The organism is Paraburkholderia sp. A1BS-2L (genome assembly GCF_051125205.1).
GTDB lineage: Bacteria > Pseudomonadota > Gammaproteobacteria > Burkholderiales > Burkholderiaceae > Paraburkholderia.
Genome location: NZ_CP120428.1, coordinates 2,624,898 through 2,855,583 on the forward strand (window position 1 = coordinate 2,624,898; position 230,686 = coordinate 2,855,583).

Genomic DNA, 230,686 nt, shown 5'->3' on the forward strand with positions numbered 1-230,686 from the left:
TGACGCTCGGCGCGCTCGATCACGATGCATACAAGGTCGTGAGCTTCGCCGTCTACGGCGCCATGCTGTGCGCGCTGTACACCGTCTCCACGCTGTATCACGGCGTGCGCGGGCCGCGCCTCAAGGCCGTGCTGCAAAAGTGCGATCATGCCGCAATCTATCTGCTGATCGCGGGCAGCTATACTCCGTTCTCGCTTGTCACGTTGCGCGGGCCGTGGGGCTGGTCGCTGTTCGGCGTAAGCTGGGGGCTTGCCGTGTTCGGCATCGTGCAGGAACTCACGATCGGGCGCCGCACGCGCAAGCTCTCGATGGTGCTGTACGTGATCATGGGCTGGCTCGCGCTGGTCGCCGCCGGGCCGCTCATCGGCGCGCTGCCGGCAGCCGGCACCGCGTGGTTGCTGGCAGGCGGCATCATCTATAGCGGCGGCATTTATTTTTTCGTCAACGACGAGCGCATCCGGCACGGACATGGTATCTGGCATCTGTTCGTGCTCGCCGGGAGCGTCTGTCAATTCGTGAGCGTCGCGGCCTACGTCGCATGATGCGCCGCCGGCGCATTCACCGGACGCACACAGGGCGCGCGTTGCCCATACGAAGACCATCGCGCGGCGGCCGCAGTGTCCGCGGCTGCGCGATGCAACTTTACGCCAGCCGGCGGGTCTGCATAGACCGCCGACACCCGGCGCGCGCACTGGCGCGCCGTCCGAATGAACGCGAGCGGGCGCAGCCGCATCTCGCGCGCCGCGCCGTGCTGTTGCCTCGGCCAGCAGCGCCTTGCCGCTCGCGCCACTGCAATACAACAGGTCTTTATGTCTTTTGATTCTCTCGGCTTGTCCGAACCGCTGGTCCGCGCCGTCAACGAACTGGGCTATACCACGCCCACGCCCATCCAGCTGCAAGCCATTCCCGCCGTGCTGAACGGCGGCGATCTGCTCGCCGGCGCCCAGACAGGCACCGGCAAGACCGCCGGCTTCACGCTGCCCATCCTGCAGCGCCTGTCCGAGATGCCGCCCGCCGCTTCAGGCAAGCGCGTCGTGCGTGCGCTCATCCTCACGCCCACGCGCGAGTTGGCCGCCCAAGTCGAGGAAAGCGTGCGCGCCTACGGCAAGTATCTGAAGCTCAAGTCGACGGTGATGTTCGGCGGCGTGGGCATCAATCCGCAGATCGACGCGCTCAAGCGCGGCGTGGACATCGTGGTCGCGACGCCGGGCCGCCTGCTCGATCACATGCAGCAGAAGACCATCGACCTCGCGCATCTCGAAATCCTCGTGCTCGACGAAGCCGACCGCATGCTCGACATGGGCTTCATCCACGACATCAAGCGCGTGCTCGCGAAGCTGCCCCCAAAGCGCCAGAATCTGCTCTTCTCGGCCACCTTCGCCGACGAGATCAAGGCGCTCGCCGACAGCCTGCTCGACTCGCCCGCGCTCATCGAAGTCGCACGCCGCAACACCACGGCGGAAACCGTCGCGCAGAAGATCTACCCCGTCGATCGCGACCGCAAGCGCGATCTGCTCACGCACCTGATCCGCCAGCACAACTGGTTCCAGGTGCTCGTGTTCACGCGCACCAAGCACGGCGCGAACCGCCTTGCCGAGCAACTCACGAAGGACGGCATCAGCGCGCTCGCGATCCACGGCAACAAGAGCCAGTCGGCCCGCACGCGCGCCTTGAGCGAGTTCAAGGACGGCACGCTGCAGGTGCTCGTGGCCACCGACATCGCCGCGCGCGGCATCGACATCGACCAGTTGCCGCACGTGGTCAACTTCGACCTGCCCAACGTGCCCGAGGACTACGTGCACCGCATCGGCCGCACCGGACGCGCGGGCGCGACGGGCGAAGCGGTTTCGCTCGTGTGCGTAGACGAGCACCAGCTTCTGAAGGACATCGAAAAGCTCATCAAGCGCGCGGTGCCGCAAGAGGTCATTGCGGGCTTCGAGCCGGATCCGAACGCCAAGCCTGAGCCGATCCTGCGCCGTGGCCAGCAGCAAGGCCGTGGGCAGCGTCAAGGGCAAGGCCAGGGGCGCGCCGCGACAGGCAATGCCGCGGCGGCCAAGCCCGCACAGGGACGTGACGGACGCGACACGCGTGGCGGCAACCGCGAGGGTAGCCGCGACGGGAACCGTGCTCAGGCGGCCAATGGCGGTGGCAATCGCGCCAACAGCGGTGGCAATCATGGCGGCAACGGCGGTGGTAACGGCGGCGGCCAGCGCCCGGCCAAGCCCGCCGCGCCGAATGGCGTGCGCACGGCCAAGCCGGTGAAGCAGCAAAGCGCGAATCATGGCGCGTCGGGCAGCCGCGGCGAGCACACGCGCCGTGAAAGCCAGCGCGGGGTGTCGCATGAAAGCGCGCTGGGACGCCCGCAACGCAAGCCGCAATCGAATCCGGGCGCCCTGCTTGGCGGCCGTCCGGGCGCCAGCTCGCGCCGCGACGGCAACGGCCAGCGCGACCGGTAATCGCCGTTAGTCGCCGGAGGTGCAAAGGCCCGCTGTTTAGCGGGCCTTTTTCTTTTCAGCCTGGCTTCATGCCAGACGAGCGGCGAGACGGGGCTTCAGCGGAAGAACACGTGCTGCGTGATCTTCGCCAGCGGATAGTGCACGCCAGGCTGAATTTTTGCGGGAATATCGAGCGGCTTGAGCAGCATTTTCACGCACATATCGGCGGAAAGATTGTGGCGCACGAGCTTGTTCACGCGCGCCGTCAGTTCGCGGTTGTAGGCGAGATCCTTCACACGGTCGGGATAGCGAACCGCGAACACGTGACGCAACGCAATCTCCGAGTCCTCGTTCTTGATCTCCATTACACGACGCATGAGCGCGCCGAGCACGGCGAGGCGCCCATGGCCTTCGACCTGGTTGTACTTCTTGAAGTAGCGGAAAAAGTGCTTGTAGTGGCGCACTTCGTCGCTGCGGATGTTGTCGGTGATCTCCTTGAGCACCGGCTCGTCCGAGCATTCGCCGATCGCTCGATAGAGCGTGGCCGTGCCCGTCTCCACCACGCAGCGCGCGACCATTTCCAGCGCGCGCGTACGCTCGAACTCCTCGAAAGAGCAGGTCTTCGAATACTCTTCGATGAAGTTTCGGAACGCCGTGTCCCAGTCGAATTCGGGCCAGACGTACTGGATGTAGGTCTTCAGTGCGCGGCCATGCTGAAGCTCCTCGTGCTCCCACTCGTTGTTGAGCCACTCGGAGACTTCCGGGTCGCCGTTGAAGAAGATGCTGAGGTTGCTCGTGTACAGGTCCGAACCGCTTTCAATGAACGACGACGCGCAGAGCAGCAACAGCAGGTCTTCGTTGGTACGGGCACGCTGACAGTCGATCCGCGTGAGGTCGATATCTTCGATACGCCAGGGCATCACGTGGCGAGGCTCGGTGTTGTTGCGCATTCTGTCTTGCTCCAAAGCGGCCCCTTTTCGCGCAGCACGCCACCGGAGTGGCAACCCGGTCTTTGCCGGTCCAGCATTTGCGCCGCGTGGTGAAAGGCACCAGCCGTCATTACTTCATCTTAGATCTTGTTTCGCGAAGCTGCAGTCTGAGAGCACAGACCAATCCCGCTTACCGCAGTTCCAGGAAGAGTCGACTTGTGAGGCGCTTGCGAGTGCATTTCATGCCCTGATCAGACGCCAAGGCGCGTGGCCACGGGCGCTCGGCGACCTTGCGCCGCGTGCTCAGGCCCCGTCCCGCACCCGCACATGCGCCGGGCGCCCATCGCCGCGCTCTCCCGCACTGCGGCAAGAACTTGAAGTGAAATCAAGGATCTGCGCGCACAGCTCGACCGCCGCAGCAGACGCGGAATGTCAAACAGAAAATTTTCGGAGAGTGATTTGTACAACGCAGGGCAGTTGACTACACTCCAGTTCCCCGGCGTCGATCCGGGCTGGATGCTGTTTGCGTTGTTTGTCGCTACTTTGCAGAATTCGTGGCGCACGACAGCAAACGGACCGCTCATCTGGCACCCAGGTCGCGCCGTTGCAGGCTTTCGCTCACGCCCACCGCATGATTGTCGTCACGCCGCCCAGCGGGCCGCGATTGATGACCTCTGATGCGGCAACATGGAGAGAACGATGCTGAGTCCGCATGAATTCGCCACCCTGCTGCTAGTGAAGGACGCCCCCAACCAGATCGACATGGAACGCGAAGAACTGGACGCCCTCCTCGAACGACAGCTCGTCCAGTTGGAGCGCCTCGCTTCCGGTCTCCAGCAGTGGCGACTGACAGAAATTGGCGACTCCGCGTTGCGCGCCATCAAGCGCTTTTCATAGCGGAACCGGCCTGTGGCGCTCGCGCGCAGGCCGGCCTCATCTCGCTGATGCCTCGCTAATCTTTCTCGACCTGCGCGGGCGCCGGAATCGTCCGCCAGCGAGATGAGTCGAGACCTTCCCCGATGCAGGCGCACGGCTGTAGACGTACGCCTGCAGTGCATGGTCACGCGGACCCGCGCGCTTCATGCCCGCGTGACCATTTTTTTCGCGCCTGCGCAGACGAAGGATGCGCCGCTACGCTGCGCTCAGCCCCCGCGCAGCGTAGGGTCCGCCGATGCGCGCCATGACAGCGCAAGGGCGCGCTGATCGTTCAGATACGTCACCCATTGGTCGCGCGCCTGCGCGTTCGCGCCCGCACCGTGCGCGGCGTACTGCTGGGCAAGACCGGTCTGGAAGCTGCAGAACTGCGCCTGCGGCAGCTTGCCGTGACGGTTCGCCACCCAGGCGTCGTAGACGGCCGAATAGACGGCCGGCGTATCGGCGCCAAAGTCGGCTTGCTGAGCGCCGCACATCTGCTGCAATTGGGCGAACGGCGGCGCGCTCCCGCCCAGTAGCCCAAGCGCGCCGGCGCATCCGGCACACCCGACGGCCAGCACCGCTGCACCGATCGTTGCAAGTCCACGCATAGCCTTCCCCTCGTCTTTATTCGCCTGGTGCTACTGATTTCCGTCGGCTTCGACGGCGTTCGGTCACGCTGGCTATTGTCGCATCGCGCAGCGCGCGCCACACTCTCGCCGCGCAGACCCGTACCTCTCCCCGGAAAGTCGGCAGGATGGTCGCCACGGCAGCAAAAGCACGTATCATGATGTTTTCAACCTTCCCGTCTTGCCCGGCCACCCGTGCTGCGTCTGGCCCGGCCACCCCGCTTTTCCGCCCTTTCGTCTTGCGCATGATCGACCATCTCATCTGCGACTGCGACGGCGTACTCGTCGACAGCGAAGTCATTGCCGACCACGTCCTCTTCGATACGCTCAGCCGCACGTTTCCCGGCATCGACTTCCGCGCCGCCGTGGCCACGGCGTTCGGCCAGCAGACCTCGCGCTTTCTCGCCGATGTCGCGGCGCGCTTCGATCTCACGCTGCCCGAGCATTTTCTCGAAACCATCGAACACAACTGCGAAATCGCCATTGCAGAATCGGTGAGCCCGATCAATGGCGTGCGCGACGCGCTGCGCCAGCTCGCGCTGCCTGCCGCCGTGGTGTCGAACAGCCGGCTCACGCGCGTGCGTGCCTCTGTGCGGCGCGCCGGGCTCGATGCGATCTTCGGCGAGCGCATCTTCAGCGCCGAGCAGGTCGAGCGTCCCAAGCCTTATCCGGACGTCTATCTGCACGCGGCGCTCGCGCTCGGCGTGGAACCGGAGCGCTGCCTCGTCGTTGAGGACAGCCTCTCGGGCCTGAACGCCGCGCGCGCGGCCGGCATGAAGACGATCGCGTTCGTCGGCGCGAGCCATATCCCGTCGGGCTATGCCGACGTGCTGCGCGAGATGGGCATCACGCGCATCATGAAGCACATGGACGAACTGCCCGCGCTCGTCGAGTCGGGCGTACGCGGGGAATTCGGCGATCAACAGTCCTAGCCGCTTGCCTGCGCGCGTGCCGTAACGCGGCGCGTGCGCAGAACGGCAAACGGCGCGTGAGCCATCTGGCCCACGCGCCGTTTTCACTACCAAGCCCGGATCAGCGATGAGCCAGGCGCCTTATGCAGGCTCGGCGCAGCGCTCGCGCGCCTGCGCGAGCGACTCACGGAACGCCACCAACTCGGCGATCGTCAGCATCGGCAGGTTGTGCAGCTTCGCGAAATCATCGACCTGCTGGCCGCGCGCCATGGTGCCGTCCGGGTTCATCAGCTCGCACAGCACGCCGGCGGGCGCGAGGCCCGCGAGCACGGCCAGATCGACGGTGCCTTCGGTGTGGCCGCGGCGCGCCAGCACGCCGCCCGGCTGCGCGCGCAGCGGAAACACGTGGCCCGGGCGCACGATGTCGGCGGGCTGCGCGTTCGGGGCGATGGCGGCGCGGATCGTCGTCACGCGGTCGGCTGCGGATACGCCCGTGCTCACGCCATCGCGCGCCTCGATCGACACCGTGAACGCGGTGCGATTGCGGCTCTCGTTGTGCGCGACCATGGGCGGCAGTTCGAGCGCGCGCACCTTCTCGTCGGACAGGCACAGGCACACGATGCCGCTGCATTCGCGGATGAACAGCGCCATCGTCTCCGGGGTAAGACATTCGGCAGCCAGCACCAGATCAGCTTCGTCTTCGCGGTCATGGTCGTCCTGGAGCACGACCGGACGGCCTTCGCGCATGGCTTGCAGCGCGGCGGCGATGCGCGGCGGCACCGGTTCGGTATCGAGCAGGGGAAGATCTTCGATGGCGTCGAGCGGCGACTCGACAAATACTGCGTTGCGGGTAAAGGACATGTGAAACGCTCCTCGCAAGAGTTGGGCGAAAAACGTTTCAGGGCATTGCAAACAGACAGGAATCCCCGGCGAACGGCGTAGGGCGCGCGTGCCGGAGCACGACGCCGGAACGTCGCGCGCGAGGCCCGCGCGGGCAGAGCAGCCGCGGCGGTTGGGCAAACATGACCATCTGCACATCTTCTTTCATCCGGACTATGACCGTCGGCCCTGGCATCGCACCAGATCTGCTGACCCCGCGCGAAAGGCTTCGCGCAGGCGCTCGCGGGCTCGTCGGCCTTGCCTTGCGGCGCGGCCGGCATACCGCCGGTGGGGAATTCCACCCCGCCCTGAAGACGCACTGATTGCCGGTTGAACCGGCTGGCAAAGGATACCGCAGAGTGCGCCGTTGTGCAGCGCAGTAAAAACCAGTAGACGTAGCGGCCGTGGGCGATCCGCACGGAAATCGGCGATGGGCTGATCAGCGCATGAGGCTATAATGGCAGATTGCGCTGAAAGCACCTGAAAGCCCGATTTGCACCGCGAACTGGCGGCAAAAATACGCAAAAGGATGTAAATCAGCACGTAAATCGGCACGCGAATCGCGCTTGCCGAGGTGCGCCATGGCCAGGTGGCCCGGCCACCTGTTTCAGCCCTCTTTTATCACCGTAGTCCCGAAGTGCACGAGTGCATCAACCGGACGACGCCCCCAGGTAAACCACTGCGAACGGCGACCCCGATGACCAAGAAAGTTTATGTAAAGACCTTTGGCTGCCAGATGAACGAGTACGACTCCGACAAAATGGTCGACGTGCTCGGCGCCGCTGAAGGCCTCGTCAAAACCGACACGCCCGAAGACGCGGACGTGATTCTCTTCAACACCTGCTCGGTGCGTGAGAAAGCCCAGGAGAAGGTGTTCTCCGACCTCGGCCGCGTGCGCGAGCTGAAGGAAGCGAACCCGAACCTGCTGATCGGCGTGGGCGGCTGCGTGGCGAGCCAGGAAGGCGCGGCCATCGTGCAGCGCGCGCCGTACGTGGACCTCGTGTTCGGCCCGCAAACCCTGCACCGCCTGCCGCAGATGATCGACGCGCGCCGCGCTTCGGGCCGCGCGCAGGTCGATATCACGTTCCCCGAAATCGAGAAGTTCGACCATCTGCCGCCCGCACGCGTGGAAGGCCCGAGCGCGTTCGTCTCGATCATGGAAGGCTGCTCGAAGTACTGCAGCTACTGCGTCGTGCCGTACACGCGCGGCGAGGAAGTCTCGCGCCCGCTCGACGACGTGCTCACCGAAATCGCCGGCCTCGCCGACCAGGGCGTGCGCGAAGTCACACTGCTTGGCCAGAACGTCAACGCTTACCGCGGTGCACTCACGCAAGGCGCGCACGACATCGCCGACTTCGCCACGCTGATCGAATATGTCGCCGACATTCCCGGCATCGAGCGCATCCGCTACACCACTTCGCACCCGAAGGAATTCACGCAGCGCCTGATCGACGCTTACGCGAAGGTGACCAAGCTCGTGAGCCATCTGCATCTGCCGGTGCAGCACGGCTCGGACCGCGTGCTCATGGCGATGAAGCGCGGCTACACCGTCCTCGAATACAAGTCGGTGATCCGCAAGCTGCGCGCGATTCGCCCCGATCTCTCGCTTTCCACGGACATCATCGTGGGCTTTCCCGGCGAGACTGAAGAGGACTTCGAGAAGACCATGGCGCTCGTCGACGAGATGAAGTACGACACGAGCTTCTCGTTCATCTACAGCCCGCGTCCGGGCACGCCCGCGGCGAACCTGCACGACGACACGCCGCGCGAAGTCAAGTTGAAGCGCCTCCAGCATCTGCAAGCCACGATCGAAGAGAACGTGCAGCGCATCAGCCAGTCGATGGTCGGCCGGGTCGAGCGCATTCTCGTGGAAGGCCCGTCGCGCAAGGACCCGAGCGAACTTTCGGGCCGCACCGAGAACAACCGCGTCGTCAACTTCCCGGCGCCGCTCGCTTCGCACGCGCGCCTGATCGGCCAGATGATCGACGTGAAGATCAACCACGCCTACCCGCACTCGCTGCGCGGCGAGCTCGTGCTCGCGCACGAAGACACTTCGGCACTCCCGCATTGAGCGGCGCCTGAACGGAGTTCACTGATACCTTGAAGCCCAATCAGCAGCATCTGGAATTCAACGCGCCGCGCGACGACAATGCGCGGCTCGCGAACCTCTGCGGCCCGCTCGACGAAAACTTGCGGCAGATCGAGCAGGCACTCGACGTAACCCTCGCGCGGCGCGGCCATCGCATCTCGATTCGCGGCCGCGGCGCGAAACTCGCGCTCGCCGCGCTCGAAAACTTCTACAACCAGGCGCGCGATCCGCTTTCGGTCGACGACATCCAGCTCGCGCTGGTCGAGGCGCGGCATCCGGGCAATCCCGCCAACGATCCGCGCGCGAGCGGCAACGGCGGCGTGCGTGGAAACAGCGGCGGCAACAATGGCGGCAACAACGGCGCCGATGCCGCCGAGATCGACCCGCGGGACGTACGATTTCGCGGCGACCCCGACCACCCGTTCGACGAGCCCGCGCGCGAAGGCGTCGACGTAGAGGAACTCGGCCCGAAGCTCTATACGCGCCGCGCCGACCTGCGCGGCCGCACGCCCGCGCAGCGCGAGTACCTCAAGCAGATCATCTCGCACGACGTGACCTTCGGCGTCGGGCCTGCGGGCACGGGCAAGACCTATCTCGCGGTGGCCTGCGCCGTGGACGCGCTCGAGCGCGACCAGGTCAAGCGCATCGTGCTCACGCGCCCCGCCGTGGAAGCGGGCGAGCGCCTCGGCTTCCTGCCCGGCGATCTCGCGCAGAAGGTGGACCCGTATCTGCGCCCGCTGTACGACGCGCTCTACGACCTGCTCGGCTTCGACAAGACCGCGAAAATGTTCGAGCGCCAGATGATCGAAATCGCGCCACTCGCGTACATGCGCGGACGCACGCTCAATCACGCGTTCATCATCCTCGACGAGGCGCAGAACACCACGCCCGAGCAGATGAAGATGTTCCTGACGCGTATCGGCTTCGGCTCGAAGGCCGTCGTGACCGGCGACACCACCCAGGTGGACCTGCCGCGCGGCCACAAGAGCGGGCTGATCGAAGCGCAGCAGGTGCTCGCCAACGTGCGCGGCATCGCGCTCACGCGCTTCACGAGCGCGGACGTCGTGCGCCATCCGCTCGTCGCGCGTATCGTCGAGGCCTACGACGCGCATTCGAAAAAGGATGAAAGCGGCGGCGACGCGCGCTAAGGCACGAGATCGAGCCCAGATTGGAGCCCGAATTTGAATCGCCACGAATCACGCACATGGCCCGCGCACCGAAACTCAAACTGAACGTGCAGTTCCCCGCCGCGAAGGCGTTTCCCGAGCACAAGGCCACGCTGCCACGGGCCACCGTGGCGGCGTGGATAAAGGCCGCGCTATTCGCCGATGCCGAACTGACCGTGCGCTTCGTCGACGCGGAAGAAGGCCGCACGCTCAACCGCACGTACCGCGGCAAGGACTACGCGACCAACGTCCTCACGTTCGCCTACGCCGAAAGCGAGAACGACCCGGTGACGGGCGACCTGATCCTCTGCTGCCCGGTAGTGGAGAAGGAAGCCGCCGAACAGGGCAAGCCGCTCTCGTCGCACTACGCGCACCTGCTCGTGCACGGCACGCTGCACGCGCAAGGCTACGATCACGAGGACGACGCCGAAGCCGAGGAGATGGAGGGCATCGAAACCGAGGTGCTCAACTCGCTCGGCTTTCCCGACCCGTACAAGTAAGGCCACACGCCCCCCTTCCGGCCCGAGCCCGTCAGACATGAACGACAAGCGCGCGAACGATTCCAGTGTTGTTGCCGAACCGCTGGTGAATGACGCGCCCGCCAGCGGCATGCCCAGGCCCTGTCCTGGCTATCCGCCGTCGCTCGGCGAGTCGCGCCTGCTCAGCGAAGACGAACTGCGCGCATCGCTCGACCACACACTTGAGCCATGGGACCGCACGAGCGACATCTGGCTGTTCGGCTATGGCTCGCTGATCTGGAACCCGGGCCTGCCGACCGTCGAGAACGTGCGCTCGCGCGTGCATGGCTACCATCGCGGCCTGTATCTTTGGTCGCGCGTGAATCGCGGCACGCCCGAGCAGCCGGGCCTCGTGCTCGCACTCGATCGTGGCGGCTCGTGCGCCGGCGTGGCGTTCCGCCTGGCCGCCGATGGCGTCATGCCGCATCTGGAAGCACTGTGGCGCCGCGAAATGCCGATGGGTTCGTACCGGCCCGCCTGGCTGCCCTGCTCGCTCGTCGATGGCCGGCGCGTCGCGGCGCTCGCTTTCGTGATGCGCCGCGACGTGCCCACCTACACGGGCAAGCTCGGTGAAGACACGGTGCGCCAGGTGTTCGGCTGCGCATCGGGCCGCTACGGCACGACGCTCGACTACGTGCGCCGCACCGTCGAGGCCCTGCGCGAGAGCGGCATGCCCGACCGGGCGCTGGAGCGGTTGCTCGCGCGCTGCGCGTGAGCACCAGGCCCGGTTCAGCGCAGCAAGCTCAATCGCTGCCGTACTTCGGCGAATGCGGGCCGTAGAGGATCCCGTTCGGCTGCCCCGCGGACAACAGCCTCTGGCTCGTCAAACCCGCCACCTCCTGGCTCTCGTCGGCGAGCGAATGCGCCACCTGCTTGACCGCCGCCTGCACCATCATGCCGATAATGCTGCCGCTACCGAAGTCCACGTTGCCGAGTTCCTTGCCGTTGGCCGTCGCGCTGCCCTGCCAGAGCACATCGCCCGTACCGAGGCTGACGAGCTTCGCGGTCGCCGAGACGGACGTATTGCTGTCAACCACCCGATAGACGGAGCCGTACTGCGTGACCTTCGTGTAGAGCACGGCATCGGCGCCGAAGATTTCATGCAGTTTCTTCGGCGACGTAGCCTGCATCTCCACGGGCAACGCAATGCCGTTCTGGCGGAAGGTCTCCGCCACTTCGGCCACGGGCAGAACGTAGTAGCCGGATTCCGCGAGCGGCATTGTCATCTGCGACAGCATGCCGTTGGTGGCATTCACATCGACGGTTTCGTTCAGCGGCGGCAGCACCAGAATCGAGCGCGGCTTTGCGCTCTTGAACGCGGTGTAGTCGTAGCCGGCGGTTTGCTTCTGCGGCCCCACGCACGCGGCGAGCAGCGCGGAAACCGCGAGCACCGGCAGGCATTTCAGTATCGAAAATTTGAGCATGATGGCGTGCCTACTTCGAGAGGTTCTTCAACAAAAAGTCCATGTATGCGGACGACTCAGGGAAGGCCTCCTTCTCGGCACGCAGTTCCTGCTGCGCCTGCTGGCCCTTGCCGACACTCGCGTAAAGCGAGCCGAGGTGGGCATGAAAACCGGGGGGCGGCCGGTTGCCCTTGGCGCGGATCTGTTGAAGCGCCTGTTCGAGCGCAGTGATCTGCTCTTCCGGGCTCGTCTGCCCTTTCAGGTACGCGTAGACCTGCGGCTGATAGGCGTCCCATTGATAGAGCGTGGGTTGCGTGCGCGTCGCACAGCCGGCGAGCAGCGCGCCGGCAACGGCCAAGGCAACGCCAAGCGGCGCAGCGGTGGACCGCCGTGTAGTGTGGGTTTGGGTCATAGGTCTGAGTCTTCTGTTCAAACAGGATGGATTCGCGCGGCCGTCACTTCACGGCGGGCAGCCCAGCGGTTGCGAGCGCGCCTGCATCGACGCGTTCCGCGAGGCGATTGACGGCCTCCTGAATCGCGAGGTCGAGCACCTTGCCATTGAGTGTCGAGTCATAGCCCGCCGTGCCGCCAAAGCCGATCACCTCGCGGTTCGACAGGCTGTATTCGCCCGCGCCCTGCGCCGATAGCACGACCTCCGACGTGACCGTATCGACCACATTGAGGCTCACCTTCGCGTAAGCCACCTGGCTCTTGCCGCGCCCTAGGATGCCAAATAGCTGCTGGTCGCCGACTTCCTTACGGCCAAACTCCGTCACGTCGCCGGTGAGGATGTAGCGCGCGCCCCTGAGCGCCTGTGCCTGCTTCGTGAAGCCGGCCTCCTGGCGAATCTCGTCGAGGTTGTCTCGGTCGAGCACATTGAAGCGCCCGCTCTGCTGGAGCGCCGTGATCAGAATGGTTTTGGCCTGACCGCCCAGACGGTCGATCCCGTCCGTGAAAATGCCGCGCATGTAGCTCGAGCGGTTGTCGAACTTGCCGACGGCGACCGCCACCGGCTTGCCGGCGTATGGCGTGCGCGCCACCGCCACTTCCGGGACCGGCAGCGTGCGCGACGCTTCAGTCGCGCAACCTGCCAGAACAATGAACAAAGACGGCACGAGCCATGCCGCACACCGCGTTGCGCACTGCTTCGATAGCACCTGCAAGATGGGTCTCCTTACGCACCTGGACCGGACCTCGTGCCCGGCCAACGACGCGCGGAACCATTGGGGGGTTCCGCGTGAAGGTCCGAATTAGAGCAAGGTCGCTGAAAGGAAAATGTCAAACAATCCAGCGCAGGTGACACCCATCAAACCCAGGACAAAAATCATCCAAATCTGAAACCCGAAAATTCGCGAGATATGGCCGGCGCATCGGGCAAGCTCATCGACGACCACTGCCGCATGCCGTGCGCCCCCCCGGGCACCTCGCATCTGCGTTAGGATGGATCACGGGCATGCCCTACACGGGCGCGCCACACGCATGCTGTATCCTTTCCTATCCGCAACAGCGCGCCCAGCCATCAAGAGGCCCAGGGCGCACCACCATGAACGACTCTTATCCCAGTCGACGACAAACCGGCAAACCCCAGGAAAAGCGCTCCCTGCTCGAGCGGCTGACCGACTTCATCTCGCCCGAGCCCGACTCGCGCAGCGAGCTTCTCGAAATCCTCCAGGACGCGCACGCGCGCAATCTGATAGACGCCGATTCGCTTTCGATGATCGAAGGCGTGTTCCAGGTGTCCGAGCTCTGCGCGCGCGACATCATGGTGCCGCGCGCCCAGATGGATGCGATCAACATCGCCGATAGTCCCGACGAATTCATCCCCTTCGTGCTGGACAAGGCGCATTCGCGCTATCCCGTCTACGAAGGCAACCGCGACAACGTGATCGGCGTGCTGCTCGCGAAAGACCTGCTGCGCTACTACGCCGAGGAAGAATTCGACGTGCGCGGCATGCTGCGCCCGGCCGTGTTCATCCCCGAGTCCAAACGCCTGAACGTGCTGCTGCACGACTTTCGCCAGAACCGCAATCACATCGCCATCGTCGTGGACGAATACGGCGGCGTGGCCGGCCTCATCACGATCGAGGACGTGCTTGAGCAGATCGTCGGCGACATCGAGGACGAATACGACTTCGACGAGGAAAGCGGCAACATCATCGCCTCGCCCGATGGGCGTTTCCGCGTGCGCGCGCTCACCGAGATCGAGCAGTTCAACGAAACGTTCGGCACCCATTTCTCGGACGACGAAGTCGACACCATCGGCGGATTCGTTACGAATCACTTCGGACACGTGCCGCATCGCGGCGAAAAGGTCCGCATCGACGACCTGATCTTCGAGGTGCTGCGCGCCGACGCGCGCCAGCTGCACATGCTGCTGGTGCGCCGCGATCCGCTCGCCGGCCAGCGTGAAGCCGCGTTGCAGCCGCAGGGCACCTGACGCCCTGCGCCCGCGCGCGCTTTGAACGACGCCGGCCTGCGGGCCGGCGTCGCGCTTTTCAAGCCGGCGGAGTGCGATCGCGCCCCCAAACGTCACCTCAAACTCGCCCCGGCGCCACACAATGCCGCTGCGTGAAAATGCTATCGTTGCGCTCGCTGCGCACACGGCGTGTGCAGCGAACGTTTTGCAACCCGCGCCTCGCGCGCCCCTGCAGTCGGACTGCAGCGCCCAAGCACACCCATGGCTGAACCGATCGATTCCCGCACGCGCGACGGCGCGCGCGCCGCAGACACACCTACCGCCGCGCGCCGCGCGCTGCCGGCCTGGTACTACGTGGCCGCTGCCGGGCTGGGCGCGCTCAACACGCTTTCGTTCGCGCCCACACCGCACGGCGGCTGGCTCGAAATCGCGATCTTCGCGGGCTTTTACTTCTGGCTCACGCGCACCACGGGCTGGAAAAGCGCGCTCTTCACCGGCTGGGCGTTCGGCTTCGGCAACTTCGTGACCGGCGTCTGGTGGCTGTATGTGAGCATGCACTTCTATGGCGGCATGCCCGCCGCGCTCGCCGGCGCGGCGCTTGTGCTGTTCTCGCTCTACCTCGGTCTCTATCCGGCGCTCGCCGCGCTGGTCTGGTCGTTTTGCGCGGGACACGCACGCAACGGGCGCACCCTGCCGTTTTCGCCGACATGGCATGGCGCCTTTGCCTTCGCGAGCGCGTGGGCGCTGGGCGAATGGGCCCGCGGCTACGTCTTCACCGGCTTTCCGTGGCTTTCGAGCGGCTACGCGCAGGTGGACGGGCCGCTGACCGGGTTCGCGCCGATCGTCGGCGTCTATGGCGTGGGCTGGGTGCTCGCGCTCGTCGCGGCGCTCCTCGTCCAGGCACTGGTGCACGTGCGCAAGGCGGGATCCGACGCGATTGGCGGGCCTGCGCGCGGCGGCACTACCGGCTCCATCGGCTTCTCCAGCTCCATCGGCGCGGCGGCCACGCCGGCCATGATGGCTGTAGCCGTGACCGGCGTTGGCCTGCTGCTCCCGCTCGTCAACTGGACGCACCCCGAAAACACCCCGCTGAACGTGCGCCTGCTGCAAGGCAATGTGAAGCAGGAGATGAAGTTTTCCGAATCCGGCCTCGAAGAATCGCTCGCCGAATTCCAGCGGCTCATCACCGAAAAGCCCGCCGATCTCGTCATCACGCCCGAGACCGCGATTCCGATACTGCTGCAGGAAATGCCCGAAAAATTCGGCCGCGATATCCGCGCGTTCGCCGACGGCACCCACACCGCCATCCTGTTCGGCGCCGTGGGCGGCACAATCACGCCGGACCGGCGCGTAGTCGACTACACCAACAGCCTGTTCGGCATCACGCCCGGCCAGAACGGCTTGTATCGCTACGACAAGCACCACCTCGTGCCCTTCGGCGAATTCGTGCCGTGGGGCTTCCGCTGGTTCGTGAACCTCATGAACATCCCGCTCGGCGACTTCGCGCGCGGCGCCCCCGTACAGCCGCCGTTCCTCGTGCACAACCAGCCCGTCGCCGTCGACATCTGCTACGAGGACATCTTCGGCGAGGAAATCGCGCGCACCGTGCGCGAGAATCCGACCTCGCCGGGCATCCTCATCAACTCGACGAACCTCGCGTGGTTCGGCGACACCATCGCGCTCGACCAGCATCTGCAAATCGCGCGCATGCGCTCGCTCGAAACCGGCCGGCCGATGCTGCGCGCGACCAATACGGGCGCCACTGCCGCCATCGACGCGCACGGCAACGTGATCGCCCGCCTGCCCGCCTTCACCGTGGGCTCTCTCGACTTGCGCGTGGAAGGCACCCAGGGCTTCACGCCCTACGTGAGGAGCGGCAACAACACGGTGATCGCCGTGTCTCTCGTGTTGCTGGCACTCGGCTTCGCATTCGGGCCCGCCCGCCCCGGTCGCAAGAAGGCTTGATGCGCCAAAATATATCCGGAATGTGCCTGGTCCCCGCGCGCCGGTCTCAACGCTGCGCCAATCCGGTAAAATTCAAGGTTTTAGCACCGGGCCGCCCCTCCTGACCGGGGGCCGGGACCGCAGCATGCAAGGAATCCCCGCCACGCGCGAAACACCCGGCCACACCCGGCCGCGCGTGGCGGACCTTGCCGCCGCAGCCCACGCCGTTCGCCCTAAAAGACACTGCAGGCACACATGCTCACGTTTCAGCAAATCATCCTGACGCTCCAGTCTTACTGGGACAAGCAGGGCTGCGCGCTGCTCCAGCCGATCGACATGGAAGTCGGCGCCGGCACCTCGCACGTCCACACCTTCCTGCGCGCAATCGGCCCCGAGCCGTGGCGCGCGGCCTACGTGCAGCCGTCGCGCCGCCCGAAGGACGGCCGCTACGGCGAGAACCCGAACCGCCTGCAGCACTACTACCAGTACCAGGTGGTGCTCAAGCCCGCGCCGGAAAACATCCTCGACCTGTACCTCGGCTCGCTCGAAGCACTCGGCTTCGACCTGAAGCAGAACGACGTGCGCTTTGTCGAGGACGACTGGGAGAACCCCACGCTCGGCGCATGGGGCCTCGGCTGGGAAGTCTGGCTCAACGGCATGGAAGTCACCCAGTTCACGTACTTCCAGCAAGTGGGCGGCATCGACTGCAAGCCGGTGCTCGGCGAAATCACCTACGGGCTCGAGCGTCTCGCGATGTACCTGCAAAAGGTCGAGAACGTCTACGACCTGATCTGGACCGAGTGGGAAGAAGAGGGCCCCAACGGCCCCGAGCTGCGCCGCCTCACTTACGGCGACGTCTACCACCAGAACGAAGTCGAGCAATCCACGTACAACTTCGAGCACGCGAACGTCGACCTGCTGTTCACGTTCTTCAACGCCTACGAAAGCGAAGCCAAGCGCATGATCGAGTTCCAGCTCGCGCTACCCGCCTACGAACTCGTGCTCAAGGCCGGCCACACGTTCAACCTGCTCGACGCGCGCGGCGCGATCTCCGTGACGGAGCGCGCAGCGTATATCGGCCGCATTCGCGCGCTCTCGCGCAGCGTCGCGCAGTCGTACTACGAATCGCGCGAGAAGCTCGGCTTCCCGATGCTCGGCAATCCGGTGCACGGCGTGCCGGGCCTGACCACCGACGAACAGGACGCCGCGATGCCCGCGTGGGCGCCGCCGCTGAAGGTCGAACGCAAGTTCGACGAGGCATGACCGGATCTCCAGAACAATGACGCAAGCTCATCACGCCACCCTCCTCGTCGAACTGCTGACCGAGGAACTGCCGCCGAAGGCCCTCGCGCGCCTGGGCGACGCATTCGCCGAAGGCATCGCACAGCGCCTCGCCGCACGCGACCTGATCGAAGGCGACCTCTCATTCGAGCGCTACGCCACGCCGCGCCGCCTCGCCGTGACGATCAGAAACGTGCGCAATGTCGCGCCCGAAAAACAGGTGCGCGAAAAAGTGCTGCCCGTTTCGGTCGCGCTCGACGCCAACGGCCAGCCCACCGCGCCACTCGCGAAGAAGCTCGCGGCGCTCGGCTTTGCCGACTTCCCGGTAAGCGACCTCGAACGCGCGAGCGACGGCAAGAACGAAGCGTTCTTCCTGCGCTACTCGGCGCCGGGCGCCACGCTCGCCGACGGCCTGCAGGCCGTGCTCGACGAAACGCTCGGCAAGCTGCCCATCCCGAAGGTCATGACGTACCAGCGCCCCGACGGCAGCAACGTGCAGTTCGTGCGTCCGGTGCACCGCCTCACAGTGCTGCACGGCGAGCAAATCGTGCCAGTCACCGCATTCGGCATCGACGCGGGCGACACCACGCGCGGCCACCGCTTCCTCTCGCACGGCAACGTCGCCATCACGCGCGCCGACGACTACGCACACACGCTGCAGCACAAAGGCCGCGTGATCGCGAGCTACGCCGACCGCCGCGAAGCCATCCGCGAACAACTCATCGAACAAGCCGGCGACGACAAGGTCGTCATGCCCGAAGCGCTGCTCGACGAAGTGAATTCGCTCGTCGAATGGCCCGTCGTGTACGCGTGCAAGTTCGAGGACGAATTCCTGCAAGTGCCGCAGGAATGCCTGATTCTCACGATGCAGACGAACCAGAAGTACTTCGCGCTCACCGATGCCGCAGGCCGCCTGCGCTCGCGCTTCCTGATCGTCTCGAACATCGAGACCGAAACGCCGGGCGAAATCGTCGAAGGCAACGAGCGCGTCGTGCGCCCGCGCCTCGCCGACGCCAAGTTCTTCTTCGAGCAGGACAAGAAGAAGCCGCTGGCCGAGCGCGTGCCGCTGCTTGCGAACGTGGTCTATCACAACAAGCTCGGCTCGCAGCTCAAGCGCGTGGAGCGCCTCGAAGCGCTCGCGGGCGCCATCGCCGACATGTGCGACGCCGATGTCGCGCTCGCCAAGCGCGGCGCGCGCCTCGCCAAGGCCGACCTGTTGACCGACATGGTGGGCGAGTTCCCCGAGCTGCAAGGCACGATGGGCACCTACTACGCGCGCCACGACGGTGAGCCCGAAGAAGTGGCGCTCGCGTGCTCCGAGCACTACCAGCCGCGCTTCTCCGGCGACGCATTGCCGGGCGCGGCCACGGGTACCTTCGTCGCGCTCGCGGACAAGCTCGAGACGCTCGTCGGCATCTGGGGCATCGGCCTTGCGCCGACCGGCGAAAAAGATCCGTTCGCGCTGCGCCGCCACGCGCTGGGCGTGCTGCGCATCCTCGTCGAGAAGCAACTGCCGTTGGATCTCGTCGAACTGCTGCGCACGACTTACGCGCAATTTGCGGGCATCGAAGCGGTAACGGAATCGACGCAAGCGATCTACGAATTCAGCATGGACCGCCTGCGCGGCATGCTGCGCGAACGCGGCTACGCGGCGCAGGAAATCGACGCGGTGCTCGCGATGGACCCCACGCGCCTCGACGACATCGTCGCGCGCCTCGACGCCGTGCGCGAATTCGCGGCGCTCGAGGAAGCCGCGTCGCTCGCGGCGGCCAACAAGCGCATCTCGAACATTCTCAAGAAGTCCGACGGTGTCGAGGACGCAGGCGTGCAGAGCGCGCTTTTCGTGGAAAGCGCGGAGAAGGCACTGTTCGCGCAGCTCGAACAGGTCGCGCCTCGCGTGCAGACGCAACTGGCCGCGCGCGAGTACACGGGCGCGCTCACGGCGCTTGCAGCACTGCGCGAAACCGTCGACACGTTCTTTAACGACGTGATGGTGAATGCCGAAGACCCCGCGCTGCGTGCGAACCGCCTCGCGCTGCTCAAGGCATTGCATCGCCAGATGAACAGCGTTGCCGACATCTCGCGCCTTGCGGCGTGATGGCGTCGTGACACTCTACTGAGCGACGCCATGCCGACCAGCACCAGCCGCAAACTCGTGATCCTCGACCGCGACGGCGTGATCAACGTCGACTCCGACGCGTTCATCAAGACCGTGGACGAATGGATCGCGCTGCCGGGCAGCCTCGAAGCGATCGCCCGCCTGAATCAGGCGGGCTACCGCGTCGCCGTCGCGACGAACCAGTCCGGCATCGGCCGGGGCCTGTTCGACACGACGGCGCTCAACGAGATGCACGCGAAAATGCAGCGCCAGGCCGCCGCGGTGGGCGGACGCATCGACGCCGTGTTCTTCTGCCCGCACACCGCGCAGGACCACTGCGACTGCCGCAAGCCCAAGCCCGGCATGCTCAAGATGATCGCCGAGCGCTTCGAGATCGATCCCGCGGATACGCCCGTGGTGGGCGATTCGCTGCGCGACCTCCAGGCTGGCGCGGTGCTCGGCTTTCCCACGCACCTCGTGCGCACGGGCAAAGGCGAGAAGACGCTCGCGGCGGGCGGCCTGCCCGAAGGCACGAAAGTGCACGCCGACCTGCGCGCGTTCGTGCTCGATTTCCTCGCGAACGAGCAGGCCTGACGCGCCCCCTGCCCCAACGAACGGTCCTATCGATGCGCTTCATCCGCTCCCTGCTGCTGTTCACCTACCTGATCGTCTACACGATCCCCTACGCGACGGCGTGCTTCATTGCGTTCCCGTTCCTGAACGCCGAGCGGCGCTACTGGATGGCCGTGGGCTGGTGCCGCTCGACGGTGTTCGTCGCGCGCTGGCTCAACGGCATCCGCTACCGCATCGAGGGCATGGAGAACCTGCCCAACGGGCCCGCCGTGCTGCTCTCGAAGCATCAGTCGGCATGGGAAACGGTGGCGCTTCCCGCACTGATGCCGCGTCCGCTGTGCTTCGTGTTCAAGCGCGAACTGCTCTACGTGCCGTTCTTCGGCTGGGCACTGGGCATGCTGAAGATGGTTCACATCGACCGCAAGGAAGGCAAGTACGCATTCGCCTCCGTGACGCGCCAGGGCAAAGCGCGCATGGCCGAAGGCGCCTGGGTCATCATGTTCCCGGAAGGCACGCGCACGCCGGTGGGCAAGCAAGGCAAGTACAAGACCGGCGGCGCGCGCTTTGCGATCTCTACAGGCGCGCCCGTCGTGCCGATCGCGCACAACGCGGGACATGTCTGGCCCCGCAACTCGTTCCTCAAATATGCGGGTATAGTCACGGTATCGATCGGCAAGCCGATCGATACAACCGGGCTCACGCCCGACCAGTTGAATACACGCGTGGAGCAATGGATCGAAACCGAAATGCGACGCATCGATCCTGACGCGTATCGCGAAACGGATGGCGCATCGGTGGACGCCGCGCGGATCTGACGCCTGAGCGGCAAGCTGGCCGCGCGCCACGCATGCAATCCCGCACCCAGCCCGACGATGCAGAAGTCCTCTACGCCGCGCCCCGTCGCGGCGCTCGACAATGGGCAACTCGATTTGCCGCTCTTTGCTGAGCCGGCTGTTCCGGTTGCTACGCCCTCGCCTTCATTGCCGTTTTCCGCTCCGCCTCCCGCACAATCACCTTTCACGGCGCCCAAGGCACCGCTTGCGCCCGATGGTACGCGGCTGCGTACGCTCGAACTGGGCGCGCGCATGCTGCACTATCGGCTCAAGCGGTCCTCGCGCAAGTCGATCGGGTTCGCCATCGACGGCACCGGACTCACGATCACCGCGCCCCGATGGGTGACGATCGCCGATATTGAAACGGCTATTGCCGAAAAACAGCGCTGGATCTTTGCGAAGCTGATCGAGTGGCAAACGCGCGTCGAGCAGCGCGCGCTGCCGCGCGTGGAATGGCGCGATGGCGCTGAACTGCCCTATTTTGGCAAGCCGATGCGCGTGAGGCTGGGGGCATCGGTGCTCGCGTTTGACGAGGCGACGCGGGTGCTCGCGTTGCCGCTGCCGCCGCACGCGGACGCGCAGCAGATCAAGGACCGCGTGACGGGCTGGCTTCAGGGGGAAGCGACGCGGATTTTTGGCGAGCGGCTTGCGGTTTATGCGGCGAGGCTTGGGGTTACGTTTCGGTCCTATGCGCTTTCTTCAGCGATGACGCGCTGGGGGAGTTGTTCTAGCGAAGGACGGATTCGCTTGAACTGGCGGTTGATTCATTTTCCGCTTTCGGTGGTCGACTATGTTGTGGCGCATGAACTCGCGCATTTGCGCGAGATGAATCACAGTCCGCGATTCTGGCAGACCGTGGAGTCGATTTTTCCCGAGTTTCGTGAGGCCAGGAAGCAGCTTAAGCAGCATCCGCCGGAGATGGTGCCGGGGATGTGAATGAGGAGCTCCGTTCAACGGAAAGCCCCTTCTCGACAGCATCTATGTGAACCTTTGCTCGAGGTTGCCGCGCATTTGTGCGTCCTACGACAAATGCGGGGGTGTCAGAATTTCCGTGTTCAAGGCGGGGTTGAGAATCACACGGATGGTCGAACGAATCGATCCGCGTAGAGGATAGCGAATTGGTTCATGGCTGTCTTCCAGTCGTGAGCCGCACGGCCCCAGTCAGCGGTGATGTTGCGCAGTGCCAGCCAGATCAGTTTTGTTGCCGCATCATCGCTCGGGAAGTGGCCTCGGGACTTGATGATCTTGCGTAACTGCGAATTGATATTCTCGATGGCGTTCGTCGTGTAGATCACCTTGCGCACGCCCGGCGGGAACGCAAAGAACGGAATCACGCGATCCCAGGCGCGGCGCCACGCAGCACTGACCGGCGGGAACTTCTGGCCCCAAGGACCTTCGGCAAACGCCTCCAGTTCGGCCTGTGCCGCTTCTGCGCTTGGCGCGGTGTAGATCGGGCGGATCGCGGCGGCCAGCGATCTGCGATCTTTCCAGCTCGCGTAATCAAGGCTGTTGCGGATCAGATGCACGATGCAGGTTTGCAGGGTGGTCGCCGGGAACACAGCCGCGAGCGCTTCGGGCATGCCCTTGAGGCCGTCGGTGACAGCAATCAGGATGTCGCCCACGCCACGCGTTTTCAGATCGTTGAACACCTTCATCCAGAACTTCGCGCCCTCGGTGTTCTCGATCCACAGGCCCAGGATGTCGCGTGTGCCGTCGGGCAGAATGCCCAGCGCCAGATAGACGGCCTTGTTGCGCACGACGGCATCCTCGCGGATCTTCACGCGCAGCGCGTCGAAGAACACGACCGGATACATCGGCTCAAGCGGTCGGGCCTGCCATGCGGTGACTTCGCTCATCACCTCGTCGGTGACCGAACTGATGAACTCGGGCGAGACCTCGGTAGCGTATTGCTCTTGCAGGAAACCCTGAATCTCGCGCACGGTCATGCCTCGGGCATACATGGCGACGATCTTGTCGTCGAAGCCCGTAAAGCGTCGCTCATGTTTGGGAATCAGCAGCGGCTCGAAGCTGCCGTCACGGTCGCGCGGCACCTCGATGCGGATCGGGCCGTCTTCGGTCAGAACCGTTTTGGCACCACGCCCGTTGCGCTGGTTCGTCACGCTCGCCGGTTTGGCAGCGCCTGGCGCGTAGCCGAGGTGGTGATTGAGCTCGCCGCCCAGCGCGCGCTCGATCAGCGCCTTCTTGAGGGCGAGCGTCGCGGCGTTGATGGCTTCGGCCGTCATCGGGCCGTTGCCGAATTGCTCCAGCAGTTCAGCGGGAATCGCCGGCAGCTCTACCGGCGGGGTTTTTGGTTTGCGAGGCATAGGTTCTCCAGGGGAGCATCATATGCCTTGAACACGAAATTAATGACAGGCCCCAAATGCGTCCCAATTTCAGAAGCCTCTGATTTCGCCACGTCAGGTCACGACATTACGCTAACCGCCGGATCTGCCCTGCGGAGGAAAGGTGTGCGCAATATGCGGCGCCCCCGCCCGGCATGCGTGTCCTCAGGCTAAATCAAGGCGTATGAATTCATGAAAGTCACAATCGTCGGTACCGGTTACGTTGGACTCGTCACCGGAGCATGTCTTGCTGAATTGGGAAATCACGTCCTTTGCCTCGATGTCGATAACAAAAAAATCGACCTGCTCAACAGCGGAGGCGTGCCGATTTACGAACCAGGGCTGGGCGACGTCATTGCCAGGAATCGCGAAGCAGGACGCCTCGAGTTCACCACCGATATCGCATACGGCGTCGAACACGGCGAAATACAGTTCATTGCAGTCGGTACGCCTCCCGACGAAGACGGTTCCGCAGATCTCCAATACGTGCTGGCCGCCGCGCGAAACATCGGCAAATATATGACCGAATTCAAGGTCATCGTCGACAAATCGACTGTGCCTGTCGGGACGGCCGACAGGGTACATGCGCAGATCCATAGTGAACTCGCCTCACGCAGCCTGGACTTGCAATTTGCCGTTATCTCGAATCCCGAATTCCTGAAAGAAGGTGCGGCGGTCGAAGACTTCATGCGGCCCGACCGGATCGTGATCGGCCACGGTTCAGACGTCCAGGGCCTGCGTGCAAAGAGTCTGATGGAACAACTTTATGCACCGTTCAACCGCAATCACCAGCGGACGCTGCATATGGACGTGCGCTCCGCGGAATTCACGAAATATGCGGCGAACGCCATGCTTGCCACGCGCATCTCGTTCATGAACGAGCTCGCCAATCTCGCGGATCGCGTGGGCGCGGATATTGAATATGTTCGACGCGGCATCGGCTCCGATCCTCGCATTGGCTATAGCTTTCTCTACGCTGGCTGCGGCTACGGCGGTTCCTGCTTCCCGAAGGACGTTCAGGCACTGATTCGTACAGCGAGTGAATTCGATATGCCACTAAAGGTGCTTGGTGCTGTCGAGGCAGTCAACGACAGGCAGAAGACCATGCTCTTCGACAAGATCCTGTGCCACTATGACGGAAAGCTTGCTGGCAAGCGCTTTGCAATCTGGGGGCTCGCGTTCAAGCCCAATACCGACGACATGCGTGCAGCGACTAGCCGGCTGCTGATTACGGAATTGGTACGCGCAGGTGCAACGGTCAGCGCCTACGATCCGGTCGCGCTCGACGAGGCAAAGCGCTGCCTTGCAGCGGACCTTGGACCGGACAGCTTTGAACGTGTGCGCTTCAGCCGCGAGCGCGATGCGGTGCTCCAGAACGCCGATGCGCTAATTATCGTTACCGAGTGGAAGGAATTTCGCTGTCCGGATTTTGGACAGATGAAAGCGGTACTAAAGGATACCGTCGTGTTCGATGGGCGCAATCTTTACGAGCCGGCGGCGATGCGCGACGCAGGCTGGACATACTATACGATCGGCCGGGACAACTCGCCTGCGACTACGGCCAATGTATGAATAGCGCAGCAACAATACCGCTTGTCGTGCTTATCGTCCTCGGCGGCTGGATGGCTCCCTCCACCGCCCATGCACAAAATGCGTTCGGTACTGTGAACCCTTGGGGGCCGGCTGGCGCAGTTGCCATGGACGATCATCAGTCGGACTCCAATTCGTCAGACGATGATCTGCTTGGCGCCCCTCAAATGGCACTGAGCACCTATATGCCAAGCGAAGCGGCGTGGCGGCTGGGTGCGCCACGCAGTAACCCGTTGCTCGGCGGCCCGCCCGACTACGAGAGTCAGTTCATGGCGGTTTTCCGCTCACACACTCAAATTGGATCCGACATGTCGCGCTTCGGAACCCCTTCCCCGAACGCTATAGGTGACCTCCTGTTGCCAGCTTCCAACAATGAAGTCCGCAGGTCCCAGCAGTTGCCCCTGAGTCACCGGGCCAAGAACGGCCAGTTGCAAGCAAAATCCGCAAACGCCCGAAGAAACGGTACACAGGCTTTGCTGACGCCAGCTAACGCTGTGGCGAGATCCGAAGCCCCTTCGACGATTTACCGTTCTCCCTGGTAACTCGGCCTGCTAGCGATACTGCGGCTGGCAGGCCTCGACCACCTGAAACTATCCGATCCCAGCTGCCGAAGCAGTGCTTAAGCGCTGCGGCGCGCCCTTCCTGAAGTAAGCACGGGTGTTCGGATGAACGTTCGAATCGCTCAGGATCGCCTCTGCGGACGCCCAACGATAGCCGCGATGCTGCTCGACCGGAAGCGTGCATAGGCCGACGAGACGGTTCAGCTTGTAGCCAAGAACAACGTAGTGCGTGGAAATACCTGGCGTACAAAAATAATTGTCTTCGTAGAAGTGTTCATAAACACCAACCAACTCCGCATCGTCACGAGTCAGATTGTCGCGACCGAGTTCGTCGTGAGCTATTCTGCGAAAAGCGTCATTAAGCGCCTCATCCTTACGAATACGTCCACCCGGTACAAACCAGTACCCTTGTGCCGGCCTGTTGATCCGATGTCCAAGCAAATACTCTCCCTCAGCATTTGACACGAGCAGATCTATGGCTATCAACGGAGTTGCCGCGATGGCGTTCAGGAAATGTTCATCGGATAACTTCATGGAAATACTTAATTCGATCTAGTGGCGCAACGCGCATTGAGCGTTGCTTCGAATGAGCCAAGCACTGCATCGCGCGATAGCACTGACTCCGCAAATTCCCGCCCGACTTTTCCAAGCCGGGCGCGCTCCTCCGAATTCCCTGCGAGCCGCTCGATCGCCTGCGCGAGTTCCTCTGGATCCCCCGGCCGCACCACGACGCCACGCGACGAAACGATGTCGTAAAGCTCGGTCCCCGGATTCGCCATCGCGATGACTGCTCGGCCGCTCGCAAACATGCCAGTCAACTTTGACGGCATCACGAGGTCTGCCGCGTCGGCGCGCTGCGGTAAAACGTGGATATCGGCGAGATTGAGGAGTTCATTCAGACGTTCCACAGGCTGAAGCTCAAGAAATCGGCAATTGGGCGCTTCGCCGCATGTCGCGATGAGAATGTCTCTTCCAGGGCCATTCCCACAGAACACAAAATAGAAACCTCTGCGTGACGCCAGCCTGTCTGCCACCTCGGCGAGCACATCAAGCCCCTGCTTGACACCCATGTTTCCCGAGTACAAAACAACAATTTCGTCATCGGGAATATTCAGCTCGGCGCGCAGCTCGCCAGGACAGTTGAGCGGATAAATTGCACTGGTATCGGCCCAATTCAGGAAACGTACGATTTTTTCCGGAGCAACCCCCTTGCACAAGGCCCGCTCAATCATCTTGTTTGAGATCGTGGAAATTGTGTCAAATCGGTTGAATAGCGTGCGCTCCACAAAGAGCGCCAATTTCTTGAACATCGACCCGGTGAGCACGCCCAGACTAAACGCGGCGTCCACTTCATAATCCTGAACATGAAGCCATGCATGTGCGCGCGTGATGCGTGCAACCAGCCATGCGCCCGGTGCATTCATCAAACTGGGGGCGACGCAGATAACCATCTGCGGCCGCCAAAAAATCTGGCGCAGCATGACTGGAAAGCTCGACGCAGCAAAGCTCGCGAGATGCACAATACGACGCAAGCCTTTGGGCTGCTCCGGCACCCATAAAGGGGTCCGCCAAACAGATACGCCGTTGCGCTCCTGCCTGGCATACTTGATTGGAGAGAATCCATTCGCGACGCGCCACGCCGGGTAGTACGGCGGAGCACAAACCACGCGCACCTCATGACCGCATTTGGCCAATACCTCAGCCATCTCCGCCGTGTACTTGCCGATCCCTGTGAGTTCAGGCGCGTAGTTTATTCCGTGGATTAAAATCTTCATTGAAGCTTTAAAAAATTTTTCGTGCTCAAGAGGATTTATTTTATACGACGGCAAGAATTGTCCACACCTTTATTTTGACGAAAATCATAGAAATGAAAATTATGAATTCCTTAAATTAAAAATTCAAGCGACGACAATCATTTCTCTTTTGAAATAAATGTTTTAATGACCAGATCACGAACAGGTACTTCCGAGCGAACAACCAGAACTGTATGTCGATGACTCGACAGTCTAAATTTTAAGGCGTGATCCCGATCTCGCTCTTCTTCCGCAGTAATTCGCTGGTTCGCAGTTACAGTAATCTTGACCGCCGGCGTAGATAAAACGTCCCTCGCCTCCGGCTTCCAGTCCAGATTGTCCGGAACGTTCCCAATCCAACCCGGGAAAATGATCTTTCCCGCTGGCAATGTAACGTCGATTTGCTCATCATTTGAAATAACAAGCCTTTCGTCGCTCGCGAAATGCCATCGGAAAAGAATCGGCTGATCACGTGTGAGGCTAACGGTATCGACGACCTTCAACCCTGATGCATCCCACTCCACCGCCCTGTTCCAACTGGATACATCGGCATATCCCTGCCCTGCGTCGATCTCGACCGACCCACCACCTTGGCCGAGATGCTTGATGTACATCGGCGCCGGCAGTTTCCGTGGATGAATCTCGTCCCCGACCTGCATCACGTTGTGCCCTTTCACAGATCTGAAAATCGTCTCGATTTCAGGGTCGCCATACGCGGGTGTACCGGCTTCAATCAGCACAAGTTTCCCGTCCGCGATATAGCTCACGTGCCCGCGGTCATTGTGGTCGTGCGTGTCGAGTGGATGGCCGCCTCGCAGCCACACGCCCGAGGCCTCCTGACTCCAGTCGCTGCGCCATGTTACAAGCGCGCCCCGTTTAAAGGCCGCTGACGTTGCCGGCCGCCGCCGGGCCGATACTGTCCCCGCAAGCGCAAGCAAACCAAAGCAATCGAGCGATTGAAACTCATGCGAGAAATACTGCTCTTTTACCCAGAGAATCTCAGGATCATTACTCAGCGCGGCGATCAAGGAAATATTGCCCGATATGAGCGGATAGCCGCAGCGCACGGCCGAATAGGCATCGAAGCAATTGACAAGCGAACCTGCAGGCTGGAACTGCTGTGCAAGCCATTTCGGAAACTTAGCAAGAAATGGATGCTCGCGAAGGCGATAATCACCGGCTTCGGCTGCCGCAACGGCCGCCAGATAGAGGAACGGCGTGTCCAGATTCAACCCGTAGATGAGCCCCTCGGATACTGCTCCCTCATCGCCGAAGACGCTCAGCGATTCGAGCAACCTGGCCGCGCCAAACTCTCTGACCGCATTGGCGCGCGTAGCTGGAAGTACGCTCGATGCCAGCACGGCCGCCGCGGCGACCACGATCCATTGATTCGACGCTGGCTTGTGTTCGCGAACGAACCATTGCACCGCCCCGCCCCAGTCTGCCATGATGCGGCCCGCCTCCTCGGCAATCTGTTGGACGACGGCGGCCCTCAATGACGGCTCGAGGACGCCAGCGGGCAAGAGCTTTAGCGTCGTGGTGAGCGCCGCCAAACCCATTCCCGTAGCTAGCCACACCCCATCGTTGCCGTCTGCGGGCAGCTTCGATTTATCGTCGAAGAGGGTCCATCCCGGGCGCTGCAATGGCCGCCACGTCAAGACCTCCTTCAACTGCATCGTGATCCGCGCCAGCGTTTGTGCGTCGCCCGTCAGCATGTAGGCAGCCGCTAGTGTCGGCAATTCATCGAATAGCTTTTGCGTGCTGCCGGTGTCCGCCATCGCGAGTGCGAACTGATTTGCCTCAGCCGCATTCGTGCGTTCCATCAAGATGGCTCGACTATCGAGCGTGCCGAATCGCGAAATACCGGGTGTCGCCAGTTGCGCGAGCGACGCCGCGCGCGTGAGCAATGGCGTCTTCATCAGCTTGTTGACGCGAGCGAGCACCTTGACCACCGCTTCATCGATGCTCATATCCGTCGCACGTCGCGCTCGAAGCATCGCCAGTGCGTCGGAGCAGGAAACCGCTCGTGACCAGGCCACTTCCCCCTTGGCACACCAGCTTGTAGCAGCAATCGCAAACGTCGCGAAGGCCTCAAGCAACCCGCGGCGCCCCCTGGATATCGAATTGCTGGTTCGGGTCCCTTTGCCCATATATCCTTCGCTCGTCGTCCGGACAAACGCGCGTTGCTCATATGGCTTGCCTGACGACCGCGCCACTCTCGCGGTCATGGCCAACCACCCTCATACTTCGCCGGCTATATGACCGGCACCCTGGTCGGAATCGACCACTCTTGCCTTGTGCGCAACGCACGGCGATCCATAGCAGATCATCGACTCCGGCAAATCGGAAAATACCGAGCTTCTCGCTCCGATAACCGCCCCGCAGCCAATCGAAACGCCCGGCGCAACAAACACGTCCGTGGCGACCCAAGCATGCGCACCGACCCGGATAGCGCTGCCGCGAATAGGAAAATCCTCCCGGCGATAATCGTGGTCGCCAGCGCACAAATACGTCCGCTGCGAAATCACGGCATGGGCGCCGATCTCGATTTCACCAAGGCTATAAATCACTGCATCGTCGCCAACCCAGGCGTAGTCACCTATCTTTACTTTCCACGGATATGTGATCGTTGTTGAGGGTCGTATCAGCACACCAATGCCGACCTGCGCACCGAATACTCTCAGCAACATCCGGCGGAACCCGTAGGCGAATTGAGGCGAGCAGCGGAATAAGGTCGCCTGCACGATCCACCAGAGTTGAACGACAACCGCTGAACGACCTCTGAATCCTGGCGGAAGGCGAAACTGATCAAGCCGCTGCATTGGCATACAAATGCTCCCACCGCGTCAATACTGATTCCAGCCGGAAATTCTCGCTCGCATGGCGCGCGCCTTTCCGGCCTAATCGATTCGCAAATGATGGTTTTCGCAGACAGGCCATAACTCCATCGACCAAACCCACCGTGGTCTTGCTACTGATTCCTTCCCGCCAGTTCCGCATTCCCACCCCCTCAAACGCCCACGTCGTGCCAACGACCGGGCGTCCGCTCGCCATGGCCACGACCGTGCGGTTCTTCAAACCACTGCCGCTCGCGTCCGGCAACACGATGACGCTCGCCCCAGCGAGCGTGGCCGCAAAATCCTGAACCCATGCCTCGACCCGAATCTGCGCGGGCCACCGTTCGACAATCCCCCCCAGGCGGCCGAATGCCGGTGCACGACTCAACACCCTGAACGTCGTATCCGCAAATTCGGAAGTCATCCGTGGAATGGCGGCCTCAAGGAAGTCACAAATACCGTCCATGACGTACGACACTCGAATGTCTCCACTCACGACAATTTCCCGGCCGCGGCTCGTGCTCGCTGCCTCATTCGATATCTTCATGTCGATCGGCAGGGAGACGGGGATAGCAACGATCGACTCCAGCCTGGTCTCACCTCGCAGGTATTCGGCATCGCTTTCAGATACAACGTGCACATATTTGAAGCGCTTCAGGTAAGTCCGCTCCACAAAAACCGCAATCCCATATGAGATCAATCGCAGAACTCTCTCCTTGATCGTCTTTGCGGCAAAGAATAGCCGCTTTTGCCGCATCGACCACGCATCGACCGTACTGAATACGACTGGAGTCGGCTTGCTCGCCTTCAAGACCGGCGCAAGCGGAATACCTTCAGCGTGAATGATTTCGAATCTCGCACTCGCTTCATCCATCACCGTCTCGAACATATGATCCGATGAGCTCGCAAGCACCTTCCTGATGGCACGCCGGCTGAAGGAAAAATTTCTTTTCGAGCCGATTAAGGTATTTAGCAGCAGGGTCGACGTATAGGATCGTCTGTTAGTCAAAACATCCAGAATTTCAACGTTCGGTGCGTAATCCTTAAACGCTTTATCGTCGAAATTTTTTCGCGATGTAACAAACGTCACCACCACGCAGCGATGGCCCCGGTCCGCCATCCCTTTTATCACCCTCAATGTTTGCTCATGCGCGCCCTCCATCGGCGGAAACGATATATTAGACAGCACGTACAAGATTCGCATTTTCAGCCCGCCCCAAAAACGGACAGTAGTCGATCTGCCATGACTTCAGCCGAATATCGCTCGGCGCACTCCTGAAGGATCGAGTCGTACCTCGACAGCCAAATTTCTTTCCGCCGAAAGAACGCGAGCAAACCAGCAGCAAGCGCCTCGGCAGAGTCAGTTTCGAAGAATTCGCAATTGACGCCGTCAACGGCCGCTTCGATCTCGGGTGCATGCGGCTCATCCTTCGAGATCAACATGGGGACGCCAAATGAAAAGCTCTGCGTAATCGACAGGCCGACATAGCCTGCTGAAACCGAAACCAGGCTCCGCTGGTAGATCGGTTGCAGCCGCTCGCGACCGGCTACATGTCCAGCAAACGTCACGCGTTGGTCAATGCCCAGCGCACGAGCAGCAGCCTTCAGCGAATCCGCCTCCGGTCCATCACCAACAAAAAGCAATCGCGATTGCGGCGGCAGATCACGCAACGCGAGCGCGAACGCACCGAGCAGCAAAGCTGGCTTCTTCTCCTTGACCAGCCGCCCGACATAGACGATATCCCATACGTCCTTGCCGTTACGCACGGCTTCCTTGAGCTTCAGAATATCGCCTGCCTTGTAGAGGGCATTGGGAGCTGCGATTACGCGAAGACGTGGAAATCGCTCCTTTAACTCCCGAACCTGACTTTCGGTATAGACGACGACCGTTCCTGCGAGATTACGCAGCAGTGCACGAACCTTATCTGAGCGCGAGCTGGGTCCGCTACGAGGCCATGCGTGCCCCCACACCACCGAGCGCTTACCGGATAGCCGGCGAAGCAGCAATACCAGCCACACGTTGAGTACGCGCGGATTCAGGTCGACCACCACTTTGTCTGCCGTCATGCAGGTCGAAAACGTTCCACGCTGCACCATGAAACGCCGCCCCGCCAAATAGCAGTTGTCGACGAAAGTGACGTGCTCGCACTGATCCCGGTTCAACGTCTTGATAGACAAGTCGAATGGCTGCGTCCCGGCGACAATCTCAAACTCGTCATCGACATGCTTTTCCAGTTCGCGAATCACACCGATCCGGTAGTCGCCCAATGCAGCCACGCAGATAACTTTCTTCAAAATATTCCCCTCTCACGGTGCCTGGCAGTCAGCTATCTTCTCAAATAGCTTCTGCATGAAGATCCACGATCGATTCCTGGCCACGCGGTCTGAACCGCTCTCTAAACACGTCGGGCACCGAGGAAAAGTCCCCGCCATAGCCGTCCGATGAATCGGTTCGTCCTTATCAGAAGACTCAGGACGACTGTCACGAGCAACATATCCGATATCGGCATCCGGACAATGATGAACCCCAACATGAACGCCGCAAGCGACCGCACGAGATGATCTTCGAATAGCAGCCGACAAATCCTCTCCGACAATATCAATACAGGAACCAGCAACACAAACGAGAAAACACCAAAATTCGCAAATAGTTCACCGTAAAATGTCGTGACCAGCGACGCTGAATCGCCAGGCGCAAAAATATTTCCCGCAACTGTCGTTATCGAGTCGGGCTTCGTCGCCCAAATGCTGCGAGGAATCCAGAATACGACCGTCTTAAACAACGTCTCGCCATAGAGATAGCTCACGCCATTTCCCAAGCGGTCCAGAATGCCAACGAGAACGTTCAGGTTCACGGATTCTGTGATCCCCGAAATGATGTCCACCACGTCGATGTTCGACGACTGCGTTGTAGCGAAGTCCAACCCGACAGCGAATCCTGCGATGACCTCGCCTATCCCTCCCGAGCCGGACGAGTGCATGAAAGATCGTATCCATCGAAAAATACTCATGAAGTAGGCAAGCACGGGGGTCAATGCCACAAAGGTCAATAACCAGCCGTACCGTCGCTCCTTCACAATAACGATGAAAATCGTCACCAGAACCAGGAGCGTGAAAATCCGGTTACCTGTCGTGTACAGATCCACGGCGCAGATGACAACGAGCAATCCGATAACGCGAGCGAGCGTCGATCGTTGGAGGATGAATTCCCGCATCGTGAATATAAGCAAGGCAATTCTCAGTGCGCTGATGGAATAAACCAGAAGGACACCGAATAACCCATAGTCAAGCAGAAAATCTTCCTTGCTCCTGTACCAGTGCGCACCGTCATCGCCAAGTCCGGATAGGATGTAGACGATCGCAGATACGGCGAGGTATTGCACCAGATACCATTTGATGGAGATACCACCCGGATTTGAGCTAACGTCAATAGTGGTGTATGAGCTTTTTGATGGCGGTCGATTTCAAGCGGCGAGTTTCTGCTGAACCGGCCGATCGTCTTGCACCGGTTCGCCGTCCTTGAAGGCAACGCCCTCGAGCAACAGCTTGATCTTCTCCGGGCCGTTGATACGGCGCCAGGTTTTCTCAGCTTCCTCGATCAGCTTGAATGCCAGTCCGAGGAAGGTTGGTCGCGACACGCAGTTACGCGTGCGCGTCGTACGGTGGCGCACCGTCGCGAACGTCGATTCAATCGCGTTGGTCGTGCGCAGATGCTGCCAGTGCTCGGCAGGGAATTCGTAAAACGCGAGCAAGCTCTCCCGGTCCTTCTTCAACGTCTCGCTCGCCTTCGGATATTTGGCTGCATAGATCGACACGAAACGATCGAACGCGGCGTGCGCATCGGCGCGGGTCGCGGCCATCCAGATCGATTGCATGTCGGCCTTCGCGCGTGCCTGTTGCGACTTGGGCAGCGCGTTCAGTACGTTGCCCATCTTGTGAAACCAACAGCGCTGGCCACGCGTCGCCGGAAACACCTCTTCCAGCGCCGCCCAGAAGCCCATTGCGCCGTCGCCGACAGCCAGCCGTGGACCTGCCGTCAGACCGCGCTTTTTCAGGTCGAGCAGAAGCTCCAGCCACGACGCTTTCGTCTCGCGATACCCATCGCCGATCGCCACACGCTCTTTGCTCCCGTCCGGTTTCACACCAATGATGACCAGCAAGCATTGCCCGTCGGAGTTCTCACTGCGCAGCCCCGTGTGAATGCCGTCGACCCACCAATAGACGTAGTGCGACCCGGACATGTCACGCCGGCTCCAGGCCACATGCTCGTCGGCCCATTGCGCCTTCAGCCGGCTCACCACGTTGGCCGACAAGCCCTTGGCGTCATCGCCCAGCAGCACGCGCAACGCTTCGCCCATATCGCCCGTCGAGATGCCCTTCAGATACAGCCAGGGCAGCGCTGCGCTCACGCGAGGCGACTTCCTCACATACGGCGGCACGATCGTCGAATTGAACTTCACGCCCGACCCCGATCGATCGCGCACCTTCGGCACCTTTACCGCAATCGGCCCGGCGGCCGTCAACACCTCGCGCTCTGGCAAGTAGCCGTTACGCACCACGGCGCGTTGCCCGTGCAAAGTCTTGACGTTCGCGAACCGCTCCATCAGCTCCGCCAACTCCGCTTCGATCGCTTGCTGAATCACCTGCCGCGCTCCCTGGCGAACCAATTCGTCCAGGCCAAGCCCGACTCCCGATAGACCGACGACTGCTTTTTCCGTATCCTTGCTCATGGTGGATGGTTTGATGTTTGCTGGATTCCGACTTCGACAATCAGATTCTCAGCTGAAACCTCCACCGCCTTCAACTTCCCGCCTCAACTCCCCCGTACACCACTTCCGACTTTAGCTCCCCGGATTTCTCGACGAAGTCATGCTCCTCACCCGCACCGGCAACAATGAAACATACGCCAGCAAGACCGCAAACATTCCTAGTACGATCAGTAGTTGGGGAGCGTTCAACTCCAGCAGCACTTCGGGAATCGACGTGCCAGCGAAATCGAGCGGAACCTGGAGCGACCCGGTAAGCAAGATGATCCCCATCGGGACATAAATGAAATACAGGGTGCCTGCTGTGAATCCCACCCAGAAGTCAATTGTGCCCCTGCTGACTCTCTTCACGATGAGGTGAAGCGCCCGTGCGAAGGTCAGCACGTATAACAGCACGACAAAGAATATTTCCATCAGACGCTCAACTAGTACTTCATGGAATCACGTGGGAGAAATGGCGCTAAGCAAGATGAACGTCCTTGCGAAGCGTTTGGATCACCTTTTCTCCACTAGCCACCGAAAACACAGCTATGGCCAGATCCGAGATTGCCAAAGCCAGCGCGGCACCATAAAGTCCGAATAGCTTCATCAGAATGACGCAAAAGCTGAGTTCCACCACGGTGGCCAGCACGTAAACCTTCGAGAACGCGACATGGTTGTCCGTTGCGCCCAGCAATGCCATCGGGACCTGCGTTCCTGCGGCTGCACAGGAAGAGATCAGCAGAGCGCCAAGGACGAGCTGGAGAACCGGAACATGACCATGGGTCCATGAAGTAACGATCCACGGTCCACACAAAAAAATAACCAGCGAGATGACTACGCCAACCAGAATCGTAGATATTCCGCCGTATCTGTAGATCGAAGAGATCCTCTCGGAGCTTCGTTCTGCATAGGCCCTCGTCAGCTCCGGCCAAATGGACTTTCCCACCAGCGTGGGCAACTGCGCAACCACGCGGGAGAGCGTCCTGTAAGACGAAAAGATTGCCGCATTAGCCGGCCCGAGAATCGCCCCGACCAAGATGGTCATGCCCTGAAGATTGATCGCAGTCGCAATCGGGAACGCAAGGAATCCAACTGCTGAACGACCGATTGATGCGAGCTCAGTTTTATAGTCGCGCCGGAAACGCCACCTCATCTGTGGATACCGCCGGATGGCATAGATGAAGATGAACAATGCGCCACCGAGCCGCCCCAACATGAATCCCAGCGCCGCGTGATGCAGTTGGCCGCCGAAGATCACACCCAGAATCGCGCCCCCCCATTCGAGCAGGCGAATGGTGGTAAGCAACCCCGTAACGAGCGCGTAGTCTCCGTGGGCACGGAAAACGGAATCGTAAAGGCCGCAGAAAACCGTCCCGCAACTGGCTACGACGAGAAAGAATATGGCTAGTTTTCCGTCGATCGTCCCCGCTATTCCCACATTGATCAATGCAAGCAGGATCGCGGCTAGCAAGCAACCTCCCACGATTATCCGCACGATTAGCGATATGGCCGATTGCAGCATGATGTTTGCAGCCTCTATCCGTCCAGAACGCACGTCGCTTACGAGACGATTACCTACGGCGGGCAACAGTCCGAAATCAGCCATGGAAAAATAAACGGCGCAGGCCGATATCACGAGCCATTCGCCATATTTTCCCAACGTCCAATTGTGCAAAAAAATTGGCACACCGGCCAATTGAGTAACGACCGTGATAACTTGTGAGTAGCAATGCGCGAATACGGATTTCACAATCCTACGCGTATGATCCGCAATCTTCATGGCATTGAATAGTCTCAAAGGCATCTACGAAAAAATTCGATGTGTCTTCTGCATCCGGAAGCAACAGCTATCAATTCACCCGCGCAAAGCGTTGTGGGCTCGCATGTCCCGGAAAATCCGGTAGGTCTCGCTCAATCCCTCGCGAATGCTCGTTGCCGGCACCCATCCCAATGCGCTTAGCTTCGAAGTATCGAGCAACTTTCGCGGTGTGCCGTCTGGCTTCGTGGTGTCGTAACGAATAGTGCCGGGATATCCAACAGTCTCTGCGACGAGCGTCGCCAGCTCCGCAATGGTCATGTCGGTGCCAAAACCCACGTTGATATGGCTATTGAAACCGCCCAAGGTCTCGCGAAATACTTGCTTGTCCGTGTTCATGACGTGAATACAGGCGCGCGCCATGTCATCGACATAAAGGAATTCGCGGCGCGGGGTGCCCGTTCCCCATATCTCGACGTACGGCGCGTCGGCATGCGCAGCCTCATCGAAGCGGCGAATCATGCCAGGAATGACATGGCTGTTCAGTGGATGGTAGTTGTCGCCAGGACCATATAGATTCGTCGGCATAACGCACCGGTAATCCACATCGTACTGGCGATTCAGGCTTTCACAGAGCTTGATTCCAGCGATTTTTGCGACCGCATAGGGCTCGTTCGTGCTCTCGAGATATCCCGCCAGCAGTTCGCCTTCAGTAATGGGCTGATGCGCGAATTTCGGATAAATGCAGCTAGATCCCAAGAACAGAAATTTCTCGACACCCGCGGTCCATGCCGAATTAATGATATTGCTCTGAATCAGCAAGTTCTGGTAGATGAAGTCGTATGGCAGCGTATTGTTGGCGAAAATGCCACCGACTTTCGCCGCTGCCATGTAGACCTCATCGATTCGATTCGTGGAAAAGAACGCTGATACGGCGCTTGGGTCACACAGGTCGAGCTCATCGCGCGGACGTACGATGACCTCATCGACGCCACGCGACTCAATTTGACGTCTAATTGCCGAGCCAACCATTCCGGTATGACCTGCAATATAAATTCGCTTTCCTGCCATTTCTAGCCTCACTCGTTGTAGCTATATGTCATATAGCCATTTCGCTTGACGAGCTCGTCGCGTTTCGCGATTTCATAATCGGACGCAATCATCTCCTCGACCAGTTCCGAAAACGACGTCGTCGGCGACCAACCGAGCTTCTGCTTCGCGTTAAGCGGGTCTCCCAGCAACGTTTCAACTTCTGTGGGCCGGAAATAGCGTGGGTCAACACGGACAATGACTTGCCCGGGCCGCACCGGCGATTCGTCTCCACGACTCGCCACCACGACGCCCATTTCGTTCACACCCTCCCCGCGCCACTCCAGTGTCAAGCCAAGCCGCGCGGCCGCGGCCTCCACGAACTCACGAATACTGTGTTGCTCCCCCGTTGCGATAACGAAGTCTTCTGCCTTGCCCTGCTGCAGCATGAGCCACTGCATCTCAATGTAGTCACGCGCGTGCCCCCAATCCCGGAGCGCATTCAGATTGCCGAGATATAGCGTATCTTGAAGACCAAGCTTGATCCGCGCGATTGCACGAGTAATCTTTCGTGTGACGAATGTTTCGCCACGTAGCGGACTTTCGTGATTGAACAGAATGCCGTTACAGGCATAAATCCCATAAGCTTCGCGATAATTAACCGTGATCCAGTAAGCGTACAGCTTCGCCACGGCATAGGGACTTCTCGGATAGAAGGGAGTCGACTCGCGCTGGGGAACTTCTCTCACCAGACCGTAAAGCTCCGATGTCGATGCTTGATAAAAGCGCGACTTACGATCGAGCCCCAGGATCCGGATCGCCTCAAGAATTCTCAGAGCGCCGATTCCGTCGGCATTCGCGGTATATTCCGGCTCTTCAAAAGATACGGCCACGTGACTCTGCGCGGCGAGGTTGTAGATCTCATCAGGCTGCACACGCTGCATGATGCGCACAAGACTCGTCGAGTCTGTGAGATCACCATGGTGCAATACGAAGCGCCGGTTCTCAGCGTGCGGGTCCTGATAGAGATGGTCGATCCGATCCGTATTGAAGAGCGATGATCGACGCTTGATTCCGTGAACCTCATAACCCTTATTCAGCAGAAACTCCGCCAAGTAAGCCCCGTCCTGTCCAGTCACTCCAGTGATTAGTGCAACCTTACGACTCATGGTAGTTCTCGTTATGGATAACATTGCGCGGGGAATCCCCACTTTCGCGACTCGGGAGTACGACCCGAATTGCCCAATTGCTGATATTCGAAAACCGACTTCTATGGGTAATCTTCTGAGGCGATGAAACTGGCTCGTCTTCGCAACCGGTTATTAGCGGCGGTCAAACGAGCCAATGCTCAATCCGTCCTGCTCTCGTACCCGTAGTAAGCGTTACGGCCGCCTCGTCTCTTCGGCACGTCCGTCAGCAATACGCCCTTCAGCGTTGCGCCACCGCTGCGAAGCCGGTTGACCGACTCAACCAGTTCCTGCACCGGATGACGGCCGTGCCTGACTACGAGCAAGGTCGCGCCCGCAAGCCGTCCAACGATGGCGGCATCGGTCACGGCGAGAATGGGCGGCGTGTCGATGACGACGACGTCATAGCTCGCCGAAAGCTCTTTTAGCATTGACTGGAACCGCTTGCTCATCAGCAATTCCGCTGGATTGGGAGGTAGCGACCCATTCGGAACGACGTCCAGCCCGGGCAGTTGGTTACGCAGTAGCGCCTTCCCGATATCGAGGCCCGCGATGACGTCCGACAAACCCGGCTGCCGTGCAATGCCGAAATAGCTATGCGTGTCTCCGCGACGCATATCTGCGTCGATCAGCAACACTCGCTTGCCACTGGAAGCCAGCACTGCAGCCAGGTTAACTGCGGTAAAGGACTTCCCGATTCCCGGCGATGGCCCAGTAATCACGAGCATATTGTTCGTTGAACCCATCAGGCCAAATTGCAGGGCTGTGCTCAGACTACGCAGTCCCTCGATTGCGACATCGTGGGGTGCATTCGCCGCCAGAACGCGCTGGCTGCCGAGTGGAGCGCGACGCATCTCCCGCGTGAGGCGAACCTGTGTATCGCTGTGCGCGATGACGGCGTAGACGGGAATCTCCAGCGCGCGCTCGATCTCCTCATTTTCTTCCACGCCACCGAACATCGACCTCCGGGCGAGGACCGACGCAACCCCTGCGATCAATCCAAATGCAAGCGCTAGCGCAACGATGAGTACGCGCTTCGGCCTGATCGGTTCGTCCTGCGATACCGCATAGTCCACGACGCGAACAGAACCCATCTGCCCCGCCTTGAGAATACGCAGTTGCTGTGCGTTGTTCAGCAGATTCATATAGAGCTGCGTATTGACACGAACGTCCCGAAGCATGCGCAGCGCAGATTGCTCGGTATTCGGCAGCATCGTGACGTGTTTGTTCAGCTGTTCCAGTTGGCCTTGCAGAGACGCGATCTGCGTATTCAAAGCAGCTACCGCCGGATGTGACTCGGTAAATCGCTGCAGCATTTCCATGCGCTGCTGACCAAGATCGGCAATCTTCGCGTTCGTATCGACGATCTGCTGCAGCAGTAGCCGGCTCTCCTCCGTGAGGTCGACGGTTCCGTTTTTGTTGCGGAATGCGTTATACCGATCCTCGGCTCCGTCAAGCTGCTTGCGCAGCACTGGCAGTTGCTGATCGAGAAACACGAGTGTGTGCTCAGCCTGCGCCGACTTCTTGTCGATGTTCTGCTGCACATATGCGGCCGCAACGGTATTGATGATATCGGCAACGCGCTGGCTGTCATCACCGTCCAGTGAGACGCCGATAACGCCAGACTGCTTGGTCTTCTCCCCGATGGTCAGGTCCGTCTGAAGTCTATTGATCGTTTCGAGCGTCGATGCGCGCTTCAGTACAAACTGGGTGCCCGGACGAGCAATGAACCGCTGAACGTTCAATTCGACCGGTCCGTCTTCGACACGACCGTGCGCCGCTTGCCCGGTTTTCCCTGTGAGAATGACGTCGCCGCCCGGGTCTCGCAATTCAAACTTCGCGCTATCCAGCACGACGAGCGTAAACTTCTTGTCGTATAGCGTTTCCGGTACGTCGAAGCTCGATACTTCGATCTTCTCCCCTCCCCAGGCAAACCGCGTCATTCCGAAATACGGCGATGCGAGTTCGGACTCTCCGGCGCGGCGCGCAAGATATTTCCCGATCAGCGGGAAATACCGTGGTTTCGCACTAATATCGAGGTGCAGAGTATGTACAGTCTGCCCCACTACCAGGCGCGAGCGAATAAGCTCGATTTCAGCCGAAGCGGACTGTTTGGTATCGAATATGGATGCGAGCTGGCCAAGCGCATCGTTGAGCTAACGTCAATAGTGGTGTATGAGCTTTTTGATGGCGGTCGATTTCAAGCGGCGAGTTTCTGCTGAACCGGCCGATCGTCTTGCACCGGTTCGCCGTCCTTGAAGGCAACGCCCTCGAGCAACAGCTTGATCTTCTCCGGGCCGTTGATACGGCGCCAGGTTTTCTCAGCTTCCTCGATCAGCTTGAATGCCAGTCCGAGGAAGGTTGGTCGCGACACGCAGTTACGCGTGCGCGTCGTACGGTGGCGCACCGTCGCGAACGTCGATTCAATCGCGTTGGTCGTGCGCAGATGCTGCCAGTGCTCGGCAGGGAATTCGTAAAACGCGAGCAAGCTCTCCCGGTCCTTCTTCAACGTCTCGCTCGCCTTCGGATATTTGGCTGCATAGATCGACACGAAACGATCGAACGCGGCGTGCGCATCGGCGCGGGTCGCGGCCATCCAGATCGATTGCATGTCGGCCTTCGCGCGTGCCTGTTGCGACTTGGGCAGCGCGTTCAGTACGTTGCCCATCTTGTGAAACCAACAGCGCTGGCCACGCGTCGCCGGAAACACCTCTTCCAGCGCCGCCCAGAAGCCCATTGCGCCGTCGCCGACAGCCAGCCGTGGACCTGCCGTCAGACCGCGCTTTTTCAGGTCGAGCAGAAGCTCCAGCCACGACGCTTTCGTCTCGCGATACCCATCGCCGATCGCCACACGCTCTTTGCTCCCGTCCGGTTTCACACCAATGATGACCAGCAAGCATTGCCCGTCGGAGTTCTCACTGCGCAGCCCCGTGTGAATGCCGTCGACCCACCAATAGACGTAGTGCGACCCGGACATGTCACGCCGGCTCCAGGCCACATGCTCGTCGGCCCATTGCGCCTTCAGCCGGCTCACCACGTTGGCCGACAAGCCCTTGGCGTCATCGCCCAGCAGCACGCGCAACGCTTCGCCCATATCGCCCGTCGAGATGCCCTTCAGATACAGCCAGGGCAGCGCTGCGCTCACGCGAGGCGACTTCCTCACATACGGCGGCACGATCGTCGAATTGAACTTCACGCCCGACCCCGATCGATCGCGCACCTTCGGCACCTTTACCGCAATCGGCCCGGCGGCCGTCAACACCTCGCGCTCTGGCAAGTAGCCGTTACGCACCACGGCGCGTTGCCCGTGCAAAGTCTTGACGTTCGCGAACCGCTCCATCAGCTCCGCCAACTCCGCTTCGATCGCTTGCTGAATCACCTGCCGCGCTCCCTGGCGAACCAATTCGTCCAGGCCAAGCCCGACTCCCGATAGACCGACGACTGCTTTTTCCGTATCCTTGCTCATGGTGGATGGTTTGATGTTTGCTGGATTCCGACTTCGACAATCAGATTCTCAGCTGAAACCTCCACCGCCTTCAACTTCCCGCCTCAACTCCCCCGTACACCACTTCCGACTTTAGCTCCGCATCGTTGACCGATCCGGTACCGTCTTCCACCTGGATCATCGCGTCCGCACGATACTGTGGCGTCGCCAGCACTGCATATAGAGAGCCAATCAGCAGAAACGCCACTGCAACGTAGGCGATAGGCCGCCAGCCTTCACGGATCACCGTCAGGTGCTCGGAGAGACGAATCTCGTCGTCGTCGGGCAAATCGATAATCCTATTTTGATTCTGGAATGTCATGCAATTAGCTTGTTAAACGAGTGATCGCCTCAACCCACCGCTCCGTCCCTCGCTCGATCTGCGCGAGAGAGATCTTGAATGCCTCACGATCCAGTCGGTATGGATCAATCACATCCAGGCCTTCGTGTTCAGCAAGGCGATAAACACGTCCCCTTGCAAACGGGTACCTCCGCTCGATCGTCACCTTCTGATCGAGCGTCATCGTGAGAATCAGCTGTGCCCTTCTTACGTTATCCAAACTCAGCGACATCGCTATATGGCGCTTGATGTCGATACTGCGCTCCGACATCAGCTCGACTGCGATGGGGTCTGCGGGCTTCCCCACCAACGCACCGCAACCGGCAGAAATGACCTTCACGTTCGGCAATCGGCTCGCCAAAATGCCTTCTGCCATCGGACTCCTACATATATTCCCTTCGCAGACGACCAGAATGCAGGAGATCATTGCTTCCCCTCAGGCCCGGCCATAGGTATCCTCGAAACGTACGATGTCGTCTTCCCCGAGATACGATCCTGACTGCACTTCGATCAATTCGAGCGGCATTTTTCCCGGGTTCTCGAGGCGATGCGTCACGCCGAGAGGAATAAACGTCGATTCGTTTTCACCTAGCAGGAACCGATCTTCACCGCGGGTCACGCGCGCAGTGCCACTCACTACAATCCAGTGCTCGGCACGGTGATGGTGCACCTGCAGCGACAGGCAACCACCTGGCTGCACGACGATACGTTTCACCTGAAACCGCTTTCCCTGATCGATCGAGTCGTAATAGCCCCACGGGCGCCGAACTTTTCGGTGCGAGTTGGCTTCCGGCGCGTTTTGCTCCCGAATCCGGGAAACCAGCGCCTTGATATCCTGTACGCGCGACCGGTCCGCAACGAGTACGGCATCGGGTGTTTCGACAACCACCATGTTGTTGATGCCCACGCACGCAATCAGCCGTCCCTCCGAGTGGGCGAAGCTGGAGGTCGAGGCCTCGAAAACCACCCTGCCGCGCGCAGCGTTACCGTTAGCGTCTTTCTCGAGCGCCTCCCATACTGCGTCCCATGAGCCCAGATCGGACCAACCGGCTTCGAGCGGAACCACCACGCCCTGCGCGAACTCCGTCGTCGGACCGAGGTGCTCCATGACGGCGTAATCGATCGAGTCGGACGGGGACTGCATGAACGCGTCGTTCAGTGGCTTGAAGAACTGACCGTCCTGCGTCCCGTGTGTGTATGCGGTTACACAGGCGTCGTGCATTGCCGGATTAAGCGCACGCAACGTCTCGAGCCAAACGCTTGCGCGCATCACAAAAATCCCGCTGTTCCACCAGTACTGGCGCGACGCGAGATATTGCCCGGCCAGTTCGGCAGCGGGCTTTTCCACGAAGCTTGCGATGCGATGCGCTGCGCCAGTGAGCGATTCCCCCAACCGGATATAGCCGAAGCCGGTATCGGCGTGTGTCGGCGGAACGCCCAAGGCGACGATCGCACCGTCGCGCGCGTATTCAACCGCCTGGGCAATTGCGCGCTGAAACGCTGCCATATCGGTAATCGCATGATCCGCAGGCATGGCTACAATGATCGCGCTCGGGCTGTCCGTCTGTGCCGCAATTGCGGCAAGCGTAAGAGCGGGAGCAGTATCCCTGCGAGCGGGCTCGACAATCATCCTGGCTTGCAGGCCGCTCGCGTGAAGCTGCTCTACAATCGAAAAGCGATGCTCGTCGCCGCAAATAATAATTGGAGTGCTACATATTCCGGTTTCGCAGCGAAATCCCTTCATGCGCTGCATCGTGCTCTGAAGCAGAGTATCCCGGCCAAGGATGCCGATCAGCTGCTTCGGATACTGCTCGCGTGACAATGGCCATAGTCGCGAGCCGGCGCCTCCTGCAAGTACGACCGGCACGATTCGGACCTGACCCACTGAATCAAGCGGCGATTGCGAAACATCCCCACCTTCCTGGTGCTCGACTCGATCGATTTTCAACGCTTTGTTTTCCATAGGAATCACGCTATCCATATCTTCCGGGAGAGGCCGCACGCTTCAGCCCCACCGTCGATCACTTCGCCAATATCCCGGCCGTCATCCCTGCGTTGATCGCTGGCAACAGCAAGCTCAACACGCGGCTGAACCGGACGAGACCATTGCCGTCCACGTAGACCACATCCTTCGGTTGCAAATCGAATTCTTTGGCAACGAGCATCGCCACTGGCGAGCGCCCGTCGAGGTGGAACACCTGCGGCGTACCGTTGAGCGCACCACGTACGACAAACATCTGTGCGGCGTCAGCAGTCGAGGCATTCACACTGCCTGCCTGGGAAAGGGCATCCGCAAGCGTGATGCGCCCCGTGCGATTCGGTATGGCTGAAACAGGCTTGTTCACTTCGCCCATGACATAGACGTCGTTCTCGTCACGCGCGACGATGCGCAACCGGTCTCCGGAGCGCAGATACAGTCGCGATGGATTGAGGCCGCTCGCCAGCATCTGGGTGAGATTGATCGGGTGTGAAACGCCACCGCGCACGAGCACGAGCGCGCTCTGATCTGCGGAATCGGAAAAACCACCCGCGCGTGCAATTGCCTCATAGAGCGACATGGGCACGTCGTTGACGGCGACCACGCCTGGAGCATGGACTTCGCCATCCACGTAAATGTCGTGAGCGCGATAGGACGCCATGCGCACGGTGACCTGCGGCTTCACGAAGTATTTGCCTAACGCCGCGCTCAGACGCTTCTGCACGTCCTCGGTGCGCAAGCCGGCCACATGCAGCGTGCCCGCGTACGGGAACGTCAGGTCGCCCGACTGGTCGACCACGAAACCGGCGATCGGATCCCCCGGCCGTGTGGTGTTCTGCGCCGGTGTGCCACCGAGCGCCGCCGACAGTTCCGGGTGATCCCAAACGACGATCTGCAGCACGTCACCCACTCCTACTGTATAGGGCGGCGGTACGTCCGAAAGCAGCCTGGCCTGCTCCTGCCCGCTCTCTTCGCGCTGCTGCTGCATACGTCTTACGTACTCGACGTCGAGCTCGGTAATGGGAACGTCCGCTGTGGTGCTCACGGCGCTTGTCGCTTTGGCCGATTGCGATGCATCTGTGGTGGAGCCCACACTCGCGTCCGTATGTCCGGATGCGCCGTTGTCCTTGCCCACAGCAGCGGCAGCCGGCTCACTGGCACCAGAAGACGCCGAGGCCGCTGCGGGTGACTGCGAAACCAGCATGCGCATCCCCGGCGCAAAGGCGCAGCCGCCAAGCACCGCAACCATCGCCACGACGGCGCTAATACCCCCAATTCGTGCGGCGTCGTCGCGTCTGGATTGCAGGCGCACTTTCGCTGACCAATTCTTTAATCGAGTCACCACTTCCACTTTCCAGGCTGTCAATAAGCATTTCGATGAACCAGTCCCTTGAATATCGTGGCAAGAACAATTCGCATGTCGAGCCAGAAGGACCAGTTACTGAGGTAATAAAGATCGTGCGCGACGCGCCCCTGCATCTTCTCGATGCGGTCTGTCTCGCCACGAAAGCCGTTGATCTGCGCCCAGCCGGTAATTCCCGGCTTGATGCGATATCGATGGATGTAGCCGTCCACAATGTCCTGATACAGCTTGTCGTGCTCGATAGCGTGAGGCCGGGGCCCGACAACGGACATCTCGCCACGCAAGACATTGAGGAACTGAGGTAGTTCGTCAAGACTCGTGCGGCGAAGGAAAGCACCAACACCAGTCACACGCGGATCATCGCGCGTTGCCTGCTTGATCACACCCGCCGCTTCGGCGTGCACCCGCATGCTGCGAAATTTGTAGATGGCGAAAACCTTGCCGTTCGCTCCCTTGCGGCGCTGCGTAAAAAGCACTGGCCCCGGCGAAGAGCATTTGACGGCCACCGTGATTGCGAGGAGAACCGGTGCAAGCGCGAACAAGGCAAAAAAGGCGAATGTCCGGTCAAAGATTTCCTTGCCGATAAGCGAGTTCGATGCAATCGGCGAAGCCATCAAGTTGATCGCGGACGTGCCTTCGAGGCTGGCCATCCCCGCATCGAAAACTGTCAGTCCGCTCACGTCCGGAATGAACCGGATGTTGATAAGGTCATTACGAAATAGCTCGACAAAAGGGACAATCGTCTGCCCTTCCGAAAGCGGAATCGCGAGCCAGACTTCGTCGATATGGGAATTACGAACGTAATCGGCAAACGCTTCGCGCTCGCGAAACGTCGGCAAGCCAAGCGCCACATCGGAAGCTCGTAGCGCCGTGTCGAAAGCAGCTGTCACTCGATACACGGAGTCCGGTGTCGAGTTGATCTTGCACATAAGCTGACGGCAATTCGCCGTGTTGCCAACGACGGCGACCGTAGAGGTATGGGTGTTCTGGCTGGCCAGCCGCAGACAGATTGCATGTGCTGCAAGCCGGCAGAGCACCACCCCAGCCGCCGAAGCGATCGCCCAATCCCTGAGCCAGTCAGGCGCTGGACGGTAGGTGCGGTGAAGCGCCACGACAAGCAGGCAGGAGGCCATGAGAACAAAGAGCCAGGCGAGCACGGGCACACAGACGCAGCGCCAGAAGAGACGCCGGCGCGCGACACGGTACATCCCCCACGACGGGAAGAGCATGAGCGCCAGCAGCATGGAAAACGCAACCAGCGCACTGTCGTGGCCCGCCCCATCGGACATACCTGGCACTCGAGCTGTCAGAAGCGCGCCACCAGCAATCGCGATCACATCGGACAGACGCGCGAGCATGCCGCCGTTTCGGATCGGTACTGAAGCACCAGTGTGGGTAATCGAATGCATAGACTCTTCTTCGCCGGGGCGGATATCGCAGTGGATACGATGTAATCGGTCCATGCAGGCGCAAAAAAGCGTTCTCACCGAGTGCGCAAGTCAGTTGTCAAATCCCCGGACTTTCCGGGCATTGCCACCAGGAAGGAAGCAAAGCCTGCAAGGGTGACAAGACTCGCACTTCGCCACGCGTTCGAATCATGTTTGTGTGAACGGGACTAGCCGAGGGACGCCATGTACTTCCTGCAACCGGTCTACGCGAAGCCGCCGCATGTCGAACCGGTTTTTACTTCAGGGCCGAGTGCGGAGTCTCGGTTACTCACACTTTCGCGTATATAGGAAGACTCCTAAATGGCTTATGCCGATGCATGATGAATGCACGCACCGTAATCTCAATAACGACCCGCATGCGGTCCGCATCGACCTGATTCCATAATTTGTTATGCTAAATTTATGGGCGATGAAAATTGTATCGAATTATTTCGATACGTCTTGAGGTCAGAAATCGATTTCTCCGAACGGAAAATCCAATCTCGCCAAGCTATTTACCGATCAAACAAGTGAAAAAATAGCCGATTCATCAATTACGCAATTTTTAAATTTATATAAATGATTTGTTATTTTATTTTTAAATTAAGCAGCGCATTGTTAGCCGCATTTAAAGCTTGACAAGCATTTTGGAGCGGCGCCGGAAAGTCCCGACGCCGCGCAAGGCACAACCCTACTTCTTCTGAATAAACTCGATCTTGTACCCATCCGGATCGGTCACAAACGCAATCACCGTCGTGCCGTGCTTCATCGGCCCCGCCTCGCGAACCACCGTCCCGCCCTGGGCCTTGATCTTCTCGCAGGCGGCGTAGGCGTCGTCGACTTCCACGGCAAGGTGGCCGAAGCCCGTGCCCAGATCATAGGAAGGCGTATCCCAGTTATGCGTGAGCTCGATCACCGTGCCGTCGCGCTCGTCGGTGTAGCCGACGAATGCCAGCGTGAACCGGCCTTCGGGATAGTCGTCGCGGCGCAGCACTTTCATGCCGAGCAGCTCGGTATAGAACTTGATCGAGCGGTCCAGGTCGCCGACCCGGATCATCGTGTGCAGAAAGCGCATCGTGTACTCCGTTTTGCCATCGTAAAAACGCGACTGTACCAAAATCCCACTGGCCCTGCCGACGCCGCCAAGCCGCACCGGGCAAGCCGCGCCAGGCAGGCCGCGCCAAGCAGGCCGCCCCGATTTGCTCTAGCATGACGCCATCCCGAAACGGCCGGAGCCCGATGCGAACGGTCGCCGGCCAGCGTGGCCGATAACGAAAGGAAACAAGGAGTCGATATGCGGATTCTGGTGGTAGGTGCAGGCGCGACAGGCGGTTATTTCGGCGGACGGCTGGCCGCCGCGGGGCGCGATGTGACGTTCCTGGTGCGAGAGGCGCGCGCCGCGCAGTTGCGCCGGGACGGCCTCGTGATCCGCAGTCCGCACGCCGGCGATCTCACGCTGCGCGAGCCGAAGACCGTCACGCGCGAAGCACTCGAATCGCAAGGCGTACAGCCCTTCGATGTCGTGCTGCTGAGCTGCAAGGCTTACGACCTCGAAAATGCCATCGATTCGTTCGCGGCGGCCGTCGGCCCCAACACCGCCATCCTGCCGCTGCTCAACGGCATGAACCACCTGGACGTGCTCCAGGCACGCTTCGGCACTCAGGCGGTGCTCGGCGGCGTCTGCCTGATTGCGTCCACGCTTAACGAGAAGCGCGAGATCGTCCATCTGAACGACGCGCACGCCATCTCGTTCGGCGAGCTCGGCAACGGCGTCTCGCCGCGCGTGCAGGCCATTGCCGATGCGTTCGGCAATGCCGGCTTCAACGTCAAAGCCAGCGCGCACATCCTGCAGGAAATGTGGGAAAAGTGGGTGTTCCTCGCGACGCTCGCGGGCAGCACGTGCCTGTTTCGCGCGCCCGTGGGCGTCATCGTCGCGACGCCCGACGGCGCGGCAACCGTCGAGCGTCTTTTCGCGGAGTGCCGCACAGTGGCCGCCGAGCACGGCCATGCTGTGCGCGACAGCTTCCTCGAGCGCTCGCGCGCGATGCTGTTCGCTACGGGTTCGACGCTCACCGCCTCGATGCTGCGCGACGTGCAGAACGGCTCGCGCATCGAAGCCGATCACGTCCTCGGCGATCTGATCCGGCGCGGCGGCGCAGCGCAGCGCGCGTCGAGCGAGCTTTCGGTGCTGCGAATCGTCTACAGCCAGCTCAAGGCGTACGAGGCGCAGCGCGCCGAAGCGGGCTAAAGGGCATCGAAGAAGGACGAACGGCGACGCACCAGCGCCGCCGTTATCGAGTGCGCGCCTATCGCCTCATGCGGCCTCATGCGCGCTCAAGCCTTCGTTAGGGCCCTCGCGTGACCCCTCTTTGAGCCCCCTTACGCCTGCGCAGCCTTCCCCAGCGCCTGCGCAACGCGCACATACTCCTCCACCGGCACGTCTTCGGCGCGGCGCGCGAGATCGAAGCCGAGCGCCTCGAAATCCACGCGCTCGCGATAATCGCCGAGCGTATTGCGCAACATCTTGCGCCGCTGCGAGAACGCCGCCGTCACGAGCTCGCCAAGCAGCGCCTCGTCCACCTGCGGCAGTTCGTGCGGTGCATACGGGATCATGCGCACGATCGCCGAGTCCACCTTGGGCGGCGGCTGGAACGACTCGGGCGGCACGTCGAGCATCTTGTCCATCACGTAGCGGTACTGAAGCATCACCGTGAGGCGGCTATACGCCTTGCTGCCGGGCTCCGCCACCATGCGCTCGACCACTTCGTTCTGCAGCATGAAGTGCTGGTCGATCACGCGATCCGCGAAGGTCGCGAGATGAAACAGCAGCGGGCTCGAAATGTTGTACGGCAGGTTGCCGACGATGCGCAGCGTGGGCTTCTCGCCCGCCGCGGCGAGCGAACCGAAGTCGAACGCGAGCGCGTCGCCCGCGTGCAGTTCGAGCAGCGGCCCGAATTTCTTGGTGAGGCGCGCGATCAGGTCGCGGTCGAGCTCGACCGCGTGCAGCGGCGCTTCGGGCGTAGCAAGGCGCTCGACCAGCGGCTCGGTTAGCGCGCCGAGGCCTGGCCCGATTTCGACCATGCGTTCGCCGCGCTGCGGGCGGATGACGTCGACGATCGAGTCGATCACGCCCGTGTCGACGAGGAAGTTCTGGCCGAAGCGCTTGCGCGCGAAGTGGCCCTGGTGCTGTCTGCTGCTATTGGACATCCTGGTCAGATCAATGGGTCAATCAGATGGCGCGCCGGTGGCGGGCCATCGAAACGGCGGTGTCGATGGCGGCGATCAGGCTGCCCGCATCCGCGCGGCCGGTGCCGGCGAGGTCGAGTGCGGTGCCATGATCGACGGACGTGCGCACGATCGGCAGGCCCAGCGTCACATTGATGCCTTCGCCGAACGTTGCGTATTTCAGGACCGGCAGGCCCTGGTCATGAAACATGGCCAGCACGCAGTCGGCCTCGTTGAGGTAGCGCGGCTGGAACAGGGTATCGGCGGGATACGGGCCACGCGCATCAATGCCCGCGGCCGTGGCTTGTGCGAGCGCCGGCGCAATGACGTCGACTTCCTCGCGCCCGAGGTAGCCGTTTTCACCCGCATGCGGATTCAGTCCCGTCACGAGGATGCGCGGCGTGGCTACGCCGAAGTGATGGCGCAAGTCGTGGTCGACGATGCGTAGCGTGTCGAGCAGCCCGTCGATCGTCAGCGCCGCCGGCACGTCCTTGAGCGGCAGATGCGTGGTGGCGAGCGCGACGCGCAAGGGCCGCGCGCCGGTGCCCGCGAGCATCATGACGACGCGCGGCGTCTTTGTGCGTTCGGCCAGGTATTCGGTATGGCCGGTAAACGGCACGCCGGCGTCGTTGATCGTGCTCTTTTGCAGCGGCGCGGTCACGATGGCGTCGAACTCGCCCGCCATGGCGCCGTCGATGGCGCGGTCGAGCAGCGCCAGGACGTACGGGCCGTTGGCGGCGTCGAGCTTGCCGGCTTTCGCCGGCGCGGCGAGCGCAACGGGCTCGACGCTCACGTGCTGGCCCGCCAGCACGGCGGCCCAGTCGACGCCGGCCGCCGCCGCGCGCGTTTGCATGAGGTTCGGGTCGCCGAGCACGAGGAATTGCGCGCCGGGCCAGTGCGCCGAGGCGCCCGCGAGCGCGGCGGCCGTGAGCTCGGGGCCCACGCCGGCCGGCTCGCCGGTGGTGATGGCGATGCGAACCGGCCGCGGCCCCCGCGGCGCTGAAGACGATGAGGCGGGAGCATTCACGGCGCGATTCCTTCGAAGACGGGTCAGTGTTGCTGCGGCGGAGTCAGGCCGCCGATCTTGTAGTCGACGTAGGCAGTGTCACGCAACTGGCGCAGCCAGTCGGCGTAGGCCTGCTCCGCCTTGCGCTGGCCGATGGCCTGGCGCGCGAGATCCATCTGCTGCGCGACGGAGCCTTCGGCCTCGCGGCGGCCCAGTACCTGGATCAGGTGGTAGCCGTATTCGGTGCGCACCGGGTCGCTGATCTGGCCGTCCTGGAGCGTGTTCATGGCGCGCTCGAACTCGGGCACGGTTTCGCCCGGGCTGATCCAGCCGAGGTCGCCGCCCTGCGAGGCCGAGCCGTCCTGCGAGTACGTGTGCGCGAACTTCGCGAAATCGCCGCCCGCCTGCACTTCCTTCTTGATTTCCAGCAGCTTCTGGCGCGCCTGCGGCTCGGACGTGCCGTCGCCCACGCGCAGCAGGATATGACGCACGTGCGTTTGCACGAGTTGCGGCGCCGAGGCGCTCGTACCCTGCCCCTGGCGACGCTCGACGAGGCGAACGATTTCAAAGCCGTCGTTGGTGCGGATCACCGAGGGATTCACTTCGCCCGGACGCAGCGTGGACGCTGCCGTCACCAGTTCGGGCGGCAGCTTCGCGGGCGGCAGGAAGCCCATGTCGCCGCCCTTGCTGGCGTCGGCCGCCTGCGAGTTGGACTTCGCGAGGCTCGAGAACTTGCTGCCCGACTGGGCCTGCTTGAGCAGATCGTCGGCCTTCTTCTGCGCGGCCTCGATGTCGGTCTGCGACGCGTTCAGCGGCGCCTTGATGAAGATGTGCTCGAAGTGCAGGTCGTTTTGCTGGCCCGCGTTCGGCCCGCGCTGGCTCGCGATGTAGTTCGCGACTTCGGCGTCGGTGACCGAGATCTTGCTGTCCACTTCCTTCTCGCGCAGCTTCGAGAGCGTGAGCTCGGTGCGCGCGTCGCCCATGAACGTCGCCCACGGCACCCCGGCCGCCTCGATGCGCGTGCGGTAGGTGGCGAGGTCCATGCCGTTGGCCTGGGCCAGACGCGCGAGCGTGCGCTGCACGGCGGCGTCATCGACCGCAATGCCGTCTTCCTTGGCCTTTTGCAGCTGGATGCGCTCGAGCACCATCTGGTTGAGCACCTGCGCCTGCAGCTGGTCCATGGGCGGGACCGGCGCGTTCTGCTGGTTCAGGCGGCGCGTGATGAGGCCAACGCGGTTGTCGAGCTCGCGCTGCGTGATCACACCGTCGTTGACGACCGCCGCGATCGTGTCGGCGGTGCGGCCGCCGGCGGGCGCCAGCCCCTGTGCGAACGCCGGCGCGGCCGGCAACAGTCCTGCGACAGCGAAGAGGCTCGCAGCAAGCGCTGCCAGGCGAAGCTTTTTCATGATTCCCACTGATACTCCAAAGTTGGCGGGCAGCTTCGCCCGTCTCTATGCAACCGACCTCGCGCTGTATCCGAACGCCCGGCCCTGCGGCCGCATGCGCTGGTTCACGCGTTATTGGTAATCCGTGAAGCGCGACGGCAGCGGCAACTGCCCCGGCGGCTGCGTGTAGCCCGGCACGCTGGCCTTGAACGCCGAAACGAGTCCGTTGTCCACGTTCGACAGCCCCTTGAGCGTGAGCTGCGCGAGAAAACGCGTGGACGAATTGTTGCCGCCCGTGGTGTTGATCCCGTTCGCATAGCGCTGCACGCCAACGCCGAGCGCCCAGCAATCCGCGTCGTACTGCATGCCTACCAGGCCGTCGACGATCTTGTGGCCGTTCAAATCGTAGTTGAAGCGGCCCACAGCGTACACCCGATGCGAGAACGGCCATTGGGCCGAAATCAGGATCTGGTTGATCGGCTGATTGTCGAGCGTGCTGTTGTTCTCGCGCGTGTAGCGATACGCGACGTTCAGCACGCGGCTCGGCCCCGGGCTATAGCCGAAGCCGACGCTCGCCTTGGTCAACTGGCCCGCGTCGGCATTATATTGGAACGCCGTTTCCGAAGCGAAACCGCCCCCGATCTTTAGCGACATCCCCGCAATCAGGTCGGAATGCGCCGATCCCGAAGTTGGGGCCGGTTCACCCGCGATGGGCGGCAGCAGCGTGACGCGCTGGTCGGTGAAATAGTACTGCTGCGCGATCACGAAACGCGCGCGCTCGTCGCCCGTGGCCGCGTCGATGAAGCGCGTGGTCAGCGCCGCCGTGAGGCGGTTCGCGTCGGCGATGCGGTCGTTACCGACGAAGGTGTTGGGCGTGAAGATCTCCGCGAGGCCGAAGTCGGCCTCGGCGGTATCAAAAAGGGGCGCGAAGTCCTGGTTGCGGTACGGCGTGTACACGTAGTACAGGCGCGGCTCCAGGGTCTGGATATAGTCCTGGCCGAACAGTTGCACCGAGCGGTCGAACACGAGCCCCGTGTCGAAGCTGAAGGTCGGGATCGATTCGGTGAAGCTCTTGGGCGTGCCCGCGGGCGAGCCCGTGCCGATGTTGCTCAGGTTGTAGTCGGCGAAGTGCCATTGCACCTTCGGCGTGACGAAGTAACCGGGCCCCATCAGCGAGTACGACAGGTACGGATTGAAGACGACGCGGTCGCCTTCGGTCGCATCGGCCGTCGTGATGCGGAAGCGCGAGTAGTCGGCTTCCATGCCGTAATCGAAGCCGCCCACGTTGTACTTCGCGTACTTCACATTGAGCTCGGGCTCGCGGCCGTACGGCGCGACTGACGGTGACAGCGTCTGCCAGTGCTGGTAGCGGCCGAGCACGGACCACGGCCCGTTGTTGTATGTCAGGCCGGCTTCCTGCTGATACAGCGTCTGCGTGCCGTTCAGGAACTGATTGGCGGGCGACGCCAGATCTTCCGGATAGGTGTTGTCCGAAACCTTGTTGTAGTAGATGTAGCCGCCGAACCCGTTGCCGAAGTTCTGGTTGTGCTGGATGAACAGCGCATAGCGGTTGGTCTTCGTGATCGCGTCGTTAGGCAGGAACGTGCCGGTAATCGAGCCCGAGTAGTTCGTCGACAGATACCGGTAGTTGCCCTCCAGGAACACGCCGCGTTTCGAGATGATCTCGGGCGTGAACGTGAAGTCGCGGTTCGGCGCGATGTTGAAGTAATACGGCATCGACAGCTCGAGACCGTTCGTCGAGCTGATGGAGAACGTCGGCGGCAAGAGGCCGCTGCGGCGTTCGCCCGAAAGCGGAAACGTGAACCACGGGCTGGCGAGGATCGGCACGTTCTGGAAGAACAGCACGCCGTTGTGCGCGACGCCTTCGTCGGCGCCCGTGTCGAAGTCGAATTCGGTGCCCTTGATGTACCAGGCCGGATCCGACGAGCACTGGCAGGCCGTGTAGGTGCCGTTGGTGAGCACCGAGCGCTCGCTGTCGAGCAGGTCCGCACGCTCGGCGCTGCCCGAGCCGCCTGTGGCCGAGAAATGGTACTTCGGCGCGGGCATGAAGCCTTCGTTCGCCTCGACCTTCAGGTGCGCTTCGGGGCCGGCGAAGGTGGTGCCGCCCTGCGAGACCACGACATTGCCGTAAGCGTCGGCCATGTCGGTGTCCTGGTCGTAGTGCAGCGCGTCGCCCTTGACGACGTTGGTGCCCTGGCGCAACTCGGCCGCGCCCTTGACGGCGAAGTCGGTGCCCGACGTGCCGGTGGTCGATTCGCCGAGCACGAACGTGGCCGGGCGCTGGCCCGGCGCTTTTGGCTGGTCCTCGAGCTGCGGGGAAAGGCGCAGGCTCCACGCGTCGTCCAGCCGCTGGGGCTGCGCAGCGTCACCCGCAAGCTGGGCGTGCGCCAGCGCGGGCATGAGACCCGGCATGGCCACGAGCGCCGCGATGAGCCGCCGCTTGCCCGGCACGCCGTCGTCACTTTTGGAGATCGTCTGGAAATACTGTCTGGGCGGCATGTATGGTTTTGGCGTATCGGCCCGTCAGCCTGCCCGCCCATCACGGCCCTGGCGCCAGTGCATCGACGGATGAACCCCGGCCCGGGCGAGAATCCGGTTGGGGGCGACGGTCAAAGCAACTATCAAGGCAACCCAAGGAAACTGCACGCACAAATATTTACAATTCATCGGATGATGGACTGACGATAAATGTGGTGAGCGAACCGTCATGCAGGCTTTGGCGCGAGTCGCGTCAAAAAAGTCGTGGGGTATTATATGGCAAGACGTTGATCCACTGATTCTGCCTCCGGTTTTCATGACCCTCACTGCCCCGCCTACCCCGGCCGATGCCCGCCGCGACCTGCTCGCCGCCTGGCTCGCCGGTCACGCAGAAAAATACGCACTCGACCTCGCCACGTTCGCCCCGGCCTCCGCCGACGCGAGCTTTCGGCGCTACTTCCGGCTCGCGAGCGCCGGCGCGCACGGCGCCACGCTGATCGCCGTCGACGCGCCGCCGCCAGAAAAATGCCGCGAATTCGTGCAGATCGCCCAGTTGCTCGCAGCAGCCGGCATGCACGTGCCGCGCGTGCTGGAAGTCGATCTCGACGCCGGCCTCATGCTCGTGACCGACCTCGGCACGGCGCCCTACCTCAAGGCGCTCACCGAAGCCGGCCCCGGCCCGCAAGCGCGTGCGCTCATGCGCGACGCCATCGACGCGCTGATCCGCGTCCAGCTCGCCTCGCGCGAGGGCGTGCTGCCGCCGTTCGACGATGCGTTCTTGCACCGCGAGATGGAGCTCATGCCCGAGTGGTATCTGGAGCGCCACCTGGGCCGCAAGATCGACGAGGTCACGCGCGGCATGCTCGATCGCACCTTCGCGCTGCTGAGCGCGAGCGCGCTCGCGCAGCCACGAGTCTTCATGCTGCGTGATTTCATGCCGCGCAATCTCATGATCGCGACGCCCAACCCCGGCGTGCTGGACTTCCAGGACGCCGTGTACGGCCCGATTACGTACGACATCGCCTCGCTGTTGCGCGACGCGTTCCTGAGCTGGGACGAGGAGTTCGAGCTCGATTGCTTCGCGTACTACTGGGAGCGCGCGAAGAAGGCGGGGCTGCCCGTGGATGCAGACTTCGGCGAGTTTTACCGCCAGCTCGAATGGATGGGCCTGCAACGCCACATCAAGGTGCTGGGCCTGTTCTGCCGCATCAACTACCGGGATGCCAAGCCGCACTATATGGCCGACCTGCCGCGCTTTCTCGACTACGCGGGCAAGGTCGCGCACCGCTATCGGCCGCTGGCGCCGTTCGCGCGGCTCATCGACGAGCTGCAGGGCACGAGCGCCAACGTCGGTTACACGTTCTGATCGCGCCGGCTCACCACACTCACTCACAACAAGGTCGAATTCATGACGCGTGCCACTGCAAGGGACACGGCGGAGCGCACGGCGATGATCTTCGCCGCCGGGCGCGGCGAGCGCATGCGCCCGCTCACCGATACCTGCCCAAAGCCGCTGCTCGAAGCCGGCGGCAAACCGCTCATCGTCTGGCAGATCGAGCGGCTCGCCGCGGCGGGCTATACGCGCATCGTCATCAATCACGCGTGGCTCGGTGCGCGCATCGAAGCCACGCTCGGCGATGGCGCGCGCTTCGGCGTGCAGTTGCTCTACTCCGCCGAGACCGATGCGCTGGAAACCGCCGGCGGCATCGCGCAGGCGCTGCCGCTGCTGGAGCGCGCCGGCGAGCCGGCCGTGTTTCTCGCCGTGAGCGGCGACGTCCACAGCGATTACGACTTCGGCTTGCTGAGCGCACGCGCCGAGGCGCTCTCGATGCAGTCCGAGCCGGGCATGCATCTGGTGATGGTGCCCAACCCGCCGTTTCATCCGGCCGGCGACTTCGCGCTGGGCGCCGACGGCCTGCTCGCGCTCGACGGCGCACCGCGCTACACCTTTGGCAACATCGGTCTCTACGACACGCGCATGTTCCGCGCGCTGCCGCGCGGGCAAAAGCGCGCGCTCACGCCGTACTACCGCGAGGCCATCGCGGCGCGGCGCGCGAGCGGCGAACTCTTCGAGGGGCTCTGGGAGAACGTAGGCACGCCCGCGCAACTCGCGGCGCTCGACGCCGCGTTGCGCGCGCCGCAGCGCGGGTGATACACGGCTGAAGCGCCCAGCGCCCGGTCAAGCGCACTCAATGCCCGCGCCCGGCGTCAACCGGAGCTGCCTCGGCTCTGGCCCGCTCCGCTTCGCTCGCGCGCTGCTGCTGCAGCGCCCACATCTGCGCATAGTGGCCGTCGGCCTGCAAAAGCTCCGCGTGCGTGCCGCGCTCGACGATGCGCCCGTGATCCATCACGATGATCTGCTGCGCGTGAATGATCGTCGATAGCCGGTGCGCGATCACGAGCGTCGTGCGCTCGCGCGCGATCTGGTCGAGTTCGTGCTGGATCGCGCGCTCCGAGCGTGAATCGAGCGCCGAAGTCGCTTCGTCGAATAGCAGGATCGGCGGATTCTTGAGCAGCGTGCGCGCGATCGCGACGCGCTGCTTCTCGCCGCCCGAGAGCTTCAGCCCGCGCTCGCCCACCGGCGTGTCATAGCCCTTCGGCAGGCTCTCGATGAACGCGTGAATGTGCGCTGCGCGCGCCGCCGCGATCACCTCTTCGCGGCTTGCCGAGGGCCGCCCATAGGCAATGTTGTAGTAGATCGAATCGTTGAACAGCACCGTGTCCTGCGGCACGATGCCGATCGACGCGCGCAGCGAATCCTGCGTCACCTCGCGAATATCCTGGCCATCGATCGTGATGGCGCCGCCCGTCTCCTTGTCGAGATCGTAAAAGCGGAACAGGAGGCGCGAAAGCGTCGACTTGCCCGAGCCGCTGTGGCCCACCACTGCCGTCGTCGTGCCCGCCGCGATGGTGAAGCTCACGTCATGCAAAATCTGGCGCGCCGGCTCGTAGGAGAAGTTCACGTGCGAGAAGCGCACCTCCGCGCCGCGCACCGCGAGCGGCGGCGCGCCCGGCGCATCGGGCACCTCGCGCGCGACCGTGAGCAGGTTGAACATGCGGTCCATGTCGGTGAGGCTCTGCTTGAGTTCGCGATATACCACACCGAGAAAATTCAGCGGAATGTAGAGCTGCAGCATGAAGGTGTTGATGAGCACGAGATCGCCCAGCGTGAGCTTGCCCGCCATCACGCCCTGGGTCGCGCGCCACAGGATGAAGACGAGCCCCGTGCCGATAATCGCCTGCTGCCCGAAGTTGAGCACGGAAAGCGACTGCTGCGAGGTGATCGCCGCAGCGCGATAGCGGCGCAGGTTTTCGTCGTAGCGCTGCGCCTCCCAGGCTTCGTTGCCGAAGTACTTCACCGTCTCGTAGTTGATGAGCGAATCGATCGCCCGCGAATTCGCGCGCGAATCGAGCTCGTTCATCGTGCGCCGGAAATGCGTGCGCCACTCGGTGACCTTCACGGTGAAGACGATGTACGCGGCCAGCGCCACGAGCGTGACGATCGCGTAGTACGCCTCGTATTTCACCGTGAAAAAGCCCAGCACGAGCCCCACTTCGACGAGCGTCGGCAAGATGCTGTAGAGCGAGTACGAGATGAGCTGCGTAATGCCGCGCGTGCCGCGCTCGATGTCGCGCGACATGCCTCCGGTCTGCCGCTCCAGATGAAAGCGCAACGAAAGCGAATGCAGATGTCGGAACACCTTGAGCGCGACCTGGCGCACAGCGCTCTCCGTCACCTTCGAAAACAGTATCTCGCGCAGCTCGGTGAACAGCGAAGTCGACAGACGCACCACCGCGTAGGCCACCACGAGGAGCCCCACGCCGCCCATCAGCACGATGCCGGGCGCGTGCTCGGCGCGCCCGAGCGCAGTGAGGTGCTGCACGGCCGCGAGGTTGTCGACGATATGCTTCATCACGACCGGCACGCCCAGGTTGGCGACCTTGGCGCCGATCAAGCAGGTGAGCGCAAACGCCACGCGCCATTTGTAGGCGGTGAGATAAGGCAGCAGCGAAACGATGGTCTGCCAGTCGTTGCGCGGCCCGACAGCGGGCGGCGCGGGTTCGTTGGAAGCGGGAAAGCGGCGCATGGGCGAGCGGCTATGAGCGTGCCGCGGGTGTGCGCCCGAAGCATCGAGGGCGCGCGCGGGGAGCACGGCATCGGGTTGGAGGAGTGGAAGACGGGTTCCGGAGCGCACCGGCGCGAGGCTGTGACTGGGCGCCGTTCCGGCCGCACCGCCGCGCCTGCGGCTTTCCCGTACAATTCCTGACACCGTATTGTCGCAGAAGGCCGCTCGCGCCGCTGACGGTCGCCGGGCGCGGCCCGTTGTTTCAGCGTCGCTGCTCGAGCCCCGCCAATCCTGCCCCTTTCATGGACACCCGATGACCGACTCCTCACCGCTCCCCCAGAAGCCCCCCGCGCTGCGCGTCATGCCGCAGCCCTCCGACGCCAACGTCCATGGGGACGTGTTCGGCGGCTGGATCATGTCGCAGGTCGACATCGCAGGCTCGATCCCGGCCAGCCGCCGCGCCAATGGCCGCGTCGCGACCGTCGCGGTGAACTCGTTCGTGTTCAAGCAGCCGGTGTTCGTCGGCGACCTGCTGAGCTTTTACGCCGAGATCGTCAAGACCGGCACGACCTCGGTGACCGTCGAGGTCGAGGTCTACGCCCAGCGCATGCGCCTGGCCGACGAAGTCGTGAAGGTCACCGAAGCGACGCTCACTTACGTGGCCACGGGCAACGACCGCCGCCCGCGCCCGCTGCCCGAGGTCGCATAAGCGCCCGGACACGCACCTGACTGGGCGTGCTTCAAGGCCTGCGCGCCGTGAGCGAGCGCGAGCCTCAGAGCCTCAAGCGGGCCACGCGAGGCCCGCGCCCTCCTCGTACGCCACGCTCGCGCCCAACAGCGCCGCAGCTTCTTCCCCCGGCATCGGCGGCGCGAAGAAATACCCCTGCAGTTCGTCGCACGCGCGCTCGCGCAGGAACGCGAACTGTTGCGACGTCTCCACGCCTTCCGCGATCACCTGGAGCCGCAACTCGTGCGCAAGCGCGATGATGGCGGCCGTGATGGTCTCGTCGTCGCTGCTGTTGCCGATGTCCGCCACGAACGAGCGGTCGATCTTGAGCCGGTCCACCGGCAGTCGCTTCAGATAGCTCAAGCTCGAATAGCCCGTGCCGAAATCGTCGATGGCAATGCCCACGCCCGCCTCGTGCAGCGCATTGAGCATCGACACGGCTTCTTCCGTATTGCGCATCAGCGTGCTCTCGGTGAGCTCGACTTCGAGCCAGCACGGGTCGAGCCCCGTCTCCTGAAGCACGCCCTTCACCAGTTCGGTGATATCGCGCTGGTGGAATGTCTTCGCCGAGAAGTTCACCGAAACGCGCACGGGCGGCAGCCCCGCGTCCTGCCACGCGCGGTTCTGCCGGCAGGCCTCGCGCAGCACCCAGTCGGATAGCGGGCCAATCAGGCCGCTTTCCTCGGCCACGGGAATGAATTGCGCGGGCGACACGAGCCCCGCCTCGGGATCGCGCCAGCGCACCAGCGCCTCCATGCCCACGATGCGCCCGCCCTCGATCTCCACCTGCGGCTGGTAATGCAGCAAGAACTCGCCGTCGCGCAGCGCACGGCGCAAGCGCCGCTCGAGGTCCATGCGCGCGCCCGCGCTCGCATTCATCTCCGGCTGATAGAACTGGAACGTGTTGCGGCCCAGTTCCTTGGCGCGGTACATCGCAACGTCGGCCTTCTTGAGCAGCGCCTCGGCGTCGTTGCCGTCTTGCGGGTACACGCTCGCGCCCATGCTGCAACCGACATAGAGCTCGGTGCCGTCGATCCAGACGGGCTCCGAAATCATCGAGCGCGCTCGCTCCATCCAGCTGATCAGCACTTTTTCGTCGATGGTCTCGGTCAGCACGATCACGAACTCGTCGCCGCCGTGGCGCGCGACGGTATCGCTCGTGCGCGTGCAGCGCGTGAGCCGCTCGGCCACCACGCCCAGCAAGCGGTCGCCCACGCTGTGGCCGAGGCTGTCGTTGACGTTCTTGAAGCCGTCCAGGTCGATGAACACCACGGCCACGCCGCGCTGGTGGCGCTGCGCCGAAACGAGTGCCTGCTGCAGGCGGTCGCGCAGCAGGTTGCGGTTGGGCAGTTGCGTGAGGCTGTCGTAATTGGCCTGGTATTCGAGCTGTTCCTGGTAGCGGATCAGCTCGGTCACCTCGTTGATGATGCCGATGTGATGCGTGATGCGGCCGTCGAAATCGGGCACCGGCGCGATCAGCAACTGGTTCCAGAAGAGCGCGCCGTCCTTGCGGTAGTTGCGCAGCACGGTGTTGACTTCGCGGTTCGAGATCAACGCCTGGCGCATGGCGATGAGTCCTTCCTGGTCGCGGTCGTCGCGCTGCAGGAAGCGGCAGTCCTGACCGATCACCTCGGCGGGATCGTAGCCGGTGATGCGGCGGAACGCCGGATTCGCATATTCGATCAGGTTGCTGCCGTCCGGCCCCGGCGCGGTGATCAGAATGGCGTTCACACAGGCGTCGAGCGCGCGGCTTTGCAGGCGCAGCGCGAGGTCGGCGCGCTTGCTCTCGGTGGTGTCCGAGTAGCTGCCGAGCACGCCTATCACGCGGCCGGCGCCGTCGAGCAGCGGCAGCTTGCTCGCAAGTATGGTGCGGTGCACGTCGCCGATCGTCAGCTCTTCCTCGAAATTGACGCGCGGCAGGCCCGACTCGATCACTTCGCGGTCCTGTGCATGCAAGGTGCTTACGTAGGCGTGCCATGGCAGATCCTTGTCGGTCTTGCCGACGATCTGCTCGGGATAGGCCAGACCCGCATCGCGCGCGAAGGCCATGTTGCAGCCCAGATAGCGCGATCGCACGTCCTTCCAGAAGATCCGCTGCGGGATGTTGTCGATCACCGTCTCGAGCATCTGGTTGGAGCGCTGCGCCTCGACCTCGGCCTTGATCTGCTCGGTCACGTCGTCGGCGAGCACGAACATCGCCGCCCTGCCCTGGAAGACCAGCGAATGGTGCGAGATGTCGGCGCTGATCAGCGAGCCGTCGCGGCGCACATGACGCCAGATGCCTGCCATCGTGCGCACGTTCTGCGTGAGCGTGTCCAGGCGCGCGAGATGCTGTTCGAGCCGCGCCACGTCGTCGGCCGGGCGGATGTCGCGGATCGTCATCGCGAGGAACTCCTCCTCGCTGTAGCCGTACTGCTGGATCGCCGCCGCGTTGACCGCGAGAAAGCGCAGCGTTTCGCGGTCGAATACGTACATCGGCACCGGGTGGGCGTCGAACAAGCCATGGACGCGCTCGTTGCGTGCCCGCGTGCCGGCAAGCGCGCGCCGCTTTTCGCGCTCGGCGTTCTCGCGGGCGCCAAAGGTATGGAGCAGCAGCGCGGCGCCCGAGAGCATCGTCACGATCAGCAGGATCGACGCGCGGCGGCCCATGCTCGACGACTCGGCGAACGCACCGGCGAGCGCGCGATCCTGTTCGCCCTGCAAGGCCGAGAGCGTGGCATCGACGCGGTCGGCACGCGCATCGAGCCGAATGTATTCGCTGGCGATCCAGGGCGCGACGTTCGCCAGCGCGGCATCGGTGGTTTTCGTGGCATCAGCTCGCGCAACAGGGAGTGTCATGACTTGCTCCGCGCTGCCTTGCACGCGGGCATCGGCAAGCCGCGCCTGGGCGCGTGAAAGCGTTTCGTCGATCTCGCGCGCGAGCCGCGTGGCTTGCCCCGCTACGGCGTCAAAACGCTGCGCCTGCGCGGGGTCTCCAGCCAGTTCGGCACGCAATGCCTGCGCCATATTGCGAAGCTCGGCGGCGCGGCCCTCGCGCTCGCCGGACGACTCGGTCGCGCCGCCAGCCTCGATGCGGCCAAGCGCGGCAAGCCCGCCGCCCAGCGCAATGCGAAAATGGTCCAGATCCTGCCGTACGCGCGCGGCCTGCACCGCCCGCTCGTCGATTTGGCGCTGCGCGCCGATCTGCGCCCACGCCACGAACGCGTTCGCGCCCACTGCTGCGGCAACGACCAGCAGGTTGATGAGGTGCCGCTTCGAGTAATGAAGATTCATGAATGCCGAACGCCGTTCGCCCCCGTGCGGCGGGCACGGAAAGACTGCTTACGATCTGCGCGCAACAGGCCGGCGCGCACACGCGCCAGCGCGAATGCGCCATACCGTATAACGGCAAAAAACGGCAAGACCTTTAGGAAAATGCGCGAGGGCCAGACGCGCGGCTCATGCGGCGGCTCACGGCGACGCCTGAGCCGAACCGGTCGGCCCGGCCAGCCCGAACTCCCGCATCGCCGGCACGAAGTCGTGATTCGCCTCGGGCTTGCGCGCGAGCTTGGTCAGCACGTAGCGCTGGAAGGGCGCGAGCTGGGCCCAGTCCTCGACAGCCGGCGCACGCAGGTTCGCGAGCGCCGCCTGATTCGCGATGCCGCCCGGCACGGTCTGGGTGTCCCGCCAGACAGGCGCTTCCTCGGGAGCGAACCATTCCGGCTCGACATTGGCATGCGTGCGCAACATCTCGAAGAGCGCGTGATCGAAATTGGGCTCGATCTCGGTGTCTTCGTCGACAGGAAAACGCGCGAGCAGGCGGCGGTCTTCGTAAGGCAGCAGTTGCCACTGCGCGAGCGAGATGCGCAGCCCGAAGCGGTCCAGATTGAAGCGCACGCACATCGGGATGAAGGTGAGATCTTCCGACGATTCGACCTCGTAATGGAACAGCAACGGAGCTTCGGTCAATGCCATGGCGTTATTCCTCGCGATGCGGGCCCGTCCGGGCAAAGGCTGGGCTAAATGCTGGGCGAAAAGCCGGACAGCAGCGAAAGGCGCCCGCTTGAGGTATTTTAGAACCTTCCGCGTCAAGCGCATGCCCATGCGGCCCGCCAGACTGCACGACGACGCACCAGGCATTGATGGAGCACCCTGCTTGAATTTCCGCCCGAACCCTCATTTGCCCGCTGCGCCGGGCGCCGCCCCCAACCCCGCCTCCAACGCCGCGCCAAACCCGCTGGCAACCGAAGGCCAGCCCGGCGCCACCGAACTGCGCGTGCACCGCCATCGCGGCGGCACGGTAGAAACGCGCGCCGATCACGTGGGCCAGGAATGGCCCGTCGCGCTCGTCTTCAACGGCATCTCGCACGCGGTCATGATGTGCACGCCGCGCGATCTCGAAGCGTTCGCGGTGGGCTTTGCCATCTCGGAAGGCATCGTCGCGCGCAACGCCGATATCCAGGACATCGAAGTGTTCTGGTACGCCAAGCCGGATTCGGAAGAGCTGCCGCACGCCGAGGTCCATCTCACGGTCGTTCAGCAGGCATTCGTAGAGTTGAAGGAGAAGCGCCGGGCCCTCGCCGGGCGCAGCGGCTGCGGCGTGTGCGGCATCGAGAGCATCGATTTGCTCGACCTCGAGCCCGAAATCGTGCCCGACACGGGCTTTCTCGCGCGCCTCGCGCCGGACGCCATCGCGCGCGCCGCCCGCGAGCTGCCGCAACATCAGGCGCTCACGAAACTCACGGGCGGGCTGCACGCGGCCGCGTGGTGTGACGCGAGCGGTGCGATCCTGCGCGCTTTCGAAGACGTGGGCCGCCACAACGCGCTCGACAAGCTCATCGGCCAGTTGGTGATCGAGCGCGCCGATACGCAGCAGGGCTTCGTGTTCCTCTCGAGCCGCGCGAGCTACGAGCTGGTGCGCAAGGCCGCGCGCGTAGGCATTCCGATGGTGGCGACCATCTCGGCGCCCTCGACGCTCGCCATCGCCATCGCGAAGCGCGCCGGACTGCAGCTCGTGAGCTTCTGCCGCGAGTCCGGCTATGTCGATTACGACACGGCGTCGAATGCCGTGCGGGACGCCGAGTGAGCCAGCCGCGCTCGCTCAGTCGAACTGCCGGAAATCCGGCTTGCGCTTTTGCAGAAAGGCCGTGAACGCCTCGCGCGCTTCGGGCGCGGTCAGCATCTTGCGGAACTGCGCGCCCTCCTCGTCCATCCGCGCCTCGATCTCGGGCGCGCTCGCGCGCTTCATGAGCGCCTTGGTCGCGCGCAGCGACGAAGCGGGCTGCGCAACGAGCTTGGCCAGTTGCGCCGCCACGAATGCGTCGAGCTCGGCGGCGGGCAACACGCGATTCACGAAGCCCATGCGGTGCGCCTCCGCCGCGTCGAAGGTTTCGCCCAGCAGCAGCTTTTCCGCGGCGCCTTGATAGCCGGCCACGCGCGGCAGCAAGAGCGACGAAGCCGCCTCGGGACACAGCCCGAGTTGCGCGAACGGCATGGCGAAGCGCGCGGTATCGGCGGCATAGACCAGGTCGCAATGCAGCAGCAGCGTCGTGCCCACGCCGATGGCCGCCCCGGTCACGGCCGCCACGATCGGCTTCTCGAAAGCCGCGATGGCTTTCAGGAAGTTCGCCACGGGCGAATCGGCGCCGGTGGGCGGCGACTTCAGGAAGTCCTCGATATCGTTGCCCGCCGTGAAAATTTCAGCGTGACCGCGCACCAGCACGGCGCGCACGGCGGCGTCGTCCTGCGCCGAAGCCAGCTCATCGGCCATCGCCTGGTACATCGCGGGCGTGAGCGCGTTCTTGCGCTCGGGCCGGTTGATGGTGATCGTCAGCACGCCGCTCTCGCGCGCGATCAGGATTTCGTTGCTCATCTAGTTGTCTCCAGTCTCATGCCGGGCTCGACGTCGTTGCGAGCCCAATACGAAAAACGGCCCGCGGGCCGTGAAGCCCGCGGACCGTGTCGATAAACGCCCACCTGCCAATGGCGTGAAGCGCTTACAGCCGCTCGATGATGCCCGCCGCACCCATGCCGGTGCCGACGCACATCGTCACCATGCCGAACTTGTAGTTGCGGCGGCGCAGCCCGTGCACGACGGTCGAAGCGCGGATCGCGCCCGTCGCGCCGAGCGGATGGCCCAGCGCGATCGCGCCGCCAAGCGGGTTGATCTTCGACGGATCGAGGCCGAGGTCCTGAATCACCGCCAGCGACTGCGCAGCGAACGCCTCGTTGAGCTCGATCCAGTCGAGATCGTCCTGCTTGAGCCCCGCTGCCTTCAGCGCCGCGGGAATCGCTTCCTTCGGGCCGATGCCCATGATCTCGGGCGGCACGCCACGCACCGCAAAACTCACGAAGCGCGCGAGCGGCGTGAGATTGAACTGCTTGAGCACCTTCTCGGAGACGACGATCAGCGCGCCCGCGCCATCCGAAGTCTGCGAGCTGTTGCCCGCCGTCACCGAGCCCTTGTTCGCGAACACCGGGCGCAGCTTCGCGAGACCTTCGAGCGAGGTCTCCGTGCGCGGGCCTTCGTCGAGTTCGATCAGGCGCTCCTTCACCCTCACTTCGCCCGTGGCGAGATCCGGGAAGCGCTCGAGCACCGTGTACGGCGCGATCTCGTCCTTGAACTCGCCCGCCTGTTGCGCGGCCAGCGCGCGGCGATGCGACTCCACGGAGAACGCGTCCTGCGCCTCGCGGCTCACCTTCCAGCGCTCCGCGACCTTCTCGGCGGTCAGGCCCATGCCGTAAGCAATGCCGATGTCTTCATTGCGATCGAAGATATGCGGCGAGAGCGACGGCTTGTTGCCCATCATCGGCACCATGCTCATCGACTCGCAGCCGCCCGCGATCATCGCTTCGGCTTCGCCCACGCGGATGCGGTCCGCGGCCATCGCAAGCGCCGTGAGGCCCGACGCGCAGAAGCGGTTGACGGTCACGCCGCCCACGCTCTGCGGCAGCCCCGCGAGCAGCGCGCCAATGCGCGCCACGTTCAGGCCCTGCTCCGCCTCGGGAATCGCGCAGCCGATGATGGCGTCCTCGATCACCTTGGTGTCGAGTCCGGGAACTTGCGCCACCGCCGACTTGATCGCGTGCACCAGCAGCTCGTCGGGGCGGGTGTTCCTGAACGCGCCGCGCGGCGCCTTGCCGATGGGCGTGCGGCTCGCGGCGACGATGTAGGCGTCCTGCAACTGTTTGCTCATCTCTTACTCCAGTCCGTTATATGCGTACGTCGTGCCGCTTTAGTTGCGCACCGGCTTGCCGGTTTGCAGCATGCCCATGATGCGCTCCTGCGTCTTCTGCGTGCCGAGCAGGTCGATGAAAGCACGGCGCTCGAGCGTGAGCAGCCAGGCTTCGTCGACGAGGCTGCCCGCCTCGACGTCGCCGCCGCACACCGCTTCCGCGATGCGGCCCGCGATCAGGTAATCGTGATCGCTGATGAAACGGCCATCGCGCATGTTCACGAGCGACGCCTTGATGGTCGAGATCGCCGAGCGACCCGCGACCGGAATCTGCGTCGCGCGCAGTGGCGGACGCCAGCCGGCCGCACTCAGTGCGCGAGCTTCCTTCTTCGCCGTGTCGAGCAGTTCGAACACGTTGAAGACGATGGTGTCCGAAGGCTTCAGGTAACCCATCGCGCGCGCTTCGAGCGCGGAGCCCGAGACCTTGGCCATCGCCGCGTTTTCGAACGACTTCTGCAGGAACTTGAGCAAGTCGCTGGGCGCCGCGCCAACGGCTTGTGCGGCTTCGGCAGCACGCAGCGCCGCTTCCTTGAGGCCGCCGCCCGCCGGCACGAGACCCACGCCCACTTCCACGAGGCCGACATAGCTCTCGATGTGCGCGACGCGCTTCGCGCTGTGCAGCATGATTTCGCAGCCGCCGCCGAGCGCGATGCCCGACACCGCGGCCACCACCGGCACGTTTGCGTACTTCATGCGCAGCATGGTGTCCTGGAACTTCTTCACGAACGGCTCGATGCCCTTGGCGCCGCCCATCATGAACGCGGGCATGGCCTCTTCGAGGTTCGCGCCCGCCGAGAACGGGCCGCCCGGCGCGCCGAGCTTCAGCGACGTCGGCTGCCAGATCACGACGCCCTTGTAGCCGTCTTCAGCGATATCGATGGCCTTCACGAGCGAGTCGAGCACGCCCGGGCCCATCGTGTTCATCTTGCTCTTGTACGAGACGATCACGACGTCGTCCTCGCCGGCGCGGTCGTCGACCCACGCGCGCAGATGCTCGTTCTCGAACAGCGTCTTGCCGAAGGTCTTCGGATCGCGCGCACCGGTTTCGCCGAACAGCGCCGCGCGGAATACCTGGCGCTCGTACACCGGCAGATTCGAGCGTGGCTCGAAGCGTTGCGCGGCCGGCGACCACGAGCCTTGCGCGCCGTGCACGCCGCCGTTCTCGGCCACCGCGCCTTCGAACACCCAGGCGGGCAGCGGCGCATTCGAGAGCGCCTTGCCCGCGTCGATGTCTTCCTTCACCCACTCGGCGACCTGCTTCCAGCCCGCGGCCTGCCAGCCCTCGAACGGACCTTCATTCCAGCCGAAACCCCAGCGGATCGCGAGATCGACGTCGCGCGCGTTGTCCGCGATCGACGCGAGATGCACGCCGATGTAATGGAACACGTCGCGGAAAATCGACCACAGGAACTGCGCCTGCGGATGCTGCGTTTCGCGCAGCAGCTTGAGACGTTCCGCGGGCGCACGCTTGAGGATGCGGCCCACCAGTTCGTCGGCCTTGCCGCCGCCGTCGACGTACTCGCCCGTGCTGGCGTCGAGCACCTTGATCGCACGGCCTTCCTTGCGATAGAAGCCGCCGCCGGTCTTCTGACCGAGCGCGCCCTTCGCCACGAGGCCCGCGAGCACCGCCGGCGTTTCGTACACGGGGAAGAACGGATCATCCTTGAGGTTGTCCTGCATCGTCTTGATGACGTGCTGCATGGTGTCGAGGCCGACAACATCAGCAGTCCGGAACGTTGCCGACTTCGCGCGGCCAAGGCGTGCGCCCGTGAGATCGTCGACTTCGTCGAAGCGCAGTCCGAACTTCTTCGCCTCGGCGATCACCGCGAGGATCGAGAAAACGCCCACGCGGTTCGCGATGAAATTCGGCGTATCCTTCGCGCGCACCACGCCCTTGCCCACCACGCTCGTCATGAACGATTCGAGCTGGTCGAGGATTTCGGGCTTCGTATGCGTCGTCGGGATCAGCTCGACGAGGTGCATGTAGCGCGGCGGATTGAAGAAGTGCACGCCGCAAAAGCGCGCCTTGAGGTTATCGTCGAAGCCTTCCGACAATTCCGTGATCGACAGGCCCGAGGTGTTGGTCGCGAAGATCGCGTTCGGGGCAAGGTGCGGCGCGACCTTCTTGTAAAGGTCGTGCTTCCAGTCCATGCGCTCGGCGATCGCCTCGATCACCACGTCGCATTCCGCGAGCCTGGCAATGTCGTCTTCGTAGTTCGCGGGCGTGATGTATTGCGCGTCGTCCTTCACGCCGAACGGCGCGGGCGAGAGCTTCTTGAGCGTTTCGATCGCCTTGAGCGCGATGGCGTTCTTCGAGCCTTCCTTCGCGGGCAGATCGAACAGCAGCACGGGCACGCGCGCGTTGATCAGGTGCGCGGCGATCTGCGCGCCCATCACGCCGGCGCCGAGCACGGCCACCTTGCGAATATTCAGATTGCTCACGTTGTTCCTCCAGCGGATATGCAATGTCGAGCGGATTGAGGTGTGGGGGCGGCATGCGTCACGCGTGGACCGCCTCTGGACATCGTGTTGATGGGGCGCGCGCCTTTGGCAAGCGCGCACCCATTGGCTTTTAGAACAACGCTTCGTCGACTTCCATCAGCGTCTTCGAACCCGCGCGCGCCTGGCGGATCGAGGTCGCCGTTTCGGGCAGCAGCTTCGCGAAGTAAAAGCGCGCCGTAGCCAGCTTCGACTTGTAGAACGGATCGCCCGAGCTTTCCTTGTCGAGCGCGATGCGCGCCATGCGCGCCCAGAAATACGCGAACACGAGGTGGCCCGCCGTGCGCAGGTACGGCACGGCGGCGGCCCCCACTTCGTCGGGGTTCTGCATCGCCTTCATGCCGATTTCCATCGTGAGCTTCTGCATCTTGTCGCCGATGTCGGCGAGCGGATTCACGAACTCCTGCATCTCCGGCTTGATGCCTTCGGCCTCGACGAAATCCGTCACGAGCTTGCCGAACTTCTTGAGCTTCGCGCCCATGTCGCCGAGCACCTTGCGGCCGAGCAGGTCGAGCGACTGGATCGTGTTGGTGCCTTCGTAAATCTGGTTGATGCGCGCGTCGCGCACGTACTGCTCCATGCCCCACTCGGCAATGAAGCCGTGACCGCCGTAGACCTGCATGCCTAGGTTGGTGGATTCGAACGCGTTGTCGGTGAGGAAGGCCTTGATGATCGGCGTGAGCAGCGCGACGAGATCGGCCGCTTCCTTGCGCTCGGTTTCGTCGCCGTGCGAGAGTTCCTTGTCGATCTGCAATGCGGCCCAGTACGCGAACGCGCGCGCACCTTCGGCCCAGGCCTTCTGCGTGAGCAGCATCCGGCGCACGTCCGGATGCACGATGATCGGATCGGCGGCCTTTTCAGGCGCCTTCGGGCCGGTCAGCGCGCGCATCTGCAGACGCTCCTTCGCATAGGCGAGCGAGTTCTGGTACGCGACTTCGGTAAGGCCGAGACCCTGCATGCCCACGCCCAGGCGCGCAGCATTCATCATCACGAACATGGCGTTCAAGCCCTTGTTCGGCTCGCCGACCATCCAGCCCTTCGCGCCGTCGAGATTCATCACGCAGGTCGCGTTGCCGTGGATGCCCATCTTGTGCTCGATCGAGCCGCACTTGATGCCGTTGCGCTCGCCCGGCTCACCCGCGTCGGTCGGCAGGAACTTCGGCACGACAAACAGCGAAATGCCCTTGGTTCCCGGCGGCGCGTCCGGCAGACGCGCGAGCACGAGGTGAATGATATTGGCCGCCATATCGTGCTCGCCGGCCGAGATGAAAATCTTCGTGCCTGACAGTGCGTACGAGCCGTCCGCATTCGGCTCTGCCTTCGTGCGCAGCAAGCCGAGGTCGGTGCCGCAGTGCGGCTCGGTCAGGCACATCGTGCCGGTCCATTCGCCCGAGACGATCTTCGGCAGATAGGTCTTCTGGAGTTCGGGCGTGCCGTGCGCATGCAGGCACTCGTAGGCGCCGTGCGAGAGACCCGGATACATGGTCCACGCCTGGTTCGCCGAATTGAGCATTTCGTAGAGCGCATTGTTCACGAACGCAGGCAAGCCCTGGCCACCGAATTCGGGATCGCAGCCGAGCGCCGGCCAGCCGGCCTCGACATACTGCGCGTACGCTTCCTTGAAACCCGTCGGCGTGGTCACGACACCGTCGCCGGCGTAGGTGCAGCCCTCGCGGTCGCCGACCTGGTTCAGCGGAAACAGCACCTCCGAGCAAAACTTGCCGGCTTCTTCGAGCACCTGGTTGATCGTGTCGGCGTCGAGGTCGGCGTGCTTCGGCATCTGCTTGACTTCGCCTTCGACGTTCAGCAGTTCGTGCAGCACGAATTGCATATCGCGCAGCGGCGCGGTGTACTGTCCCATCTCTCTTCTCCCTGAATTGAACCTGGAGTTTCGGGCCTCTCGCGTACCGTCATGTGCCGCCGCGCTGCGCTCGCGCGCGCGGCCGCTAATGGCTTACGCTCTGGTACGAAACGATCAGTTTTTCAAACGCGGCCCACGTATGGTCAACCGCATCCGGCAAATGCAGGAAGCGGCCGTCATGGTGCAGACCGAGTGTCACGCTATACAGTTCGAACAACATCAGCGCTGGATCGGTGTCCTTGCGCAGATGGCCCTCTTCAATCGCCTGCGAAATCGCGCGCATCAGTGCTGCTCGCCACGTCGTCACGCTCGCCACGAGCGTCTCGCGCACCTGGCTCTCCGCCCGGTCGTCGTACTCGACCGCACCGCTGATGTAGATGCAGCCGGTCGTGACCTCGTGGATGCGCTTTTCGATCCATCGCGAGAGCATCGCACGCAGGCGCGGCAAACCTCGCGGTTCGCGCAGGCTCGGAAAGAAGACTTCTTCCTCGAATCTGCGGTGGTACTCGCGCACCACCTCGACCTGCAGGTCCTCGCGTGACCCGAAGTGCGCGAAGACGCCGCTCTTGCTCATCTGCATGCGCTCGGCAAGCAGGCCAATCGTCAGACCTTCCAGTCCGTCGCGGCTCGCGAGGTCGAGTGCTGCATCCAGGATGGCGGCTCGTGTCTGTTCGCCTTTTCGCATAGCTTATTTACCGTAACGATGAGACCGTGATGTGAGGTGTCCGAACCCGGCAACCCGTCACATCAAGGCCGAAATGAAATCGAACGGCCGTACTATTATTGAGGACAGCCGATCGCGAAAACAAGAACTTTATTAGAAACCGATTTCTAGCCGGTACTCTAATTTTCGGGCATCGCGCGCCATACACAAGCGAACATTTCTGGATTGCAGGCTTGTCGATTCGTGTGGCAGGCGGCATGCCCGGGAAATAAGGCAGCTAGTCGTAGCCGCCCACGGTGAGCAGTTTCATGGCCGCGCGATAGAACGACCACGCCAGCCAGTTCAGCGCACGCATATGCCAGGGCCGCGCCTCGTAGCGCGCCCGGTCGATCTGCGGAGATTCCTCGAAGGCGTCGAGGATGGCGTCCCGCAGTTGCGCAATCTCCGGATGCCGCACGAGCAGCACATTGGCCTCGTTGTTGAGCACGAGCGAGAGTGCATCGAGATTCGAGGAGCCCACGGTCGCCCAGTTCGAATCGACCACCGCGACCTTGCCGTGCAGCATGGTCTTCTCGTATTCGGCGATTTGCACGCCGGCGCTCAGTAGCTGGTGGTAGAGGAACGGCACGCCGTAGTCGAGCACGGCAAACTCTTTTCGTCCTATCAATAGCTTGACGGCGACGCCGCGCTCAGCGGCTTCGAGAAGCGCGCGGCGCAGCCGGCGGCCCGGCATGAAGTACGGATTGGCGAGCAGCACTTCTTGGCGCGCCTCGCCGATGGCATCGAGATAGGCCTTCTCGATCGCGCGCCGGTTCACGACGTTGTCGCGCGCGACGAAAGCCACACACGGCACCTGCGCCGCGCGCGGGTCGCGCACGCTCGCGCGCAGGCGCTCGCGCAAGCGCGCAAACAGGCGCCCAGCGGGGCCCGAGCGCATGGCGGGCGAGAGTGCGCGCAACGCGTCGTCGACGACCTGGGCCGAAGACGCATTCGCGATCGTATGCCCGGTCGGGCGCGGCGCGAGGTACCCCGCGCTTGCGGGAACGCCGGGCGAAGGCATGCCGGCGGGCAGCGGCGGCCGATGGCCGAGCCGGATGCGCCGCCATTGCTGTTCGAACGCGAGCCGCACATCGACCACCACGTGCCCATGCAGTTCGACGGCGAAATCCCAGCGCGGATACGGCAGCGTCTTGCCGTCCTGCTCGAGGTCGTCGATCACGTTGATGCCGCCGCACGACGCGTACTGGTCGTCGATCACGGCAAGCTTGCGATGCGTGCGCGAAAAGCCGAAGCGCCCGAAGATATGCGGGTTGTAGACGCGATGCTCGATGCCGGCCGCGAGCCAGGTCTCGAAGAGCGCGAGATGGGGCGTGCCGATGCCGTCGGTGATCACGCGCACGCGCACGCCGCGCTGCGCCGCGCGCACGAGCGCCGCGGAAAGCGCACGGCCGATTTTGTCGTCGCAGAAGATATAGGTTTCGATAACGACGTCGCGCGTGGCGGCATCGATATGCTCGATCATCGCCCCGAAGAGTCCCTCGCCCGAGCAGAACAGACGCACCTCGTTTCCGCTCGTGAAGCGGTAGCGCGAACGATAGCGCCGGCCCAGCAGCACATCGCGCAGCCGCACGACACGCGGCGATTCTGTGCCGGATTCTGTGCCGGATCCGGTGCCGGGTTCGGTGCGGGTATCGCTCACACATGCGCCCCACGAAGCTGCTCGAGACGCCCGGGCAGTTGCAGGATCGCTTCGCGATTCGACCACGAAAAGCACTGCGCGGCCGCCTCTTCGTAAGGCAGCCATCGATACGCGACATGCTCGCGCGGCGCGAGCGTGACAAGCGTGCCCTCGGGCACCTCGAGGCTGAACCAGTGCTCGGTGTTGCGCGTGACGCCCGGCGCATAGCGGTGCCGCCAGACCGGATAGATTTCGTACTCGATCTCGTGGCGCCAGTCACGCAGCGCGTCCTGCGGCACGCCCGGCGCACCTACCACGATGCCGGTTTCCTCAGCCACCTCGCGCATGGCCGTTTCGACGAACGACTCGTCGACGCTGTCCTTCGATCCGGTCACCGACTGCCAGAAGCCCGCTCGATCGGCGCGCTCGATGATCAGGACTTCGAGCCGCGGGGTATGAATGACGACGAGTACGGATTGCGGAATCTTCGGCGGCTTCTGCATGGCGATGGTGCGCGACGGTACGTCTTGAGAGATACGCGGAGCAATGTGTGGAACAGCGCGCGGCGCTTTAGTAATGAATTTAACGCAAAAAGCAAAAAAGGCGCACGATGCGCCTTTTTTGTGTTGCGTTACGTGCCACAGAAGCCGCGCTGCGGCTCCTGCACACGTCGCGGCGTAGCTTACTGCGCCGTCTTCTGCTCGGGCTGACGCAGACGGATGTGCAGTTCGCGAAGCTGACGCTCATCCACTTCGCTCGGCGCCTGCGTGAGCAGACATTGTGCGCGCTGCGTCTTCGGGAACGCGATCACGTCGCGGATCGAGTCAGCGCCGGCCATCATCGTGACGATGCGGTCCAGACCGAACGCGATGCCGCCGTGCGGGGGCGCGCCGTACTGGAGGGCGTCGAGCAGGAAGCCAAACTTCGCACGCGCTTCCTCGGCACCGATCTTCAGCGCACGGAACACCTTGCTCTGCACGTCTTCCTGATAGATACGCACCGAGCCGCCGCCAATTTCCCAGCCGTTCAGCACCATGTCGTAAGCCTTGGCGAGGCAGCGGCCCGGATCCGTTTCGAGGTATTCCAGGTGCTCGTCCTTCGGGCTTGTGAACGGATGGTGCGCGGCCACGTAGCGGTTTTCTTCCTCGTCGTATTCGAACATCGGGAAGTCGATGACCCACAGCGGCTTCCAGCCCTTCTCGACGAGGCCGTTGGCCTTGCCGAACTCCGAATGGCCGATCTTCAGGCGCAGCGCGCCCAGGCTGTCGTTCACGACCTTCGCGCGGTCGGCCGCAAAGAAGATGATATCGCCGTCTTGCGCGCCGGTGCGCTCCATGATCGCGGCAATCGCAGCGTCGTGCAGGTTCTTGACGATCGGGCTTTGCAGGCCGTCACGGCCCTTCGCAGCTTCGTTGACCTTGATCCACGCGAGGCCCTTCGCGCCATAGATGCGCACGAATTCCGTGTAGCCGTCGATGTCGCCGCGCGAGAGCTCGGCACCCTTGGGCACGCGCAGCGCCGCGACGCGGCCGTCCTTGCTGTTGGCCGGCGTGCTGAACACCTTGAAGTCGACGTCCTTCATGGCGTCGGTCAGTTCGGTGAATTCGAGCTTCACGCGCAGGTCCGGCTTGTCCGAACCGAAGCGGCTCATGGCTTCCGAGTACGGCATGATCGGGAACTTCGCGTCGAGCTCTACGCCGATCGTTTCCTTGAACACGTGACGCGCCATGTCCTCGAACAGGTCGCGGATTTCCTGCTCGCCGAGGAACGACGTTTCGCAGTCGATCTGCGTGAATTCGGGCTGACGGTCGGCGCGCAGGTCTTCGTCGCGGAAGCACTTGACGATCTGGTAGTAGCGATCGAAGTTCGCCACCATCAGCAGCTGCTTGAACAGCTGCGGCGACTGCGGCAGCGCGAAGAACTGGCCCGCGTTCACACGCGACGGCACGAGGTAGTCGCGTGCGCCTTCGGGCGTGCTCTTCGTGAGCATCGGCGTTTCGATGTCGATGAAGCCGAGCGAGTCGAGATACTTGCGCACGGCCATCGTCACGCGGTAGCGCAGGCGCAGGTTGTGCTGCATCTGCGGACGGCGCAGGTCGAGCACGCGATGCGTGAGGCGCGTGGTTTCCGAGAGGTTGTCGTCGTCGAGCTGGAACGGCGGCGTGACCGACGCGTTCAGCACCACGAGCTCGTGACACAGGACTTCGATCTTGCCGCTCGTGAGGTTCGCGTTGACCGTGCCTTCCGGGCGGTTGCGCACGAGACCCTTCACCTGGACGCAGAATTCGTTGCGCACGCCTTCGGCAGTCTTGAACATCTCGGCGCGGTCGGGGTCGCACACCACCTGGACGAGGCCCTCGCGATCGCGCAAGTCGATGAAAATGACACCGCCATGGTCGCGGCGGCGCTGCACCCATCCGCACAGCGAAACAGTTTGGCCCAGCAGCTGTTCGGTCACCAGACCGCAGTATTCAGATCTCATCGACATGATGTTCGTCTTTCGTTATGCATGAATGAACGGGAGCGCCGCATGCGGCGCGGCGTCCGGTATTTAAAGCGGGGGATCGATGGGGCGGCGGGAATTCGCGACCGGCGCGACGACGCCCATCGAGACAATATACTTGAGCGCGGCGTCGACCGTCATGTCGAGCTCGATCACCTCGCTCTTCGGCACCATCAGGAAAAAACCCGAAGTGGGATTGGGCGTGGTCGGCACATAAACGCTCACGTGCTCGCCCTGCAGATGGTTCACCACATCGCCGCCCGGAATGCCGGTGAGGAATGCGATGGTCCAGGAGCCCTTGCGCGGGTACTCAATCAGGAGTGCCTTGCGAAAAGCATTGCCGTTGCTGGAAAGCAGTGTATCGGAAACCTGCTGGATGCTGCTGTACAGCGGGCCCACGATCGGGATGCGTCGCACCAGCGCGTTCCACCACACCACCAGCTTCTGGCCGACGAAGTTGTGAGTGAGCAAGCCCACCAGGAAGATGAACGCCAGCGTGAGGATCGCGCCCAGACCGGGCAGGTGCACCGGCGGCCGCCATGCTGCGGGGAGCAGGAGCAGCGTCTGGTCCATCGTGCCGATGACGAGATTCAGCACCCACAGCGTGATGGCCAAAGGCACCAGCACGAGAAGGCCGGTCAGGAATACCGATTTGAAGGTCGCTTTCTTGATCGTCATGTACACGCCATCCGGGCCGCGCGACGCGCGGCGCTTGCGCCGCCGGGCTCAAGAGAGCCCGGCAGCAGGTTTCAGGAGGTGCCGGCAGTGCCGGTCGCCGAACTCGCGGGCGCGGCCGCAGGCGTTGCGGCGCTCGCACCCTCGCCTGCCTTGCTGCCCTCGGACGACGACGCGCCCTCGGCGGCCTTCGCGCCGGTTGCAGCCGCGCTCGTGCCGCCGGACTGGCCGCCGCGGAAATCGGTGACGTACCAGCCCGAGCCCTTCAGCTGGAAGCCAGCTGCGGTGACCTGCTTGCGAAATGTGTCCGCGCCGCAGTTCGGGCACTGCGTCAGGGGCGCATCGCTGATCTTTTGCAGGACGTCCTTGTCGAAGCCGCACGACTCGCAGCGATAAGCGTAGATCGGCATGATCTCTTTCCTGATGAAACGGGTGAAATTCTGAGAAATGCTTGCAAAGCCTTGAATTATAGCCGCAAACGCTCCCCTGGCCCGGCATTTGCCGGGCCAGGTTGGACGAAAGCGACTGGGTGTTAGTTGGGGGCAGCTTGCGCGCGATCAAGTGCGCATGCGTGTTTTCACGTTCGTGACGACAGGGGCGGCGCTGCAGGCGTCTCGTTGCGCTGCCACGTGAGCCAGCGCTCGCGGCCAATGAACACGGGCAGCGACCCCTCCACAGGCTGGTCATCGACCAGCGTGAAATAAGGTGTCAGCAGCGCGTCGAGTTCGGCGCGCGCGATGCCGAACGGCGGCCCTTTCGGGGTATCGCCGAGAAAGAAGAAGCCCGCGAGCAGCGCCCCCGGCGCAAGCAACGCCGCCATGCGTTGCGCGTAGTGCGGCCGGTGCGCCTTGGGCAGCGCGCACAGAAACGCGCGCTCGAAAATCCAGTCCGGCGCGAACGGTGGTTCGTACGTGTAGAAGTCCGCTTCCTCGACCACATCCGCGAAATCGCCGAGCGCTACGCGCGCGTTCGCCACCGCCAACGGTGCAAAATCGATCGCTCGCACCGTCCGGCCGCGCTCGGCCAGCCAGCGCGCTTCCCACGCGTTGCCGCAGCCGGGAATCAGCACGGCAGCGGCGGGATGAGCCTGCGCGAAGGTCTCGAAGGCCGGCTGCACACCGGCTTGGTCCCACGGCGTGAAGCCGCGCTCGAAGCGCTCCTGCCAGAACTCGCGCGCCCCCGGGTCGCGCGTCTCGAACTCAGGCGCCTCGGCGGGCGTTCCGTCTGGCTGGTGGGGAAGGTTCGGCTCGCTCATCGTGTCACTCCTTGTCTATCCGGAGTTGGCGCTTTAGCTGTCGACCAGAGTTCGCGCTTCAGCGGTCGGCCGGAGTTAGTGCTTCAGCACTTACTCCGGTCCCATGCAAAGCTCGTTACTCTGGTCCCATGCAAAGCGCCTTGCTCCGGTCCCATGCAACTTCGCTGCGCGTCGGCGCAGCAGGCATGCCTCATCCACCATAGGCCAGCGTCAGCCAGACGCGCGCAGCGACCATGCCCACCCCCACTGCCACGCCGAACAGCACGAGGCCTTGCAGCAGACGATTGGTGCGGCGCTGCTCGGCAAGAATCTGGCGAATGGTGTCGTCGTTGGCGAGATGCGCGGGAGTCTGGCGATGCAGCAACGCCTGGTGCACGAGGCGCGGCAACTGCGGCAGTGTCTTGCTCCACTGCGGCGCCTCGATCTTGAAGCGCTCATACCAGCCGCGCAGGCCGATCTGCTCGGTCATCCAGCGCTCGAGATACGGCTTGGCGGTCTTCCATAGATCCAGTTCCGGATCGAGCGAGCGCCCGAGGCCTTCGACGTTGAGCATGGTCTTTTGCAGCAGCACGAGCTGCGGCTGGATCTCCACGTTGAAACGCCGCGAAGTCTGGAACAGACGCAGCAGCACCTGGCCGAGCGAAATGTCCTTGAGCGCGCGATCGAAATACGGTTCGCAGACGGCGCGGATCGCGCTCTCCAGTTCCTCGACGCGCGTGGTGGGCGGCACCCACCCCGATTCGATGTGCAGCGTGGCGACGCGGTGATAGTCACGCTTGAAGAACGCGAGGAAGTTCTGCGCGAGGTAGTTCTTGTCGAAGTCCGAGAGCGCCCCGACGATGCCGAAATCGAGCGCGATATAGCGCCCGAAGTGTGCGGGGTCGAGACTGACCTGGATGTTGCCGGGGTGCATATCGGCATGAAAAAAGCCGTCGCGGAACACCTGCGTGAAGAAAATCTCCACGCCTTCGCGCGCGAGCTTCGGAATGTCGACGCCGGCCGCGCGCAGCTTGTCCACCTGGCTGATCGGCACGCCCACCATGCGCTCCATCACGAGCACGTCGGGTGCGCTGAACTCCCAATACATCTCCGGCACGAGCAGCAGATCGAGGCCCACGAAGTTGCGGCGCAACTGGCTGCCGTTGGCGGCTTCGCGCATGAGGTCGAGTTCGTCGTGCAGGTATTTATCGAATTCGGCCACCACCTCGCGCGGCTTCAGGCGCTTGCCGTCGGCCCACAGGCGTTCGGCCCACACGGCGATGTCGCGCAGCAGCAGCAGGTCCGAATCGATCACGGGCCGCATATTCGGTCGCAGCACCTTAACCGCCACGGCCTTGCCCGCATGCTGGCCGGACTTCACCTTCGCGAAGTGCACCTGAGCGATCGAGGCGCTCGCCACCGGTACGCGCTCGAACTCGTCGAACAGCGTGTCGACCGGCGCGCCCAGCGATTTTTCGATGATGTCGATTGCCACCTGCGATTCGAACGGCGGCACCTGGTCCTGCAGCTTCGCGAGTTCGTTGGCGATCTCGAGCGGCAGCAGGTCGCGGCGCGTGGAGAGCACCTGGCCGAACTTCACGAAAATCGGCCCCAGGCTTTCGAGCGCGAGGCGCAGGCGCACGCCGGGCGGCTGATCAAACTTGCGGCCGACGGTCGTGATGCGCAGCAAGAGCGCAACGCGCCGGTCATTGATCCGGCTCAACATCATCTCGTCGAGACCGAAGCGGATGACCGTAAAGAAGATCTTCAGGAAACGCAGAAAACGCATGTCTTAGTGGCCTGTTATCTGGCTCGGGCCGCGCGGTGCGGTGCCCGACGGCGCCGCCGGGGTACCGTTTGCGGCCCCCCGCGCTTGTGATTTTTGTTCAAGGCGCTCGATGCGCTTCTCAACGCGCGCCAATGCATCGCGCGCGCGCGACAGCTCTGCGTTGCAGCCGTCGAGTTCGGCGCGCCGCACGAGCTGCGGATTCTCGTCGAGCAGGTATTCGGTCACGGAGCCGAGCACGTTGCGCCCCGTGCGCAATGCCTGCTCATGCACCGTGCGCGCGAGCGACGCGACACGCGACGCCGGCGCGTCGCCAATCAGCTTCGCGAGGTCCTCTTCGGGCTCCCAGCGCAGGTGTTCCGCCAGCTTGCCGAGAATCTGCGCGAATTCGGCGTCGCCTTCGATCTTCACGTGCTTCATGACGGCGGACTGCCCCCCCTGCACGTACGAAGAAAGCGCGCCGGCCGGAAGCGAGAGCGCGACATCCGCGCACTGCGCATCGTGCTCTTCGACCGCCGCCAGGTAGCCTTCGGGCTCCACGAGCAGCGTAAGCACGACAGGCGGGCAAGACAGGCGCGCCGTCTTGCCGGCATACGGCGCGAGGCGGTTGCGGGCCCACGATTCACGGGCGAGCAGGTGATTGACGGCGGCGGCGAAGGGCTTGGCGGCGAGAGTCATCGGCGTTGAATAAAAAAACCCGCGCGGGCTCAAGCTCGCGCGGGTTCCTATTGTAGCGTTCGCGCCGTCCGATCGCGCCTTGCCGGGGCCTTGGCCACCTGGCTAACGCGCGCCGCGGGGCTGCGCGGGATCAACGCTGCATCAATGCCGGCTCATTGGTCTATCAATGCGATTCGACCTGCTGGATACCGGCCAGCAGCCACCCCTCGCCGGAAGTGCGCGACTTCGAGAGATTCCAGATTTCTACGAACGGCGCCGCAGCAGCGCCCGCCTCTTCGCGGATCAGACCGGAGAAGCGCACGCTCGCCAGATATTCGTTACCGCGCTCTTCCACCGCGAGCAGGTCGGCGTTGAGCTGAACGACGTCGGTCTGATTGGGCTGCGTGCCGCGGCCCGCCAGATCCACACGGATCTCGGCGAACATCTCGGGCGTGGTGAACTCGCGGATGTCCTCGACGTTGCCCACGTCCCACGCGGCCTGCAGGCGTACGAAATAGACCTTCGCGTTGCGCACGAACGCCTCGGTGTCGAAGCCCGCCGGAACCGGCGGCGGCGTCTCGATCTGCGGGGTGCTGAGCGGATTGGCTTCAGGTGCGAGATATTGGCCCGTGGGCGGCGCCGTGTAGCGCGGCTCCGGCGGCTGGTAACCGCCCATCTGGCTCAACCCGCCCGAAGGCGGCAAGCTCGCGCCACCCGTCTGATACGCGGGCTGCGCGCCACGGCGGCGCCCCATGAACTTGCGGATCAGCCAGATGGCGACGAATGCGATCAGCGCGACCACGATCATGTTCGCCATCATGCCGGCGAACGCCTCGCCGAGCCCGAAGTGCGACAGCAGCGCCGCGATGCCAAGGCCAGCCGCAAGGCCCGCGATCGGCCCGAGCCAGCGGTTGCGCGCCGGCGCCGGCGTGGGTGCCGGCGTAGCGGGGGCGCGCTGGGCGCCGGCCTGCTGTGCGGGATTCGTGGGACTCGGCTGGGCCGGCGGCGGCGTGGTGCTGCGCTGCGAAGCCACCGACGACTGCTTGCCGATGCTGCGGCTGCCGCCCAGGCGGCGCGCCTCGGCATCGAAAGACGCGAGGCTGCCGGCCACCATCACGCCGACGAGGGCCAGAACTCCAATCCGTCTGGCCCACGATACTGAAAGCTTTTTGTAAGCAATGTTTCGGGACTCAGACATAGCGGAATTTCCTTTAAAGACAGTGATTTGGGAACACTAATATTTTGTGCCGACGTGTAAGGCTACCACGCCAGCTGACAAATTGTAATATTTGACGGCGTCGAGGCCGGCTTGTTCCATCATCGTCTTTAATGTTTCCTGATCGGGATGCATGCGGATCGACTCGGCAAGATAGCGGTAGCTATCGGCGTCCTGCGCAAAACGCGAACCCAGCCACGGCAGCACCTTGAACGAGTACACGTCGTACGCTTTCTTGAGCGGCTCCCAGACTTTGGAGAATTCGAGCACGAGCAGGCGTCCGCCCGGCTTGAGCACGCGGCGCATTTCGGCGAGCGCGGCGTCCTTGTGCGTCATGTTGCGCAGGCCGAAGGCCACCGTCACCACGTCGAAGTGGTTGTCCGGAAAGGGAATTTTCTCGGCGTCGCAGAGCAGCGCGGGTGTGATCACGCCCCGGTCGATGAGCCGGTCGCGGCCCACGCGCAGCATCGACTCGTTGATGTCGGTGTGCCAGACCTCACCCGTCGGGCCGGCCTTTTTTGCGAACGCCATGGAGAGGTCGCCGGTGCCGCCCGCGATGTCGAGCACCCGTGCGCCCGGGCGCACGTTGGCCTGGGCGATCGTGAACGCCTTCCAGGCGCGATGCAGCCCGCCCGACATCAGGTCGTTCATCAGGTCGTAGTTCGAGGCGACCGAATGGAACACGCCGGCCACCTTCTTCGCCTTGTCCTGTTCGTCGACTGTTTCGTAGCCGAAGTGGGTTTTGCTCATCGCGCTCGTCCTTTCGCGGGTCTGACCAGGTCGTGTCCGGGTCTTATTTGATGAAGTGCGGCGCGTGGGCGCCGCGGCGGGCAGGATCGTAACAGGAAGCGTCAGTGGCAGTGGCCGTGCGCGGCGCCGCCCTGGGGCTCGCGCGCCATGGGCGCGTCGCGATCGACGCCCGCGGCTTTCAGTTTGGCGAAGTACTCGGCCCAGAGTTCGTCCTGGCACGTCGCCAGTTCGTAAAGCTGGTCCCAGGAGTAGATGCCGGTATTGTGGCCGTCGGAGAAAGTGGGCTGCAGCGCGTAGTTGCCTACTGCTTCGAGCGCCGTAATGGCCACTTCGCGCTTGCCCGTCTGCAGCGTTTCCTGCCCGGGCCCGTGGCCGCGCGCTTCGGCCGAGGGCGTGTAGACGCGAATCAACTCGAACGGAACGCGATAGCTCTCGCCGTTTCCGTACTGGAGTTCGAGCACGCGCGACAGCGCATGCACCACGATGCCGGTCGGCACCGGTGTATCGGATTTCAATCCACTCATGATTATTTCTGTTCCTCCCTCAAGGTTGCCGGCACGAACAGGCACGAAGGCAAGACGTTCGTGTGTGGCGCTCCGGTTCAGGCAAGCGCCTGCTCGATTTCCTGACGCACTGCGTCGCGCAGCAGCGTGGCCTGCGCGCGGCGCTGCCCGAGCATGGCCTCCGAGACCGTGCGCTGGCGCGGCGACCAGATCGACATCGGAAAATGCGCATCGTTCGTGAAGCGCGGAATCACATGCCAGTGCACGTGCGGCACCTGATTGCCGAGGCTCGCGAGATTCACCTTCGACGGCTGCATCACACGGCGCAGCGCCCGCTCGACCGCGTAGACCGCACGCATCAAATGTTCCCGATCCTCGGCGCCCAGATCCGAGAACTCGGCGACATGCGTATTCCAGATGACCCGGCAAAAGCCGGGATACTCGGTCTCGGCGGTCGCGAGCACGACGCGCATACGCTCGTCCTCCCACAGCACATCGCCGCCTTCCTCATTGCAGAATACGCATCCCATCGTCGTCCTCGAACCCGTGTTACGGAAAAATTGGCGCTGCCATTAAACCAGCACGCGCTCGATTCCGCCATTGTTCGCCTTCTGAACGTAGTCCGCCATCCAGTTTTCGCCAAGCACGTGTCGGGCGATTTCCACCACGATGTAGTCGGCTTCGATGTTGGCGTCCTCGTTGTACCGCGACAGACCCTGGAGGCACGACGGGCAGCTCGTCAGAATCTTGACGTCCTGCGTGCCGCCCTGCCCGCCCGCTTCCTGCTGCGTGGCCGGCTGCACCCCGTTCGCACCATTGCCAACGATAGGGATGCCGCGCAGTTTCGCCGCGCCCTTGCGGATTTCCTCTTCCTTGCGGAAACGCACCTGCGTCGAGACATCCGGCCGTGTCACGGCGAGCGTGCCCGATTCGCCGCAGCAACGCTCGTTCTTCTCGATCTTGTAGCCATCCTTCTCTGACCCCATCAGCTCGTTCACGAGCTTGACCGGGTCCATCGTCTTGATCGGCGTGTGACACGGGTCGTGGTACATGTAGCGCGTACCCGTCACGCCATCGAGCTTGATGCCCTTCTCGAGCAGGAACTCGTGGATGTCGATGATGCGGCAGCCCGGGAAGATCTTGTCGAATTCATAACCGGCGAGCTGGTCGTAGCACGTGCCGCACGACACCACCACCGTCTTGATGTCGAGGTAGTTGAGCGTGTTCGCGACGCGGTGGAACAGCACGCGGTTATCGGTGACGATCTTCTCGGCCTTGTCGTACTGGCCCGAGCCGCGCTGCGGATAGCCGCAGCAGAGGTATCCCGGCGGCAGCACGGTCTGCACGCCCGCCTCCCAGAGCATCGCCTGGGTCGCGAGACCCACTTGCGAGAACAGCCGCTCCGAGCCGCAGCCCGGGAAGTAGAACACCGCCTCCGAATCCACGTTCGTGGTCTTCGGGTTGCGGATGATCGGCACGATCTTGTTGTCTTCGATGTCGAGCAGCGCACGCGCCGTCTTCTTCGGCAGATTGCCCGGCATCTTCTTGTTGACGAAGTGGATCACCTGCTCGACCACGGCCGGCTTGCCCGTGGATGCGGGCGGATGCGCCGTCTGCTTCTTCACGACCTTCTTGAGCAGGTCGTTGCCGAGGCGCTGCGCCTTGTAGCCCACGCCCATCATCGCTTCGCGCGCGAGGTTGATGGTTCGCGGGTTGGTCGCGTTGAGGAAGAACATGCCCGCCGCGTTGCCCGCGTTGAACTTCTTCTTGCCCATCTTGCGCAGCAGATTGCGCATGTTCATGGTGACGTCGCCGAAGTCGATCTTGACCGGACACGGCGTCACGCACTTGTGGCAGACCGTGCAGTGGTCGGCCACGTCGTTGAACTCGTCCCAGTGCTTGATCGACACGCCGCGGCGCGTCTGCTCTTCGTACAGGAACGCCTCCACCAGCAGCGAAGTCGCGAGAATCTTGTTGCGCGGGCTGTAGAGCAGATTCGCGCGCGGCACGTGCGTCGCGCACACGGGCTTGCACTTGCCGCAGCGCAGGCAGTCCTTCACCGATTCGGCAATCGCGCCGATGTCGGACTGCTGCATGATCAGCGACTCGTAGCCCATCAGGCCGAACGACGGCGTGTAGGCGTTGCGCAGGTCGGCGCCGTCGAGCAGCTTGCCCTTGTTGAAGCGCCCTTGCGGGTCGACGCGCTGCTTGTAGGCGCGGAATTCGGCGATCTCCTCGTCGGTGAGGAATTCGAGCTTGGTGATGCCGATGCCGTGCTCGCCCGAGATCACGCCGTCGAGCGAGCGCGCGAGCTTCATGATGCGCGCGACCGAGTGGTGCGCGTCCTGCAGCATCTCGTAGTTGTCCGAGTTGACCGGAATGTTGGTGTGCACGTTGCCGTCGCCGGCGTGCATGTGCAGCGCCACGAACACGCGGCCGCGCAGCACCTTCTTGTGGATCGCCTGGGCTTCGTCGAGGATCGGCTTGAACGCGCCGCCGTTGAAGATCTGGCGCAGCTCCGCGCGGATCTCCTGCTTCCACGAGATGCGCACCGTGCGGTCCTGGGTGACGTCGAACACGGTGGCGTCCGGCTGGATGTCGGTGCGATCGGCGAACTTCTCCGCGAGCGCCTCGTAGCCGAGCTGGACGAGATAGTGCTGCGCCTCGCGCAGCGGCATGTCGAGCTTCTCGCCCACGAAGGTCCAGCGCTCGCGCACGCGCTTGAGCAAGTCGAGCGCCTGCTGCACGCGGTCTTCGAGCAGTTCCGCCGAAGGAATCTCGTTGGCATCGTCGGTCTTGCCGAGCGGAAGCTTCCCTTCCTTGAAAAACGCTTCGAGCGCGTCCACGAGTTGAAGCTTGTTCTTGATCGACAGCTCGATGTTGATGCGCTCGATGCCGTCCGTGTACTCGCCCATGCGGTCGAGCGGAATCACGACGTCTTCGTTGATCTTGAACGCGTTGGTGTGCTTGGCGATCGCGGCAGTGCGGCTGCGGTCGAGCCAGAAGCGCTTGCGCGCCTCGGCGCTCACGGCAACAAAGCCCTCGCCGCTCTTGCCGTTGGCCATGCGGATGACTTCCGAGGTGGCGGTGGCCACGGCATCGGCGTCGTCGCCGACGATGTCGCCGATCAGCACCATCTTCGGAAACGCGTTGCGCTTGCTCTTGGTCGCGTAGCCCACGGCGCGCAGATAGCGCTCGTCCAGATGCTCGAGCCCCGCGAGAATCGCGCCGCCCTGCTTCGACGTCTCGAACAGGTAGTCCTTGATCTCGACGATGCTCGGAATCGCCTCGCGTGCCTGACCGAAGAATTCCAGACAAACGGTGCGCGTGTGCGCGGGCATCTTGTGCAGCACCCAGCGCGCGGACGTGATGAGCCCGTCGCAGCCTTCCTTCTGCACGCCGGGCAAGCCCGCGAGGAATTTATCGGTGACGTCCTTGCCGAGGCCTTCCTTGCGAAAGCGCTTGCCTTCGATGTCGAGCCATTCGGTGCGCAGCAGCTTTTCGCCCGGCGCGAATTCGCCGTCGAACCACTTGAGCTCGAAGCGCGCCACGGGAACGTCGTGGATCTTGCCGAGGTTATGGTCGAGTCGCGTGACTTCGAGCCAGTTGCCCTCAGGGTCGACCATGCGCCACCACGCGAGATTGTCGAGCGCCGTGCCCCACAGCACGGCCTTCTTGCCGCCCGCGTTCATCGCGACGTTGCCGCCGATGCACGAGGCGTCGAGCGAAGTCGGGTCGACCGCGAACACGAAGCCGGCGGCGTCCGCCGCCTCGGTCACACGGCGCGTGACGACGCCCGCGCCCGAGAAGATCGTCGCGACCTTGCGGTCGACGCCTGGCAGGTCGGTCATTTCGACCGGGCCGAGCTGCTCGAGCTTTTCCGTGTTGATGACGGCCGAGAACGGCGTGAGCGGCACCGCGCCGCCCGTGTAGCCCGTACCGCCGCCGCGCGGAATCACGGTGAGGCCCAGTTCGAAGCAGGCCTTGATGAGGCTCGCGATCTCAGCCTCGGTGTCGGGCGTGAGGACCACGAACGGATATTCCACGCGCCAGTCGGTTGCGTCTGTGACGTGCGCGACGCGTGCCATGCCGTCGAAGCGGATGTTGTCCTTCTGCGTGCAGCGGCCGAGCACCTTGGTCGCGCGGCGGCGCAGGTCGGCCATCTTATCGAATTCGGCGGCGAAGTCGTCGATGGCGCGGCGGGTGGCGCCGACCAGCGTTTCCACGCGCGCGGCGCGGTCCATGCCCTCCTTGTCGGCATGCTCCTGGAGGTCGGCGCGGCGGCGCTTCTCGATTTCGGCGAGGCGGTGGTTCAGCGCCTCGATCAGGAGCGCGCGGCGCTTCGGATTGTCGAGCAGGTCATCCTGCAGATACGGATTGCGGCGCACGACCCAGATGTCGCCGAGCACCTCATAGAGCATGCGCGCCGAGCGGCCGGTGCGGCGTTCGGCGCGCAGTTCGGCGAGCGCGTTCCATGCATCCTCGCCCAGCAGGCGGATGACAATTTCGCGATCCGAAAAGGACGTGTAGTTGTACGGAATCTCGCGCAGGCGCGGTTCGACATCGGCGGCCACGGTAGCGGCGGCGCCGTGAGGATCGAAAACTTGAGGTGCGTTCATGGTTGGACGACTCTTGGTGACAGGCCCGCTCATGTGGCTCGCTGATATCGCTCGCTGCGGGCATGGCGGACGCTGACGGGGCGCGTGGGGCGCTATTCTGAAATCGTGTCCGCCGGTGGCTCGCGGCCGGCGCGTAGTGGCGCGCTGTTGGCTCGCGGTGGGCTGATAGCGGACTTTAGGGGTGGGCAAGCATGGCGGCTGCACTCACGCCGATGGTTCCCCGGCGCTCGGACTTAGCGGCACGATCGTGCGTGCCGGACTTGCCGCTGCGCCGCGGGGCGGGTCTCGCGCCGCGCGGGCATCAAATGGGCTATCCGAGTCTGCCTGTGCATCTTCCGATCCTTGTTTCAAAAAGCGATTTTAACGCATGATCCGCGCCTGCGCTGACGGTGCCGGGAACTTTGCCATCTTGCAAACGCCAGTCTCTGTCATTCACGCGACAAGCACGTGATACAGGCAGATGAATCGGGCCTGACATCTCCACGAAGCGCCATGCCGCAATGGATTCGCCGTCCGGGCAGTCGGGAATTGGCCCGCTGCTGGCATGATCATTGGCGCTATCATTTACGTTTTCCCGTCAAATCCCGCGCCCGACGCATCCTTCGCATGGCCTCCCACGACGATTATCTGAAAAAAGTCCTCACCGCCCGCGTCTACGACGTGGCCCGCGAGACCGAACTGGAGCGGGCGCCGAACCTCTCGGCGCGCCTGCGCAACACCGTCCTGCTCAAGCGCGAGGACAACCAGCCCGTGTTCTCCTTCAAGCTGCGCGGCGCCTACAACAAGATGGCGCACCTCACGCCCGCGCAGCTCGAGCGCGGCGTGATCACCGCCTCGGCCGGCAATCACGCCCAGGGCGTGGCGCTTTCAGCTGCCCGGCTCGGCGTGAAGGCCGTGATCTGCGTGCCGGTCACCACGCCCCAGGTCAAGGTCGACGCGGTGCGCGCCCACGGCGGCCCCACCGTCGAGGTCGTGCAGGCCGGCGAATCCTATAGCGACGCCTACGCGCACGCCGTGCGCCTGCAGGAGCAGCGCGGACTGACTTTCGTGCATCCGTTCGACGATCCGCATGTGATCGCAGGCCAGGGCACCGTGGCGATGGAAGTGCTCAGCAAGCATCAGGCCCCGATTCACGCGATCTTTGTGCCGATCGGCGGCGGCGGGCTTGCGGCGGGCATGGCGGCCTACGTGAAGGCGGTGCGCCCCGAGATCCGCGTGATCGGCGTGCAGACGGACGATTCGTGCGCGATGGCGCAATCGATGAAGGCCGGCAAGCGCGTGGAGTTGAGCGAAGTGGGCCTGTTCTCGGACGGCACGGCGGTCAAGCTCGTGGGCGAGGAAACCTTCCGGCTGTGCCGGCAGTATCTGGACGAGGTGCTCACGGTGGACACCGACGCGCTGTGCGCGGCCATCAAGGACGTCTTCCAGGACACGCGCAGCGTGCTGGAGCCGGCGGGCGCGCTGGCCGTGGCGGGCGCCAAGCAGTACGCGGAGCGCGAGGGCATCACGGGCCAGACGCTGGTGGCGGTGACCTCGGGCGCGAACATGAACTTCGACCGCATGCGCTTCGTGGCCGAGCGCGCGGAGGTGGGCGAGGCGCGCGAGGCGGTGTTCGCGGTGACGATCCCCGAGGAACGCGGCAGCTTCAAACGCTTCTGCGAACTCGTGGGCACGCGCAGCGTGACCGAGTTCAACTACCGCATCGACGACGCCGAGCGCGCGCACATTTTCGTGGGCGTGCAGATCCGCAACCGGGGCGAGTCGCAGCAGATCGCGCAGGCCTTCGTCGATCACGGTTTCCCGTGCGTCGACCTTACCGGCGACGAGCTCTCCAAGCAGCACATCCGCTACATGGTGGGCGGGCGCTCGCCGCTCGCGCACGACGAGCGGCTGTTCCGCTTCGAGTTTCCGGAGCGTCCGGGCGCGCTGATGCGCTTTCTCTCATCGATGGCGCCGAACTGGAACATCAGTCTGTTCCACTACCGCAACCAGGGCGCGGATTACAGTTCGATTCTGGTGGGCATCCAGGTGCCGGCGGCCGAGGACGCGGAGTTCCGCCGCTTTCTCGCCACGCTCGGCTATCCGCATTGGGAGGAGACGCAGAATCCGGCTTACCGGTTGTTTCTCGCATAAAGCCCGACGATCATGGCCGTTTCGCTCTCCGACAAGCTCGTCGTCGCCATCTCGTCGCGCGCGCTCTTCGACTTCGAAGAAGAGAACCGCGTCTACGAGACCGGTGAGCTGCGCGACTACGAGGCGCTGCAGCGCGAACGCCTGAACGTGCCGGCGCAGCCCGGTGTCGCGTTCGCGCTGATCGAGAAGCTGCTTGCGCTCAATAACGGCGCACACCACGTGGAAGTGGTGATCCTCTCGCGCAGCGATCCCATCAGCGGGCTGCGCACCTTCAACTCGTGCCGCGAGCATCAGCTCGACGTGCAGCGCGGCGTGTTCACGCGCGGGCGCGAGCCGTGGCGCTATCTCAAGCCGCTCAACGCATCGCTGTTTCTCTCGGCGAACCCCGAGGACGTGCGCGGGGCGCTCGACGCCGGGTTTCCGGCCGCGCGGGTCTTTCCACGCATCGAAGCAAATTCGGCGACAATATCGGAACGCAATGCACACGAGATTCGCATCGCGTTCGACGGCGATGCGGTGCTGTTTTCCGACGAAGCCGAGCAGATCTTTCAGCGCGAGGGTTTGAGTGCGTTCGTGAGCCACGAGCGCGACAATCGCGAGCTGCCGCTCGCGCAAGGGCCGCTCAAACCGCTGCTCGAAGCGCTCAACCGGCTGCAAAAGCTCGCCGACGCCAACGCGACGATGCGCATCCGCACCGCGCTCGTGACGGCGCGCTCGGCGCCCGCGCATGAGCGCGCGATCCGCACGCTGATGGCCTGGAACATCGAAATCGACGAAGCGATGTTCCTCGGCGGACTCGACAAAGGCCCGTTCCTGGGCGAGTTCGAGCCCGACTTTTTCTTCGACGACCAGATCCGCCATTGCGAATCGGCCCGCTCGGTCACGGCAACCGGCCACGTGGCGAGCGGCGTGGCCAACCCCGCGAATCCGGCAAACCGCGCGGCGCGCGCAACGAGCGCGACGAGCAACGCGTCGAACGACGCCCCCACTGAAACCAGCGCATCATGACTCCCGAACAATCCCCGCTCGGCAAGGCCGCGACCTACACCGAGCAGTACGACGCCTCACTGCTGTTTCCGATTCCGCGCGCGGGCGCGCGCGAAGCAATCGGCATCGGCGCTCAACTGCCCTTCTTCGGCACCGATATCTGGAACGCCTACGAGCTTTCGTGGCTCAATGCGCGCGGCAAGCCGCAGATTGCCATCGCCACGTTCTTCATTCCCGCCGATTCGCCCAACATCATCGAATCGAAGTCGTTCAAGCTCTATCTGGGCTCGTTCGCGCAAACGCCGTTCGAATCCGCCGACGTGGTGCGCGACACCATCAAGCGCGATGTGTCGGCGGCGTGCGGCGCTTCGGTTTCCGTGCGGCTCGATCAGCCGGGCGGATTCGGCAAAATCCCGTTCGAGGAATTCGACGGCCTCTCGCTCGACCGGCTCGATCTGGACACCGAGATCTATCACCCCGACCCGACGCTGCTCAAGGCCGCCCAGCAAGAGTCGCCCGTGGAGGAAACGCTGATCTCCAATCTGCTGAAGTCGAACTGCCCCGTGACGGGCCAGCCCGACTGGGGCAGCGTGCAGATTCATTACGTGGGGCCGCAGATCGACCAGGCGGGCCTTCTGCGCTACATCATTTCGTACCGCAACCACACGGGCTTTCATGAGCAATGCGTCGAGCGCATCTTCATGGACATCCTGCGCGAGTGCAAACCGGACCGGCTCGCGGTGTACGCGCGCTACACGCGGCGTGGCGGCCTCGACATCAATCCGTTTCGCACCAACTTCAATATGCCGATGCCGGACAACGCGAGACTTGCGCGCCAGTAAGCCGCAATAGTGGGAAGTTAATAAAAAAGCGCCGGTTCGTTCGGCGCTTTTTGCTTGTGTGTCGTCTGAGCCGATGGGCTATAGGCTATTGTGACGAAGGCGGGAGTTCGGCGGCTCCCATGCGGCGCGCGATCACCCTCGCGCGCTGGGCGAGATACGGAGAGTTGCGGTGCTCGTCAAAATACTTCGGCTGCGGCAGCATGACCGCCAATCGCGCCGCCTGCCACGGCGTGAGCTTTGCGGCTGTCGTTCGGTAGTAGTAGCGCGCGGCGGCCTGCGCGCCGTAGACGCCATTGCCCCACTCCACCGAATTCAGATAGATCTCGAAGATGCGCTCCTTGTCGAGCAGCGTCTCCAGCATCCACGTGATGATGAGTTCCTGGCCCTTGCGGATATAGCTCTTCTCGCGCGATAGAAACAGATTACGCGCGAGTTGCTGCGTGATCGTCGATCCGCCGCGCACGATGTGGCCGCGCTTCTTGTTGCGCTCCCACGCCTGCAGGATGGCGTCGGTTTCGTAACCGTTGTTGCTGGCAAAATTGGCATCCTCGGACGCAATGATCGCGCGCTTGAGGTTGCGCGAGATCTGGTCGTAGGGCACCCACTGGTGCTGAATGTCGAGATCGGGACGGTCGGCGGAAAGGCGCGCCTCGTCGGTGCGCATGAAGGCCGTCGATTGCGGATCGGCGAAATTCCAGACGGCAATCTGCGCGAAGTAGAAAAGCTGCATCCCGGCCCAGGCGACGCCGAACACCAGCGCCACGTAGACGAGCCAGCGCAGCAAGCCGGGGCGCGTCGCGTTCAGCGCGGCAACGCTGTGCACGAACGGCTCGCCGGGTTGTCCACTGCGTTGCCCATTGCCGAGCCCTGCTGCGCGCGCCCCCGAGGCTTCTCTACGCATGGCGGCGCGCGCGTCAGGCCTGCGCTGCCAGTTGCCTGCGCAGCGCGGCCAGCACGGGCGCGCCTTCGGGGCGCACGCCGCGCCACACGAAGAACGACTCGGCGGCCTGCTCGACCAGCATCCCGAGCCCATCCGATGCGCGCGCGCCCAGCGATTCGGCATGGCGCATGAACACGGTCGGTTCGGCGCCGTACATCATGTCGTAGGCCAGCGTTCCCGGACCGAACGCGCGAGCGTCGCACTCGGGCAGCGCGGCGTCGAGACTGCCGGCCGTTGCGTTGACGATCACATCGTAGGGCTTTGGATCGATCGCGTCGCGATAGATGGCGTCCGGGCCACCGCCGTTGATGAGGCAGCCAGCCTCGCGCGCCGCGTCTTCGAACTGCTCTACTAGCGCGTGCGCTTTTTTCGCGGTGCGGTTCACGATGGTGATCTCGCGCGGCCGACGCTCGAGCATCGGCAGCACGACGCCGCGCGCCGCCCCGCCCGCGCCCAGCAGCAGCACGCGTGCGCCCTCGAGCGGGACGCCCAGATTCACCTCGATGTCGCGAACGAGGCCGAAACCGTCAGTGTTGTCGCCGAAAATGCCGTCTTCGTCGAAGCGCAGCGTGTTGACGGCGCCCGCCGCCGCCGCGCGCGGCGACAGCCGGTCCGCCAGCGCGTGCGCCTCCAGCTTGAACGGCACGGTCACGTTCAGGCCACGGCCACCCGCGGCCCGAAACGCCTGCACGTGTTCGACGAAGCCGTCGAGCGGCGCGAGCAGCCGGTCATATTCGACAGGCTCGCCGGTTGCGACGGCGAACTGCGCGTGAATGTATGGCGACTTGCTATGCGCGACCGGGTTACCGACCACGGCATAGCGGTCGCGGACTTGCCGGGCGCTCATGAGCGCGGCTCCGTAGCATGCTGCTCTGGCGACTGCGCGTCCTCGCCTTCGGCGGCATTGTCCGCACCAGCCGAATCAGCCGGCGCTTCGGCCAGCGCCTCTGCTTCGCTCTCGGCGGAAGCGTCGGCGGATTCGATGAGTTCTTCGTCCTCACCCGCGTCGTCTTCGGCTTGCTCGCCGCTCGTCACGACCGGCGCGTCGAGCACGCGCAGCATGCGCACCGACGCCTCGATCGTCAGCTCGTCGATCGACAGCACTTCCATCATCAGGCGCGTGCCACGCGCGTGCACGCCGAGCGCGGGCACGTGCATGAGCAGCGGCACTTCCTCGAAGCGCACGAGATCGTCCTTCACAACGGTGGCCGGGAATTCGCGGCGCGCTTCGCGGCCGTCCTCGCCGCGCATCTCCTGCTGGAGCCAGCGCAGGCACCAGAAGTACTCCATGCGGCGCTGGTGATCGGCGTAGGCGGTGTAGGTTTCGTCGAAGCCCTGCACGACGGCGAACAAATCGGCGTCCTTGGGCTTGAACGGCGCGACCAGCTTGGCGGCCACGCCGTGCTCGACGCACGCGAGCAGCTGCCACTGGTTCACCAAGTCAACATAGCGCCGCAGCGGCGAGGTGCTCCACGCGTATTGCGCGACGCCCAGGCCTTCGTGCGGCGCGGCGTTGGTCTGCATGCGCGTGCGCTTGGGGCCCATGGGCGCGCCGAATGCGCGCTGCGAACGATAGATGCCCGGCACGCCATGATCGTGCAGGAACGCGCCCCACGTGGAATTGGCGAGAATCGCCAGTTCCGCGACGATCAAATCGAGCGGCGAGCCACGGCGGCGCGGAGAGATGGTTACGTGCTCGCCATCCACGTAGAAGTTGAAGTCGGTGTTGCGCTGGACTTCGCGGCGCAGGCCGTAGCCCGCGCGCGCCTGCTGACGCTTCTCGAACAGCGCCTGCGCGAACGGCCACAGCACGGCAATGTCGTCTTTATGCGGATAGTCGCCCGTGCCCGCGGCCAGCGTCTCTTCGGTCACGACCTCGTCGAGCGTGTTGTGGCGCAGGTTGCTCTTCACGAACACGCGCTCGGCGCGCGTTTCCGTGGCGACGATCTCCTGCGTCTCGCGGTTCACGATGCAGTAGAGCGAGAGCGCCGGGCGCATGCCGCCCTCCTTCAGCGTGAAGGCGTCGACGAAATCGTCGGGCAGCATGGTGATCTTGTCGCCGGGCATGTACACCGTCGACAGGCGCGTGCGCGCAACCATATCGGCGGTATCGCCGCGCTTGATGCCCAGTGCAGGCGCCGCGATGTGGATGCCGATGCGCACGCGGCCATCGGCGAGATGCTCGATCGAGAAGGCGTCGTCGATTTCGGTCGTGGTGACATCGTCGATCGAGAACGCCTGCACGTGCTCGGCCGCATCGGGCAGGTCGTCGGGCAGCGCACCCACCGCCACGCCCGGGAAGCCGGTGCCGTGCGGGAAGAATTCGGCCAGAAAGCGCGCCTCATGCAGCGCGCGCGGCGAGGCAATGCCGCCGCATTCGAGCATCAGGCGCGGCATCGAAATGCCGCGCGCAGCGGCGGCCGCTTCGAGCGCCTTGTATTCGATCGAGTTCTTGTCGGGTTTCGTGAGCAGACCCAGCGCCTTGTCCTTGAGCGCCTCGGGCAGCTTGCCCGCCTTGAGGTCCTCTTCGTAGCCGGCCTGCACGAGCGCCTGCTGACGCTTGCGCTCGAGCGACGCGAGCGCCATCTTCAGTTGCTCTTCGGGCGCGCGCTGATACTGGCCGCGGCCCTTGCGGCGGAAGTACACGGGCGAGCCGTGCAGGCGCAGCACGAGCGCGGCACGCTCGACCGGGCCGTAGGTCTCGCCGAAGTACTCGGCGGCGAGCGTCGTATAGGCGAACTCCTCGGCGGGCGCGCATTCCCACAGGAAATCGAGGTCGATGTCCTGTGCAGCGGCGTCCGCCTGCTCCAACAGGTCGCCGGCGGCGGGCTTCTCGAATTCGATCAGCACGTCTTTCGCGCGCACCTTGGCGCGCCGCCCACCTGGCAACTCGACCTGAAACGCATCGCCCTGGCGCGACAGCACGCTGCCCGCCTTGAAACTGCCCGATTCCTCAAAGAAAACGTTCACTCAACACTCTCGTTCAAACTTGCCGGACCGCGGGCGCGGCGCGCCCTGGCGGTGCCGCTGTATACATATAGGCGTTCGCGCGCGGCGCGAACGTAAGCGACGCATCAAGGTGCGTCGCAGAACTGGATCACGTCGTCGACGTAATCGGCGAATTCGCTGATGCCGTGGTCGCTGCCTTCGATCAAGCGCGTTTTGGCGCCCGGATAATGAGCGAGCATCTCGCGGTAATCGAGCACTTCGTCGCCGGTTGCGGCGACCAGATAGTAGCGCTGGGGCTCGGTCACCGCGGCAACGGCCAGCGCGCGCAGTTCTTCCAGATGGCGCGGCTCCACGACGATGCTGCCGCCGCCGTGCCAGAGCGGCTGCTCGCCGAGATACTTCGACAGGTCGCGGTCCGGCACCACGGCCGGATTGAGCAGCACAGCGCGCCAGCCATGCTTTTCGGCCAGATGCGTGGCGAAGAAACCGCCAAGCGAACTGCCGATCAGCGTAATGCGCTCGCCGGCTTGCGCACGCGCCGCGATCTCGCGCTCGACGAGCGCCACGGTCTCGACCGGCGACACCGGCAGCGTCGGGCACAGCCATTCGCGACCACGCCCAAGCGCTTCAAGGCGCGCGTCCAGCAAGCGCGCCTTGAACGATTGCGGCGACGAGCGAAACCCGTGCAGATAGACAATCACGCCGCGCCCCGCGCCGAGAGCGCATCGAGCAGCTTCTGATGCACGCCGCCAAACCCGCCGTTGCTCATCACGAGCAGCTGGTCGCCAGGGCGGGCGGCCGACACCACGGCCTTCACGAGCACGTCGAGATCGTGGTACGCCTGTGCCTTCTCGCCCAGCGGCGCGAGCGCCCCCGCAAGATCCCAGCCGAGCGCGTCCTTGCCGCTCGGCGCGCCGTAGCCGAACACGAGGTCGGCGTCGGCGAGACTGCCAGGCAGTTGCGCCTTCATCACGCCGAGCTTCATTGTGTTCGAGCGCGGCTCGAGCACGGCAAGAATGCGCGTGCGCTTGCCGTCTTCCCCATTGCCGATGCGCGTGCGCAACCCGGCGATCGTCGTTTCGATCGCCGTGGGATGGTGCGCGAAGTCGTCATAAACCGTCACGCCGTCGACGCTGCCGCGCACTTCCATGCGGCGCTTGACGTTGCGGAAGGTCGACAGCGAGGCCGCAGCCTGCGCGGGCGGCACGCCCACGCTGCGCGCGGCGGCGATGGCCGCGAGCGCGTTCATGCGGTTGTGCTCGCCCTGGATCTGCCAGTCGACCACGCCCGCGCGCTCGCTGTTGTGATAGACCGCGAAGCGTTCATCGAGCGGCGTCCCGTCCTCAGCGGGCAGCGCCTGCCAACCGCCCTGCACGCCGAAGCGCTCTACGTCGCTCCACACGCCGCGCGAAAGCACGCGTTCGAGCGCGTCTTCGCGCCCGTTCGAGACGACGCGGCCCACACCCGGAATGGTGCGCACGAGATGGTGGAACTGTGTCTCGATGGCGGCCAGATCGGGGAAGATGTCTGCGTGATCGAATTCGAGATTGTTCAGCACTGCTGTGCGCGGACGGTAATGGACGAACTTCGAACGCTTGTCGAAGAACGCCGTGTCGTACTCGTCGGCTTCGATCACGAAGAAGCTCGAATCGGTGAGGCGCGCCGAGATGCCGAAGTTCAGCGGCACGCCGCCGATCAGAAAGCCGGGGTTCAAGCCGGCGTCTTCGAGCAGCCACGCGAGCATCGAGCTCGTGGTTGTCTTGCCGTGCGTGCCCGCCACGGCGAGCACCCACCTGTCGCGCAGCACGTGCTCGCCGAGCCACTGCGGCCCCGAGGTGTACGGCAGGCCGCGATTGAGGATCTCCTCCATCAGCGGGTTGCCGCGCGAAACCACGTTGCCGATCACATAAAGATCGGGATTGAGTTCTGTCTGGCTTGCGTCGTAACCCTCGATCAGGCGAATACCCTGCGCTTCGAGCTGGGTGCTCATCGGCGGGTACACGCCTGCGTCGCAGCCAGTCACCGTATGGCCCGCACTGCGCGCGAGCACGGCAAGACCGCCCATGAACGTGCCGCAGATGCCGAGGATATGGATGTGCATAAGCCTGTCGCGCCACGCGGGCGTCGTGAACGGTTAGTGGGTTAAAGCGGAGCCAGGCGGTTTGCCGGCGTGGGCAAGGCAGAACGGCGGCGCAAGGCCGCCGGAGCAAAGATCGCTATTGTACCCGACGCCTTGCGGCTTTTTCGCCGCTGCCGCCGGCGCACCCGGCGCCGGAAGCCGAACAGGAGGCCATACGATCTCTAGTATGATGAGCGCATGGTTCGCAGATCACATTTCGATCCCCAGCGCGTGCGCGAGGAAATCGCCATCGCGGCAGCAAGGATGATTGCCGAGGACGGGCTCGACTACGCCACCGCCAAACGCAAAGCCGCGCGGCAGGTTGCGGGGGACGCGCGCATCGAAGGCGCCTGGCTACCCGACAACGACCAGATCGAAGACGAGATCCGCGAATATCAGGCCCTCTTTCAGGGCGATCACCAGCCGGCGATACTGCGGCGCCTGCGCGAAATCGCGCTCGAGTGGATGCGGCGGCTTGAATCGTTCAATCCGTTCCTCACCGGCGCGGTGCTCAACGGCACGGCCGGCGAGCACTCGGATATCCATCTGCAGATTTTCTGCGACAACGCGAAGGATGTCGCAATCTGGCTTCTGAATGCGAATGTGCAGTATGACGTCTCGGAAACGCGCCATTTCGCCGCGCGCGGCTACGTGGAAACGTTCAGTTTCATGTGGCAGCCGTCGCGAAACGAGGAGCCGGTGGGCATCCATATTGCGCTCTACAATACCGACGACCTGCGCGGCGCGGTGCGCGCCGACGCCCGCGGGCGTCTGCCGCGCGCGAATGCGCAGGCGCTCCAGGCGCTGATTAACGAAAGCGGTGCCACCTCTTCCACCACCTGACTCATATAGAGCTTAAACGCAGCAATGAACATGAAGCGGATTCTGGCCGGCGTCGCAGTGGCGGCGGTGGCAGCCGGCGGCGGCATCCTGGCGGGACATTATGCAAACAGCGGCAACACCGGCTTAGCCGATGCGGCATCGGTCGCCGGCAAGCCCAATGCGGTCGGCCAGTTGTGGACCGCTGCCGTGACCACGCCCGACGGCAAACCCCAATCGCTCTCCATGTATAAGGGCCGCACGATCGTGATCAACTTCTGGGCGTCGTGGTGCGGGCCTTGTGTCGAAGAGATGCCCGAGCTCTCCGCGCTGCAGCGCGAGTACGCCAGGAAAGGCATCCAGTTCGTCGGCCTCGGCGTCGACTCCGCCGCGAACATCCAGAATTTCCTCAAGAAAGTGCCAGTCGATTACCCGATCTACATCGCCGGATTCGGCGGCGCCGATGTGGCGCGTGCGTTCGGCAATGCAGCAGGCGGCTTGCCTTACACGGTCGTAATCGACGCGAACGGCACGGTACGTGCAACAAAATTAGGCCAAATCAGGATGGACGAGCTGCGTCACACGCTTGATACACTCTGACGCGCTGCAATTGCCGCGGAATAATTGACCGGGGCTTAACGGGCGTACAGCACTTTTTGCTGCGGAATTCAGGGAAATTAGCGGGAGATCGGCCGTTGCGCGTCTTGCAAACCGCGCTCGGGGCCATATCGATCGTATGGAAAACTAGACAAATTTCTCTAATCAGCGCTAAAGTTCGCGCAATTCCACGGAAAAAGAAGCCACCATGACGCGACTGCTGGTTCTGCACGGCCCCAACCTCAATCTTCTCGGCACACGGGAACCCGAGGTCTATGGGCGCGTGACGCTGCCACAGATCGATCAGGCGCTTGCCGACCGTGCCGCCGATGCGGGTGTGGAGCTGGCAACTTTTCAGAGCAACCACGAAGGCGCACTGGTGGACCGCATTCAGGCGGCCCGCAGCGAGCACACGGATTTCATCCTGATCAACCCGGCGGCGTACACGCACACGAGCGTGGCGATCCGGGACGCGCTGGCAGGCGTCGGCATTCCGTTCGTCGAGGTTCATCTCTCGAACGTGCACCGCCGCGAAGCCTTCCGGCACCACTCGTATTTTTCCGACCAGGCCGAGGGCGTCATCTGCGGCCTCGGCTGGAAGGGTTATCTCTACGCGCTCGAATACGCGCTCGACCGGCTCGCCGCCGGCTCGGCCGCGTGACACCGGCGGCGAGAAACCAACGCATTCTGCAAGACAACACCAATCCCGTGCCGCGCGCGCGCGCCGGCACCTCACGCATGCATAGCAAGGGGGCTGCACCATGGATCTACGTAAGCTGAAGACTCTGATCGACCTCGTCTCCGAATCGGGCATCTCGGAGCTCGAAGTCACCGAGGGCGAAGGCAAGGTGCGCATCGTCAAGAATGCGCCGCCGGTTTACGTGCAGCCGAGCGCGGCGCAATATGCCCCCCCCCTCGCCGGAGCCCCGTTCGCTGCCGCTCCGGCCCCCGCACCCGAAGCCGGCGCGCCCGCCGCGGCCGCACCGGCCTTGCCGCAGGGCCACGTCGTGACCTCGCCGATGGTCGGCACGTTCTACCGCGCACCGTCGCCGGGCGCCGATCCGTTCGTGCAAGTGGGCGACACGGTCAAGGAAGGCCAGACGCTGTGCATCATCGAAGCGATGAAGCTGCTCAACGAGATCGAATCGGACGCAGCCGGCGTCGTCAAGGAAATCCTCGTCGAAAACGGCCAGGCGGTCGAATACGGCCAGCCGCTCTTCGTGATCGCCTAAGGCGCGAGGGCGAATACCCACCATGTTTGAAAAAATCCTCATTGCCAACCGTGGCGAAATCGCGCTGCGCATCCAGCGCGCGTGCCGCGAGCTCGGCGTCAAGACGGTCGTTGTCTATTCGGAAGCCGACAAGGAAGCCAAGTACGTGAAGCTCGCCGACGAGGCGGTCTGCATCGGCCCGGCGCCTTCGAACCTGAGCTATCTGAACATGCCGGCGCTCATCAGCGCGGCCGAAGTCACCGACGCCGAAGCAATCCACCCCGGCTACGGCTTCCTCTCCGAGAACGCGGACTTCGCCGAGCGTGTCGAGCAATCTGGCTTCACGTTCATCGGCCCGCGCCCGGAAACGATCCGCATGATGGGCGACAAGGTCACGGCCAAGCAGACCATGATCAAGACCGGCGTGCCGTGCGTGCCGGGCTCGGAAGGCGCGCTGCCCGAAGATCCGAAGGAAATCGTGAAGATCGCGCGCGCGATCGGCTACCCCGTCATCATCAAGGCGGCGGGCGGCGGCGGCGGGCGCGGCATGCGCGTGGTGCACACCGAAGCGGCGCTCGTGAACGCGGTCAACATGACCCGCGAGGAAGCGGGCCGTGCGTTCGGCAACCCTCAGGTCTACATGGAGAAGTACCTCGAGAATCCGCGTCACATCGAGATTCAGGTGCTTGCCGATTCGTTCAAGAACGCCGTGTGGCTCGGCGAGCGCGACTGCTCGATGCAGCGCCGCCACCAGAAGGTGATCGAGGAAGCGCCGGCGCCGGGCATCGCGCGCCGCCTGCTCGATCGCATCGGCGACCGTTGCGCCGACGCCTGCAAGAAGATGGGCTACCTCGGCGCGGGCACGTTCGAATTCCTCTACGAAAACGGCGAGTTCTACTTCATCGAGATGAACACGCGCGTGCAGGTCGAGCACCCGGTCACGGAGCTGATCACCGGCATCGACATCGTGCAGGAGCAGATCCGCATCGCCGCGGGCGAAAAGCTCTCGTTCCGCCAGCGTGACATCCAGTTGAAGGGCCACGCGATCGAGTGCCGTATCAACGCGGAGGATCCGTTCAAGTTCACGCCTTCGCCGGGACGCCTCACGTCGTGGCACATGCCGGGTGGTCCGGGCGTGCGCGTGGATTCCCACGCCTACAATGGTTATTTCGTGCCGCCGAACTATGATTCGATGATCGGCAAGCTGATCACCTACGGCACCACGCGCGAGCAAGCCATTCAGCGCATGCGCATCGCGCTCTCGGAAATGGTGGTCGAAGGCATCCTGACCAACATTCCGCTGCACCGCGAGCTCATGCTCGACGCGAAGTTCGTCGAAGGCGGCACGAGCATTCACTACCTCGAAAGCCGTCTGGCCGAACGTCAGGCTGTGAAGAAGGACGAAGCGTAATTCATGAGCTACCGGGAACTGATCGTCGAGCTGGATCGCAATCGCGCGGAAGAACTCTCCGACGCGCTGATCGAGCTTGGCGCCCTCTCGGTGTCGGTGGAAGACGCCGACGCCGACACGCCCGACGAGCAGCCGCTCTTCGGCGAGCCGGGCCTCACGCCCGAGCGCACCGCTTGGCAGCATTCGCGCGTTATCGCGCTGATCGGCAACGATCAGGATCCCGCCGTGCTGCTCGTGGCTGCCGCGAACGAGGTCGGTCTCGCTGAAACGCCGAAGTTCTCGCTGCGCGAAGTCGAGGAGCAGGACTGGGTGCGGCTCACCCAATCGCAGTTCGATCCGATCCAGATCGGCCAGCGCATCTGGGTCGTGCCCTCGTGGCACGACGCCCCCGACCCTGACGCGCTCGTGCTCGAGCTCGATCCGGGCCTCGCGTTCGGCACCGGCAGCCATCCCACCACGCGGCTGTGCATGGAGTGGCTCGAGCAGCACGTGCAGCCCGGCAATTCGCTGCTCGACTACGGCTGCGGCTCGGGCATCCTCGCGATCCTCGCGAAGAAGTGCGGCGCGAACCCCGTGATCGGCATCGACATCGACCCGCAGGCGGTCGAATCGGCACGCCAGAACAGCGAGCGCAATCGCGCCGACGTCACCTACGGCCTGCCCGACGACTGCCCGGCGGGCGAGTTCGACATCGTGGTCGCCAACATTCTTTCGAATCCGCTCAAGCTGATGGCGTCGATGCTGTCGTCGCGCGTGAAGCCGGGCGGACGGCTTGCGCTCTCCGGCATCCTCGCGCGTCAGGCCGACGAAGTGGCGCAAGTCTACGCACGCTGGATCGACATCTCGGTCTGGCGCGAGCACGAAGGCTGGGTCTGCCTCGCCGGCACGCGACGCGCGTAAAACCTGTTCGCGCCCCACGAGCAAGGCGCGAAGTCGTAGGCCGCCGTGGATTGCCAGTAGAATGCGAGTATCGCCAACCCTCCGGTTACACGGCACACATGCTTCTGGCAACGCGCTGTCCCTTCTGCGAAACCGTCTTCCGTATCCAGCCCGCACACCTCGCCGCGCGTCGCGGTCTCGTGCGCTGCGGGCATTGTCAGGAAGCGTTCGATGCGTCGGGTAGCCTGTACGAGCTGCCCGAAAGCGGCGATTTCGCCCAGGCCACGCCTGTCGCGGCCGATATCGCCGCTAGCCTCGCCGCACCATCCGCCCAGCAGGCCGCGGCTGCTCAAGTCGCGCAAACTCCCGATCGGCCGCCGCAAGGCGAGCCAGCGGCCCCGTCCGGGGAATCCACCTCGCCTCGAGCGCCAAACTTCTCGGGCCGTGGCTGGGATCCATGGGCGCCGCGCGCGGACAGCAATCTCGACCCTAGCCTGCAATACAACGGCAGCCACCTGCCGCGTGCAGGCCTGGCCCCGGCACGCGATGTCGAAATGCGCATCGCCCGCGACGCCGAGCCCACGCTTTCGCCTGGCGCCGGGCATGGCGCAACGCATGGCCGACAACCCGCTGCATCCGGTCCCGTCGAGCCGACCCTTTCGGCGAATGACGCCATTCACAGCCGCCATGCCGACCCCGAGCCCGTGCTGCGGCGCGCGCCGGCTGGTTCGTCGGCTACCCCCGCGTTCACTGCGCTCGAACCCAACCCCAGCGGCGAACCCTTCGCGGTCACGCGGGAAGCGCCCGTTCGTGTGAAACGCCATACGGGCTGGCGCATCGTGGGCGTATTGATCGCCCTCGCGCTGCTCGCGACGCTCGCCGCGCAGCTCGCGTGGTGGATGCGCGAAACCGTCATGGTCTACTGGCCCGCGTCGCAGCCGTACTATCAACAGGCCTGCGCAGAGCTCGGATGCAAGCTGCGGCCACCGCGCGACATCGACGGCCTGCAGGTCCGGCCATCCGATCTGCGCCAGGTAGACGATCCACATCACCTGGAGCTGAAGGTTCCGCTGCACAACCGCTTCGACGTGGCGCTCGCCTGGCCGGCCATGGAGCTCACGTTGCTCGACCGCCAGAACAACATCGTTCTGCGCCGCGTGCTGTGGCCGCAGGACTACGCGCCGCCCGGCACGCGCATCGAGGCCGGCATGGCCCCGCACAGCACGCAGACGATGATCGTGCGGCTCGACACCGGCAACGTCGTGGCGTCGAACTTCCGCATCGAAATCTTCTACCCCTGAATTCCGCGCCGGCGCTCACTTTCGCGCCGGCGCGCGTTTCCTGCGCCCGGCCACGCCGGGCGCGCTCTTCACCACTACAGCACTACATTCGGAGAACACATCATGAGTCAAGTCACGCTAGGCGGTAACCCGATCGACGTCGCCGGCACGTTCCCGACGGCCGGCCAGAAGGCCCCTGCATTCTCGCTCGTCGGCCGCGACCTCAATGCCGTCTCGCTCGCTGATTTCGCCGGCAAGCGCAAGGTGCTGAACATCGTGCCGAGCCTCGACACGCCGGTTTGCGCCACCTCCACGCGCAAGTTCAACGAAGCCGCAGCCAAGCTCGACAACACGGCCGTCGTCGTGATCTCGGCGGATCTGCCGTTCGCCGCTGCGCGCTTTTGCACGACCGAAGGCATCGAAAATGTCGTCACGGCATCGACCTTCCGCGGCCACGAGTTCGCGCAAGCCTACGGCGTGGACGTCACGAGCGGCCCGCTGACGGGCCTCACGGCGCGCGCCGTGGTGGTCATCGACGCGAACGACAACGTCGTCTACGCAGAGCGCGTCAGCGAAATCAAGAACGAGCCGAACTACGACGCCGCACTTGCTGCACTGAAGTAATACCCGTCGCGGCGCGCGCGAGCTGGACACCGCCCCGGCACCATGCCGGCTCAATACCGCTCACGGCGCGCCGCCGTCTCCACCCAACGCATTACAGGAATCCCTGCCTTGGCTACGCTGATCTGCGGCTCGCTCGCCTACGACAACATCATGACTTTCGAAGGCCGCTTTCGGGAACACATCCTGCCTGAGCAGGTGCACATTCTGAACGTGAGCTTTCTCGTGCCGACGATGCGCCGCGAATTCGGCGGCTGCGCGGGCAATATCGCTTACTCGCTGCATCTGCTTGGCGGCGACGCGCGCATCATGGCGACGCTCGGTGGCGCCGATGCGCAACCTTATCTCGAACGCCTCGACACGCTCGGCCTCTCGAAAGCGCACGTGCGCGTGCTGCCCGACACGTGGTCGGCACAGGCGATGATCACGACCGATCTCGAGAACAACCAGATCACGGCCTTCCACCCGGGCGCGATGATGCAATCGCACCTGAACCGCGCCGACGAAGCGCCTGGGATCAAGCTCGGCATCGTCGCGCCGGACGGCTTCGACGGCATGGTCCAGCACGTGGAGCAGTTCGCGCATGCGGGCATTCCATTTGTCTTCGATCCGGGTCAAGGACTACCGCTCTTCGACGGTGCGTCGCTTCGACGCGCTATTGAACTTGCGACCTATGTGACGGTCAACGACTACGAAGCGAATTTGGTCAGTCATCGCACTGGCTGGTCGCTCGAAGAGATCGCGAGCCATGTCGATGCACTCATCGTCACGCGCGGCGAGCACGGTTCGCAGATCTACCACGGCGGCGGCATCGAAGAAATTCCATCGGTGCGTGCCGAACGAGTGCTCGACCCCACGGGTTGCGGCGACGCCTTCCGCGGCGGTCTGCTCTACGGCATCCAGAACAACCTCGGCTGGGCCACCACGGGACGTCTTGCCAGCCTCATGGGCGCGCTGAAAATCGAGCATCTCGGACCGCAGAACTACGCGCCCTCGCGGGCGCAAATCAAGGAACGGTTCAAGGCGGCGTTCGACTACGAACTGCCGCTCTGAATCCGGGCGCCGCCTCCTTCGTCACCGGCGGCGCTCTTTGGAGTTACGGGAAATGAAAACAACAAGTCGTGTGATCGTCGCCGTCATGATTGCGGGCTCGCTCGCCCTGTCGGGCTGTGCTTATAACAGCAGTTCCGCTGATGTCTACACCGCCTCCCAGGCGCAACGCGAAGCCACGGTGCGCATGGCCACGGTCGAAAGCGTGCGCGCGGTGAAGATCAGTTCCAACAACGGCCAGCCGAGCGGAATCGGCGCAGTGGGCGGCGGCGCGCTTGGCGCCGTGGCGGGCAGCCAGATTGGCGGTGGCACAGGCTCGATCATCACGGGCATCATCGGAGGCATCGCGGGTGCAGTGGCCGGCAACGCCGTCGAGAACGGCGTTGCGATGCACAACGGCCTCGAGATCACGGTGCGCCTCGATAACGGCGACTATCGCGCCATCACCCAGGCCGCCACCGGCGAGGTCTTTCAAGCTGGCGAGCGGGTGCGCCTGGTCTCGAGCGGAGGCGTCACGCGCGTGACGCACTGATTAACCGGTTTCCCCTGTACCGCAGCGGCGTCTTGCGCCTTCCTGCGGAACCTCAGGCGCATGTGCTCCCCTGTGCATGCGCCTTTTTTCATGCCCGCGCCAAACGGCGTTGCCGGCACTCAGCGCGCCTTGACGCGGCGAGTGAACAAAAGCCATGGACGAAAAAAATCCCGTCGCGGACAAACCGACGACGGGACTGGGAGCGGGCCCGGCATTTGCGCCTGCGCAGATGCATCCGCAGACACAGCGCCCGGCCCTGCCACCGAAGCGCGCGTATTGACTGACTCTCGTGCGCTTCGGCTCGTACTACTTACGGACGGCTGCCGGTCGGGAACGGCCATGCTGCGGCCGGGTTCAGGGCAGTCTTGACCGTTGCTGCGGGCGCAGCCGGTTGCGCAGCAGGGGCAGCAGGTGCAGCAGCGGCCGCCTTCGCAGGTGCCTTCTTGGCAGCCTTCTTCGCGGCGGCCTTCTTCGCAGGTGCAGCCTTCTTGGCAGCGGCCTTCTTCGCAGGCGCAGCCTTCTTGGCAGCAGCCTTCTTCGCAGGCGCGGCCTTCTTGGCAGCAGCCTTCTTCGCAGGCGCCTTCTTGGCAGCAACCTTCTTCACCGCGACTTTCTTCGCTGCGGCCTTCTTCGCGGGTGCTGCCTTCTTCGCTGCAACCTTCTTCACGGCGACTTTCTTCGCTGCAACCTTCTTTGCAGCGGCCTTTTTCGCCGGTGCTGCCTTCTTCGCCGCAACCTTCTTCACCGCGACTTTCTTCGCTGCAGCCTTCTTCGCCGGTGCGGCCTTCTTCGCTGCGACCTTCTTCACTGCGACTTTCTTGGCTGCAACCTTCTTCACCGCGACTTTCTTCGCTGCGGCCTTCTTGGCCGGCGCTGCCTTCTTCGCTGCAACCTTCTTCACTGCGGCTTTCTTGGCCGCCGGCTTTTTCTTGGCAGTTGCCATTTTTTTCTCCTTCAGGTTCAGATGAGAGTCAGTTCAAACTACACCCTTCGTCAAAACCCGCTTCCCGCGAACGCTTCTCACGGCGCACACTACGAAGCGGGCTATTCATCGGCGTACGCTGATCCCGCGCGCTTACGCTAATGAATGCGGTAAGGCGCACCGTGCCATGAGGCACCGCGCGCCAGATCGATCCGGCGTCGGATACCGACGCCGGCCAACGTTCGTTGAAAGCGCAGGTCATACGACCCACGCCCTTTTCCGGGGGGAAGTTTGCCCATCCCACTGAAGGGTTCGCAAAGTGCCGGTCATATCGGTGAGCCGCCAAGGCTCCGGGCACGCTTTGCATCAGGCGTTCCTGCTCCTAATCATCCGCCGGCCGAGGCGCTCATATGGCGCCTGGCGGCAACCCCAAAAGACTTGGCTCCGGGTGCGCCCGGGTTATTCCCAGGACAGCGCACCGCCGGTCTGATATTCGATCACACGCGTCTCGAAGAAGTTGCGTTCCTTCTTCAAGTCGATCATCTCGCTCATCCACGGGAACGGGTTCTCTTCGTTCGGGAACAGCGTATCGAGACCGATCTGCTGGCAACGGCGATTGCAGATGAAGCGCAGATAGCTCTTGAACATCGATGCGTTCAGGCCCAGCACGCCGCGCGGCATGGTGTCTTCCGCGTAACGGTACTCGAGGTCGACCGCATGCTTGAACAACTCGGTAATCTCCGCGCGGAACGCCGGAGTCCACAGCTGCGGATTCTCGAGCTTGATCTGGTTGATCAGATCGATACCGAAGTTGCAGTGCATCGACTCGTCGCGCAGGATGTACTGATACTGCTCTGCAGCACCGGTCATCTTGTTCTGGCGACCGAGCGCGAGAATCTGCGTGAAGCCTACATAGAAAAACAGGCCTTCCATGATGCAGGCGAACACAATCAGCGACTTGAGCAGCTTCTGGTCCGCTTCGAGCGTGCCGGTCTTGAACGACGGATCCGTGAGCGTATGAATGAACGGGATCAGGAACTCGTCCTTGTCGCGGATCGACTTGACCTCGTGGTACGCGTTGAAGATCTCGCCTTCGTCCAGGCCCAGCGACTCGACGATGTACTGGTACGCGTGCGTATGGATCGCCTCTTCGAACGCCTGCCGCAGCAGGAACTGGCGGCATTCGGGCGCCGTGATGTGCCGGTAGGTGCCGAGCACGATGTTATTGGCGGCGAGGGAGTCGGCGGTCACAAAGAAGCCGAGGTTACGCTTGACGATGCGGCGCTCGTCCTCGGTCAGACCATTCGGGTCTTTCCACAGGGCGATGTCGCGCGACATGTTGATTTCCTGCGGCATCCAGTGGTTCGCGCAGCCGGACAGGTACTTCTCCCAGGCCCACTTGTACTTGAACGGGACCAACTGGTTCACGTCGGTCTGGCCGTTGATGATGCGCTTGTCGGCGACATTCACGCGGGCTTCTGCCGAGACCGGTGCTTGCGGCGGCGGTGCGACTGCGAAGTCGGCGGCGAAGATGTTGTGCGCCGAAGAGGACTGAGGAGTGGAATGCAGATTGAGCTGCGCAATCTGTGCATCCGGAACAGAGACAGCCACTCCCGCGAGGTTGCGCATTGCGTTTTGCTGCGCACCGCTCGACGGAGTTACGGCCGTGATCTCGTCATCCCAGTTGAGCATAAATGTCACCATCAATTTAGATCGGTTTGTACCATCTTTTCATGCGCGATAAAAGGGTTCGCACACGAAAAATCCTGTTTTCGATTCGCGTTGCGACCTCGATACAACACTTTGTTATTGCATCGTGTCGTTCGCATCGCATGAACGGCGCTCAAGCATCGCGTGTTCGTCGCGACGATCATGTCCATGCGAGGCTGATCGTGGGTCTTCGCGACATCGCGAGCGTGTGTGAAAGTCGGTTCGCAGCGCGCCGTTCGCTCGCGCGCGAAACTCCAGGGATTCCTTCCTGTTAGCGCTTCTTGCTTCTCGCATGTGCATCTCGTTGCATCCCGCGTTTGCGTCAGCTTCGCGCTTCGCAACGCGCGTGCCGCGCGTCGCCAGGAGAGTCGGTCAGCGCACATTGCGCGCGCTGACCGTTACATCGACTACCTACTGTTTACTACCGACTACTGATGCTGCCGTGCTTGCGGCCCTGCTGCATGTGCGCGACGTTGCATCGCGCGCTGCCGCTTTATTGGCAAGCCTCGCACTCTTCAAAGCCGGGATCGCCCGGGCGCATCATGCACACCGGACCTTCCGCTTCGGGTGCCGCCTCTGCTGCCGCAGCCGCCTGCATCACGCTCGAGCCCGTGCCGTTGCCAGCACCGCCTGCCGCGCCGAAGCCAGCGCCGCCTGAGCTACCCGCACCGCCGCCGTTGCCGCCGGTCGGCACTGCGTTGAGCGCGCCGTGCGCGACCGTCGACTTCTCGACGTGCGTGGCCGCCATCGTGCGCAGGTAGTACGTGGTCTTCAGGCCGCGGATCCAGGCGAGCTTGTAGATCTCGTCGAGCTTCTTGCCCGATGCACCCGCCATGAAGATGTTCAGCGACTGCGCCTGGTCAATCCACTTCTGGCGACGCGAAGCCGCTTCGACGAGCCACGTCGGGTCGACTTCGAACGCCGTCGCGTACACCGCGCGCAGGTCGGCCGGGATGCGGTCGATGCGCGAGAGCATGCCGTCGAAGTACTTCAGGTCGGCGACCATGACTTCGTCCCACAGGCCGCGTGCCTTCAGGTCGCGCACGAGGTAGTCGTTCACCACGGTGAATTCGCCCGAGAGGTTCGACTTCACGTAGAGGTTCTGGAACGTCGGCTCGATGCACGGCGACACGCCGATGATGTTCGAGATGGTGGCCGTAGGTGCGATCGCGATGCAGTTCGAGTTGCGCATGCCGTGCGTCGCGATGCGCTCGCGCAGCGAGGCCCAGTCCATCGACTCGCTCGAGTCGACTTCGACGTAGCCGCCGCGCTGCTCGGCGAGCAGCTTGAGCGTGTCCTGCGGGAGGATGCCACGATCCCACAGCGAGCCGCGATACGTCGAGTAGCGGCCGCGCTCGGCTGCCAGCTCCGTCGACGCCCAGTACGCGTAGTAGCAGACGGCTTCCATCGAGCGGTCGGCGAACTCCACGGCCTCTTGCGAAGCAAACGGCGTGCGCAGCACGTGCAGGCAGTCCTGGAAGCCCATGATGCCCATACCCACCGGACGGTGCTTCAGGTTCGAGTTACGCGCCTTCGACACCGCGTAGTAGTTGATGTCGATGACGTTGTCGAGCATGCGCATCGCCACGCTGATGGTGCGCTTGAGCTTGTCGTGGTCGAGCGCGAACGTGCCGTCGGCCTGTTCGACCATGTGCGCGACGAGGTTCACCGAGCCCAGGTTGCACACGGCGATTTCGCTGTCGCTGGTGTTCAGCGTGATTTCCGTGCACAGGTTCGACGAGTGGACGACGCCCACGTGCTGCTGCGGCGAACGGATGTTGCACGGATCCTTGAACGTGATCCACGGATGGCCCGTTTCGAACAGCATGCCGAGCATCTTGCGCCACATTTGCGCTGCCGGGATCTTCTTGAACAGCTTGATCTCGCCGCGCGCGACCTTCTCTTCGTAAGCCGTGTAAGCCTGCTCGAACTCGATGCCGAACTTGTCGTGCAGGTCCGGGCAGGTCGAGGGCGAGAACAGCGTCCACTCGCCGCCTTCCATCACGCGCTTCATGAACAGGTCGGGAATCCAGTTCGCCGTGTTCATGTCGTGGGTGCGGCGGCGGTCGTCGCCGGTGTTCTTGCGCAGCTCGAGGAACTCTTCGATGTCGAGGTGCCACGATTCCAGGTACGCGCACACCGCGCCCTTGCGCTTGCCGCCCTGGTTCACGGCCACGGCGGTGTCGTTCACGACCTTCAGGAACGGCACGACGCCTTGCGACTTGCCGTTGGTGCCCTTGATGTGCGAGCCGAGCGCGCGCACGCGCGTCCAGTCGTTGCCGAGGCCGCCGGCAAACTTCGAGAGCAGCGCGTTGTCCTTGAGCGCTTCATAGATGCCGTCGAGGTCGTCGGCGACCGTCGTGAGGTAGCACGACGAGAGTTGCGAGCGGTGCGTGCCCGAGTTGAACAGCGTGGGCGTGGACGACATGAAGTCGAACGACGAGAGCACGTTGTAGAACTCGATCGCGCGCGCTTCGCGGTCGATCTCGTTGAGCGAGAGGCCCATCGCGACACGCATGAAGAATGCCTGCGGCATTTCGATGCGCGTGCCGTGCACGTGCAGGAAGTAGCGGTCGTACAGCGTCTGCAGGCCGAGGTAGCCGAACTGCAGGTCGCGGCTCGCGTCGAGCGCATTGCCCAGACGCTTCAGGTCGAACTGCTGGAGCTTGTCGTCGAGCAGGCCAGCTTCGACGCCGCGCTTGATGAACTGCGGGAAGTACTCCGCGTAACGCCAGCCCATGTCGGCTTGCGTGACTTCCTCTTCGAGAATTTCGCGACGGATCGTGTGCAGCAGAATGCGCGAGGTGACCTGGCTATACGCCGGATCCTTTTCGATCATCGTGCGCGCAGCGAGAATCGCCGAGTCGTAGACCTGCGACATCGGCACCCCGTCGTACAGGTTCTTCACCGTTTCCGCGACGATCGGGTCGGCGTTCACTGCATCACCGAGACCGTCGCAAGCCGAGACGATCAGCGCGCGCAGCGCGTGCATGTCAAGCGGACGCGTCACGCCGTTGTCGGTGACGTTGATGCCAGGCGCTGCGGCTGCCGCTTCCGGCGCATGCGCGCGCTCCTGGTTGCGCTTCTCGCGATACAGCACGTAGGCGCGCGCGACGTTGTGCTCGCCGCCGCGCATGAGCGCGAGCTCGACCTGGTCCTGGATGTCTTCGATGTGGAACGTGCCGCCATTCGGACGGCTGCGCACAAGTGCGCGCACGACGTTCTGCGTGAGCTGCTCGACGAGTTCGCGAACGCGCGCCGAAGCAGCGCCCTGCCCGCCATTGACGGCCAGGAATGCCTTGGTCATCGCGAGGGCGATCTTCGACGGCTCGAAGCCCACCACGCTGCCGTTACGGCGGATCACCTTATGGTCGGCGAACTGCGTCGCGCCGGCCTGGCCGTCCTGCGGCTGGCCACCCAGCGTGCGCGCAGCAGGCGCGCCTTCGTACTGGGTCGAGACGTTATCGGTCGTTTGCATGTGCAAAGCTCCTGGTCCTGGAATTGAGCGAAGGGTTTTCGCGAGTTAAATCGGACGCCGCGCCCCCGTGTGCGCAGTCGATTGGGCGGAGAAGAAAAGCCAGCCTGGCGAGGCTGCCGGATGCGGCAAGGCAGATGAGTCACGGATTGCTTCGGTCTTCATCGTGTATGTCGCGATCATTGGCTGTACCTTTACTCTCGATTGCAGGCGGTGCTGCCGGCTTCTTGCACCAGTTGCACCGCACAATTTTTCGTACGCCGCTAATGCGTGCGGCGCCATGCTCGTCAGAGCGGGGCGCCGCAGAAAAACACAACATATGGTGTAAAGCCGTGCTTCGGGTACGAAGTATAGTAGAAGTTCCAGACGGGTCAAACGCCTTTTTTTAATGGTCCCATCTTGACAAGACGCCAGCCCAGACAGCGCGGGCGTTACCGCCGGGCGCACCGGCAAGTGGTCTTCGAGCAGCGCGCGTACACCCTCGCTGCGCGCCTGCCGAATGCCTGTTTTGTGTGCAGGTCGCGGGTCTAACGTTGTGCCCCGGGTGGGTCACGACGACGCGTCGTGTTGGTCGCTCTCTGCGCGCGGGTGGATATAGGGGAAGAAGGTGTCGTCGAGTTGCGTCTCGCGCTGCAAGCGCGCCCAGTCGAAATGCGGGCCGGGATCCGTTTTCCGGCCCGGCGCAATATCAGAATGTCCCGCTAGCGCATCGATTGGATAGTGAGCCGCCAGTGCCCTGACGAGCGGCGCGAGCGTCGCATATTGCGCGGGCTCGAACGCGCGCGTATCGCTGCCCTCGAGTTCGATGCCGATCGAGAAGTCATTGCAACGCTCGCGTCCGAGGAAGCTGGACAGCCCCGCGTGCCATGCGCGTTCGGCGCACGAGACGAATTGCTCGAGCATGCCGTCGCGATGAATCACGAAGTGCGCGGAAACACGCACGCCGCGCAGATGTGCATCGAAATACGGATGCGCATCGCAATCGAGACGATTGAGGAACAGGTCCGCGATCTCCGGGCCGCCAAAGGTGTCGGGCGGCAAGCTGATGTTGTGCACCACGATCAACGTGGGGACCGCACCCGCAGGACGCGCCTCGAAGTTGAACGTCGGCAGACGGCGCGCGCCGGCAACCCAGCCCTGCGCATCGACGGCGAACCCGGGCTCCGCGGACGACGGGGTCGCGCTCATCGCGCGGGACGATTCTGACGGGTCTTGCGCGCGTCGTACGCACGCGCATGCTCGGCGCAGCAGAAGGTTTGCGCGCCCACGCTCACCGACTCGCTGCGCGGCGCATGAACGCCGCACTCCGCGCAGCGGACCATCGGCTCGGGCAACGCGCCGTTGCCAGTGCGATTGCCGGACGCGTTGCCAGCGCCCGCGCCATTCGCACCGAAAGGACCGCCAGCAGCGCCGTTGCCATTGCCCGCGCGCCAAGCACCGCCTGCCCCGCCCTGTCGCGGATCGGCGCCTGGACGCGAATGCTGCGAATTGCGCAGCGACTTGAAGAACCACTGCCCAACGATGAACAGCAGGATAAGAAGAAGAATCTGTCTCATGGAATCAGCGTGTGATGTACGCCAGTAGCGAAGCACTGAGCCTCGCGTCAGACGATGGGACGATGCAGCAGCACCTCGAACACGAAGCGGCTACCCACATAGGCGAGCAGGAGCGCGACGAACGACGCGATCACCCAGCGCAGCGCGGCGCGGCCGCGCCAGCCGGAAATCTTGCGCGCGGTGAGCAGCGAGCCGAACATCAGCCACGAGAGAATCGCGAACACCGTCTTATGGTCGAGTGAAAGCGGACGATCGAACAGTTGCTCGCTGAACACGATGCCCGAGACCAGCGTGGCCGTGAGCAGCACGAAACCCGCGCCGATCAGACGGAACAGCAGTTTCTCCATCGTGAGGAGCGGCGGCAGCGTCTCGATCCAGTTCGAGAGCCATCCGGCGCTGCGGTTACCTGCGCGATGACCAGCGCGATTGCCGCCGTTGCGCTGGAAACCCGCACCCTTGAGCGCGTGCAGACGGCGCTCGACCGCGAGCATCAGCACTGCGTGCAGCGCGGCAATCGCGAAGAGTCCGTAGGCGACATTGGCGATGACGAAGTGCAGCTTGAACATGGGCGCAGCCGCGTAAGGCAGCACGCGCACGCCGCCGAACACGAGCGGCAGAATCGCGGCCACGGCGGCCAGCGGCAGCAGCAGCAAGCGCAGCCCGTCGAGTGCGAAGAAAAAGCTCTCGATCCAGTAGATCCCCGCGCCGAGCCAGAACATGGCCGACAACGCGAACGCGAAGCCGAACACCATTTCATGGGCAGGGAAGATCGTCATGTGCAGCAGTACGCCATGTGCCGCGAGCGCCACGAAAAGCAGCGCGCGAGAAAGCGGGCCGAAACTGCGCGCGCGCGGCGCACCATCGTGCGAAGCGCCCGAACTCCCCGAGGAGACGCTCGAAGCACCGGCAACACCCGGCGCGCCGGCGGCAACCGCCACCGGCGGCACGCTGCCGAAGAGCGGCGCGGTGCTCGCGCGGCGCAATGCCCGCCAGTCGGCGGCACACAAACCGCCGTACAGGAGCACGGTGAGGGCATACAGTACAATATCCATGTTCGAAGTTTACTATAGGCCCCCTCTCCGCGACGGATCGCGACGAATCGCCATCGATTCCCGCTTTCGCGCGCGTGCGCCGGGCCGCACTGCTCACCGCTCCCCATGCTCGACAATCTCACTCAACGGATGGCGCACGTCGTCAAGACGCTGCGCGGCGAGGCCCGGCTGACCGAGGCCAACACGCAGGAAATGCTGCGCGAAGTACGCCTCGCGCTGCTGGAAGCGGACGTGGCGCTGCCCGTCGTGCGCGAATTCATCGCCAAGGTGAAGGAGAAGGCGCTCGGCGAGGAAGTGCTCGCCAGCCTCTCGCCGGGCCAGGCGCTCGTCGGCGTGGTGCAGCGCGAGCTGACCGCCGTGATCGGCGGCGATTACGAAGGCAAGGCCGCCGAGCTCGATCTCGCCGTCACGCCGCCCGCGGTCATCCTGATGGCGGGTCTGCAAGGCGCCGGCAAGACCACCACGGTCGGCAAGCTTGCCAAGCTCCTGCGCGAGAAGTACAAGAAGAAGGTCCTCACCGTTTCTTGCGACGTCTACCGTCCTGCCGCCATCGCGCAGTTGAAGACGGTGACGGAACAGGTCGGCGCCGACTTCTTCCCTTCGCAGCCCGATCAAAAGCCGGTCGACATCGCCAATGCGGCCGTCGACTGGGCCAAGCGCCACTATCACGACGTGCTGCTCGTCGACACGGCCGGCCGCCTCGGCATCGACGAGGCGATGATGAACGAGATCGCCGCGCTGCACGCCTCGCTCAAGCCGGCTGAAACGCTCTTCGTGGTCGACGCGATGCTCGGCCAGGATGCGGTCAACACCGCGAAGGCGTTCAACGACGCCCTGCCGCTCACCGGCGTCGTGCTCACCAAGCTCGACGGCGACTCGCGCGGCGGCGCGGCGCTTTCCGTGCGCCACATCACGGGCAAGCCGATCAAGTTCGTCGGCGTCGCGGAAAAGCTCGACGGCCTCGAAGTGTTCTACCCGGAGCGCATGGCGAACCGGATCCTCGGCATGGGCGACATTCTCGCGCTCGTCGAGGAAGCGCAGCGCGGCGTCGATGTTCAAGCCGCACAGAAGCTCGCCGACAAGGTCAAGAAAGGCGGCGACTTCGACCTCAACGACTTCCGCGCGCAGCTCTCGCAGATGAAGAAGATGGGCGGCCTCTCGTCGCTCATGGACAAGCTGCCCGCGCAGTTCCAGCAGGCCGCCTCGGGCGCCGACATGGGCCAGGCCGAGAAGCAGATGCGCCGCATGGAAGGCATCATCAACTCGATGACCGCCGCCGAGCGCGCCAAGCCCGAACTCATCAAGGCCACGCGCAAGCGCCGCATCGCGGCCGGCGCGGGCGTGCAGGTCCAGGAGGTCAACCGCCTGCTGAACCAATACGACCAGATGCGCACCATGATGAAGAAGCTCAAGGGCGGCAATCTGCAGAAAATGATGCGCGGCATGAAGGGCATGATGCCCGGCATGCGTTGATGGACAATAGCTACAACTAGAGCCTCACCACAGTCATGAATCGCGAAGAAGCCCTCCACATTTTCCGCCACTCCGAAGAAATCGTTACGGAAGGCGAAGTCAATGCGTCGATCGGCCGGATGGCCGACGCCATCCGCGCCGAGGTCAGCGAGGACTTTCCGCTCGTGCTGTCGGTGATGGGCGGCGCTGCCGTGTTCACCGGCATGCTGTTGCCGCGCCTCGACTTCCCGCTCGAATTCGACTACATCCACCTCACGCGCTACCGCAACGCCATCAAGGGCAGCGCGGAAATGCAGTGGCGCGTGGCGCCGCGCGAGTCGGTGAAGGACCGCGTCGTGCTCGTGCTGGACGACATCCTCGACGAAGGCGAGACCATGGCCGCGATCCGCGACCGCATCATGGACATGGGCGCGAAGCGTTTTCTCTCGGCTGTGCTGTGCGAAAAAATTCTCTCGAAGGCCAAGCCGCTGCATCCGGATTACTGCGGCTTTTCGGTGCCGGACCGCTATGTGTTCGGCTGCGGCATGGACGCGAAGGGCTACTGGCGCAATCTGCCGACCATCCGCGCGCTGACCGAAGGCGCTTGAAACGCGACATCGGCTTGCTGGTGCGCATGAGGCCAGCACCATGAAAAAAGCAGCCCACGGGCTGCTTTTTTGCTCTTCGGCGCGATCAACGACCAGGTAACCGCGTCAAAGGTGATGCACGAACGTGCTGATCCCCGCGAGAATCATCTCCACCGAAATCGCCACGAGCACGAGGCCCATCAGCCGCTCGAAAGCCGTCACCACGCGTTCGCCGAGCCATTGCTGAATACGCTCCGCGAGCAGCAGCACGATCGCGCAGATCGCCATCGTCACGACCAGCGCGCCGATCCACTCGAACAGCTTGCCCGGCGCCTGCGACGTGAGCAGCATGACCGTGGCGAGCGCCGAAGGCCCCGCAAGCGCGGGAATCGCAAGCGGCACGATGAGCGGCTCGCCGCCCTTGTCGCTGCCGCCGAACGGGCCGCCCGGATGCGGGAAAATCATGCGCAGCGCGATCAGAAACAGGACGATGCCGCCGCCGATGCGCAGCGACGTGTCCGTGAGCCCCATCATCCTCAGGAAGGCATTGCCGGCCACCATGAAGACGAGCAGGATTACGAACGCGATCGCCACCTCGCGCAGGATCACGATCGCCCGGCGCTCCCGCGCCACGTGATGCAGGCACCCGATGAAAAGCGGGATGTTGCCGAGCGGATCGGTAATGAGCAGCAGCAGGACCGTCGCGGACATGAAGCTGTATTCCACGCTCGCGACGCTCCTTTGGCTCAGTTAGCAATGGACATCGACATCGGGTCGCGCCAGACCGGGGCGCATCAAACCGCGAGTGCGGCCTGGATCTTCTGCACCACTGACTGCGCGGCCTCTTCGGCCGGCAGCAACGTGGCTTCGGTGTCGCGGCGGCCCTGGTACTCGATCTTGCCTTCCTTCAGGCCACGCTCGCCGATCACGAGACGATGCGGCACGCCGATCAGCTCCCAGTCGGCGAACATCACGCCCGGACGCTCGCCACGGTCGTCGAGGATCACGTCCACGCCGGCCTTGAGCAGTTCGTCGTAGACGCGCTCGGCGTGCTCGCGCACGAGCTCGCTGCGGTCCATGCCCATCGGGCATACGACGACCTGGAACGGCGCGATCGATTCCGGCCAGATGATGCCCTTCTCGTCGAAGTTCTGCTCGATCGCCGCGCCCAGAATACGCGTGATGCCGATGCCGTAGCAGCCCATCTGCATCGGTGCGGGCTTGCCGTTTTCGGCGAGGCAGGTCGCACCCATTGCGTCGGAGTACTTGGTGCCGAGCTGGAACACGTGTCCCACTTCGATGCCGCGGCAGATGTCGAGCACGCCCTTGCCGTCCGGCGAGGGATCGCCCTTCTGCACGTTGCGGATATCGGCGACGACCGGCTCCGGCAAATCGCGGCCCCAGTTCACGCCCGTGGTGTGGAAGTCGACTTCGTTCGTGCCCACCACGAAGTCGCTCATGTTCGCGACCGTCCGGTCGGCGACCACCTTCACGGGCTTCTTCGTGTTGAGCGGCCCGAGGTAGCCCGGCGGCGTGCCGAACCACTCGACGATCTCGGCTTCGGTCGCGAAGCGGAAGCCCGCGAGGCCTTCGAGCTTGCCCGCCTTGATCTCGTTGAGCGAGTGGTCGCCGCGCAGCATCAGCAGCCAGATCGTGGGTTCGGCGCCTTCGTTGTCCGTCGCGAGCACGATCGACTTGATGGTGCGTTCGAGCGGAATGTCGAGCATCTCGGCAACCGCCTCGCATTTCGCCGCGCCCGGCGTCGGGGTCTTCGTGAGCGGCTCGGTAGCCGCGCCGCGCGTGGCGACGAGCGGCAGCGCTTCTGCCGCTTCCACGTTGGCCGCGAACTCGGAGGTCGGGCAGTATGCGATGTCGTCTTCGCCGGTTTCCGCGATCACGTGGAATTCGTGCGAGCCGCTGCCGCCGATCGAGCCGTTGTCGGCCGCGACCGCGCGGAAATGCAGGCCCAGGCGCGTGAAGATGCGCACGTAAGCGTCATACATCTTCTGATACGAAAGCTTCAGGCCGTCGACGTCCTTATCGAACGAATACGCGTCCTTCATGATGAACTCGCGGCCGCGCATCACGCCGAAACGGGGACGGATTTCGTCGCGGAACTTGGTCTGGACCTGGTAGAAGTTCACCGGCAACTGGCGATAGCTCTTGATCTGGCCACGCGCGATGTCGGTGACGACCTCCTCGTGCGTCGGCCCCATGACGAAATCGCTTTGCTTGCGGTCCTTGAAGCGCAGCAGTTCCGGCCCGTATTGCTCCCAGCGCCCCGACTCCTGCCAGAGCTCGGCCGGCTGCACGGCCGGCATGAGCAGCTCGATTGCGCCGGCGCGGTTCATTTCCTCGCGCACGATCTGCTCGACCTTGCGAATCGAGCGCAGGCCGATCGGCAGGTAGTTGTAGATGCCGCCCGCAACGCGGCGAATCATGCCCGCGCGGACCATCAACTTGTGGCTGACAACTTCGGCGTCAGCCGGCGCTTCCTTCAGGGTGCCGATAAAGAAACGGGAGGCTTTCATTCAGAGTTTTCCAAAGGCGGCGGCCCGACGATAGGCCGCCCGAAAGAGTCCAACGGTGGAGTTCACAGACCCGACATTATGACAAGGCCGCGGGCGCCGCGCGGATGACACCGGACGCGCTCGCGGCCAACACGGTTTGCGCGCGCCTCGCGAAACGATCCAATGTTCTGGGGCGCGAATGGCCATCGGGTGCGGAAGGGCCGTTATCTGTTTATAATCAAAGCAATTTTAAAGGATTCGAAGGTGGTTGTATGCTGGATCGTGAGGGGTTTCGCCCGAACGTCGGCATCATCCTCTTGAACGCACGAAACGAAGTGTTTTGGGGCAAACGGTTACGCGAACATTCCTGGCAGTTTCCGCAAGGGGGCATCAAGTATGGTGAAACCCCCATGCAGGCGATGTATCGGGAGTTGCACGAAGAAACCGGGCTGCATCCGGAGCACGTCAAAATTATCGGTCGCACACGCGACTGGCTGCGTTATGAGGTGCCGGACAAGTTCATCAAGCGCGAGGTGCGCGGCCATTATCGAGGGCAAAAGCAGATCTGGTTTTTGCTTCGCATGGTCGGGCGCGATTGCGATATCTGCCTGCGGGCGACGGAGCATCCCGAGTTCGACGCATGGCGCTGGAACGAATACTGGGTGCCGCTCGAAGCGGTCATCGAGTTCAAGCGCGATGTCTATCAGCTCGCCCTGACCGAGCTATCGCGCTTCCTGCGGCGCCCGGTCATGCCGCGCCCCGCGCGGGGCGGCGGTGTGCACGGCCACGAGGTGCGCTACCCGCGCATCGTCACGTCCGCGCACGCCGAAGCGGTGCAACTCGAGCCGTCGCTGGCCGACGCCGCCAGCCACACGGCGCTCGAAGGCGATTGCGGCACGGCGGGGAGTATGATCGAGCCTGCGCCGGGCGAGCAAAGGTAAAACGACCCGCTCGCAACGTCGTACTCAACGCCCGAACTGGCAACACCGGCACCGCGCATTCCTGCGCGCGGCGCCGGTGCATCGAAGGAAATCAATTTGAAACGATTGGCTCTTGCCGCGGTGTGCGCCGCGGCCGCAAGCAGCGTCCTGCTGGCCGGCTGCGGCAGCTCTACCCCCTCCAACAAGGACGACAGCGCTTTCGTCTACCTGCTCGATCGCAAAGGCAATTGGCAGGAAAACAAGCTCGAAGGACTGCCGGCGCTGCCGCAGGCCAACACGCCGCTTCTCGGCTTCGTCGTCTCGAACAATACGCCGCTCAAGTTCTCGATCGATCCGGCATCGCTCACCGTGGGCACCGACGGCGTCGTGCGCTACACCATCGTCATCACGAGCCCGACTGGCGCACGCAACGTCAACTACGAAGGGATCCGCTGCGATACCTACGAGTGGCGCCTCTACGCGAGCCTGGACGCCGATCACAACGGCTGGGACCAGACCGTGGCGAACGACTGGTCGCGCATCGAGAATGGCACGCTCAACGCCTATCACTCGGCGCTTTATCAGGACTACTTCTGCGCGAACAAGATGCCGGTCGGGAAGGCGTCGACGATCGTCGAGAACATTCGCTACGGACGCACCCAGTCGACGCTCGTGCGCTGACACCGGGGCCGCTCAGGCCTCCGTTCGCCATGAACATGAAAAAAGCCGCAACGGTTGACGACCGCTGCGGCTTTTTGTCATCTCGAGCACGCCCCAGCCATCGGACTGGAGCAAGCGCCTTCAGATCAGTACGAGATTGTCTCGATGAATGAGCTCCGGCTCGAGCATGTAGCCGAGAACGCTCTCGATCTCGCCGCTCGGATGCCGCTGGATGAGCTTTGTTTCGGCGCTGCTGTAATTGGTGAGGCCGCGCGCGACTTCCCGGCCCTCGCCATTCAGACAGGCAATCACTTCGCCGCGCGCGAAAGCGCCCTGCACACCAACCACGCCGATGGGCAAAAGACTCTTGCCGTCCGCCTTGAGCTTCTGCACGGCGCCGTCGTCGATCACCACGTGGCCGCGAACCTGCAGATGATCGGCCATCCATTGCTTGCGCGCGGCCATGCGCGCGGTGCGCGCGATGAGTTGCGTGCCGATCGCCTCGCCCGAGGCCAGCCGCACCAGCACTTCGGCCTCGCGCCCGCTCGCGATCACGGTGTTCGCCCCGCTGTTCGCCGCGCGCTTGGCCGCGAGAATCTTCGTGAGCATGCCGCCGCGGCCGATGCTCGAACCCGCGCCGCCAGCCATCGCCTCGAGCTCCGGCTTGCCCGCATCGGCTTCCTGCACGAGTGTGGCGGACGGATCCTTGCGCGGATCGGCGGTATAGAGGCCGCTCTGGTCGGTGAGAATGATGAGCGCGTCGCCTTCGATCAGGTTCGCCACCAGCGCGCCGAGCGTGTCGTTGTCGCCGAACTTGATTTCGTCGGTGACCACGGTGTCGTTCTCATTGATGATCGGCACCACGCCGAGGCGCAGCAACGTGAGCAGTGTGGAACGCGCGTTCAGATAGCGTTCGCGGTCCGCGAGGTCGGCATGCGTGAGCAGAATCTGCGCCGTGCGGATACCATGCTCGGCAAAACGGCTCTCATAGACTTGCACGAGCCCCATTTGGCCGACCGCGGCAGCGGCCTGCAACTCGTCAATTTCGCGTGGACGCTTCGTCCAGCCAAGACGCTGCATGCCTTCGGCGATCGAGCCGGAACTCACGAGCACGACTTCCTTGCCTTGTTCGCGCAACGCCGCGATTTGCTCGGCCCAGCGGCCGATGGCCGCGTGATCGAGCCCACGACCATCGTTCGTGACCAGGCTCGAACCGACTTTCACTACCAGACGCCGGGAATCGGCGATGACGGAACGCATGCTGCGCTGTCTCCCCAAATGACTGATGATGCGCGAAGTTATCTTGAAGCCGCCGGCGCGGCCTGCGCGCCGGCGGGTACGGCGGTTTATTCCTGCGGCTGCGCTGCGCCCTGATCGCCCTGGCGACCCTCGCGAAAGCGCACGTCGGAAGCGAGGTCTTCGGCCTCGGCAGCGCGGCGCGCGTCCGAATGCGCTGCGGTGTAGTCATACACCGCATAGCAAAGATTCTCACAACCCTGCCCAGTCAGCGCCGAAATTTCGAAAACCGGGCCGTCCCATTCGAAACGCTTCACGAAGTCGGCGATGCGCGCCGCGCGCTCTTCCTCGGGCACCATGTCGAGCTTGTTCAGCACGAGCCAGCGCGGCTTCTCATAGAGCAGTTCGTCGTACTTGCGCAACTCTTCGACGATCGCCTTTGCCTCGGCAACCGGGTCGACGGTTTCGTCGAACGGTGCGAGATCGACAAGATGCAGCAGCAGATTGGTGCGCTGCAGATGGCGCAGGAACTGATGGCCAAGGCCCGCGCCCTCGGCGGCGCCTTCGATCAGGCCCGGAATGTCGGCGATCACGAAGCTCTTGCTTGGGCCCACGCGCACTACACCCAGATTCGGCGCGAGCGTGGTGAACGGGTAGTCGGCGATCTTCGGCTTCGCGTTGGACACCGAGGAAATGAACGTGGACTTGCCCGCATTCGGCATGCCGAGCAGGCCTACGTCGGCCAGCACTTTGAGCTCGAGCTTGAGCATGCGGCGCTCGCCGGGCTTGCCGTCGGTCTTCTGGCGCGGCGCGCGATTCGTGGACGACTTGAAATGCAGGTTGCCGAGGCCGCCCGCGCCGCCCTTTGCGACGATCACGCGCTGGTCGTGCTCGGTCAAGTCGGCGATCAGCTCGCCTGTGTCGAGGTCGGTGATAGTCGTGCCGATGGGCATGCGCAGCGTGATGTCGTCGCCGCCCTTGCCATAACAGTCCGAGCCGCGGCCGTTTTCGCCGTTGCGTGCCAGATGCTTTTTCGTATAGCGGTAGTCGATCAGCGTATTGATGTTGCGGTCAGCGATTGCATAGACGCTGCCGCCTCGCCCGCCGTCACCGCCGTCCGGCCCGCCAAACGGGACGAACTTCTCGCGCCGCATCGACGCGCTGCCATCGCCCCCATCGCCGGCGATGACTTCGATCTTCGCTTCGTCAATGAACTTCATGAGTTACTCCGTCCCGTGAATGTCGTTATTTTGCCCGCGGCGGCCTCACCGGCCAACCTGGCCGAACGGCCAGCGCGACCGGTCAACCCGGCCGAACCGGGTCGAGCGCGCCCCCGGGCAAGCACATAAACAAAAAGCCCCGCAAACTTCGCGGGGCCTTCCTTGCGTCGATTGCGAGCGGCTAGTACTTAGGCCGCTGCCGGGACGACGTTGACCGTGTGCTTGTTCATTGCGCCCTTGGTCGTGAACGAGACGTGGCCGTCGACCAACGCGAAGAGCGTGTGATCCTTGCCGATGCCGACGTTCAGGCCCGGGTGCATGCGCGTGCCGCGCTGGCGAACGATGATGCCGCCGGCGAGGATTGCCTGGCCGCCGTACACCTTGACGCCAAGTCGTTTCGACTCTGAGTCGCGGCCGTTACGTGACGACCCGCCTGCCTTTTTGTGTGCCATTTGTTTGCTCCTTTACCTGCGTGCGCTTACGCGTTGATCGCGTCGATGCGCAGTTCGGTGTAGTTCTGGCGGTGGCCGCCATGCTTCTGGTAGTGCTTCCGGCGACGCATCTTGAAGATGGTCACTTTGGCGTGACGACCGTGCGACACAACGGTGGCCTTGACGGAAGCCCCACTGACCAGCGGCGTACCGAACTGAATCGATTCGCCTTCGCCCACTGCGAGAACCTGGTCGAGCGTGATTTCTGCGTCAATGTCAGCCGGTATCTGTTCTACTTTGAGTTTTTCGCCAACGGCAACCTTGTACTGCTTGCCGCCGGTTTTTATGACCGCGTACATTGAGAACCTCACTCTTCAATAATCCCGGACGCACTGCGCGCCCAGAAACTGTCGATTATACATAGAGTTAGCCGCACGGTCAAAAGGTATTGACTCCTCGTCTCTGCGGCCGGACCTAGATCGAATAGAGGGAAGCATCGAGGAAACCCTGGCCAAACGCCAGGGCAGCGTCCGGCGCAGCGCCGATTCGCCTTATAATCCGCGGCACTACCTCTATTTGCCATCATGTCGTCCACCGCCACCCATTCCCCCAGCGCAGCCACCCTGCTCGCGCCCGTTGCCAGTGACATGGAGCAGGTCAACCGTGTCATCCGGCAGAGTCTGGCGTCCGAGGTGATGCTGATCAACCAGATCTCCGAGTACATCATCGGTGCCGGAGGCAAGCGGCTGCGTCCGGCCCTGCTGCTGCTCGTGGCCGGCGCGCTCGGTGACCGTGGTGCCCATCGCCATACGCTCGCGGCTGTCGTCGAGTTCATCCACACGGCCACGTTGCTGCACGACGACGTCGTCGACGAATCCGACCTGCGGCGCGGCCGCCAGACGGCCAACGCCCTGTTCGGCAACGCCGCCAGCGTGCTGGTGGGCGACTACCTGTATTCGCGCTCGTTCGAGATGATGGTGGGCGTGGGCAAAATGCGCGTGATGGAGATCCTCTCGGCGGCCACGACGATTATCTCCGAAGGCGAGGTGCTGCAGCTCCTGAACATGCATGACGCCGACGTCGACACCGGCCGCTACATGCAAGTGATCCGCTACAAGACCGCCAAGCTCTTCGAAGCCGCGGCGCAACTGGGCGCGGTGCTTTCGGGGACGGATGCGCGCACGGAAGAAGCCGCTGCCGAATATGGCCGGCGCATCGGCACGGCGTTCCAGATCATGGACGACTGGCTCGACTACACCGGCACTCCGGAATCGATGGGCAAGAACGCTGGCGACGACCTGCGCGAAGGCAAGCCCACGCTGCCGCTCATCTGGTTGATCGAGCACGGCACGGCCGCTGAAGCGGCGCTCGCGCGCGAGGCAATCGAGCAAGGCGGCACGACGCGCTTCGACGAAATTTTCGCGGCCATCACGCGTTCGGGCGCGCTCGACCATACGCTGCAATGCGCGAAGGCCGAAGCCCAGGCTGCCGCAGCAGCAATTTCGTCATTCCCCCCTTCCATTTACAAAGATAGCCTGCTAGAATTATGTTCTTACTCGACGACGCGCCAGTCTTAATAAGACGAAGCAAGTTTGAAGGGTGATTGAAACGGGGTGTAGCTTAGCCTGGTAGAGCGCTACGTTCGGGACGTAGAGGCCGGAGGTTCGAATCCTCTCACCCCGACCAGTTTTCAGAAAAAGACCGTGCACTTGTTGCACGGTCTTTTTTTTCGTCTGCCACAAAGACGCCTGCTCGCGATCAGGCACACTTCGGGCCCGCGTTCGGAAGCCTTATCCCCACGGCCAACGCGGGGCCCGGCGCGCCAGTGCAGCGGCACCCCTCTGCTATAGTTTCCCCATCCTCTCCCCTCACAGTCTCGAAGCGTGGACCACCTCCCTTTATGGGCGCAGATTTGCGCCATTTTCGTCCTGCTCATCTGCTCCAGCTTCTTCTCCATCTCCGAAACGGCGATGATGGCACTCAACCGCCATCGGCTGAAATATCTGGCGAACCACGGCGCGCTAGGCGCCAAGACCACGCAAAACCTGCTCGCACGCACGGACCTGCTGCTCTCGGTCATCCTGATCGGCAATAACCTCTTTAACACCATCATCCCGGTCCTGACCACCTCGATCGCCCTGCACACGTTCGGCCACGACAATCTCGTGCTCTCGGTCGCCACCGGCATCGTGGCGTTCCTCATCATCGTCTTCGCGGAGATCACGCCGAAGATCGTCGGCGCCACCTTCCCAGAGAAAATCGCGCTGCCGGCGAGCCTGCTGATCGCGCCGCTCATGCGCGTGACCAAGCCGGTCATCTGGTTCGTGAACATGTTCGCGAACGCCATCCTGCGCGTGCTGCACATCAACACGAGCAAAGCGCACGAGCAGCGGCTGTCGACCGAAGAGTTGCGCACCATCGTGCTGGAGTCGGGCAGCTTCATGCCCACCAAGCACCGCAGCATCCTCCTGAACCTGTTCGATCTGGAGAACATCACCGTCAACGACGTGATGATCCCGCGCCGGCGCATCGAGGCACTCGACTACGACGCGCCGCTCGAAGACATCCTGCATCAACTCGAAACCTGCTATCACAACAAGCTCGTCGTCTATCAAGGCGACATCGACCGCGTGCTCGGCGTGCTGCACGTGCGCAAGACGCTGGCCGCGCTGCACAACCAGGACTTCGAGCGGGAGACCCTGCGCGAGCTGCTCGCCGAGCCGTACTTCGTGCCGACCGGCACGCCCGTGTTCCAGCAACTTCAGTACTTCCAGGAAAGCCGTCATCGCATCGCGCTCGTTGTGAACGAATATGGCGAGATGGAAGGGCTCGTCACGCCCGAGGACATCATCGAAGAGCTGATCGGCGAGTTCACGACCACCATGCCGCGCAGCGGCACGGGGCGCGGCGGCTGGAACGATCAGGGCGAGTGCATCGTGCCGGGCAGCATGCCCCTGCGCGAACTCAATCGCTGGCTGCATATCAAGCTGCCGACGGATGGACCCAAAACGCTCAACGGCCTCATCCTCGAAGTACTCGAAGAGATTCCCGAGGGCGACGTGTGCGTGCAGATCGGTGACGTGAAGCTCGAAGTGCTGCGCAGCGACGATCAGGCAGTGCGCACGGTCAAGCTCTTCAAACCGGGCACGAAGCCGAATAAAGGCGCGGGCGCGCTGAAAAAAGCCAGGAAGCTGCTGCCGGGACGCTAGCCGTTCGGCTGAATGGCGCGCACTCCTGCGCCAGCCGATGATGAAGCCGTCTCTCGCTCACGGCGGCTTCTGGCCGGCAACCGATGTTTTCCATTCCTGATCGTTTCATCGCACAAGGCACTGCGCGGGTCTGCTCAGCGCTCGCCTCCGATGGCGCGGCCTCTGTCGGCACCGCACGAGCCGGCTTCACCATGCAAACCTCCGCGGCACCCGACGACGCGCCGGCCGTGCGCCTGCTCTCCGAAACGCTGCGCGAAGCCGCACGGCGCAACGCCTCCGATCTGCATGTGGAGCCGCTAGAACACGGCTGGCGCATCCGCCTGCGCATCGATGGCGTATTGCACGAAACCGCGCGACCTCCTGCGCACCTGCGTGACGCGTTCGTCACGCGCATCAAGGTGCTCGCGCGCATGGACATCGCCGAGCGCCGCATTCCCCAGGACGGGCGCCTGCGGCTCGCGCCGCGCGGCGCAACACAGGCGCACGAAGACTACCGGGTGAACTCATTGCCTACGCTGCATGGGGAAAAGCTCGTGCTGCGCCGGCTCGAAGCCTTGCCTGTCGATCTCTCGCTCGCAGCGCTCGGCCTCGACAAAACGCAGCAGCAAACGCTCGATGCGGCAATCAGTGCACCGCACGGCCTCGTGCTGGTCACGGGTCCGACCGGCAGCGGCAAGACGCTATCGCTCTATTGCTTTCTCCAGATGCTCAACAATGCGTCGCGCAATCTTTGCTCCGTCGAGGATCCTGCGGAAATTCAGCTCGCGGGCATCAATCAGGTCAATGTGCGCGAGAAGGCCGGGCTCACCTTCGCACTGGCGCTGCGCGCGCTGCTGCGCCAGGATCCGGACGTCATCATGATCGGCGAGATTCGCGATGAAGAAACCGCCAGCGTCGCTGTCAAGGCAGCACAGACCGGGCATCTCGTGCTCTCGACCCTCCATACCAACGATGCGCCCGCTGCGGTAGCGCGGCTCATCGACATCGGCGTGGAGCCATATAACCTCGCCGCTGCGTTGCGGCTCGTCACGGCACAGCGGCTCGTGCGGCGCCTGTGTCCGCAATGCCGCGCGAGAGCCGATGAATCGGCGGCGGCGCTTGATGCAGCCGGCCTCGCTTGCAGCCAGGGCGACGACACGCAGAACGAAGCCCAACCCTTTGTCGCGCGCGGCTGCGAGGCGTGTCATGGCATCGGCTACCGGGGACGCATTGGCATTCATGAGGTGATGCCGGTCAGCACTGCCATGCGCGAATTGATCGTCGCGCAACGCAGTGCGCACGAGATCGCGCGCCAGGCTCGCGCGGAAGGCGTCGCTACGCTGCGCGACGCGGCGCTCGCACGTGTGCGCGACGGCACGACAAGCCTCGCCGAAGCGCTCTGCGCAACGGACACTCCATCATGAAGCCCACACCGCCGCCGTCCGACTGGCGCTTCGCATGGCGCGGCCTCGACGCCGCAGGCACGGTGCGAAGCGGCACGTTGATCGCTTTCGACGCGGCGGCGGCACGCGCGCGCTCCGGCGCGAGCGCATCACCGCGACCGCGCTCGAGCGGCGCGGCCCAGCCCCGCAGCCGCGCGCGAGCCGGGCGGACATCACGCGCTTCACGCGTCAGCTCGCCAGCCTGCTGCGCGCCGGCTTGCCGCTCGCAAACGCACTCGAACTGCTCGCCCAGGCGCCGGGGCCGCGCGGCCTGCCCCGCATCGCCGCCGCGCTCGCGCGCGAGATCACTGCAGGCATGCGCTTTTCCGACTCGCTCGCGCAACACCCTTCCCGGTTCGGTGCGCTCTACTGCCAGCTCGTTGCCGTCGGCGAGGCTTCCGGCGCACTCGCTGCGGTGCTCGCCCGCATTGCCGACGATCGCGAGCGCGCTGCAACGCAGCGCGCCAAGGTGCGCGCGGCGCTTACCTACCCGGTCGCGGTGCTGCTGCTCGCGCTTGCCATTACGACGGCGCTGCTGGTCTGGGTCGTCCCTACCTTCAAGCAGATCTTCGACGGTTTCGGCGCGGCGCTGCCCGCCCCAACGCAATTCGTGCTGATGCTCTCGGCCGCCGCCGCGCGCGGGAGCGGGCCCGCCGCCATCGGTGCCGCCAGCGCCATCTTCGCGCTGCACGCGCTGTTGCGGCGCTCCGAAGCGTCGCGCCTCACGTTCGGGCGCATCGTGCTCGCCCTGCCGCTCGTGGGCGCGCTGCTCACCACGCTGTGCGCCGCACGCTGGAGCCGTGCGCTTGGCACGCTGCTTGCCGCAGGCACGCCGCTAGCCGATGCCTTCGACTCGCTCGCGCATGCAAGCGGCAACGCCTTCTTCGACCACGCAAGCGGGGGTATCAGCGCGCGGCTGCGGCATGGCGAGCGCCTCGCCTCGGCCATGCGTTCAGCAGGCTGCTTTCCGGCCGACGTGATCCAGCCCGTTGCCGTCGCAGAGGAATCGGGTGCGCTCGACGCCATGCTGCTCGACGTGGCCGCGCTCGCAGACCGTCAGGTGGACGAAAAGATCGCGCTCGTCGCCAGCCTGTGCGAGCCGCTCGTGATCGTGGTGCTTGGCGCGCTGGTCGGGGGCCTCGTCGTCGCGATGTATCTTCCCATCATCCAACTCGGCAACGTGGTGTAGCATCGCTGCCAGATTACGGTCCTCCGCCCATGCCAGCCCTCCTTTCGTCTGCCGTCGTCGCCGCGCCTTCATCTTCCATGATGGATTCGACTGTGCCTGTCGCGCCGTTTGCATCGATCGCGTCCGTCGATTCAACCGCATCCTTCGCTGCAACGCTTGGCACACTGCCGCCGGGCGTACTGATGGGCTTCGCGATCGTGATCGGCCTTGTTGTCGGCAGCTTCCTGAATGTGGTCGTGCATCGACTGCCGATCATGCTCGAGCGCGCGTGGCGCGCGGACGCCGCCGAAGCATTCGGCCAGGCATCCGCGAGCGACGAGCCCTGCATGGACTGCAACCCAAACGACGGACTGCCTGCGCGCTACAACCTGTGGCTGCCACGCAGCGCTTGCCCGCATTGCGGTCACGTGTTGCGCGCGTGGGAGAACATCCCCGTCCTGAGCTGGCTCGCGCTGCGCGGCCGCTGTTCGCAGTGCGGCACACGCGTGAGCCTGCGCTACCCGCTGATCGAACTCGCCGGCGCGGCGTGTGCCGCCTCTGCGTTGCTTGCGTTTGGCCCCACGGGCAAGGCACTTGCTGCATTCGCGTTGTGCGCGTCGCTCGTTGCGACGAGCGCCATCGACCTCGAACATCATCTGCTGCCCGACGCGATCACCCTGCCGCTCATCTGGGCCGGGCTGCTCGTGAATCTTGCCGGGACCTTCTCCGATCTGCACGCCGCCGTGATTGGCGCGATAGCGGGCTACCTCGCGCTCTGGTGCGTCTATTGGCTGTTCCGCCTGCTGCGCGGCATCGACGGCATGGGCCACGGCGACTTCAAGCTGCTCGCCGCACTCGGCGCCTGGCTTGGCTGGGCCGCGTTGCCTCAGATCGTCGTGATCGCCGCGGTGACCGGCGCCGTGGTGGGCCTCGCCGCCACCTTGAGCGGACGCATGCGCTTCGAGGAGCCGCTGCCCTTCGGGCCGTATCTCGCCGCCGGCGCACTCGTCACGTTGTTTGCGGGCACGCCGCTTTATGCTGTATTTGTGTAGAGGAATGAATCGATGATTGCGGTTGGCTTGACTGGAGGCATCGGCAGCGGCAAATCCACCGTCGCTGACCTGTTCGCTGCGCGCGGCGTGCCGCTGGTCGATACGGACGTAATCGCGCACCGCATCACCGCGCCGCACGGCATCGCGATGCCCTCGATCGCCTCGCAATTCGGCCCCGAATTCGTCGCAGCAGACGGCTCCATGGACCGAGCACGCATGCGCGCGCTCGTGTTCGGCGATGAATCGGCGCGCAAGCGGCTCGAGGCGATTACGCATCCGCTGATCCGCGCGGAAACTGAACGCGAGACGCGCGAGGCCAAAGGGCCTTATGTAATCGTGGTGGTGCCGCTGCTCGTCGAGTCCGGCAACTGGAAAACGCGTGTCGATCGCGTTCTGGCCGTGGATTGCAGCGTGGAAACGCAAATCGCGCGCGTGATGAACCGCAACGGCTTCACGCGCGAACAAGTGCTCGCGATCATCGCACGCCAGGCCACGCGCGAAGCGCGCCTCGCGGCCGCCGACGACGTAATCGTCAACGACGGCGCCACGCTGGAAACGCTCGCGCAGGACGTCGAAATACTGCATCAGCGCTACCTCGTACTTTCGCGTGCGTAACGAAGGGTAAAGAAGGGTAAAAGCACTCGCCAAAGCGCACGCGTCGCGCAACGCAGCGGGGCTCGGCGTTTCGCGGCTCAAGCCATGCCCATTCGTCGGAAAAATGCGCTGGAGCGGGCGCTTGCACGGACGGCGCGCGATTGCGACCACAGACTCCCGGCATTAGAATGTGCTGCAATCCTTCACCGACCACGTCCGAGGCGAGCCCGCTTGATTCTTTACGAGTATCCCTTCAACGAGCGAATCCGGACGCTGCTGCGCCTCGAAGATCTCTTCGAGCGTTTCACGTTTTTCCTGACCCAGGAGGATCCGAGGGAACATCACGTTGCGCTCACGACGCTCTTCGAAATCGCGGAAGTCGCGGGCCGCGCCGACCTCAAGTCGGACCTCATGAAGGAACTCGAAAGGCAACGTCAGACGCTCGCACCGTTCCGCGGCAATCCCGGCATCGAACAGAACGCGCTCGAAGCCGTCCTTGGCGAAATCGAGCAAACACTCGCGGGCCTCACACAGATGCAGGGCAAAACCGGCCAGCATCTCGCGGACAACGAATGGCTCACCAGCATCCGCAGCCGCGCGATCATTCCGGGCGGCACCTGCAAGTTCGACCTGCCTTCGTATTACGCCTGGCAGCAATTGCATGCCGACCAGCGCCGCCAGGACATCGCCAAGTGGGTCACGCCCCTTTTGCCGCTGCGCGACGCCGCGAGCATCGTGCTGCGCCTTGCGCGCGAGTCCGGCCAGGCATCGAAGGTCATGGCGATGCAAGGCAGCTATCAGCAAATGCTGTCCGGCCGCACGTATCAATTGATGCAGGTTCGCGTGGCACCGGAATTGCACTTCATTCCCGAAGCGAGCGCCAACAAGTACATGCTCTGGGTGCGCTTTACCGTGCAGGACGGCAATTTGCGTCCGCGCGCCGTTGATCAGGATGTGCCGTTTCAGCTCACGCTGTGCAGCCTGTGAATGAATTGCGCGCTTGGTGAAGCGCGCTGTTTTTGCTGTTCTTGCCCATCTAACGAATGATCACTGTCGTCAAATGCCCGACCTGCGGCAAAGATGTCCGCTGGGTGCCGGAAAACCGCTTCCGCCCGTTCTGTTCCGAACGCTGCAAACAGATCGATCTTGGCGCGTGGGCTGCCGAAAAGTACCGGATCGGCGGCAACGAGGACGATACGCCGCCGGACGACGAAGCCCCGCCCACGGACACGCGCCAGTAAGCCCGGGCGGGCCCCGTCGCCAGGTTCATGAAAGCGCCGCGCCCGCGCAGGGCGCAAAAAAAGCCGCTGCACGTTGTTTGCGCAGCGGCTTTTGTCGTTCTGGCCGTCGACTGGAGAAGCGGGCTTACTCGGCCGCCAGCCATTCCAGCACAGGAATAGTCGCCGGCAAGAGTGGCTCGACGCTCGCGGGCAGCGATTGCCAGACGAACGCCTGGCCCTCGCGGCCATGCGGCTCGCCGCTCCACTCCGTTACCTTGCAGAAGTAGAGCCGCACGTAAGCGTGCGGGTAGTCGTGCTCGAGCGTGTGCCACAAATGGCACGCTTTCACGTCGATACCCAGTTCCTCGTGCAGTTCGCGCGCAAGCGCGGCCTCGACGGATTCGCCCTTTTCGAGCTTGCCGCCCGGGAACTCCCAATAGCCCGCGTAAGGCTTGCCTTCGGGACGCTGGGCCAGCAGATAACGGCCGTCGGGTTGCACCAGCACGCCCACGGCAACCTCCGTTACCGGGCGCGCCGGATCCTTCGTCTGATCGCTCATGCTTCTTGCGCCTTCTTGCCCGACCAGTCGCGCGCGAACTGCCACGCCACGCGGCCCGAGCGCGAACCGCGCTCCAGCGCCCAGACGAGCGCATCGCCGCGCGCCGATTCGACTTCGGCGTCGCCGCAACCGAAGTGGCGCAGCCAGTGGCCAACGATCGTCAGGTAGTCGTCCTGCTTGAACGGATAGAAGCTCACCCACAGGCCGAAGCGCTCGGAAAGCGAGATCTTCTCTTCCACCACTTCGCCCGGATGAATCTCGCCGTCGGGCATGTGCTTGTACGACTCGTTGTCGCTCATGTACTCGGGCAGCAAGTGGCGGCGGTTCGAGGTCGCGTAGATCAGCACGTTGTCGCCCTGGGCGGCCACGGAGCCATCCAGCGCCACCTTCAGCGCCTTGTAGCCCGACTCGCCCTCTTCGAACGAGAGGTCGTCGCAGAACACGATGAAGCGCTCGGGGCGCATCGAGATCAAATCGACGATATCGCCGAGATCGTGCAGATCATCCTTGTCGACTTCGATCAGGCGCAGGCCGTCTTGCGCATATGCGTTCAGGCAAGCCTTGATGAGGGACGACTTGCCGGTGCCGCGCGCGCCCGTCAGCAGCACGTTGTTCGCGGGCTTCTTCTGCACGAACTGGCGCGTGTTGCGGTCGATGAGACCCTTCTGCCGATCAATGTTCTGCAGATCGTCGAGCGAGATCGTCGAGATGGCCGGCACCGGCTGCAAGTATCCACGCCCCTGGCGCTTGCGCCAGCGAAATGCGACTGCCGCGTTCCAGTCGACTTCGGGTGCAGTCGGCGGCAGCACGGCTTCGAGGCGGCCGAGCAGCGCTTCGGCACGGGTCAGAAACTGTTCGAGCTTGTCCATGGAAATCGAATCAGGAACGATAGTCGGCGTTGATGCTCACATAGTCGTGCGACAGATCACAGGTCCACACGGTGGCCTGCGCATCGCCCCGGCCAAGCAGCACGCGAATCAGAATTTCGCTCTTCTTCATCACGCGCTGGCCATCTTCCTCGCGGTAGTCGGGGTTGCGCCCGCCGGCCCTGGCGACGAGCACATCATCGAGGTAGAGGTCGATCTTTTCGACATCCAGATCCGTCACCCCCGCATAGCCGATCGCGGCCAGAATGCGGCCCAGATTGGGATCCGATGCGTAGAACGCGGTCTTCACGAGCGGCGAGTGGCCGATCGCATAGGCGATCTGGCGGCATTCGGCCACGTCCTTGCCGCCTTCCACCTGCACGGTCATGAACTTGGTCGCGCCTTCGCCATCGCGCACGATCAGCTGCGAAAGCGTCTGCGCGGTTTCGGTCACGGCCTCGCGCAGCGCGCCGTAGGCGGGCGAGTCCGTCGAGGTGATCGCGGGCAGGCTCGACTTGCCCGAGGCGATCAGGATGAACGAGTCGTTGGTCGATGTATCGCCGTCGATCGTGATGCAGTTGAACGAGCGATCGGCCACGTACTTCACGAGTTCGTCGAGCACGGGCTGCGCGACGTTCGCGTCGAACGCGAGGAAGCCGAGCATGGTCGCCATATTGGGCTTGATCATGCCCGCGCCCTTGCTGATGCCGGTGAGCGTGACCGTATGGCCGTCGATCGTGACCTGGCGCGACGCGGCCTTCGGCAGCGTGTCGGTCGTCATGATTGCCTGAGCGGCGTCGTACCAGTTCGCGGCCTTGCGGTTCGCGAGCGCGGCGGGCAAGCCGGCCTTCAGGCGCTCGATCGGCAGCGGCTCCAGAATCACGCCGGTCGAGAACGGCAGCACCTGGGAAGGCTCGATACCCGCGAGGCGCGCGAGCTCGTCGCAAGTTTCGCGCGCGTTCACGAGGCCCGGCTCGCCGGTGCCGGCGTTCGCGTTGCCGGTGTTGATGACCAGCGCCCTGATCCCCTTGTCACCCGCGCGCACCTTCGCGAGATGTTCGCGGCAGACCGTCACCGGCGCGGCGCAGAAGCGGTTGAGCGTGAACACGCCCGCGACGCTCGCGCCTTCATCGACGGAAATCACCAATACGTCCTTGCGGTTGGGCTTGCGGATATTGGCTTCCGCCCAGCCGAGCGTCACGCCGGCGACCGGATGAAGTTGTGCGGGATCGATCGAGGGGAAATTGACAGCCATGGTGGCGACCTGTCGAAATGGCAATGCCGGCCATGGCGTCTGTCAGCCGGGCCGGCATTCGGGATTCAAAACACAAGGCCCGCCAAAAAGCGCGGGCCACCGGAGTCAACGGTCAAACCGCGTCATGCGGCGAGCGGCGCACGCCGTGCAAAAAATGCACACGCGCCGCCGCGCCCATCACGAGATCTTGCCGTGGCACTGCTTGTACTTCTTGCCGCTGCCGCACGGGCACGGATCGTTGCGGCCGACCTTCGGCACGTCCTGGCCGTCCGGCATGGCGGCGTGCGCATGAGTCATGGCCGCGCCGACCATGGCCGCTGCGGCGTCCGCCGCCACGGGCCCGGCGACCGCGGGCGCCGCGTCGGCTTCGGCGAATTCGGCATGGCGGAATTCGACGTTCTCCAGATGACCGGCACGCTCTTCGATTTGCTCGGCAGCTTCTTCGAGTTGCTGCGGCGACTGGATCTGCACGTTCATGACGATGCGCGTGACTTCCGTCTTCACGGCGTCGAGCATCGCGGCGAACAGCTCGAACGCCTCGCGCTTGTACTCCTGCTTCGGGTTCTTCTGCGCATAGCCGCGCAGATGAATGCCCTGGCGCAGGTGGTCGAGCGCCGCGAGGTGCTCGCGCCAGCTGCGGTCGAGCGTCTGCAGCATGACCGAGCGCTCGAACGCGCTGAACGATTCGCGGCCCACGAGCGCGACCTTCTGCTCGTAGGCTTCGTCGGCGGCGGCGAGCACGGCTTCGAGAATCTCATCGGCGTCGATCGACGACGACTCGTTGATCATCTCCTGAATCGCGAGGTCGAGCTGCCACTCGTTGCGCAGCACTTCTTCGAGCTCGGGCACGTCCCACTGCTCTTCGATGCTGCCCTGCGGCACGAACTGGCGCACGATGTCGGTGATCACGCCATGACGCATCGCGCCGATGGTTTCGGTGATGTCGTTCGCTTCGAGCAACTCGTTGCGCTGCTGGTAGATCACCTTGCGCTGGTCGTTCGACACGTCGTCGTATTCGAGCAGCTGCTTGCGGATATCGAAGTTGCGCGCTTCGACCTTGCGCTGTGCCGACTCGATCGAGCGCGTCACGATGCCCGCCTCGATCGCCTCGCCTTCGGGCATCTTGAGACGGTCCATGATCGCGCGCACGCGGTCGCCGGCGAAAATGCGCAGCAGCGGGTCTTCGAGCGACAGATAGAAGCGCGACGAACCCGGGTCACCCTGGCGGCCCGCGCGGCCGCGCAACTGGTTGTCGATACGGCGCGACTCGTGGCGCTCGGTGCCGATGATGTGCAGGCCGCCTGCGGCCTTCACCTGATCGTGCAGCGCCTGCCACTCGTCGTGGAGCTGCTGGATGCGGCGCGCTTTTTCGTCGGCGGGAATGGTTTCGTCGGCTTCGATGAACGCGGCCTGCTTTTCCGCGTTGCCGCCCAGCACGATGTCGGTGCCGCGGCCCGCCATGTTGGTGGCGATCGTGATGCGTTTCGGGCGCCCCGCTTCGGCCACGATGGCTGCTTCGCGTGCGTGCTGCTTCGCGTTGAGCACCTCGTGCGGCAGACCGGCCTTCACGAGCAAGTCGGCGAGCAACTCGGAGTTCTCGATCGAGGTCGTGCCGACCAGCACCGGCTGACCGCGCTCGTGGCATTCGCGAATGTCGCGGATCACCGCGTCATAGCGCTCCTTCGCGGTCTTGTAGATCTGGTCCTGCTTGTCGATCCGCTTGGGCGGGCGATTGGTCGGGATCACGACCGTTTCGAGCCCGTAGATCTCGTTGAATTCGTACGCCTCGGTGTCGGCCGTGCCGGTCATGCCCGAAAGCTTCGCGTACATGCGGAAGTAGTTCTGGAACGTGATTGAGGCGAGCGTCTGGTTCTCGCTCTGGATCTTCACGTGCTCCTTCGCTTCCACGGCCTGGTGCAGACCGTCCGACCAGCGGCGGCCCGACATCAGGCGGCCCGTGAATTCGTCGACGATGACCACTTCGCCGTTCTGCACCACGTAGTGCTGATCCTTGAAGAACAGCGTGTGCGCGCGCAGCGCGGCGTACACGTGGTGCATCAGCGTGATGTTCTGCGCGGCATAGAGGCTCTCGCCCTGGCCGATCAGCCCCCATTCGGCGAGCAGGCGCTCGGCCTTCTCGTGGCCCGATTCCGTGAGGAACACCTGGCGCGCCTTTTCGTCGAGCGTGTAGTCGCCCGGCTTTTCGACGCCCGTGCCGTCGGCCTTCTCTTCGCCGATCTGGCGCTCGAGCAGCGGCGGCAGCGCGTTCATGCGCACGTAGAGCTCGGTGTGATCTTCGGCCTGGCCCGAGATGATGAGCGGCGTGCGCGCTTCGTCGATCAGGATCGAGTCCACTTCGTCGACTACGGCGAAGTTCAGCGCGCGCTGCACGCGCGCCTCGGTCTCGTAGACCATGTTGTCGCGCAGATAGTCGAAGCCGAACTCGTTGTTCGTGCCGTAGGTGATGTCTGAAGCGTACGCCTCCTGCTTCATGGCGTGGTCCATCTGCGACAGATTGATGCCGACGGACAGCCCGAGGAAGTTGTACAGACGCGCCATCCACTCGGCGTCGCGCTGGGCGAGGTAGTCGTTCACCGTGACCACGTGCACGCCGCGCCCTGACAACGCATTCAGATACACGGGCAGCGTGGCGACGAGCGTCTTGCCTTCGCCGGTGCGCATTTCAGCGATCTTGCCGTAATGCAGCACCATGCCGCCGATCAGCTGCACGTCGAAGTGGCGCATTTTCAGCACGCGCTTGCTGGCCTCGCGGCAAACCGCGAACGCTTCGGGCAGCAGCTCGTCGAGCGACGTGCCATTGGCCACACGCTCGCGGAACTCGGCCGTTTTTGCGCGCAGTTGCTCGTCGGTGTATTGCTCGATCGTCGGTTCGAGCGCGTTGATCGCCGCGACCTTCTTCTGGTATTGCTTGATCAGGCGCTGATTGCGGCTGCCAAAGATTTTCTGTAAGAAACCGGTGGTCATCGGATCGGTGTCTGCGTCGCGGCTTCGGTCGGGATTCCTGCGCAGTTCGCTTGCGGCGCTTGCGGCTGGTTCAGCCCCCGGAATACGCCGGGTTTGCAAACGATTCTCGCGCCACGCACCCGGATCGGAAGGACCTCGGCGGCTTAAGCCCAAATTGGTGGATTCGAATCGGGCATTTTAGCACGCACCCTGGTCACCGCCGGTGTCGGCCGCTTGAAGGATGCCGCGCGCAACGCCCGCGCTGGCGCGCCCCGCGAGCCCCCGGCGCAGCCGGCAGGCGCATTCGTCCCGCATGGCTCGTCAGCTTGTGGCCAGGCGGGACCTGGCCAAATGGCGGCAAGGCGCGTTAGGGCAAAGTGCGCAGGCTACAATGGCAATCACACCGCGCAGCCCGCGCGCCCTATCTTCTCCTCACATGAGCCGTTTCTCGCCGTTTTCAAGGCCGGATGCCGCAGCCGCCGCTCCTGTGCGTACTTCAGGTACTACGGCTGCGTCAGGCCCTGCTGCCAGGCCGGGTAAGTCGCGCAAATTTGCCTCGCCACGCACGCCGCAGCCGCTCGCCGAAGTTCTGAGCCGCACCGATGCATTCGCCCCGCTGCGCGCCGGCGTCGAGCAGATCGCGGCCATCCAGCGCGATCTCGACGCGCTGCTGCCCGACTATCTGGCCGCGAGCGTGGAACCCGGTTTCATCAAGGACGGCAAGCTCGCCCTGTTCGCGGCGCACAACGCGCTGGCTGCCCGACTGCGGCACCTCGAGCCGCGCCTCGTGGCCGATTTGCAGACGCGCGGCTGGCCGTTGGACGGCGTGCGCATCCGCGTGCGCCCGCAGGCGGTAAAAGACGCGCCTTTGCCGAAGCAGGCGCGCATGACGCCGGCGGGCGCAGCCGCGCTCGCCGCGCTCAGTGAGAACCTGCCGCCGTCCCCGCTGCAAGAAGCGCTCGCGAAGATGGCCGCACGTCATTTGAAACGACGTTGAGCAAGCCGAAGAGAAAACAAAAAAGGTGGCATCAAGCCACCTTTTTTTGCGCGGCCGGTGCCAACACCCCCGCGCGAATCGGGCAAACGTTACAAAAACATCAGGCAAACGCCGTTTGCGCCTCGTAACCAAAGCCGCGCGGCGCTTTCTGCGCGTCGCCGAACGTAACGATCTCGTAAGCGTCCTCATGCGCGAGCAGCTCGCGCAGCAACAGGTTGTTCAGGCCATGGCCCGACTTGTACGCATCGTACGAAGCCAGCAGCGGATGACCCACCACATACAGGTCGCCGATGGCGTCGAGCATCTTGTGCTTCACGAACTCGTCGTCGTAGCGCAGGCCGTCGTTGTTGAGGATGCGGTATTCGTCCAGCACGATCGCGTTGTCCATGCTGCCGCCGCGCGCAAGGCCCAGCTCGCGCATCGTCTCGACCTCATGCGCGAAGCCGAAGGTACGCGCACGCGCGATCTCGCGCACGTACGAGGTATTCGCGAAATCGACTTCGAGCGCCTGGCCCGTCTTGTCGACGGCCGGATGGCGGAAGTCGATGGTGAACTTCAGCTTGAAGCCGAAATACGGGTCCAGGCGGGCAAACTTGTCGCCGTCGCGCACTTCCACGGGCTTCTTCACCTTGATGAACTTCTTGGGCGCGTTCTGTTCTTCGATGCCAGCCGACTGGATCAGGAACACAAACGACGATGCGCTGCCGTCCATGATCGGAATTTCTTCCGCCGTGACGTCGATATAGAGGTTGTCGATACCAAGGCCCGCACACGCGGACATCAGGTGCTCAACGGTCGAAACGCGTGCGCCGTCTTTCTGCAGCACGGAAGCGAGGCGCGTGTCGCCGATCGACATCGCCGATGCGGGAATATCCACCGGTGTCGGCAAATCCACGCGCGAAAACACGATGCCCGTATCCGGCGCCGCCGGACGTAGCGTCAGATCGACCTTGCGGCCCGAGTGCAGGCCGATGCCGACCGTCTTCACGATCGATTTGATGGTTCGCTGCTTCAACATAATTTTCTGCTCATTGAAAATCCCAATCGGGACTTTTTAATTCATAGCACGAATTATACTCCAAGTCTGTGGAATCCGTCGTTACCCCAGGCGTGACAATCTGTTTCCCGTTGTTACGCTCACGGATTGCAAGACGGGCCGATGACCGGAACGGAGGCGTTCCCGGCCAGCGGCCCGCACGGCTTGCGGTAATTGCCCGTCACATTTGCGCCGCCGGCCCGTTGCACCAAGGCAACGAAGACGCGGCAAATGCGCTCACGTTAGGCTCAATGCGGCCAATATGCTCGCGGCATCGCTGACTTCGAACTTGCCGGGTGCCTCGACATTCAGCGTCTTGACTACGCCGCCGTCGACCACCATGGCGTAGCGCTGGGAACGGACCCCCATGCCACGCGCCGACAAATCCTGCTCCAGACCGAGCGCCCGGGTGAACGCCGCGCTGCCGTCCGCCATCATGCGTACCTTGCCCGAGGTCCGCTGATCGCGCCCCCACGCGCCCATCACGAACGCGTCGTTGACGGACACGCACCAGATTTCGTCGACGCCCGCCGCGCGAAGCGCGTCGTACTGCTCGACATAACCTGGCACATGCTTTGCCGAACAAGTCGGCGTAAAGGCACCCGGCAATCCGAAGATCACCACGCGCTTGCCCGCCGTCTGCTCGCGCACGCCGAAGCTGTTCGGCCCTAGCGTGCAGCCCGAACGCTCGTCTTCGATGAATTCGAAGAGCGTTGCGTCGGGCAGCGTATCACCCACTTTGATCATGACTCGTCCTTCACATCGATGCGGCTCCGGCACGCTCGCGACCCGGTTGGCGCCCGGTTGAACACCTCGCGCCAAAAACCTCGTCATTGTGCTACCGGCTGAGAATGCCTGCACTACTTGCCGCACGTCAAAACGCAGCGGACAGGCAGCCCTGCCTCGCATCCTCGCGGATGCGGCGCCGAGGCACTTCCTCGCCTTCATTGCAGCACCATGCCGGCCATTCCGTCTGCGGGCGGGCGCACCTATACCGCTTGGCGCCGCACCGCAGCAGAATTGCGCTCGCAGCGCGCCTTAGTCGGCCTGCTTGCGCAGGAACGCCGGGATATCGTACGTGTCGACGCCCTTTTCCTGCAGCGCCTGAACGTGCGAAGCCGCGGTGTCGCGCGACGTGCGCCAGACTGCCGGCGTGTCGAGCGCGCCGTAATCGGCGGTCTGGCCTTGCTGCGGCGCGTAGGAGTGCTGGACAGCGGCAACGGGCTGATTGTCCGTGCCGGTGCGCAGCAACGTCATCGGCGCTGCCTGCTGCTTGTTCGCTGCACGCCCGAGGCCCGTGGCCACCACCGTCACGCGCAGCGCATCGCCCATCGCGTCGTCGTACACCGCGCCGAAGATCACCGTGGCGTCGTCGGCCGCGTAGCTCTTGATGGTGTTCATCACTTCACGCGTTTCCGACAGGCGCAGCGAACGGCTCGACGTGATGTTGACCAGCACGCCACGCGCACCCGACAGATCGACGCCTTCGAGCAGCGGGCTCGCCACGGCCTGTTCCGCCGCGAGGCGCGCGCGATCGACGCCGGCCACCGTGGCCGTGCCCATCATCGCCTTGCCCTGCTCGCCCATGACCGTCTTCACGTCTTCGAAGTCGACGTTCACGAGGCCATCCACATTGATGATTTCGGCGATGCCTGCAACCGCGTTGTTCAGAACGTCGTCCGCGCACTGGAAGCACTTATCCATTTCGGCGTCATCGCCCATCACGTCGAACAGCTTGTCGTTCAGGACGACGATCAGCGAGTCGACGTGATCCTCCAGTTGCTGCGAGCCGGCTTCTGCCACGCGCATGCGCTTGCCGCCTTCGAATTCGAACGGCTTGCTCACGACGCCAACGGTCAGAATGCCCATTTCCTTGGCGATCTGCGCGACCACCGGTGCTGCGCCCGTACCCGTGCCGCCACCCATGCCCGCGGTGATGAACACCATGTGCGCGCCACGCAGTGCGTCGGCGATGCGCTCGCGTGCTTCTTCCGCTGCCGCGCGGCCCATCTCGGGCTTCGCGCCAGCGCCCAGACCCGTGTTGCCCAGCTGGATCACGGCAGACGCGCGCGAACGCGAGAGCGCCTGAGCGTCCGTGTTCATCACAATGAAGTCGACGCCTTGCACGCCGCGGTTGATCATGTGCTGCACGGCATTGCCGCCAGCGCCACCGACGCCCACCACCTTGATGATGGTGCCGTTGGTTTCCGTTTCCAGCATCTGGAATTCCATGTTGCCTCCGTCAAGAAAAAGATATCCGCACCTCGGCCGTTATTCAGGAGTGGATCGGGCAACCCATTCCTGCGCGCCAGCCGCCGGCACCAGCGCTAATTCGGTCTCTGCTCTTACCCTTCGCGTACGCGAACTGCTTTATCCGTTGCGTCAGCCACTGCGTCAGAAGTTGCCGAGGAACCAGTCTTTCATGCGAGAGAAAACCTGGCCCATCGACCCCGACTGCACGGCGACCTTGCGACCACGCATACGTTGCGCGCGGCCCTCGACGAGCAGCCCCATCGCCGTCGAATAGCGCGGATTGCGCACGACGTCGGCGAGACCGCCCGCGTACTCCGGCACGCCAATGCGCACCGGCTTCAAGAAGATGTCCTCGCCGAGTTCCACCATGCCCGGCATCATCGCAGCGCCGCCCGTGAGCACGACGCCCGAACTCAACAACTCTTCATAGCCCGACTCGCGCACCACCTGCTGCACGAGCGAGAACAGCTCTTCCACGCGCGGCTCGATCACGGCCGCCAGCGCCTGGCGCGACAGCGTGCGCGGACCGCGCTCGCCGAGCCCCGGCACTTCGATCATTTCGTCGGGATCGGCGAGCGCCTGCTTGGCGATGCCGTAGCCCACCTTGATGTCTTCCGCGTCGGGCGTGGGCGTGCGCAGCGCCATGGCGATGTCGCTCGTCACCTGATCGCCCGCGATCGGAATCACCGCGGTATGGCGAATCGCGCCTTCGCTGAAAATCGCGATGTCGGTCGTGCCGCCGCCCACATCCACCAGCACCACGCCGAGTTCCTTCTCGTCGTCGGTGAGCACCGCCAGCGACGAAGCCAGCGGCTGCAAAACCAGATCGTTCACTTCGAGACCGCATCGGCGCACGCACTTCACGATGTTCTGCGCCGCGCTCACCGCACCCGTGACGATGTGCACCTTCACTTCGAGGCGGATGCCGCTCATGCCGATCGGCTCGCGCACATCTTCCTGACCGTCGATGATGAATTCCTGCGTGAGGATATGCAGCACCTGCTGGTCGGTCGGGATGTTGATCGCCTTCGCCGTTTCGATCACGCGCGCGACGTCGGTCTGCGTGACTTCCTTCTCCTTGATGGCGACCATCCCACTCGAATTGAAGCTGCGAATATGGCTGCCCGCGATGCCGGTGAACACATTAGTGATCTTGCAGTCGGCCATGAGTTCCGCTTCTTCGAGCGCACGCTGGATAGACTGCACCGTGGCCTCGATGTTCACCACCACGCCCTTCTTGAGACCCTTCGATTCGCTCTGGCCGAGGCCGATCACTTCGTAGTGGCCATCGCCCTTCATTTCGGCGACGACGGCCACCACCTTCGACGTCCCGATGTCGAGGCTGACCAGCAGATCCTTATAGTCTTTACTCATATCGTGCTCGTTGCGTGTGATGTGCTGTTACTTCTTGCCTGAGGGCGGCGTGTCGCTAATGAAGCGCATGCCGGCCGCTCGAATGGCGAAACCGTTCGGATAGCGCAAGTCCGCATATTCGATATCTTTCCCCCAACGTTGCGTGAGCGGCGTCCATGCCACAATAAGCCGATGCGTGCGCTCGGCGAGCGTGGTGGCATTGCGCTCTCGCCCGAGTTCGACCTGCATGCCGTTCGAGAGCTTCACGCTCCACGCGTAACGCGGCGAAAGCGTCACCTCTTCAGGCTCGATGCCGAGCGGCGTGAACCACTTCTGGAAGTCGCGATAACGCGCCACCACTTCAGGTGCGGTGCCATCCGGGCCGTCGAACGCGGGCAGGTCCTGGTCGAGCTCGCCCTGGTTCGCGGTGAAGAGTTCGCCGTCGACGCTCACGAGCTGGTCGCTGCCCCACGTGCCGAGCGGCTTGTACTCTTCGAGGCTCACTGCGAGCGCATTCGGCCAGACGCGGCGCACGCTCGCGTGGCGCACCCAAGGCATCTGCTCGAACGCGGCGCGCGCGGTATCCAGGTTCACCGTGAAGAAGTTGCCCTTCAGGCGCCCGACCACGCTCGCGCGCACCGTCGGTTCGTTGATGTGCTCGGTGTCGCCCTCGATGCGGATCTCGCGCAGCGCAAAGTTCGGGCGCTGCACGAGCCAGTAGCCGCCAGCCGCCACGAGCGCGAGCACGAGCAGCGCGTGCAACGCGTTGGCGGCGAGATTGAGCTGGCGTACGTTATTCCACATGTCGAGATTGTCGATTCAATGCGCGGACTGCAATTCGTTGGTCAGAGGTTATTCAGCGGTTCAATCCTCGAGCGTGAGCGCAAGCACCCGCACCACGAGATCGCGATACTCGATGCCCACCGCACGCGCGGCCTTCGGCGGCAGCGAGTGATCGGTCATGCCCGGCGCCGTGTTCACTTCCAGGAAATACGGATTGCCCGCGCCGTCCATCATGAAATCTGCTCGGCCCCAGTCGGTGCAGCCGAGCACGTCGAACGCGCGGCGCGCGAGCTTCTTGAGCTCCGCTTCTTTCTCGGGCGCGACGCCGCAGGGAATCAGATACTGCGTGGTGTCCAGGATGTACTTCGCGTCGTAGTCGTAGAACTCGCCCGCCGGCACGATCTTGATGATCGGCAGGTCGAGATCGCCGGCCACGCACGCGGTGTACTCGCCACCGCCTTCGATGCTCTTCTCCACCAGCACGATCTTGTCGTGCTTCGCGGCTTCTTCGATCGCGGGCACGAGGGCTTCGGCCTGCTTCACCTTGATGACCGCGACGCTCGAGCCTTCGCTCGCGGGCTTCACGAATAGCGGCAAGCCGAGCTTCGCGACGAGCTCCGGTGCGCGAGCGGCGTAGTCGTCGCCGCGCAGCACCGCGACGAACGGCGGCGTGGGAATGCCCAGTTGCTGCCACACGAGCTTGCTGCGGAACTTGTCGAGGCCGAGCGCCGAGCCGAGCACGCCCGTACCCGTATAGCGGATGCCGTAGAAGTCGAGCGCGCCCTGGATCTGACCGTTCTCGCCATAGCCGCCGTGCAGCGCGTTGAACGCGCGCACGAAGCCTTCATCCTTGAGCGCCGACAGCGGCCGCTCGGACGGATCGAACGGATGCGCGTCGATGCCAGCACTCTTGAGCGCCTGAAGCACCAGCGTGCCGGACTTGAGCGACACCTCGCGCTCCGCGGACACGCCGCCGAACAGGACTGCCACTTTGCCAAATTGCTTCGGATCGATGCTGCTCATTTCACTCACGCCTTCTGTTCCGGTTGTGCGATCCGGCCCGGCACGCCGCCGATCGAACCCGCACCCATCGTAATCACCACGTCGCCGTCGCGGACCACCGCGGCCAGCGCGTCCGGCACTTCATCCACTGTTTCCACGAACACCGGCTCGACCTTGCCCGCCACGCGAATCGCGCGTGCCAGCGCGCGGCCATCGGCGGCCACGATAGGCGCTTCGCCTGCTGCGTACACGTCGGTCAGCACGAGCGCGTCGACGGTCGAGAGCACACGCACGAAATCTTCGAAGCAGTCGCGCGTGCGCGTGTAGCGGTGCGGCTGGAACGCCAGCACGAGCCGGCGCTCAGGGAACGCGCCGCGCGCCGCTGCGATAGTCGCGGCCATTTCCACCGGGTGGTGGCCGTAGTCGTCGATCAACGTGTAGTTGCCGCCGCCATTGACCGGAATTTCTCCATAGCGCTGGAAGCGCCGGCCCACGCCGTTGAATTCGGCGAGCGCGCGCTGGATGTCCGCGTCCTTCACTTCGAGCTCGGTCGCGATCGCAATCGCAGCCAGCGCGTTCTGGACATTGTGCGTACCCGGAAGGTTCAGCACGATGTCGATCGATGGCGCGTCTTCACGCATCGCCGTGAAGTACATCTTGCCGTCGCGCGCGACCACGTTGACCGCGCGCACCTGGGCGTCGGGCGCGAAGCCGTAGCGGATGATCGGCTTCGAGACGAACGGCAGGATTTCCTTCACGTTAGGGTCGTCGACACACAGCACCGCGATGCCATAAAACGGCAGACGGTGCGTGAATTCGATGAACGCCTGCTTCAGGCGCGCGAAGTCGTGCCCGTAGGTGTCCATGTGGTCGGCGTCGATGTTCGTGATGACTTCGATCACCGGGAACAGATTCAGGAACGAGGCGTCCGATTCGTCGGCTTCCGCGACGATGAAGTCGCCCGTGCCGAGGCGCGCATTGGCGCCCGCGCTAATCAGGCGCCCGCCGATCACGAAGGTCGGGTCGAGTCCGCCCGCGGCCAGCACGCTCGCGACGAGCGACGTGGTGGTGGTCTTGCCGTGCGTGCCCGCGATCGCGATGCCCTGCTTCAGGCGCATCAGCTCCGCGAGCATGACCGCGCGCGGCACGATCGGAATGCGGCGATGGCGCGCCGCCAGCACTTCGGGATTGTCGCTGCGCACTGCCGTGGAAACGACCACTGCGTTCGCGCCTTCGATGTTCTCTTCGGCGTGGCCGATCGCGATGCGCGCGCCGAGCGCGGCGAGGCGGTCGGTGACCGCGTTCTTCGCGAGGTCAGAGCCACTCACGTGATAGCCGAGATTGACGAGCACCTCGGCGATCCCGCTCATGCCCGCGCCGCCGATACCAACGAAATGAATATGTTTGACGATGTGTTTCATTACTTTCCTCCCGGACTGGCGCCCGCCACGGCTGCGCAGATGCGCGCGACCTGATCGGCGGCGTCGGGTTTTGCGAGCGCGCGAGCGCGCCCGGCCATGTCTGCGAGCGATGCTCGGGTTTGCTGCTTGAGCCAGTCCGCGAGCGCCTCTACCGAAAGCTCGCGTTGCTGCACCACGCGGGCGGCGTCCTGTTGCGCGAGAAACGCCGCGTTGGTGGTCTGGTGGTCGTCGACCGCGTAGGGAAACGGCACGAACAGCGCCGCCACGCCCACGGCCGCGATCTCGGCCACCGTCATTGCGCCCGAGCGGCAGATCACGAGATCCGCGTTTTCGTAAGCGCTTGCCATGTCGTCGATGAACGGCACGAGTTGCACCGTGTCACCGGGTTCGATTCCGGCGTTGATGTAGTTCTGACGCAATGCATCGATATGCTTTGCGCCCGCCTGATGCACTACGTGCGGACGCTCGGCCGGCGCCAGTTGCGCAAGCGCGCGCGGCACGACTTCGTTGAGCGCGGCTGCACCGAGGCTGCCGCCCACCACCAGCACGCGCAGCGGACCGCTGCGCTGCGCGTAGCGCACCTGCGGCTGCACCACGTGCTCGAGTTCCGCGCGGATCGGATTGCCGGTCCACTCGGCGTGCGGCAACGCCCCAGGGAACGCCACGAGCACACGCTTCGCGAGCTTCGCGAGCACCTTGTTTGCGAGGCCCGCGATGGAATTCTGTTCGTGCAGCACGAGCGGACGGCCGGACAACGCGCTCATCACGCCCGCCGGGAACGTGATGTAACCGCCCATGCCTAGCACGACGTCGGGCTTCACACGACGCAGCGCCGCGAGGCTTTGCTTGCACGCGCGCAGCATGTTTAACGGCAGCATCAGCTTGGTCTTGATGCCCTTGCCGCGCACGCCGCCAAAGCGCACGTATTCCATCGGAATGCCGTGCTTGGGCACGAGCGTCGCCTCCATGCCCGCGGGATTGCCGAGCCACACTACGCGCCAGCCCCACTGCTCCATGCGATGCGCGACAGCGAGCCCCGGGAACACGTGTCCCCCGGTGCCGCCGGCCATCACCATGAGCGTGCGCGTTGCTGCGGTCATACCTTCCCCCCACGCATCAGCATGAATGACGAAAAATCCGTTTTGGCTACGGCGCTTCGCGCCTTCGCCGAAATCGTGCGCTGTTGCATGGGGGTCATACCTTCCCCCCACGCATCAGCACACGATTTTCATAATCCACGCGAAGCAGCACGGCAACCGCAATACAGTTGAGCAAAATGCCCGAGCCGCCATAGCTCACGAACGGCAACGTAAGACCCTTGGTCGGCAGCAGCCCGAGGTTCACGCCCATGTTGATGAACGCCTGCGCGCCGAACCACACGCCAAGGCCCTTCGCGATGAGCCCGGCGAACGTGCGGTCGAGCGCGAGCGCCTGGCGGCCGATCTCGAACGAGCGGCGCACGATCCAGTAGAACAGCAGGATCACGACCAGCACGCCCACGAAGCCGAGTTCCTCGCCGATCACGGCGAGAATGAAGTCGGTGTGCGCTTCGGGCAGGTAGTTGAGCTTCTCGACGCTGCCGCCCAGCCCTACGCCGAACCATTCGCCACGCCCGAACGCGATCAGCGAGTGCGTGAGCTGGTAAGCCTTGCCTTGCGCATAGCGCTCGTCCCACGGATCGAGGTACGCGAAAATCCGCTCGCGGCGCCACGGCGACGCCCACACCAGCAACGTGAACGTACCGATCGCCGTGGCCACGAGGCCGCCGAACAGCTTGCCGTTCACACCACCGAGGAACAGCACGCCCATCGCGATCGCGGCGATCACCATGAACGCGCCCATGTCCGGCTCGAGCAGCAGCAGCGCGCCCACCACGCCCACCGCGAACGCCATCGGCAAGAAGCCCTTGGCGAAGCTGTGCATGTATTCCTGCTTGCGCACCGTGTAGTTCGCGGCGTAGATCGTCACCGCAAGCTTCATGATTTCCGAAGGCTGCATGTTCGTGACGCCGAGCGGAATCCAGCGCCGCGCGCCGTTCACGCCCTTGCCGACGTGCGGAATCAACACGATCACGAGCATCACCAGGGCGACGAGGAAGAGCTTCGGCGCGTAGCGGTCCCACGTGGAGATGGGAATGCGGAACGTCACGAGTGCCCCAATCGCGGCAACCGTGAGCGAGACGAGGTGGCGCACCAGAAATGCGTAGTCGTGATACTGCGCGTACTTCGGCGAATCGGGCATCGCGATCGAGGCCGAGTAGACCATCACGACGCCGAGACCGAGCAGCGCGATCACGGCCCACAGCAGCGAGTAATCGTAGTCGAGCATGCGCGAGCGCGCCGGGCGCACGCCGCTGACGGCACTCGAAATGCCGCGCGAGCGCGCACCGCTGCCCGCCGTGCCTCCCGCAGCTCCGCCCGATGTGCCAACAGGGGTGCCGCCGGCGGATGCGCTGCCCACTGCATCGCGCGACAGGCGCACGCCGAAACGTTCGGACCAGCTCATATCATCGTCCCCCGTTCTGCGGCGATGTCTTCCACCGTGTCGCGGAATACCGCTGCGCGATGGGCATAGCCCTTGAACATGTCGAAGCTCGCGCACGCCGGCGAAAGCAGCACGACGTCGCCCGGTTCGGCGAGTGCCGTGGCCGCGCGCGTGGCGTCTTCCAGCGTGGCGTGGTCGGTGAGCGCGACGCCCGTGCTTTCGAGCGCCGCGCGAATCTGCGGTGCATCGCGGCCGATCAGCATCACCGCGCGGCACCAGCGCGCCACGGGTGCCGCGAGCGGCTCGAAATCCTGCCCCTTGCCGTCGCCGCCCGCGATCAGCACGGCGCGCTGCGCGAGGCCGTCGAGTGCGGCTACCGTCGCGCCGACGTTGGTGCCCTTGCTGTCGTCCACGTAGTCGATGCCGTCGATCGACGCGATCAGCTCCACGCGATGCGGCTCGCCGCGATACTCGCGCAGACCGTGCAAAAGCGCCGCCGGCGCCAGATCGATCGCGCGTGCGAGCGCGAATGCCGCGAGCGCGTTCGCCGCGTTGTGCAGGCCGCGGATGCGCAGCGCGTCTGCGGGCATCAGGCGCTTCATCGTGAGATGCACGGGCGCGGCGTCGAGCTGCTTGCGCCGGCGTGCGGAGACAGGCTCGTCCGTAGCGTCGCGGTCGTGCGCCGCCACGAGCCACAACATGCCGTTGTCGCGCGAGATGCCATAGTCGCCCTCGCGCCGCGGCTCGTCGAGACCGAAGGTCACGACCTTCGCGTCGCCGCTCTGTTGCACGCTCGCGAGCGACATCACGCGCGCGTCGTCGCGGTTGAGCACGCGTGTGGTCTGCGGGCCGAAGATGCGGCCCTTCGCGGCCGCGTAGGCGTCGATGCCGCCGTGCCAGTCGAGATGGTCCTGCGTGATATTGAGGACTGCCGCCGCGTCGGGCGCGAAGCTGTGCGCCGTTTCCAGCTGGAAGCTCGAAAGCTCGAGCACCCAGACGTCGGGCAGCGCCGTGTTGTCGATGGCCTCAGCGAGCTTGTCGAGCATCGCCGGGCTGATGTTGCCGGCCACTGCCACGGTCTTGCCCGCGCGCTCGCAGAGCATGCCCGTCAGGCTCGTGGTGGTGGTCTTGCCGTTGGTGCCCGTGATGGCGAGCACCTTCGGTGCGTAACCGCTCTCGCCGAGATGGCGCAGCGCCTGCGCGAAGAGTTCGAGTTCGCCCCAGACGTCGATGGCGCGTTCGCGCGCGGCGGCGATCAGCGGCACGAGGTCGGCGGAGAGCGGCGAGAGGCCAGGGCTGATGGCGACGAGTTCGACACCATCGAGCAGCGCCGTGGAGAACGGGCCGCCGACGAAGTCCGCGTCGATGCCGCGCGCGGCGAGTTCGGGCAAATTTGCTGGCGCTTCGCGCGTATCGGCGACGCGCAGGCGACAGCCATGGCGCGCGCACCAGCGCGCCATGGCCAGACCCGATTCGCCGAGCCCCAGCACGAGCACCATCGGCTTTTGCCGATCCCGAAACTTCTCGCCAAACATCGCTTGCTTCCCTTTCTTACCTTGATGGAGTGCCGATCAACGCAGCTTCAAAGTCGACAGGCCGATCAGGCACAGCATCAGCGTGATGACCCAGAAGCGCACGACCACCTGCGTCTCTTTCCAGCCGGACAGCTCGAAATGGTGATGCAGCGGCGCCATCTTGAAGATGCGGCGCCCTTCGCCATAGCGTTTCTTCGTGTACTTGAACCAGGTGACCTGCAGCATCACGGAGAGCGTTTCGGCCACGAAAATACCGCCCATGATGAAGAGCACGATTTCCTGGCGCACGATCACGGCGATGGTGCCGAGCGCGCCCCCGAGCGCGAGCGCGCCCACGTCGCCCATGAACACTTGCGCCGGATATGTGTTGAACCAGAGGAACGCGAGCCCTGCCCCGCCCATCGCCGAGCAGAAAATCAGCAGTTCGCCCGCGCCGGGAATGTGCGGGAACAGCAGATACTTCGAGTAGACCGAGCTGCCCATCACGTAGGCGAACACGCCGAGCGACGCGCCCACGAGCACGACCGGCATGATCACGAGGCCGTCGAGGCCATCGGTGAGGTTCACGGCATTGCTCGCGCCGACGATCACGAAATACGTGAGCGCGATGAAGCCCCATACGCCGAGCGGATAGCTGATCGACTTGAGGAACGGCAGCAAGAGGTCCGCGCGCGCGGGCAGGCCCATCGAGAGGCCGCTGCGCACCCACGCCATGAAGAGGTCGAACACGCGCACATTGCTCGCCTCGGACACGCTGAACGCGAGGTACACCGCCGCGAACAGACCGATCACCGATTGCCAGAAGTACTTCTCGCGCGAGGACATGCCGCGCGGGTCCTTGTAGACGACCTTGCGATAATCGTCGACCCAGCCGATCGCGCCAAAGCCGAAGGTCACGAGCATCACGATCCAGATGAAGCGGTTCGTGAGATCGCCCCACAGCAGCGTGGCCACGGCGATGCCCAGCAGGATGAGCACGCCGCCCATGGTGGGCGTGCCCGACTTCACGAGGTGAGTCTGCGGGCCGTCGGTGCGCACCGCTTGACCGACCTTCATTTCGGTGAGCTTACGGATGACCCAGGGGCCGAGGAAAAGCCCGATCGCCATCGCGGTGATGGTGGCCATCACCGCACGGAACGTCAGATAACTGAACACGCGCAAGAAGCTTGCGTCATTCTGCAGCCATTGCGCCAGCGCCAGTAGCATGCCTTGTATTCCTTCGAATTTCAGTGCGCGCCGGACGCCGCGTCCGGTGCGCAAAGTTGCGGATTCGTGAGGGCGGCCACCACGCGCTCCATCTGCATGAAGCGCGAGCCTTTCACGAGGATCGTTGCACCCGCGCCGTAACCGGCGCCGGCCAGCGCGCGAACCAGCTCGGGCACGCCGGCGGCATGCAGCGCGTTCGCGCCGAATGCCGCCGAGATGTCGCGCGCGGCTTCGCCGAGCGTATAGAGCGCGTCGATGCCGTGCTCCTTCGCGTATGCGCCCACTTCGCGGTGGAACGCGGGACCGTCTTCGCCGACTTCACCCATGTCGCCGAGCACCAGCACCCGCGGCGAAGCATGCGAGGCCAGCACGTCCACGGCCGCACGCACGGAGTCGGGGTTCGCGTTGTAGGTGTCATCGATCACGAGCGCGCCCGCGAGTTCCCCAAGCGCTGCGCGTTTGACCTGCAAGCGGCCTTTCACCGGCTGGAACGCTTCGAGGCCGCGGCGGATCGCATCGAGCGAAACACCCGCTGCCAGCGCCGCAGCGGTGGCAGCGAGCGCGTTGTGCGCGTTGTGCGCGCCGAGCACTTGCAGCTCCACTTCGAGATGGCCTTCAGGCGTGGCGATCGCGAGCCGGTTTGCGCCCACGCTGTTGCCAACATTCGCCACGAGCTTGCCCGTCACCGCCGCTTCGACCGCACGCTCATCCGTATGCAGCGCGAAATCGAGCACCTTCGACCCCGTGGCCGCCACGCGCCAGATGCCCGCGTAGGCGTCGTCAGCGGGAAACACCGCAGTGCCTTCCGGCTTGAGCGCATGGATCACGCTTGCGTGCTCGAGTGCAACGGCTTCGACTGTCGCCATGAATTCCTGGTGCTCGCGCTGCGCGTTGTTCACGACCGCGACGGTGGGCTCGGCGAACTTCGCGAGCAATTCCGTCTCGTTCGGATGATTCATGCCGAGCTCGACTACCGCCAGCTTGTGCGCGGCATTGAGGCGCAACAGCGTGAGCGGCACGCCGATATCGTTGTTCAGGTTGCCCGCGGTCGCGAGCCGCGCGTCTTCGCCCACGGCCACCGCGAAGATCGACGCGATCATCTCCTTGACCGTGGTCTTGCCGTTGCTGCCCGTGACGGCGACGAGCGGCATCGTGAAGCGGCGGCGCCAACCAAGCGCGAGCGCGCCGAGCGCCGTGCGCGTGTCGTCCACGCGCAGCGCCGGCATGCGCCAGTCGCCAGGGCTGCGCGACACGAGCGCCGCGCTCACATGGCGTCCCGCCACTTCGGACAGGAAGTCGTGCGCGTCGAAACGGTCGCCCTTGAGCGCGACGAAGAGATCGCCGGGGCCAGCCGTGCGGCTGTCGGTTGCAATGCGCTCGAACGTTGCGTTCTCGTCGCCGAGAACGCTCGCGCCGGGAATCAGCGCCGCTGCTTCGCGCAGGGTAAGCATGGTCATTCACCGCCTCCGCGCCCATGCCGATCCGAAGTCGGACGGGCTGCGAGAGCAAGCCGCGCGTGATCCTGATCCGAGAACGCGCGCTTCTTGCCCATGATTTCCTGAGTTGCCTCGTGCCCCTTGCCGGCCAGCACGACGACGTCTTCCTTTGCTGCGCCGCGCACCGCCTGCAGAATCGCGCTCGCGCGGTCCTCGATGCGGCGCGCCTTTGCGGGCTCGCGCATGCCGCCCGCGATCTGGTCGATGATCGCCGCCGGCGATTCGCTGCGCGGGTTGTCGCTTGTCACGACGACCTGATCGGCCAGACGCTCGGCGATCGCGCCCATCAGCGGACGCTTGGTGGCGTCGCGATCACCGCCGCAGCCGAACATGCAGACGAGCTGGCCGCCGCGCGCCGCCGCGATCGGGCGCAGCGCGGCGAGCGTCTTTTCGAGCGCATCGGGCGTATGCGCGTAATCGATCACGACGAGCGGTTCGTCCTGATCGATGCGCCCGCCGAGGCGCTCCATGCGGCCGTTCACCGGCTGCAGCTTCGAGAGTTCGTTGAGCGACGCGACGAGCGGCACATTTGCCGCGAGCAGCGCGCCGAGCACGCCCAGCAGGTTGCTCACGTTAAAGAGGCCGAGCGTTTGCACTTCGACATTCGCCTCGCCCCAGTCCGATGTTTCCAGATGGAACGCCGTGCCCGTGCCGGTCGCACGCACGTCGGCTGCGCGCAACCATGCATCGGCGGCGGGCAGATCGGCGGCAGGCGTCGCCACGCCGTAGGCGATCGTGCGCAGCGTGCCGCGCGTAGCGGCCAGAAGACGCCGGCCTGCCGCGTCATCCGCGTTGATCACCGCCGCGTGCAGGCCAGGCCACGCGAACAGACGCGCCTTCGCGGCCTCGTAGGCTTCGAAGGTGCGGTGATAGTCGAGGTGGTCCTGCGTGAGATTCGTGAAAACCGCGATGTTGAACGAGGTACCGTTCACGCGGCCCTGATGCAGCGCGTGCGACGAGACTTCCATCGCCACGGCCTGCGCGCCCTTCTCGCGCAGCTGCGCGAGCGAGCGCTGCAACTGCGGTGCGTCGGGCGTCGTGAAACCGGTATGCGCGAGCTGGCCCGGAAAGCCGCTGCCGAGCGTGCCGACGATGGCGCACTTCTGGCCGATCGCGGTGAGCGCCGAGGCAACCCACTGGCTGCACGAAGTCTTGCCGTTCGTGCCGGTCACGCCGACCACGAGCATGGCGTCGCTCGGGTTGCCGTACCAGCCGCTCGCGATCTCGCCCGCAAGCACGTCCAGCTGCGGCACGGCGAGCGCGTTTTGCGCCTGAGCCCCGTCAAACGAACCCGCATAGCCCTCCGGCTGATAGACGATCGCCGCCGCGCCTTTCGCGAGCGCGCTTTCGATATGCTGGCGGTTGTCGGCGCCTTCGACGGCATAGGCGAGAAACACGTCGCCGGCCTTGAGCGAGCGCGTGTCGGCGTGCAGGTTGGCTTCGGGCGCCACGCGCGCGCGCAGCCACGCGAGCGCGTCCGCGATCTGCCGGTGCGCGGGATGCTGGGTGCGCGGGGCGCTCATCGGACCACTCCGGGACGGTTTTTCGCGTTGTCAGCGACAGTCATATGACGCGCGCCGACAGGACTCTTGCTTGCCGGCACGTTCGCAGTGCGCTTCACGGAAGCGGCCGGCGCGGATGCTGCATTGGCGACGGCAGGCGCCGAAGCGCTGTCGTCGGACACCACGAGCTGCTTGACCGGCATGTCGGGCGGCACGTTGAGCGTGCGCAGCGTGTCGCCGACGATGCCTGAGAACACCGGGCCCGAGACCGCGCCACCGAAGTGGCTGCCGACCGTCGGCTCATCCACCGACACCGCGACGACGATGCGCGGATTCGGCATCGGCGCCATGCCGACGAACGACGCGCGGTACTTCGAGCGGTCATAGCCATGCGGACCATGCTTGTACGCCGTGCCGGACTTGCCGCCCACGCGGTAACCGGGCACCGCCGCGTCGGGCGAGGTGCCGTCCTTCGACACTACGCTCTCGAGCATCGTGCGCACTTCGCGCGCCGTGGTGGGCGCGAACACCTGCGTTCCGATCACGGGCTGGTCGTCGCCGGGGTGGCGGAAGATCGTCACCGGCAGGATCTGGCCGTCGTGCGCAATGGCCGTGTACGCGCGCGCGAGCTGGAACAGCGAGACCGACAGGCCATAGCCGTACGACATGGTCGCCTGCTCGATACGGCGCCAGCTTTTCCACGGACGCAGACGGCCCGCCGCCGCGCCGGGAAACCCGACCTTCGGCGCCTGCCCGAGACCGATGCTGGTATACATGTTCCACATCTCTTCGGGCCGGAGCGTCATCGCGATCTTGGTCGCGCCGATGTTCGACGACTTCTGGATCACGCCGCCCACCGTCAGCACGCCGAACCCGGCGTCGTCGGTGATGGTGGCGCCATCGAGTGTGAATTTGCCCCCGCCCGTATCCACCAGTGTAGTCGGCGAGACGCGATGCAAATCGAGGGCCAGCGAGACCGTGAACGGCTTCATGATCGAGCCCGGCTCGAACACGTCGGTCAGGATGCGGTTGCGTAGCTGCTCGCCCGTGAGGTGCGAGCGGTCGTTCGGGTTGTAAGTGGGATAGTTCACGAGCGCGAGCACTTCACCGGTGCGCACGTCCACCACCATCGCAGCGCCTGCCTTGGCATGCGTCTTCTCCACCGCCGCCTTCAGGTTCGAATAGGCGATGTACTGGATCTTGCTGTCGATCGACAGTTCGACGTCCTGCCCGTTATGCGGCACGACCGTCTCGTCCACGTCCTCGACGATATGACCTACGCGGTCCTTGATGACGTGGCGAATCCCGGACGTGCCCGCGAGAATCTTCTGGTCGGAAAGCTCGACGCCTTCCTGGCCTTCATCTTCGACATTGGTGAAGCCGATCAGGTGAGCGGTGACCTGGCCTTCGGGATAGAAGCGCTTGTACTCGTTGCGCTGATAGATACCAGGAATGTCGAGCGCCACCACTTTTTGCGCAACATCGATCGGAACCTGGCGCTTCACGTAGACGAAGGTCTTGTCCACCGAGAGCTTGCTGCGCAGTTCTTTGGTGGACATGTTCAGCAGCGCGCCGAGCTGCGTGAGCTTGTCGGCGCCGAGATCGTCAGGCACGTCTTCGGGAATCGCCCAGATCGCGCGCACGGGCAGGCTCGTGGCGAGCACGAGGCCGTTGCGGTCGAGAATCTGGCCGCGCGTGGCGGGCAGCTCGATCGTGCGCTGATAGCGGCTCTCGCCCTGCTTCTGATAGAACGCGTTGCCGGGCCCCTGTATCCAGAACGCCCGCGCGGCCAGCGCGACGAACGCCATGAACAGCATGAACACGACGAACTTCGAGCGCCACATCGGCAAGCGCACCGAGAGAATGGGGTTCGGGGTAAAGGCGACGCTCTTGCGGTTATTGCCTTTTTTCATCGCGTACCCCCACGGCGGCCCTTCGTGGCGGCCGCGCCCTGGGCAGGCGCGGACGTAGGCACCGGCGCATCCGCGGCGCTGGCCGCGCCCGGCGCGAGTGTCAGATATTGCGTGCGTCCGGTCGTGACGGGCTGCATCTTGAGCGAATCGGTAGCGATTTGTTCGACGCGCGACGTCCGCGACAGCGCGCTCTGCTGATATTGAAGCTGCGCGTAGTCCTGCTGAAGCTGCCGCTCCTGCGACTGCGCGCGTTGCAACTGGAAAAACATCTGACGCTGCTGATTGGTGGAGTTGACGACCGACAGCGCGCACCCCATCACGACGATCAGCAGGAAAATATTCAGACGGTTCATGGCGTGACGCGCTCCGCAATGCGCATCACGGCCGAGCGGGCACGGGGGTTGGCGGCGACTTCCTCGTCGCTCGCGAACACGCGCCCGACCAGCTTCAAGGGCGGGCTGGGCAGGTCGACGGCACGAATCGGCAGACGGCGATCGACCGCAGGCGCCGTGGAGTGCGCCTGCATGAACCGCTTCACGATACGGTCTTCCAGCGAATGAAAGCTGATGACCACGAGCCGCCCCCCCTGCTCCAGCAACGACATGGCTGCTTCTAGAACGACTTGCAGCTCCGCAAGCTCTTGATTGACGTGAATCCGTATAGCCTGAAAGGTGCGGGTTGCCGGATCCTTACCCTTCTCACGGGTTTTGACGGCGTTAGCCACGATTTGGGCAAGCTCGCCCGTGCTGTCGAGAGGCCCGAGACGGTCGGACTCTGCCCGGCGAGCAACAAGCGCCTTTGCAATCTGAAAAGCAAACCGTTCTTCCCCATAATCTCGAATCACCTCCGTCAGTTCCTGCAACGTGGCCCGCGCGAGCCATTCGGCAGCGGACTCGCCGCGCGTCGGGTCCATCCGCATGTCGAGCGGACCATTGGCGCGGAAGCTGAAACCCCGCTCCGGGTCGTCGATTTGCGGCGACGACACGCCGAGATCCAGCAACACACCCGACACACGCCCTACCCCGCGCGCCGCCATGGCGTCGCGCAGTGAAGCAAAACTCTCGTGCACGATCGAGAACCGCGCGTCGCCCACCTGTTCAGCCGTGGCGATCGCGAGCGGATCCTTGTCGAACGCGATCAGACGCCCGGCTTCGGAAAGCCGGCCGAGGATCGCGCGACTATGGCCGCCGCGCCCGAACGTGCCGTCCACATAGACGCCGTCCGCGCGCGTCACGAGCGCATCGACCGCTTCATCGAGCAGCACCGTGCGATGCTGCAATCCCTGTCCCATCGCAGATGCCATAGCGTTTTAAACCGCGATCAGAACGTGAAATTCTTCAAGGCGTCGGGCATGCCCTGTGCCATCGCCGCCTGTTCCTTGGCGGCGTAGGTCTGCGCATCCCACAACTCAAAATGACTACCCATGCCGAGCAGCATGACTTCCTTTTCCATTCCTGCTGCCAGACGCAATTCAGGCGAGACGAGCACGCGGCCCGCGCTGTCGAGATCGACGTCGGAGGCGTTGCCGAGAAAAATGCGGCGCCACCAGTGCGCGTCCATCGGCAATGCCGCGACTTTCGCGCGGAACACTTCCCATTCGGGGCGCGGAAATAGCAACAGGCAGCCGTCCGGGTGCTTGGTGATCGTCACCCGTCCTTCTGCCTGTTGTTGCAGCGCATCCCGATAGCGCGACGGAATCGACATCCGTCCTTTCGCATCGAGTGTCAGCGCCGACGCCCCCTGGAACAATTTGCTCCCCCTCATGCGGCGCCGATCGCCGCCCATCTAAATCTCAGGAAATTTACCCGAATGCGCTTCTGAAATCACACAAAAATACACTTTCTCACACTGTCTCCCACTTTAGAGGAACGACCTACGAGGGTCAAGGTGGCGGACGCGATTTTTGACGAAATTTATCCGCTAGAACAAGGACTTAGCAGCGCTTTTTCAAGTCAGACAAAAAACCAAAAACCGTTATGAATGAATGGGCTAACGAAGGTTGTGAAGGTGATACGTGAAATGCGCGGAGAAAACCGCGATGGTGCGGGGACTTGGCGGGGATTAATCCGGACGAGTGAAGGCGGTGAAAATCCAGGGACTTGCACGGACCGGTCAGGAAACCGGCCCGTTGGAGCATATCAAACGTAGTACGCCGTGCGGGTCATGATTTTCGACACCACGCGCATCAGCGAGCGCACAGGCAGCGGCAGATCAACGCCGCCCAGATCCGTGGCCGATTTCGCATGAGCGATCTCGTCGGCGCGCATTTGCTCTACGATCGCTCGCGATTCGAGATCGGCGGGCGGCAGCGCATCGAGATGGCTGTCCAGATGATGCTCCACCTGGCGCTCGGTTTCGGCCATGAAGCCAAGGCTGATCTTGTCGCCAAGACGTCCTGCCGCGAGGCCGATGGCCAACGCTCCGGCGTACCAGAGCGGATTGAGCAGGCTCGGGCGCGAGTCGAGTGCTTCGAGGCGGCGCGCAGTCCACGCGAGGTGGTCTTCCTCCTCGCGCGCGGCCTGCTCGAACGCAGCCTTGAGCGTGGGGGAGCGAGCGGAAAGCTTTTGCGCCTGATAAAGCGCCTGGGCGCACACCTCGCCCACGTGATTCACGCGCATGAGGCCGGCCGCATGAGCACGCTCGACGGGCGTGAGTTCGCCAGACGCTGCGGGCGACGCGGACAAATCCGCGGCGGCGGCCGGAAGAGCGGCTGCATCGGCTGACGGCTGCGGCATGGGTCGCGACATGCGCGACACTCCGGTGATCGAGCGCAGCCCCCGATCGAACTCGGTAATCAATTCGTCAAACGTCATCCAACCTCCCTTCGTATCTACTGCAAACCGCTGCGCCTGGCCGCAAAGCGTAAGCGCAAAAACCCGACCGACCGGACGTTCCAAATCACTACAGGAACTCGCCTCGCGCCGTCAATCCGGGGCAAAGCCGATTTCAGGCGCATATTTTAGACCATGTTGTGTAAACGAAACAGGTACTTACGTGCCGCCTGGCTTTTCCTTTGTCGGGCATAAACGGTTTGCTACATTACCGGGCAACTTCTCGCGAAGTTGGATGGCCAGGCCCCCCGCTAGACAATAAATCGGCCTCGCTGACAAGACGCATAAAAGTCGTAAAACACTGGAGATCATTCAATGAAGAAGTCGCTTCTCGCGCTCGCTGCGCTGGGCGCGTTTGCGGGCGTGGCGCACGCTCAAAGCAGCGTCACGCTGTACGGCATCATCGATGAAGATTTCAACATCAACACGAACGCGGGTGGCAAGCACCTGTACAACCTCTCGAGCGGTGTGATGCAAGGCAGCCGCTTCGGTCTGCGTGGTGCTGAAGACCTCGGCGGTGGCCTGAAAGCGGTCTTCGTGCTCGAAAACGGCTTCGACGTGAACAGCGGCGGACTCGGCCAAGGCGGCCTGATGTTCGGTCGTCAAGCCTATGTCGGCTTGAGCAGCGATAGTTACGGCAGGGTCACGATGGGCCGCCAGTACGACGCGCTCGTCGACAACGTGGGTCCGCTCGAAGCCGGCGACCAGTGGGCCGGTTACATCGGCGCCCACCCGGGTGACCTCGACAACTTCAACAACGCCTACCGTACGAACAACACCGTCAAGTACACCAGCGCCAACTACGCTGGCCTGACCTTCACGGGTACGTACAGCTTCGGCAACACCGCAGGCGACTTCACGCACAACCAGATCTGGTCGCTCGGCGCGAACTACAGCAACGGCCCGCTCGTGCTGGCAGCCGGTTACCTGAACGCACGCACGCCGGCAGCAAACGGCGGCCTGTTCAACAACGGCGGCTCGGCCACCGACGCCAAGGCGCCGGTCAGCACGCCCGTCTACGGCGGCTATCAGTCGGCCAACACCTATCAGTCGATCGGTGCAGGCGGCGCTTATACGTTCGGTGCAGCAACCTTCGGCCTGACGTACTCGAACGTCAGCTTCCGCAACCTCGACTCGTTCCAGACGGCTGCGATCGTCAAGGCCGGCCCGGCTTACCAGCGCGGCGAAAATGCCACGTTCAACAACGTCGAAGCGAACTTCAAGTACCAGTTCACGCCGGCCCTGCTGGCTGGCTTCGCGTTCGACTGGACCGACGGCGGCAGCGTGACCTACGCGAACGGCACCAAGAACGACGGCGCTCAGTACTTCCAGTACGCACTCGGCGCGGACTACTTCCTGTCCAAGCGTACCGACGTCTACGTGGTCGGCGTGTACCAGCACGCTACGGGCACGGACTCGACTGGTCACAACGCCGTTGCCTCGATCAACGGCCTGACCCCGTCGAGCAACAACAACCAGCTCACGGCTCGCATCGGTATCCGTCACAAGTTCTAATAAGAACAGCTGTTTCAGTCTCGAAGGCGCCTGCGGGCGCCTTTTTTCTTTGGTGCGGCCTACGCCCGGCATGCTTGCCGGCCCGCCAACAGAAAAGGGCCCGCCCTCGCGGGCAGGCCCTTCAGTGCCGCTCAGTCGGCAGAGAGATTACACGCGCGCGTCGCGCAACTCGCGCCGCAAAATCTTGCCGACGTTACTCTTGGGCAGGTCAGTGCGGAACTCGATGGATTTCGGTCGCTTGTATCCGGTGAGCTGCGCCTTGCAGTACTCGAAGACGTCCTTGTCGGTAAGCGCCGGGTCCTTCTTCACGATATAGAGCTTCACTGCCTCACCGGAATTTGCGTCGGGCACCCCCACTGCCGCCACTTCGAACACGCCCGGCAGCTTGGCCACCACATCTTCGATTTCGTTCGGATAGACGTTGAAGCCCGACACGAGAATCATGTCCTTCTTGCGGTCGACGAGCTTCACGTAGCCGCGATCGCTCATCACCCCCACGTCGCCGGACTTGAAGAAGCCGTCGGCGGTCATGACCTTGGCCGTCTCTTCCGGGCGCTGCCAGTAGCCCGCCATCACCTGCGGACCGCGAATGCAGATCTCGCCCGCTTCGCCGATGGGCAGCTCATTGCCATCGTCATCGCGAATCGAGATTTCAGTCGACGGCATCGGCAAGCCGATCGTGCCCGTGTACTCGGTCGCGTTGGTCGGATTGCAGGTCACGCAAGGCGAGGTTTCCGAAAGGCCATAGCCTTCGACGATCGGCGTATGCGTGCGCTCGTACCAGCGCTTCGCCACGGCTTCCTGCACCGCCATGCCGCCGCCGTTGGCCACCAGCAGATGCGAGAAGTCGAGCTTGTCGAAATCGGGGTGATTGAGGATCGCGTTGTAGAGCGTATTGACCGCAGGGAAGGTCGTGATCGAATAGCCGTGCAGTTCCTTGATCATGCCCGCGATATCGCGCGGGTTCGGGATCAGTATGGCGAGGCCGCCCGTGCGCATCGTCAGCAGGCCGCAGACAGTAAGCGCGAACACGTGATAAAGCGGCAGCGCCGCGACCGTCACCGGCTGAGTGCCGGCTGGCAGGCGCGCAAGCGCGGGCTCGGTCCACGCCGCCGATTGCAGCACGTTCGCGATGAGGTTGCGATGCAGCAGCGTAGCGCCTTTCGACACGCCGGTCGTGCCGCCCGTGTACTGGAGGAACGCGATGTCTTCGGGCTTCTGCTCGACAGGCTTGAACGTGATGCGCGCGCCGGCCGAGAGCGCGTCGTTGAAGCTCACATGACCCGGCAGGCTCCAGGCAGGCACCATCTTCTTCACGTTGCGCACGACGTAGTTCACGATGAAGCCCTTCGCCGCGCCGAGCAGATCGCCCATCGACGCCACCACGATGTGCTTGACGCGCGTCCGGGCGACGACCGCCTGCAGCGTGACCGCGAAATTCTCGAGGATGACGATGGCTTCGGCGCCGCTGTCCTTGAGTTGATGCTCCAGCTCACGCGGCGTGTAGAGTGGATTCACGTTCACGACGACATAGCCTGCGCGCAGGATGGCGGCCAGCACGATCGGGTACTGCAGCACGTTGGGCATCATGATCGCGATGCGCGCGCCGGGCGCGATACCCCGCGACTGAAGCCATGCGGCGAGCCGCGTCGAAAGTTCGTCGAGCTGGCCGTACGTGATCGACTTGCCCATGCACGCGAACGCGGGCTTCGAGCGGTTGGCGTTGAAGCTCTCCGTGAGCAGCGCCGTAATGGACGCATATTGGCTGGCGTCGATTTCCGCGGGTACGCCGGGTGGGTATGATTTCAGCCAGACTTTATCCATGCGGCGTCTCCTCCTGAATATTTTCGAATGGTCGTGCTAAAACGCTGATCGTAGCATGCAGCAGGCGTTTTTCTTCCTCGAATCAGCGAGTTAGAAAGTCCCCTCGAACTACTGCGAGCGCTTTTTAGGCGGTATTTTTTCAGGGTTTACACGCGTTCGACTTCCACGAGGCAGTCATAAAACGTGGCCGAGCCGCCCAGATCGGTGAGCGCCTGGCTCGTCACTTCGTTTGCGTTGCGGCCGTCCGGTGCAAGCTTCTTCCACCAGATCGACAGCCCCACCACGAGGCCTTCGCGCGCACGGTCGGAAACACGAGCACGCGCTTGCATCGACCCACGGTCGTTGAAGATACGCACCTGGTCGCCGTCGGCGATGGCGCGTCGGGCGGCGTCGGTGGGATGGAGATCGAGGTGCGGCTCGCCTTCTGTCGCCCGCAAGCTCTCGACATTCACGAAGGTACTGTTGAGAAAGTTACGAGCGGGCGGCGAGATCATCGCGAGCGGATAGCGGGCGGCCAACTCGGGCGCGCCGTCCGCCGATTCGTACGGCGGCAGGTAGTCGGGCACTGGATCGAGGCCGGCCTTCGCGAGCGCCTCGCTGTAGAACTCGCACTTGCCCGTGGGCGTGCGAAAGCCGCCGTTGGCAAACGGCGCATCGGTGATATTCAGCTTCATCCAGCCATCCTGCTTGAGCCTCGCCCAATTGGCGCCGGCGAGCGCGGGATCGCTCCAGTCGAACGCGCGCGCGGCCACTTCCTCGTCGCTCTCGAAAAGCGCCGGTTCGCTCAGGCCCATTGCGCGCGCAATCGAGCGGAAGATCTCAGTGTTCGGACGCGCCTCACCCACCGGTGCGATAGCCGGCAGATTGGCCATCACATACGTATGGCCGTAGGACTTATGAATGTCGAGGTGCTCGAGCTGGGTCGTGGCGGGCAACAGCAAGTCGGCATAGTCGGCCGTGTCGGTCTGGAATTGCTCGAGCACGATCGTGAACAGATCTTCGCGCGCAAAGCCGGCAGCGACTTTCGTCGAGTCCGGCGCGACCGCCACCGGGTTCGAGTTATACACGACGATCGCCTCGATCTTCGGACCGAACGCTGTGTCGCCCGCATGGGTGAGCGCGTCGCCGATCTGGTTCATGTTAATGACGCGCGGCTGATGCTTGGGCCAGCCAGGAATCAGATCGGGACGCTGCAGCGCATTTGCATCGATCGGCGCCCAACCCGACGACGACAGCAGCATGCCTCCCGCCCGCTCGCGCCATGCGCCAGTCAGCGCCGGCAGACACGCGATGGCACGTACCGCGTTGCCGCCGCCACGCACGCGCTGAAGACCATAATTCATGCGGATCGCCGCCTTGCGCGTAGAAGCGTAGAGGCGTGCGAGATCGATGACGGTCTGCTCCTCGATGCCGCAGATCTGAGCGACACGCGCAGGCGTATAGCCAAGTGCGCGCGCCTTCAGTTGTTCGAAGCCATGCGTATGCGCTGCGATGTAGTCGTGATCGAGACGGTCTTCCATGATCAGCACGTGCATCATGCCGAGCGCGAGCGCACCGTCGGTGCCGGGCTTCAGCGCGATGTGCTGGTGGCACTTCTCCGCCGTGAGCGAACGATACGGGTCGATCGCGATCAGCTTCGCGCCATTGCGTTTGGCTTCCTGCGCGCGCGTCCAGAAATGCAGGTTCGAGGCGATCGGATTCGCGCCCCAGATCAGGATCACTTCGCTCTCGGCGAAATGCTCGGTGAGCATGCCCAAGCTCGATCCATACGTGTAGCGCAGACCCGCTGCGCCCGCCGCTGCACAGATCGTGCGATCGAGCCGCGACGCCCCGACCTTGTGGAAAAAGCGCTGTGCAATACTGTCGCCCTGAACGAGGCCCATCGTTCCTGCATAGCTATACGGCAGGATCGCTTCGGGCGCGCGCTGCGCAATTTCACCAAGCCGGGCGGCGGCGATCGCGCATGCCTCGTCCCAGCTGATCGGCTCGAAGCGCCCTTCGCCCTTGCGACCGACGCGCTTCATCGGTTGCGTGAGGCGCTTCGGGTGATGCACACGTTCGGCGTAACGGGTCACTTTCGTGCAGAGCACTCCTTGCGTCGGCGGATGATCGGGGTCGCCGCTCACCTTGATGGCCTTGCCGTTCTCGACGGTCACGCGCATCGCGCAGGTGTCGGGGCAGTCGTGGGGACAGACTGCGCGGGCAAATTCGGCTCGGGCGTTCATGAGGAATCCGTCGATGGGAGGTAAGGTCGATACCGCAATTTTATTATGTCCGGCACGCGTAACCTGCGCACACCCGGGCGGTTGCCGCGAAAAAAAAGGTTCGGCGTAGAATGGTCCGTCCAGGCCCGCCTCGAATTGAGAGCGTGGGCGCCCACTTTCCCGAGCACTGTCCGCCATGAAACTGATCCCGGAAATCCAGGCCGCCCAAGGCGAAATCCAGGGCCTACGACGAGCGATCCACGCCCACCCGGAACTGCGCTACGAAGAAACCCAAACGGCCGAGCTGGTTGCATCGAAGCTTGCCGAATGGGGAATCGAGGTGCATCGGGGGCTGGGCAAAACGGGGGTTGTCGGCGTGCTAAAAAGAGGCAGCGGCGCACGATCCATTGGCCTGCGCGCCGATATGGACGCTCTGCCCATTCAAGAGTTGAACACATTCGAGCATCGCTCTCACAACGAAGGGAAGATGCATGCGTGCGGCCACGACGGCCACACGGCGATGCTGCTCGGTGCAGCGCAACATCTCGCAAAGCACGGTCAATTCGACGGCACCATCGTGTTCATCTTCCAACCCGCGGAGGAAGGCGGTGCGGGTGCGAAAGCCATGATCGACGATGGGCTGTTCACGCGCTTTCCCGTGGACGCCGTGTTCGGCATACACAACTGGCCTGGCATGCCGGCGGGATACTTCGGCGTGACCGAGGGGCCGATCATGGCGTCCAGCAACGAGTTTCGCATCGAAATCAAAGGCGTGGGATCGCATGCCGCGCTGCCGCACAACGGACGTGATCCGGTCTTCACTGCGGTGCAAATTGCCAATGGACTGCAAAGCATCATCACGCGCAACAAGAAGCCGATCGATACAGCAGTACTATCGATTACGCAGATTCACGCCGGCGATGCCGTGAATGTGGTGCCGAACACGGCATGGATTGCGGGGACGGCACGCACCTTCACAACGGAAACACTCGACCTTATCGAGACCCGTCTACGCAAGATAGCGGAGAGCACGGCAGAGGCCTACGAGTGTACGGTCGACGTCACGTTCCATCGCAACTATCCACCGACGGTGAACAGCAGCGCAGAGGCGCAATTCGCCGCGCAGGTAATGAAGGAAGTCGTGGGCCCCGATCGCGTAGACGACGGTATCGAGCCCACCATGGGCGCCGAGGACTTCTCGTTCATGTTGCTGGAGAAACCGGGCTGCTACGCGTTCCTTGGCAACGGTGACGGCGGGCACCGCGACGCGGGCCACGGCGCGGGACCATGCATGCTGCACAATGCCAGCTACGACTTCAACGATCAGTTGCTACCGGTTGGCGCATCGTACTGGGTACATCTCGCGACGAAATTTTTGGCCCAGAAGTAGGGATTCGCGGCGGCTTCAACGAAAAAGCCGGCCTGCGAGGTTCACGGGTCGGCTTTTTGTTATGTGCGAGACTTGTGGGTTTGGCTGCGTATTTCCACGCACGCAAACGCCAGAACCCCGGCGCTCATTCGGAGCCACCGGGGTTCTGGACATACTGCATGAGGAGCCTGACGATTACCTACTTTCACACGGGCAATCCGCACTATCATCGGCGTGGAGCTGTTTCACGGTCCTGTTCGGGATGGGAAGGGGTGGGACCAGCTCGCTATGGTCATCAGGCATGACGGGTTGCTGCGTCGCACGGGTTTGGGTGAACCTGGCGCCACAGCCAATCGGGAAGAAGCGTAAAGAGGTGCTGTTTCTTGGGGTTGTGTTGTTTCTGGCACAACACCGATCTCTCAACCTGCGCGTCCTTCACTCCACACCGGGAGGAAGACACACCTGTTATAGGATCAAGCCTTACGGGCAATTAGTATCAGTTAGCTTAACGCATTACTGCGCTTCCACACCTGACCTATCAACGTCCTGGTCTCGAACGACCCTTCAAGGGGATCTAGTCCCCGGGGAAGTCTCATCTTGAGGCGAGTTTCCCGCTTAGATGCTTTCAGCGGTTATCTCTTCCGAACATAGCTACCCGGCAATGCCACTGGCGTGACAACCGGTACACCAGAGGTTCGTCCACTCCGGTCCTCTCGTACTAGGAGCAGGCCCCCTCAAACTTCCAGCGCCCACGGCAGATAGGGACCAAACTGTCTCACGACGTTTTAAACCCAGCTCACGTACCTCTTTAAATGGCGAACAGCCATACCCTTGGGACCGGCTACAGCCCCAGGATGAGATGAGCCGACATCGAGGTGCCAAACACCGCCGTCGATATGAACTCTTGGGCGGTATCAGCCTGTTATCCCCAGAGTACCTTTTATCCGTTGAGCGATGGCCCTTCCATACAGAACCACCGGATCACTATGACCTGCTTTCGCACCTGCTCGACTTGTCAGTCTCGCAGTCAAGCACGCTTATGCCATTGCACTATCAGCACGATTTCCGACCGTACCTAGCGTACCTTCGTACTCCTCCGTTACACTTTGGGAGGAGACCGCCCCAGTCAAACTGCCTACCATGCACTGTCCCCGACCCGGATCACGGGCCAAGGTTAGAACCTCAAACAGATCAGGGTGGTATTTCAAGGACGGCTCCATGCAGACTGGCGTCCACACTTCACAGCCTCCCACCTATCCTACACAAACCGGTTCAAAGTCCAATGCAAAGCTACAGTAAAGGTTCATGGGGTCTTTCCGTCTAGCCGCGGGGAGATTGCATCATCACAAACACTTCAACTTCGCTGAGTCTCGGGAGGAGACAGTGTGGCCATCGTTACGCCATTCGTGCAGGTCGGAACTTACCCGACAAGGAATTTCGCTACCTTAGGACCGTTATAGTTACGGCCGCCGTTTACCGGGACTTCAATCAAGAGCTTGCACCCCATCATTTAATCTTCCGGCACCGGGCAGGCGTCACACCCTATACGTCCACTTTCGTGTTTGCAGAGTGCTGTGTTTTTATTAAACAGTCGCAGCCACCAGTTTATTGCAACCCCTTCACCCTCGGAGCGCAGGCTCCTCAAGCTACCAGGGCGTACCTTATCCCGAAGTTACGGTACCAATTTGCCGAGTTCCTTCTCCCGAGTTCTCTCAAGCGCCTTAGAATACTCATCTCGCCCACCTGTGTCGGTTTGCGGTACGGTTAATGTTGAACTGAAGCTTAGAGGCTTTTCCTGGAACCCCTTCCAGTTGCTTCGCTTCCGAAGAAGCTCGCGCCACACCCTTGAATTACGCGCCCGGATTTGCCAAAGCGCCTTCTCCAATGCAGCGACCGGGACTTCCAACACCCGGACAACCTTCCGCGATCCGTCCCCCCATCGCATTCAACACTAGTGCAGGAATATTGACCTGCTTCCCATCAGCTACGCATTTCTGCCTCGCCTTAGGGGCCGACTCACCCTACGCCGATGAACGTTGCGTAGGAAACCTTGGGCTTACGGCGAGGGGGCCTTTCACCCCCTTTATCGCTACTCATGTCAGCATTCGCACTTCTGATACCTCCAGCACACTTTCCAGTGCACCTTCGCAGGCTTACAGAACGCTCTCCTACCATGCACATAAATGTGCATCCGCAGCTTCGGTATATGGCTTAGCCCCGTTACATCTTCCGCGCAGGACGACTCGATCAGTGAGCTATTACGCTTTCTTTAAAGGGTGGCTGCTTCTAAGCCAACCTCCTGACTGTTTTAGCCTTCCCACTTCGTTTCCCACTTAGCCATATTTGGGGACCTTAGCTGGCGGTCTGGGTTGTTTCCCTCTTGACACCGGACGTTAGCACCCGATGTCTGTCTCCCGTGATTGCACTCTTCGGTATTCGGAGTTTGCTATGGCGACGTAATCCGCAATGGACCCATCAACCATGACAGTGCTCTACCCCCGAAGGTGATACACGAGGCACTACCTAAATAGTTTTCGGAGAGAACCAGCTATTTCCAGGTTTGTTTAGCCTTTCACCCCTATCCACAGCTCATCCCCTAACTTTTCAACGTTAGTGGGTTCGGTCCTCCAGCACGTGTTACCGTGCCTTCAACCTGGCCATGGATAGATCACCTGGTTTCGGGTCTACACCCAGCGACTAATCGCCCTGTTCGGACTCGCTTTCGCTACGCCTGCCCTATTCGGTTAAGCTTGCCACTGAATGTAAGTCGCTGACCCATTATACAAAAGGTACGCCGTCACCCCTTGCGAGGCTCCGACTGTTTGTATGCATGCGGTTTCAGGATCTGTTTCACTCCCCTCCCGGGGTTCTTTTCGCCTTTCCCTCACGGTACTGGTTCACTATCGGTCGATCACGAGTATTTAGCCTTGGAGGATGGTCCCCCCATCTTCAGACAGGATTTCACGTGTCCCGCCCTACTTGTCGCATCCCTAGTTCTTCCATTCCGTTTTCGTCTACAGGGCTATCACCTGCTATGGCCGCACTTTCCAGAGCGTTCGACTAACGGTACAGATAAAGAATGCAGGCTGATCCCATTTCGCTCGCCACTACTCTGGGAATCTCGGTTGATTTCTTTTCCTGCGGCTACTTAGATGTTTCAGTTCGCCGCGTTCGCTTCACGTGACCTATGTATTCAGTCACGGATACTCCATTCGGAGTGGGTTTCCCCATTCGGACATCTCCGGATCAAAGCTTGTTTGCCAGCTCCCCGGAGCTTTTCGCAGGCTACCGCGTCCTTCATCGCCTGTGATCGCCAAGGCATCCACCACATGCACTTGTTCGCTTGACCCTATAACGGGTGCGTCTCTCGACTCACTCGCTACAGGCTGAGTTTTCGCGTTGTGCCGTATTCCAAAGCCCTCTTTCGAGGAACTTAAAAATACATCGATACAATCACAACCCTGATTCACCTACTCCACACCCATCTCTAAGTGTGTTTCAGATAAATCTCTTTACTACTTCTTCCTGATTGTTAAAGAACGACAGCCGATACGTTTTCACATACCGCTCTGACTGGCTCAATCGCCAATGCAAAACTCCCTGCATTTAACTGCTCCTGCAGGATGCTGTGCATTAGGGATTGGTGGAGGATGACGGGATCGAACCGACGACCCCCTGCTTGCAAAGCAGGTGCTCTCCCAGCTGAGCTAATCCCCCAGTCATGCATACTCAAGGGGGTTACCAGTCAGCCACCGCGCAGACAAATTGGTGGGTCTGGATGGATTCGAACCATCGACCCCCGCCTTATCAAGACGGTGCTCTAACCGACTGAGCTACAGACCCCTGAGTCTGTCTTTTCTACAGCCGACAAGTGTGAGCGCTTCAATGAACTTCGCAATGAGCTCTGGAAAGGAGGTGATCCAGCCGCACCTTCCGATACGGCTACCTTGTTACGACTTCACCCCAGTCATGAATCCTGCCGTGGTGACCGTCCTCCTTGCGGTTAGACTAGCCACTTCTGGCAAAACCCACTCCCATGGTGTGACGGGCGGTGTGTACAAGACCCGGGAACGTATTCACCGCGGCATGCTGATCCGCGATTACTAGCGATTCCAGCTTCACGCAGTCGAGTTGCAGACTGCGATCCGGACTACGATCGGTTTTCTGGGATTGGCTCCACCTCGCGGCTTGGCAACCCTCTGTTCCGACCATTGTATGACGTGTGAAGCCCTACCCATAAGGGCCATGAGGACTTGACGTCATCCCCACCTTCCTCCGGTTTGTCACCGGCAGTCTCCCCGGAGTGCTCTTGCGTAGCAACTGGGGACAAGGGTTGCGCTCGTTGCGGGACTTAACCCAACATCTCACGACACGAGCTGACGACAGCCATGCAGCACCTGTGTGACGGCTCCCTTTCGGGCACTCCCGGCTCTCACCAGGATTCCGTCCATGTCAAGGGTAGGTAAGGTTTTTCGCGTTGCATCGAATTAATCCACATCATCCACCGCTTGTGCGGGTCCCCGTCAATTCCTTTGAGTTTTAATCTTGCGACCGTACTCCCCAGGCGGTCAACTTCACGCGTTAGCTACGTTACCAAGCCAATGAAGGCCCGACAACCAGTTGACATCGTTTAGGGCGTGGACTACCAGGGTATCTAATCCTGTTTGCTCCCCACGCTTTCGTGCATGAGCGTCAGTATTGGCCCAGGGGGCTGCCTTCGCCATCGGTATTCCTCCACATCTCTACGCATTTCACTGCTACACGTGGAATTCTACCCCCCTCTGCCATACTCTAGCGATGCAGTCACCAATGCAGTTCCCAGGTTAAGCCCGGGGATTTCACATCGGTCTTGCATCACCGCCTGCGCACGCTTTACGCCCAGTAATTCCGATTAACGCTTGCACCCTACGTATTACCGCGGCTGCTGGCACGTAGTTAGCCGGTGCTTATTCTTCCGGTACCGTCATCCCCCCGGGGTATTAACCCAGAGGTTTTCTTTCCGGACAAAAGTGCTTTACAACCCGAAGGCCTTCTTCACACACGCGGCATTGCTGGATCAGGCTTGCGCCCATTGTCCAAAATTCCCCACTGCTGCCTCCCGTAGGAGTCTGGGCCGTGTCTCAGTCCCAGTGTGGCTGGTCGTCCTCTCAGACCAGCTACGGATCGTCGCCTTGGTGAGCCTTTACCCCACCAACTAGCTAATCCGCCATCGGCCACCCCAATAGCGCGAGGTCTTGCGATCCCCCGCTTTCATCCTAAGATCGTATGCGGTATTAATCCGGCTTTCGCCGGGCTATCCCCCACTACTGGACATGTTCCGATGTATTACTCACCCGTTCGCCACTCGCCACCAGGTGCAAGCACCCGTGCTGCCGTTCGACTTGCATGTGTAAGGCATGCCGCCAGCGTTCAATCTGAGCCAGGATCAAACTCTTCAGTTCAATACCTGTTACTGTTTTCGGTTCAGTCAAGAACCGGTCGCTCACTCAAAGCTGACAGGTTCTGAATAAATTCAAAAACCTGACTTACTTTTGTGTGAGACTCTTGATACTTTCGCTACTCCCGGTCATCCCCGAAAGAATCACCAGGTCACGAAACCCATCAAGCGCCCACACTTATCGGCTGTAAATTTTTAAAGATCGCGTCGCACAAGACACCGGAACCACTTCGAACTACCCGGCGCTTTCTGCGTTGCTGCGTCAGCAGCAGAGAAATGAGATTATGCAGACTCTTCCGCGTTTCGTCAACATCTTTTTTAACGTCGCCGTTTAAAAACTGATGACTTCACGCCCCGCCGTTTCTCGCGGCAGGCTTCGCTGCCGGACTTCAGCGGGCGAAGGGGGCGAATCTTAGCGCGCCCAAGGCCGCTCCGCAAGAGGCGGGCGAAAATTTCCCCCGCCGCCAACGACCGCCACTGGCTCGCGGCCAATGACAGTCACCAGATCGTGAGTTACTTGTGTGACTTACTTGTTCGTGAACACGGGCTTGCGCTTTTCCACGAAGGCCGCCATCCCTTCCTTCTGATCCTCGGTCGCAAAAAGCGAGTGGAACATGCGGCGCTCGAAGTGCACCCCCTCCGCGAGCGTGGTTTCGTATGCACGATTCACCGCCTCCTTGACCATCATGACGGCAGGCAGCGAGTACTCGCTAATGGTAGCGGCTGCAGCGAGCGCCTCGTTCAGGAGGTCCGCTGCAGGAATCACACGAGACACCAACCCCGCACGCTCAGCTTCCGCTGCATCCATCATGCGGGCGGTCAGGCACAAATCCATCGCTTTGGCCTTCGATACCGCACGCGGTAGACGTTGCGTACCGCCCGCGCCAGGAATCACGCCCAACTTGATTTCAGGCTGCCCAAACTTTGCAGTGTCCGCCGCAAAGATGATGTCGCACATCATCGCCAGTTCACAGCCACCGCCCAGTGCAAAGCCCGCAACAGCCGCAATGACCGGCTTGCGGATCGAGCGGATCGTCTCCCAATTGCGCGTAATGTAGTCGCCCTTGTAGACATCCATGAAGCTGTAGCTCGCCATCATGCCGATGTCAGCCCCCGCCGCGAACGCCTTCTCGCTGCCGGTAATGACGATTGCGCCAACCCCCTCATCGGCGTCGAACGCCTTGAGCGCTGCGCCGACTTCGTCCATCAACGCATCGTTCAGTGCGTTGAGCGCCTTCGGGCGGTTCAATGTGATCAGGCCGACTTTGCCGCGCGTTTCGACCAGGATGTTTTCGTACCCCATACGCCCTCCTTCCATCAAAGAAAAGTCCCTAAAAAAATTTTTCACGCCGAAGTTTGACTAATGCTAACATTCGCCAACCAACCGGTCGGTCAATTAATTGGCACGGACCTCCTCCAACCTCTCAATCAACGTTGCGCCATGACACATCCGTTGTTCGCCAAGCACGAAGCCGTGCTGCAAAAAGCGCTTGCCGCCATCGAGACGCGCGGCTACTGGAGTCCGTTCGCCGAAATGCCGAGCCCCAAAGTGTACGGGGAATCTGCCGCCGCAGACGGAGAAGCCGCATTCAAGGCTCATCTCAATCGCACCTTCGAACTCGACCAACCGGGCACCGGTGAAACCGTGGGCAGCGAGACCTCGCCGTTCGGTTTCGCGCTTGGCGCCCGTTACCCGAAGTCGACGCCCGATCAACTGATCGCAGCCGCGCAAAAGGCGCAGCGCGAATGGCGCGCCGCCGGCCCTCAGGCATGGGCGGGCGTGAGCCTCGAAATTCTGGATCGCCTGAACCGCGCGAGCTTCGAAATCGCCTTCAGCGTGATGCACACGACTGGCCAGGCGTTCATGATGGCCTTCCAGGCGGGCGGCCCGCATGCTCAGGACCGCGCGCTCGAAGCCGTTACCTACGCCTGGGACCAGTTGCGCCGCATTCCCGCCGACGCGCATTGGGAAAAGCCGCAAGGCAAGAACCCGCCGCTTGCGATGCAAAAGCGCTTTACCGTCGTGCCGCGCGGCACCGGTCTCGTGCTCGGCTGCTGCACGTTCCCAACCTGGAACGGCTATCCTGGTCTGTTCGCCGATCTGGCGACGGGCAATACGGTGATCGTCAAGCCGCATCCGGGTGCGATCCTGCCGCTTGCCGTCACCGTGCGCATTGCGCGCGAAGTGCTGCGCGAAGCCGGTTTCGATCCGAACGTGGTCACGCTGCTCGCAACCGATCCCAACGACGGCGCGCTCGTTCAACAACTCGCCCTGCGCCCCGAAATCAAGCTGATCGACTTCACCGGCAGCACGCAGAACGGCGACTGGCTCGAACAGCACGCGCACCAGGCGCAGGTTTACACCGAAAAGGCCGGTGTGAACCAGATCGTGATCGATTCCGTGACCGACCTGAAGGCCGCCGCGCGCAACATTGCGTTCTCGCTCTCGCTCTATTCGGGCCAGATGTGCACGGCGCCGCAGAACATCTATGTGCCGCGCACCGGCATTCAGACCGCCGAAGGCAATCTGAGCTTCGAAACCATCGCGCAGGCGATCGCGGGCGCCGTGCAGAAGTTCGTGGCCGATCCCGCCCGCGCCGTGGAAGTGCTCGGCGCCATCCAGAACGAAGGGGTCACGGCGCGCATCGACGAAGCGCGCAAGCTGGGCACCGTGCTCGCCGACAGCCAGACGCTCGAGCACCCGCAATTCGCCGGCGCGCGCGTACGCACGCCGCTCGTGCTCGCGCTCGACGCCGCGCGCGACGCCGCCTCGTTCACGCGCGAATGGTTCGGCCCGATCTCGTTCGTGATCGCCACCGATTCGACCGCGCAATCGCTCGAACTGGCCGGCACGACCGCACGCGACCATGGCGCGCTCACGCTCTCGGTGTACAGCACCGATGACGCCGTGATCGAAGCCGCCCACGAAGCCGCGATCACCGGCGGCGTGGCGCTCTCGATCAACCTGACGGGCGGCGTGTTCGTAAATCAATCCGCGGCTTTCTCGGATTTTCACGGCACCGGCGCAAACCCGGCCGCGAACGCGGCACTTTCCGACGCCGCATTCGTGGCGAACCGTTTCCGAGTGGTTCAAAGCCGCGTCCATGTTGAACCGAAAGCGGCTCCGGTTGCAGTCGGCTAAACGACTTATGCGGTTTGGCCGAATAGCGCCTCACTCCCCGTCCCTCTAGCATGCAAGGCATGAGCGCACTTCCACGCTCATGCCGCAGGAATCCGAGATGACCGAAGCCTATATCTGCGACGCGATTCGCACTCCGTTTGGCCGCTACGGCGGCGCCCTGAAAGACGTACGCGCCGACGACCTCGCCGCCGTACCCATTCGCGCGCTAGTCGAGCGCAATCCCGGCGTGGACTGGAACGCCATCGACGACGTGCTTTACGGCTGCGCCAACCAGGCCGGCGAAGACAACCGCAATGTCGCCCGCATGGCCGCGCTGCTCGCGGGCCTGCCTACGGTTGTGCCCGGCGGCACGCTCAACCGCCTGTGCGGCTCGGGCCTCGACGCAGTCGGTAGCGCGGCGCGCGCCATCAAGGCCGGAGAAGCGCGGCTGATGATCGCGGGCGGCGTGGAAAGCATGACGCGCGCGCCGTTCGTAATGGGCAAGGCCGCATCGGCCTTCTCGCGCGATGCCGCCATCTACGACACCACCATCGGCTGGCGTTTCGTGAACAAGCTGATGAAGCAGCAATATGGCATCGATTCGATGCCAGAAACGGCGGAAAACGTCGCGGTCGAGTTCAACATCAGCCGCGCCGATCAGGACGCATTCGCGCTGCGCAGTCAGCAGAAAGCCGCTCGGGCGCAGAAAGACGGCACGCTCGCGCAGGAAATCGTCGCCGTCGAGATCGCGCAGAAGAAAGGCGATCCGGTGCGCGTGACGCTCGACGAGCATCCGCGCGAAACATCGCTCGAAGCGCTCGGCAAGCTCAAGGGCGTGGTGAAACCCGACGGCACGGTCACGGCCGGCAACGCATCGGGCGTCAACGACGGCGCCTGCGCCCTGCTGCTCGCAAATGAAGAAGCCGCAAACCAGTACAGCCTGCGCCGCCGCGCGCGCGTGCTCGGCATGGCGACGGCCGGCGTCGCGCCGCGCATCATGGGCTTCGGCCCCGCGCCCGCCACGCAAAAGCTGCTCAAGCAACTGGGCATGACGCTCGACCAGTTCGACGTGATCGAACTCAACGAAGCATTCGCGTCGCAAGGCCTCGCAGTGCTGCGCGCGCTCGGCGTCGCCGACGACGATCCACGCGTGAACCCGAACGGCGGTGCGATTGCGCTGGGCCATCCGCTCGGCGCTTCGGGTGCGCGGCTCGTCACAACTGCGCTGCATCAACTTGAACGCACCCAGGGGCGCTACGCGCTTTGCACGATGTGCATCGGCGTTGGCCAGGGCATTGCACTGGCGATCGAGCGCGTCTGAGCAGCGCGCTGAAAGCCAGCGCAGCCACCCGCCGGGCAACGCGCGCGGCGGCCCGAGTAGAGAAGGAGCCAGCTTGGCGTGGGACCAGAGTAAGGCGCTAAAGCGCCAACTCTGGTCGACAAGGAGACAACCAATGCCCTACGAAGCAATCCGCGTCGAAATCGACACATCCACGCGCGTGGCCACGATCACGCTGAACCGACCGGACAAGCTCAACAGCTTCACTCGCGCCATGCAACGCGAACTCGCGGCGGCGCTCGACGAAGTCACCGCCGCCGGCGCGCGCGCGCTCGTGCTGACCGGCGCGGGCCGCGGCTTCTGCGCAGGCCAGGATCTCGCCGACCTCGATTTCACGCCAGGCGCGATGACCGACCTCGGCGCGCTCATCGAAGAACATTTCAACCCGTTGATAAGGCGCATCCAGACACTGCCGATGCCCGTCATTGCGGCCGTCAACGGCACCGCCGCCGGCGCGGGCGCGAATCTCGCCTTCGCTTGCGATCTCGTGCTCGCCGCGCGCTCCGCCAGCTTCATTCAGGCGTTCGTGAAGATCGGCCTCGTGCCCGACTCGGGCGGCACGTGGTTCCTGCCCAAACGCGTGGGCATGGCGCGCGCGCTCGGCCTCGCCATGACGGGCGACAAGCTCAGCGCCGAAAAGGCCGAAAACTGGGGCCTCGTCTGGCAAGTAACGGACGACACCGAACTCGCAGCGACCGCCGCGACGCTTGCCGCGCATCTCGCGAAGCAGCCCACGCGCGCCGTCGTCGCCACACGCGAAGCGTTGCGCGCTTCGGCCACGAACACGCTCGATGCGCAACTCGATCTCGAGCGCGATCTGCAGCGCGAACTGGGCGCGTCGCATGACTACGCCGAGGGCGTGCAAGCCTTCATCGAGAAACGCGCGCCGCGCTTCGAGGGTCGTTGACATGAATGCATCGACATCCCCGCAAACCGCTGCGCTCGCCGACATGACGCCCGACGAACTCGCCCGCGCCACCGCGCAAGCCATGTACGCGGCCGACGGCTGCAGCCGGGCGCTCGGCATGGAACTGCTCGAAGTGCGCGCGGGCTACGCACGCTTGCGCATGGCCGTGCGTCTCGAGTTCCTCAATGGCCATCAGATCTGTCACGGCGGCCTGATCTTCACGCTCGCGGACTCGACCTTCGCGTTCGCCTGCAATACCTACAACGTGAACACCGTCGCCGCGGGTTGCTCGATCGAGTTCCTGCGCCCGGTCCAACCCGACGACGTGCTCACCGCCGAAGCCGTCGAGCAGGTGCTTTCCGGGCGCAACGGCATTTACGACATCCGCGTAACGAACCGCGCAGGCGAAACCGTCGCCATGTTCAGAGGCAAGTCCGCCCAGATTCGCGGCAACGTGATTCCCGCCGCCGGGTAACACAGCGCGCCTGTATCTGCACAAACGCACGAACCGAATTCCATTTGCGAAGTTTGAGGAGACATCGATGACTACCCCGCTGCCGCTCGAGCCCATTGAAACGGCCAGCCGCGACGAACTCGCGGCGCTTCAGCTCGAACGGCTGAAATGGTCGCTCAACCACGCGTACGAGCATTCGCCCGTGTACCGGCGCAAGTTCGACGAAGCCGGCGTGCATCCGTCCGACCTGAAGTCGCTCGCCGACCTCGCGCGCTTCCCGTTCACGACAAAGAAGGACTTGCGCGACAGCTATCCGTTCGGGATGTTCGCTGTGCCGCAGGACCAGATCTCGCGCATTCATGCGTCGTCGGGCACGACAGGCAAGCCGACAGTCGTGGCCTACACGGCGCGCGACATCGACACCTGGGCCAACCTGGTCGCGCGCTCGGTGCGCGCGGCAGGCGCGCGGCGCGGCGACAAGGTACACATCAGCTATGGCTACGGCCTCTTCACGGGCGGTCTCGGCGCACACTACGGCGCGGAGCGCGCAGGACTCACGGTGATTCCGTTCGGCGGCGGCCAGACCGAAAAGCAGGTCCAGCTGATTCAGGACTTCCGCCCTGACATCATCATGGTCACGCCGAGCTACATGCTCGCCATCGCCGACGAAATGGAGCGGCAAGGCATTGATCCGGCCACATGCTCGCTGCGCATCGGCATTTTCGGCGCGGAACCATGGACCAACGACATGCGCGCCGCCATCGAACAGCGCATGGGCATCACGGCCGTCGACATCTACGGTCTATCCGAAGTGATGGGACCCGGCGTGGCCTCCGAGTGCGCGGAGACCAAGGACGGCCCGACGATCTGGGAAGATCACTTTTACCCCGAGATCATCGACCCCGATACCGGCGAAGTACTGCCCGACGGCGAGTTCGGCGAACTGGTCTTCACTTCGCTCACGAAAGAGGCGCTGCCCATCATCCGCTATCGCACGCGCGACCTCACGCGACTGTTGCCAGGCACGGCGCGCACCATGCGCCGCATGGAAAAGATCACGGGCCGCTCGGACGACATGCTCATCATCCGCGGCGTAAACGTGTTCCCGACGCAAATCGAGGAACTGCTGCTCAAGCAGCATGCGCTGGCGCCGCACTATCAGATCGTTCTGACCAAGGAAGGTCCGATGGACGTGATGACGCTCAATTGCGAGCCGTGCCCCGAAACCGCACCCGACTATGGCGCGCTCGACGCTGCGAGCAAGCAGCTTGCGTACGACATCAAATCGCTGATCGGCGTGACCGCGAAGGTGAATGTGCTGGAAGTGAACGGCATCGAGCGCTCCGTTGGCAAGGCCAGGCGCGTGATCGACAAGCGGCCGAAGTAAGCAGCCGAAACAGGCCGCCCCCAGGCAGGGAAACGAAAAAGCCGGCGTCTGCTCAGATCGCCGGCTTTTTCACGTTTGTGCTTCGTGCGGGATGCTCACGGGTTCGGCCTACGAGTTCGGGAACAGCAGCCACATGCGGCCGTCCTGCTTCATCTTGCCGGCCAGATCGCCGGCATCGTCGCCAAGGCCCCAGAAGTAGTCGGCGCGCACGCCGCCCTTGATGGCCGTGCCGGTATCCTGCGCGAACACGAGCCGGTTGAGCGGCGTGTTCGTGAGCGGGCGGGTAGTCTGCAGAAAGACCGGCGTGCCGAGTGGGATCGACGCCGGGTCGACCGCAATCGAGCGCTCCGGCGTGAGGGGCACGCCCAGCGCGCCAATCGGGCCGTCGGCGCCGCCGTGCGGCGCGCCTTCGTTGGACGGCATTTCGCGGAAGAACACGAAGCGCGGGTTGGTGTCGAGCAGCGCGTCCACGCGCGTCGGGTTCGCGCGCGCCCACGCCTTGATGCCCTGCATGGTAGCCTGCGCGGGCGTGAGCTCGCCGCGATCGAGCAGCCAGCGGCCGATCGACTTGTAGGGCTGATTGTTGGTGCCGCCAAAGCCCACGCGCATCACACTGCCATCTTCCATGACGATGCGACCCGACCCTTGCACCTGCAGGAAGAACGCTTCGATGGGATCGTCGACCCAGACGAGCTCGTTGCCGTTGAGAATGCCCGTGCGCTCCAATTGCGCGCGCGCCGGCAGCGCGGCGCCCGCGCGATAGCCGGCGGGCCAGCGATACAGCGCCGTCTGATAGACGCCGTGGCGCGTGCGCGAGCCGTGCAGCAACGGCTCGTAGTAGCCGGTCACCAGGCCGTCGAGCGTGCCGTCGTTGTTGGCGAATTGATAGGGTGTGAAGTACGTTTCGAAGAACAGGCGGGCACTGGCGGCGTCGAGATCGTCCAGCTGCGAGGCCGCCGCACAGGCGCGCTGCCAGCGCGGCTCACGCCCGAGGCGCGTGCAGTTCTGGCGCAGCGCTGCCGCGGCGCCGATCAACGAATCGTCCTGCCAGCCCGGCACCTGCTGCCAGGCCACCGCCGTGAGGCGCGCGGCCGCGATCTGCCCGGGCAGCGTCGGCGTGCCCTTGGGCGCCGTGGTGCTCACGTAGCTCGGGCCGCCGCACGCCGCGAGCAGTGCAGCGAGAGAAAGCGCACCCAGCCAGCCGCAAAACCGGCCACCGGATCGCACCTCGAGCCGAGTCGCCCCGCCTTTCACACGAATCGCGAAAAAACGGCGGGCCCGTTCGCGTGCGGCCGTTAATCCCGACATCACGCCAGACCGGCGCGCGGATTCTGGCGCACAATCTGACGCCAACGCGGACGCTCTGCCAAGAGCCCGCTCGAGTCTCGCCTGCCGCCTAAAATCATTGCTTTCGATGGATGCCACCATGTCAGATCTGCTCGACGAATACCCGATGCTCATATTTGGGCTGGAGGCGCTGCTCGCGCTATTCCTGTTGATTTTCATCGTAATGTGGACCGCATCGGGCAGAAAGAAGCGCGCCCCGCACGATTCGCGGGACTAGCCGATACGGATAACGGGTTACGGATAACGGTTCAAGGAGAGGTTCAGTGCAGCGTGCGCGGCATGCGCAGGATGAACTCGGACACGGGCGCTTCGAAGCGCTCGCCGTCCTCCGCCACGCAGAAGTAATCCCCGCGCATGGTGCCCACCGGCGTCGCAATCACCGCCCAGCTCGTGTATTCGAAGTGCTCGCCCGGCTTCAGCAGCGGCTGATGCCCGACGACGCCGAGCCCCTTCACTTCCTGCACCTGATTTTCACTGTCGGTGATGACCCAGTGCCGCGCGATGAGTTGTGCGCTCACCTGTCCGGTATTGCGTATGGTCAGCGTGTACGCGAAGGCATATTGCCGGCGCTCCGGGTCCGACTCTTCGGGCAGATAGCGCACCTGCGAGGTCACGCTGAATTCGTACTGGCTCATCCTTGTTCCAGGTGCCGGGCCGCGTGGGCCGGTATTACGGTCGTCGGCCGTGCGCAGCGCGCATTGCCATCGTTGTGAAAGCGCCCTCGGCGCCTCCGGGCGCGGGTCCCGTCAAGCGGGCCGTATGGAGGTGCATTCTGCTTGATGCAGGCAGCACCCGCAACCCGCTACGCGCTGCACGGGCCACCGCCCGCGCCGCGAGGTCCGCCTTGGCCGGACGGCCAACGAGGCGGCCAGCGGCAAGGGAAACGCCATCAAAACTACGCGCGCTGCGACCAACGGCCCCTGTGCCTGACGGTAAAATACGGTTTTTCCGCCAGTTTTCCGATTGCCGCCATGACGCAATTCCGCATCGCCCCCAGCATCCTCTCCGCCGACTTCGCGCGTCTTGGCGAGGAAGTCCGCAACGTCGTCGAAGCCGGCGCCGACTGGATCCACTTCGACGTAATGGACAACCATTACGTGCCGAACCTCACCATCGGCCCGCTCGTGTGCGAGGCGATCCGTCCGCACGTGAACGTGCCCATCGACGTGCATCTGATGGTGCGCCCGGTCGACCGCATCGTGCCCGACTTCGCCAAGGCCGGGGCGAACCTGATCAGCTTCCATCCGGAAGGCTCGGACCACATCGACCGCACGCTCTCGCTGATCCGCGACCATGGCTGCAAGGCCGGCCTCGTGTTCAACCCGGCCACGCCGCTGAACTACCTCGATCACGTGATGGACAAGCTCGACCTCATCCTCATCATGTCGGTGAACCCGGGCTTCGGCGGCCAATCGTTCATTCCCGAGGCGCTCAACAAGCTGCGCGAGGCGCGCGCGAAAATCGATGCCTATACCGCGCGCACGGGCCGCGAGATTCATCTCGAAGTCGACGGCGGCGTGAAAGTCGAGAACATCGCCGAAATCGCGGCGGCGGGCGCGGATGCGTTCGTGGCCGGCTCGGCGATCTTCGGCAAGCCCGACTACAAGGCCGTGATCGACCAGATGCGCGCGCAGCTTGCAAGCGTGAGCGCCGGCAACGCGCAATGAACGCGCCGACGATCCACTTCAAGGCGCCGCGCATCGAAGCGGCGCTGATCGACCTCGACGGCACCATGGTCGACACCGCCGACGATTTCGCGGCGGGCCTGAACGGCATGCTCGCGCAACTCGATGCCGAGGAAACCACGCGCGAGGAAGTGATGGGCTACGTGGGCAAGGGCTCGGAGCATCTGATCCGCAGCGTGCTCGCGCCGCGCTTTCATGCCGACCACGTCGAAGCGCGCTTCGACGAGGCGCTCGCGCTCTACCAGGACGAGTACGCAAAGATCAACGGCCGCCACACGCGGCTCTATCCGGACGTGGAAGCGGGTCTTGCCGCGCTGCGCGACGCGGGCATCAAGCTCGCGTGCGTGACCAACAAGCCGCACCGCTTCGCCGTGGAGCTGCTCGAGCAATACGGCCTCGCGCAGTACTTCGAGGTCGTGCTAGGCGGCGACAGCCTGCCCAGGAAAAAGCCCGATCCGCTGCCCATGTTCACGGCGTGCGAGCGTCTGAGCGTGGCGCCCCAGGCGGCGGTCGCTATCGGCGATTCGGAGAACGATGCGCTTGCGGGCCGCGCGGCGGGCATGGCCACGCTCACGGTGCCGTACGGCTACAACCACGGTCAGCCTGTACAAAAAATTGAGTCGGATGGTATAGTTGCCTCGCTGCTCGACGCCGCCAAGGCTGTCGCGGCACACAATCTTCTGACCTGAGTCCAGTACTTACAGTCACCTTACCCTCATGTTTCTGAATAAAAAACGGAGTCTGAGCAGCATCGACCGGGGAGCCTGGCCCTGGCGTCGCTGGTCGCGCTAACCTCCCTCGAGGTTCGCTGAAGTCGCGCGCAAGCGTTTTCTTCAGCTCCGTTTTTTACTTCGCTGCGCGTTTCGCGCGTGTCTCGACTCTAAACTGTTGCAGTAGCCCGTCGGCTGGTCCAGTCGTGGTCTTTCGCTGTCCTTGCGTGTGGTTTCGTCATCCCGAGTCGCACTCGACTTGTCCTCGACGCAACCCGCCTGCCAGGGCACGCTAACGCCTACGTCCGCCCCGTCGCCGCAATGCTGCAACCGGCCTGGCAAGCGTTTTAGCGATGCCCGGCAGCATCAGCAACAAGCGAGCCACTAACGAGCGCCAGCGCAATCGAGCACTCAAAACAGACGCCATCGCGCACACGCCGCGCCCCTTTTTGAGCCGCACTGGGCCCGCACCCGAAGTCGCGACCGGCAGCACGCACAGGATCGGAACATGACCGAACTCGAATTTCAGTCCCTCGCCAATGAGGGCTACAACCGCATCCCGCTGATCGCCGAAGCGCTGGCCGATCTCGAAACGCCGCTCTCGCTGTATCTGAAGCTCGCACAGCCCGAGCGCGGCGGCGCCAACTCGTTCCTGCTGGAGTCCGTGGTGGGCGGCGAGCGCTTCGGGCGCTACTCGTTCATCGGTCTGCCCGCGCGCTCGCTGATCCGCACCCGCAACGGCGTCTCGGAAGTCGTACGCGACGGCCAGGTGACCGAGACGCACGACGGCGACCCGCTCGAATTCATCGCGCAATACCAGGCGCGCTTCAAGGTCGCGCAGCGCCCCGGCCTGCCGCGCTTCTGCGGCGGCCTCGCGGGCTACTTCGGCTACGACGCGGTGCGCTACATCGAGAAGAAGCTCGCCGAGACCTGCCCGCCCGACGACCTCGGCTTGCCCGACATCCAGTTGCTGCTGACCGAGGAAGTCGCCGTCATCGACAATCTCGCGGGCAAGCTCTATCTGATCGTCTACGCCGATCCGCAAACGCCCGAGGCCTACACGAAGGCCAAGCACCGCCTGCGCGAGCTCAAGCAGCGCCTGCGCACGACCGTGCAGCCGCCGGTGACTTCGGCGAGCGTGCGCACCGAGACGTATCGCGAGTTCAAGAAGGACGACTACCTCGCCGCCGTGCGCAAGGCGAAGGAATACATCGCGGCGGGCGAGCTGATGCAGGTGCAGGTGGGCCAGCGCATCAGCAAGCCGTATCGCGACAATCCGCTCTCGCTTTATCGCGCGCTGCGCTCGCTGAACCCGTCGCCGTACATGTACTACTACAACTTCGGCGACTTCCACGTGGTGGGCGCCTCGCCGGAGATTCTGGTGCGCCAGGAGCAGCGCGGCGAAGACCGCATCGTGACGATCCGTCCGCTCGCGGGCACGCGGCCGCGCGGCAACACGCCCGAGCGCGATGCGGAGCTCGCGACCGAGCTGCTCAACGATCCGAAGGAGATCGCCGAGCACGTCATGCTGATCGACCTCGCACGCAACGACGTGGGCCGCATCGCCGAGATCGGCTCGGTGGCCGTGACCGACAAGATGGTCATCGAAAAATACTCGCACGTGCAGCACATCGTGAGTTCGGTGGAGGGCAAGCTCAAGCCCGGCATGAACAACTTCGACGTGCTGCGCGCGACCTTCCCGGCCGGCACGCTCTCGGGCGCGCCCAAGGTGCGCGCGATGGAGCTCATCGACGAACTCGAGCCGGTGAAGCGCGGTCTCTACGGCGGCGCGGTCGGCTATCTCTCGTTCAACGGCGAGATGGATCTCGCGATTGCGATCCGCACCGGCCTCATCCACAACGGCAATCTGTATGTGCAGGCCGCGGCGGGCGTAGTCGCCGATTCGGTGCCCGAGTCCGAATGGCAGGAAACCGAAAACAAGGCGCGCGCCGTGCTGCGCGCCGCCGAGCAGGTGCAGGACGGCCTCGACAGCGACTTCTGAGCGGAGACAAGACCATGATGCTCATGATCGACAACTACGATTCGTTTACCTACAACATCGTCCAGTACTTCGGCGAGCTTGGCGAAGACGTCCGCACGTACCGCAACGACGAAATCACCATCGACGAGATCAGGAAGCTCAACCCCGAGCGCATCTGCCTGTCGCCCGGACCGAGCAACCCGCAGCACGCAGGCATCACGCTCGACGTGCTGCGCGAATTCGCGGGCAAGACGCCGATTCTCGGCGTGTGCCTCGGCCACCAGGCCATCGGCGAAGCATTCGGCGGGCGCGTCGTGCGTGCGAAGACCATCATGCACGGCAAGGTGAGCCAGATCGAAACCGACTGCAAAGGCGTATTCGCCGACCTGCCGAAGCACTTCAACGTGACGCGCTACCACTCGCTCGCGATCGAGCGCGAGTCGCTGCCCGACTGCCTCGAAGTGTCGGCCTGGACCGACGACGGCGAAATCATGGGCGTGCGTCATCGCGAGCTTGCCGTGGAAGGCGTGCAGTTCCATCCTGAGTCGATCCTCTCGGAGCACGGCCATGCCCTCTTCGAGAATTTCCTGAAACAGACCAAGAGCGCTTGACCCGGAGGCGACCATCATGATTACCCCGCAGGAAGCGCTGCAACGCACGATCGAGCATCGCGAGATTTTCCACGACGAGATGCTCCACCTCATGCGCCTCATCATGCGCGGCGAGCTTTCGCCCGTGCTTTCGGCCGCCATCATCACCGGCCTGCGCGTGAAGAAGGAAACCATCGGCGAGATCGCTGCAGCCGCCACGGTCATGCGCGAATTCGCGAATCACGTCGAGGTGCAGGACAACTCGAACTTCATCGATATCGTCGGCACCGGCGGCGATGGTTCGCACACCTTCAATATTTCCACGGCCTCGATGTTCGTCGTGGCGGCGGCGGGCGCGAAGGTTGCCAAGCACGGCAACCGCGGCGTGTCGAGCAAGTCGGGCAGCGCGGACGTGCTCGAAGCGCTCGGAGTGAACATCGACCTGCAGCCTGACCAGGTGGCCGCGTCGATCGCCGAAACGGGCATGGGCTTCATGTTCGCGCCCAACCATCATCCGGCGATGAAGAACATCGCCGCCGTGCGCCGCGAACTGGGCGTGCGCACGATCTTCAACATCCTCGGGCCGCTCACGAATCCGGCCGGCGCGCCCAATCAGCTGATGGGCGTGTTTCACCCGGACCTCGTCGGCATCCAGGTGCGCGTGATGCAGCGTCTGGGCGCCAAGCACGTGCTCGTGGTGTACGGCAAGGACGGCATGGACGAAGTCTCGCTCGGCGCGGCCACGCTCGTGGGCGAACTGAAGGACGGCGAGATTCGCGAGTACGAGATCCACCCCGAAGACTTCGGCATGCAGATGGTCTCGAACCGCTCGCTCAAGGTGGAAAACGCCGACGAATCGAAGGCCATGCTGCTTGGCGCGCTCTCGAACGAGCCTGGCACGGCGCGCGAGATCGTCACGCTCAATGCGGGAACGGCGCTCTATTCGGCCAACGTCGTGAGTTCGATCGCCGACGGCATCGCGCTCGCGCGCGAAACCCTCGCCAGCGGCCGCGCCCGCGCGAAGGTCGACGAACTGGTACGCTTCACGCAACAGTTCAAACGCTGATCCATCACTGTTTTTGCCCGAACATCATGAGCGACATCCTCGAAAAAATCATTGCGGTGAAGCGCGAAGAAGTGCGCGCCGCCGAGCAGAGCGCACCGCTCGAAGAACTGCGTCTGGAGGCGAGCGCGCGCGATCTTCGCGACTTCGTCGGCGCCCTGCGCGCGAAGCACGCTAACGGCCTGGCCGCCGTGATCGCCGAAGTGAAAAAGGCGAGTCCCTCGAAGGGCGTGCTGCGCGAAAACTTCCAGCCCGCCGAAATCGCGCGCTCTTACGCAGAAGGCGGTGCGGCGTGCCTTTCCGTGCTCACCGATGTGCAATTCTTCCAGGGCAGCGTGGCGTATCTGGAAGCCGCGCGCGCCGCGTGCAACCTGCCGGTGCTGCGCAAGGATTTCATCGTCGACCCGTATCAGGTCGTCGAAGCGCGCGCGATGGGCGCCGATGCGATCCTGCTGATCGCCGCCGCGCTCGAGCCCGGCCAGATGCGCGATCTCGAAGCGCTCGCGCATTCGCTGGGCCTCGCGGTGCTCGTCGAAGTGCACGATCGCGAAGAGCTCGAACACGCGCTCACGCTGAAGACGCCGCTCATCGGCATCAACAACCGCAATCTGCGCACCTTCGAGACCACGCTGCAAACCACCATCGGCATGCTCGACGATGTGCCTGAAGACCGCATCGTCGTGACCGAGTCGGGCATTCTCTCGCGTGCCGATGTCGAGAAGATGCGCGAGCTTTCGGTGCATACGTTCCTCGTGGGCGAGGCGTTCATGCGCGCGGAACATCCCGGCGCGGAACTTGCACGCATGTTCTTCTGATTGCGTCCAGGCAAAATTCAGGCAACAAACAGGTAACCAGCGACGATGGCCATCGAACGCGAAATCAAGCTCGCGCTGCCGCGCGACCAGGTGGACGCGGCGCGGCGTCTCTTCGAGGCGCGCGCCGGCGCACCAGGCCGCGTGGTGCGGCTGGAGAACATCTACTTCGACACGCCGTCGCTCGTGCTCGCGCGCGCGAAAAGCGCGCTGCGGCTGCGCCGCGCGCCCGAAGGCTGGCTCCAGACGTTCAAGACTGTGGGCGTGGCGCAAAACGGCCTCCATGCGCGGCATGAGTGGGAAATGCCGGTGGCGGGCGAAGCGCTCGAGATCGACAAGTTGCTGCGCGAGTGCGACGAAGCGGGCGTATCGACGGCGCTCTCCGACGCGGCGGCGAATCTGATCTCTCTCTTTCGCACCGATTTCACGCGTACGCTGTGGACCTTGCAAGTCGATGGCACACAGGTGGAAGCGGCCATCGATCAGGGCGAGGTCACGGCGAACGTGAACGGCGAAACGCGCCACACGCCCATCTGCGAAATCGAGCTGGAACTGAAGGACGGCGACGAAGCCGCGTTGCACACGCTTGCTGCAGAGCTGGCGAAGGTGCTGCCGGGACTCGCGCCCGACGATATCAGCAAGGCCCAGCGCGGCTACAAGTTGCGCGAAGGCTGAGGCGCGTACGCGGGGCGGCGCGCGACGCCGCCGAATCTCCGCGAATTCATCGCGACTTCATCGCGACTTCATCGCTGTTAGTTGCAACACGAACCTCCGAGCCTGCCGCCAGGCCTTTCACACGTCGAGCCGGATTGAATCGCAGCGCGATTCTTGCGACACTTGCCGCCCATGACCTCCACGAAACACACGCGCGCCGTGGCGCCGGTGCAAACCTCGCTGTTCGACGACACGCCGCCCGCAGCGGCATTGGCCACGCTCGACGAAACATCCGCGCCCGAAGTCGACCCGCGCCAGATCACGATCTTCTCGCTCTTCGACGACGACGAATTCCCCGCACCCGCACCAGCAACAGCGCCCATGCCCGCCAGCCACTCCCCCGCCACGCCCACCGGCAACCCGCCATCGAACGCCGCGATCGCGCGTCTCGAAGACCAGTTCGCCGCGCTGCCCGCGGCCTGGCGCGAGCTGCTCGCGCCGTTCATCGAAAGCGATGCGTACGCGCCGCTGTGCCGTTTCGTCGACGACGAACGCGCCGCCGGCAAGACCGTCTATCCCGCCGATGTGTTTCGCGCGTTGCGCCTCACCTCGCCCGACGAAGTGAAAGTGGTCATTCTCGGCCAGGACCCCTACCACGGCGACGACCGCGGCACGCCGCAAGCGCACGGCCTTGCGTTCTCGGTGCCGCCTGCGGTGCGCACCCCGCCCTCGCTGCGCAACATCTTCAAGGAGATCGCGGCGAGCCTCGGCATCGAGGCGCCCGCTCACGGCTGTCTCGATGCATGGGCGCGCCAGGGCGTGCTGCTGCTCAACACGGTGCTCACTGTCGAGCGCGCGAACGCCGCGAGCCACGCGAAGCGCGGCTGGGAGCGCTGCACCGACACGCTGATCCGCGAGATCGCCGCACGCCACGAACATCTCGTGTTCATGCTGTGGGGCGCGCACGCGCAGAACAAGCGCGCGCTCCTCGGCGCGGGCGAGCATTGCGTGCTGGAAGCGCCGCATCCGTCGCCACTTTCGGCGCATCGCGGCTTCCTCGGCTGCGGACATTTCGCGCAAGCCAACGCCTACCTGAGCGCGCACGGCCGCACGCCGATCGACTGGCGCTTGCCGGACACGGCTGAAGTGCTCGCCTGAAGCAGCAAAGCACGCCGCACGCACAATGGAAAACGCCACGAAGCGCGCTTCGTGGCGTTTTTGCTTGACCGCATGCGATACGGCGCCATGAAGCACCGCATCGTCATCGCTTCACAGCAGCCGCTCAGGCCGCCGCGATCGCTTCACGTGCGCTGGCGAGCGCTGCGCCGGCGGCGTCCGGGCCCATGTTCAGGCCTTCGGCGTAGATGAAGCTCACGTCGGTCATGCCGAGGAAACCGAGGAACGACTTGAGGTACGGCGTCTGGCTGTCGTTCGGCGTGCCGTGGTACTTGCCGCCACGTGCCGAAACCACGTACACCTTCTTTCCCGTGACGAGGCCCACGGGGCCGTTCGCGGTGTATTGGAACGTGATGCCTGCGCGTGCAATCCAGTCGAAGTAGGTCTTCAGTTGCGACGAAATGCCGAAGTTGTACATCGGCGCGCCAATCACGATGACGTCCGCGGCTTGCAGTTCGGCGATCAGCGCTTCGCTGCGCGCGGCGATGGCTTGCTGCTCCGGCGTACGCTGCTCGGCCGGCGTGAAGAACGCGCCGAGCACGGCGTCGTCGAGGTGCGGCAGCGGTTCGGCTTGCAGGTTGCGCGCGACGACCTTCGCACCCGGGTTCGATTGCTGGAGCTTGTTCGTCAACTCGTTGACGAGCAGCGTCGACTGGGCGCCTTGCGAGCGGGCGGCGGAATTGATTTGCAGGATGGTGGTCATGGTGACTCCTTCGGGTGTCGGTTGCGCAACGTTGCGCGAGTGAAGGCATTGTGTTTTTTTGCCGCGCCCCGAAAAAGTAGTCCGCCGATGACGGATTGTTGCAGCGATAGAACAATCCCGAAAACCCAAAAAGAAAGGCGACGGGGCCGGATCGCCTTGTCGCCTTCCTTTTCGAAGCAGGCCGGGCGCCCGCTCCCTGTCCGTTCAAGCCGCTATTGCGGCCTCCATTCAGGCCGCCAGCCAGCGCTCGCGCAGCGCGCGCGGCGCCGGACGCTTGTCGGTGACCGTGAGCTTGTAGCGCGCGATCTCGGGTGCGTCGAGCGTCAGGCGCGCAACGCGCAGCTCATCGCGGCGGAACGCGTGGATTTCCACCTTGGCGCCCGGCTGGTAGCGTGCGAGCAGCGTGTCGAGATTCGCGCCCGTGACGCGCAGGCCGTCGAGCGCCACGAGCGCGTCGCCGGCCGAAAGCCCGGCCTTTTGCGCCGCGCCGCCTTCGTAGACGACCGCGAGCGTGGCCTCGGCGCTGCCGCGCAAGCGCGCGCCCAGCGATGGCTTCGCGTGACGCTCGGGCTCGCCATCGAGCGTCACGCCCAGCCCCTCGAATAGCGCGGCGAGCGGAAAGTCGCGCGTGCCGCGCACGGCGTCGGCGAATAGGCCGCCGAGCTCCACGCCCGTTGCTTCAGCGATCAGCGCCTCGACGTCGTCCTCGCCCACGCCCACCGGTTTGCCGCGATAGAAGTCGCGGCCGTAGCGTTGCCACAGAAGGCGCATCACATCGTCGAGCGACTTGCGTCCGCTGGTTTCCGTGCGGATGGCGAGATCGAACGCGAGCGCCACCAGCGAGCCCTTGGTGTAGTAGCTCACGATCGCATTCGATGCGTTCTCGTCCTGGCGGTAGTACTTGATCCACGCGTCGAACGAGCTTTCGGCCACGCTCTGCTTCAGGCGCCCCGCGCCACGCAGCACGCCGCCGACGGTCTTGCCAAGGAGGCCGAAATATTCATCGACGGAAATGAGGCCGCTGCGCACCAGCATCAGGTCGTCGTAGTAGGAGGTGAAGCCTTCGAAAAGCCACAGCAGCGAGGTGTAGTCCTCGCGCGTGAGATCGTACGGCGCGAACTTGGCGGGCTTGATGCGCTTCACGTTCCACGTGTGGAAGTACTCGTGGCTGCACAGGCCCAGATAGGTCCGGTAGCCCTCGGACATCTCGGCCTTGCCCTTGACGGGCAGATCGGTGCGGTTGCAGATGAGCGCCGTGGACGCGCGGTGCTCGAGCCCGCCATAGCCGTCGCTCACGGCCTGCGTCATGAACACGTAGCGCTCCATCGGCGCGCGCTTCGTGCGCGGCTCGAACAGCGCGATCTGCGCCTCGCAGATCTTCTTCAGGTCGGCGGAGAGGCGTTCGGTGTCGAGCGCCACCACGCGGCCCGCAATCACGATGTCGTGCGGCACGCCATGCGCCTTGAAGCTCGCGAGCGTGAATTCGCCCAGCGTGACAGGGTGATCGATCAGCTCGTCGTAGCCCGACGCCGTGTATTCGCCAAAGCCGTAGCGCTTGGTCCCGCGCGCCTCCGGGAGCGCAGTGGCGACGCGCCAGTGGCGATACGCGTGGCCGTCGGGACGCTGGATGTCGACCACGTGCTGCGCGCCTTCATGGCCGCGCGCCGCGAGAAACACACTCGTGCCGTTGAAAAAGCCGACCGTATCGTCGAGGTGCGCGGCCCGCACCGACAGATCCCAAGCATAGACTTCGTAGCGCAGCGTGAGCGCACCCTTCACGGGCGCCGCCTGCCACGTGTGCTTGTCGGTCTTGCCGATGCGCACCTTGCGGCCCGCGTCATTGGTCGCGCGCATCGTGACGATGTTGCGCGCGAACTCGCGCACCATGTAGCTGCCGGGAATCCACACGGGCAGCATGAAGCACTGGCCGTCCGGCGCGGGATCCTCGATGGTGAGCGTCACTTCGAACAGGTGCGCGGCGGGGTTCTTCGGGACGATGGTGTATCGGATCGGCTTCATCGGCGGGAACAGTGACGGATTCGGTTAGCGATCGCAGTGATTGCAGCGAGCGCCGCGCGGCGGGCTCGCACGCGGCAACCACAGGCACGCGAAAAAAACAGTGGGCAAAAAAGGCACCGGCCGCAAAAGCGGCCGGCGGATTCGGTCAGGGCTTCAGCGCGCGGCGCCGAGAGCGCTTTCGAGCCGGTCGGCGCTGACCGCTCCCGGCAGGCGGGTGCCGTCTGCGAGGATCACGGTGGGCGTGCCGGTCACGTTCATCTTTGCGCCGAGCTTGAGATTGCTGTCGATAGCCGCGGTGTTGCAAGTGCCCGCTGCGGTGGGCGCCTTACGGTCGACCATCCACGACTCCCACGCCTTCGCACGGTCGGTCGAGCACCAGATCGACTTCGACTTCGCCGTGGAGTCTTCGGACAGCACGGGGTACAGGAAGGTGTAGACCGTCACGTTGTCGATCGACTTGAGCGTGCTTTCGAGCTGATGGCAGTACGGGCAGTTCGGATCGGAGAACACCGCGATCTGGCGCTTGCCGTTGCCCTTCACGACCTTCACCGCGTTCTCGAGCGGCAGCTTCGAGAAGTCGACCTTGTTGAGCTCGGCAAGGCGCGCTTCGGTGAGATTGCGGCGCGCCTTGGTATCGACGAGGTCGCCCGTGAGCACGTAATCGCCGTTGGCGTCGCTGTAGATGATCTGCGTGCCGAGGTTCACCTCGTAGAGGCCGGCCACCGGCGCCTTGTTGATGCTCTTGATGTCGCCGCCGTCCACGCCGAGGCGCGATTGCAGCGTGGCCTTGATTTTGTCGGTGGTCTGGTCGGCCTGCGCCGAGCAGCCGAGCACCGAAATGGCCGCCGCGAGTGCAAACGCGGCAATGCGGATAGGCTTTTGCATGTGATGCTTTCCTGATTCTGGGATGCTTCGCGCAAGTGGCGCACGAAGCGTTCCGGATGAAATTCGATCCCGACATGGCCCGTGGCCAGAGACCTTTATTCTAAGCTGCCCGGCGCGGGAGCAAGCGAAATACCCGCGGGAGCACCGCCGGCGGGCGTTCGCGATGCCGCAACGCTCAACCGAGCGCCGACGCCACCAGCCAGCGCTTGACGAGCGGCTGCGCGCCGACGAACGCCATCCCCGTGTTGCGCAACGCGCGAGCGAGCGTGCCGGGCACCGAAAAGAGCCGCTGCAGGCCATCGGTGGCGATCACGAGCTTCTGGATATCTTCGCGGCGGCCGCGCTCGTAGCGGCGCAGCAGCACGAGGTCGCCGAGGTCGCGGAATGCTTCTTTTTTCGCGATGACGTCGACGAGCGCCGCCACGTCGCGCAGCCCCAGGTTCACGCCCTGGCCCGCGAGCGGGTGAATCAGGTGCGCGGCGTCGCCAACCAGCGCGACACGCGGCGCGACCAGGCGATCGACGGTCTGCAGGGCGAGCGGGAAGCCGCGCGCGGGCGTCACGCATTCGAGCGCGCCGTGCAGCCGCTGCGTCACGCGCTCGACTTCGGCGGCAAGCTGTTGAGGATCGAGCTTGAGCAGTTCATCGGCGTGCTCCGTTTGCGCCGACCAGACCAGCGAAACATGCTGGTCCGGCAACGGCAGCAGCGCGACGATCTCGCCGTCCCGGAACCATTGGTAAGCACATTCGCCATGCGGGCGTTCCGCGCGGAAGTTGGCGACCACGCCAGTCTGCCGGTAATCGCGCCGCTCGACCTTCGAGCCGATCTGCGCACGCACCCACGAATGGGCGCCATCGGCGCCCACGGCGAGATCGGCCTCGATCGTGCGGCCATTCGCAAGACCGATCACGGCCGCGTCGGGCGTCACGTCGAGCGTCTGCGCACGCGAGTCGATCCACGTGAGATTGGGCTGGAAATGGAGCGCCGCATCGAGTGCGCGCTCCACCAGCGACGACTCCGCGATCCACGCGAGTTGCGCGACCGACGCCTGGTATGCGGAAAAATGCAGTTCCGCGGCGGCGTCGCCGAACACGCGCATGTCGTAGACCGGCGTGAGGCGTGCGGCATCGACCGCCTGCCAGACCCGCAGCCGCTCGAACAGCGCATGCGAGCTGCGCGAGAAAGCATAGACGCGCGCATCGAAAACGGCGCCGGCGGGCAGCGGTGCGCACGGCTGCGCGAGCAGCGCCACGCGCAAGCCCCCTTGGGTCAGCGCGAGCGCCGCCGCCTTGCCGACGAGCCCGCCGCCAATCACGGCGACGTCAAAGGTCTGGTTGGTCGAATTCATCCGCGCATTATAGCCGCGGGGGGTAATCTGACAGGGCCGGATGGGCAGTCGATTGCGCCGTGAATTGCGGCGTGGCAAGGGCGCGGTGCGGCGTCGCAGCGGTTGTCGGAGAGGTGTCGCGGCACGGCCCCGACTCGACCCGCCTTGCCGATATCCAAACCACTGCCTAGTTGCCCATCTGGCGGGGCCGACCCCGAGGGATGAAACAGATTTTCGTGTGAAGTGGGCCAGCGTAGTATGTGGACGCGGCGGTGATCGAGGTCGGCTCTTGCCTGGTGCCCTGAGCCCGTTGCCTAGTTGGACCCGCAGTCCTGCGCGCACCCCGAATTGTGACCGCGGGCGAGGTTTGCCCCGAAGCACGATTGCTAGAGTTCGATAACGAGGACTGCTGCTGCCGCCAACCATCCGGCAGGAGTTCCCATGGACATTCTTCATCCCCGCTGTGCGGGCCTGGACGTGCACAAGGACACGATTGTGGCCAGCGTGCGGTGCGTCTCGGCACCCGAACACCATGAAGTACGCAGCTTTGCCAGTACAACCAGCGGCCTGCTCGCGCTCTCGGACTGGCTGGGCAAACATTCAGTGACGCATGTCGCCATGGAGGCAACGGGGGTGTACTGGAAACCAGTCTGGCACATTCTCGAAGCGCACTTCGAGCTGGTACTGGCCAACGCACAGCACATCCGCAACGTGCCCGGACGCAAGACCGACGTCAATGACGCCATGTGGATCGCCGACCTGCTGGCACACGGACTCATTCGCGCAAGCTTTGTGCCGCCGGTGGCCACCCAGGAGCTGCGGGATCTCACCCGCACGCGCAAGCAGCTGGTGCGCGAGGTCGCCCAACACAGCCTGCGCATCCAGAAAGTACTCGAAGATGCCAACCTCAAGCTGGGCAGTGTGCTGTCAAACGTACTCGGCGCCAGCGGGCGGAACATGCTGTCGGCCATCATCGCGGGCGAGGCCGACCCCGGACGCTTGGCCGCACTGGCTCCAGGCCGCGCCCGCAGGAAAACATCCGAACTCCGCGAGGCGCTGCGCGGACGCATTACTGCGCATCACCGGACCCTGCTCAAGCTGCATCTCGATGTGATCAATGCGCTTGAGCACACGCTCGCCGAGCTGGATGCCGAAGTGGGAAAAGCCCTGGCGCCAATCCGGCAATGTGTGCGCCTGCTCACCACGATGCCGGGGATATAAAGTGGACCCCGAGTTTGAGACGGTAGTTTAAGCTGTCGTCCGCGAAAGGATGGCAGAGAATGAGCGAAGGAAAAAAACGCAGGGTGCACACGCCGGAATTCAAGGCGAAGGTCGGCTTGGAGGCGGTACGCGGGGTGAAGACGGTCAGCGAAATTGCGCAGACATATGGAGTGCATCCGGTACTGGTCGGGCAGTGGAAGAAGGAGATTCTGGAGAAGGCAGGCGCCCTGTTCGAGGTCAAGCGCGGCCCCAAGCCGGTGGACGAGAACAGCAGCGAGGACCGGTTATACGGCGAGATCGGGCGACTGAAGATGGAAGTGGACTGGCTTAAAAAAAAGTTGGGGGAGTAAGCAAGGAGAAGCGCCTGGCCTGGATCGAGCACGGTGATGTCCGGCTGCCGCTGACGCGCCAGTGTGAACTGGCGGCCGTGCCACGCGCCACGGTGTACCGACGACTGGACGCGGCATTGCGGCAGGCCCGTAAGGACGAGGAAGACCTGAAGCTGCGCGCGCTGATCGACGAGGAATACACGCATCGCCCGTTCTACGGCTCCCGGCGCATGGTGGTGTTTTTGCGTGGTCGCGGCTGGCGCGTTAATCGCAAGCGTGTGCAACGGCTGATGCGCGAGATGAGCCTGGCGGGCATGGCCCCGGGGCCGGCGACGAGTCAGCCCCACCCGCAGCACAAGGTTTATCCCTACCTGCTGCGCGGGGTGGCGGTAACGCGGCCCAATCAGGTGTGGTCCACGGACCTCACGTATATCCGGCTGGCACGCGGCTTCGCCTACCTGGTCGCGGTCATCGACTGGTACTCGCGGCGGGTGCTGTCCTGGCGCGTGAGCAACAGCATGGACGCCTCATTTTGTGTGGACTGCCTGGAAGATGCGCTGCGCGAGCATGGCAAGCCCGATGTGTTCAACAGCGATCAAGGCGCCCAGTTCACCAGCGATGCCTTCACGGCCGTGCTCAAACGCGAGGGCGTGGCGATCAGCATGGACGGACGCGGGCGGGCGTTGGACAACATCTTCGTGGAGCGACTGTGGCGCAACGTGAAGTATGAAGATGTGTATCTGAAGGGCTACGCCAACATGGGCGAGCTGATGGTGGGATTGGCACAATATTTTGCATTCTACAACGCCGAACGCCCGCACCAGTCGCTGGGATACGCAACTCCGGATCAGGTCTATCGCCTGGGTGTCGGTGGCGGCGCCCTGATCGTCGATAAATATGGCCACACGGATGAAGGGCCGGGAAAGGAATGCAGGACGGGGCAGCGCCGGGCAGCTGTGCAGTTGGACGCGATTACAGCTTAAATCAAGCAGAAAAGTGTCTTGACTGACGGGTCCACTTTAATAAGTGACGTGACGGCCCAGGTGATCCTGGCTGAGGTCGGTGCCGACATGACACGTTTACCCGATGCACCCCACCTGATCTCCTGGGCCGGCCTGTGTCCCCGTAACGACGAAAGTGCCGGCAAGCGCCGCAGCACGCGGGTACGCAAGGGCGGCACCTGGCTCAAGACCTCGCTGGTGAGCGCCGCATGGGCCGCGGTGCGCGTCCAAAACAGTTATCTGCACGCGCAGTTCCTGCGCATCAAGGCCCGACGTGGCCCCAAAAAGGCAATCCTGGCGGTTGCCGCCTCCATGCTCACAGCTGCCTGACACATGCTGCGCGATGGCGTCGAGTATGCCGACCTCGGCCGCGATTACTTCTCCCGACACGACACCACCAAGACCATTCAGCGCCTGCTCAAACGCCTCGATGATCTCGGCTGTCACCTGCAACCAGAAGTCCCTGCATCATGAGAGTTTCTTGCTAGGCTTCATCCACTGAGCGCCGCCCGCACCTTGCCACGGAGAGACAAACACCATGCTGACCCAAAAGACGAAGGACATCGTCAAGGCCACCGCACCGGTTTTGGCCGATCACGGCTACGACATCATCACGCGCTTCTATAAGCGCCTGTTCGAAGCCCATCCGGAGCTGAAGAACGTGTTCAACATGGCGCACCAGGAACAGGGCCAGCAGCAGCAGGCGCTGGCCCGCGCGGTCTACGCCTATGCGGAGAACATCGAAGACCCCGGCAGCCTCGCGGCCGTGCTGAAGAACATCGCCAACAAGCACGCGAGTCTCGGCGTGAGGCCCGAGCACTACCCCATCGTCGGGGAGCACCTGCTGGCCGCGATCAAGGACGTGCTGGGCGCCGCCGCCACCGACGACATCATTTCCGCCTGGGCGCAGGCCTACGGCAATCTCGCCGACGTGCTGATGGGCCTCGAAAGCGAGCTCTACGAACGCTCCTCCGGCCAGCTGGGCGGGTGGACCGGCTGGCGCACCTTCGTCGTGCGCGAAAAGCGCCCCGAAAGCAGCGTGATCACCTCGTTCATCCTCGAACCCACCGATGGCCAGCCGGTCGTGAATTTCGAGCCCGGCCAGTACGTCAGCGTCGCCGTGACCGTGCCGTCCCTGGGCTTGCAGCAGATTCGCCAGTACAGCCTCTCGGACATGCCGAACGGGCACAGCTACCGCATCTCGGTGAAGCGCGAAAGCGGCGACCCCAATCCTCCGGGCTATGTCTCGTGCCTGCTTCACGATCACGTCAATGTCGGAGACGAGATCAAACTGGCCGCGCCCTACGGCAGCTTCCATATCGACGTGAACGCGAAGACGCCGATCGTGCTGATCAGCGGCGGCGTTGGATTGACGCCGATGATCAGCATGCTCAAGCGTGCGATCCAGGACCCGCAACGGCGCGTGGTGTTCGTGCACGGCGCGCGCAACAGCGGCGTGCACGCGATGCGCGACCGGCTGCGCGAAGCTGCCAGAACCTATGCCAATTTCAGCCTGATCGTGTTCTACGACAACCCGCTGCCGCAGGACGCCGCGGGCCGGGACTTCGATCATGCGGGGTTCGTGGACGTCAAGACGATCAAGGACGCGATCCTGCTGCCGGACGCCGATTACTACATCTGCGGGCCGATCCCGTTCATGCGGATGCAGCACGACGCGCTCAAGGAGCTGGGCGTCCGCGAAGCCCGGATCCACTATGAAGTGTTCGGCCCGGACCTCTTCGCCGAATGAGCGCACGGCTTTTGGGGAAGCGTTTGCCTGGTGTTCGCCCGGCCTTTGCCGGCAGCCAAAGCCCGTCGGCGCTTCCCATGCGAGCGCGCCAATCAACGCCCGCGAACGGGTTACAATTGCCACTTTTCGAGCTCAAAGTCCGCGCAAAATCGCCGGTCCGCCACCGGACGCGTACGCTTTGACTCGTCCCCGAATTCACCTTGCGGCTGTCGCGTTCCGGCCCTCGCCGGACAGCAAACACTACGACGACCTGCCGTAACCAACTGATTCAAAAAAAGGTTTTCCATGAGCCTCAAATGCGGCATCGTCGGCTTGCCTAACGTCGGCAAGTCCACTCTGTTCAACGCGCTGACCAAGGCCGGCATCGCGGCTGAAAACTACCCGTTCTGCACGATCGAGCCCAACGTCGGCGTGGTCGAAGTGCCGGATCCGCGCCTGAAGGCGCTCTCCGAGATCGTCAAGCCCGAGCGCGTGGTGCCGGCCGTGGTCGAATTCGTCGACATCGCGGGTCTGGTCGCCGGCGCGAGCAAAGGCGAAGGCCTCGGCAACCAGTTCCTCGCGAACATCCGCGAAACGGACGCCATCACGCACGTCGTGCGCTGCTTCGAGGACGAAAACGTGATCCACGTCGCGGGCAAGGTCGATCCGCTCGCCGACATCGAAGTCATCAACACCGAGCTCGCGCTCGCCGACCTCGGCACCGTCGAAAAGGCGCTCACGCGCTACTCGAAGGCCGCCAAGTCGGGCAACGACAAGGAAGCGGCGAAGCTCGTGGCCGTGCTGGAAAAGGTCCGCGCGCAGCTCGACCAGGCGAAGCCCGTGCGCGCGCTCGACCTGAACGAGGACGAACAGGCGCTGCTCAAGCCGTTCTGCCTGATCACCGCGAAGAAGACCATGTACGTCGCGAACGTGAAGGACGACGGCTTCGAGAACAATCCGTATCTGGAGGCCGTGCGCAAGCACGCCGAAGCCGAAGGCTCGCCGGTGGTGGCCGTGTGCGCCGCGATCGAAGCCGAAATCGCCGACCTGGAAGACGAAGACAAGGCCGCGTTCCTCGCCGACATGGGCATGGACGAGCCGGGCCTCGACCGCGTGATCCGCGCGGGCTTCAAGCTGCTCGGCCTGCAGACGTACTTCACGGCGGGCGTGAAGGAAGTGCGCGCGTGGACTATCCATGTGGGCGACACCGCGCCGCAGGCGGCCGGCGTGATCCATACCGACTTCGAGCGCGGCTTCATCCGCGCGCAGACCATCGCGTTCAACGACTTCATCCAGTACAAAGGCGAAACCGGCGCGAAGGAAGCCGGCAAGATGCGCGCCGAAGGCAAGGAATATGTCGTGCACGACGGCGACGTGATGAATTTCCTGTTCAACGTCTAAGCGCCGGTCAAGCACAAGGCCCCTTTTCCCGTTTCCAAAGACACTCCCATGGCCCAATACGTCTTCACCATGAACCGGGTCGGCAAGATCGTGCCGCCCAAGCGCCAGATCCTGAAGGACATCTCGCTGTCGTTCTTCCCCGGCGCGAAAATTGGCCTGCTCGGCCTGAACGGCTCGGGCAAGTCCACGCTCATCAAGATCATGGCCGGCGTCGACAAGGACATCGAAGGCGAAGCCACGCCGATGCCCAACCTCAACATCGGCTATCTGCCGCAGGAGCCGCAGCTCGATCCGGAAAAGACCGTGCGCGAAGCGGTCGAGGAAGGTCTGGGCGACGTGTTCAACGCGCAGAAGAAGCTCGACGAGATCTACGCCGCCTACGCGGAGCCGGACGCCGACTTCGACGCGCTCGCCGCCGAGCAGGCGAAGTACGAGGCGATCCTCGCGACCACCGACGGCAGCGCGGAGCAGCAGATCGAAATCGCCGCCGACGCACTGCGCCTGCCGGCATGGGACGCGAAGATCGGCAATCTCTCGGGCGGCGAGAAGCGCCGCGTGGCGCTGTGCAAGCTGCTGCTCGAAAAGCCCGACATGCTGCTGCTCGACGAGCCGACCAACCACCTCGACGCCGAATCGGTCGAATGGCTCGAGCAGTTCCTCACGCGCTTCCCCGGCACCGTGGTCGCCGTGACCCACGACCGCTACTTCCTCGACAACGCCGCCGAGTGGATTCTCGAGCTCGACCGCGGCCACGGCATTCCCTGGAAGGGCAACTACTCGAGCTGGCTCGACCAGAAGGAAGAGCGCCTGAAGCAGGAAGAAGCGTCGGAATCGGCGCGCCAGAAGGCCATCAAGAAGGAACTGGAGTGGGTGCGCCAGAACCCCAAGGGCCGTCAGGCGAAGTCGAAGGCGCGTATCGCGCGTTTCGAGGAACTGTCGAGCGCGGATTACCAGAAGCGCAACGAAACGCAGGAAATCTTCATTCCGGCGGGCGAGCGTCTGGGCAACGAAGTCATCGAGTTCAAGAACGTCAGCAAATCTTACGGCGACCGGCTGCTCATCGATAACCTCAGCTTCAAGATTCCGGCAGGCGCGATCGTCGGCATCATCGGGCCGAACGGCGCCGGCAAGTCGACGCTGTTCCGCATGCTCACGGGCAAGGAGCAGCCGGATTCGGGAGAAATCGTGCAAGGCCCGACCGTCAAGCTCGCCTACGTGGACCAGAGCCGCGACGCGCTGGCTTCCGACAAGACCGTGTTCGAGGAAATCTCGGGTGGCGCGGACGTGCTCACGGTGGGCAAGTACGAAACGCCGTCGCGCGCCTACATCGGCCGCTTCAACTTCAAGGGCGGCGACCAGCAGAAGATCGTCGGCAACCTCTCGGGTGGCGAGCGCGGCCGTCTGCATCTCGCGAAGACGCTGATTTCGGGCGGCAACGTCCTGCTGCTCGACGAACCGTCGAACGACCTCGACGTCGAAACGCTGCGCGCGCTCGAAGACGCCTTGCTCGAATTCGCGGGCTCGGTGATGGTGATCTCGCACGATCGCTGGTTCCTCGACCGTATCGCCACGCACATCCTCGCGTTCGAAGGCGACTCGCAGGTCACCTTCTTCGACGGCAACTATCAGGAGTACGAGGCCGACAAGATCAAGCGCCTCGGCGAAGAGGCGGCGCGTCCGAAGCGTCTGCGCTACAAGCCGATCAGCCGCTAAGCAGGTCCGGTCGGCGCAAGCATTTCAACGCCGCCCTCCTGAAAACGCAAACGGCAGCCCTCGGGCTGCCGTTTTTGCTGGTGCGCGAGCAACCAGACTCCATCAGACCTAATCGGACTCAATCAGACCGGCAGGCCGAGTTCGCGCAGCTTCGCGTCGGTGGTCGAGCTGCTCGTGTGATGCACGCCGTGCCAGCCAAGCGCGGTGGCGGCCTCGATGTTGTGCGCATTGTCGTCGATGAAGACGAGTTCGCCGGCCGTTACGCCCGGCAACTGCACCTCGATGCGGCGGAACATTTCGTGGAAGATCGCCGGATCGGGCTTCACGAGCTTCACGCGCCCCGAGACGACGATATCGCGGCAGCGCCGCAGAATGCCGAAGCGCTCCCACGCCCACGGAAACGTCTCCGCCGACCAGTTCGTGAGCCCGAAGATCGGCACGTTGGCCGCTTCCAGCCGCTCGAAGGTCGCCACGCCGCCTTCGAGCAGCCCGCCGATCATCTCGTGCCAGCGCTCATAGAACGCGCGAATGAGCGCTTCGTGCCCCGGAAATCGCGCGACGAGCGCTTCGGTGCCTGCGGCGATCGGCTCGCCGCCGTCCTGGCGCACCACCCAGTCCATCGCGCAAACGTGGGTGAGAAACCAGCGGCGTTCGTCATCGTCGGGAATCAGCTTGCGGTATAGATACTCGGGGCTCCAGTCCACCAGCACCCCGCCGAAGTCGAACACCACTGCCTTGATTGCCATGCCTTTGCGCTCCGGGTTGAATTCCGCGTGATTTCCGCCTGACTTCCACGTGATGGTGTCGCCGATCAGATCGGCTGCGTGCGCCTTTCGAGCCACGCGAGCGCGTCGCCCGAAACATGCGGCGCGATGCGCGCGCGCACCGTTTGGTGATATGCGTTGAGCCACTCGCGCTCGTCATCGCGCAGGAGCGTGAGGTCGATGCAGCGCGTGTCGATCGGGCACAGCGTGAGCGTTTCGAACTTCAGGAAATCGCCGAATTCGGTGGTCCCGGCGCTCTGGTTCAAGACGAGGTTCTCGATGCGCACGCCCCACTTGCCCGGCCGGTAGAGGCCCGGCTCGACCGAGGTGATCATGCCTTCCTCCATCGCGGTCCACGGCTCGGCCGGCGCGTAGTGCGAGATGACCTGCGGGCCTTCGTGCACGTTCAGGAAATAGCCCACGCCGTGGCCCGTGCCGTGGCCGTAGTCGGCGCCCGCTTCCCAGATCGGCGCGCGCGCGATCGCGTCGAGCATCGGCGAGCGGATGCCGCGCGGAAACTGCGCGCGCGAGAGCGCCATCGTGCCCTTGAGCACGATCGTGAAGTCGCGCTTTTGCTCGGCGCTCGGCGTGCCGATGGGCACCACGCGCGTGATGTCAGTCGTGCCATCCAGGTACTGGCCGCCCGAGTCGATCAGGAGCAGGCCGTTGCCTTCGATCACGCTGTGCGACTCGGGCGTGGCGCGGTAGTGCGGCATCGCGCCGTTTGCGTTGAAGCCCGCAATCGTGGCGAACGAGAGCGAAACGAAGCCCGGCCGGCGCTGACGCGCGGCGGTGAGCTTTTCGTCGATGGTGAGCTCGGTGATGGTCTCGCGGCCCAGCGCCGCCTCGAACCACGCGAAGAATTCGGCGAGCGCGGCGCCGTCCTGCTCCATCGTCGCGCGCACGTGCTCGGCTTCGGCGGCGGTCTTGCGCGACTTGAAGAACGTACTCGGGTTGATCGCCTCCACGCGCTTCACTGCCGAGGACACCGCCTGCAGCAGCCCGAACGTCACGCGGCGCGGGTCGATCAGCAACGATTCGCCCGCGGGCAGCGCCGCCAGCGCATCGGCGGCGTGCGCGTAGGGCGCGACGCGCACGTTGTCGCGCGCGAGCGATTGTGCGAGCTCGGCCGGCACCTTGCCATCGGCGACGAACAGCGTCGCCCGATCGGGCCCGATCAGCGCGTGCGCGACGAACACGGGGTTGTAGTTCACGTCGGCGCCGCGCAGGTTGAAGAGCCACGCGAGGTCATCGAGCGTCGAAATGAAATGCCACTGCGCGCCCTTGTCCTGCATCGCGGCGCGCACCTGAGCGAGCTTGCCCGCGCGCTGCGCGTCCGCATGCGGCGCGACGTGCTCGTAGACCGGTTCTAGCGGCAGCGAAGGACGACCGCTCCAGACAGCGTCGAGCAGGTCGAGATCGGTGCGCAGCTTCACGCCGCGTGCGTCGAGCGCTTCGGCCAGCGCGCGCGCCGACGCCACGCCAAGCACCGCGCCGTCCACCGCGACCGTGCCGCCAGCCGGCACGGTCTGCGCGAGCCAGTCGATGTGCGGCGCGCTCTGTTGGCCGCCCATCATCTTCATGAGCTGGATGCCCGTGCCCGCGAGTTGCTGCTCGGCTTGCACCCAGTAGCGGCTGTCCACCCACACGCCCGCGAAATCCTTCGTCACAACGAGCGTGCCCACCGAACCCGTGAAGCCCGAGAGCCATTCGCGCCCCTGCCAGCGGCGCGGCAGGTATTCGGAGAGGTGCGGGTCAGCGGACGGCACCAGCGCGGCGTCGACGCCCGCGCTCGCCATCGCGGCGCGCAGTGCGGCGATGCGTTCGGGAATCGTGGACGTTTCGGGAAGTCGGGCGTTCATGTTTTTCACCTGCGAGTAAGAGAAGCGCGCCTTGTGAGAGCGCTCTATTGCGAAGACGGTGGGTCATTCTGGCGGGTATTTCGGCTTGGTACGACCTTGATGCTCCGTTAGCGACGGATGAGCGGCAGGTTAGCGCCGCGCGCGCAGCGCGACCAGCCCAGCCACAAGGACAACCGCGACAGCCGTGCAAACCGGCCATTCGAGCAGTTCGCCATCATAGAAGAGTCCGGTGGCGCGCCCCGCCGCCTTCGCCAGCGCGGCGCCCGCGAGCGCCGCCGCGACGGCGAGTGCGAGCCCGCTGCCCGAGGGCCCGGACACCCGCCGCAGCGGATGCAAAAACCACCCCGCGAAGCCGACGACAAGACTGAGCACGACGATGCCTGCCCAGCCCATCAGAGCCCAATCCTAAGAATTTTCAGAAGAGTCCGATAGGACAGTGACGACGCGGCGGATAGCATTCTTGTGCCTCATTAACAACAGTATTTTTACTGGAAACGGTCGACTCGGCGCTTCCCGCGTAGCGGTTGAGTGTAGGGGGCGGGATGGCGCAAGGCAAGCGCACCCAGCCCTCGGCGGCTGGACTCCCCTATGCGAATTGCACTTGTCGAACCCGATGCGCGCCAGGCCGAAATCATCGAGCGATTGCTCATTTCGGGCGGCCATGCGTGCCGGCACTTTCCCCAGAGCGCTCCGCTCGTCGAAGCGCTCGAAGATGACGCCTTCGATCTGCTGATGGCCGCTTCATGGTGCGGCGACCTCGGCGGCGACGAACTCATCCCGCGCGCGCGCCGTCTGCTGCCTGGCCTGCCCGCCATCGTGCTGATGGCTTCTCCGCACGAAAGCGAAATCGTCGCGAGCCTGCAAGCGGGCGCCGACGACTGCATCGCCAAGCCCGTGCGCGGTCCCGAAATGCTCGCGCGCATCGACGCCTTGCTGCGCCGTGCGGGCGTGCGCCGTCCGCGCAATCGCGCGCGCCATGGCTTCGGCGATTATCTGTTCGACTCCGCGCGCTACGAAGTGTCGTTCAGGGGCCAGACCGTCACGCTCACGCCGAAGGAGTTCCGCTTCGCGCTGCTGCTGTTCACCAACGCATCGCGCCCCGTTTCCCGGGCGCGCATTCTTGAAACCGTCTGGAATCTGAACCGCGACGTTCGGTCGCGCACGCTCGATACGCATGCTTCGCGGCTGCGCAGCAAATTGCAGCTCGGACCCGAACACGGCTGGCGTCTGACAACGTTGTATGGTTACGGCTACCAGCTTGAGCGGTTACCTATAACAAACGAGGAGGACGCTGACTTTGCCGACGCGAATGTCAGAAGCCCGGAAAAGTTATAATATCCGGCAAAATCTTCGCCCCACGGTATGCAGCTTCTAACGATCGGAATCAATCACCACACCGCGCCCGTCGCCTTGCGCGAACGCGTGGCGTTTCCGCTCGAACAGATCAAACCGGCCCTCGCGATGTTCAAGGACGCGTGGTCCGGCGGGCGGCGCAGCCTGAACGCCCCCGAAGCCGCCATCCTCTCCACCTGCAACCGCACAGAACTCTATTGCGCGACCGACGCGCAAAGCTCGCGCGATTCCGCTGTGGAATGGCTCTCGCACTACCACGGCATCCGCACCGAGGAACTCGCGCCCCACGTCTACACGCTGCCGCAGTCCGAGGCCGTGCGCCATGCGTTCCGAGTGGCGTCGGGGCTCGATTCGATGGTGCTCGGCGAAACGCAGATCGTCGGCCAGATGAAGACCGCGGTGCGCACCGCCACCGAGGCCGGCGCGCTCGGCACCTATTTGAACCAGCTGTTCCAGCGCACCTTCGCGGTAGCCAAGGAAGTGCGCAGCACGACCGAGATCGGCGCGCAGTCGGTTTCGCTCGCCGCCGCCGCCGTGCGCCTCGCGCAGCGCATCTTCGACAAGATCGCCAACCAGCGCGTGCTGTTCATCGGCGCGGGCGAGATGATCGAACTGTGCGCCGCGCACTTCGCCGCGCAGCAGCCGCGCGAACTCGTGGTGGCGAACCGCACCGCCGAACGCGGGCGCACTGTCGCCGAACGCTTCGGCGGTCATGCAATTCCGCTCTCGGACCTGCCCGCGCGCATGCACGAGTTTGACATCATCGTCTCGTGCACGGCGTCCACGCTGCCGATCATCGGCCTGGGCGCCGTCGAGCGTGCCGTGAAGGCGCGCCGCCATCGACCGATCTTCATGGTCGACCTCGCGGTGCCGCGCGACATCGAACCCGAAGTCGGCGAGCTCGAAGACGTGTTCCTCTATACCGTCGACGACCTCGGCACGATCGTGCGCGAAGGCAACGCCTCGCGCCAGGCCGCCGTGGCGCAGGCCGAGACCATCATCGAAACGCGCGTCGCGAACTTCATGCAGTGGCTCGACACGCGCAGCATCGTGCCGGTCATCCGCCACATGCACACCCAGGCCGACGCCCTGCGCCGCGCCGAACTCGAGCGCGCGCGCAAGCTGCTCGCGCGCGGCGACGACCCCGCGGCCGTGCTCGAAGCGCTGTCGCAGTCGCTCACCAACAAGCTGATTCACGGCCCGACGCACGCGCTCAACACGTCGAGCGGCGAAAACCGCGATTCGCTCATCGAGTTGATGAGCGGCTTCTACCGCCATGGCCAGCCCGCCAGGAGCGGTGATGCTGCATCATCGTCCGAAGCCGCAGATTCGAACACCGCGAACGCGTCCGACGCCCCGGAAGACGCTTCCGGCCGTTAGCGGCTCTCGCCGCCCGCCGCGCCTCGCGCGGCATGCATCCCGAAGCCTGGGCCCCCGGCCCGCCGCCCCTTTCCCGCAGTCCTTTCCGGAGCCCGCTCCGCACCGCCCGATGAAAACGAGCATGCAATCGAAGCTCGACCAGCTGACTACCCGCCTGGCCGAGCTGAACGACCTGTTGAGCCGTCCCGACGTGACGTCGAACCGCGACCAGTACCGCAAGCTCACACGCGAGCACGCGGAATTGGGGCCGGTGGTCGAGCATTACGCACAATGGCGGGCTGCGCTCGCCGACGAAGCGGCCGCGAAAGAGCTGCTCGCCGATGCATCGATGCGCGACTTCGCCGAAGACGAGGTGAAAGCCGCACGCGAGCGCATGGCGCGATTGCAGCACGAGCTGCAGATGATGCTCCTGCCGAAGGACCCCAACGACGATCGTAACGTCTTCCTCGAAATCCGCGCGGGCACGGGCGGCGACGAGTCGGCGCTGTTCGCGGGCGACCTGCTGCGCATGTACCTGCGCTACGCGGAACGCAATCGCTGGCAGATCGAGATGATGTCGGCGAGCGAGTCGGACCTCGGCGGCTACAAGGAAGTGATCGTGCGCATCGCGGGCGAAGCCGCCTATTCGAAGCTCAAGTTCGAGTCGGGCGGGCATCGCGTGCAACGCGTGCCGGCCACCGAAACGCAGGGCCGCATCCACACCTCGGCGTGCACGGTCGCGGTGATGCCCGAAGCCGACGAGATCGGCGAGGTCGAGATCAATCCCGCCGATCTGCGCATCGACACGTTCCGCGCCTCCGGCGCGGGCGGTCAGCACATCAACAAGACGGATTCGGCCGTGCGCGTGACGCACCTGCCGACCGGCATCGTGGTCGAGTGCCAGGACGACCGCTCGCAGCACAAGAACAAGGACCGCGCGCTCAAGGTGCTCGCGGCGCGCATCAAGGACAAGCAATACCAGGAGCAGCACGCGAAGGAAGCGGCCACGCGCAAGAGCCTCGTGGGCTCGGGCGACCGCTCGGAGCGCATCCGCACCTACAACTTTCCGCAAGGGCGCCTCACCGATCACCGCATCAACCTGACACTCTATCGTCTCGAAGCAATCATGGACGGCGATCTCGACGAGCTGATCGGCGCACTGGTTTCCGAGCATCAGGCCGAGCAGCTGGCCTCGCTCGGCGACGCCGATTGAGCGCGCGTTTATCGTGAGCGAACCAATAGTCACCGCCGATGCCCTGCTGCGCGCCTCGCCCCTCGCCGCGCTCGAGACGCGCGTGCTGCTCATGCACGTGCTCGGCTGGCGCCGCACGGAGCTGATCACGCGCGGCGAGCGTCCACTCGAAGCCGCGCAGATCGACGCTTATCGCGCACTCGAAGCGCGCCGCGTTCAGGGCGAACCCATCGCGCAGATCGTGGGCGCGCGCGAGTTCTACGGCCTGAACTTCGACGTCACGCCCGACGTGCTGATTCCGCGCCCCGAAACCGAGCTGCTCGTGGAAACGGCCCTGGCCGCCATGGAAGGTCTCGCGCAGCCGCGCGTGCTCGATCTGGGCACGGGCAGCGGCGCGATCGCGGTGACCATCGCCTCGGCGCGGCCCGATGCGCGCGTGTGGGCCGTCGACCGCTCGCAGGCCGCGCTCGACGTGGCCGCGCGCAACGCCGCGAAGCTGCTCGCCGCCCGGCGCCCGGGCGGCGCGCTCACCTTCGTGGCCGCCAGCTGGTACGACGCGCTCGATCCTGCATTGCGCTTCGATGTCATCGTGAGCAATCCGCCCTATATCGCGAGCGGCGACCCGCATCTCGCGCAAGGCGACCTGCGCTTCGAGCCGCGCGGCGCCCTCACCGACGAAGCCGACGGCCTCACGGCGCTGCGCACGATCGTCGCCGGCGCGCCGGCGCACCTCGCGCCGGGCGGCGTGCTTTGGATGGAGCACGGCTACGATCAGGCGGCGGCGGTGCGTGCGCTGCTCGAAGCGCAAGGTTTCGCCGATGTTCACTCACAAGCCGATCTGGCTGGCATCGAACGCATCAGCGGCGCACGCCTCGTGAACTAGCCGCGATCGGGCAATACGCGCCAGGGCATGCCCGGCCCGCGCAGGCGAAATCCGCTATCATTTCGTTCTGCACTCATTGTTTTCAGCACCCATTTATCCCAAGGTCAGACATGGACACCCAACAGCGCATCAAGCAGATCGTCGACGAAAACGCCGTCGTCCTCTTCATGAAGGGCAACGCGCAGTTTCCGATGTGCGGCTTCTCCGGCCGCGCAGTGCAGATCCTGAAAGCCTGCGGCGTCGAGCAGTTCAAGACCGTCAACGTGCTCGAGGACGACGAAGTCCGCCAGGGCATCAAGGAATTCTCGAACTGGCCGACCATTCCGCAGCTTTATGTGAAGGGCGAATTCATCGGCGGTTCGGACATCATGATGGAGATGTACCAGAACGGCGAACTGCAGCAGCTGTTCACCGCGGCGTAAAGCCGTTTGAAGCGAGGCGGCGCGGCGCAAGCCCGCCGCCTTGTTTGCTCCCATCGCTGGCCCCGCCTTCGCGTTTTCTCGCGCCCCGCCTTTCGTGAACCCCACGCCTACTGCATCTATTGCCCCGCCCTCCCGCCGCCTGATCGTCGCGATCACGGGCGCCACGGGCGCGATCTACGGCGTGCGCATGCTTGACACACTGCGCCGTCTTGGCGGCGTCGAAACGCATCTGCTGATTTCGTCGGCCGGCTGGCTCAACATCCAGCACGAGCTGCAGCTCACGAAAGACGACCTCCACGCCCGCGCCGATGTCGTGCATTCGGTGCGCGACGTGGGCGCCACGATTGCCTCGGGCTCGTTCGCGACCGACGGCATGATCGTCGCGCCCTGCTCGATGAAGACGCTCGCGAGCATCGCGCACGGCCTCTCCGACAACCTGATCGCCCGCGCCGCCGACGTCACGCTCAAGGAGCGCCGACGCCTCGTGCTGCTCGTGCGCGAGACGCCGCTCAATCTCGCGCATCTGCGCAACATGACCGCCGTGACCGAGATGGGCGGCGTGATCTTTCCGCCGCTGCCGGCGTTCTACAACCAGCCTGCCAGCATCGACGAAATGGTCGATCACACGGTCGCGCGCGTGCTCGATCTGTTCGCGCTAGGCCCGGCGCTCTCGCCGGCCTGGCCCGGCTTGCGCGGCGCTGCGGACTGATTTTCGCCCGCCTCGTCGATTATCAACATGGGCGACACAATCAATTCCCTTTCGCCCCGTTTAATTCGCGCGGGTTGAGTCTTATATTGATCGTAATTCGACACTTTCCGGCCGCTGCGCGCGGCCAGCGATCATGACCACCCGTACGCCTACCTTATTCCTCTCGCACGGCGCGCCCACGCTGCCGATCGACCCGTCGCTGCCGTCCGGCGGCTTTACGACGCTCGCGCAACATCTGCCGCGTCCGAAGTCCGTGTTGATACTCTCCGCGCACTGGAACACGCTCAAGCCCGTCGTGAGCACGGCCCAGCGACCCGAAACCATCCACGACTTTTATGGCTTTCCGCGCGCGCTCTACGAGATCCAGTACCCCGCGCCCGGCGCGCCCGAGACCGCGCAGCGTGCGGCGGCGCTGCTGCGTGCACGGGGTGTCCCCGTGGACGAAGAGGTGCACGGCCTCGATCACGGCGCCTGGGTGCCCATGTTGCTGATGTTCCCCGATGCCGACGTGCCCGTCGCGCAGCTCTCGATCCAGCCGCACGCCGACGCCGCTCACCACTTCGCGCTCGGCCGCGCCCTGCGGGAACTGCGTGATGAAGGCGTGATGGTGATTGGCTCCGGCCAGATCACGCACAACCTGCGCGCGGCGGACTTCTCGGCGCGCCCCGAAGACGCCGATCCGCGCGTGACCGAATTCACCGACTGGTTCGAAGCGCGCCTCGCCGCGCGCGACATCGACGCCCTGCTCGATTACCGCAATCAGGCGCCGCATGCAGTGCTCATGCACCCGACCGATGAGCATCTGCTGCCAGTCTTCGCCGCGCTCGGCGCCGCCGATGACGACTACACACTGGGCGTCCAGTCGCTCGGCACCTATCAGCGCGCGCTCGCGATGACGAACTACGTATTCGGATCGGCCGTCCAGTAGCGTCAGTGCCGCCGCATCAAGCAACAAGGCCCGCCTGAATCGCTTCAGGCGGGCCTTGTGTGGGTCTTGCATCGCGCAATACGCTTAGTGCGCGCCGATGCCCTCGAGCACTTCATCGTGCTCGTCACGCTCCTTCAGGTACGGCGTGCGATAACCCGAGTTCACGCCCCAGTAGTAGAAGCCGAGCGAGACGATCGCGACCACCAGCATGTCCCAGCCATAGGGCAGGACGTTGAGGCCGCCGAACTGCTTGCTGCCGATCAGCGACAGGAGTGCCATCGCCGGCAGGTATGCGCACAGCCACCATGCGGCCTTCAGATCCTGGCCCCAGCCGTCGAAGCCCGTCTTGCCCTGATAGTAGAAGTACACCGGCAGCGCGACGATCATCAGAAGGATGATTTCGCCGGTCAGCGGCCACTTCGCCCAGTACAGGATCATCGACGCGCACACGAACGCGAACGGCGCGATGACCTTCATGAACGGCACGGAAAGCGGACGCTGGAGCTCCGGAGCAGCGCGCTTGAGCGCCATCAGCGCGATCGGGCCGGTGAGATACGAAATGACGGTCGCCACCGAGATCACCGCCGCGAGCGAGCTCCAGCCGCGGAAGAAGAACATGAAGATGAACGAGACGAGCAGGTTGAACCACATCGCCTGACGCGGCACGCCGTAGAACGGGTGCACGTTGCCGAACATCTTGGGCATCGTGCCGTTGCGCTCCATCGCGTAGATCATGCGCGAGGTCGTGGCCATGTAGGTCGTGCCGGTGCCGCTCGGGCTCACGAACGCGTCCACGTAGAGCAGGATCGCGAGCCAGTTCAGGTTCAGCGCAATCGCGAGTTCAGCGAACGGCGACTTGAAGTTGAAGGTGTTCCAACCCTTCATCACGTCGTCCGGGCTGACCGCGCCGATATAGGCAACCTGCAGCAGCACATAGATCACGAGCGCGCAGAGGATCGAGCCGATCACCGCGAACGGCACGCTCTTCGAAGGGTTGCGTGCCTCACCGGCGAGGTTGATCGGGCTCTGGAAGCCGTTGAACGCGAACACGATGCCGCTGGTTGCCACGGCCGTGAACACCGCCGACCAGCCATACGGCGCGAAGTCGGTCGACTGGCCGAAGTTCTCGTGGTGGAAGCCGGTCGCCATCAGGCCCGCGATCGTGAGACCCGGAATGATGAACTTGAAGATCGTGATGGCGCTGTTGGCGCGCGCGAAGAGCTTCACGCCCCAGTAGTTGAGCATGAAGTAAATGATCACGAGCAGCGCGGAGAGGAACAAGCCCGATGAGGTCAGCTCACCGTTCACGAACAGCGCGTGCGCCCATGGATAGGGCCAGGTGCTCATGTACTGGATCGAGGCCTCGGCTTCGATCGGAATCACCGAGACAATGGCGATCCAGTTGGCCCAGGCGCTGATGAAGCCCACCAGCGCGCCGTGCGAGTAGCGCGCATAGCGCACCATGCCGCCCGATTCGGGGAACATCGCGCCAAGCTCGGCGTAGGTGAGTGCAATCGCCAGAATGACCACGGCGCCGATGATCCAGGCACAAATGGCGGCGGGACCGGCAATCTTGGCTGCCTTCCACGCGCCGAACAGCCAGCCCGAACCGATGATCGACCCGAGGCCGGTAAACATCAGCGCGAACGGGCCGATGTTCCGTTGAATTGAACTTTTCACGTCTTCTCCTGTTTCAAGAGCAGTTCGACGCCGCTTGTCCCGTCTGTTGTGCGGGCGGGTTTCGACAGCGGTCGCACCTGCGTACGACTGGATTGCACCTTTAAGCGCAACCCATTCGCGGCGCGTAGTTTAACGGTTGCACCAGAAAAACGCCTCGGAAATCTCTACGGCCCTACAAAAAAAACAGTCACTTAGCAAGCTTTGTAAGGCTTCGTTTCGACCCCGGCGTAAAAATATGTCGAATTAGCCTGGACCCTGGTTGACCTTGCTGCCAATTAGCCGTATAAAGTCCGAGCAGGATTTCAAGCGGCGAGTGTGAATAGGTCTTTCGTAGTTCGCCCATCAACGGTACTCCGGCTGGTCCCATACCCCTTCCTTGATTTTCGTGCACCTCTTTGGCCTCGGCCTTCATTCATTTTTAGGAAAGTATTATGGAAACCGGTACCGTCAAGTGGTTCAATGACGCTAAGGGCTTTGGCTTTATCACCCCGGACGGCGGCGGCGAAGATCTGTTCGCGCACTTCTCGGAAATCAAGGTCGACGGCTTCAAGACGCTGCAAGAGAACCAAAAGGTTCAATTCGAAGTCCGTACGGGCCCTAAGGGCAAGCAAGCTGCAAACATCAAGCCGGTCTAAGTACCCGCTCTGAGTGTCGGGGCTCCAACCTCTAGCCCTGACCAGCAAGCTTACCGAAAAACCCCACGCTTCCTCTGGAAAGTGGGGTTTTTTGTTGCCTGGTCGTTTTGTCGATGAATTTCGCGGTGAAACGCCAGTGCGCTGCCACCGCGCGATTCAGCCGAACAGGCGCTGCGCGTGGATGCCCAGCCCCGTCGCCACGCTGGCGAGGCGGTCGCCGAACACGGGCTGCGCCTGCGGGAAGGCCTCGGCGAGCGCCTGAGTCAGGAACAGCAGGCCGGTGGAGCCGCCCGTGAAATAGAGCGCGTTGACCGCGCCCGACGCCACGCCGGCCGCCTGCACGGTATCGCGCGCGGCCTGCACGATTCGGCGCGTTTCCTCGCGGCCGGCATCGATCAGCTGCACGTCGTCGAATGCGAGGCGCAGATCGGCTTCCACCTGCTCCAGATCGATCATCGTCTCCCCGCCCGCCGACACCCCGATCTTCGCCTCTTCCGCATGCGCCATCAGCGCATGGCCCAGACGCCACTCGACCACGCGCATCAGGCGGTCGTGGTGCACGCTGTTGCCATAGAGGTGACGCATGAGCTTGAGCTCGGTCATCCGCTTGGGCGGATAGACCGTGTTGATGAGATGCCAGGTCGCGAGATCGAAATAGACGCGGTTAGGCACCTCGCGGCCCTCCGGGTCGAGCGACTGATAGCCGAGTTCGCGCAGGATCGTCGCGAGCTCCACGCGGCGGTCGAAATCCGTGCCGGCGACGTGCACGCCGTGGTGGGCGAGCACGTCGCCTTTGCGCTCGAGTTGCGTCATGCGCTGCGGCCCGACGCGCACGAGAGAAAAATCCGAGGTGCCGCCGCCGATGTCCGCCACCAGCACCAAGCCCTCTTCGGTCAGGCGCGACTCGTAGTCGAACGCCGCCGCAATCGGCTCGTACTGGAACTCGATCTCCGTAAAGCCCACTGCACGCGCCGCCGCTTCGAGCTGGTCCTGCGCGAGCTGGTCGGCGCGCGGGTCTTCGTCGACGAAAAATACCGGGCGGCCCAGCACTGCGCGCGTAATGGGCGCCCCCGCACAACGCTCGGCGCTGCGCTTCAGGTGCTCCAGAAAAATCGCGATGATTTCCGTGTAGCGAATCGCGCTGCCGTCGCCGAGATCGGTCGTGCTCTCCGCGAGCGGGGAGCCGAGGATGCTCTTCATCGAGCGCATGAGGCGCCCGTCGAAGCCATCGATATACGAGGTCAGCGCCGCGCGGCCGAATTCGCGCGTGTGCTCGTCGATATTGAAGAACACCGAGGTGGGCAGCGTGGTATGCGCGCCCTCAACAGGCGCGAGGCGCATGGCGTCGCCGGGCATGGCGCCTGGCAACGCCACGGCCGAATTGGAAGTACCGAAGTCGATTGCGCAAAACGGGGTCATGGCAATGACGCGCAGCGGGCGCGCGCAAGGAGGAAGGCTGGGAGGACCGGCTTTGTATCACGAAAGCGCGGCACGGGGCAACCGAAGGGCGGTGATGCGTCCCCGCAAGAAAAAACGCGCGGGCTGCGCCGCGCGTTTCGTTCACTGCTGTTTTTTTCGCTGCCGCCCTTGCTGCGCCGGGCGGTGGCCTACGCTACGCCTCGGGCCGCATCATCCCTTGAAGGGCTGCTTCCAGGCATTCGCGTAGGCGATCTCGCCCACCGCCGAGCGCGTGCGCTCCGCCTTTTCGCGGTCGCGCAGCACCGGGTCGAGCTTCTCGGCGTCGCCGTAATGGCCGATCGAGATGAACGCGAGCGGCTCCACGTCGTTCGGCAGCGCGAACTCCTTGCGGAATGCGTTCACGTCGAAGCCGCTCATCTGGTGCGCGGCCAGTCCCAGCGCGTGGGCCTGGAGCACCAGCGACATGGCCGCCGCACCCGCGTCATACTGCGCCGTGCGGTTCACCTCGCCCTTCGCGTTGAGCGTCTGCGCCGTCACCGCGATCAGGATCGGCGCGGGCGCGTTCCATTGCTGGTTGAACGGCACGAGCGTCGAGAAAGCGCGCTTGAACGCGACTTCATCGGCCGAGCGGTCGAATACGATGAAGCGCCACGGCTGCAAGTTGTAGCCCGACGGCGCCCAACGCGCGGCCTCGATCACGGCGTGCAGCGCCTCGCGCGAAACCGGCTCGCTCGAATACGCACGCGGGCTCCAGCGGCCGGCGATCAGTTCGTGGATGGGCACGGCTGTCGGTGCGGGTTTGTGCTTCGTCATGCCTTGTCTGTCCTTGAGGGTTGAGGGCGCTCGCCCGAGGCCAACAGCATACCTGCGCCCAGTGAAACGCGCTCAGGCAAAAAAGTTGGGGGGTTCGGTGTACTTCAACCGGTTGCGCCACTCAAGCCGTCTGCACCCCGACCGCCCGCGGTCCGCGATTGATGCGCAGCACGAGAAACGAAGCGATCAGGCACAGGCCGCCCGAGATCATCGAGGCCACTGTGTACGTGCCGAGGCTCGAGCGCAGCAGCCCCGCGCCGAAGGCCGCGAACGCCGCACCCAGCTGGTGGCCGGCGACCACCCAGCCAAAGATGATCGGCGCGCGCTCCTTGCCGTAGACATCGGTGGCAAGACGCACGGTCGGCGGCACGGTCGCGATCCAGTCGAGCCCGTAGAACACGGCGAAGATCGGCAGTCCAAAGAAGTCGATGCCGAAAGCGTGCGGCAGATAAATGAGCGACAGGCCGCGCAACCCGTAGTACCAGAACAGCAGCACGCGGGCGTTGAATCGATCGGAGAGCCAGCCCGAAAGCGTGGTGCCGAAAAGATCGAAGATGCCCATCGTCGCGAGCAGCGAAGCGCCCTGCACTTCCGTCATGCCATAGTCGCCGCACATCGCGATGAGGTGCGTGCCGACATAGCCGTTCGTGCTCGCACCGCAGATGAAGAAGCTGAAAAAGAGCAGCCAGAAGTCGCGCGTGCGGCTAGCCGACGTGAGAGCGCCGAACGCGAGCTTGATCGGATTTTGTTGCGGCGCCGGCGGCACGACAGGCGCGTCATGCGGCTCGCCGTACGGGCGCAGCTGCATGCTGGCCGGCCGCTCCGGCAAGAGGAACGCCACGAGCGGCAGCACGACGGCGGCCGCCACCGCAACCACCAGCACCACGGGCTGCCAGCCGTGCTTTTGCGCAATCGCCGCGAGAAAAGGCAGGAACACGAGTTGTCCAGTGGCCGAGCTCGCGGTGAGCACGCCCATCGCGAGGCCGCGATGAGTGGTGAACCAGCGCGTCACCACGGTCGCCGAAAGCGAGAGCGCCGCCACGCCTGTCGCGCCGCCCACCATCACGCCCCAGATCAGAATCATCTGCCACGGATGCGTCATCAGCGCGGAAAGCGCCACGCCCGCCGCCATCGTGCCGAGCGCCGCCAGCAGCGTGGGCCGCACGCCGAAGCGCTGCATCGCTGCCGCTGCGAACGGCCCCATGAGCCCGTACAGCGCGATGTTTATCGAAATCGCCAGCGAGATCGTCGCGCGGCTCCAGCCGAATTGGTGCTCGAGCGGCACCATCATCACGCTCGGCGTCGCGCGCGTGCCGGCCGCCGCCAGCAACACGAGAAACACCACCGCCACGACGATCCATCCATAGTGGAAACGTCCGCCGACCATCCTCGCTGCCCAGTTCATCGATGCTCCTCTTGCTCCGTCTGGAGCCAGCTTCGTTGACATTTTTGTCTGCCTGCTCGCCTGTGGGTCGCGCCGATTGTTACCGGTCGGTCACAAGTGTGTTGCGATAGTAGTGACCGCTCGGTAACATGTCAAGCGTAACTCCGATGACGAGATGCCTAAAATGTCCAACCAGCCCAAGCGTGAAGATGCTGCTCCAACCGCCTCCGCCACGCCCGGCGCGCCGCGCGCGGGCCGCACCCGCACCCAGACGGCCGGGCCGCGAGCCCAGGAGCATCTGCTGCGCGCGGCGGACGAATTGTTCTATCGGGAAGGCGTGCGCGCGGTTGGCATCGAAGCCGTGGTCGAACGCGCGGGCGTGAACAAGATGAGCCTGTACCGGCAGTTCTCGTCGAAGGACGATCTGGTGGTCGCGTATCTGAAGCGCTGCGACGAGCGCTTCTTCGAGCGCTTCGATGCGAGCATCGCGAAGCATCCCGGCGATCCCGCGAAGCAATTGGTCCAGTATTTCGAGGATCTCGCCCAGCGCGCCTCCGCGGCCGATTACCGTGGCTGCCCGTTCGTCAACGTCTCGGCGGAGTTTCCGGACGCCATGCATCCGGCACGGCAGAGCGTGGCCGGCAACAAGTTGAAGCTGATCGCGCGGCTGAACGAACTCGCGCACGCCGCCAACGCGGCCGACCCCGCGGCGCTCGCCGACGAACTCGCGCTGCTGATCGAAGGCGTCTACGCGGCAAGCCAGACCTACGGACCTGGCTGCGGGCCGATCCTCGCCGCACCGCGCATGGCGAAGTTGCTGATCGACGCGGCGTGTCGCCCGCCGCACGGGTCCCGCTGACACGCCAGTAGAATGCCGCCATGACCGATACCCCCGCTCCCCGCTCCACGGGCGCCCAGCCCGAAAACGCCGAAATTCTCACCGCCACCCGCCACTGGCTGACGCGCGCCGTGATCGGCCTGAACCTCTGCCCGTTCGCGAAAAGCGTGCATGTGAAGGGCCAGATCCGCTACGCGATCAGCGAGGCGACCGATCTGGAAGGCGTGCTGGCCGACCTGGAAACCGAACTGCGCACGCTTGCGGATGCCGCGCCCGAGCAGCTCGACACGACCCTGCTAATCCTCCCGCATGCATTCGCCGACTTCCTCGACTACAACGACGCGCTGCACTTCGCCGACATGCTGCTCGCGCAGCTGCGTCTTGAAGGTACGCTGCAGATCGCGAGCTTCCATCCCGACTATCGGTTCGAGGGCACCGAGCCCGATGACATCGAGAACTACACGAACCGCGCGCCGTATCCAATCCTGCACCTGTTGCGCGAGGCCAGCATCGAGCGCGCCGTGGACGCATTTCCCGACGCCGCCGACATCTACGAACGCAATCAGGAAACGCTGCGGCGCCTCGGCCTCGAAGGCTGGCGCGCGTGGATGGCGAAGCGCAACGAAGATTGAACCGCGCCGCCCGCTTGAGCGGTTAAGGGGCGGTCAATGTACTACCCGGCGCTCGACACGCCAGCCGGCTCGCCCGCATCGGCGCCATCGACGAAATAGCGCTCGCGCAGCTCCGCAAGCCCGAAGGTGTCGAGAATCTCGTTGAGCCGCTCCGAAGGACGGCGTCGCGGCAGATTCTTGTACTGCGCGATGATGAGCTCGTTCTTCATCGAGTGCTCCCAGCCCACCAGTTCCGTCACGCTCACCTGATAACCATGCGCCTCCAGTTGCAGGCAACGCAGCACATTGGTGATCTGGCTGCCGAACTCGCGCGTATGCAGCGGATGGCGCCAGATTTCGGTGAGCGCCTGACCCAGTGACTTGCCTTTGTTCCGGCGCAGCACGCCCGCCACTTCGGCCTGGCAGCACGGCACCACGACGATATAGCGCGCGTGCTTCTTGAGCGCGAAGCGCAGGGCGTCGTCGGTGGCGGTATCGCACGCGTGCAATGCCGTGACGATGTCGACCGTCGGCGGCAGCTGCGTGGAAGTAATTGAATCGGCCACCGAAAGATTGAGAAACGACATACCGGGAAAGCCGAGCCGCTGCGCGAGTTCGCGAGAACGCTGCACCAGCTCGTCGCGCGTCTCGATGCCGAAGATGCGCGAGTTGTCGTGCAGCTCCTTGAAAAAGAGGTCATACAGGATAAAACCCAGGTACGACTTGCCCGCGCCGTGGTCGACGAGCGTAACGTCGCGGCCATCCTGCTTGAGGTCCTTGAGCAGCGGCTCGATGAACTGGAACAGGTGATAGACCTGCTTCAGCTTGCGGCGGCTGTCCTGGTTCATCTTGCCGTCGCGTGTCAGGATATGAAGCTCCTTCAGGAGTTCGATCGACTGGTTCGGACGGATTTCGTAAGTCTTGCTTGACATCGGGTCGGCACAAAAGAGAGGCGTCAATTGCCACGAAACGTGCGGCAGGCGACGGAACGCGGTGAGTAGATCTGACATTTTACGGAAAAAGCTCAAAGAGGCTGCGGACCAGAGGGGACGGCCCGATAGCCCCACAGTTGGAAGGTTGTTGCGTCCGGATCGCTGACCCACGTCCGGACGGCAGGGAGGGGTTGATTAAAAGAGACGCGGCAGCGCCGAACCGCCGCCGTCCACAAAGGACCAATTTGGGGCGCGACTCACCGGCCAAGGACCGGGAATGCGCGCATGGGAGATCGCTCCGGGTTCACAGGAAGCGATGACACAGGTACGGCGCAGACCCCGCTGCGCGATGACGCACGGTGCTGCGCGACCCTGCATGGGGCATGCAATGAACACGATACCGGACGGTAATGCGGAGCAAAAATTTCAGGCGCTGCTTGCCAAGCTCGTAGAAGTGCCCGAGTGGACGGAAAAGCAGCAACTGGAACTGGAAATGGCCCGCGATATCTCAGTCGAGATGCTGCGGCTTGCCGAGGAAATGCGCGATGGCGCGGCGGATCTCGAGAACTGCCTGATCCTGCTGAAGTACGCCAAAGTGCTCGATTTCGTGATGTCCGCTCTGGCGGCACGCAGGGACATCAAGCCGCAAACGCTCAGGGTGATCTTCAAGCTGGCCGGCCTGAGAGTCGACGAGGCCTATCCAGGTTAGCCAACCTGGCGCGGCAGGCCTTGGCCAGCCGCCGCTGAAACAGCATTCGGGCAGGCACTACCGCCTGCCGCAACCAGGCCCGGCACCACGCCGGGCCACCTTTCTTTTGATGTCCGAATCGGCACGCGGCGGGCTTGCCCGGTTTGCCCGCGCCGACCTTTACGACCCCGCACTCACCTTCAGTCGCCACAGCGATGTAATTTCCGCCGCGCGCGCCCGATGTAGCGGATCGGCGGGATCGCTCGCCTTGGGATGGCGCGGCCGGATGTCTTCGCGCCCGGCCACCTCGAGACCGGCCTGCGCGATCATCTCCATCAACGCCTCGCGTGTGCGCAAGCCAAGATGCTCGGCAAAATCGGAGAGGATCAGCCAGCCCTCGCCGCCCGGCTCCAGATGATCCTTCAAACCTGCGAGAAAGCCGCGCAGCATGCGGCTGTCCGGATCGAACACCGCGTATTCGATCGGCGACGCCGGCCGCGCCGGCACCCAGGGCGGATTGCAGACCACGAGCGGCGCGCGACCCGGCGGGAACAGGTCGGCCTCGACGACTTCCACACGATCGCCGTAGCCAAGCTGGGCAAGATTCTCTCGCGCGCAAGCGAGCGCCCGGGCATCCTGATCGGTGGCGATCACCTGCGTCACGCCGCGCGCAGCCAGCACGGCGGCAATCACGCCCGTACCCGTGCCGATGTCGAATGCCCGCTCGAGCGACGGCAACGGCAACGGCACGCGCGCGACCAGATCGAGATACTCGCCGCGCACCGGCGAAAAAACGCCGTAGTACGGGTGAATGCGCGCGCCCCCCAGCGCGGGAATCTCCACGCCCTTCTTGCGCCACTCGTATGCGCCGATCAAGCCGAGCACCTCGCGCAGCGACACCACCGACGGCTCGCCGTCAGGCGCACCCCATGCCTGCTCGCACGCGAGCCTGACGTCGGGCGCGCGGCGCAGCGGAATCGAATAGTCGCCTTCGAGCGGAAGCAGCATCATGCCAAGCGTGCGTGCGCGCTGCGCCTGCGCCTGACGGTGCAAATGAAACGCTTCGAGCGGCGTGGCCGCCGGCTTCGGCGCAGCGGAGCCCTTGCGCGGCTTGCCCGCAGTACGTTCGGCGCGGCGCGCCATGGCCTGCAGGAGCTGCCGCGCATTCTGGTAGTCGCCGCGCCATAGCAGCGCGGTGCCTTCGCAGGCAAGACGATAGGCTGCGTCGGCCGTGGTGCTGTCGTCGGCAACCACAACGCGCTTCGGCGCCGGCACGCCAGCCTCCGAACGCCAGCGGACGGTGCGCGGGCCATCGGTGTCAGGCCAGCTCAAGGTGGGAAAGTCGGTCATAGGATTCGAATGCTTGACGGCCCGCCATGACGGCGCGCCTCGATATGCGGCGCCATCATATAGCAGAGCACAGCCATGCGCAGCGCCGGGACGCCCATCGTCCCGGCATGACGGCATCATCGCGCAGCGCCGCGCTGGCGTCGACCTGACCGGACGGGCCAGGACGAACGGCAGGAATGATCGACGCAAACGAACGACGCAAACGAACAGCCGAGCGCGGTCAGTAAAATGAGGGCGATCCGCGCAGGGGCACACAACCAGAACATGCCAGAGACGAATCAACCGAGTCGTGCAAAACGCGCAGACTGCGCCGATCAGCGAAGCGCGCGCGCAACGCGCACCGATCGCGCCGGACTCGACGCGGATTTTTACGCGGGGCTGCTGCGGATCGCCGGCTTGCAGGAAACCGTGGCGAGCGGCAAGGCCGTCGTTGCGCGCTGCGCGCCGGATGAACGCAGGCCCGGCGCGCTTGTCGAGCTGGCGATCGCCGGCATGGCGGCACGCGAAGCGCCGGCGCCGAACATGACGAACTCGCACGCCCCTGCTTGCTCGCCGGATCGAGAAGCCCTCGTCTTTCGCACGGCGCTGCGGCTTTGCATCGCCTGGATCGGCCGCGTCATGTTCCTCAAGCTGCTGGAGGCGCGGCTGCTGATGCTGCACGAACGCGATCCCGATTACGCCTTCCTGCGCAGCGAACGCATCGCCACGTACGCCGAGCTCGATGCGCTCTGCCGCGAAGTGCTTGGCGGCGGCTCGGCTGAAGCCGGGTCGCCGCGCCGCTATCCGCATCTGCCATGCTTTGACGGCTCCACGTTCGAGCCCGCCGATCTCGCGAAGCATGCGGTCACGCTCGGCTCGCTCGATTCCGCGCTGCCCCCAAATGCGCGCAATACGGTCGCTGATCTGCTCGACTTCCTCGATGGGTTCGAGTTTGGGTTTGACGCGCGCTCGAACGTAAAGAGCATCGACGCCGCAACGCTCGGGCTCGTCTTCGAAAGACTCAATGGCTATCGCGATGGCGCGTGGTACACGCCGGAGAGCGTCGCCACGTTTCTCGCGCGCGAGGCCATTACAGGTGCGGTGCCAGGGCGTTTCAACCGCGTCAAGGGCTGGCGTTGCACGACTATCGATCAGGTATCCAAATCAATTGCCGATCGCGAAGAGGCACGCACGATCCTCGCTGCGCTGCGCGTGTGTGATCCGGCCGTTGGAACCGGACATCTGCTCGTCTCCGCGCTCGACGAATTGCTCGCGGTAAAGTTGCGCCTCGGCTTGTTCGACGATCAGGATGATCCTGCGCTCGCCGGACTGCGCATCGAGGCAGTGGCGGACCGACTCGTCATCGCACGCGCTCACGACGAAACGCCTGCGCAGCGGCAACGCATCGACGCTGCGCTTTATCGCGAGAAGCGCGCGATCGTCGAACACAATCTCTTCGGCGTGGATATCGACGACCAGGCGCTCGGTCTCGCGCGCCTTCGCCTCGCGTTTGAACTACTGGCGCACGCCGGGTACGACGACGAAGGCGTTTTCGCCACGCTGCCGGATCTCAGGGCCCATCTGAAACAAGGCAATGCCGTGCTGAACCCCATCGCGCTCGACTCGACGCACGACACCGTCGCTGGCTTCGATGCCGTCATTGCCAACCCGCCATACATCGACTCCGAACGCATGATCAACGAAGGCCAGAAGCCCCTGCGCGAAGCGCTCGCACAGCGCTGGCCGAGCGCACGCGGCAACTGGGACCTCTACATCGTCTTCATGGAACTGGGGCTCGCGCTGACCGCCCAGCACGGCACCATGGCCTTTCTCACACCCGACAAATGGCTCGCGAAGCCGTTCGGCTCTGCGTTCCGTTCGCACCACCTCGACAAAATCGCGCGCATCGTCGCGCTGGGGCGCGAAGTATTCGAGCGCGCGCAGATCGATTCGATCGTGACGGTGTATCGCAAATCCGGCACGGACCACGTCGAGACGGCGCGCCTCGAAGGTACGACGCTCACGCCGCTCGCGCGCGTGCGCAAACGCGAGCTCGAAGCGCCATGGGCGCTCGATGCGCTGCTCTCGCCGCACTATGTGTTCGTACGGCGGCTCACCCGCGCGCATCCGACACTGGGCTCGCTGCTGCGCTGCGAGAACGCCTGCGCGACGGCGGACGCTTACCGGCTCGCGCCATTGATCGACGAAGCGCAAGAAGGCTTCGATGCGCGCCGTCACTACCGCGTGGTCAACACCGGCACGCTGGGCCGCTACGCCTCGCGCTGGAACAGCAAGCCGATGACCTATCTCGGACGCCGCTACGCGCAGCCCGTGGTCGAGCGTCCGCGTTTCGCAGCGACATTCGCGAACAGCTACGGCGCGAAGGCGAACGCGAAAAAGGTGATCGTGAAAGGCCTCACGCATCTGCACGCAACGCTCGATCTCGCTGGCGACACGATCCCGGGCAAGACGACTCTGATCCTGTGCTCCAACGACGAGAACCTGCTGAAATTCGCGGCTGCGGTGCTCAACTGCCCGCTCGCGGGATTTGTCACGCGCGCACGCCATGGGGCGTCGAGCTATAACGGCGGCGTGGCGTTCACCAGGGCGATGATCGACGCTTTGCCGGTGCCCGCCGATGAGGCCGTGCGCGCGAAAATCGTGCGCTTGGTAGATGCGTTGCTACGGTTAAAACAATCGGGTGAGGAGGCGCAATGCGAAGTGCTCGAGCGCGAGATCGATTTGGCGCTTTATGCGGCGTATGGGTTGGGGAGGGAAGAGATCGGGCGGGTGGAATGCCGCGGCTGGAAGCGATAGCGGCTCGATCCAAGCCCAAAACAAAAAGGGTTACCGCTCATGACGCGATAACCCTTTTCGATGCATATGGTGCCGGCTGCAGGACTCGAACCCGCCACCTGATGATTACAAATCAACTGCTCTACCAGATGAGCTAAGCCGGCGTAGCCCGCGATTCTACCTCATTTCACGATCTTGAGGTGGCCCTTTCCGCCCTTCGCGGCGCCGTCGTCGCCTTTGTCCTTCTCGGCGGCAGACACAGCCGGCTCTGGCGCCTCGGCTTCACGCGCCGCATCGGCAGCAACCGGCGCCGCCTCCTCGTCATGCCCTTCCTGTGCGGACGGCAGCACGTCGTCGGCATCGCCCGGCGGCGCGTCGACCGGAAACGCCATGCCCTGGCCGTTCTCGCGCGCGTAGATCGCGAGCACGTTCGACACGGGCACCTCGATCTTGTGCGACTTGCCGGAAAAACGGGCGTGGAACTCGACCATCTCGTTGCCCATCTGCAACTGGCTCGTGGCCTCGAAGCTGATGTTCAGCACGATCTCGCCGTCGCGCACGAACTGGCGCGGCACGCGCGTGCGGTTGTCGACCCGCACCGCAATGTGCGGCGTGAAGCCGTTGTCGGTGCACCACTCGTACAGCGCGCGCAGCAGATACGGCTTGGTGGAAATCTCTTGCATCAACAATCCTCTGACGAGGCGGCGCACCCGGCAGCCAAACAATCACCCGGCGCCCACCGCCTCCAGTTACAACACCGGCTTAGCGACGCATCACCTTTTCCGAAGGCGTCAGCGCTTCGATATAGGCCGGACGGCTGAAAATACGCTCGGCGTACTTCATGAGCGGCGCGGCGTTCTTCGACAGTTCGATGCCGTAGTGATCCAGACGCCACAGAAGCGGCGCGATCGCGACGTCGAGCATCGAGAACTCTTCGCCCAGCATGTACTTGTTCTTCAGGAAGATCGGCGCGAGCTGCGTGAGGCGGTCGCGGATCGCGAGGCGCGCCTTCTCGTGGTTCTTCTCGGCGGCCTTGCCCTTCTCGTTTTCGAGCGTGCTCACGTGCACGAACAGTTCCTTCTCGAAGTTGAGCAGGAACAGGCGTGCGCGTGCACGCTGAACCGGATCGGCAGGCATAAGCTGCGGGTGCGGGAAGCGCTCGTCAATGTACTCGTTGATGATGTTCGATTCGTACAGAATCAGGTCGCGTTCGACCAGAATCGGCACCTGACCGTACGGATTCATCACGGCGATGTCTTCCGGTTTGTTGAACAGGTCGACGTCGCGGATTTCGAAGTCCATGCCCTTTTCGAACAACACCAGCCGGCAGCGCTGGGAGAACGGGCAGGTAGTGCCGGAGTACAGAACCATCATGATTTACATTTCCTCAATAAACCCAAAAGGCCGGCAGGCAAAAACACCGTCTGACGGTCGCTGAACCATCAGGCGGTGTCTCGTCGCACCGGCCCCACGTCGGTCAGGACGTGATTATTTGATATCTTTCCAGTACGCAGCGTTCAGTCGCCACGCGAAAAAGCTCAGAACGCCGAGGAACAGGAGCACCCAGACCCCGAGCTGCTTGCGGGTTTTCTGCTCTGGCTCGGCCATCCAGCCAAGGTATGCAACAAGATCGGCCACGGCAGAATCATAATCTACCGGCGAAAGCTTCCCGGGCGTGATCTGTTGGTACCCCACAAAACGGTGGACCTTCTCCCCCGTTTCCTCTTCCACAATGTCTTCGAACTTCGCCCTGCGAACGCCCTGCAATTGCCAGAGCACGTTGGGCATGCTCACGTTTTCGAACGCCAGATTGTTCCAGCCGGTCGGCCGCGTATCGTCGCGGTAGAAGCTGCGCAGATACGTGTACAGCCAGTCGCGTCCCTTCGCGCGCGCCTCCACGGAGAGGTCCGGCGGCGCCACGCCGAACCATGCCTTGGCGTCGTCCGGGCGCAACGCGATGGACATCGTGTTGCCGACTTTATCCGTCGTGAAAAGGAGATTATCTTCGATTTGCTTCTGCGGGATGCCGATCGCTTCCAGCCGGCTGTAGCGCATCAAGTTCGCACTATGGCAATTCAGGCAATAGTTTACAAACAATTGCGCGCCATGTTGCAGCGAAGCAAGATTTTCCCCGTTATCGGGTGCGTGGTCGAGCGGAATGTTTTCCTGCGCCGCCACCGATCCCGCCCCGAATCCCAGCGCGCATGCCAGCGCAACGCCGGCAATGCCCGCGCCCGTCGCCCTTGCGAGCGTCGAAAAGAGAGATTTCATCATCGTGTCTTCCTCGCTCGCTGATTAATGGGGCTTGAACCGCACGCGCTCGGGCGGCTGCTTGAAGGTGCCAAGCGTCGTCCAGAACGGCATGCCGAGGAAAAACGCGAAATAGACGAGCGCGCAGATCTGGGCGATCAGCGTCGCCGCCGGCGAGGGCGGTCGGGTTCCGAGAAACCCGAGCGTCAGGAACGCGAGCACGAAGATCGCAAGAAAGACTTTGTGGAACAGCGGCCGGTAGCGGATCGACTTCACCGGCGCGCGGTCGAGCCACGGCAGGAAGAAGAGCGAGACGACCGCCGTGCCCATCACCACGACGCCCCAGAACTTCGACTCGGTGAAGTACATCGCGAGGATCACGAGAATCGCCAGCACCGGCAGCCCGCCCTTCCACCTGCCGCGCGCACGCACTAGCGCGAGCAGGCCTAGCAGCGCAATCACGATCATCAGAACGATCTTGAACGGGTCGGTCGTGGCGCGCAGCATCGCGTAGAACGCAGTGAAGTACCAGACCGGCGCGATTTCGGGCGGCGTCTGCAGTGCGTTGGCGGGCACGAAGTTGTTGGCTTCGAGGAAGTATCCGCCCATCTCCGGCGCGAAGAACACGATGGCCGCGAAGATCATCAGGAAGATGCACACGCCCATGAAGTCGTGCACGGAGTAGTACGGATGGAACGGGATACCGTCGAGCGGAATGCCGTTCGCGTCCTTTTTCTCCTTGATCTCGACGCCATCGGGGTTGTTCGAGCCCACTTCATGCAGCGCCACGATGTGCGCGATCACGAGCCCGATCAGCACGAGCGGAATCGCGATCACGTGGAACGCGAAGAAGCGGTTGAGCGTGACGTCGGAGACCACGTAGTCGCCGCGAATCCAGAGCGACAGGTCCGGGCCGATGAACGGAATCGCCGAGAACAGGTTCACGATCACCTGTGCGCCCCAGAACGACATCTGGCCCCATGGCAGCAGATAGCCGAAGAACGCTTCGGCCATCAGGCACAGGAAGATCGCGCAGCCGAAGATCCAGACGAGTTCGCGCGGCTTGCGGTAAGAACCGTACAGAAGCCCGCGGAACATGTGCAGATACACGACCACGAAGAACATCGATGCGCCCGTGGAGTGCATGTAGCGGATCAGCCAGCCCCACGGCACCTCGCGCATGATGTACTCGACCGACGCGAACGCGAGCGTCGAATCGGGCTTGTAGTTCATGGTGAGGAAAATGCCGGTGACGATCTGGTTCACCAGCACCAGCAGCGCGAGCGAGCCGAAGAAGTACCAGAAGTTGAAGTTTTTTGGCGCGTAGTACTCGGAGAGATGCGCTTTCCAGGTCGACGTCATTGGAAAGCGCTTGTCGATCCAGCCGACGAGTCCCGAGGAAGCGTCCGTTGCCGTAATCTCTTTTTCGTGTCCCGTCGCCATCACGCTTCTCCTTTCTCGTCCTTGCCGATCACGATCTGCGTCGGAGACGTGAACATGTACCGGGGGATATCGAGGTTCTGCGGCGCGGGCTTGTTTTTGAACACGCGGCCGGCGAGATCGTAGGTCGAGCCGTGGCACGGGCACAGGAAGCCGCCGGGCCAGTCGTCTGGCAGGTTGGCCTGCGGGCCTTCCTGGAAGCGCGGCGTGGGCGTGCAGCCCAGATGAGTGCACACGGCAACGGCCACGAGAATGTTCTGATGCTCCGCGCGCGAGCGGTATTCGTTCTTGCAGTAATCCGGCATCGGCATGGAGAACGGATGCTCGGAGTGCGGGTCCGCCAGTTCGGGATCGGCCTTCTTGCAGTCGGCCATCATGCGCTCGGTGCGCTTGAGGATCCACACGGGCTTGCCGCGCCACGCCACGGTCATCATCGTGCCGGCTTCAAGTCCGCTGATGTCGACTTCAACCGGCGCGCCGGCCGCGCGGGCCTTTTCGGATGGTGCAAACGAAGCTACGAAAGGTACGACAGTGGCTACGCCTCCAATGCCACTTGCTACGGACGTCGCAATCAGCCAGGTACGGCGGCTGCCGTCGACGCGGTCGTTCTCATTGTCTCGCATCACATCGCCCCACTTCTGAGTTGGATTTATCCGTCACGCCAGCAAACCCGCGGTGCTGCCGAACGCTAGTTTGCTCGAATGGAGTTGGCATTTACAAGGGGCGTGCGCCAAAAACCGGGCGAAGTCCTTGATAACTCGGGGTTTTCCCCCAGAAAATGGGGCCATTTTCTGGCTAGACAGGATTGTGGATATCGATGAAGAGATGTTCGATGTCGAATGCCTCGGCGAGGTGCGCGCCGACCGCCTGCACGCCAAAGCGCTCAGTGGCATGGTGGCCCGCGGCGAGGAACGCCACACCGCTTTCGGCCGAGGTGTGAGTCGTGGGCTCCGAGATCTCGCCGGTCAGGAAGACGTCGGCGCCCGCGTCGATCGCAGCGTCGAAGAGGCCTTGCGCCGCCCCGGTGCACCAGGCCACGTGGCGCAGTTCCCAGTCGGGGTCGCCGAGCACGAGCGGTGCGCGGCCGAGCGTCTGCTCGACTTGCGCCGAGAAATGCGCGAGCGTGATGGGCATGGGCAGCGTGGTCATCCACCCGAGATCCTGGTCACCGAAGCGTTTTTCGCCGATCCAGCCGAGTTTGGCGCCCAACTGTGCGTTATTGCCCAGTTCAGGGTGGCTGTCGAGTGGCAGATGATAGGCGAAGAGATTGAGGTCGTTCGCCAGTAGCGCCTTGAGGCGGCGGTGCTTGCGTCCCGTGATCTGCGGCGGCTCGTTGCGCCAGAAGTAGCCATGGTGGACCAGCACGGCGTCGGCGCCCCACTCCAGCGCGGCTTCGAGGAAGGAGAGCGAGGCGGTCACGCCGGTCGCGATCTTCTCAACGCGACGCCGCCCCTCCACCTGCAGGCCGTTCGGGCAGTAGTCCTTGAACCGCGCGGATTCCAGAAGATTGTTCAGATACAATTCCAGTTCGATCCGATCCATATAATCCTCTAATCTTCAGATGCTTAGACGCTTTTGGCTGTTCTTCGCCCAAGCGGTGACGGTCCTGCTGGCGTTGATGTTCATCATCGCGACGCTCAAGCCGCAATGGCTCGAGCATCAGGGGCAACTCGGCAAGCAGCTCGCGGAGCCGATCGTCGCATTGCGGGAAGTGGCGCCGGGCATCAGCGGCAGCCCCGCGCAGAATTCCTATGCCGATGCGGCCCAGAAGGCGATGCCGGCGGTCGTCAACGTGTTCTCGAGCAAGGACGGGTCGCTGCCCCCCGATCCGCGCCAGAACGACCCACTATTTCGCTACTTCTTCGGCAAACCCAATACCAACCGAAAACAGCAGGAACAGCCCGCCGCGAACCTCGGCTCGGGTGTGATTGTCAGTCCGGACGGTTACATTCTAACGAACCAGCACGTGATCGACGGCGCGGATCAGATCGAAATCGCGCTTTCCGACGGCCGCACCACCAATGCGAAGGTGATCGGCATCGATCCGGAAACCGATA

Annotated in this window: 196 protein-coding genes, 4 tRNA genes, 3 rRNA genes, 4 pseudogenes and 1 riboswitch (2 of these 208 only partly in view); of the genes and pseudogenes, 85 read left to right on the forward strand and 122 right to left on the reverse strand. The window is 63.7% G+C overall.

Annotation, left to right across the window (positions count from 1 at the left end; genetic code table 11):
• Together trhA and P5W98_RS11945 are read left to right on the forward strand one after the other, a co-directional pair.
• A protein-coding gene (trhA, locus tag P5W98_RS11940) for a PAQR family membrane homeostasis protein TrhA (protein WP_421024708.1) crosses the window boundary here: on the forward strand, positions 1-542 show its 3' portion. The gene continues 79 nt to the left of window position 1, outside the view; 542 of the gene's 621 nt are visible here — the last part of the coding sequence; its start codon lies off the left edge, out of view; its stop codon occupies positions 540-542.
• Between the two features lie 267 nt (positions 543-809).
• On the forward strand, positions 810-2,456 hold the full coding sequence (locus tag P5W98_RS11945) for a DEAD/DEAH box helicase (protein WP_421024709.1): 1,647 nt from the start codon (positions 810-812) through the stop codon (positions 2,454-2,456).
• Positions 2,457-2,551: 95 nt separating this feature from the next.
• Here the strand turns inward: P5W98_RS11945 and P5W98_RS11950 are convergent, their stop codons facing one another.
• On the reverse strand, positions 2,552-3,355 hold the full coding sequence (locus P5W98_RS11950) for a ferritin-like domain-containing protein (RefSeq protein ID WP_421025266.1): 804 nt from the start codon (positions 3,353-3,355) through the stop codon (positions 2,552-2,554).
• A 438-nt stretch (positions 3,356-3,793) separates the two neighbouring features.
• On the opposite strand from P5W98_RS11950, the gene P5W98_RS11955 reads away from it, so the two are divergent.
• Positions 3,794-4,042, forward strand: a complete 249-nt coding sequence (locus P5W98_RS11955) for a hypothetical protein (protein WP_421024710.1) — start codon at positions 3,794-3,796, stop codon at positions 4,040-4,042.
• A gap of 21 nt (positions 4,043-4,063) precedes the next feature.
• Positions 4,064-4,261: a hypothetical protein gene (locus P5W98_RS11960; RefSeq protein WP_028217863.1), complete on the forward strand. Its 198-nt coding sequence runs from the start codon at positions 4,064-4,066 to the stop codon at positions 4,259-4,261.
• Positions 4,262-4,506: 245 nt separating this feature from the next.
• On the opposite strand, the gene P5W98_RS11965 is transcribed toward P5W98_RS11960, so the two are convergent.
• A complete protein-coding gene (locus tag P5W98_RS11965) occupies positions 4,507-4,887 on the reverse strand; it encodes a hypothetical protein (protein WP_421024711.1) in 381 nt (126 codons plus the stop codon).
• Between the two features lie 263 nt (positions 4,888-5,150).
• Here P5W98_RS11965 and P5W98_RS11970 point away from each other — a divergent pair, with 263 nt between their 5' ends.
• Entirely contained in the window at positions 5,151-5,837 is a 687-nt protein-coding gene (locus tag P5W98_RS11970; RefSeq protein ID WP_421024712.1) for an HAD family hydrolase, read from the forward strand.
• A gap of 120 nt (positions 5,838-5,957) precedes the next feature.
• On the opposite strand, the gene ribB is transcribed toward P5W98_RS11970, so the two are convergent.
• Entirely contained in the window at positions 5,958-6,677 is a 720-nt protein-coding gene (gene ribB, locus P5W98_RS11975; RefSeq protein ID WP_421024713.1) for a 3,4-dihydroxy-2-butanone-4-phosphate synthase, read from the reverse strand.
• A gap of 171 nt (positions 6,678-6,848) precedes the next feature.
• Positions 6,849-7,015: riboswitch (FMN riboswitch) on the reverse strand.
• A gap of 377 nt (positions 7,016-7,392) precedes the next feature.
• Between ribB and miaB the strand changes: the two genes are divergently transcribed.
• The 4 genes from miaB to P5W98_RS11995 all read left to right on the forward strand — a co-directional run bounded on the left by miaB (position 7,393) and on the right by P5W98_RS11995 (position 11,183).
• Positions 7,393-8,766, forward strand: a complete 1,374-nt coding sequence (gene miaB / locus P5W98_RS11980) for a tRNA (N6-isopentenyl adenosine(37)-C2)-methylthiotransferase MiaB (protein WP_421024714.1) — start codon at positions 7,393-7,395, stop codon at positions 8,764-8,766.
• Between the two features lie 29 nt (positions 8,767-8,795).
• Positions 8,796-9,932, forward strand: coding sequence for a PhoH family protein (locus P5W98_RS11985; RefSeq protein WP_421024715.1), 1,137 nt, complete (start codon positions 8,796-8,798; stop codon positions 9,930-9,932).
• Positions 9,933-9,988: 56 nt separating this feature from the next.
• The gene (ybeY, locus tag P5W98_RS11990; RefSeq protein ID WP_421024716.1) at positions 9,989-10,450 is read left to right on the forward strand and encodes an rRNA maturation RNase YbeY; all 462 of its coding nucleotides are present in this window, start codon (positions 9,989-9,991) and stop codon (positions 10,448-10,450) included.
• Positions 10,451-10,559: 109 nt separating this feature from the next.
• Positions 10,560-11,183 carry a gamma-glutamylcyclotransferase gene (locus P5W98_RS11995; RefSeq protein ID WP_421025267.1) on the forward strand — a complete coding sequence of 208 codons (624 nt, stop codon included), beginning with the start codon at positions 10,560-10,562 and terminating at the stop codon, positions 11,181-11,183.
• 28 nt (positions 11,184-11,211) lie between these two features.
• On the opposite strand, the gene P5W98_RS12000 is transcribed toward P5W98_RS11995, so the two are convergent.
• The 3 genes from P5W98_RS12000 to P5W98_RS12010 are packed head-to-tail and all read right to left on the reverse strand — an operon-like array spanning position 11,212 to position 12,986.
• Entirely contained in the window at positions 11,212-11,892 is a 681-nt protein-coding gene (locus P5W98_RS12000; RefSeq protein WP_421024717.1) for a DUF799 domain-containing protein, read from the reverse strand.
• Between the two features lie 10 nt (positions 11,893-11,902).
• Positions 11,903-12,283 carry a DUF4810 domain-containing protein gene (locus P5W98_RS12005; RefSeq protein WP_421024718.1) on the reverse strand — a complete coding sequence of 127 codons (381 nt, stop codon included), beginning with the start codon at positions 12,281-12,283 and terminating at the stop codon, positions 11,903-11,905.
• Positions 12,284-12,326: 43 nt separating this feature from the next.
• Positions 12,327-12,986, reverse strand: a complete 660-nt coding sequence (locus P5W98_RS12010; protein WP_421025268.1) for a CsgG/HfaB family protein — start codon at positions 12,984-12,986, stop codon at positions 12,327-12,329.
• A gap of 428 nt (positions 12,987-13,414) precedes the next feature.
• Here P5W98_RS12010 and P5W98_RS12015 point away from each other — a divergent pair, with 428 nt between their 5' ends.
• The 7 genes from P5W98_RS12015 to P5W98_RS12045 all read left to right on the forward strand — a co-directional run bounded on the left by P5W98_RS12015 (position 13,415) and on the right by P5W98_RS12045 (position 21,952).
• Positions 13,415-14,308: an HlyC/CorC family transporter gene (locus P5W98_RS12015; protein ID WP_421024719.1), complete on the forward strand. Its 894-nt coding sequence runs from the start codon at positions 13,415-13,417 to the stop codon at positions 14,306-14,308.
• A gap of 240 nt (positions 14,309-14,548) precedes the next feature.
• Positions 14,549-16,252: an apolipoprotein N-acyltransferase gene (gene lnt, locus P5W98_RS12020; RefSeq protein WP_421024720.1), complete on the forward strand. Its 1,704-nt coding sequence runs from the start codon at positions 14,549-14,551 to the stop codon at positions 16,250-16,252.
• Between the two features lie 234 nt (positions 16,253-16,486).
• The gene (gene glyQ, locus P5W98_RS12025) at positions 16,487-17,494 is read left to right on the forward strand and encodes a glycine--tRNA ligase subunit alpha (RefSeq protein ID WP_421024721.1); all 1,008 of its coding nucleotides are present in this window, start codon (positions 16,487-16,489) and stop codon (positions 17,492-17,494) included.
• Between the two features lie 16 nt (positions 17,495-17,510).
• Positions 17,511-19,610 (forward strand): glycine--tRNA ligase subunit beta, encoded by a 2,100-nt coding sequence (gene glyS, locus P5W98_RS12030; RefSeq protein ID WP_421024722.1) that lies wholly within the window; start codon positions 17,511-17,513, stop codon positions 19,608-19,610.
• 30 nt (positions 19,611-19,640) lie between these two features.
• Positions 19,641-20,204, forward strand: coding sequence for a D-glycero-beta-D-manno-heptose 1,7-bisphosphate 7-phosphatase (gene gmhB, locus P5W98_RS12035; protein WP_421024723.1), 564 nt, complete (start codon positions 19,641-19,643; stop codon positions 20,202-20,204).
• A 32-nt stretch (positions 20,205-20,236) separates the two neighbouring features.
• Positions 20,237-20,998: a lysophospholipid acyltransferase family protein gene (locus tag P5W98_RS12040; protein ID WP_421024724.1), complete on the forward strand. Its 762-nt coding sequence runs from the start codon at positions 20,237-20,239 to the stop codon at positions 20,996-20,998.
• 57 nt (positions 20,999-21,055) lie between these two features.
• Positions 21,056-21,952: a M48 family metallopeptidase gene (locus P5W98_RS12045; protein WP_421024725.1), complete on the forward strand. Its 897-nt coding sequence runs from the start codon at positions 21,056-21,058 to the stop codon at positions 21,950-21,952.
• A 137-nt stretch (positions 21,953-22,089) separates the two neighbouring features.
• Here the strand turns inward: P5W98_RS12045 and P5W98_RS12050 are convergent, their stop codons facing one another.
• Entirely contained in the window at positions 22,090-23,340 is a 1,251-nt protein-coding gene (locus P5W98_RS12050; protein ID WP_421024726.1) for an IS256 family transposase, read from the reverse strand.
• Positions 23,341-23,550: 210 nt separating this feature from the next.
• Between P5W98_RS12050 and P5W98_RS12055 the strand changes: the two genes are divergently transcribed.
• Together P5W98_RS12055 and P5W98_RS12060 are read left to right on the forward strand one after the other, a co-directional pair.
• The gene (locus P5W98_RS12055; protein WP_421024727.1) at positions 23,551-24,930 is read left to right on the forward strand and encodes a UDP-glucose dehydrogenase family protein; all 1,380 of its coding nucleotides are present in this window, start codon (positions 23,551-23,553) and stop codon (positions 24,928-24,930) included.
• A 125-nt stretch (positions 24,931-25,055) separates the two neighbouring features.
• Entirely contained in the window at positions 25,056-25,490 is a 435-nt protein-coding gene (locus tag P5W98_RS12060) for a hypothetical protein (protein ID WP_421024728.1), read from the forward strand.
• A 48-nt stretch (positions 25,491-25,538) separates the two neighbouring features.
• On the opposite strand, the gene P5W98_RS12065 is transcribed toward P5W98_RS12060, so the two are convergent.
• The 20 genes from P5W98_RS12065 to gloA all read right to left on the reverse strand — a co-directional run bounded on the left by P5W98_RS12065 (position 25,539) and on the right by gloA (position 48,525).
• On the reverse strand, positions 25,539-26,042 hold the full coding sequence (locus P5W98_RS12065) for a GDP-mannose mannosyl hydrolase (protein WP_421024729.1): 504 nt from the start codon (positions 26,040-26,042) through the stop codon (positions 25,539-25,541).
• Positions 26,043-26,050: 8 nt separating this feature from the next.
• Entirely contained in the window at positions 26,051-27,337 is a 1,287-nt protein-coding gene (locus tag P5W98_RS12070; RefSeq protein WP_421024730.1) for a glycosyltransferase WbuB, read from the reverse strand.
• 83 nt (positions 27,338-27,420) lie between these two features.
• Positions 27,421-29,271, reverse strand: a complete 1,851-nt coding sequence (locus P5W98_RS12075; protein WP_421024731.1) for a heparinase II/III domain-containing protein — start codon at positions 29,269-29,271, stop codon at positions 27,421-27,423.
• A 270-nt stretch (positions 29,272-29,541) separates the two neighbouring features.
• A complete protein-coding gene (locus P5W98_RS12080) occupies positions 29,542-30,129 on the reverse strand; it encodes a putative colanic acid biosynthesis acetyltransferase (protein ID WP_421024732.1) in 588 nt (195 codons plus the stop codon).
• On the reverse strand, positions 30,110-31,342 hold the full coding sequence (locus P5W98_RS12085; protein ID WP_421042805.1) for a glycosyltransferase: 1,233 nt from the start codon (positions 31,340-31,342) through the stop codon (positions 30,110-30,112). Before P5W98_RS12085 ends, P5W98_RS12080 begins: the two co-directional genes overlap by 20 nt.
• Positions 31,343-31,344: 2 nt before the next feature.
• Entirely contained in the window at positions 31,345-32,433 is a 1,089-nt protein-coding gene (locus tag P5W98_RS12090; protein WP_421024735.1) for a glycosyltransferase, read from the reverse strand.
• 101 nt (positions 32,434-32,534) lie between these two features.
• A complete protein-coding gene (locus tag P5W98_RS12095; protein ID WP_421024736.1) occupies positions 32,535-33,521 on the reverse strand; it encodes a hypothetical protein in 987 nt (328 codons plus the stop codon).
• A gap of 81 nt (positions 33,522-33,602) precedes the next feature.
• The gene (locus tag P5W98_RS12100; protein WP_421023143.1) at positions 33,603-34,868 is read right to left on the reverse strand and encodes an IS256 family transposase; all 1,266 of its coding nucleotides are present in this window, start codon (positions 34,866-34,868) and stop codon (positions 33,603-33,605) included.
• Between the two features lie 111 nt (positions 34,869-34,979).
• Positions 34,980-35,318: a hypothetical protein gene (locus tag P5W98_RS12105; protein WP_421024737.1), complete on the reverse strand. Its 339-nt coding sequence runs from the start codon at positions 35,316-35,318 to the stop codon at positions 34,980-34,982.
• 46 nt (positions 35,319-35,364) lie between these two features.
• Positions 35,365-36,666: a lipopolysaccharide biosynthesis protein gene (locus P5W98_RS12110; protein ID WP_421042804.1), complete on the reverse strand. Its 1,302-nt coding sequence runs from the start codon at positions 36,664-36,666 to the stop codon at positions 35,365-35,367.
• A gap of 75 nt (positions 36,667-36,741) precedes the next feature.
• Complete coding sequence (locus P5W98_RS12115; RefSeq protein WP_421024739.1) at positions 36,742-37,713, reverse strand: GDP-L-fucose synthase family protein; 972 nt, start codon at positions 37,711-37,713, stop codon at positions 36,742-36,744.
• 8 nt (positions 37,714-37,721) lie between these two features.
• Positions 37,722-38,840, reverse strand: coding sequence for a GDP-mannose 4,6-dehydratase (gmd, locus tag P5W98_RS12120; protein ID WP_421024740.1), 1,119 nt, complete (start codon positions 38,838-38,840; stop codon positions 37,722-37,724).
• A 179-nt stretch (positions 38,841-39,019) separates the two neighbouring features.
• Positions 39,020-40,984, reverse strand: a complete 1,965-nt coding sequence (locus tag P5W98_RS12125) for a polysaccharide biosynthesis tyrosine autokinase (RefSeq protein WP_434715466.1) — start codon at positions 40,982-40,984, stop codon at positions 39,020-39,022.
• Between the two features lie 74 nt (positions 40,985-41,058).
• A complete protein-coding gene (locus P5W98_RS12130) occupies positions 41,059-42,324 on the reverse strand; it encodes an IS256 family transposase (RefSeq protein WP_421023143.1) in 1,266 nt (421 codons plus the stop codon).
• A gap of 70 nt (positions 42,325-42,394) precedes the next feature.
• Positions 42,395-42,664: a Wzz/FepE/Etk N-terminal domain-containing protein gene (locus tag P5W98_RS12135; protein ID WP_421024741.1), complete on the reverse strand. Its 270-nt coding sequence runs from the start codon at positions 42,662-42,664 to the stop codon at positions 42,395-42,397.
• Between the two features lie 4 nt (positions 42,665-42,668).
• A complete protein-coding gene (locus P5W98_RS12140; protein WP_421024742.1) occupies positions 42,669-43,109 on the reverse strand; it encodes a low molecular weight protein-tyrosine-phosphatase in 441 nt (146 codons plus the stop codon).
• 9 nt (positions 43,110-43,118) lie between these two features.
• Entirely contained in the window at positions 43,119-44,645 is a 1,527-nt protein-coding gene (locus P5W98_RS12145) for a mannose-1-phosphate guanylyltransferase/mannose-6-phosphate isomerase (protein WP_421024743.1), read from the reverse strand.
• 58 nt (positions 44,646-44,703) lie between these two features.
• On the reverse strand, positions 44,704-46,011 hold the full coding sequence (locus P5W98_RS12150; protein ID WP_434718056.1) for a polysaccharide biosynthesis/export family protein: 1,308 nt from the start codon (positions 46,009-46,011) through the stop codon (positions 44,704-44,706).
• An 11-nt stretch (positions 46,012-46,022) separates the two neighbouring features.
• Positions 46,023-47,432 (reverse strand): undecaprenyl-phosphate glucose phosphotransferase, encoded by a 1,410-nt coding sequence (locus P5W98_RS12155; RefSeq protein ID WP_421024744.1) that lies wholly within the window; start codon positions 47,430-47,432, stop codon positions 46,023-46,025.
• Between the two features lie 709 nt (positions 47,433-48,141).
• Positions 48,142-48,525: a lactoylglutathione lyase gene (gloA, locus tag P5W98_RS12160; RefSeq protein WP_322059844.1), complete on the reverse strand. Its 384-nt coding sequence runs from the start codon at positions 48,523-48,525 to the stop codon at positions 48,142-48,144.
• 219 nt (positions 48,526-48,744) lie between these two features.
• Between gloA and panE the strand changes: the two genes are divergently transcribed.
• Positions 48,745-49,698: a 2-dehydropantoate 2-reductase gene (panE, locus tag P5W98_RS12165; RefSeq protein WP_421024745.1), complete on the forward strand. Its 954-nt coding sequence runs from the start codon at positions 48,745-48,747 to the stop codon at positions 49,696-49,698.
• Between the two features lie 131 nt (positions 49,699-49,829).
• Here the strand turns inward: panE and rsmA are convergent, their stop codons facing one another.
• From rsmA to P5W98_RS12185, 4 genes are all read right to left on the reverse strand, one after another.
• On the reverse strand, positions 49,830-50,657 hold the full coding sequence (gene rsmA / locus P5W98_RS12170; protein WP_421024746.1) for a 16S rRNA (adenine(1518)-N(6)/adenine(1519)-N(6))-dimethyltransferase RsmA: 828 nt from the start codon (positions 50,655-50,657) through the stop codon (positions 49,830-49,832).
• Positions 50,658-50,679: 22 nt separating this feature from the next.
• Complete coding sequence (gene pdxA / locus P5W98_RS12175) at positions 50,680-51,702, reverse strand: 4-hydroxythreonine-4-phosphate dehydrogenase PdxA (RefSeq protein ID WP_421024747.1); 1,023 nt, start codon at positions 51,700-51,702, stop codon at positions 50,680-50,682.
• 23 nt (positions 51,703-51,725) lie between these two features.
• On the reverse strand, positions 51,726-53,096 hold the full coding sequence (locus P5W98_RS12180) for a peptidylprolyl isomerase (RefSeq protein ID WP_421024748.1): 1,371 nt from the start codon (positions 53,094-53,096) through the stop codon (positions 51,726-51,728).
• 102 nt (positions 53,097-53,198) lie between these two features.
• Positions 53,199-55,586, reverse strand: coding sequence for an LPS-assembly protein LptD (locus P5W98_RS12185; RefSeq protein WP_421024749.1), 2,388 nt, complete (start codon positions 55,584-55,586; stop codon positions 53,199-53,201).
• A gap of 295 nt (positions 55,587-55,881) precedes the next feature.
• Between P5W98_RS12185 and P5W98_RS12190 the strand changes: the two genes are divergently transcribed.
• The gene (locus P5W98_RS12190; RefSeq protein WP_421024750.1) at positions 55,882-56,931 is read left to right on the forward strand and encodes an aminoglycoside phosphotransferase family protein; all 1,050 of its coding nucleotides are present in this window, start codon (positions 55,882-55,884) and stop codon (positions 56,929-56,931) included.
• An 84-nt stretch (positions 56,932-57,015) separates the two neighbouring features.
• Positions 57,016-57,717, forward strand: a complete 702-nt coding sequence (gene murU, locus P5W98_RS12195; protein ID WP_421025270.1) for an N-acetylmuramate alpha-1-phosphate uridylyltransferase MurU — start codon at positions 57,016-57,018, stop codon at positions 57,715-57,717.
• A gap of 37 nt (positions 57,718-57,754) precedes the next feature.
• Here the strand turns inward: murU and P5W98_RS12200 are convergent, their stop codons facing one another.
• On the reverse strand, positions 57,755-59,653 hold the full coding sequence (locus P5W98_RS12200) for an ABCB family ABC transporter ATP-binding protein/permease (protein WP_421024751.1): 1,899 nt from the start codon (positions 59,651-59,653) through the stop codon (positions 57,755-57,757).
• A gap of 292 nt (positions 59,654-59,945) precedes the next feature.
• Between P5W98_RS12200 and P5W98_RS12205 the strand changes: the two genes are divergently transcribed.
• Positions 59,946-60,341, forward strand: a complete 396-nt coding sequence (locus P5W98_RS12205; RefSeq protein WP_421024752.1) for an acyl-CoA thioesterase — start codon at positions 59,946-59,948, stop codon at positions 60,339-60,341.
• 72 nt (positions 60,342-60,413) lie between these two features.
• Here P5W98_RS12205 and P5W98_RS12210 read toward each other — a convergent pair whose 3' ends face one another.
• Both P5W98_RS12210 and P5W98_RS12215 read right to left on the reverse strand, forming a co-directional pair.
• Complete coding sequence (locus tag P5W98_RS12210; RefSeq protein ID WP_421024753.1) at positions 60,414-63,632, reverse strand: sensor domain-containing protein; 3,219 nt, start codon at positions 63,630-63,632, stop codon at positions 60,414-60,416.
• Between the two features lie 177 nt (positions 63,633-63,809).
• Positions 63,810-64,313: a nitrate reductase associated protein gene (locus P5W98_RS12215; protein ID WP_421024754.1), complete on the reverse strand. Its 504-nt coding sequence runs from the start codon at positions 64,311-64,313 to the stop codon at positions 63,810-63,812.
• A gap of 262 nt (positions 64,314-64,575) precedes the next feature.
• On the opposite strand from P5W98_RS12215, the gene fdhD reads away from it, so the two are divergent.
• Positions 64,576-65,424: a formate dehydrogenase accessory sulfurtransferase FdhD gene (fdhD, locus tag P5W98_RS12220; RefSeq protein ID WP_421025271.1), complete on the forward strand. Its 849-nt coding sequence runs from the start codon at positions 64,576-64,578 to the stop codon at positions 65,422-65,424.
• 15 nt (positions 65,425-65,439) lie between these two features.
• Here fdhD and P5W98_RS12225 read toward each other — a convergent pair whose 3' ends face one another.
• From P5W98_RS12225 to P5W98_RS12310, 18 genes are all read right to left on the reverse strand, one after another.
• Positions 65,440-66,210, reverse strand: coding sequence for an enoyl-CoA hydratase (locus P5W98_RS12225; RefSeq protein ID WP_421024755.1), 771 nt, complete (start codon positions 66,208-66,210; stop codon positions 65,440-65,442).
• A gap of 124 nt (positions 66,211-66,334) precedes the next feature.
• Complete coding sequence (locus tag P5W98_RS12230) at positions 66,335-67,534, reverse strand: acetyl-CoA C-acyltransferase (protein WP_421024756.1); 1,200 nt, start codon at positions 67,532-67,534, stop codon at positions 66,335-66,337.
• A 39-nt stretch (positions 67,535-67,573) separates the two neighbouring features.
• The gene (locus tag P5W98_RS12235) at positions 67,574-70,015 is read right to left on the reverse strand and encodes a 3-hydroxyacyl-CoA dehydrogenase/enoyl-CoA hydratase family protein (RefSeq protein WP_421024757.1); all 2,442 of its coding nucleotides are present in this window, start codon (positions 70,013-70,015) and stop codon (positions 67,574-67,576) included.
• Positions 70,016-70,145: 130 nt separating this feature from the next.
• Complete coding sequence (locus tag P5W98_RS12240; protein ID WP_421024758.1) at positions 70,146-71,933, reverse strand: acyl-CoA dehydrogenase C-terminal domain-containing protein; 1,788 nt, start codon at positions 71,931-71,933, stop codon at positions 70,146-70,148.
• A gap of 85 nt (positions 71,934-72,018) precedes the next feature.
• Complete coding sequence (locus P5W98_RS12245) at positions 72,019-72,618, reverse strand: TetR/AcrR family transcriptional regulator (RefSeq protein ID WP_421024759.1); 600 nt, start codon at positions 72,616-72,618, stop codon at positions 72,019-72,021.
• A gap of 256 nt (positions 72,619-72,874) precedes the next feature.
• Positions 72,875-74,227 (reverse strand): cardiolipin synthase ClsB, encoded by a 1,353-nt coding sequence (gene clsB, locus P5W98_RS12250; protein WP_421025272.1) that lies wholly within the window; start codon positions 74,225-74,227, stop codon positions 72,875-72,877.
• Between the two features lie 65 nt (positions 74,228-74,292).
• The gene (gene nudB / locus P5W98_RS12255) at positions 74,293-74,778 is read right to left on the reverse strand and encodes a dihydroneopterin triphosphate diphosphatase (protein WP_421024760.1); all 486 of its coding nucleotides are present in this window, start codon (positions 74,776-74,778) and stop codon (positions 74,293-74,295) included.
• Between the two features lie 179 nt (positions 74,779-74,957).
• Positions 74,958-76,763, reverse strand: a complete 1,806-nt coding sequence (gene aspS, locus P5W98_RS12260; RefSeq protein ID WP_421024761.1) for an aspartate--tRNA ligase — start codon at positions 76,761-76,763, stop codon at positions 74,958-74,960.
• A gap of 63 nt (positions 76,764-76,826) precedes the next feature.
• Positions 76,827-77,456, reverse strand: coding sequence for a DUF502 domain-containing protein (locus P5W98_RS12265; RefSeq protein WP_213299491.1), 630 nt, complete (start codon positions 77,454-77,456; stop codon positions 76,827-76,829).
• Between the two features lie 71 nt (positions 77,457-77,527).
• Entirely contained in the window at positions 77,528-77,863 is a 336-nt protein-coding gene (locus tag P5W98_RS12270) for an FmdB family zinc ribbon protein (protein ID WP_421024762.1), read from the reverse strand.
• Between the two features lie 167 nt (positions 77,864-78,030).
• Positions 78,031-78,708: a methyltransferase domain-containing protein gene (locus P5W98_RS12275; RefSeq protein WP_421024763.1), complete on the reverse strand. Its 678-nt coding sequence runs from the start codon at positions 78,706-78,708 to the stop codon at positions 78,031-78,033.
• Positions 78,709-78,898: 190 nt separating this feature from the next.
• Positions 78,899-80,476 (reverse strand): ubiquinone biosynthesis regulatory protein kinase UbiB, encoded by a 1,578-nt coding sequence (gene ubiB, locus P5W98_RS12280; RefSeq protein ID WP_421024764.1) that lies wholly within the window; start codon positions 80,474-80,476, stop codon positions 78,899-78,901.
• A 3-nt stretch (positions 80,477-80,479) separates the two neighbouring features.
• Positions 80,480-81,151: a ubiquinone biosynthesis accessory factor UbiJ gene (locus P5W98_RS12285; RefSeq protein ID WP_421024765.1), complete on the reverse strand. Its 672-nt coding sequence runs from the start codon at positions 81,149-81,151 to the stop codon at positions 80,480-80,482.
• Between the two features lie 163 nt (positions 81,152-81,314).
• Entirely contained in the window at positions 81,315-82,328 is a 1,014-nt protein-coding gene (locus P5W98_RS12290; protein WP_421024766.1) for a Tim44 domain-containing protein, read from the reverse strand.
• A gap of 36 nt (positions 82,329-82,364) precedes the next feature.
• Entirely contained in the window at positions 82,365-83,096 is a 732-nt protein-coding gene (gene ubiE / locus P5W98_RS12295; protein ID WP_421024767.1) for a bifunctional demethylmenaquinone methyltransferase/2-methoxy-6-polyprenyl-1,4-benzoquinol methylase UbiE, read from the reverse strand.
• A 101-nt stretch (positions 83,097-83,197) separates the two neighbouring features.
• Complete coding sequence (locus tag P5W98_RS12300) at positions 83,198-83,620, reverse strand: gamma-butyrobetaine hydroxylase-like domain-containing protein (RefSeq protein ID WP_421024768.1); 423 nt, start codon at positions 83,618-83,620, stop codon at positions 83,198-83,200.
• 77 nt (positions 83,621-83,697) lie between these two features.
• Positions 83,698-84,129 (reverse strand): HIT family protein, encoded by a 432-nt coding sequence (locus P5W98_RS12305; RefSeq protein WP_421024769.1) that lies wholly within the window; start codon positions 84,127-84,129, stop codon positions 83,698-83,700.
• Between the two features lie 42 nt (positions 84,130-84,171).
• The gene (locus P5W98_RS12310) at positions 84,172-88,218 is read right to left on the reverse strand and encodes a DUF3683 domain-containing protein (protein WP_421024770.1); all 4,047 of its coding nucleotides are present in this window, start codon (positions 88,216-88,218) and stop codon (positions 84,172-84,174) included.
• A 606-nt stretch (positions 88,219-88,824) separates the two neighbouring features.
• On the opposite strand from P5W98_RS12310, the gene ilvA reads away from it, so the two are divergent.
• The 3 genes and pseudogenes from ilvA to queF all read left to right on the forward strand — a co-directional run bounded on the left by ilvA (position 88,825) and on the right by queF (position 92,180).
• Complete coding sequence (gene ilvA, locus P5W98_RS12315; protein WP_421024771.1) at positions 88,825-90,351, forward strand: threonine ammonia-lyase, biosynthetic; 1,527 nt, start codon at positions 88,825-88,827, stop codon at positions 90,349-90,351.
• A gap of 12 nt (positions 90,352-90,363) precedes the next feature.
• A pseudogene (locus tag P5W98_RS12320) lies at positions 90,364-91,269 on the forward strand (5'-nucleotidase); the annotation flags it as partial.
• A gap of 86 nt (positions 91,270-91,355) precedes the next feature.
• Entirely contained in the window at positions 91,356-92,180 is an 825-nt protein-coding gene (gene queF, locus P5W98_RS12325) for an NADPH-dependent 7-cyano-7-deazaguanine reductase QueF (protein ID WP_421024772.1), read from the forward strand.
• A gap of 85 nt (positions 92,181-92,265) precedes the next feature.
• On the opposite strand, the gene mtgA is transcribed toward queF, so the two are convergent.
• From mtgA to mpl, 5 genes are all read right to left on the reverse strand, one after another.
• Positions 92,266-93,081 (reverse strand): monofunctional biosynthetic peptidoglycan transglycosylase, encoded by an 816-nt coding sequence (gene mtgA, locus P5W98_RS12330; RefSeq protein ID WP_421024773.1) that lies wholly within the window; start codon positions 93,079-93,081, stop codon positions 92,266-92,268.
• A 13-nt stretch (positions 93,082-93,094) separates the two neighbouring features.
• On the reverse strand, positions 93,095-93,967 hold the full coding sequence (gene aroE / locus P5W98_RS12335; RefSeq protein WP_421024774.1) for a shikimate dehydrogenase: 873 nt from the start codon (positions 93,965-93,967) through the stop codon (positions 93,095-93,097).
• Positions 93,964-96,090: a ribonuclease catalytic domain-containing protein gene (locus P5W98_RS12340; protein ID WP_421024775.1), complete on the reverse strand. Its 2,127-nt coding sequence runs from the start codon at positions 96,088-96,090 to the stop codon at positions 93,964-93,966. Before P5W98_RS12340 ends, aroE begins: the two co-directional genes overlap by 4 nt.
• 104 nt (positions 96,091-96,194) lie before the next feature.
• On the reverse strand, positions 96,195-96,770 hold the full coding sequence (locus tag P5W98_RS12345; protein WP_421024776.1) for a YqiA/YcfP family alpha/beta fold hydrolase: 576 nt from the start codon (positions 96,768-96,770) through the stop codon (positions 96,195-96,197).
• Positions 96,767-98,170 carry a UDP-N-acetylmuramate:L-alanyl-gamma-D-glutamyl-meso-diaminopimelate ligase gene (gene mpl / locus P5W98_RS12350; RefSeq protein ID WP_421024777.1) on the reverse strand — a complete coding sequence of 468 codons (1,404 nt, stop codon included), beginning with the start codon at positions 98,168-98,170 and terminating at the stop codon, positions 96,767-96,769. Before mpl ends, P5W98_RS12345 begins: the two co-directional genes overlap by 4 nt.
• Positions 98,171-98,386: 216 nt before the next feature.
• Here mpl and P5W98_RS12355 point away from each other — a divergent pair, with 216 nt between their 5' ends.
• From P5W98_RS12355 to P5W98_RS12400, 10 genes are all read left to right on the forward strand, one after another.
• Positions 98,387-99,031: a UDP-N-acetylmuramate--alanine ligase gene (locus P5W98_RS12355; RefSeq protein WP_421024778.1), complete on the forward strand. Its 645-nt coding sequence runs from the start codon at positions 98,387-98,389 to the stop codon at positions 99,029-99,031.
• 30 nt (positions 99,032-99,061) lie between these two features.
• Complete coding sequence (locus tag P5W98_RS12360; protein ID WP_421024779.1) at positions 99,062-99,607, forward strand: TlpA family protein disulfide reductase; 546 nt, start codon at positions 99,062-99,064, stop codon at positions 99,605-99,607.
• 205 nt (positions 99,608-99,812) lie between these two features.
• Positions 99,813-100,265, forward strand: coding sequence for a type II 3-dehydroquinate dehydratase (aroQ, locus tag P5W98_RS12365; RefSeq protein WP_129562848.1), 453 nt, complete (start codon positions 99,813-99,815; stop codon positions 100,263-100,265).
• Positions 100,266-100,365: 100 nt separating this feature from the next.
• The gene (accB, locus tag P5W98_RS12370; RefSeq protein WP_421024780.1) at positions 100,366-100,836 is read left to right on the forward strand and encodes an acetyl-CoA carboxylase biotin carboxyl carrier protein; all 471 of its coding nucleotides are present in this window, start codon (positions 100,366-100,368) and stop codon (positions 100,834-100,836) included.
• Between the two features lie 22 nt (positions 100,837-100,858).
• Positions 100,859-102,226, forward strand: coding sequence for an acetyl-CoA carboxylase biotin carboxylase subunit (gene accC, locus P5W98_RS12375; protein WP_421024781.1), 1,368 nt, complete (start codon positions 100,859-100,861; stop codon positions 102,224-102,226).
• 3 nt (positions 102,227-102,229) lie between these two features.
• A complete protein-coding gene (gene prmA, locus P5W98_RS12380) occupies positions 102,230-103,126 on the forward strand; it encodes a 50S ribosomal protein L11 methyltransferase (protein WP_421024782.1) in 897 nt (298 codons plus the stop codon).
• 98 nt (positions 103,127-103,224) lie between these two features.
• A complete protein-coding gene (locus P5W98_RS12385; RefSeq protein WP_421024783.1) occupies positions 103,225-104,406 on the forward strand; it encodes a zinc-ribbon and DUF3426 domain-containing protein in 1,182 nt (393 codons plus the stop codon).
• 102 nt (positions 104,407-104,508) lie between these two features.
• On the forward strand, positions 104,509-105,009 hold the full coding sequence (gene tpx, locus P5W98_RS12390) for a thiol peroxidase (RefSeq protein ID WP_129562853.1): 501 nt from the start codon (positions 104,509-104,511) through the stop codon (positions 105,007-105,009).
• 108 nt (positions 105,010-105,117) lie between these two features.
• A complete protein-coding gene (locus tag P5W98_RS12395) occupies positions 105,118-106,059 on the forward strand; it encodes a carbohydrate kinase family protein (protein WP_421024784.1) in 942 nt (313 codons plus the stop codon).
• Positions 106,060-106,111: 52 nt separating this feature from the next.
• Positions 106,112-106,588: a glycine zipper 2TM domain-containing protein gene (locus P5W98_RS12400; RefSeq protein ID WP_421024785.1), complete on the forward strand. Its 477-nt coding sequence runs from the start codon at positions 106,112-106,114 to the stop codon at positions 106,586-106,588.
• A gap of 310 nt (positions 106,589-106,898) precedes the next feature.
• On the opposite strand, the gene P5W98_RS12405 is transcribed toward P5W98_RS12400, so the two are convergent.
• The 7 genes from P5W98_RS12405 to P5W98_RS12435 form a co-directional block, all read right to left on the reverse strand.
• Positions 106,899-107,531 carry a histone H1-like DNA-binding protein gene (locus P5W98_RS12405; protein WP_129562856.1) on the reverse strand — a complete coding sequence of 211 codons (633 nt, stop codon included), beginning with the start codon at positions 107,529-107,531 and terminating at the stop codon, positions 106,899-106,901.
• 28 nt (positions 107,532-107,559) lie between these two features.
• Entirely contained in the window at positions 107,560-107,877 is a 318-nt protein-coding gene (locus tag P5W98_RS12410) for a hypothetical protein (protein WP_421024786.1), read from the reverse strand.
• 92 nt (positions 107,878-107,969) lie between these two features.
• Positions 107,970-109,202 (reverse strand): ribonucleotide-diphosphate reductase subunit beta, encoded by a 1,233-nt coding sequence (locus P5W98_RS12415; protein WP_421024787.1) that lies wholly within the window; start codon positions 109,200-109,202, stop codon positions 107,970-107,972.
• Between the two features lie 511 nt (positions 109,203-109,713).
• On the reverse strand, positions 109,714-112,698 hold the full coding sequence (locus P5W98_RS12420; RefSeq protein WP_421024788.1) for a ribonucleoside-diphosphate reductase subunit alpha: 2,985 nt from the start codon (positions 112,696-112,698) through the stop codon (positions 109,714-109,716).
• 546 nt (positions 112,699-113,244) lie between these two features.
• Positions 113,245-113,883 carry a 1,6-anhydro-N-acetylmuramyl-L-alanine amidase AmpD gene (ampD, locus tag P5W98_RS12425; protein WP_421024789.1) on the reverse strand — a complete coding sequence of 213 codons (639 nt, stop codon included), beginning with the start codon at positions 113,881-113,883 and terminating at the stop codon, positions 113,245-113,247.
• Positions 113,880-114,251, reverse strand: coding sequence for a PP0621 family protein (locus tag P5W98_RS12430; protein WP_421024790.1), 372 nt, complete (start codon positions 114,249-114,251; stop codon positions 113,880-113,882). Before P5W98_RS12430 ends, ampD begins: the two co-directional genes overlap by 4 nt.
• A gap of 47 nt (positions 114,252-114,298) precedes the next feature.
• A complete protein-coding gene (locus tag P5W98_RS12435) occupies positions 114,299-115,303 on the reverse strand; it encodes a cytochrome C assembly family protein (protein WP_421024791.1) in 1,005 nt (334 codons plus the stop codon).
• 105 nt (positions 115,304-115,408) lie between these two features.
• Here P5W98_RS12435 and ffh point away from each other — a divergent pair, with 105 nt between their 5' ends.
• Positions 115,409-116,776, forward strand: coding sequence for a signal recognition particle protein (gene ffh, locus P5W98_RS12440; RefSeq protein ID WP_421024792.1), 1,368 nt, complete (start codon positions 115,409-115,411; stop codon positions 116,774-116,776).
• A gap of 35 nt (positions 116,777-116,811) precedes the next feature.
• Positions 116,812-117,363 carry a hypoxanthine-guanine phosphoribosyltransferase gene (locus P5W98_RS12445; protein ID WP_421024793.1) on the forward strand — a complete coding sequence of 184 codons (552 nt, stop codon included), beginning with the start codon at positions 116,812-116,814 and terminating at the stop codon, positions 117,361-117,363.
• 105 nt (positions 117,364-117,468) lie between these two features.
• Here the strand turns inward: P5W98_RS12445 and P5W98_RS12450 are convergent, their stop codons facing one another.
• Both P5W98_RS12450 and P5W98_RS12455 read right to left on the reverse strand, forming a co-directional pair.
• On the reverse strand, positions 117,469-118,068 hold the full coding sequence (locus P5W98_RS12450) for a MarC family protein (RefSeq protein WP_035532969.1): 600 nt from the start codon (positions 118,066-118,068) through the stop codon (positions 117,469-117,471).
• Between the two features lie 68 nt (positions 118,069-118,136).
• Complete coding sequence (locus P5W98_RS12455) at positions 118,137-119,873, reverse strand: proline--tRNA ligase (RefSeq protein ID WP_421024794.1); 1,737 nt, start codon at positions 119,871-119,873, stop codon at positions 118,137-118,139.
• A gap of 251 nt (positions 119,874-120,124) precedes the next feature.
• Here P5W98_RS12455 and P5W98_RS12460 point away from each other — a divergent pair, with 251 nt between their 5' ends.
• Both P5W98_RS12460 and P5W98_RS12465 read left to right on the forward strand, forming a co-directional pair.
• Positions 120,125-120,793 carry an RNA pyrophosphohydrolase gene (locus tag P5W98_RS12460; RefSeq protein ID WP_421025273.1) on the forward strand — a complete coding sequence of 223 codons (669 nt, stop codon included), beginning with the start codon at positions 120,125-120,127 and terminating at the stop codon, positions 120,791-120,793.
• Positions 120,794-120,889: 96 nt separating this feature from the next.
• The gene (locus P5W98_RS12465) at positions 120,890-121,453 is read left to right on the forward strand and encodes a CNP1-like family protein (RefSeq protein WP_421024795.1); all 564 of its coding nucleotides are present in this window, start codon (positions 120,890-120,892) and stop codon (positions 121,451-121,453) included.
• Positions 121,454-121,573: 120 nt separating this feature from the next.
• On the opposite strand, the gene proB is transcribed toward P5W98_RS12465, so the two are convergent.
• The 4 genes from proB to rplU all read right to left on the reverse strand — a co-directional run bounded on the left by proB (position 121,574) and on the right by rplU (position 124,678).
• Positions 121,574-122,692: a glutamate 5-kinase gene (gene proB, locus P5W98_RS12470; protein ID WP_421024796.1), complete on the reverse strand. Its 1,119-nt coding sequence runs from the start codon at positions 122,690-122,692 to the stop codon at positions 121,574-121,576.
• Between the two features lie 86 nt (positions 122,693-122,778).
• A complete protein-coding gene (cgtA, locus tag P5W98_RS12475) occupies positions 122,779-123,888 on the reverse strand; it encodes an Obg family GTPase CgtA (protein ID WP_421024797.1) in 1,110 nt (369 codons plus the stop codon).
• Between the two features lie 188 nt (positions 123,889-124,076).
• Positions 124,077-124,340: a 50S ribosomal protein L27 gene (rpmA, locus tag P5W98_RS12480; protein ID WP_035532959.1), complete on the reverse strand. Its 264-nt coding sequence runs from the start codon at positions 124,338-124,340 to the stop codon at positions 124,077-124,079.
• Positions 124,341-124,366: 26 nt separating this feature from the next.
• Positions 124,367-124,678, reverse strand: coding sequence for a 50S ribosomal protein L21 (gene rplU / locus P5W98_RS12485; protein WP_004194344.1), 312 nt, complete (start codon positions 124,676-124,678; stop codon positions 124,367-124,369).
• Positions 124,679-124,903: 225 nt separating this feature from the next.
• Between rplU and P5W98_RS12490 the strand changes: the two genes are divergently transcribed.
• From P5W98_RS12490 to yacG, 9 genes and pseudogenes are all read left to right on the forward strand, one after another.
• Entirely contained in the window at positions 124,904-125,896 is a 993-nt protein-coding gene (locus tag P5W98_RS12490; protein WP_421024798.1) for a polyprenyl synthetase family protein, read from the forward strand.
• A gap of 32 nt (positions 125,897-125,928) precedes the next feature.
• Positions 125,929-126,005 (forward strand) — tRNA-Pro (locus tag P5W98_RS12495).
• 197 nt (positions 126,006-126,202) lie between these two features.
• The gene (locus P5W98_RS12500) at positions 126,203-127,528 is read left to right on the forward strand and encodes an HlyC/CorC family transporter (RefSeq protein ID WP_421024799.1); all 1,326 of its coding nucleotides are present in this window, start codon (positions 126,203-126,205) and stop codon (positions 127,526-127,528) included.
• Positions 127,529-127,719: 191 nt separating this feature from the next.
• A complete protein-coding gene (locus tag P5W98_RS12505) occupies positions 127,720-128,931 on the forward strand; it encodes a GspE/PulE family protein (RefSeq protein ID WP_421024800.1) in 1,212 nt (403 codons plus the stop codon).
• Positions 128,928-130,138: pseudogene (locus P5W98_RS12510) on the forward strand (type II secretion system F family protein). The gene P5W98_RS12505 and the pseudogene P5W98_RS12510 overlap by 4 nt, the downstream one beginning before the upstream one ends.
• A gap of 80 nt (positions 130,139-130,218) precedes the next feature.
• Positions 130,219-131,169: a prepilin peptidase gene (locus P5W98_RS12515; protein WP_421025274.1), complete on the forward strand. Its 951-nt coding sequence runs from the start codon at positions 130,219-130,221 to the stop codon at positions 131,167-131,169.
• 12 nt (positions 131,170-131,181) lie between these two features.
• Positions 131,182-131,784: a dephospho-CoA kinase gene (gene coaE, locus P5W98_RS12520; protein WP_421024802.1), complete on the forward strand. Its 603-nt coding sequence runs from the start codon at positions 131,182-131,184 to the stop codon at positions 131,782-131,784.
• Between the two features lie 210 nt (positions 131,785-131,994).
• Positions 131,995-132,750: a cell division protein ZapD gene (gene zapD / locus P5W98_RS12525; protein ID WP_421024803.1), complete on the forward strand. Its 756-nt coding sequence runs from the start codon at positions 131,995-131,997 to the stop codon at positions 132,748-132,750.
• Positions 132,751-132,806: 56 nt separating this feature from the next.
• Positions 132,807-133,004, forward strand: coding sequence for a DNA gyrase inhibitor YacG (yacG, locus tag P5W98_RS12530; protein ID WP_035532945.1), 198 nt, complete (start codon positions 132,807-132,809; stop codon positions 133,002-133,004).
• 124 nt (positions 133,005-133,128) lie between these two features.
• On the opposite strand, the gene mutT is transcribed toward yacG, so the two are convergent.
• The 4 genes from mutT to secA all read right to left on the reverse strand — a co-directional run bounded on the left by mutT (position 133,129) and on the right by secA (position 138,648).
• On the reverse strand, positions 133,129-133,542 hold the full coding sequence (gene mutT / locus P5W98_RS12535) for an 8-oxo-dGTP diphosphatase MutT (protein WP_421024804.1): 414 nt from the start codon (positions 133,540-133,542) through the stop codon (positions 133,129-133,131).
• Complete coding sequence (locus tag P5W98_RS12540) at positions 133,539-134,411, reverse strand: ATP-binding protein (RefSeq protein ID WP_421024805.1); 873 nt, start codon at positions 134,409-134,411, stop codon at positions 133,539-133,541. Before P5W98_RS12540 ends, mutT begins: the two co-directional genes overlap by 4 nt.
• 10 nt (positions 134,412-134,421) lie before the next feature.
• A complete protein-coding gene (gene argJ / locus P5W98_RS12545) occupies positions 134,422-135,663 on the reverse strand; it encodes a bifunctional glutamate N-acetyltransferase/amino-acid acetyltransferase ArgJ (RefSeq protein ID WP_421024806.1) in 1,242 nt (413 codons plus the stop codon).
• 177 nt (positions 135,664-135,840) lie between these two features.
• A complete protein-coding gene (gene secA, locus P5W98_RS12550; protein ID WP_421024807.1) occupies positions 135,841-138,648 on the reverse strand; it encodes a preprotein translocase subunit SecA in 2,808 nt (935 codons plus the stop codon).
• Positions 138,649-139,063: 415 nt separating this feature from the next.
• Here secA and P5W98_RS12555 point away from each other — a divergent pair, with 415 nt between their 5' ends.
• The gene (locus P5W98_RS12555) at positions 139,064-139,624 is read left to right on the forward strand and encodes a DciA family protein (protein ID WP_421025275.1); all 561 of its coding nucleotides are present in this window, start codon (positions 139,064-139,066) and stop codon (positions 139,622-139,624) included.
• A 100-nt stretch (positions 139,625-139,724) separates the two neighbouring features.
• Here the strand turns inward: P5W98_RS12555 and lpxC are convergent, their stop codons facing one another.
• The 18 genes from lpxC to coq7 form a co-directional block, all read right to left on the reverse strand.
• Positions 139,725-140,642, reverse strand: coding sequence for a UDP-3-O-acyl-N-acetylglucosamine deacetylase (gene lpxC / locus P5W98_RS12560; protein ID WP_421024808.1), 918 nt, complete (start codon positions 140,640-140,642; stop codon positions 139,725-139,727).
• Between the two features lie 255 nt (positions 140,643-140,897).
• Positions 140,898-141,407: a peroxiredoxin gene (locus P5W98_RS12565; protein WP_421024809.1), complete on the reverse strand. Its 510-nt coding sequence runs from the start codon at positions 141,405-141,407 to the stop codon at positions 140,898-140,900.
• Between the two features lie 291 nt (positions 141,408-141,698).
• Positions 141,699-142,892: a cell division protein FtsZ gene (ftsZ, locus tag P5W98_RS12570; protein ID WP_035532933.1), complete on the reverse strand. Its 1,194-nt coding sequence runs from the start codon at positions 142,890-142,892 to the stop codon at positions 141,699-141,701.
• Positions 142,893-143,054: 162 nt separating this feature from the next.
• Positions 143,055-144,287 carry a cell division protein FtsA gene (gene ftsA / locus P5W98_RS12575; RefSeq protein WP_421024810.1) on the reverse strand — a complete coding sequence of 411 codons (1,233 nt, stop codon included), beginning with the start codon at positions 144,285-144,287 and terminating at the stop codon, positions 143,055-143,057.
• A gap of 27 nt (positions 144,288-144,314) precedes the next feature.
• The gene (locus P5W98_RS12580; protein ID WP_421024811.1) at positions 144,315-145,070 is read right to left on the reverse strand and encodes a cell division protein FtsQ/DivIB; all 756 of its coding nucleotides are present in this window, start codon (positions 145,068-145,070) and stop codon (positions 144,315-144,317) included.
• Positions 145,071-145,130: 60 nt separating this feature from the next.
• Entirely contained in the window at positions 145,131-146,072 is a 942-nt protein-coding gene (locus P5W98_RS12585; RefSeq protein WP_421024812.1) for a D-alanine--D-alanine ligase, read from the reverse strand.
• Positions 146,073-146,077: 5 nt separating this feature from the next.
• The gene (murC, locus tag P5W98_RS12590) at positions 146,078-147,472 is read right to left on the reverse strand and encodes a UDP-N-acetylmuramate--L-alanine ligase (RefSeq protein WP_421024813.1); all 1,395 of its coding nucleotides are present in this window, start codon (positions 147,470-147,472) and stop codon (positions 146,078-146,080) included.
• On the reverse strand, positions 147,472-148,572 hold the full coding sequence (murG, locus tag P5W98_RS12595) for an undecaprenyldiphospho-muramoylpentapeptide beta-N-acetylglucosaminyltransferase (RefSeq protein WP_421024814.1): 1,101 nt from the start codon (positions 148,570-148,572) through the stop codon (positions 147,472-147,474). Before murG ends, murC begins: the two co-directional genes overlap by 1 nt.
• A gap of 94 nt (positions 148,573-148,666) precedes the next feature.
• Positions 148,667-149,977, reverse strand: coding sequence for a putative lipid II flippase FtsW (ftsW, locus tag P5W98_RS12600; RefSeq protein WP_421024815.1), 1,311 nt, complete (start codon positions 149,975-149,977; stop codon positions 148,667-148,669).
• Positions 149,974-151,491: a UDP-N-acetylmuramoyl-L-alanine--D-glutamate ligase gene (gene murD, locus P5W98_RS12605; protein ID WP_421024816.1), complete on the reverse strand. Its 1,518-nt coding sequence runs from the start codon at positions 151,489-151,491 to the stop codon at positions 149,974-149,976. Before murD ends, ftsW begins: the two co-directional genes overlap by 4 nt.
• A gap of 36 nt (positions 151,492-151,527) precedes the next feature.
• Positions 151,528-152,697: a phospho-N-acetylmuramoyl-pentapeptide-transferase gene (mraY, locus tag P5W98_RS12610; RefSeq protein ID WP_129562891.1), complete on the reverse strand. Its 1,170-nt coding sequence runs from the start codon at positions 152,695-152,697 to the stop codon at positions 151,528-151,530.
• Between the two features lie 20 nt (positions 152,698-152,717).
• Positions 152,718-154,154 carry a UDP-N-acetylmuramoyl-tripeptide--D-alanyl-D-alanine ligase gene (locus P5W98_RS12615; protein ID WP_421024817.1) on the reverse strand — a complete coding sequence of 479 codons (1,437 nt, stop codon included), beginning with the start codon at positions 154,152-154,154 and terminating at the stop codon, positions 152,718-152,720.
• Entirely contained in the window at positions 154,151-155,716 is a 1,566-nt protein-coding gene (locus P5W98_RS12620; RefSeq protein WP_421024818.1) for a UDP-N-acetylmuramoyl-L-alanyl-D-glutamate--2,6-diaminopimelate ligase, read from the reverse strand. The genes P5W98_RS12615 and P5W98_RS12620 overlap by 4 nt, the downstream gene beginning before the upstream one ends.
• Complete coding sequence (locus tag P5W98_RS12625) at positions 155,713-157,608, reverse strand: peptidoglycan D,D-transpeptidase FtsI family protein (RefSeq protein WP_421024819.1); 1,896 nt, start codon at positions 157,606-157,608, stop codon at positions 155,713-155,715. The genes P5W98_RS12620 and P5W98_RS12625 overlap by 4 nt, the downstream gene beginning before the upstream one ends.
• A complete protein-coding gene (ftsL, locus tag P5W98_RS12630; RefSeq protein WP_421024820.1) occupies positions 157,605-157,961 on the reverse strand; it encodes a cell division protein FtsL in 357 nt (118 codons plus the stop codon). The genes P5W98_RS12625 and ftsL overlap by 4 nt, the downstream gene beginning before the upstream one ends.
• Positions 157,958-158,911, reverse strand: coding sequence for a 16S rRNA (cytosine(1402)-N(4))-methyltransferase RsmH (gene rsmH, locus P5W98_RS12635; protein ID WP_421024821.1), 954 nt, complete (start codon positions 158,909-158,911; stop codon positions 157,958-157,960). Before rsmH ends, ftsL begins: the two co-directional genes overlap by 4 nt.
• Before the next feature lie 17 nt (positions 158,912-158,928).
• Positions 158,929-159,357, reverse strand: coding sequence for a division/cell wall cluster transcriptional repressor MraZ (gene mraZ, locus P5W98_RS12640; RefSeq protein ID WP_027818006.1), 429 nt, complete (start codon positions 159,355-159,357; stop codon positions 158,929-158,931).
• A 389-nt stretch (positions 159,358-159,746) separates the two neighbouring features.
• Positions 159,747-160,421 carry a 2-polyprenyl-3-methyl-6-methoxy-1,4-benzoquinone monooxygenase gene (gene coq7, locus P5W98_RS12645; protein WP_421024822.1) on the reverse strand — a complete coding sequence of 225 codons (675 nt, stop codon included), beginning with the start codon at positions 160,419-160,421 and terminating at the stop codon, positions 159,747-159,749.
• Between the two features lie 333 nt (positions 160,422-160,754).
• Here coq7 and P5W98_RS12650 point away from each other — a divergent pair, with 333 nt between their 5' ends.
• Complete coding sequence (locus tag P5W98_RS12650; protein ID WP_421024823.1) at positions 160,755-161,954, forward strand: porin; 1,200 nt, start codon at positions 160,755-160,757, stop codon at positions 161,952-161,954.
• 147 nt (positions 161,955-162,101) lie between these two features.
• Here P5W98_RS12650 and P5W98_RS12655 read toward each other — a convergent pair whose 3' ends face one another.
• Together P5W98_RS12655 and P5W98_RS12660 are read right to left on the reverse strand one after the other, a co-directional pair.
• The gene (locus P5W98_RS12655; RefSeq protein ID WP_421024824.1) at positions 162,102-163,778 is read right to left on the reverse strand and encodes a long-chain fatty acid--CoA ligase; all 1,677 of its coding nucleotides are present in this window, start codon (positions 163,776-163,778) and stop codon (positions 162,102-162,104) included.
• A 146-nt stretch (positions 163,779-163,924) separates the two neighbouring features.
• Entirely contained in the window at positions 163,925-166,003 is a 2,079-nt protein-coding gene (locus tag P5W98_RS12660) for a molybdopterin-containing oxidoreductase family protein (RefSeq protein ID WP_421024825.1), read from the reverse strand.
• A gap of 175 nt (positions 166,004-166,178) precedes the next feature.
• Here P5W98_RS12660 and P5W98_RS12665 point away from each other — a divergent pair, with 175 nt between their 5' ends.
• Complete coding sequence (locus tag P5W98_RS12665; RefSeq protein ID WP_421024826.1) at positions 166,179-167,372, forward strand: M20 aminoacylase family protein; 1,194 nt, start codon at positions 166,179-166,181, stop codon at positions 167,370-167,372.
• 165 nt (positions 167,373-167,537) lie between these two features.
• Here the strand turns inward: P5W98_RS12665 and rrf are convergent.
• The 6 genes from rrf to P5W98_RS12695 all read right to left on the reverse strand — a co-directional run bounded on the left by rrf (position 167,538) and on the right by P5W98_RS12695 (position 174,091).
• A 5S ribosomal RNA gene (gene rrf, locus P5W98_RS12670) occupies positions 167,538-167,651 on the reverse strand.
• A gap of 169 nt (positions 167,652-167,820) precedes the next feature.
• Positions 167,821-170,700, reverse strand: a 23S ribosomal RNA gene (locus P5W98_RS12675).
• A 292-nt stretch (positions 170,701-170,992) separates the two neighbouring features.
• Positions 170,993-171,068: transfer RNA gene (locus P5W98_RS12680), tRNA-Ala, on the reverse strand.
• A 49-nt stretch (positions 171,069-171,117) separates the two neighbouring features.
• Positions 171,118-171,194 (reverse strand) — tRNA-Ile (locus tag P5W98_RS12685).
• Positions 171,195-171,259: 65 nt separating this feature from the next.
• Positions 171,260-172,792: ribosomal RNA gene (locus tag P5W98_RS12690) — 16S ribosomal RNA — on the reverse strand.
• The 16S, 23S and 5S rRNA genes sit together here with 2 tRNA genes alongside, the layout of an rRNA operon.
• Positions 172,793-173,314: 522 nt before the next feature.
• The gene (locus tag P5W98_RS12695) at positions 173,315-174,091 is read right to left on the reverse strand and encodes an enoyl-CoA hydratase (RefSeq protein WP_421024827.1); all 777 of its coding nucleotides are present in this window, start codon (positions 174,089-174,091) and stop codon (positions 173,315-173,317) included.
• 138 nt (positions 174,092-174,229) lie between these two features.
• Between P5W98_RS12695 and paaN the strand changes: the two genes are divergently transcribed.
• The 5 genes from paaN (at position 174,230) to paaK (ending at position 179,996) form a co-directional block, all read left to right on the forward strand.
• Complete coding sequence (gene paaN / locus P5W98_RS12700; RefSeq protein ID WP_421024828.1) at positions 174,230-175,930, forward strand: phenylacetic acid degradation protein PaaN; 1,701 nt, start codon at positions 174,230-174,232, stop codon at positions 175,928-175,930.
• 97 nt (positions 175,931-176,027) lie between these two features.
• A complete protein-coding gene (gene pcaF, locus P5W98_RS12705; RefSeq protein ID WP_421024829.1) occupies positions 176,028-177,230 on the forward strand; it encodes a 3-oxoadipyl-CoA thiolase in 1,203 nt (400 codons plus the stop codon).
• Between the two features lie 133 nt (positions 177,231-177,363).
• On the forward strand, positions 177,364-178,155 hold the full coding sequence (paaG, locus tag P5W98_RS12710; protein WP_421024830.1) for a 2-(1,2-epoxy-1,2-dihydrophenyl)acetyl-CoA isomerase PaaG: 792 nt from the start codon (positions 177,364-177,366) through the stop codon (positions 178,153-178,155).
• A 1-nt stretch (position 178,156) separates the two neighbouring features.
• Entirely contained in the window at positions 178,157-178,630 is a 474-nt protein-coding gene (paaI, locus tag P5W98_RS12715) for a hydroxyphenylacetyl-CoA thioesterase PaaI (protein WP_421024831.1), read from the forward strand.
• A 67-nt stretch (positions 178,631-178,697) separates the two neighbouring features.
• Complete coding sequence (gene paaK, locus P5W98_RS12720; RefSeq protein WP_421024832.1) at positions 178,698-179,996, forward strand: phenylacetate--CoA ligase PaaK; 1,299 nt, start codon at positions 178,698-178,700, stop codon at positions 179,994-179,996.
• 108 nt (positions 179,997-180,104) lie between these two features.
• On the opposite strand, the gene mltA is transcribed toward paaK, so the two are convergent.
• Complete coding sequence (gene mltA / locus P5W98_RS12725; RefSeq protein ID WP_421024833.1) at positions 180,105-181,304, reverse strand: murein transglycosylase A; 1,200 nt, start codon at positions 181,302-181,304, stop codon at positions 180,105-180,107.
• 118 nt (positions 181,305-181,422) lie between these two features.
• On the opposite strand from mltA, the gene P5W98_RS12730 reads away from it, so the two are divergent.
• A complete protein-coding gene (locus P5W98_RS12730; RefSeq protein WP_035531736.1) occupies positions 181,423-181,560 on the forward strand; it encodes a hypothetical protein in 138 nt (45 codons plus the stop codon).
• Positions 181,561-181,603: 43 nt separating this feature from the next.
• Here the strand turns inward: P5W98_RS12730 and apaG are convergent, their stop codons facing one another.
• Positions 181,604-181,978, reverse strand: coding sequence for a Co2+/Mg2+ efflux protein ApaG (gene apaG / locus P5W98_RS12735; RefSeq protein ID WP_213299269.1), 375 nt, complete (start codon positions 181,976-181,978; stop codon positions 181,604-181,606).
• A gap of 336 nt (positions 181,979-182,314) precedes the next feature.
• On the opposite strand from apaG, the gene rpe reads away from it, so the two are divergent.
• The 8 genes from rpe to P5W98_RS12775 all read left to right on the forward strand — a co-directional run bounded on the left by rpe (position 182,315) and on the right by P5W98_RS12775 (position 189,996).
• Positions 182,315-183,010, forward strand: a complete 696-nt coding sequence (gene rpe / locus P5W98_RS12740) for a ribulose-phosphate 3-epimerase (RefSeq protein WP_421024834.1) — start codon at positions 182,315-182,317, stop codon at positions 183,008-183,010.
• Positions 183,007-183,717, forward strand: coding sequence for a phosphoglycolate phosphatase (locus P5W98_RS12745; RefSeq protein WP_421024835.1), 711 nt, complete (start codon positions 183,007-183,009; stop codon positions 183,715-183,717). The genes rpe and P5W98_RS12745 overlap by 4 nt, the downstream gene beginning before the upstream one ends.
• A gap of 529 nt (positions 183,718-184,246) precedes the next feature.
• Complete coding sequence (trpE, locus tag P5W98_RS12750) at positions 184,247-185,740, forward strand: anthranilate synthase component I (RefSeq protein WP_421024836.1); 1,494 nt, start codon at positions 184,247-184,249, stop codon at positions 185,738-185,740.
• A 14-nt stretch (positions 185,741-185,754) separates the two neighbouring features.
• Positions 185,755-186,330 (forward strand): aminodeoxychorismate/anthranilate synthase component II, encoded by a 576-nt coding sequence (locus P5W98_RS12755; protein ID WP_421024837.1) that lies wholly within the window; start codon positions 185,755-185,757, stop codon positions 186,328-186,330.
• A 13-nt stretch (positions 186,331-186,343) separates the two neighbouring features.
• The gene (gene trpD, locus P5W98_RS12760; RefSeq protein WP_421025276.1) at positions 186,344-187,375 is read left to right on the forward strand and encodes an anthranilate phosphoribosyltransferase; all 1,032 of its coding nucleotides are present in this window, start codon (positions 186,344-186,346) and stop codon (positions 187,373-187,375) included.
• Between the two features lie 26 nt (positions 187,376-187,401).
• Entirely contained in the window at positions 187,402-188,187 is a 786-nt protein-coding gene (trpC, locus tag P5W98_RS12765; RefSeq protein ID WP_421024838.1) for an indole-3-glycerol phosphate synthase TrpC, read from the forward strand.
• Between the two features lie 45 nt (positions 188,188-188,232).
• Positions 188,233-188,859 (forward strand): CYTH domain-containing protein, encoded by a 627-nt coding sequence (locus P5W98_RS12770; RefSeq protein WP_421024839.1) that lies wholly within the window; start codon positions 188,233-188,235, stop codon positions 188,857-188,859.
• Between the two features lie 171 nt (positions 188,860-189,030).
• Complete coding sequence (locus P5W98_RS12775; protein WP_421024840.1) at positions 189,031-189,996, forward strand: uracil-DNA glycosylase; 966 nt, start codon at positions 189,031-189,033, stop codon at positions 189,994-189,996.
• Positions 189,997-190,120: 124 nt separating this feature from the next.
• On the opposite strand, the gene P5W98_RS12780 is transcribed toward P5W98_RS12775, so the two are convergent.
• The 4 genes from P5W98_RS12780 to P5W98_RS12795 form a co-directional block, all read right to left on the reverse strand.
• On the reverse strand, positions 190,121-190,717 hold the full coding sequence (locus tag P5W98_RS12780; RefSeq protein ID WP_421024841.1) for an FMN-dependent NADH-azoreductase: 597 nt from the start codon (positions 190,715-190,717) through the stop codon (positions 190,121-190,123).
• Between the two features lie 228 nt (positions 190,718-190,945).
• On the reverse strand, positions 190,946-192,736 hold the full coding sequence (locus tag P5W98_RS12785; RefSeq protein WP_421024842.1) for a M61 family metallopeptidase: 1,791 nt from the start codon (positions 192,734-192,736) through the stop codon (positions 190,946-190,948).
• Positions 192,737-192,889: 153 nt separating this feature from the next.
• A complete protein-coding gene (locus P5W98_RS12790) occupies positions 192,890-193,621 on the reverse strand; it encodes a DsbC family protein (RefSeq protein ID WP_421024843.1) in 732 nt (243 codons plus the stop codon).
• Between the two features lie 175 nt (positions 193,622-193,796).
• Complete coding sequence (locus P5W98_RS12795; RefSeq protein WP_421024844.1) at positions 193,797-194,969, reverse strand: UbiH/UbiF family hydroxylase; 1,173 nt, start codon at positions 194,967-194,969, stop codon at positions 193,797-193,799.
• A 420-nt stretch (positions 194,970-195,389) separates the two neighbouring features.
• Here P5W98_RS12795 and P5W98_RS12800 point away from each other — a divergent pair.
• From P5W98_RS12800 to ettA, 6 genes and pseudogenes are all read left to right on the forward strand, one after another.
• Positions 195,390-196,166: pseudogene (locus P5W98_RS12800) on the forward strand (IS110 family transposase); the annotation flags it as partial.
• Between the two features lie 62 nt (positions 196,167-196,228).
• Positions 196,229-197,481, forward strand: a protein-coding gene (locus P5W98_RS12805; RefSeq protein ID WP_421024845.1) for an IS3 family transposase whose coding sequence is annotated in 2 segments (ribosomal slippage) — positions 196,229-196,514 and positions 196,514-197,481 — 1,254 coding nt in all. Because the reading frame shifts where the segments join, the coding sequence is not laid out codon by codon here.
• Between the two features lie 42 nt (positions 197,482-197,523).
• A pseudogene (locus tag P5W98_RS12810) lies at positions 197,524-197,973 on the forward strand (transposase); the annotation flags it as partial.
• 64 nt (positions 197,974-198,037) lie between these two features.
• Positions 198,038-199,249, forward strand: coding sequence for an NO-inducible flavohemoprotein (gene hmpA / locus P5W98_RS12815; protein ID WP_421024848.1), 1,212 nt, complete (start codon positions 198,038-198,040; stop codon positions 199,247-199,249).
• A gap of 285 nt (positions 199,250-199,534) precedes the next feature.
• Positions 199,535-200,629: a redox-regulated ATPase YchF gene (gene ychF, locus P5W98_RS12820; protein WP_421024849.1), complete on the forward strand. Its 1,095-nt coding sequence runs from the start codon at positions 199,535-199,537 to the stop codon at positions 200,627-200,629.
• A 48-nt stretch (positions 200,630-200,677) separates the two neighbouring features.
• A complete protein-coding gene (gene ettA / locus P5W98_RS12825) occupies positions 200,678-202,342 on the forward strand; it encodes an energy-dependent translational throttle protein EttA (protein ID WP_421024850.1) in 1,665 nt (554 codons plus the stop codon).
• A gap of 122 nt (positions 202,343-202,464) precedes the next feature.
• On the opposite strand, the gene P5W98_RS12830 is transcribed toward ettA, so the two are convergent.
• From P5W98_RS12830 to P5W98_RS12840, 3 genes are all read right to left on the reverse strand, one after another.
• On the reverse strand, positions 202,465-203,088 hold the full coding sequence (locus P5W98_RS12830; RefSeq protein WP_421024851.1) for an HAD family hydrolase: 624 nt from the start codon (positions 203,086-203,088) through the stop codon (positions 202,465-202,467).
• A 65-nt stretch (positions 203,089-203,153) separates the two neighbouring features.
• Positions 203,154-204,968, reverse strand: a complete 1,815-nt coding sequence (locus tag P5W98_RS12835) for an aminopeptidase P family protein (protein WP_421024852.1) — start codon at positions 204,966-204,968, stop codon at positions 203,154-203,156.
• A 129-nt stretch (positions 204,969-205,097) separates the two neighbouring features.
• Positions 205,098-205,361: a hypothetical protein gene (locus tag P5W98_RS12840; protein ID WP_421024853.1), complete on the reverse strand. Its 264-nt coding sequence runs from the start codon at positions 205,359-205,361 to the stop codon at positions 205,098-205,100.
• A 195-nt stretch (positions 205,362-205,556) separates the two neighbouring features.
• Between P5W98_RS12840 and P5W98_RS12845 the strand changes: the two genes are divergently transcribed.
• From P5W98_RS12845 to P5W98_RS12875, 7 genes are all read left to right on the forward strand, one after another.
• On the forward strand, positions 205,557-206,303 hold the full coding sequence (locus P5W98_RS12845) for a response regulator transcription factor (RefSeq protein ID WP_421024854.1): 747 nt from the start codon (positions 205,557-205,559) through the stop codon (positions 206,301-206,303).
• Between the two features lie 27 nt (positions 206,304-206,330).
• Positions 206,331-207,701: a glutamyl-tRNA reductase gene (gene hemA / locus P5W98_RS12850; protein WP_421024855.1), complete on the forward strand. Its 1,371-nt coding sequence runs from the start codon at positions 206,331-206,333 to the stop codon at positions 207,699-207,701.
• A gap of 109 nt (positions 207,702-207,810) precedes the next feature.
• Positions 207,811-208,893, forward strand: coding sequence for a peptide chain release factor 1 (gene prfA, locus P5W98_RS12855; RefSeq protein ID WP_035531573.1), 1,083 nt, complete (start codon positions 207,811-207,813; stop codon positions 208,891-208,893).
• A 13-nt stretch (positions 208,894-208,906) separates the two neighbouring features.
• On the forward strand, positions 208,907-209,755 hold the full coding sequence (prmC, locus tag P5W98_RS12860) for a peptide chain release factor N(5)-glutamine methyltransferase (protein ID WP_421024856.1): 849 nt from the start codon (positions 208,907-208,909) through the stop codon (positions 209,753-209,755).
• Positions 209,756-209,865: 110 nt separating this feature from the next.
• Positions 209,866-210,177, forward strand: coding sequence for a Grx4 family monothiol glutaredoxin (gene grxD / locus P5W98_RS12865; protein ID WP_035531579.1), 312 nt, complete (start codon positions 209,866-209,868; stop codon positions 210,175-210,177).
• Positions 210,178-210,271: 94 nt separating this feature from the next.
• Positions 210,272-210,886: a UbiX family flavin prenyltransferase gene (locus tag P5W98_RS12870; RefSeq protein WP_421024857.1), complete on the forward strand. Its 615-nt coding sequence runs from the start codon at positions 210,272-210,274 to the stop codon at positions 210,884-210,886.
• 133 nt (positions 210,887-211,019) lie between these two features.
• A complete protein-coding gene (locus P5W98_RS12875) occupies positions 211,020-211,814 on the forward strand; it encodes a DODA-type extradiol aromatic ring-opening family dioxygenase (RefSeq protein ID WP_421024858.1) in 795 nt (264 codons plus the stop codon).
• 84 nt (positions 211,815-211,898) lie between these two features.
• Here the strand turns inward: P5W98_RS12875 and P5W98_RS12880 are convergent, their stop codons facing one another.
• Positions 211,899-213,494 carry an APC family permease gene (locus tag P5W98_RS12880; RefSeq protein ID WP_421024859.1) on the reverse strand — a complete coding sequence of 532 codons (1,596 nt, stop codon included), beginning with the start codon at positions 213,492-213,494 and terminating at the stop codon, positions 211,899-211,901.
• A gap of 431 nt (positions 213,495-213,925) precedes the next feature.
• On the opposite strand from P5W98_RS12880, the gene P5W98_RS12885 reads away from it, so the two are divergent.
• On the forward strand, positions 213,926-214,129 hold the full coding sequence (locus P5W98_RS12885) for a cold-shock protein (RefSeq protein ID WP_027797379.1): 204 nt from the start codon (positions 213,926-213,928) through the stop codon (positions 214,127-214,129).
• 156 nt (positions 214,130-214,285) lie between these two features.
• Here P5W98_RS12885 and P5W98_RS12890 read toward each other — a convergent pair whose 3' ends face one another.
• The 3 genes from P5W98_RS12890 to P5W98_RS12900 all read right to left on the reverse strand — a co-directional run bounded on the left by P5W98_RS12890 (position 214,286) and on the right by P5W98_RS12900 (position 217,766).
• Positions 214,286-215,548 (reverse strand): Hsp70 family protein, encoded by a 1,263-nt coding sequence (locus P5W98_RS12890; RefSeq protein ID WP_421024860.1) that lies wholly within the window; start codon positions 215,546-215,548, stop codon positions 214,286-214,288.
• Positions 215,549-215,758: 210 nt separating this feature from the next.
• The gene (locus tag P5W98_RS12895; RefSeq protein WP_421024861.1) at positions 215,759-216,361 is read right to left on the reverse strand and encodes a nitroreductase family protein; all 603 of its coding nucleotides are present in this window, start codon (positions 216,359-216,361) and stop codon (positions 215,759-215,761) included.
• 121 nt (positions 216,362-216,482) lie between these two features.
• Positions 216,483-217,766, reverse strand: coding sequence for an MFS transporter (locus P5W98_RS12900; RefSeq protein WP_421024862.1), 1,284 nt, complete (start codon positions 217,764-217,766; stop codon positions 216,483-216,485).
• Positions 217,767-217,929: 163 nt separating this feature from the next.
• Here P5W98_RS12900 and P5W98_RS12905 point away from each other — a divergent pair, with 163 nt between their 5' ends.
• Positions 217,930-218,604, forward strand: a complete 675-nt coding sequence (locus tag P5W98_RS12905; protein WP_421024863.1) for a TetR/AcrR family transcriptional regulator — start codon at positions 217,930-217,932, stop codon at positions 218,602-218,604.
• 20 nt (positions 218,605-218,624) lie between these two features.
• On the forward strand, positions 218,625-219,215 hold the full coding sequence (locus tag P5W98_RS12910) for a DUF1415 domain-containing protein (protein ID WP_421024864.1): 591 nt from the start codon (positions 218,625-218,627) through the stop codon (positions 219,213-219,215).
• Between the two features lie 41 nt (positions 219,216-219,256).
• Here P5W98_RS12910 and P5W98_RS12915 read toward each other — a convergent pair whose 3' ends face one another.
• Positions 219,257-220,126, reverse strand: coding sequence for a class I SAM-dependent methyltransferase (locus P5W98_RS12915; protein ID WP_421024865.1), 870 nt, complete (start codon positions 220,124-220,126; stop codon positions 219,257-219,259).
• A 388-nt stretch (positions 220,127-220,514) separates the two neighbouring features.
• Here P5W98_RS12915 and P5W98_RS12920 point away from each other — a divergent pair, with 388 nt between their 5' ends.
• The gene (locus P5W98_RS12920) at positions 220,515-220,835 is read left to right on the forward strand and encodes a DNA-binding protein (RefSeq protein WP_421024866.1); all 321 of its coding nucleotides are present in this window, start codon (positions 220,515-220,517) and stop codon (positions 220,833-220,835) included.
• Between the two features lie 159 nt (positions 220,836-220,994).
• Here P5W98_RS12920 and P5W98_RS12925 read toward each other — a convergent pair whose 3' ends face one another.
• Complete coding sequence (locus P5W98_RS12925) at positions 220,995-222,164, reverse strand: methyltransferase (protein WP_421024867.1); 1,170 nt, start codon at positions 222,162-222,164, stop codon at positions 220,995-220,997.
• A gap of 264 nt (positions 222,165-222,428) precedes the next feature.
• On the opposite strand from P5W98_RS12925, the gene P5W98_RS12930 reads away from it, so the two are divergent.
• On the forward strand, positions 222,429-224,960 hold the full coding sequence (locus tag P5W98_RS12930) for a type IIG restriction enzyme/methyltransferase (RefSeq protein WP_421024868.1): 2,532 nt from the start codon (positions 222,429-222,431) through the stop codon (positions 224,958-224,960).
• A 67-nt stretch (positions 224,961-225,027) separates the two neighbouring features.
• Here the strand turns inward: P5W98_RS12930 and P5W98_RS12935 are convergent.
• From P5W98_RS12935 to P5W98_RS12965, 7 genes are all read right to left on the reverse strand, one after another.
• Positions 225,028-225,103: transfer RNA gene (locus P5W98_RS12935), tRNA-Thr, on the reverse strand.
• 18 nt (positions 225,104-225,121) lie between these two features.
• Positions 225,122-225,622, reverse strand: a complete 501-nt coding sequence (locus P5W98_RS12940; protein WP_421024869.1) for a ClpXP protease specificity-enhancing factor — start codon at positions 225,620-225,622, stop codon at positions 225,122-225,124.
• Positions 225,623-225,701: 79 nt separating this feature from the next.
• Positions 225,702-226,313 carry a glutathione S-transferase N-terminal domain-containing protein gene (locus tag P5W98_RS12945; RefSeq protein ID WP_027797364.1) on the reverse strand — a complete coding sequence of 204 codons (612 nt, stop codon included), beginning with the start codon at positions 226,311-226,313 and terminating at the stop codon, positions 225,702-225,704.
• Positions 226,314-226,427: 114 nt separating this feature from the next.
• A complete protein-coding gene (locus tag P5W98_RS12950; RefSeq protein ID WP_421025277.1) occupies positions 226,428-227,210 on the reverse strand; it encodes a cytochrome c1 in 783 nt (260 codons plus the stop codon).
• Positions 227,211-227,234: 24 nt separating this feature from the next.
• Positions 227,235-228,632 (reverse strand): cytochrome b, encoded by a 1,398-nt coding sequence (locus tag P5W98_RS12955; protein WP_421024870.1) that lies wholly within the window; start codon positions 228,630-228,632, stop codon positions 227,235-227,237.
• Positions 228,632-229,252 carry a ubiquinol-cytochrome c reductase iron-sulfur subunit gene (petA, locus tag P5W98_RS12960; protein ID WP_421025278.1) on the reverse strand — a complete coding sequence of 207 codons (621 nt, stop codon included), beginning with the start codon at positions 229,250-229,252 and terminating at the stop codon, positions 228,632-228,634. Before petA ends, P5W98_RS12955 begins: the two co-directional genes overlap by 1 nt.
• 172 nt (positions 229,253-229,424) lie before the next feature.
• Positions 229,425-230,171 carry a Nif3-like dinuclear metal center hexameric protein gene (locus P5W98_RS12965; protein WP_421024871.1) on the reverse strand — a complete coding sequence of 249 codons (747 nt, stop codon included), beginning with the start codon at positions 230,169-230,171 and terminating at the stop codon, positions 229,425-229,427.
• A 19-nt stretch (positions 230,172-230,190) separates the two neighbouring features.
• Between P5W98_RS12965 and P5W98_RS12970 the strand changes: the two genes are divergently transcribed.
• On the forward strand, positions 230,191-230,686 hold the beginning of the coding sequence (locus P5W98_RS12970) for a Do family serine endopeptidase (RefSeq protein WP_421024872.1). 716 nt of this gene lie beyond the right edge of the window; the window shows 496 of its 1,212 coding nt (coding positions 1-496); it begins with the start codon at positions 230,191-230,193; its stop codon lies off the right edge, out of view.

Bases quoted from the DNA above. Each gene is read 5' to 3' on its own strand.
- P5W98_RS12400 (WP_421024785.1), top strand. From the start codon at position 106,112: ATGAAAACAACAAGTCGTGTGATCGTCGCCGTCATGATTGCGGGCTCG.
- P5W98_RS12660 (WP_421024825.1), bottom strand. From the start codon at position 166,003: ATGAACGCCCGAGCCGAATTTGCCCGCGCAGTCTGTCCCCACGACTGC.
- P5W98_RS12290 (WP_421024766.1), bottom strand. From the start codon at position 82,328: ATGTCTGAGTCCCGAAACATTGCTTACAAAAAGCTTTCAGTATCGTGG.
- proB (WP_421024796.1), bottom strand. From the start codon at position 122,692: ATGCGTTCCGTCATCGCCGATTCCCGGCGTCTGGTAGTGAAAGTCGGT.
- ftsZ (WP_035532933.1), bottom strand. From the start codon at position 142,892: ATGGAATTCCAGATGCTGGAAACGGAAACCAACGGCACCATCATCAAG.
- P5W98_RS12055 (WP_421024727.1), top strand. From the start codon at position 23,551: ATGAAAGTCACAATCGTCGGTACCGGTTACGTTGGACTCGTCACCGGA.
- P5W98_RS12755 (WP_421024837.1), top strand. From the start codon at position 185,755: ATGATGCTCATGATCGACAACTACGATTCGTTTACCTACAACATCGTC.
- P5W98_RS12795 (WP_421024844.1), bottom strand. From the start codon at position 194,969: ATGAATTCGACCAACCAGACCTTTGACGTCGCCGTGATTGGCGGCGGG.
- P5W98_RS12040 (WP_421024724.1), top strand. From the start codon at position 20,237: ATGCGCTTCATCCGCTCCCTGCTGCTGTTCACCTACCTGATCGTCTAC.
- P5W98_RS12620 (WP_421024818.1), bottom strand. From the start codon at position 155,716: ATGAGCGCCCCGCGCACCCAGCATCCCGCGCACCGGCAGATCGCGGAC.
- P5W98_RS12065 (WP_421024729.1), bottom strand. From the start codon at position 26,042: ATGAAGTTATCCGATGAACATTTCCTGAACGCCATCGCGGCAACTCCG.
- coaE (WP_421024802.1), top strand. From the start codon at position 131,182: ATGATTGCGGTTGGCTTGACTGGAGGCATCGGCAGCGGCAAATCCACC.
- P5W98_RS12505 (WP_421024800.1), top strand. From the start codon at position 127,720: ATGCAAACCTCCGCGGCACCCGACGACGCGCCGGCCGTGCGCCTGCTC.
- P5W98_RS12270 (WP_421024762.1), bottom strand. From the start codon at position 77,863: ATGCCGATCTACGCTTATCGCTGCGAGTCGTGCGGCTTCGACAAGGAC.
- ybeY (WP_421024716.1), top strand. From the start codon at position 9,989: ATGGCCCGCGCACCGAAACTCAAACTGAACGTGCAGTTCCCCGCCGCG.
- P5W98_RS12140 (WP_421024742.1), bottom strand. From the start codon at position 43,109: ATGATCTCCTGCATTCTGGTCGTCTGCGAAGGGAATATATGTAGGAGT.
- hemA (WP_421024855.1), top strand. From the start codon at position 206,331: ATGCAGCTTCTAACGATCGGAATCAATCACCACACCGCGCCCGTCGCC.
- P5W98_RS12080 (WP_421024732.1), bottom strand. From the start codon at position 30,129: ATGCCAATGCAGCGGCTTGATCAGTTTCGCCTTCCGCCAGGATTCAGA.
- paaN (WP_421024828.1), top strand. From the start codon at position 174,230: ATGACACATCCGTTGTTCGCCAAGCACGAAGCCGTGCTGCAAAAAGCG.
- ampD (WP_421024789.1), bottom strand. From the start codon at position 113,883: ATGAGCGCGACCCCGTCGTCCGCGGAGCCCGGGTTCGCCGTCGATGCG.
- petA (WP_421025278.1), bottom strand. From the start codon at position 229,252: ATGCGAGACAATGAGAACGACCGCGTCGACGGCAGCCGCCGTACCTGG.
- ilvA (WP_421024771.1), top strand. From the start codon at position 88,825: ATGGCCTCCCACGACGATTATCTGAAAAAAGTCCTCACCGCCCGCGTC.
- aspS (WP_421024761.1), bottom strand. From the start codon at position 76,763: ATGTCGATGAGATCTGAATACTGCGGTCTGGTGACCGAACAGCTGCTG.
- P5W98_RS12110 (WP_421042804.1), bottom strand. From the start codon at position 36,666: ATGAAGATTGCGGATCATACGCGTAGGATTGTGAAATCCGTATTCGCG.
- P5W98_RS12780 (WP_421024841.1), bottom strand. From the start codon at position 190,717: ATGACCACCATCCTGCAAATCAATTCCGCCGCCCGCTCGCAAGGCGCC.
- P5W98_RS12060 (WP_421024728.1), top strand. From the start codon at position 25,056: ATGGACGATCATCAGTCGGACTCCAATTCGTCAGACGATGATCTGCTT.
- secA (WP_421024807.1), bottom strand. From the start codon at position 138,648: ATGACCACCGGTTTCTTACAGAAAATCTTTGGCAGCCGCAATCAGCGC.
- ettA (WP_421024850.1), top strand. From the start codon at position 200,678: ATGGCCCAATACGTCTTCACCATGAACCGGGTCGGCAAGATCGTGCCG.
- P5W98_RS12410 (WP_421024786.1), bottom strand. From the start codon at position 107,877: ATGCAAAGCGTGCCCGGAGCCTTGGCGGCTCACCGATATGACCGGCAC.
- P5W98_RS11955 (WP_421024710.1), top strand. From the start codon at position 3,794: ATGTCAAACAGAAAATTTTCGGAGAGTGATTTGTACAACGCAGGGCAG.
- P5W98_RS12770 (WP_421024839.1), top strand. From the start codon at position 188,233: ATGGCCATCGAACGCGAAATCAAGCTCGCGCTGCCGCGCGACCAGGTG.
- P5W98_RS12945 (WP_027797364.1), bottom strand. From the start codon at position 226,313: ATGATGGTTCTGTACTCCGGCACTACCTGCCCGTTCTCCCAGCGCTGC.
- P5W98_RS12925 (WP_421024867.1), bottom strand. From the start codon at position 222,164: ATGACCGACTTTCCCACCTTGAGCTGGCCTGACACCGATGGCCCGCGC.
- P5W98_RS12135 (WP_421024741.1), bottom strand. From the start codon at position 42,664: ATGACATTCCAGAATCAAAATAGGATTATCGATTTGCCCGACGACGAC.
- apaG (WP_213299269.1), bottom strand. From the start codon at position 181,978: ATGAGCCAGTACGAATTCAGCGTGACCTCGCAGGTGCGCTATCTGCCC.
- P5W98_RS12890 (WP_421024860.1), bottom strand. From the start codon at position 215,548: ATGACCCCGTTTTGCGCAATCGACTTCGGTACTTCCAATTCGGCCGTG.
- gloA (WP_322059844.1), bottom strand. From the start codon at position 48,525: ATGCGCTTTCTGCACACGATGATCCGGGTCGGCGACCTGGACCGCTCG.
- P5W98_RS12915 (WP_421024865.1), bottom strand. From the start codon at position 220,126: ATGTCAAGCAAGACTTACGAAATCCGTCCGAACCAGTCGATCGAACTC.
- ftsA (WP_421024810.1), bottom strand. From the start codon at position 144,287: ATGAGTAAAGACTATAAGGATCTGCTGGTCAGCCTCGACATCGGGACG.
- P5W98_RS12695 (WP_421024827.1), bottom strand. From the start codon at position 174,091: ATGGGGTACGAAAACATCCTGGTCGAAACGCGCGGCAAAGTCGGCCTG.
- P5W98_RS12790 (WP_421024843.1), bottom strand. From the start codon at position 193,621: ATGCAAAAGCCTATCCGCATTGCCGCGTTTGCACTCGCGGCGGCCATT.
- trpC (WP_421024838.1), top strand. From the start codon at position 187,402: ATGAGCGACATCCTCGAAAAAATCATTGCGGTGAAGCGCGAAGAAGTG.
- P5W98_RS12405 (WP_129562856.1), bottom strand. From the start codon at position 107,531: ATGGCAACTGCCAAGAAAAAGCCGGCGGCCAAGAAAGCCGCAGTGAAG.
- trpE (WP_421024836.1), top strand. From the start codon at position 184,247: ATGACCGAACTCGAATTTCAGTCCCTCGCCAATGAGGGCTACAACCGC.
- P5W98_RS12745 (WP_421024835.1), top strand. From the start codon at position 183,007: ATGAACGCGCCGACGATCCACTTCAAGGCGCCGCGCATCGAAGCGGCG.
- ychF (WP_421024849.1), top strand. From the start codon at position 199,535: ATGAGCCTCAAATGCGGCATCGTCGGCTTGCCTAACGTCGGCAAGTCC.
- panE (WP_421024745.1), top strand. From the start codon at position 48,745: ATGCGGATTCTGGTGGTAGGTGCAGGCGCGACAGGCGGTTATTTCGGC.
- P5W98_RS12430 (WP_421024790.1), bottom strand. From the start codon at position 114,251: ATGAGACAGATTCTTCTTCTTATCCTGCTGTTCATCGTTGGGCAGTGG.
- P5W98_RS12900 (WP_421024862.1), bottom strand. From the start codon at position 217,766: ATGAACTGGGCAGCGAGGATGGTCGGCGGACGTTTCCACTATGGATGG.
- queF (WP_421024772.1), top strand. From the start codon at position 91,356: ATGACTCCCGAACAATCCCCGCTCGGCAAGGCCGCGACCTACACCGAG.
- P5W98_RS12940 (WP_421024869.1), bottom strand. From the start codon at position 225,622: ATGCAAGAGATTTCCACCAAGCCGTATCTGCTGCGCGCGCTGTACGAG.
- paaG (WP_421024830.1), top strand. From the start codon at position 177,364: ATGCCCTACGAAGCAATCCGCGTCGAAATCGACACATCCACGCGCGTG.
- murC (WP_421024813.1), bottom strand. From the start codon at position 147,472: ATGAAACACATCGTCAAACATATTCATTTCGTTGGTATCGGCGGCGCG.
- aroQ (WP_129562848.1), top strand. From the start codon at position 99,813: ATGACGCGACTGCTGGTTCTGCACGGCCCCAACCTCAATCTTCTCGGC.
- P5W98_RS12240 (WP_421024758.1), bottom strand. From the start codon at position 71,933: ATGGGACAGTACACCGCGCCGCTGCGCGATATGCAATTCGTGCTGCAC.
- mraY (WP_129562891.1), bottom strand. From the start codon at position 152,697: ATGCTACTGGCGCTGGCGCAATGGCTGCAGAATGACGCAAGCTTCTTG.
- P5W98_RS12050 (WP_421024726.1), bottom strand. From the start codon at position 23,340: ATGCCTCGCAAACCAAAAACCCCGCCGGTAGAGCTGCCGGCGATTCCC.
- P5W98_RS12555 (WP_421025275.1), top strand. From the start codon at position 139,064: ATGAGCCGTTTCTCGCCGTTTTCAAGGCCGGATGCCGCAGCCGCCGCT.
- P5W98_RS12310 (WP_421024770.1), bottom strand. From the start codon at position 88,218: ATGAACGCACCTCAAGTTTTCGATCCTCACGGCGCCGCCGCTACCGTG.
- rplU (WP_004194344.1), bottom strand. From the start codon at position 124,678: ATGTACGCGGTCATAAAAACCGGCGGCAAGCAGTACAAGGTTGCCGTT.
- P5W98_RS12615 (WP_421024817.1), bottom strand. From the start codon at position 154,154: ATGACCATGCTTACCCTGCGCGAAGCAGCGGCGCTGATTCCCGGCGCG.
- ubiE (WP_421024767.1), bottom strand. From the start codon at position 83,096: ATGAGCAAAACCCACTTCGGCTACGAAACAGTCGACGAACAGGACAAG.
- P5W98_RS12005 (WP_421024718.1), bottom strand. From the start codon at position 12,283: ATGACCCAAACCCACACTACACGGCGGTCCACCGCTGCGCCGCTTGGC.
- P5W98_RS12045 (WP_421024725.1), top strand. From the start codon at position 21,056: ATGCAGAAGTCCTCTACGCCGCGCCCCGTCGCGGCGCTCGACAATGGG.
- P5W98_RS12100 (WP_421023143.1), bottom strand. From the start codon at position 34,868: ATGAGCAAGGATACGGAAAAAGCAGTCGTCGGTCTATCGGGAGTCGGG.
- argJ (WP_421024806.1), bottom strand. From the start codon at position 135,663: ATGGCTGTCAATTTCCCCTCGATCGATCCCGCACAACTTCATCCGGTC.
- P5W98_RS12845 (WP_421024854.1), top strand. From the start codon at position 205,557: ATGCGAATTGCACTTGTCGAACCCGATGCGCGCCAGGCCGAAATCATC.
- P5W98_RS12275 (WP_421024763.1), bottom strand. From the start codon at position 78,708: ATGAGCGAGCCGAACCTTCCCCACCAGCCAGACGGAACGCCCGCCGAG.
- P5W98_RS12775 (WP_421024840.1), top strand. From the start codon at position 189,031: ATGACCTCCACGAAACACACGCGCGCCGTGGCGCCGGTGCAAACCTCG.
- mltA (WP_421024833.1), bottom strand. From the start codon at position 181,304: ATGTCGGGATTAACGGCCGCACGCGAACGGGCCCGCCGTTTTTTCGCG.
- P5W98_RS12355 (WP_421024778.1), top strand. From the start codon at position 98,387: ATGGTTCGCAGATCACATTTCGATCCCCAGCGCGTGCGCGAGGAAATC.
- murD (WP_421024816.1), bottom strand. From the start codon at position 151,491: ATGTTTGGCGAGAAGTTTCGGGATCGGCAAAAGCCGATGGTGCTCGTG.
- mtgA (WP_421024773.1), bottom strand. From the start codon at position 93,081: ATGCGTAGAGAAGCCTCGGGGGCGCGCGCAGCAGGGCTCGGCAATGGG.
- ribB (WP_421024713.1), bottom strand. From the start codon at position 6,677: ATGTCCTTTACCCGCAACGCAGTATTTGTCGAGTCGCCGCTCGACGCC.
- aroE (WP_421024774.1), bottom strand. From the start codon at position 93,967: ATGAGCGCCCGGCAAGTCCGCGACCGCTATGCCGTGGTCGGTAACCCG.
- P5W98_RS12445 (WP_421024793.1), top strand. From the start codon at position 116,812: ATGAATCGCGAAGAAGCCCTCCACATTTTCCGCCACTCCGAAGAAATC.
- prfA (WP_035531573.1), top strand. From the start codon at position 207,811: ATGAAAACGAGCATGCAATCGAAGCTCGACCAGCTGACTACCCGCCTG.
- grxD (WP_035531579.1), top strand. From the start codon at position 209,866: ATGGACACCCAACAGCGCATCAAGCAGATCGTCGACGAAAACGCCGTC.
- P5W98_RS12385 (WP_421024783.1), top strand. From the start codon at position 103,225: ATGCTTCTGGCAACGCGCTGTCCCTTCTGCGAAACCGTCTTCCGTATC.
- P5W98_RS12455 (WP_421024794.1), bottom strand. From the start codon at position 119,873: ATGAAAGCCTCCCGTTTCTTTATCGGCACCCTGAAGGAAGCGCCGGCT.
- P5W98_RS12265 (WP_213299491.1), bottom strand. From the start codon at position 77,456: ATGACGATCAAGAAAGCGACCTTCAAATCGGTATTCCTGACCGGCCTT.
- paaI (WP_421024831.1), top strand. From the start codon at position 178,157: ATGAATGCATCGACATCCCCGCAAACCGCTGCGCTCGCCGACATGACG.
- gmd (WP_421024740.1), bottom strand. From the start codon at position 38,840: ATGAGTCGTAAGGTTGCACTAATCACTGGAGTGACTGGACAGGACGGG.
- P5W98_RS12830 (WP_421024851.1), bottom strand. From the start codon at position 203,088: ATGGCAATCAAGGCAGTGGTGTTCGACTTCGGCGGGGTGCTGGTGGAC.
- prmA (WP_421024782.1), top strand. From the start codon at position 102,230: ATGAGCTACCGGGAACTGATCGTCGAGCTGGATCGCAATCGCGCGGAA.
- P5W98_RS11950 (WP_421025266.1), bottom strand. From the start codon at position 3,355: ATGCCCTGGCGTATCGAAGATATCGACCTCACGCGGATCGACTGTCAG.
- glyS (WP_421024722.1), top strand. From the start codon at position 17,511: ATGACGCAAGCTCATCACGCCACCCTCCTCGTCGAACTGCTGACCGAG.
- ffh (WP_421024792.1), top strand. From the start codon at position 115,409: ATGCTCGACAATCTCACTCAACGGATGGCGCACGTCGTCAAGACGCTG.
- rsmA (WP_421024746.1), bottom strand. From the start codon at position 50,657: ATGTCCAATAGCAGCAGACAGCACCAGGGCCACTTCGCGCGCAAGCGC.
- P5W98_RS12215 (WP_421024754.1), bottom strand. From the start codon at position 64,313: ATGGCATTGACCGAAGCTCCGTTGCTGTTCCATTACGAGGTCGAATCG.
- P5W98_RS12730 (WP_035531736.1), top strand. From the start codon at position 181,423: ATGTCAGATCTGCTCGACGAATACCCGATGCTCATATTTGGGCTGGAG.
- P5W98_RS12245 (WP_421024759.1), bottom strand. From the start codon at position 72,618: ATGCGAAAAGGCGAACAGACACGAGCCGCCATCCTGGATGCAGCACTC.
- ubiB (WP_421024764.1), bottom strand. From the start codon at position 80,476: ATGCGTTTTCTGCGTTTCCTGAAGATCTTCTTTACGGTCATCCGCTTC.
- P5W98_RS12785 (WP_421024842.1), bottom strand. From the start codon at position 192,736: ATGAAGCCGATCCGATACACCATCGTCCCGAAGAACCCCGCCGCGCAC.
- P5W98_RS12625 (WP_421024819.1), bottom strand. From the start codon at position 157,608: ATGAAAAAAGGCAATAACCGCAAGAGCGTCGCCTTTACCCCGAACCCC.
- P5W98_RS12415 (WP_421024787.1), bottom strand. From the start codon at position 109,202: ATGCTCAACTGGGATGACGAGATCACGGCCGTAACTCCGTCGAGCGGT.
- P5W98_RS12895 (WP_421024861.1), bottom strand. From the start codon at position 216,361: ATGACGAAGCACAAACCCGCACCGACAGCCGTGCCCATCCACGAACTG.
- P5W98_RS12015 (WP_421024719.1), top strand. From the start codon at position 13,415: ATGAACGACTCTTATCCCAGTCGACGACAAACCGGCAAACCCCAGGAA.
- P5W98_RS12920 (WP_421024866.1), top strand. From the start codon at position 220,515: ATGAACACGATACCGGACGGTAATGCGGAGCAAAAATTTCAGGCGCTG.
- P5W98_RS12650 (WP_421024823.1), top strand. From the start codon at position 160,755: ATGAAGAAGTCGCTTCTCGCGCTCGCTGCGCTGGGCGCGTTTGCGGGC.
- P5W98_RS11970 (WP_421024712.1), top strand. From the start codon at position 5,151: ATGATCGACCATCTCATCTGCGACTGCGACGGCGTACTCGTCGACAGC.
- P5W98_RS12585 (WP_421024812.1), bottom strand. From the start codon at position 146,072: ATGAGCAGCATCGATCCGAAGCAATTTGGCAAAGTGGCAGTCCTGTTC.
- P5W98_RS12655 (WP_421024824.1), bottom strand. From the start codon at position 163,778: ATGGATAAAGTCTGGCTGAAATCATACCCACCCGGCGTACCCGCGGAA.
- P5W98_RS11945 (WP_421024709.1), top strand. From the start codon at position 810: ATGTCTTTTGATTCTCTCGGCTTGTCCGAACCGCTGGTCCGCGCCGTC.
- P5W98_RS12950 (WP_421025277.1), bottom strand. From the start codon at position 227,210: ATGAAATCTCTCTTTTCGACGCTCGCAAGGGCGACGGGCGCGGGCATT.
- rsmH (WP_421024821.1), bottom strand. From the start codon at position 158,911: ATGGCATCTGCGATGGGACAGGGATTGCAGCATCGCACGGTGCTGCTC.
- murG (WP_421024814.1), bottom strand. From the start codon at position 148,572: ATGACCGCAGCAACGCGCACGCTCATGGTGATGGCCGGCGGCACCGGG.
- P5W98_RS12580 (WP_421024811.1), bottom strand. From the start codon at position 145,070: ATGTGGAATAACGTACGCCAGCTCAATCTCGCCGCCAACGCGTTGCAC.
- hmpA (WP_421024848.1), top strand. From the start codon at position 198,038: ATGCTGACCCAAAAGACGAAGGACATCGTCAAGGCCACCGCACCGGTT.
- rpmA (WP_035532959.1), bottom strand. From the start codon at position 124,340: ATGGCACACAAAAAGGCAGGCGGGTCGTCACGTAACGGCCGCGACTCA.
- cgtA (WP_421024797.1), bottom strand. From the start codon at position 123,888: ATGAAGTTCATTGACGAAGCGAAGATCGAAGTCATCGCCGGCGATGGG.
- pcaF (WP_421024829.1), top strand. From the start codon at position 176,028: ATGACCGAAGCCTATATCTGCGACGCGATTCGCACTCCGTTTGGCCGC.
- P5W98_RS12105 (WP_421024737.1), bottom strand. From the start codon at position 35,318: ATGGAAATATTCTTTGTCGTGCTGTTATACGTGCTGACCTTCGCACGG.
- accB (WP_421024780.1), top strand. From the start codon at position 100,366: ATGGATCTACGTAAGCTGAAGACTCTGATCGACCTCGTCTCCGAATCG.
- accC (WP_421024781.1), top strand. From the start codon at position 100,859: ATGTTTGAAAAAATCCTCATTGCCAACCGTGGCGAAATCGCGCTGCGC.
- P5W98_RS12155 (WP_421024744.1), bottom strand. From the start codon at position 47,432: ATGCATTCGATTACCCACACTGGTGCTTCAGTACCGATCCGAAACGGC.
- paaK (WP_421024832.1), top strand. From the start codon at position 178,698: ATGACTACCCCGCTGCCGCTCGAGCCCATTGAAACGGCCAGCCGCGAC.
- lpxC (WP_421024808.1), bottom strand. From the start codon at position 140,642: ATGTTGAAGCAGCGAACCATCAAATCGATCGTGAAGACGGTCGGCATC.
- P5W98_RS12210 (WP_421024753.1), bottom strand. From the start codon at position 63,632: ATGAATCTTCATTACTCGAAGCGGCACCTCATCAACCTGCTGGTCGTT.
- P5W98_RS12205 (WP_421024752.1), top strand. From the start codon at position 59,946: ATGACCGACTCCTCACCGCTCCCCCAGAAGCCCCCCGCGCTGCGCGTC.
- P5W98_RS12190 (WP_421024750.1), top strand. From the start codon at position 55,882: ATGACCCTCACTGCCCCGCCTACCCCGGCCGATGCCCGCCGCGACCTG.
- glyQ (WP_421024721.1), top strand. From the start codon at position 16,487: ATGCTCACGTTTCAGCAAATCATCCTGACGCTCCAGTCTTACTGGGAC.
- P5W98_RS12515 (WP_421025274.1), top strand. From the start codon at position 130,219: ATGGATTCGACTGTGCCTGTCGCGCCGTTTGCATCGATCGCGTCCGTC.
- coq7 (WP_421024822.1), bottom strand. From the start codon at position 160,421: ATGACGTTTGACGAATTGATTACCGAGTTCGATCGGGGGCTGCGCTCG.
- P5W98_RS12965 (WP_421024871.1), bottom strand. From the start codon at position 230,171: ATGGATCGGATCGAACTGGAATTGTATCTGAACAATCTTCTGGAATCC.
- P5W98_RS12300 (WP_421024768.1), bottom strand. From the start codon at position 83,620: ATGAGTGGATTGAAATCCGATACACCGGTGCCGACCGGCATCGTGGTG.
- P5W98_RS12200 (WP_421024751.1), bottom strand. From the start codon at position 59,653: ATGCGCCGCTTTCCCGCTTCCAACGAACCCGCGCCGCCCGCTGTCGGG.
- P5W98_RS12665 (WP_421024826.1), top strand. From the start codon at position 166,179: ATGAAACTGATCCCGGAAATCCAGGCCGCCCAAGGCGAAATCCAGGGC.
- P5W98_RS12305 (WP_421024769.1), bottom strand. From the start codon at position 84,129: ATGGGATGCGTATTCTGCAATGAGGAAGGCGGCGATGTGCTGTGGGAG.
- P5W98_RS12910 (WP_421024864.1), top strand. From the start codon at position 218,625: ATGACCGATACCCCCGCTCCCCGCTCCACGGGCGCCCAGCCCGAAAAC.
- P5W98_RS12185 (WP_421024749.1), bottom strand. From the start codon at position 55,586: ATGCCGCCCAGACAGTATTTCCAGACGATCTCCAAAAGTGACGACGGC.
- mutT (WP_421024804.1), bottom strand. From the start codon at position 133,542: ATGAGCGATCAGACGAAGGATCCGGCGCGCCCGGTAACGGAGGTTGCC.
- P5W98_RS12000 (WP_421024717.1), bottom strand. From the start codon at position 11,892: ATGCTCAAATTTTCGATACTGAAATGCCTGCCGGTGCTCGCGGTTTCC.
- yacG (WP_035532945.1), top strand. From the start codon at position 132,807: ATGATCACTGTCGTCAAATGCCCGACCTGCGGCAAAGATGTCCGCTGG.
- P5W98_RS12230 (WP_421024756.1), bottom strand. From the start codon at position 67,534: ATGAGCAAACAGTTGCAGGACGCCTACATCGTCGCCGCGAGCCGCACG.
- P5W98_RS12490 (WP_421024798.1), top strand. From the start codon at position 124,904: ATGTCGTCCACCGCCACCCATTCCCCCAGCGCAGCCACCCTGCTCGCG.
- P5W98_RS11960 (WP_028217863.1), top strand. From the start codon at position 4,064: ATGCTGAGTCCGCATGAATTCGCCACCCTGCTGCTAGTGAAGGACGCC.
- P5W98_RS12360 (WP_421024779.1), top strand. From the start codon at position 99,062: ATGAAGCGGATTCTGGCCGGCGTCGCAGTGGCGGCGGTGGCAGCCGGC.
- P5W98_RS12835 (WP_421024852.1), bottom strand. From the start codon at position 204,968: ATGAACGCCCGACTTCCCGAAACGTCCACGATTCCCGAACGCATCGCC.
- P5W98_RS12085 (WP_421042805.1), bottom strand. From the start codon at position 31,342: ATGCGAATCTTGTACGTGCTGTCTAATATATCGTTTCCGCCGATGGAG.
- P5W98_RS12955 (WP_421024870.1), bottom strand. From the start codon at position 228,632: ATGGCGACGGGACACGAAAAAGAGATTACGGCAACGGACGCTTCCTCG.
- P5W98_RS12885 (WP_027797379.1), top strand. From the start codon at position 213,926: ATGGAAACCGGTACCGTCAAGTGGTTCAATGACGCTAAGGGCTTTGGC.
- P5W98_RS12075 (WP_421024731.1), bottom strand. From the start codon at position 29,271: ATGAGCATCGATGAAGCGGTGGTCAAGGTGCTCGCTCGCGTCAACAAG.
- P5W98_RS12565 (WP_421024809.1), bottom strand. From the start codon at position 141,407: ATGATCAAAGTGGGTGATACGCTGCCCGACGCAACGCTCTTCGAATTC.
- P5W98_RS12285 (WP_421024765.1), bottom strand. From the start codon at position 81,151: ATGACTCTCGCCGCCAAGCCCTTCGCCGCCGCCGTCAATCACCTGCTC.
- murU (WP_421025270.1), top strand. From the start codon at position 57,016: ATGATCTTCGCCGCCGGGCGCGGCGAGCGCATGCGCCCGCTCACCGAT.
- P5W98_RS12145 (WP_421024743.1), bottom strand. From the start codon at position 44,645: ATGGAAAACAAAGCGTTGAAAATCGATCGAGTCGAGCACCAGGAAGGT.
- P5W98_RS12115 (WP_421024739.1), bottom strand. From the start codon at position 37,713: ATGGCAGGAAAGCGAATTTATATTGCAGGTCATACCGGAATGGTTGGC.
- P5W98_RS12435 (WP_421024791.1), bottom strand. From the start codon at position 115,303: ATGGATATTGTACTGTATGCCCTCACCGTGCTCCTGTACGGCGGTTTG.
- P5W98_RS12225 (WP_421024755.1), bottom strand. From the start codon at position 66,210: ATGAGCAACGAAATCCTGATCGCGCGCGAGAGCGGCGTGCTGACGATC.
- rpe (WP_421024834.1), top strand. From the start codon at position 182,315: ATGACGCAATTCCGCATCGCCCCCAGCATCCTCTCCGCCGACTTCGCG.
- P5W98_RS12420 (WP_421024788.1), bottom strand. From the start codon at position 112,698: ATGCAAACGACCGATAACGTCTCGACCCAGTACGAAGGCGCGCCTGCT.
- mpl (WP_421024777.1), bottom strand. From the start codon at position 98,170: ATGCACATCCATATCCTCGGCATCTGCGGCACGTTCATGGGCGGTCTT.
- P5W98_RS12905 (WP_421024863.1), top strand. From the start codon at position 217,930: ATGTCCAACCAGCCCAAGCGTGAAGATGCTGCTCCAACCGCCTCCGCC.
- P5W98_RS11995 (WP_421025267.1), top strand. From the start codon at position 10,560: ATGCCCAGGCCCTGTCCTGGCTATCCGCCGTCGCTCGGCGAGTCGCGC.
- tpx (WP_129562853.1), top strand. From the start codon at position 104,509: ATGAGTCAAGTCACGCTAGGCGGTAACCCGATCGACGTCGCCGGCACG.
- miaB (WP_421024714.1), top strand. From the start codon at position 7,393: ATGACCAAGAAAGTTTATGTAAAGACCTTTGGCTGCCAGATGAACGAG.
- gmhB (WP_421024723.1), top strand. From the start codon at position 19,641: ATGCCGACCAGCACCAGCCGCAAACTCGTGATCCTCGACCGCGACGGC.
- P5W98_RS12460 (WP_421025273.1), top strand. From the start codon at position 120,125: ATGCTGGATCGTGAGGGGTTTCGCCCGAACGTCGGCATCATCCTCTTG.
- P5W98_RS12840 (WP_421024853.1), bottom strand. From the start codon at position 205,361: ATGGGCTGGGCAGGCATCGTCGTGCTCAGTCTTGTCGTCGGCTTCGCG.
- P5W98_RS12930 (WP_421024868.1), top strand. From the start codon at position 222,429: ATGCCAGAGACGAATCAACCGAGTCGTGCAAAACGCGCAGACTGCGCC.
- P5W98_RS11965 (WP_421024711.1), bottom strand. From the start codon at position 4,887: ATGCGTGGACTTGCAACGATCGGTGCAGCGGTGCTGGCCGTCGGGTGT.
- nudB (WP_421024760.1), bottom strand. From the start codon at position 74,778: ATGCAGAAGCCGCCGAAGATTCCGCAATCCGTACTCGTCGTCATTCAT.
- ftsW (WP_421024815.1), bottom strand. From the start codon at position 149,977: ATGAGCTGGTCCGAACGTTTCGGCGTGCGCCTGTCGCGCGATGCAGTG.
- lnt (WP_421024720.1), top strand. From the start codon at position 14,549: ATGGCTGAACCGATCGATTCCCGCACGCGCGACGGCGCGCGCGCCGCA.
- P5W98_RS12130 (WP_421023143.1), bottom strand. From the start codon at position 42,324: ATGAGCAAGGATACGGAAAAAGCAGTCGTCGGTCTATCGGGAGTCGGG.
- ftsL (WP_421024820.1), bottom strand. From the start codon at position 157,961: ATGAACCGTCTGAATATTTTCCTGCTGATCGTCGTGATGGGGTGCGCG.
- P5W98_RS12875 (WP_421024858.1), top strand. From the start codon at position 211,020: ATGACCACCCGTACGCCTACCTTATTCCTCTCGCACGGCGCGCCCACG.
- P5W98_RS12540 (WP_421024805.1), bottom strand. From the start codon at position 134,411: ATGGACAAGCTCGAACAGTTTCTGACCCGTGCCGAAGCGCTGCTCGGC.